General features: G+C 55.7%; 221 protein-coding genes, 10 tRNA genes and 1 riboswitch (1 of these 232 running past the window's edge). Of the genes, 120 read left to right on the top strand and 111 right to left on the bottom strand.

Going from position 1 to position 228,962, the window contains the following annotated elements; translation table 11 throughout:
• On the top strand, positions 1-321 hold the 3' portion of the coding sequence (locus tag ACE38U_RS16180; protein WP_038482821.1) for a response regulator. The gene continues 312 nt to the left of window position 1, outside the view; 321 of the gene's 633 nt are visible here — the last part of the coding sequence; its start codon lies off the left edge, out of view; it ends in the stop codon at positions 319-321.
• On the opposite strand, the gene ACE38U_RS16175 is transcribed toward ACE38U_RS16180, so the two are convergent.
• Positions 299-1,774 (bottom strand): sensor histidine kinase, encoded by a 1,476-nt coding sequence (locus ACE38U_RS16175; RefSeq protein ID WP_038474283.1) that lies wholly within the window; start codon positions 1,772-1,774, stop codon positions 299-301. The two genes, ACE38U_RS16180 and ACE38U_RS16175, sit on opposite strands and share 23 nt — an antisense overlap.
• 45 nt (positions 1,775-1,819) lie before the next feature.
• Positions 1,820-2,413: an RNA polymerase sigma factor gene (locus tag ACE38U_RS16170; RefSeq protein WP_038474286.1), complete on the bottom strand. Its 594-nt coding sequence runs from the start codon at positions 2,411-2,413 to the stop codon at positions 1,820-1,822.
• A gap of 264 nt (positions 2,414-2,677) precedes the next feature.
• Between ACE38U_RS16170 and sctW the strand changes: the two genes are divergently transcribed.
• The 11 genes from sctW to sctU are packed head-to-tail and all read left to right on the top strand — an operon-like array spanning position 2,678 to position 13,269.
• Entirely contained in the window at positions 2,678-3,853 is a 1,176-nt protein-coding gene (gene sctW, locus ACE38U_RS16165; RefSeq protein ID WP_375530127.1) for a type III secretion system gatekeeper subunit SctW, read from the top strand.
• 27 nt (positions 3,854-3,880) lie between these two features.
• The gene (gene sctV, locus ACE38U_RS16160) at positions 3,881-5,977 is read left to right on the top strand and encodes a type III secretion system export apparatus subunit SctV (protein WP_375530126.1); all 2,097 of its coding nucleotides are present in this window, start codon (positions 3,881-3,883) and stop codon (positions 5,975-5,977) included.
• Positions 5,978-5,988: 11 nt separating this feature from the next.
• On the top strand, positions 5,989-6,936 hold the full coding sequence (locus ACE38U_RS16155; RefSeq protein ID WP_375530125.1) for an FHA domain-containing protein: 948 nt from the start codon (positions 5,989-5,991) through the stop codon (positions 6,934-6,936).
• Positions 6,930-8,297 carry a type III secretion system ATPase SctN gene (sctN, locus tag ACE38U_RS16150; protein WP_375530124.1) on the top strand — a complete coding sequence of 456 codons (1,368 nt, stop codon included), beginning with the start codon at positions 6,930-6,932 and terminating at the stop codon, positions 8,295-8,297. The genes ACE38U_RS16155 and sctN overlap by 7 nt, the downstream gene beginning before the upstream one ends.
• Positions 8,281-8,748, top strand: a complete 468-nt coding sequence (locus tag ACE38U_RS16145) for a hypothetical protein (protein ID WP_038474301.1) — start codon at positions 8,281-8,283, stop codon at positions 8,746-8,748. The genes sctN and ACE38U_RS16145 overlap by 17 nt, the downstream gene beginning before the upstream one ends.
• Positions 8,745-9,368 (top strand): type III secretion system HrpP C-terminal domain-containing protein, encoded by a 624-nt coding sequence (locus tag ACE38U_RS16140; RefSeq protein ID WP_375530123.1) that lies wholly within the window; start codon positions 8,745-8,747, stop codon positions 9,366-9,368. Before ACE38U_RS16145 ends, ACE38U_RS16140 begins: the two co-directional genes overlap by 4 nt.
• A complete protein-coding gene (locus ACE38U_RS16135) occupies positions 9,365-10,417 on the top strand; it encodes a FliM/FliN family flagellar motor switch protein (protein WP_375530122.1) in 1,053 nt (350 codons plus the stop codon). Before ACE38U_RS16140 ends, ACE38U_RS16135 begins: the two co-directional genes overlap by 4 nt.
• Positions 10,417-11,082, top strand: a complete 666-nt coding sequence (gene sctR, locus ACE38U_RS16130; protein WP_038474309.1) for a type III secretion system export apparatus subunit SctR — start codon at positions 10,417-10,419, stop codon at positions 11,080-11,082. The genes ACE38U_RS16135 and sctR overlap by 1 nt, the downstream gene beginning before the upstream one ends.
• 7 nt (positions 11,083-11,089) lie before the next feature.
• Entirely contained in the window at positions 11,090-11,356 is a 267-nt protein-coding gene (sctS, locus tag ACE38U_RS16125) for a type III secretion system export apparatus subunit SctS (protein ID WP_038474312.1), read from the top strand.
• Positions 11,353-12,162 (top strand): type III secretion system export apparatus subunit SctT, encoded by an 810-nt coding sequence (sctT, locus tag ACE38U_RS16120; protein WP_375530121.1) that lies wholly within the window; start codon positions 11,353-11,355, stop codon positions 12,160-12,162. The genes sctS and sctT overlap by 4 nt, the downstream gene beginning before the upstream one ends.
• Before the next feature lie 24 nt (positions 12,163-12,186).
• Positions 12,187-13,269 (top strand): type III secretion system export apparatus subunit SctU, encoded by a 1,083-nt coding sequence (gene sctU / locus ACE38U_RS16115; protein ID WP_375530120.1) that lies wholly within the window; start codon positions 12,187-12,189, stop codon positions 13,267-13,269.
• 812 nt (positions 13,270-14,081) lie between these two features.
• On the opposite strand, the gene ACE38U_RS16110 is transcribed toward sctU, so the two are convergent.
• From ACE38U_RS16110 to ACE38U_RS16060, 11 genes are all read right to left on the bottom strand, one after another.
• A complete protein-coding gene (locus tag ACE38U_RS16110) occupies positions 14,082-15,032 on the bottom strand; it encodes a type III secretion protein (RefSeq protein ID WP_038474318.1) in 951 nt (316 codons plus the stop codon).
• Between the two features lie 180 nt (positions 15,033-15,212).
• Complete coding sequence (hrpT, locus tag ACE38U_RS16105; protein WP_038474321.1) at positions 15,213-15,398, bottom strand: HrpT family type III secretion system protein; 186 nt, start codon at positions 15,396-15,398, stop codon at positions 15,213-15,215.
• 9 nt (positions 15,399-15,407) lie between these two features.
• On the bottom strand, positions 15,408-17,477 hold the full coding sequence (gene sctC, locus ACE38U_RS16100; RefSeq protein ID WP_375530135.1) for a type III secretion system outer membrane ring subunit SctC: 2,070 nt from the start codon (positions 17,475-17,477) through the stop codon (positions 15,408-15,410).
• 136 nt (positions 17,478-17,613) lie between these two features.
• Entirely contained in the window at positions 17,614-17,844 is a 231-nt protein-coding gene (locus tag ACE38U_RS16095) for a hypothetical protein (RefSeq protein WP_008460979.1), read from the bottom strand.
• Positions 17,845-17,930: 86 nt separating this feature from the next.
• Positions 17,931-18,551, bottom strand: a complete 621-nt coding sequence (gene sctL, locus ACE38U_RS16090) for a type III secretion system stator protein SctL (protein ID WP_176983186.1) — start codon at positions 18,549-18,551, stop codon at positions 17,931-17,933.
• Between the two features lie 3 nt (positions 18,552-18,554).
• Positions 18,555-19,172 carry a type III secretion protein HrpD gene (locus ACE38U_RS16085; protein ID WP_375530119.1) on the bottom strand — a complete coding sequence of 206 codons (618 nt, stop codon included), beginning with the start codon at positions 19,170-19,172 and terminating at the stop codon, positions 18,555-18,557.
• A 6-nt stretch (positions 19,173-19,178) separates the two neighbouring features.
• On the bottom strand, positions 19,179-19,979 hold the full coding sequence (sctJ, locus tag ACE38U_RS16080) for a type III secretion system inner membrane ring lipoprotein SctJ (RefSeq protein ID WP_038474331.1): 801 nt from the start codon (positions 19,977-19,979) through the stop codon (positions 19,179-19,181).
• Positions 19,980-19,985: 6 nt separating this feature from the next.
• Entirely contained in the window at positions 19,986-20,399 is a 414-nt protein-coding gene (locus ACE38U_RS16075) for an EscF/YscF/HrpA family type III secretion system needle major subunit (protein WP_375530118.1), read from the bottom strand.
• A gap of 65 nt (positions 20,400-20,464) precedes the next feature.
• On the bottom strand, positions 20,465-20,674 hold the full coding sequence (locus ACE38U_RS16070) for a hypothetical protein (protein WP_016535500.1): 210 nt from the start codon (positions 20,672-20,674) through the stop codon (positions 20,465-20,467).
• A 94-nt stretch (positions 20,675-20,768) separates the two neighbouring features.
• Positions 20,769-21,743, bottom strand: coding sequence for a sigma 54-interacting transcriptional regulator (locus ACE38U_RS16065; RefSeq protein ID WP_038474335.1), 975 nt, complete (start codon positions 21,741-21,743; stop codon positions 20,769-20,771).
• Positions 21,744-22,546: 803 nt separating this feature from the next.
• Complete coding sequence (locus tag ACE38U_RS16060; protein WP_038474341.1) at positions 22,547-23,572, bottom strand: lytic transglycosylase domain-containing protein; 1,026 nt, start codon at positions 23,570-23,572, stop codon at positions 22,547-22,549.
• Between the two features lie 199 nt (positions 23,573-23,771).
• Here ACE38U_RS16060 and ACE38U_RS16055 point away from each other — a divergent pair, with 199 nt between their 5' ends.
• Entirely contained in the window at positions 23,772-24,272 is a 501-nt protein-coding gene (locus tag ACE38U_RS16055; RefSeq protein WP_375530117.1) for a lytic transglycosylase domain-containing protein, read from the top strand.
• Positions 24,273-24,313: 41 nt separating this feature from the next.
• Here the strand turns inward: ACE38U_RS16055 and ACE38U_RS16050 are convergent, their stop codons facing one another.
• Positions 24,314-24,739 carry a type III secretion system chaperone gene (locus tag ACE38U_RS16050; RefSeq protein WP_038474346.1) on the bottom strand — a complete coding sequence of 142 codons (426 nt, stop codon included), beginning with the start codon at positions 24,737-24,739 and terminating at the stop codon, positions 24,314-24,316.
• Positions 24,740-24,743: 4 nt separating this feature from the next.
• Positions 24,744-30,185, bottom strand: a complete 5,442-nt coding sequence (locus ACE38U_RS16045) for an AvrE-family type 3 secretion system effector (protein ID WP_375530116.1) — start codon at positions 30,183-30,185, stop codon at positions 24,744-24,746.
• 288 nt (positions 30,186-30,473) lie between these two features.
• On the opposite strand from ACE38U_RS16045, the gene ACE38U_RS16040 reads away from it, so the two are divergent.
• From ACE38U_RS16040 to ACE38U_RS16030, 3 genes are all read left to right on the top strand, one after another.
• A complete protein-coding gene (locus ACE38U_RS16040) occupies positions 30,474-31,595 on the top strand; it encodes a ribosomal protein uL16 3-hydroxylase (protein ID WP_375530115.1) in 1,122 nt (373 codons plus the stop codon).
• 814 nt (positions 31,596-32,409) lie between these two features.
• A complete protein-coding gene (locus ACE38U_RS16035; protein ID WP_038474352.1) occupies positions 32,410-33,165 on the top strand; it encodes a MerR family transcriptional regulator in 756 nt (251 codons plus the stop codon).
• Positions 33,166-33,274: 109 nt separating this feature from the next.
• Positions 33,275-33,382 carry a YohO family small membrane protein gene (locus ACE38U_RS16030; protein ID WP_038474355.1) on the top strand — a complete coding sequence of 36 codons (108 nt, stop codon included), beginning with the start codon at positions 33,275-33,277 and terminating at the stop codon, positions 33,380-33,382.
• Here ACE38U_RS16030 and ACE38U_RS16025 read toward each other — a convergent pair.
• Genes ACE38U_RS16025 through osmF form a run of 4 tightly spaced genes read right to left on the bottom strand, consistent with a single transcriptional unit; the run spans position 33,363 to position 37,101 of the window.
• Positions 33,363-34,094, bottom strand: a complete 732-nt coding sequence (locus ACE38U_RS16025; protein ID WP_038474358.1) for an ABC transporter permease — start codon at positions 34,092-34,094, stop codon at positions 33,363-33,365. The genes ACE38U_RS16030 and ACE38U_RS16025 overlap by 20 nt on opposite strands.
• Entirely contained in the window at positions 34,078-35,022 is a 945-nt protein-coding gene (locus ACE38U_RS16020) for an ABC transporter ATP-binding protein (protein WP_038474361.1), read from the bottom strand. The genes ACE38U_RS16025 and ACE38U_RS16020 overlap by 17 nt, the downstream gene beginning before the upstream one ends.
• Positions 35,022-36,173 carry an ABC transporter permease gene (locus tag ACE38U_RS16015; RefSeq protein ID WP_375530114.1) on the bottom strand — a complete coding sequence of 384 codons (1,152 nt, stop codon included), beginning with the start codon at positions 36,171-36,173 and terminating at the stop codon, positions 35,022-35,024. Before ACE38U_RS16015 ends, ACE38U_RS16020 begins: the two co-directional genes overlap by 1 nt.
• 16 nt (positions 36,174-36,189) lie before the next feature.
• Positions 36,190-37,101 (bottom strand): glycine betaine ABC transporter substrate-binding protein OsmF, encoded by a 912-nt coding sequence (gene osmF / locus ACE38U_RS16010; protein WP_126357062.1) that lies wholly within the window; start codon positions 37,099-37,101, stop codon positions 36,190-36,192.
• Positions 37,102-37,381: 280 nt separating this feature from the next.
• On the opposite strand from osmF, the gene ACE38U_RS16005 reads away from it, so the two are divergent.
• On the top strand, positions 37,382-38,800 hold the full coding sequence (locus ACE38U_RS16005) for a glutamine synthetase family protein (protein WP_375530113.1): 1,419 nt from the start codon (positions 37,382-37,384) through the stop codon (positions 38,798-38,800).
• A 36-nt stretch (positions 38,801-38,836) separates the two neighbouring features.
• Positions 38,837-40,258 (top strand): alpha,alpha-trehalose-phosphate synthase (UDP-forming), encoded by a 1,422-nt coding sequence (locus ACE38U_RS16000; protein ID WP_375530112.1) that lies wholly within the window; start codon positions 38,837-38,839, stop codon positions 40,256-40,258.
• A gap of 702 nt (positions 40,259-40,960) precedes the next feature.
• Here the strand turns inward: ACE38U_RS16000 and ACE38U_RS15995 are convergent.
• On the bottom strand, positions 40,961-41,536 hold the full coding sequence (locus tag ACE38U_RS15995; protein ID WP_375530111.1) for a YceI family protein: 576 nt from the start codon (positions 41,534-41,536) through the stop codon (positions 40,961-40,963).
• 244 nt (positions 41,537-41,780) lie between these two features.
• On the opposite strand from ACE38U_RS15995, the gene folC reads away from it, so the two are divergent.
• Positions 41,781-43,034: a bifunctional tetrahydrofolate synthase/dihydrofolate synthase gene (folC, locus tag ACE38U_RS15990; protein WP_375530134.1), complete on the top strand. Its 1,254-nt coding sequence runs from the start codon at positions 41,781-41,783 to the stop codon at positions 43,032-43,034.
• 54 nt (positions 43,035-43,088) lie between these two features.
• Here folC and bglX read toward each other — a convergent pair whose 3' ends face one another.
• On the bottom strand, positions 43,089-45,386 hold the full coding sequence (bglX, locus tag ACE38U_RS15985) for a beta-glucosidase BglX (protein ID WP_038474378.1): 2,298 nt from the start codon (positions 45,384-45,386) through the stop codon (positions 43,089-43,091).
• Between the two features lie 176 nt (positions 45,387-45,562).
• Here bglX and dld point away from each other — a divergent pair, with 176 nt between their 5' ends.
• Both dld and ACE38U_RS15975 read left to right on the top strand, forming a co-directional pair.
• A complete protein-coding gene (dld, locus tag ACE38U_RS15980) occupies positions 45,563-47,296 on the top strand; it encodes a D-lactate dehydrogenase (RefSeq protein ID WP_375530110.1) in 1,734 nt (577 codons plus the stop codon).
• A gap of 114 nt (positions 47,297-47,410) precedes the next feature.
• A complete protein-coding gene (locus tag ACE38U_RS15975) occupies positions 47,411-47,965 on the top strand; it encodes a GNAT family N-acetyltransferase (RefSeq protein ID WP_375530109.1) in 555 nt (184 codons plus the stop codon).
• On the opposite strand, the gene pbpG is transcribed toward ACE38U_RS15975, so the two are convergent.
• Positions 47,966-48,907: a D-alanyl-D-alanine endopeptidase gene (gene pbpG, locus ACE38U_RS15970; protein WP_038474386.1), complete on the bottom strand. Its 942-nt coding sequence runs from the start codon at positions 48,905-48,907 to the stop codon at positions 47,966-47,968.
• Positions 48,908-49,068: 161 nt separating this feature from the next.
• Complete coding sequence (locus tag ACE38U_RS15965) at positions 49,069-49,656, bottom strand: Yip1 family protein (RefSeq protein WP_038474388.1); 588 nt, start codon at positions 49,654-49,656, stop codon at positions 49,069-49,071.
• Positions 49,657-49,943: 287 nt separating this feature from the next.
• On the opposite strand from ACE38U_RS15965, the gene ACE38U_RS15960 reads away from it, so the two are divergent.
• Positions 49,944-50,507 (top strand): DedA family protein, encoded by a 564-nt coding sequence (locus tag ACE38U_RS15960; RefSeq protein WP_375530108.1) that lies wholly within the window; start codon positions 49,944-49,946, stop codon positions 50,505-50,507.
• Here the strand turns inward: ACE38U_RS15960 and ACE38U_RS15955 are convergent.
• The gene (locus ACE38U_RS15955; protein WP_375530107.1) at positions 50,504-51,070 is read right to left on the bottom strand and encodes a TetR/AcrR family transcriptional regulator; all 567 of its coding nucleotides are present in this window, start codon (positions 51,068-51,070) and stop codon (positions 50,504-50,506) included. The two genes, ACE38U_RS15960 and ACE38U_RS15955, sit on opposite strands and share 4 nt — an antisense overlap.
• A gap of 107 nt (positions 51,071-51,177) precedes the next feature.
• Here ACE38U_RS15955 and ACE38U_RS15950 point away from each other — a divergent pair, with 107 nt between their 5' ends.
• From ACE38U_RS15950 to ACE38U_RS15935, 4 genes are all read left to right on the top strand, one after another.
• Positions 51,178-51,645, top strand: a complete 468-nt coding sequence (locus ACE38U_RS15950; protein ID WP_176982155.1) for a nuclear transport factor 2 family protein — start codon at positions 51,178-51,180, stop codon at positions 51,643-51,645.
• Positions 51,646-51,736: 91 nt separating this feature from the next.
• Positions 51,737-52,474, top strand: a complete 738-nt coding sequence (locus ACE38U_RS15945; protein ID WP_375530106.1) for a class I SAM-dependent methyltransferase — start codon at positions 51,737-51,739, stop codon at positions 52,472-52,474.
• A 114-nt stretch (positions 52,475-52,588) separates the two neighbouring features.
• A complete protein-coding gene (gene yohP, locus ACE38U_RS15940) occupies positions 52,589-52,672 on the top strand; it encodes a small membrane protein YohP (protein ID WP_008456306.1) in 84 nt (27 codons plus the stop codon).
• A gap of 573 nt (positions 52,673-53,245) precedes the next feature.
• Positions 53,246-54,166 (top strand): LysR family transcriptional regulator, encoded by a 921-nt coding sequence (locus ACE38U_RS15935; protein WP_176983205.1) that lies wholly within the window; start codon positions 53,246-53,248, stop codon positions 54,164-54,166.
• Positions 54,167-54,217: 51 nt separating this feature from the next.
• Here the strand turns inward: ACE38U_RS15935 and ACE38U_RS15930 are convergent, their stop codons facing one another.
• From ACE38U_RS15930 to rhlE, 7 genes are all read right to left on the bottom strand, one after another.
• Positions 54,218-55,612, bottom strand: a complete 1,395-nt coding sequence (locus ACE38U_RS15930; RefSeq protein WP_038474407.1) for a glycoside hydrolase family 1 protein — start codon at positions 55,610-55,612, stop codon at positions 54,218-54,220.
• Between the two features lie 15 nt (positions 55,613-55,627).
• Positions 55,628-57,472, bottom strand: coding sequence for a PTS beta-glucoside transporter subunit IIABC (gene bglF / locus ACE38U_RS15925; RefSeq protein WP_038474410.1), 1,845 nt, complete (start codon positions 57,470-57,472; stop codon positions 55,628-55,630).
• A gap of 136 nt (positions 57,473-57,608) precedes the next feature.
• Positions 57,609-58,448, bottom strand: coding sequence for a transcriptional antiterminator BglG (gene bglG, locus ACE38U_RS15920; RefSeq protein ID WP_038474413.1), 840 nt, complete (start codon positions 58,446-58,448; stop codon positions 57,609-57,611).
• 161 nt (positions 58,449-58,609) lie between these two features.
• Positions 58,610-59,500, bottom strand: coding sequence for a 5'/3'-nucleotidase SurE (surE, locus tag ACE38U_RS15915; protein ID WP_375530105.1), 891 nt, complete (start codon positions 59,498-59,500; stop codon positions 58,610-58,612).
• A 24-nt stretch (positions 59,501-59,524) separates the two neighbouring features.
• Complete coding sequence (locus ACE38U_RS15910) at positions 59,525-60,853, bottom strand: OprD family porin (RefSeq protein ID WP_375530104.1); 1,329 nt, start codon at positions 60,851-60,853, stop codon at positions 59,525-59,527.
• A 280-nt stretch (positions 60,854-61,133) separates the two neighbouring features.
• Positions 61,134-62,069, bottom strand: a complete 936-nt coding sequence (gene dusC, locus ACE38U_RS15905) for a tRNA dihydrouridine(16) synthase DusC (RefSeq protein ID WP_176983209.1) — start codon at positions 62,067-62,069, stop codon at positions 61,134-61,136.
• 160 nt (positions 62,070-62,229) lie between these two features.
• A complete protein-coding gene (gene rhlE, locus ACE38U_RS15900; protein ID WP_176983210.1) occupies positions 62,230-63,630 on the bottom strand; it encodes an ATP-dependent RNA helicase RhlE in 1,401 nt (466 codons plus the stop codon).
• A 252-nt stretch (positions 63,631-63,882) separates the two neighbouring features.
• On the opposite strand from rhlE, the gene cecR reads away from it, so the two are divergent.
• The 5 genes from cecR to ACE38U_RS15875 are packed head-to-tail and all read left to right on the top strand — an operon-like array spanning position 63,883 to position 69,553.
• Positions 63,883-64,578, top strand: a complete 696-nt coding sequence (gene cecR / locus ACE38U_RS15895) for a transcriptional regulator CecR (RefSeq protein ID WP_375530103.1) — start codon at positions 63,883-63,885, stop codon at positions 64,576-64,578.
• Positions 64,568-65,575, top strand: a complete 1,008-nt coding sequence (gene hlyD / locus ACE38U_RS15890; RefSeq protein ID WP_176983234.1) for a secretion protein HlyD — start codon at positions 64,568-64,570, stop codon at positions 65,573-65,575. Before cecR ends, hlyD begins: the two co-directional genes overlap by 11 nt.
• The gene (locus tag ACE38U_RS15885) at positions 65,562-67,310 is read left to right on the top strand and encodes an ATP-binding cassette domain-containing protein (protein WP_375530102.1); all 1,749 of its coding nucleotides are present in this window, start codon (positions 65,562-65,564) and stop codon (positions 67,308-67,310) included. The genes hlyD and ACE38U_RS15885 overlap by 14 nt, the downstream gene beginning before the upstream one ends.
• Positions 67,297-68,436 carry an ABC transporter permease gene (locus ACE38U_RS15880; protein WP_176983213.1) on the top strand — a complete coding sequence of 380 codons (1,140 nt, stop codon included), beginning with the start codon at positions 67,297-67,299 and terminating at the stop codon, positions 68,434-68,436. Before ACE38U_RS15885 ends, ACE38U_RS15880 begins: the two co-directional genes overlap by 14 nt.
• 10 nt (positions 68,437-68,446) lie before the next feature.
• Entirely contained in the window at positions 68,447-69,553 is a 1,107-nt protein-coding gene (locus tag ACE38U_RS15875) for an ABC transporter permease (RefSeq protein WP_038474437.1), read from the top strand.
• Here the strand turns inward: ACE38U_RS15875 and ACE38U_RS15870 are convergent.
• The 7 genes from ACE38U_RS15870 to moaA form a co-directional block, all read right to left on the bottom strand.
• Positions 69,515-69,922, bottom strand: a complete 408-nt coding sequence (locus tag ACE38U_RS15870) for a YbhQ family protein (RefSeq protein ID WP_038474441.1) — start codon at positions 69,920-69,922, stop codon at positions 69,515-69,517. The genes ACE38U_RS15875 and ACE38U_RS15870 overlap by 39 nt on opposite strands.
• A 185-nt stretch (positions 69,923-70,107) precedes the next feature.
• Positions 70,108-70,818, bottom strand: coding sequence for a Bax inhibitor-1/YccA family protein (locus ACE38U_RS15865; protein ID WP_176983214.1), 711 nt, complete (start codon positions 70,816-70,818; stop codon positions 70,108-70,110).
• Between the two features lie 90 nt (positions 70,819-70,908).
• Positions 70,909-71,361 (bottom strand): molybdopterin synthase catalytic subunit MoaE, encoded by a 453-nt coding sequence (gene moaE, locus ACE38U_RS15860; RefSeq protein WP_375530101.1) that lies wholly within the window; start codon positions 71,359-71,361, stop codon positions 70,909-70,911.
• Positions 71,362-71,607, bottom strand: a complete 246-nt coding sequence (gene moaD, locus ACE38U_RS15855; RefSeq protein WP_038474448.1) for a molybdopterin synthase sulfur carrier subunit — start codon at positions 71,605-71,607, stop codon at positions 71,362-71,364.
• Positions 71,600-72,085: a cyclic pyranopterin monophosphate synthase MoaC gene (gene moaC, locus ACE38U_RS15850; protein WP_176983216.1), complete on the bottom strand. Its 486-nt coding sequence runs from the start codon at positions 72,083-72,085 to the stop codon at positions 71,600-71,602. The genes moaD and moaC overlap by 8 nt, the downstream gene beginning before the upstream one ends.
• A 3-nt stretch (positions 72,086-72,088) precedes the next feature.
• The gene (gene moaB, locus ACE38U_RS15845; protein WP_176983217.1) at positions 72,089-72,601 is read right to left on the bottom strand and encodes a molybdenum cofactor biosynthesis protein B; all 513 of its coding nucleotides are present in this window, start codon (positions 72,599-72,601) and stop codon (positions 72,089-72,091) included.
• 24 nt (positions 72,602-72,625) lie between these two features.
• Positions 72,626-73,648: a GTP 3',8-cyclase MoaA gene (moaA, locus tag ACE38U_RS15840; protein ID WP_038474457.1), complete on the bottom strand. Its 1,023-nt coding sequence runs from the start codon at positions 73,646-73,648 to the stop codon at positions 72,626-72,628.
• A riboswitch (molybdenum cofactor riboswitch) is annotated at positions 73,604-73,738 on the bottom strand. Its footprint overlaps the gene before it by 45 nt.
• 208 nt (positions 73,739-73,946) lie before the next feature.
• Here moaA and yvcK point away from each other — a divergent pair.
• A complete protein-coding gene (yvcK, locus tag ACE38U_RS15835; RefSeq protein ID WP_038474458.1) occupies positions 73,947-74,855 on the top strand; it encodes a uridine diphosphate-N-acetylglucosamine-binding protein YvcK in 909 nt (302 codons plus the stop codon).
• Positions 74,856-74,865: 10 nt separating this feature from the next.
• On the opposite strand, the gene uvrB is transcribed toward yvcK, so the two are convergent.
• A complete protein-coding gene (gene uvrB / locus ACE38U_RS15830; protein ID WP_375530100.1) occupies positions 74,866-76,881 on the bottom strand; it encodes an excinuclease ABC subunit UvrB in 2,016 nt (671 codons plus the stop codon).
• Between the two features lie 788 nt (positions 76,882-77,669).
• Here uvrB and ACE38U_RS15825 point away from each other — a divergent pair.
• Positions 77,670-78,380 carry an ABC transporter ATP-binding protein gene (locus tag ACE38U_RS15825; RefSeq protein ID WP_176983219.1) on the top strand — a complete coding sequence of 237 codons (711 nt, stop codon included), beginning with the start codon at positions 77,670-77,672 and terminating at the stop codon, positions 78,378-78,380.
• A 12-nt stretch (positions 78,381-78,392) separates the two neighbouring features.
• Here ACE38U_RS15825 and ACE38U_RS15820 read toward each other — a convergent pair whose 3' ends face one another.
• From ACE38U_RS15820 to bioB, 6 genes are all read right to left on the bottom strand, one after another.
• Positions 78,393-78,911 carry a helix-turn-helix transcriptional regulator gene (locus tag ACE38U_RS15820; RefSeq protein ID WP_038474467.1) on the bottom strand — a complete coding sequence of 173 codons (519 nt, stop codon included), beginning with the start codon at positions 78,909-78,911 and terminating at the stop codon, positions 78,393-78,395.
• A 15-nt stretch (positions 78,912-78,926) separates the two neighbouring features.
• Positions 78,927-79,187 carry a hypothetical protein gene (locus ACE38U_RS15815; RefSeq protein WP_071842934.1) on the bottom strand — a complete coding sequence of 87 codons (261 nt, stop codon included), beginning with the start codon at positions 79,185-79,187 and terminating at the stop codon, positions 78,927-78,929.
• 175 nt (positions 79,188-79,362) lie between these two features.
• Entirely contained in the window at positions 79,363-80,046 is a 684-nt protein-coding gene (gene bioD / locus ACE38U_RS15810) for a dethiobiotin synthase (RefSeq protein WP_176983220.1), read from the bottom strand.
• Positions 80,039-80,797 (bottom strand): malonyl-ACP O-methyltransferase BioC, encoded by a 759-nt coding sequence (gene bioC, locus ACE38U_RS15805; protein WP_375530099.1) that lies wholly within the window; start codon positions 80,795-80,797, stop codon positions 80,039-80,041. Before bioC ends, bioD begins: the two co-directional genes overlap by 8 nt.
• The gene (gene bioF, locus ACE38U_RS15800) at positions 80,781-81,932 is read right to left on the bottom strand and encodes an 8-amino-7-oxononanoate synthase (RefSeq protein WP_038474475.1); all 1,152 of its coding nucleotides are present in this window, start codon (positions 81,930-81,932) and stop codon (positions 80,781-80,783) included. Before bioF ends, bioC begins: the two co-directional genes overlap by 17 nt.
• Positions 81,929-82,969, bottom strand: a complete 1,041-nt coding sequence (gene bioB, locus ACE38U_RS15795; RefSeq protein ID WP_038474478.1) for a biotin synthase BioB — start codon at positions 82,967-82,969, stop codon at positions 81,929-81,931. Before bioB ends, bioF begins: the two co-directional genes overlap by 4 nt.
• 89 nt (positions 82,970-83,058) lie before the next feature.
• On the opposite strand from bioB, the gene bioA reads away from it, so the two are divergent.
• The 3 genes from bioA to ACE38U_RS15780 all read left to right on the top strand — a co-directional run bounded on the left by bioA (position 83,059) and on the right by ACE38U_RS15780 (position 86,177).
• The gene (gene bioA / locus ACE38U_RS15790) at positions 83,059-84,345 is read left to right on the top strand and encodes an adenosylmethionine--8-amino-7-oxononanoate transaminase (RefSeq protein WP_038474481.1); all 1,287 of its coding nucleotides are present in this window, start codon (positions 83,059-83,061) and stop codon (positions 84,343-84,345) included.
• A gap of 164 nt (positions 84,346-84,509) precedes the next feature.
• Entirely contained in the window at positions 84,510-84,749 is a 240-nt protein-coding gene (locus tag ACE38U_RS15785; RefSeq protein ID WP_038474496.1) for a hypothetical protein, read from the top strand.
• A gap of 144 nt (positions 84,750-84,893) precedes the next feature.
• The gene (locus ACE38U_RS15780) at positions 84,894-86,177 is read left to right on the top strand and encodes a putative acyl-CoA thioester hydrolase (RefSeq protein ID WP_375530098.1); all 1,284 of its coding nucleotides are present in this window, start codon (positions 84,894-84,896) and stop codon (positions 86,175-86,177) included.
• Between the two features lie 56 nt (positions 86,178-86,233).
• On the opposite strand, the gene pgl is transcribed toward ACE38U_RS15780, so the two are convergent.
• The gene (gene pgl / locus ACE38U_RS15775) at positions 86,234-87,232 is read right to left on the bottom strand and encodes a 6-phosphogluconolactonase (RefSeq protein WP_038474503.1); all 999 of its coding nucleotides are present in this window, start codon (positions 87,230-87,232) and stop codon (positions 86,234-86,236) included.
• Between the two features lie 129 nt (positions 87,233-87,361).
• Between pgl and ACE38U_RS15770 the strand changes: the two genes are divergently transcribed.
• Entirely contained in the window at positions 87,362-88,192 is an 831-nt protein-coding gene (locus ACE38U_RS15770; RefSeq protein ID WP_375530097.1) for a pyridoxal phosphatase, read from the top strand.
• On the opposite strand, the gene modC is transcribed toward ACE38U_RS15770, so the two are convergent.
• From modC to ACE38U_RS15750, 4 genes are all read right to left on the bottom strand, one after another.
• Positions 88,193-89,251 (bottom strand): molybdenum ABC transporter ATP-binding protein ModC, encoded by a 1,059-nt coding sequence (modC, locus tag ACE38U_RS15765; RefSeq protein ID WP_375530096.1) that lies wholly within the window; start codon positions 89,249-89,251, stop codon positions 88,193-88,195.
• Positions 89,251-89,943, bottom strand: a complete 693-nt coding sequence (gene modB / locus ACE38U_RS15760) for a molybdate ABC transporter permease subunit (RefSeq protein WP_176983228.1) — start codon at positions 89,941-89,943, stop codon at positions 89,251-89,253. The genes modC and modB overlap by 1 nt, the downstream gene beginning before the upstream one ends.
• A complete protein-coding gene (gene modA, locus ACE38U_RS15755) occupies positions 89,940-90,716 on the bottom strand; it encodes a molybdate ABC transporter substrate-binding protein (RefSeq protein WP_038474515.1) in 777 nt (258 codons plus the stop codon). The genes modB and modA overlap by 4 nt, the downstream gene beginning before the upstream one ends.
• Positions 90,717-90,901: 185 nt before the next feature.
• Positions 90,902-91,054 (bottom strand): AcrZ family multidrug efflux pump-associated protein, encoded by a 153-nt coding sequence (locus ACE38U_RS15750; protein WP_008456213.1) that lies wholly within the window; start codon positions 91,052-91,054, stop codon positions 90,902-90,904.
• 128 nt (positions 91,055-91,182) lie between these two features.
• On the opposite strand from ACE38U_RS15750, the gene modE reads away from it, so the two are divergent.
• The 7 genes from modE (at position 91,183) to gpmA (ending at position 98,973) form a co-directional block, all read left to right on the top strand.
• Positions 91,183-91,974 (top strand): molybdenum-dependent transcriptional regulator, encoded by a 792-nt coding sequence (modE, locus tag ACE38U_RS15745; protein ID WP_375530095.1) that lies wholly within the window; start codon positions 91,183-91,185, stop codon positions 91,972-91,974.
• Between the two features lie 77 nt (positions 91,975-92,051).
• A complete protein-coding gene (gene modF, locus ACE38U_RS15740) occupies positions 92,052-93,530 on the top strand; it encodes a molybdate ABC transporter ATP-binding protein ModF (RefSeq protein WP_176983230.1) in 1,479 nt (492 codons plus the stop codon).
• 223 nt (positions 93,531-93,753) lie between these two features.
• Positions 93,754-94,770, top strand: coding sequence for a UDP-glucose 4-epimerase GalE (gene galE, locus ACE38U_RS15735; RefSeq protein WP_038474527.1), 1,017 nt, complete (start codon positions 93,754-93,756; stop codon positions 94,768-94,770).
• 9 nt (positions 94,771-94,779) lie between these two features.
• On the top strand, positions 94,780-95,832 hold the full coding sequence (gene galT / locus ACE38U_RS15730; RefSeq protein ID WP_375530094.1) for a galactose-1-phosphate uridylyltransferase: 1,053 nt from the start codon (positions 94,780-94,782) through the stop codon (positions 95,830-95,832).
• On the top strand, positions 95,829-96,977 hold the full coding sequence (gene galK, locus ACE38U_RS15725) for a galactokinase (RefSeq protein WP_375530093.1): 1,149 nt from the start codon (positions 95,829-95,831) through the stop codon (positions 96,975-96,977). Before galT ends, galK begins: the two co-directional genes overlap by 4 nt.
• Positions 96,971-98,011, top strand: a complete 1,041-nt coding sequence (gene galM, locus ACE38U_RS15720; RefSeq protein ID WP_375530092.1) for a galactose-1-epimerase — start codon at positions 96,971-96,973, stop codon at positions 98,009-98,011. The genes galK and galM overlap by 7 nt, the downstream gene beginning before the upstream one ends.
• Before the next feature lie 209 nt (positions 98,012-98,220).
• Entirely contained in the window at positions 98,221-98,973 is a 753-nt protein-coding gene (gene gpmA / locus ACE38U_RS15715; RefSeq protein WP_008456186.1) for a 2,3-diphosphoglycerate-dependent phosphoglycerate mutase, read from the top strand.
• Positions 98,974-99,036: 63 nt separating this feature from the next.
• Here the strand turns inward: gpmA and aroG are convergent, their stop codons facing one another.
• Positions 99,037-100,089: a 3-deoxy-7-phosphoheptulonate synthase AroG gene (aroG, locus tag ACE38U_RS15710; protein WP_038474539.1), complete on the bottom strand. Its 1,053-nt coding sequence runs from the start codon at positions 100,087-100,089 to the stop codon at positions 99,037-99,039.
• 323 nt (positions 100,090-100,412) lie between these two features.
• On the opposite strand from aroG, the gene ACE38U_RS15705 reads away from it, so the two are divergent.
• Both ACE38U_RS15705 and zitB read left to right on the top strand, forming a co-directional pair.
• Entirely contained in the window at positions 100,413-100,739 is a 327-nt protein-coding gene (locus ACE38U_RS15705; RefSeq protein WP_038474541.1) for a YbgS-like family protein, read from the top strand.
• Between the two features lie 124 nt (positions 100,740-100,863).
• Positions 100,864-101,799 (top strand): CDF family zinc transporter ZitB, encoded by a 936-nt coding sequence (gene zitB, locus ACE38U_RS15700; RefSeq protein ID WP_176983233.1) that lies wholly within the window; start codon positions 100,864-100,866, stop codon positions 101,797-101,799.
• Here the strand turns inward: zitB and pnuC are convergent, their stop codons facing one another.
• From pnuC to sdhC, 24 genes are all read right to left on the bottom strand, one after another.
• Positions 101,800-102,516 carry a nicotinamide riboside transporter PnuC gene (gene pnuC / locus ACE38U_RS15695; RefSeq protein WP_038474547.1) on the bottom strand — a complete coding sequence of 239 codons (717 nt, stop codon included), beginning with the start codon at positions 102,514-102,516 and terminating at the stop codon, positions 101,800-101,802.
• A 24-nt stretch (positions 102,517-102,540) separates the two neighbouring features.
• On the bottom strand, positions 102,541-103,602 hold the full coding sequence (gene nadA / locus ACE38U_RS15690; protein WP_375530133.1) for a quinolinate synthase NadA: 1,062 nt from the start codon (positions 103,600-103,602) through the stop codon (positions 102,541-102,543).
• A gap of 364 nt (positions 103,603-103,966) precedes the next feature.
• Positions 103,967-104,042: transfer RNA gene (locus ACE38U_RS15685), tRNA-Lys, on the bottom strand.
• Between the two features lie 93 nt (positions 104,043-104,135).
• Positions 104,136-104,211, bottom strand: a tRNA-Lys gene (locus tag ACE38U_RS15680).
• A 105-nt stretch (positions 104,212-104,316) separates the two neighbouring features.
• Positions 104,317-104,392, bottom strand: a tRNA-Lys gene (locus ACE38U_RS15675).
• Positions 104,393-104,556: 164 nt separating this feature from the next.
• On the bottom strand, positions 104,557-105,345 hold the full coding sequence (gene cpoB, locus ACE38U_RS15670; protein ID WP_038474550.1) for a cell division protein CpoB: 789 nt from the start codon (positions 105,343-105,345) through the stop codon (positions 104,557-104,559).
• Positions 105,346-105,354: 9 nt separating this feature from the next.
• Positions 105,355-105,876: a peptidoglycan-associated lipoprotein Pal gene (gene pal / locus ACE38U_RS15665; RefSeq protein ID WP_008456172.1), complete on the bottom strand. Its 522-nt coding sequence runs from the start codon at positions 105,874-105,876 to the stop codon at positions 105,355-105,357.
• A gap of 31 nt (positions 105,877-105,907) precedes the next feature.
• Entirely contained in the window at positions 105,908-107,200 is a 1,293-nt protein-coding gene (gene tolB / locus ACE38U_RS15660; protein WP_038474555.1) for a Tol-Pal system beta propeller repeat protein TolB, read from the bottom strand.
• Positions 107,201-107,331: 131 nt separating this feature from the next.
• Entirely contained in the window at positions 107,332-108,627 is a 1,296-nt protein-coding gene (gene tolA, locus ACE38U_RS15655) for a cell envelope integrity protein TolA (RefSeq protein ID WP_176982621.1), read from the bottom strand.
• Between the two features lie 32 nt (positions 108,628-108,659).
• Positions 108,660-109,085 (bottom strand): colicin uptake protein TolR, encoded by a 426-nt coding sequence (tolR, locus tag ACE38U_RS15650; protein WP_008456166.1) that lies wholly within the window; start codon positions 109,083-109,085, stop codon positions 108,660-108,662.
• Positions 109,086-109,098: 13 nt separating this feature from the next.
• On the bottom strand, positions 109,099-109,785 hold the full coding sequence (gene tolQ / locus ACE38U_RS15645; protein WP_038474561.1) for a Tol-Pal system protein TolQ: 687 nt from the start codon (positions 109,783-109,785) through the stop codon (positions 109,099-109,101).
• Positions 109,782-110,186: a tol-pal system-associated acyl-CoA thioesterase gene (ybgC, locus tag ACE38U_RS15640; RefSeq protein ID WP_008456156.1), complete on the bottom strand. Its 405-nt coding sequence runs from the start codon at positions 110,184-110,186 to the stop codon at positions 109,782-109,784. Before ybgC ends, tolQ begins: the two co-directional genes overlap by 4 nt.
• Before the next feature lie 148 nt (positions 110,187-110,334).
• Positions 110,335-110,628, bottom strand: a complete 294-nt coding sequence (gene ybgE, locus ACE38U_RS15635) for a cyd operon protein YbgE (protein WP_038474565.1) — start codon at positions 110,626-110,628, stop codon at positions 110,335-110,337.
• The gene (cydX, locus tag ACE38U_RS15630; protein ID WP_008456153.1) at positions 110,628-110,741 is read right to left on the bottom strand and encodes a cytochrome bd-I oxidase subunit CydX; all 114 of its coding nucleotides are present in this window, start codon (positions 110,739-110,741) and stop codon (positions 110,628-110,630) included. Before cydX ends, ybgE begins: the two co-directional genes overlap by 1 nt.
• Positions 110,742-110,754: 13 nt before the next feature.
• Positions 110,755-111,894: a cytochrome d ubiquinol oxidase subunit II gene (cydB, locus tag ACE38U_RS15625; protein WP_038474568.1), complete on the bottom strand. Its 1,140-nt coding sequence runs from the start codon at positions 111,892-111,894 to the stop codon at positions 110,755-110,757.
• A gap of 15 nt (positions 111,895-111,909) precedes the next feature.
• Entirely contained in the window at positions 111,910-113,478 is a 1,569-nt protein-coding gene (gene cydA, locus ACE38U_RS15620) for a cytochrome ubiquinol oxidase subunit I (protein WP_038474571.1), read from the bottom strand.
• Positions 113,479-114,298: 820 nt separating this feature from the next.
• Positions 114,299-115,171 (bottom strand): succinate--CoA ligase subunit alpha, encoded by an 873-nt coding sequence (gene sucD, locus ACE38U_RS15615; RefSeq protein WP_038474574.1) that lies wholly within the window; start codon positions 115,169-115,171, stop codon positions 114,299-114,301.
• A complete protein-coding gene (gene sucC / locus ACE38U_RS15610) occupies positions 115,171-116,337 on the bottom strand; it encodes an ADP-forming succinate--CoA ligase subunit beta (RefSeq protein WP_038474577.1) in 1,167 nt (388 codons plus the stop codon). Before sucC ends, sucD begins: the two co-directional genes overlap by 1 nt.
• 98 nt (positions 116,338-116,435) lie before the next feature.
• Positions 116,436-117,662 (bottom strand): 2-oxoglutarate dehydrogenase complex dihydrolipoyllysine-residue succinyltransferase, encoded by a 1,227-nt coding sequence (odhB, locus tag ACE38U_RS15605; protein ID WP_176982620.1) that lies wholly within the window; start codon positions 117,660-117,662, stop codon positions 116,436-116,438.
• A gap of 15 nt (positions 117,663-117,677) precedes the next feature.
• Positions 117,678-120,485: a 2-oxoglutarate dehydrogenase E1 component gene (sucA, locus tag ACE38U_RS15600; RefSeq protein ID WP_375530091.1), complete on the bottom strand. Its 2,808-nt coding sequence runs from the start codon at positions 120,483-120,485 to the stop codon at positions 117,678-117,680.
• A gap of 254 nt (positions 120,486-120,739) precedes the next feature.
• Positions 120,740-121,456, bottom strand: coding sequence for a succinate dehydrogenase iron-sulfur subunit (locus ACE38U_RS15595; protein ID WP_375530090.1), 717 nt, complete (start codon positions 121,454-121,456; stop codon positions 120,740-120,742).
• A 15-nt stretch (positions 121,457-121,471) separates the two neighbouring features.
• Complete coding sequence (sdhA, locus tag ACE38U_RS15590) at positions 121,472-123,238, bottom strand: succinate dehydrogenase flavoprotein subunit (RefSeq protein WP_375530089.1); 1,767 nt, start codon at positions 123,236-123,238, stop codon at positions 121,472-121,474.
• Complete coding sequence (gene sdhD, locus ACE38U_RS15585; protein WP_038474592.1) at positions 123,238-123,585, bottom strand: succinate dehydrogenase membrane anchor subunit; 348 nt, start codon at positions 123,583-123,585, stop codon at positions 123,238-123,240. The genes sdhA and sdhD overlap by 1 nt, the downstream gene beginning before the upstream one ends.
• Entirely contained in the window at positions 123,579-123,983 is a 405-nt protein-coding gene (gene sdhC / locus ACE38U_RS15580; RefSeq protein ID WP_038474595.1) for a succinate dehydrogenase cytochrome b556 subunit, read from the bottom strand. Before sdhC ends, sdhD begins: the two co-directional genes overlap by 7 nt.
• Positions 123,984-124,628: 645 nt before the next feature.
• On the opposite strand from sdhC, the gene ACE38U_RS15575 reads away from it, so the two are divergent.
• Positions 124,629-125,915 carry a citrate synthase gene (locus ACE38U_RS15575; protein ID WP_038474598.1) on the top strand — a complete coding sequence of 429 codons (1,287 nt, stop codon included), beginning with the start codon at positions 124,629-124,631 and terminating at the stop codon, positions 125,913-125,915.
• Positions 125,916-125,961: 46 nt separating this feature from the next.
• Here the strand turns inward: ACE38U_RS15575 and nei are convergent, their stop codons facing one another.
• The 7 genes from nei to ACE38U_RS15540 form a co-directional block, all read right to left on the bottom strand.
• Positions 125,962-126,753 carry an endonuclease VIII gene (gene nei / locus ACE38U_RS15570; protein ID WP_038474601.1) on the bottom strand — a complete coding sequence of 264 codons (792 nt, stop codon included), beginning with the start codon at positions 126,751-126,753 and terminating at the stop codon, positions 125,962-125,964.
• An 18-nt stretch (positions 126,754-126,771) separates the two neighbouring features.
• The gene (gene pxpC / locus ACE38U_RS15565) at positions 126,772-127,704 is read right to left on the bottom strand and encodes a 5-oxoprolinase subunit PxpC (RefSeq protein ID WP_375530088.1); all 933 of its coding nucleotides are present in this window, start codon (positions 127,702-127,704) and stop codon (positions 126,772-126,774) included.
• Complete coding sequence (gene pxpB, locus ACE38U_RS15560) at positions 127,698-128,354, bottom strand: 5-oxoprolinase subunit PxpB (RefSeq protein WP_375530087.1); 657 nt, start codon at positions 128,352-128,354, stop codon at positions 127,698-127,700. Before pxpB ends, pxpC begins: the two co-directional genes overlap by 7 nt.
• A gap of 13 nt (positions 128,355-128,367) precedes the next feature.
• Positions 128,368-129,111: a type 2 GTP cyclohydrolase I gene (locus ACE38U_RS15555; protein WP_176982623.1), complete on the bottom strand. Its 744-nt coding sequence runs from the start codon at positions 129,109-129,111 to the stop codon at positions 128,368-128,370.
• Positions 129,112-129,126: 15 nt separating this feature from the next.
• A complete protein-coding gene (gene phrB, locus ACE38U_RS15550) occupies positions 129,127-130,536 on the bottom strand; it encodes a deoxyribodipyrimidine photo-lyase (protein ID WP_375530086.1) in 1,410 nt (469 codons plus the stop codon).
• A gap of 12 nt (positions 130,537-130,548) precedes the next feature.
• Positions 130,549-131,505, bottom strand: coding sequence for a YbgA family protein (locus ACE38U_RS15545; RefSeq protein ID WP_375530085.1), 957 nt, complete (start codon positions 131,503-131,505; stop codon positions 130,549-130,551).
• Between the two features lie 90 nt (positions 131,506-131,595).
• Complete coding sequence (locus tag ACE38U_RS15540; protein ID WP_038474616.1) at positions 131,596-131,802, bottom strand: YbfA family protein; 207 nt, start codon at positions 131,800-131,802, stop codon at positions 131,596-131,598.
• Positions 131,803-132,114: 312 nt separating this feature from the next.
• Between ACE38U_RS15540 and kdpF the strand changes: the two genes are divergently transcribed.
• The 10 genes from kdpF to potE all read left to right on the top strand — a co-directional run bounded on the left by kdpF (position 132,115) and on the right by potE (position 144,516).
• Positions 132,115-132,204 carry a K(+)-transporting ATPase subunit F gene (gene kdpF, locus ACE38U_RS15535; protein WP_008456132.1) on the top strand — a complete coding sequence of 30 codons (90 nt, stop codon included), beginning with the start codon at positions 132,115-132,117 and terminating at the stop codon, positions 132,202-132,204.
• Positions 132,204-133,889, top strand: coding sequence for a potassium-transporting ATPase subunit KdpA (gene kdpA / locus ACE38U_RS15530; protein ID WP_176982615.1), 1,686 nt, complete (start codon positions 132,204-132,206; stop codon positions 133,887-133,889). Before kdpF ends, kdpA begins: the two co-directional genes overlap by 1 nt.
• Before the next feature lie 13 nt (positions 133,890-133,902).
• The gene (gene kdpB, locus ACE38U_RS15525) at positions 133,903-135,951 is read left to right on the top strand and encodes a potassium-transporting ATPase subunit KdpB (RefSeq protein WP_176982614.1); all 2,049 of its coding nucleotides are present in this window, start codon (positions 133,903-133,905) and stop codon (positions 135,949-135,951) included.
• Between the two features lie 12 nt (positions 135,952-135,963).
• A complete protein-coding gene (gene kdpC, locus ACE38U_RS15520) occupies positions 135,964-136,539 on the top strand; it encodes a potassium-transporting ATPase subunit KdpC (protein WP_375530084.1) in 576 nt (191 codons plus the stop codon).
• Between the two features lie 12 nt (positions 136,540-136,551).
• The gene (gene kdpD / locus ACE38U_RS15515; RefSeq protein ID WP_176982612.1) at positions 136,552-139,239 is read left to right on the top strand and encodes a two-component system sensor histidine kinase KdpD; all 2,688 of its coding nucleotides are present in this window, start codon (positions 136,552-136,554) and stop codon (positions 139,237-139,239) included.
• Positions 139,236-139,913: a two-component system response regulator KdpE gene (kdpE, locus tag ACE38U_RS15510; RefSeq protein WP_038474631.1), complete on the top strand. Its 678-nt coding sequence runs from the start codon at positions 139,236-139,238 to the stop codon at positions 139,911-139,913. The genes kdpD and kdpE overlap by 4 nt, the downstream gene beginning before the upstream one ends.
• A 36-nt stretch (positions 139,914-139,949) precedes the next feature.
• A complete protein-coding gene (locus ACE38U_RS15505) occupies positions 139,950-140,378 on the top strand; it encodes an EamA family transporter (protein ID WP_038474634.1) in 429 nt (142 codons plus the stop codon).
• Between the two features lie 246 nt (positions 140,379-140,624).
• Entirely contained in the window at positions 140,625-140,729 is a 105-nt protein-coding gene (gene speFL / locus ACE38U_RS15500; protein WP_144244031.1) for a leader peptide SpeFL, read from the top strand.
• A gap of 275 nt (positions 140,730-141,004) precedes the next feature.
• The gene (speF, locus tag ACE38U_RS15495; protein WP_038474637.1) at positions 141,005-143,164 is read left to right on the top strand and encodes an ornithine decarboxylase SpeF; all 2,160 of its coding nucleotides are present in this window, start codon (positions 141,005-141,007) and stop codon (positions 143,162-143,164) included.
• Positions 143,165-143,196: 32 nt separating this feature from the next.
• Complete coding sequence (gene potE / locus ACE38U_RS15490; RefSeq protein WP_176982611.1) at positions 143,197-144,516, top strand: putrescine-ornithine antiporter; 1,320 nt, start codon at positions 143,197-143,199, stop codon at positions 144,514-144,516.
• Positions 144,517-144,559: 43 nt separating this feature from the next.
• On the opposite strand, the gene pgm is transcribed toward potE, so the two are convergent.
• Positions 144,560-146,203 carry a phosphoglucomutase (alpha-D-glucose-1,6-bisphosphate-dependent) gene (gene pgm, locus ACE38U_RS15485; RefSeq protein ID WP_038474643.1) on the bottom strand — a complete coding sequence of 548 codons (1,644 nt, stop codon included), beginning with the start codon at positions 146,201-146,203 and terminating at the stop codon, positions 144,560-144,562.
• Between the two features lie 27 nt (positions 146,204-146,230).
• Entirely contained in the window at positions 146,231-146,779 is a 549-nt protein-coding gene (gene seqA, locus ACE38U_RS15480) for a replication initiation negative regulator SeqA (RefSeq protein WP_038474645.1), read from the bottom strand.
• 174 nt (positions 146,780-146,953) lie between these two features.
• Between seqA and ybfF the strand changes: the two genes are divergently transcribed.
• From ybfF to fur, 4 genes are all read left to right on the top strand, one after another.
• Positions 146,954-147,730 (top strand): esterase, encoded by a 777-nt coding sequence (ybfF, locus tag ACE38U_RS15475; RefSeq protein ID WP_375530083.1) that lies wholly within the window; start codon positions 146,954-146,956, stop codon positions 147,728-147,730.
• A gap of 132 nt (positions 147,731-147,862) precedes the next feature.
• Positions 147,863-148,141 (top strand): LexA regulated protein, encoded by a 279-nt coding sequence (gene ybfE, locus ACE38U_RS15470; RefSeq protein WP_052049066.1) that lies wholly within the window; start codon positions 147,863-147,865, stop codon positions 148,139-148,141.
• Positions 148,142-148,320: 179 nt separating this feature from the next.
• On the top strand, positions 148,321-148,851 hold the full coding sequence (gene fldA / locus ACE38U_RS15465; RefSeq protein ID WP_081948222.1) for a flavodoxin FldA: 531 nt from the start codon (positions 148,321-148,323) through the stop codon (positions 148,849-148,851).
• 279 nt (positions 148,852-149,130) lie between these two features.
• Positions 149,131-149,577: a ferric iron uptake transcriptional regulator gene (fur, locus tag ACE38U_RS15460; protein WP_008456106.1), complete on the top strand. Its 447-nt coding sequence runs from the start codon at positions 149,131-149,133 to the stop codon at positions 149,575-149,577.
• 98 nt (positions 149,578-149,675) lie between these two features.
• Here the strand turns inward: fur and chiQ are convergent, their stop codons facing one another.
• The 4 genes from chiQ to nagE all read right to left on the bottom strand — a co-directional run bounded on the left by chiQ (position 149,676) and on the right by nagE (position 155,789).
• Positions 149,676-150,002 (bottom strand): ChiQ/YbfN family lipoprotein, encoded by a 327-nt coding sequence (gene chiQ, locus ACE38U_RS15455; RefSeq protein ID WP_154185177.1) that lies wholly within the window; start codon positions 150,000-150,002, stop codon positions 149,676-149,678.
• 46 nt (positions 150,003-150,048) lie between these two features.
• On the bottom strand, positions 150,049-151,455 hold the full coding sequence (gene chiP, locus ACE38U_RS15450; protein WP_038474657.1) for a chitoporin ChiP: 1,407 nt from the start codon (positions 151,453-151,455) through the stop codon (positions 150,049-150,051).
• Between the two features lie 463 nt (positions 151,456-151,918).
• Positions 151,919-153,586: a glutamine--tRNA ligase gene (gene glnS, locus ACE38U_RS15445; protein WP_038474659.1), complete on the bottom strand. Its 1,668-nt coding sequence runs from the start codon at positions 153,584-153,586 to the stop codon at positions 151,919-151,921.
• 178 nt (positions 153,587-153,764) lie between these two features.
• Entirely contained in the window at positions 153,765-155,789 is a 2,025-nt protein-coding gene (nagE, locus tag ACE38U_RS15440) for an N-acetylglucosamine-specific PTS transporter subunit IIBC (protein ID WP_038474662.1), read from the bottom strand.
• A 333-nt stretch (positions 155,790-156,122) separates the two neighbouring features.
• Between nagE and nagB the strand changes: the two genes are divergently transcribed.
• The 12 genes from nagB (at position 156,123) to ACE38U_RS15380 (ending at position 163,234) form a co-directional block, all read left to right on the top strand.
• Entirely contained in the window at positions 156,123-156,923 is an 801-nt protein-coding gene (gene nagB / locus ACE38U_RS15435; RefSeq protein WP_126358476.1) for a glucosamine-6-phosphate deaminase, read from the top strand.
• A 183-nt stretch (positions 156,924-157,106) separates the two neighbouring features.
• Positions 157,107-158,255, top strand: a complete 1,149-nt coding sequence (gene nagA / locus ACE38U_RS15430) for an N-acetylglucosamine-6-phosphate deacetylase (RefSeq protein ID WP_038474665.1) — start codon at positions 157,107-157,109, stop codon at positions 158,253-158,255.
• A 5-nt stretch (positions 158,256-158,260) separates the two neighbouring features.
• Positions 158,261-159,481: a DNA-binding transcriptional regulator NagC gene (nagC, locus tag ACE38U_RS15425; protein WP_038474668.1), complete on the top strand. Its 1,221-nt coding sequence runs from the start codon at positions 158,261-158,263 to the stop codon at positions 159,479-159,481.
• A 62-nt stretch (positions 159,482-159,543) separates the two neighbouring features.
• Complete coding sequence (locus tag ACE38U_RS15420) at positions 159,544-160,299, top strand: HAD-IIA family hydrolase (protein WP_008456091.1); 756 nt, start codon at positions 159,544-159,546, stop codon at positions 160,297-160,299.
• Positions 160,300-160,610: 311 nt separating this feature from the next.
• Positions 160,611-162,272, top strand: coding sequence for an asparagine synthase B (gene asnB / locus ACE38U_RS15415; RefSeq protein ID WP_038474671.1), 1,662 nt, complete (start codon positions 160,611-160,613; stop codon positions 162,270-162,272).
• A gap of 252 nt (positions 162,273-162,524) precedes the next feature.
• A tRNA-Met gene (locus ACE38U_RS15410) sits at positions 162,525-162,601 on the top strand.
• Between the two features lie 10 nt (positions 162,602-162,611).
• Positions 162,612-162,696, top strand: a tRNA-Leu gene (locus ACE38U_RS15405).
• A gap of 22 nt (positions 162,697-162,718) precedes the next feature.
• A tRNA-Gln gene (locus ACE38U_RS15400) sits at positions 162,719-162,793 on the top strand.
• Positions 162,794-162,830: 37 nt separating this feature from the next.
• Positions 162,831-162,905 (top strand) — tRNA-Gln (locus ACE38U_RS15395).
• Positions 162,906-162,926: 21 nt separating this feature from the next.
• A tRNA-Met gene (locus tag ACE38U_RS15390) sits at positions 162,927-163,003 on the top strand.
• 45 nt (positions 163,004-163,048) lie between these two features.
• Positions 163,049-163,123, top strand: a tRNA-Gln gene (locus ACE38U_RS15385).
• Positions 163,124-163,159: 36 nt separating this feature from the next.
• Positions 163,160-163,234, top strand: a tRNA-Gln gene (locus tag ACE38U_RS15380).
• A 99-nt stretch (positions 163,235-163,333) separates the two neighbouring features.
• On the opposite strand, the gene ubiF is transcribed toward ACE38U_RS15380, so the two are convergent.
• Positions 163,334-164,509, bottom strand: coding sequence for a 3-demethoxyubiquinol 3-hydroxylase (gene ubiF, locus ACE38U_RS15375; RefSeq protein WP_375530082.1), 1,176 nt, complete (start codon positions 164,507-164,509; stop codon positions 163,334-163,336).
• A gap of 123 nt (positions 164,510-164,632) precedes the next feature.
• On the opposite strand from ubiF, the gene miaB reads away from it, so the two are divergent.
• The 5 genes from miaB (at position 164,633) to lnt (ending at position 170,320) form a co-directional block, all read left to right on the top strand.
• Positions 164,633-166,057: a tRNA (N6-isopentenyl adenosine(37)-C2)-methylthiotransferase MiaB gene (gene miaB / locus ACE38U_RS15370; protein ID WP_038474677.1), complete on the top strand. Its 1,425-nt coding sequence runs from the start codon at positions 164,633-164,635 to the stop codon at positions 166,055-166,057.
• A 210-nt stretch (positions 166,058-166,267) separates the two neighbouring features.
• Positions 166,268-167,329: a PhoH family protein gene (locus ACE38U_RS15365; protein ID WP_038474680.1), complete on the top strand. Its 1,062-nt coding sequence runs from the start codon at positions 166,268-166,270 to the stop codon at positions 167,327-167,329.
• Positions 167,326-167,793 carry an rRNA maturation RNase YbeY gene (gene ybeY, locus ACE38U_RS15360; protein ID WP_375530081.1) on the top strand — a complete coding sequence of 156 codons (468 nt, stop codon included), beginning with the start codon at positions 167,326-167,328 and terminating at the stop codon, positions 167,791-167,793. The genes ACE38U_RS15365 and ybeY overlap by 4 nt, the downstream gene beginning before the upstream one ends.
• Before the next feature lie 99 nt (positions 167,794-167,892).
• Positions 167,893-168,771, top strand: a complete 879-nt coding sequence (gene corC / locus ACE38U_RS15355) for a CNNM family magnesium/cobalt transport protein CorC (protein ID WP_038474686.1) — start codon at positions 167,893-167,895, stop codon at positions 168,769-168,771.
• A gap of 7 nt (positions 168,772-168,778) precedes the next feature.
• Positions 168,779-170,320: an apolipoprotein N-acyltransferase gene (gene lnt / locus ACE38U_RS15350; RefSeq protein ID WP_038474689.1), complete on the top strand. Its 1,542-nt coding sequence runs from the start codon at positions 168,779-168,781 to the stop codon at positions 170,318-170,320.
• An 84-nt stretch (positions 170,321-170,404) separates the two neighbouring features.
• Here lnt and ACE38U_RS15345 read toward each other — a convergent pair whose 3' ends face one another.
• Positions 170,405-170,656 carry a hypothetical protein gene (locus ACE38U_RS15345; protein WP_158399821.1) on the bottom strand — a complete coding sequence of 84 codons (252 nt, stop codon included), beginning with the start codon at positions 170,654-170,656 and terminating at the stop codon, positions 170,405-170,407.
• Positions 170,657-170,702: 46 nt separating this feature from the next.
• On the opposite strand from ACE38U_RS15345, the gene ACE38U_RS15340 reads away from it, so the two are divergent.
• The 4 genes from ACE38U_RS15340 (at position 170,703) to ACE38U_RS15325 (ending at position 173,947) form a co-directional block, all read left to right on the top strand.
• Positions 170,703-171,608: an amino acid ABC transporter substrate-binding protein gene (locus tag ACE38U_RS15340; protein ID WP_038474695.1), complete on the top strand. Its 906-nt coding sequence runs from the start codon at positions 170,703-170,705 to the stop codon at positions 171,606-171,608.
• Positions 171,609-171,807: 199 nt separating this feature from the next.
• Entirely contained in the window at positions 171,808-172,548 is a 741-nt protein-coding gene (locus ACE38U_RS15335) for an amino acid ABC transporter permease (RefSeq protein ID WP_375530080.1), read from the top strand.
• Entirely contained in the window at positions 172,548-173,222 is a 675-nt protein-coding gene (gltK, locus tag ACE38U_RS15330) for a glutamate/aspartate ABC transporter permease GltK (RefSeq protein ID WP_038474700.1), read from the top strand. The genes ACE38U_RS15335 and gltK overlap by 1 nt, the downstream gene beginning before the upstream one ends.
• The gene (locus tag ACE38U_RS15325; protein WP_038474702.1) at positions 173,222-173,947 is read left to right on the top strand and encodes an amino acid ABC transporter ATP-binding protein; all 726 of its coding nucleotides are present in this window, start codon (positions 173,222-173,224) and stop codon (positions 173,945-173,947) included. The genes gltK and ACE38U_RS15325 overlap by 1 nt, the downstream gene beginning before the upstream one ends.
• A 51-nt stretch (positions 173,948-173,998) precedes the next feature.
• Here ACE38U_RS15325 and ACE38U_RS15320 read toward each other — a convergent pair whose 3' ends face one another.
• On the bottom strand, positions 173,999-174,481 hold the full coding sequence (locus tag ACE38U_RS15320) for a zinc ribbon-containing protein (RefSeq protein ID WP_038474705.1): 483 nt from the start codon (positions 174,479-174,481) through the stop codon (positions 173,999-174,001).
• Positions 174,482-174,745: 264 nt separating this feature from the next.
• Here ACE38U_RS15320 and leuS point away from each other — a divergent pair, with 264 nt between their 5' ends.
• The 14 genes from leuS to lipA all read left to right on the top strand — a co-directional run bounded on the left by leuS (position 174,746) and on the right by lipA (position 190,050).
• Positions 174,746-177,328 (top strand): leucine--tRNA ligase, encoded by a 2,583-nt coding sequence (gene leuS, locus ACE38U_RS15315; protein WP_375530079.1) that lies wholly within the window; start codon positions 174,746-174,748, stop codon positions 177,326-177,328.
• A 14-nt stretch (positions 177,329-177,342) separates the two neighbouring features.
• Positions 177,343-177,960, top strand: a complete 618-nt coding sequence (gene lptE / locus ACE38U_RS15310) for an LPS assembly lipoprotein LptE (protein WP_176982604.1) — start codon at positions 177,343-177,345, stop codon at positions 177,958-177,960.
• Complete coding sequence (gene holA / locus ACE38U_RS15305; RefSeq protein ID WP_038474714.1) at positions 177,957-178,988, top strand: DNA polymerase III subunit delta; 1,032 nt, start codon at positions 177,957-177,959, stop codon at positions 178,986-178,988. Before lptE ends, holA begins: the two co-directional genes overlap by 4 nt.
• A complete protein-coding gene (gene nadD, locus ACE38U_RS15300; protein ID WP_038474717.1) occupies positions 178,981-179,628 on the top strand; it encodes a nicotinate-nucleotide adenylyltransferase in 648 nt (215 codons plus the stop codon). Before holA ends, nadD begins: the two co-directional genes overlap by 8 nt.
• Before the next feature lie 317 nt (positions 179,629-179,945).
• The gene (gene rsfS / locus ACE38U_RS15295; RefSeq protein WP_038474720.1) at positions 179,946-180,263 is read left to right on the top strand and encodes a ribosome silencing factor; all 318 of its coding nucleotides are present in this window, start codon (positions 179,946-179,948) and stop codon (positions 180,261-180,263) included.
• Positions 180,264-180,266: 3 nt separating this feature from the next.
• On the top strand, positions 180,267-180,737 hold the full coding sequence (rlmH, locus tag ACE38U_RS15290) for a 23S rRNA (pseudouridine(1915)-N(3))-methyltransferase RlmH (protein WP_008456055.1): 471 nt from the start codon (positions 180,267-180,269) through the stop codon (positions 180,735-180,737).
• Between the two features lie 27 nt (positions 180,738-180,764).
• A complete protein-coding gene (gene mrdA / locus ACE38U_RS15285) occupies positions 180,765-182,666 on the top strand; it encodes a peptidoglycan DD-transpeptidase MrdA (RefSeq protein WP_038474723.1) in 1,902 nt (633 codons plus the stop codon).
• 2 nt (positions 182,667-182,668) lie between these two features.
• Positions 182,669-183,781: a peptidoglycan glycosyltransferase MrdB gene (gene mrdB, locus ACE38U_RS15280; protein ID WP_038474726.1), complete on the top strand. Its 1,113-nt coding sequence runs from the start codon at positions 182,669-182,671 to the stop codon at positions 183,779-183,781.
• A gap of 16 nt (positions 183,782-183,797) precedes the next feature.
• On the top strand, positions 183,798-185,036 hold the full coding sequence (rlpA, locus tag ACE38U_RS15275; RefSeq protein ID WP_375530078.1) for an endolytic peptidoglycan transglycosylase RlpA: 1,239 nt from the start codon (positions 183,798-183,800) through the stop codon (positions 185,034-185,036).
• 143 nt (positions 185,037-185,179) lie between these two features.
• Positions 185,180-186,391: a D-alanyl-D-alanine carboxypeptidase DacA gene (gene dacA / locus ACE38U_RS15270; RefSeq protein ID WP_038474732.1), complete on the top strand. Its 1,212-nt coding sequence runs from the start codon at positions 185,180-185,182 to the stop codon at positions 186,389-186,391.
• A gap of 109 nt (positions 186,392-186,500) precedes the next feature.
• A complete protein-coding gene (ybeD, locus tag ACE38U_RS15265; RefSeq protein ID WP_008456041.1) occupies positions 186,501-186,764 on the top strand; it encodes a DUF493 family protein YbeD in 264 nt (87 codons plus the stop codon).
• A 225-nt stretch (positions 186,765-186,989) separates the two neighbouring features.
• Complete coding sequence (gene lipB / locus ACE38U_RS15260) at positions 186,990-187,634, top strand: lipoyl(octanoyl) transferase LipB (protein WP_375530077.1); 645 nt, start codon at positions 186,990-186,992, stop codon at positions 187,632-187,634.
• 254 nt (positions 187,635-187,888) lie between these two features.
• Positions 187,889-188,845, top strand: a complete 957-nt coding sequence (locus ACE38U_RS15255; RefSeq protein WP_176982601.1) for a YbeF family transcriptional regulator — start codon at positions 187,889-187,891, stop codon at positions 188,843-188,845.
• Between the two features lie 239 nt (positions 188,846-189,084).
• Positions 189,085-190,050: a lipoyl synthase gene (gene lipA / locus ACE38U_RS15250; RefSeq protein ID WP_038474741.1), complete on the top strand. Its 966-nt coding sequence runs from the start codon at positions 189,085-189,087 to the stop codon at positions 190,048-190,050.
• A 102-nt stretch (positions 190,051-190,152) separates the two neighbouring features.
• Here lipA and tatE read toward each other — a convergent pair whose 3' ends face one another.
• Together tatE and ACE38U_RS15240 are read right to left on the bottom strand one after the other, a co-directional pair.
• A complete protein-coding gene (gene tatE, locus ACE38U_RS15245; protein WP_038474744.1) occupies positions 190,153-190,350 on the bottom strand; it encodes a twin-arginine translocase subunit TatE in 198 nt (65 codons plus the stop codon).
• Positions 190,351-190,479: 129 nt separating this feature from the next.
• Entirely contained in the window at positions 190,480-191,268 is a 789-nt protein-coding gene (locus ACE38U_RS15240) for a deaminated glutathione amidase (RefSeq protein ID WP_038474747.1), read from the bottom strand.
• Between the two features lie 103 nt (positions 191,269-191,371).
• On the opposite strand from ACE38U_RS15240, the gene crcB reads away from it, so the two are divergent.
• On the top strand, positions 191,372-191,755 hold the full coding sequence (gene crcB / locus ACE38U_RS15235; protein ID WP_038474751.1) for a fluoride efflux transporter CrcB: 384 nt from the start codon (positions 191,372-191,374) through the stop codon (positions 191,753-191,755).
• 217 nt (positions 191,756-191,972) lie between these two features.
• Here the strand turns inward: crcB and cspE are convergent, their stop codons facing one another.
• The 7 genes from cspE to ACE38U_RS15200 all read right to left on the bottom strand — a co-directional run bounded on the left by cspE (position 191,973) and on the right by ACE38U_RS15200 (position 199,857).
• Positions 191,973-192,182, bottom strand: coding sequence for a transcription antiterminator/RNA stability regulator CspE (gene cspE, locus ACE38U_RS15230; RefSeq protein WP_004100146.1), 210 nt, complete (start codon positions 192,180-192,182; stop codon positions 191,973-191,975).
• Positions 192,183-192,378: 196 nt separating this feature from the next.
• Entirely contained in the window at positions 192,379-192,954 is a 576-nt protein-coding gene (gene pagP, locus ACE38U_RS15225) for a lipid IV(A) palmitoyltransferase PagP (RefSeq protein WP_052048975.1), read from the bottom strand.
• Between the two features lie 197 nt (positions 192,955-193,151).
• A complete protein-coding gene (locus tag ACE38U_RS15220) occupies positions 193,152-196,271 on the bottom strand; it encodes an efflux RND transporter permease subunit (RefSeq protein WP_176982599.1) in 3,120 nt (1,039 codons plus the stop codon).
• Positions 196,268-197,734 carry an efflux RND transporter periplasmic adaptor subunit gene (locus tag ACE38U_RS15215; RefSeq protein ID WP_375530076.1) on the bottom strand — a complete coding sequence of 489 codons (1,467 nt, stop codon included), beginning with the start codon at positions 197,732-197,734 and terminating at the stop codon, positions 196,268-196,270. The genes ACE38U_RS15220 and ACE38U_RS15215 overlap by 4 nt, the downstream gene beginning before the upstream one ends.
• Complete coding sequence (locus ACE38U_RS15210) at positions 197,734-198,987, bottom strand: TolC family protein (protein WP_038474761.1); 1,254 nt, start codon at positions 198,985-198,987, stop codon at positions 197,734-197,736. Before ACE38U_RS15210 ends, ACE38U_RS15215 begins: the two co-directional genes overlap by 1 nt.
• 11 nt (positions 198,988-198,998) lie before the next feature.
• The gene (locus ACE38U_RS15205; protein ID WP_375530075.1) at positions 198,999-199,376 is read right to left on the bottom strand and encodes a copper-binding protein; all 378 of its coding nucleotides are present in this window, start codon (positions 199,374-199,376) and stop codon (positions 198,999-199,001) included.
• A gap of 67 nt (positions 199,377-199,443) precedes the next feature.
• A complete protein-coding gene (locus ACE38U_RS15200; RefSeq protein ID WP_375530074.1) occupies positions 199,444-199,857 on the bottom strand; it encodes a DUF2946 domain-containing protein in 414 nt (137 codons plus the stop codon).
• Between the two features lie 407 nt (positions 199,858-200,264).
• Between ACE38U_RS15200 and dcuC the strand changes: the two genes are divergently transcribed.
• The 3 genes from dcuC to ACE38U_RS15185 all read left to right on the top strand — a co-directional run bounded on the left by dcuC (position 200,265) and on the right by ACE38U_RS15185 (position 202,787).
• Complete coding sequence (gene dcuC, locus ACE38U_RS15195) at positions 200,265-201,641, top strand: anaerobic C4-dicarboxylate transporter DcuC (RefSeq protein ID WP_375530073.1); 1,377 nt, start codon at positions 200,265-200,267, stop codon at positions 201,639-201,641.
• Positions 201,642-201,731: 90 nt separating this feature from the next.
• Positions 201,732-202,535, top strand: coding sequence for a ribonuclease I (gene rna, locus ACE38U_RS15190; RefSeq protein WP_038474770.1), 804 nt, complete (start codon positions 201,732-201,734; stop codon positions 202,533-202,535).
• A 93-nt stretch (positions 202,536-202,628) separates the two neighbouring features.
• Positions 202,629-202,787 carry a hypothetical protein gene (locus ACE38U_RS15185; RefSeq protein WP_375530072.1) on the top strand — a complete coding sequence of 53 codons (159 nt, stop codon included), beginning with the start codon at positions 202,629-202,631 and terminating at the stop codon, positions 202,785-202,787.
• Between the two features lie 96 nt (positions 202,788-202,883).
• On the opposite strand, the gene ACE38U_RS15180 is transcribed toward ACE38U_RS15185, so the two are convergent.
• A complete protein-coding gene (locus tag ACE38U_RS15180) occupies positions 202,884-203,045 on the bottom strand; it encodes a hypothetical protein (protein ID WP_167549831.1) in 162 nt (53 codons plus the stop codon).
• Between the two features lie 496 nt (positions 203,046-203,541).
• Between ACE38U_RS15180 and ACE38U_RS15175 the strand changes: the two genes are divergently transcribed.
• The 20 genes from ACE38U_RS15175 to ACE38U_RS15080 all read left to right on the top strand — a co-directional run bounded on the left by ACE38U_RS15175 (position 203,542) and on the right by ACE38U_RS15080 (position 220,909).
• Positions 203,542-204,918 (top strand): GntP family permease, encoded by a 1,377-nt coding sequence (locus ACE38U_RS15175; protein ID WP_038474773.1) that lies wholly within the window; start codon positions 203,542-203,544, stop codon positions 204,916-204,918.
• Between the two features lie 160 nt (positions 204,919-205,078).
• Positions 205,079-205,489 carry a nucleoside diphosphate kinase regulator gene (gene rnk / locus ACE38U_RS15170; protein ID WP_375530071.1) on the top strand — a complete coding sequence of 137 codons (411 nt, stop codon included), beginning with the start codon at positions 205,079-205,081 and terminating at the stop codon, positions 205,487-205,489.
• Between the two features lie 334 nt (positions 205,490-205,823).
• The gene (locus tag ACE38U_RS15165; RefSeq protein WP_038474779.1) at positions 205,824-206,210 is read left to right on the top strand and encodes a lipoprotein; all 387 of its coding nucleotides are present in this window, start codon (positions 205,824-205,826) and stop codon (positions 206,208-206,210) included.
• 71 nt (positions 206,211-206,281) lie between these two features.
• Entirely contained in the window at positions 206,282-207,343 is a 1,062-nt protein-coding gene (locus ACE38U_RS15160) for a methyltransferase (protein ID WP_038474782.1), read from the top strand.
• A 62-nt stretch (positions 207,344-207,405) separates the two neighbouring features.
• Positions 207,406-208,128, top strand: a complete 723-nt coding sequence (locus tag ACE38U_RS15155) for a beta-ketoacyl synthase chain length factor (protein ID WP_176982591.1) — start codon at positions 207,406-207,408, stop codon at positions 208,126-208,128.
• Entirely contained in the window at positions 208,107-208,940 is an 834-nt protein-coding gene (locus ACE38U_RS15150; protein WP_071842936.1) for a lysophospholipid acyltransferase family protein, read from the top strand. The genes ACE38U_RS15155 and ACE38U_RS15150 overlap by 22 nt, the downstream gene beginning before the upstream one ends.
• Positions 208,921-209,178 carry a phosphopantetheine-binding protein gene (locus ACE38U_RS15145; RefSeq protein ID WP_038474790.1) on the top strand — a complete coding sequence of 86 codons (258 nt, stop codon included), beginning with the start codon at positions 208,921-208,923 and terminating at the stop codon, positions 209,176-209,178. The genes ACE38U_RS15150 and ACE38U_RS15145 overlap by 20 nt, the downstream gene beginning before the upstream one ends.
• A gap of 12 nt (positions 209,179-209,190) precedes the next feature.
• A complete protein-coding gene (locus ACE38U_RS15140; protein ID WP_038474792.1) occupies positions 209,191-209,442 on the top strand; it encodes an acyl carrier protein in 252 nt (83 codons plus the stop codon).
• 6 nt (positions 209,443-209,448) lie between these two features.
• Positions 209,449-210,030 carry a COG4648 family protein gene (locus ACE38U_RS15135; protein ID WP_038474794.1) on the top strand — a complete coding sequence of 194 codons (582 nt, stop codon included), beginning with the start codon at positions 209,449-209,451 and terminating at the stop codon, positions 210,028-210,030.
• Positions 210,027-211,388, top strand: a complete 1,362-nt coding sequence (locus ACE38U_RS15130; protein ID WP_375530070.1) for an AMP-binding protein — start codon at positions 210,027-210,029, stop codon at positions 211,386-211,388. The genes ACE38U_RS15135 and ACE38U_RS15130 overlap by 4 nt, the downstream gene beginning before the upstream one ends.
• The gene (locus tag ACE38U_RS15125) at positions 211,375-211,728 is read left to right on the top strand and encodes an ApeI family dehydratase (protein WP_038474798.1); all 354 of its coding nucleotides are present in this window, start codon (positions 211,375-211,377) and stop codon (positions 211,726-211,728) included. Before ACE38U_RS15130 ends, ACE38U_RS15125 begins: the two co-directional genes overlap by 14 nt.
• Complete coding sequence (locus ACE38U_RS15120; RefSeq protein WP_375530069.1) at positions 211,719-213,410, top strand: glycosyltransferase family 2 protein; 1,692 nt, start codon at positions 211,719-211,721, stop codon at positions 213,408-213,410. Before ACE38U_RS15125 ends, ACE38U_RS15120 begins: the two co-directional genes overlap by 10 nt.
• Positions 213,411-213,413: 3 nt before the next feature.
• Positions 213,414-213,836, top strand: a complete 423-nt coding sequence (locus tag ACE38U_RS15115; protein ID WP_038474802.1) for an acyl-CoA thioesterase — start codon at positions 213,414-213,416, stop codon at positions 213,834-213,836.
• The gene (locus ACE38U_RS15110) at positions 213,833-214,438 is read left to right on the top strand and encodes an outer membrane lipoprotein carrier protein LolA (protein WP_038474804.1); all 606 of its coding nucleotides are present in this window, start codon (positions 213,833-213,835) and stop codon (positions 214,436-214,438) included. Before ACE38U_RS15115 ends, ACE38U_RS15110 begins: the two co-directional genes overlap by 4 nt.
• The gene (locus ACE38U_RS15105) at positions 214,407-216,740 is read left to right on the top strand and encodes an MMPL family transporter (RefSeq protein ID WP_375530068.1); all 2,334 of its coding nucleotides are present in this window, start codon (positions 214,407-214,409) and stop codon (positions 216,738-216,740) included. The genes ACE38U_RS15110 and ACE38U_RS15105 overlap by 32 nt, the downstream gene beginning before the upstream one ends.
• The gene (locus ACE38U_RS15100) at positions 216,727-217,311 is read left to right on the top strand and encodes a DUF3261 domain-containing protein (protein WP_375530067.1); all 585 of its coding nucleotides are present in this window, start codon (positions 216,727-216,729) and stop codon (positions 217,309-217,311) included. Before ACE38U_RS15105 ends, ACE38U_RS15100 begins: the two co-directional genes overlap by 14 nt.
• Before the next feature lies 1 nt (position 217,312).
• Positions 217,313-218,482 carry a beta-ketoacyl-[acyl-carrier-protein] synthase family protein gene (locus tag ACE38U_RS15095; RefSeq protein WP_375530066.1) on the top strand — a complete coding sequence of 390 codons (1,170 nt, stop codon included), beginning with the start codon at positions 217,313-217,315 and terminating at the stop codon, positions 218,480-218,482.
• Entirely contained in the window at positions 218,479-218,955 is a 477-nt protein-coding gene (locus tag ACE38U_RS15090; RefSeq protein ID WP_375530065.1) for a hotdog family protein, read from the top strand. Before ACE38U_RS15095 ends, ACE38U_RS15090 begins: the two co-directional genes overlap by 4 nt.
• Positions 218,952-219,683, top strand: a complete 732-nt coding sequence (locus ACE38U_RS15085) for a 3-ketoacyl-ACP reductase FabG2 (RefSeq protein ID WP_038474813.1) — start codon at positions 218,952-218,954, stop codon at positions 219,681-219,683. The genes ACE38U_RS15090 and ACE38U_RS15085 overlap by 4 nt, the downstream gene beginning before the upstream one ends.
• Positions 219,680-220,909, top strand: a complete 1,230-nt coding sequence (locus ACE38U_RS15080; protein WP_038474815.1) for a beta-ketoacyl-ACP synthase — start codon at positions 219,680-219,682, stop codon at positions 220,907-220,909. The genes ACE38U_RS15085 and ACE38U_RS15080 overlap by 4 nt, the downstream gene beginning before the upstream one ends.
• A gap of 307 nt (positions 220,910-221,216) precedes the next feature.
• Here ACE38U_RS15080 and ACE38U_RS15075 read toward each other — a convergent pair whose 3' ends face one another.
• The 10 genes from ACE38U_RS15075 to ACE38U_RS15030 form a co-directional block, all read right to left on the bottom strand.
• Positions 221,217-222,053: a C40 family peptidase gene (locus ACE38U_RS15075; protein WP_375530064.1), complete on the bottom strand. Its 837-nt coding sequence runs from the start codon at positions 222,051-222,053 to the stop codon at positions 221,217-221,219.
• A gap of 17 nt (positions 222,054-222,070) precedes the next feature.
• Entirely contained in the window at positions 222,071-223,018 is a 948-nt protein-coding gene (gene lafU, locus ACE38U_RS15070) for a putative lateral flagellar export/assembly protein LafU (protein WP_038474819.1), read from the bottom strand.
• On the bottom strand, positions 223,018-223,881 hold the full coding sequence (gene motA, locus ACE38U_RS15065; RefSeq protein WP_038474821.1) for a flagellar motor stator protein MotA: 864 nt from the start codon (positions 223,879-223,881) through the stop codon (positions 223,018-223,020). The genes lafU and motA overlap by 1 nt, the downstream gene beginning before the upstream one ends.
• Positions 223,882-223,905: 24 nt before the next feature.
• Positions 223,906-224,592: a FliA/WhiG family RNA polymerase sigma factor gene (locus ACE38U_RS15060; protein ID WP_038482853.1), complete on the bottom strand. Its 687-nt coding sequence runs from the start codon at positions 224,590-224,592 to the stop codon at positions 223,906-223,908.
• Positions 224,593-224,616: 24 nt separating this feature from the next.
• Positions 224,617-225,084 carry a flagellar basal body-associated FliL family protein gene (locus ACE38U_RS15055; protein WP_375530063.1) on the bottom strand — a complete coding sequence of 156 codons (468 nt, stop codon included), beginning with the start codon at positions 225,082-225,084 and terminating at the stop codon, positions 224,617-224,619.
• Between the two features lie 12 nt (positions 225,085-225,096).
• Positions 225,097-226,152 (bottom strand): flagellar hook-length control protein FliK, encoded by a 1,056-nt coding sequence (locus tag ACE38U_RS15050; RefSeq protein ID WP_375530062.1) that lies wholly within the window; start codon positions 226,150-226,152, stop codon positions 225,097-225,099.
• Positions 226,149-226,454 carry a hypothetical protein gene (locus ACE38U_RS15045; RefSeq protein ID WP_038474825.1) on the bottom strand — a complete coding sequence of 102 codons (306 nt, stop codon included), beginning with the start codon at positions 226,452-226,454 and terminating at the stop codon, positions 226,149-226,151. Before ACE38U_RS15045 ends, ACE38U_RS15050 begins: the two co-directional genes overlap by 4 nt.
• Positions 226,447-226,842 (bottom strand): flagellar export chaperone FliS, encoded by a 396-nt coding sequence (gene fliS, locus ACE38U_RS15040; protein WP_038474827.1) that lies wholly within the window; start codon positions 226,840-226,842, stop codon positions 226,447-226,449. Before fliS ends, ACE38U_RS15045 begins: the two co-directional genes overlap by 8 nt.
• A 13-nt stretch (positions 226,843-226,855) precedes the next feature.
• Positions 226,856-228,175 carry a flagellar filament capping protein FliD gene (fliD, locus tag ACE38U_RS15035; RefSeq protein WP_375530061.1) on the bottom strand — a complete coding sequence of 440 codons (1,320 nt, stop codon included), beginning with the start codon at positions 228,173-228,175 and terminating at the stop codon, positions 226,856-226,858.
• A 210-nt stretch (positions 228,176-228,385) separates the two neighbouring features.
• Positions 228,386-228,962 (bottom strand): flagellin (locus ACE38U_RS15030; protein WP_375530060.1); only part of this gene is annotated, 577 nt, incomplete at its 5' end.

The raw sequence follows: 228,962 nt of genomic DNA, 5'->3' as shown, positions 1-228,962 counted from the left end.
AAAGATCAGGCCCCGCAAACGCTGCTGCACGCCATCCATCGCGTGGCCGCCCGCCAGCGCTATATCGACCCTTCGCTGGCGGAAGCCATCGTCTTTTCTACCCAGGAAAACGACCAGCTTCGCCGCTACGCCACGCTATCCCAGCGCGAAAAGCAGATCCTCCGTCTGCTGAGCAGCGGCGAAAATGTCAACGGCATAGCGGAGACGCTGAGCATCAGCAACAAAACGGTCAGCACCCATAAAACCCGCATGATGGAAAAAATGCAGTTCGACAACAACGCCGACATCATCAAGTTTGCTATTCGTTATCATAAACTTTAGCCGCGCCCGGCTGGGTATAAGGGATCTCGATATGCACGCAGCTCCCTTTACCCGGCGTGCTGTGGATGTTAAACGTCCAGCCCTTCATCATGCAGCGTTCCCGCATGCTCAGCAGCCCAAATGCCCCCTCGGACACCAGGCCCGGATCAAACCCCTGGCCGTCATCATTGATGCAAATAAGCACGACGTTGCCCCGGGTCAGCACCTTCACTTCCACTTCCCGCGCTTTCGCATGCCGCTGAACGTTGGTGAGCGACTCCTGCACTACGCGGAAAATCGCCGTCACCTCATCGTCACACAGCGACACCGGCAGCGGCTGAATGGTCAACGTACAGACCCCGGAGCGGAGCTTATTGAACTGGTCCCGCAGCCAGATAAGCGCGGGCTTCAGCCCCATATTCAGCACCGCCGGGCGCAATTGGGTGGCAATATCACGCACCACTTTAATGGTGCCATCCACCAGCTGAGTCAAAGGTTCGACTTCATGCTGGAGCGCGGGATGGTTCTGCCCCAGCAGGGAGATCCCTACCCGCAGTGAGGTAAGATGCTGCCCCAGCTCATCGTGAATTTCTCGCGCCATATGCTTGCGTTCGTTTTCGACGCTGCTTTGCATCTTCTGGGTCATCTGCCTCAGCTGTTCGTGGGTCTGGCGCACCTGCTGTTCGGCAAAATATTGCCGGGAGGCCGGACGAGCGATCACCAGCACGGATTTCAGCGTCTGCTGCGGCGTGAACTCAGGAATAAAACGCGCCTGATAAATCCTCCCTATCCGTGAGTCGGAGCGCACGCCATGCAGCACGGCCTCCAGCTGAATGTGCTTGCGCAGCACCAGCTGCAGCGACCAGTTGATCTGCTCCATCAGGGTCGAGTCGCCGATGAGCGAATTCATTTTCAGGCCGATAGCCGCCGCGCTCCTGGGCATACACTGCAGCGCCGTTTCGTTGGCATAGAGCAGCCTTTGCTCGCTGTCCACGCGCAAAATAGCATCGGGCACGTTATCCAGAATGTCGCGAAGTTCGTTTTCTCGGTCGTAGTAAAAACGATGAATGTCGTTGCGGTAGCGGGTATCGCACACCACCATCATCACCCAGTTCTGCCCCTGGAACGCAAAGCGACTCGGGCAAACTTCCACCGGAATCACCAGATCGGGCGAGGCGTGAAAGCGGGCGTTGATTTTATCGCCGTACAGCGAATGCTCCGGCTGCTCCAGCTGCTGCTCCACCACCGCGAGCAGCGGCAGATCGCCGTAGCCCCGCAGGCGGGTGAAAATATTTTCGCCTGAAAGACGCCCTTCATTTGCCGGCAGGCAAACGCTGAGCGCCTTATGATTGGCAAAAACAATAGTGAAATCCCTGTCAACGATGAAAACCAGCTCGCGCATACTGTTGAAAGCGGCGCCCAGCAAATCCGGAGAGTCATTGGGCCGTGGATGCGGCCCGCCGTCTTGTTTCATAGGGTATTATTCTTCTCGTTCAGGGGATAACGAAGCGAACGTGGCTCAGTTCAGGCTATCCCACCCCAGATCCTGTTTTAAGGACTGCCGGAGACGGGAAAGACGTGAGCGAACGGTGCCGATCGGAATGGTCATCCGGTCGGCCGCTTCCTGGTAACTGATGTCATTATCGACGATCAGTTGTAATAATTGTTGATAATCTTCAGGGAGTTGCGAAATTCTCTGCAACACTTTCGCCAGGATATCCTTGCCCTCTGTCACCCCTTCTGGCTGCTCCGAATGCAGCAGCGTCCCGAGCACGTCGTCATTTAGCTCATCGTGCAGGTAGCTCACTTTGACGGATTTGTAGTGGTTCTTCACCAGGTTTACCGCAATCCCAAACATCCAGGTTTCCGGGCGCGATGAGCCGCAAAACTTGTGCTTATTGCGAATCACCTCATACCAGGTGTTCTGCACCAGATCTTCTATATCGGCAAAGTTTGCCACGCGTTTACGAATAAAATTATACAGACGCTGCTCGTTGTCGCGCATTACTCGCTCCCAGTTAACCACCGGAAACTCGCCCTGCACAACGTTGGGCTCAAAAGTCGGCTGCACTTGCGGAAAGACCTGTGATTCGAAATCAAACATGGCTGACATGGTGAACACCTTTTTAGTGAATAGATTCAGGAGTTCGTCCTATAGCAAGCGCCATGCCAGCGAAATAAACCAACATAACAATATGATTTTATTAATTTAAAATTTTAAACTCGGAATAATATGAGTAAAAACACACACAGCCTGAAAGCCGGTTTGTGCAACTTCTTACACAGCCCTCGAGAGCGGAAATTATTTTATTTGCGGGGGAACCTCCCCAGGCCTTAACCCACACACAGACAGGCGAATCGGGTAAGGCACAACGCAATGAACATGAGAATCCCCCAGCACCATCACCACCATAATCTGCGTCTTGAAACCGAACAGGCGGACGCGCTGGTCGATGAGCTAATCAGCGACACGAACAGTGATAAAAGCGCGGCGAGCAGCTCATCGTCAGCCCCTCGCGCTGCGCCCGCGCCTCAGCGGCCCGGTGCGGCGCAAGAGTCGATGGCGTCAGCCTTTGCAGAAAGCATCGAGCAGAAAATCAAACATGAGGAGCAGCGCACGCAGGGTACCCAGCAGCGCCGCGTCTCGGTGGCGGCGATCAAGGTTACCCACCTTGTGGAGCTGGGCCGCCTGCTGGAAAGCCCGTCCGGGAAAGACCAGGCCGGGCAGGAATCCGCGTTTGAGCGGCTGCTGTCAGACTCGGACGGGAAAAATCCCACTCTTGAGGACCTGCTGGAACAGGCCAACAACGACCCGGCTTCGGCATTTGTCACCCTCAGCCTGATGGCGATGCGCCTGCGTAACGGCAGTAACCCTGCGCTGGCGGCGCACGTCGAACGCATGCTGGCCGAGCTCCAGCAGCAGCACCCGGAAAAAATTAACGCAGGGGTGAACACCGCCCCGGCGATTGCCGCCTTTAGCAGCGACCCGGGGCAGAAGCGCGAAATGCGCAAGCTTTACTACAGCGGCGTGATCAACCAGCAGTCCGCCGACAACATCATGGACGTGCTGCTGGACAAGTTTGGCGTCGAAGGCTTCGTGCCTGCGCTGCGAACGTTGCAGCGTGCGCTTTCGGATGATATCGCCGCCCTGGCCCCGTCAGCGCCACCAACGGCCCTGCGCCGCCTGCTTTCCGGGCTGAACGATACCCGCGCCATTACCCACACGCTGTCGGAAGTCGCGCAGTTCCTCGACCGCCTGAAGAGCAAGTACTCCCACGTCACGATGGGCGCCGACGTGATGACCCGCTCTTTGCTCAGCATGTGCCGCAACGGCTTCTACTCGCGCGACCTGACCCAGCTCGGACTGCAGGTTGTGGGCGAAAAACCGCTGCAGCAATCGCTCTTTTTCAACGGACTGCTGACGCTGCTTCAGGCGCTGCCGGAAAAAATCTGGGGCGGCAACGATGACACCCGCCACAACGCTCTGCTCCTGCTGCGCACCCTGAACGGCGAATACGCCGCGTGGGAAAAACGCAGCCAGCTGGCGCAGTAAACGGACTTCATCAGGATTGAAAAGACAATGAACACGCTGTTTAACCTTCTCAACCGCCTGGCGATTACCGCCATGCAACGCTCCGAAGTGGTGGGGGCTTTCATCGCGCTGGCGGTGGTGTTCATGCTGATCATCCCGCTGCCGCTGGGGCTGATTGACGTACTGATCGCGGTCAACATCAGCGTCTCGTGCCTGCTCATCATGACGGCGATGTACCTGCCCAAGCCGCTGGCATTCACCACCTTCCCGGCGGTGCTGCTGCTGACCACCATGTTCCGTCTCGGGCTGTCGATTTCCACCACGCGCCAAATCCTGCTGCAGCAAAACGCCGGGCACATCGTTACCGCCTTCGGCAACTTTGTGGTCGGTGGCAACCTGGCGGTCGGCCTGGTGGTGTTCCTGATCCTGACGGTGGTGAACTTCCTCGTGATCACCAAAGGCTCAGAGCGTATCGCCGAGGTGGCCGCCCGCTTTACCCTCGACGCCATGCCGGGCAAGCAGATGTCCATCGACAGCGACCTGCGGGCCGGGCTGATTAACGTTCAGCAGGCAAAGAGCAAGCGCGAGGATCTGGCGAAAGAGAGCCAGCTGTTCGGGGCGATGGACGGCGCCATGAAGTTCGTTAAAGGCGACGCCATAGCCGGCATCGTCATCCTCAGCATCAACATGGTCGGCGGCTTCTGCATTGGCGTGCTGCAGCTGGGCATGGCCGCCGGCGACGCCGCCAACGTTTACTCAATTCTGACCATCGGCGACGGCCTGATTGACCAGATCCCGGCGATGCTTATCTCCCTGACCGCCGGGATGATGATCACCCGCGTGTCGGCAAACGAGGACATCCCGGACAACAACATTGGCCGCGAGATAAGCGACCAGCTCACCAACCAGCCTAAAGCCTGGATAATGTCCGCCATCGGCATGTTCTGCTTCAGCCTGCTGCCTGGGATGCCGACGCTGGTGTTCATCGTGCTGGGGGTCATTGCCCTGAGTTCGGGGCTGTTCCAGCTATGGCGAGCCAGGCGCGCGGCGGCCACCAACACCGGCGGTGAAATTGTCGCCCCGGAAGCCAACGGCGAAGAGGATATTCGCACCTTCAACCCCAGCCGCCTGTTTGTGCTCAGCTTCTCGTCTGCCCGCGCCGGTGACCCGGCGGCGATGGCGCTTATCGAGGATATACGCCGCCTGCGCAACCGCATTGTGAACCAGTACGGCTTCACCCTGCCGGTGTTTAACATCGATTTTTCGCCGTACCAGCCCGACGATGAATTCCGTTTTCTGGTCTACGAAGTGCCTAAAGTGATTGGCACTTTTACGCCCAATAAGCGAGCGCTGGACTACCGCCTGCTGGCGCAGGAGGAAACCGGCACCGGGCTCAGCACCGAAACCTACCCACAGGAAAAAGGCTGGACGTGGCTGGAGGAAAACGACCCGCTGCTGGATAAATTCCAGATGGAGTCCTGGAGTTCACACCAGCTGCTGCTGGCCCGTATGGAAGAAGCCCTGTTTGCCAGCGGCCCGCGTTTCATCGGCCTGCAGGAAACCCGCGCCATTATCTCGTGGCTGGAGATGGACCTGCCGGAGCTGGCGCAGGAGTTCCAGCGCATCTTCCCGATAACCCGCCTGAGCGCGGTGCTACAGCGGCTGGTGGCCGAGCGTATTTCGCTGCGTTCGGTGCGCAGCATCACCGAATCGCTGATTGTTCACGGCCAGCACGAGCGGGATGTGGGCCTGCTGGTCGACCAGGTGCGAATCGATATTAAAGAACACATCTGCCACCAGTACAGCCACGGCGGCGGGATGCAGGTGTGGTTACTGACGCCGGAAACCGAAGAGATCCTGCGCGACAGCCTGCGCCAGACGCAGAACGAAACCTTCTTCGCCCTCAGCCAGGACAAACACGCCCTGCTGCTCGAACAGCTGCGGGAAGTGTTCCCGTTGTTCCAACGACAAACCAGCGTGCTGCTGTCTGCCCAGGACTTACGCAGCCCGCTGCGCCTGCTTATCCAGGACGAATTCCATCACGTCCCGGTGCTGTCCTTCGCCGAGCTGCAATTTAACCTGCCGGTCAACGTGCTGGGACGCATTGATATTCACGAGAACGCGCTTGACGCCTTCACTGCCTAAAGGGTGCTGCCATGTATGAGCTGAGAGTATTAAACGGATTACATGAAGGCGCGGCGCTGCCGTTAAGCGGCGAACGCTGGCAACTGGGCAACTCGGCCGACAGCGATTTGCAGCTCAACGATGGCGGTATCAAGGCCAGCCACGCCCTGCTTAGCCGCAGCGCCGAAGGCTGGATGCTCACGCCGATGGACGGCACGGTTTGCCATCGCCACGGCGAACGCCTGAGCGAACAGCAGCTGTGGCAGCCGGGCGAAATCTTCGCCGTCGGGGGCGTCTGGCTGACGCTTGCCGCCGCCGACGAAGAATGGGATAACCGCCCGCCGCCACCGCCGGTGCCGGTAGCCAGCCAGAGCGAAACGGCCTCCGCTGCGCGTGAGCCAATCGGGGGCACGCCAAGCAAACCGGCCCCAGCCGTTCGCCGCTCGCTGCTGGCAAAAATTCTGCCGCGCTGGGCGCAAATCTTCACCCTGTCCAGCCTGATGCTGCTGACCTTCACCATCTTCAGCTGGGTGCTGCAGCCCGGTATCGCCCAGCAAAACAGCGACGAAGAGCCGCAAATCAAACCGGCGATCGCCAGCAGTAATGAACTGCGCAGCCTGGTGGAACAGGATCTGCGAGAGCGAGAGCTTTACAACAAAGTGCAGCTCACCAGCACGCCGCAGGGCATTACGCTCACCGGTGAGCTGCAGGAAAACCAGCTGCCGATTGTCAGCCGCATGGTGGACAGCATCCGCAGCGATTATCAGCTGAAAATAGCGCTCAACAACCAGACCAAAGTGCGCGAGGCCGTACTGCCCTTCCACATCGTGCAAATAACCGCCGGGCCACACGCCAATATCGTGACCGCAGACGGGCAGCGCCTGTTTGTCGGCGACGAAAGAAACGGCCTGCGCCTGACCGGCATTACCGCCGACAGCGTGCAGTTTGGCGGCAAAGAAAACATCGCGGTGAAGTGGTAATGGGGCGCTATCAGACCGACCTCGACGACTGGTTTGCAGCGCGCCACCGCGCCCTGAGCCAGCTTTCCGCCGTCAGAGCCCACGGCCGTATCACCGGCATCAGCGGCATTCTGCTCGAAAGCAGCCTGCCCCAGGCGCGCATCGGCGATCTGTGTCTTATCAGCCGCAGCGGCGGCACCGAAGTAATGGCCGAAGTTGTCGGCTTTAATCCGCGCCACACGTTGCTTTCCGCCCTGGGGCCGCTGGACGGCATTGCCCAGGGTGCACGGGTCACGCCGCTGTTTCAGCCCCACTCGATTAGCGTGTCGGACAGCCTGTTCGGCAGCGTGCTGGACGGATTTGGCCGCGCCATTGACGAAGACAGCCTCTCCGCGTTTGCTTTAGCCAGCGAGACGCCGGACGCCCGTGGCGTGCTCGGCGATGCTCCTCCGCCCACGGACAGGCCGCGCATTGATACACCTCTGCCAACCGGCATCCGCGCCATTGACGGCGTCCTGACGATTGGCGTGGGCCAGCGCGTGGGCGTTTTTGCGGGAGCAGGCTGCGGCAAAACCACCCTGCTCGCCGAGATGGCGCGCAACACGCCGTGCGATGCCATCGTGTTCGGCCTGATTGGCGAACGTGGCCGCGAGCTACGAGAATTTTTGGATCACGAACTGGATGCCGAACTGCGCTCCCGCACCGTGCTGGTTTGCTCCACCTCCGACCGCAGCAGCATGGAGCGTGCCCGCGCCGCATTTACCGCCACGGCCATTGCCGAAGCTTTCCGTAACAAAGGCAAAAACGTGCTGCTGATTATCGACTCGCTGACGCGTTTTGCTCGCGCCCAGCGTGAAATCGGCCTGGCGCTCGGCGAACCGCCTGGACGTGGCGGGCTGCCACCGTCGGTGTATACCCTGCTGCCGGGGCTGCTTGAACGCGCCGGGAAAACGTCGCGTGGCTCGATCACCGCCCTTTATTCGGTGCTGATTGAGCAGGACTCGATGAACGATCCCGTGGCCGATGAAGTCCGCTCGCTGATCGACGGCCACATCGTCTTAACCCGCCGCCTGGCGGAGCGCGGCCACTATCCCGCCGTCGACGTGCTGGCGAGCCTGAGCCGGACCATGAGCAACGTGGTGCCGCGGGAACACATTGCCGAAGCCAGCACGCTGCGCCAGATGATGTCGGCTTATCAGCAGGTCGAAATGCTCATTCGCCTCGGCGAATACCAGCCGGGCAACGACCCGATGACCGACGCCGCCGTGCAGTCTCAGTCGGCGATTAACGCGTTTTTGCGCCAGGCGAACCACGCCCCAAGCGACTTTATGGCTACCCGTCAGCAGCTGCAGGAGGCGATCGCCTGTGCGCCGTCATATTGATGCCGAAACTCCGCTCTCTCCTGACCCGCAGCAGGTCGCTCTGGAGCAGGTTCTGAATACCCTGCTGCCCATTCGCCGCCGTCGGTTACGCCACTGCGAACGCGAGCAGCGCCAGCATGAACAGCACCTCCGGCGCGGCCAGCAGGCCGTCGAACTGGGCGAACAGCAGCTGGCAGAGCAGAAAATCGGCTATTTGCAGCTGCGCAATGATTTCGTGCCGCAGCACGCAGGCGTCACCCAGCCGCTGAACGACCTGCGGGAAACGCTGGACGTCGAAAAAACAACCCGCGCGGGCGTTATCCAACAAATTCAACGCACGCAGCAGCTGCAAGAAGAAGTGCAGCAGCAGCAGGCGCGCCTGAACGACGCGCAGCTGGCCGTGCAGCGCTGCCAGCGGGACATTGAAAAAATGGAGTATTTGCTCAACCAAAATCAGGGGAACGCCTTATGATCCATCACGCGCTAAAAACCGCCCATCCGCAGCCAGGACTCTGGCAAAAATCTCATCCTGCGCCGCAGCCGCGTCACCAGCCTGATAACGCTCCGCAGGCACCCGCGCCGCGCGCGCCGCAGACGCCGACGAATAACGCGCCCGCCCTGCCGCAGATGCCCGCTCGAAGCACGCCTGCTTTTAGCCGGGCCAGCGACCGCCAGAAACTGTCGCGGGATGAAAAAGAGTTTAGCGACCTGTTGTCTGAGGACGAGCCTGCGCCGCTGATGCCGGTACTTGCGTTGAACCTGTTCGACGGTTCGCTGAGCGGCACCGAACAGCCGCAGCAGGCCAGTGAATCGCCGGCTTCCGCCCTGCAGGCCATGCTTGAATCGCACCTGGTGCAGGGCATTGAGCAGCAGGAAAGCCTGCCCGCCCGGTTCAGCCTGCTGCTGCCGGATTTGGGCGAGGTCGTGGCCCAGGTGACCCCGACCAACGGCGATGGGCTGGATATTGCACTCGGCTTTTCGGCTCATGCCTGGGATAAGGTTCGCGGCTTTGAACAGGACGGCCAGGGCTCGCTCAGCGGCCGTATGGGGAAAAAAGTTCGCCTGCGCTTTAAGCGCCGGGGGGCGGTATGAAACGGCTAACGCTTGCCGCTCAGTCACCGGATGAAGCCCGGCTGCGGCACTGGATTGGCTCCGGCTGGCGGCTGCCGTTTTCCCTTGAGGGCGTGCCGGGTGAGCTTCGCCTGCTGCCGTCATCGACGGCTGAGCAAACGGCGGCGCAGGCTGAAACTTTTCACTGTGCGGCAGGGGCATTGATATTTAGTGACCCGCTGCCTGTGCTGAGGCTGATGGCCGACTGCCCGGCGCTGCCGGGTATCTCCACTGAAGATAATGCCTGGTACTGGCGCTATTTCAGCCAGCAGCTCAGCCCTCAGCTGGCCGGGCTATTTGAATTTATGCAGCCTGCCGAAGCGCAGGAAAAACCCGACATTACGCTACGCCTTGAGGTCAGCCTCGGCGAAGAAAGTGCCGGCACGCGGTTGTCCCTCTCCTGGGCCACGCTACACCAGTTCACGCAGTTTGCGGGCTGGCAGCGGCGAAGCGTGCCGCTTAACCCACAACTCCCCCTCCAGCTGCCGCTGACCGTCGGCAAACTCCAGCTTTCGACAGGCTTCGCCCGCTCTCTGGCCGTCGGAGATTTGCTGCTGCCGACGGAAGCCTTTTTCTCACCAGAAGGGCTCGGCGTGATGCCGCTGGCACGGCGACAATTTCAGGTTCAGCTGGAACTGGCGAGCGAAACGACTCACAGAGATTTACTACACATTACGTATAGCGAGGAGCTAACCATGACTTACCCGAACGTCCCCCTGGAGTACCACGAGCAGCAGGACGGCGAAGAAGTGGTACCCAGCGGGGAATGGCAAACAACACGGGGGAGTTTCGACGATTTGTCGCTGGATTTGACCATCCGCTGCGGCAATTTGCAGCTGACGCTCGGCGAGCTGCAGCAGCTGGACGCGGGCTCGACGGTATTAGTGCAGCACGTTACGCCGGGCGAGGCGCTGTTGTGTCACGGTAACAGCCTGTTGGCCAAGGGCGAGCTGGTGGATGTTAACGGCACGCTCGGTTTCCAGGTGACCCGCATGCTTCGCCAGGCAGGTTCGTCCCTGGAACCCGTCTGATGGCCGAGAATATCAGCTCATTCAATCCGCTGGCGCTGGCCATCCTGCTGGGGGCCATTTCACTGCTGCCCCTGCTGCTGATGATAACCACCAGCTTTCTCAAGATTTCGATGGTGCTGATGCTGACGCGTAACGCCATCGGGGTGCAGCAAACGCCGCCCAACATGGCGCTTTACGGCATCGCGCTGGCCGCCACGCTCTTCGTGATGGCCCCGGTATTTGACGGGATGCAAACCCGCTTTAAGGAAAAGCCCCTCGACACCACCAGCGCCGAGCGTTTAGAGAACAGCCTGCAGTATGGCATCAAGCCGCTGACCGACTTTATGCTGCGCAACAGCGATCCGGATCTGGAAACGCACCTGATGGAAAACAGCCAGCGCATGTGGCCTAAAGATCTGTCGGAAAAGGTTGTGCACCAGCGCGACAACCTGCTGATCCTGATCCCTTCTTTCGTCCTGTCCGAGCTGCAAAACGGCTTCAAAATCGCCTTTTTAATCTTCATTCCCTTCCTGGTAGTGGACCTGATTGTCTCCAACGTGCTGCTGGCGCTCGGGATGCAAATGGTGTCACCGATGACCATCTCTTTGCCGCTCAAAATCCTGCTGTTTGTTATGGTGAGCGGCTGGACGCGCCTGCTGGACGGCCTGTTCTACAGCTATATGTGAGGACGTTATGGACATGATCTACATGTTTAAGCAGGCGGTACTGATGGTGGTGGTGCTCTCCGCGCCGCCGCTGGTTGTCGCCGTGCTGGTGGGCATCGTGGTCTCTTTGCTGCAGGCGGTGTTCCAGCTCCAGGATCAGACCCTGCCCTTCGCCATCAAGCTGGTCGCGGTTGGCACCACGCTAGCCCTGAGCGGCCGCTGGATTGGCCTGCAAATGGTTGAGCTGGCGCAATCCGCCTTTACCATGATGGCCGCCTCCGGAACCCTGCGATGATTGCCGCCGAGCTGACGCCTGTCTTCAACGGCATGCTGGCACTCGGGCTGGCGATAGCCCGCATTTATCCCTGCGTTCTGCTGACGCCGCTGTTCGCGTTCTCCGCCCTGAAAGGCATGATCCGCACGGCGATTGTCGTGCCGCTGGCGCTCTTCGTGACGCCCACTATCGTCCCAATGCTAACCCACGCGCCGCATACGCCGTGGGGCATTGTCGCCATGATGCTCAAAGAAGTCGTATTGGGCATTTTTCTCGGCTACCTGCTGGCGCTCCCCTTCTGGCTGTTTGAGTCGGTTGGCGTGCTGTTTGATAACCAGCGCGGGGCGCTCAGCGGCGGCCAGCTTAACCCGGCGTTGGGCGCCGACGAAACGCCGCTCGGCTATATGCTTTTACAGTGGTCGATGATGGTGCTTATCGTCAACTTTGGCCTGTCCCTCGCCATCCAGGTTATCTGGGACAGCTATCGGCTGTGGCCGGTAGACAGCTGGCTGCCAGACTTCCGCGAGCAGGGTTTCCTGGTATTCCTCGCCCAGGTTAAGCAGATGTTTGTCGACACTATTCTGTACGCGGGCCCGCTGGTGCTGCTGCTGCTGTTTCTCGACTTTGCCGTGGGCGTGCTCAGCATCTACAGCCCACAGCTGCAGGCCACGGTGCTGACCGTGCCGCTAAAATGCATCGCCGGGCTGCTGTTCTTCATCTTTTATCTGCCTACGCTCGAGTATTTTGCCGGCCATCAGTTCAGCACCCTGCGCGACATGATCCCCCATCTGGCGGATATTCTTCCTGCCCGTCAAACCACCTGGTAACGCCGCTTCGGAGGGTGCCAAACCGTGAGTGAAAAAACAGAGAAGGCCAGCCCCCACAAGCTGCAGGAAGCCCGTAAAAAAGGCCAGGTTAGTCAGAGCCAGGACATTCCCAAGCTGCTGATCATGTTTGGCGTGCTGCAGCTTATTTTTTCGATGATGGAAGCCAGTATGGCGAAGCTGCAGTCGCTGATGATCCTGCCGCTGCAGCGCCTGAGCAGCCCGTTCAGCCAGGCCTTAGGGGAAGTTGGCGGCGCGGCGCTGCTGACCGTTGGGGTGTTTTTTATGATGACGGTGGGCACCGTTATCCTGTTGCGCATCGCCGCGGGCTGGATCCAGTTTGGCCCGCTGTTTGCCATCGCCGCGCTGGCCCCGAAGCTCGATGCGCTAAACCCGCTGAATAAATTCAAAGAGATGTTTTCGGTGAAGCAGTTTATTCAGATCCTCAACAGCCTGCTGAAGGCCATCACCCTTTCAGTGGTGTTCTGGCTGCTGATCAAGCCTCGCCTGTCGCAAATGGCCAATCTGTCAGGCGGCACGCTGGACGGCTTCTGGCACGCGGGCGTGGCGATGCTGGAAACCCTCGCCCACACCATCGTTGGCGTCATGCTGGTGTTTTCGGTGGCCGACTTCGCGCTGCAGAAATACTTCTTCCTCAAGCAGAACCGCATGAGCCACGAGGACGTGAAAAACGAATATAAGCAAATGGAAGGCGACCCGCACACCAAAGGCCACCGCAAGCACGTGGCCCACGAAATTCTCAACGCGCCGGCGAAAAAGGTCACCCCGCAGGAGATGGAAAAAGCCGACGTTCTGCTGGTAAACCCGACGCACTTCGCCGTGGGTCTGCGCTATCTCCCGGACGAAACGCCGCTGCCGGTGCTGCTGTTTAAAGCCCAGGACGAAGACGCCAAAGCGCTGATCAAACTGGCCCACGCCGCCAAAATTCCGGTGGTGCGCTACGTCTGGCTCACCCGTAACCTTTACCGCACCACCGAAGAAGGGGCCTATATTCCGCGCGACACGCTAAAAGCGGTGGCCGCCATCTATCGCCTGCTGCGCAAGCTCGAAGGCCGCCTGAAGGGTGAGACGATTGAGTTTGAGGAGTAATGGGGGGATCGCCCCTTCCTTTAGGCTCTGTCTTAGCCACATTTTACTTGTGAATCCTCCAGGAGATATTTTCGATCCGCAGTTATTCCGTTCACCTTTAGATCTGCTTCCCCTGCACTTTCAGCGCACGGTGAACGTGTCAGCTAGCATTACGCCATGCCTCCTGACCATCGCCGGGCGGCGGGGACAAATCTTCCCCTCACCCCAGCCCTCTCCCAGAGGGAGAGGGGGAAAACAGCCAACGTGAAACATTGTTTATTCCCTCTCCCTTCCAGGGAGAGGGTTAGGGTGAGGGTAAAAATAAGAAGCGAGGCTCGGTTCCGGCTTAAATCGCCTCCGTTTTCTCTCCGACTGGCCAGGGTCCGGACGTCGGGAACGGCCGGAGGCTGAGAGCGTCGGGAACGCATCTCAGCCGACCCAGGACTGGGAGATAAAACGGAGGTCTGCCGCTTCAGCGGTCGATTTATTTGGCCGGGAGTCCGGGGTCTCGGGGAAGTGACGGTGACTTCCCCGAGTCGTTCACCGTCTCTGTGATGACAGATAAAGCAGGGCTGGAAGTGAACGGAATATTCACAGACCATGCATAATCGCGGGTATCTGTAACTAAGAGACAGCGTTTAAGGAGAGAGTCGAATAATTTTTCTGCACTCGTATGCGCGAGCATGGTCAAGACAAAAAAAGACCGGCCTCCACGCAATTAACGCAGAAAACCGGTCAAACAGAGGGCGAAGAAGAGTCTGGCGAAAGGACGTGTGGCGCCGTTAATCTGCGCACACGTCAAAAAGAACATCTGTGGACTACAGCACAATCACTCAGGCAAGCGCGGCGGAAGCCAGGTTCAGCAGCGCGCCGTGATGGTGCTTCATGGCATCTTTGATGATGTTGCCGTTAAACAGCTGCGCATCGGCGTTCACCAGCAGGCTGGAAGAACCGTTGCCCGGCGCCGTTGCGGAGCCTGGAATTGAGCCGCCCACCATAGAAGTTTTCAGATCGTTTTTTGCCGACTGGAAGGCTTTCAGCGAGTCGCCGCTCAGCGGTTTGCTGTTTTTCAGCGCATCTTCCCAGCTGGATGGGCCTTTACCGATGTGAACCAGGCCCGGCATACCGGCACCGGCGCTCTGCGGCTTGCCGTAGATTTCCGGGTGCTGGTCCATAAATTTACCGATTTCAGCACGGGTTTCTTTAGAGCCACCGTCCACTTTACCGCCGCCGCCCAGCATGGCGCTCAGGCCGCTGGTGTCGGATTTCACGTCATCCAGCGCCTGCAGGCCCATTTTGCTGCCTAACTGGCTGCCCATGCTGTTGCCGAGCTGGTTAAAGCTATTGGCGCTGTTGGCGCTGGTGGTAGACAGCGGCAGCTGGACCAGGCCAATGCCGGTAGATGGCGACTGCAGGCCGTTGCTCATGCCGCTATTGAACGCGTTCATGTTGCCTGCGCCCGCCTGGCTGTTGAACGGGCTGTTCTGGGCGTTCACGCCCATCTGCTGGAGCACCTGCTGGAGCATCTGCTGCATGTTGCTCGCCGCCAGCGTATTCCCCATGCTCGCCCCACCCTGACTCTGCGGAGACATAAAGGTGTTGTTGTTATTGTTACCGTTCATGCCGCCGGAGAACAGCAGGTTGGTCAGTTTGGATGCAATGTCGTTTACCATCTGGTCGCCCACGTTCTTCAGCAGGTTCGCAGCCATACCTTCAGGGGTAGCATTCAGCGCCATCTGCGGTAATGCAGTGGCCAGATTCAGCATATTTCCAATCGTACTCATTAGATTACCTCAACATGACTTCGGGGTTGATACAGGCGACCAGCCCTGCTGGTTCGCAGTATAAAGACGCCTGTTAAGTGAAAAGAAACCGGCTTCGGTTCCACAAAACTGCATAACATCAGGAAAAAAATGATTTTTTTAAACGGACAGGCGTGAAGGCATCCACGCCTGCGGTAGTACTCAGCGCACCGGCATCTGCGTGTAGTCCTGCACGCCGTTACGCATGTCGCCCGGCCACCAGATGGTCAGGTGGTGGCTGTCCGACAGCGGCCGACACGCCACGCTGTCGCAGCCGTTGTCATTGCGGGTGGCGCAGCCGCTCAGGACAAACGCCAGCGCCACCAGTAACAAAATGGAAGGTTTCATAATCACTCCTTAGCGAAGGACGGGGCGCGGCGGCAGTAAATAGCTGCGCGATCTCGATGAGTTAACCGGCAGCGAAGATGAGGTCGTCAGCAGCGACTGGCGGCTACGGCGCCCTTCTCCCCGCGTGCGGTAGGCGATGTAAACTTCTGCCGACTGGCCCGGAGCAAGGTTTCCACCCGGCCACGCGGCCACCGCCAGCACGTCGTCGTCGCGGCAGTTGGACTCGTCAAAGCGCTGCGGCTTACCGCTGATATTGCGGATAAGCCCCACGCTTATCTGTACCGAAGAATTGCTGTACCACTGGCTGTGGGAGCTGTCGGATGAGAGCCCTGGCCCTACGTTACACAGTTGACCAATCCCCGCGCCTTCGCCGCCCGCCTGGAAACCGGTGGGCACTTTATCTTCCGCAAGATCACGCATGGCGTTTTCGATATCGCCTTTCATCGAGCTGTAGCGCTGGCGGAGCTGCACTTCGTTCATCGCCGAAGAGAGCTGCTGGCGATCCTGCTCGTCGATGTAGCGCGTCGGGTCTACCTGGTCGCCCACCAGATGAGGCGTAATGATGAACAGGCGCTCACGCTGGGAGGTTTCATGGCTGGTGTAGGAGAAGAATTTCCCCAGGTAAGGGATGTCGCCCAGCAGCGGAATACGGTGGTCGGTGTCGCCGGTTTCACGGGAATGGAAGCCGCCCATCACCAGCGAACCGTTCTGCTGTACCAGCGCCTGAGTGCTGACCGTGGCGCGCTTAGCCCCGGTTGCCACCCCGTCATCGTTGACCTGCACCTTGCCGTCTTCCACATCCACCACCAGCTGCACCGTGCTGGTTGGCCCGTTGCCGATGGCGCGGGGAACAACCTGCAGGCTGGTTCCGGCGGTGACGGGCTCAATGGTCGCCACGCGCTCGCCGGTGGCGGTAATAAAGGCGGTGTCGCTCATGTCGATCACCGCCGGCTGGTTCTCCAGCGTCAGGATAGAAGGGTTCGCCACGATGGAGGCATTGCCCTCGCCTTCCATCGCCTGAATCTGGGCAAAGAAGCGGCTGTAGTCGGTCACAAACAGCGTGCCCGCCCCTTGCAGCATTGAAGAACCGGCGGTGATATTGCCGAACGTGCCGCTGAGATTGCTGGAGAATTTCGAAAACGCGTGGCGATCGACATCAATAATCATGGCGTCGATCTCCACCAATTTTTGCGGGACGTCGATCTGTGAGATCAGCGCCTGATACTGATCACGGCGCTTAGGATCGTCCCTGACCAGCAGGGCGTTGTTGCGCACGTCGGCGGAAACCAGCGGGTTCATTTCGCCGTCGTCATCGCCGCCCGCGCCGCGAAGTCGGCTGTCCTGGCCCTGAATCAGCCCGGAGAGAATATTGTCCGACTGTTCCTGGAATGACTTATTCAGCGTTTCACGGGAAGAGCCTTCACCGCCGGGGACGATCCCCTGCGAAGAGCGGGTGCTTTTCTTGCCCAATAATTCGTTGAGGATGCTGGCCACGCCGGGCACCAGCAGCGTTTTCTCGCGGTATTTGATTTCGCGATCGGCGACCGAGGCGTACTTCAGCGGGAACGCCATCATCTCTTTGTTCTGCTTTTTGTCTTTGTCTTTGGCGCTAAAGTCCGCCACCAGCGCGACGTACTCCGGCGGGCCGGTGACAATCACCACGCCATCGTCCGGCAGCTCGCCGTAGCCGAATTTGTCTTCCAGGAGCCCAACGTCACGCAGCGCCTGTTTGAGATCCGGCGCGGCATCTGCCGAGACGGTGATACGTTTTGAGGTTTCTGCCGACTGCGGGCTGACGAACAGCGAGCCGTTGTAAACAAACCACTGGAAGCGGTACTGCAACGCGAGGCGGTCAAGGAAGGCCACGCCGCTGTCGGAACGCAGGCGTCCGTCCACCACGCTGTCGGGTACATCTCCTAAACGCAGATTCACGCCGTGGCTGCTGGCGAAATCCTGTAAGACGGTGCGCAGCGGCGTGCCCTGGGCAGAGTAAGCGTAGGCACCATTTTGCCAGTCGGCAGGCGTTTGAGCGCTGACGGCTGCGTTATAGCAACCGGCGGTAGCGGCCAGGGCAAACATGGCTGAGCGAAGTAAACGTGCGGGCTGATTCAACGACTCATTCTCCTGTAATCGACGGCACAAAGCGGTAGCCGTCCTGGGTACAAACTGCGTTAAACAACGGCTTACGGATACAAATAAGCCGTTGACGGCATAACTAGTTGATAGAGTCGATAATCTCCTTGCTCAGGCTATGCTTGAGCGACCCCAGTTGGCTGTCGGTAAAGGTCGCCGCCGCTTCTTTCATCAGGGCGTTTTTAAATTCCACCATGTCGCCCATGCTCGGCGCGGGCTGCCCGAGAGTGCTCTGCGCCAGCTCGGCAACCGAGTGGTGCAGACGAGACAGCTGGCTGTCGAGATTGCGCTGAATATCAAAGGAATTGCTCATACGTTTCTCCTCGCGTTGAAATCGCATGATAAGTGGCGGTAGAACAGCGGAGGTTCCCGCCGCGGGAAAATTAACTTTGCGGCGGCTTAATTAGCGAGGCGCAGCAAATGCTGCTGAAGCGAAGCCCAACTGATGCTGAATTCGCCCTGCGCGGTTTGCAGCAGCAGAGTTTCTGCCGCCAGCGTATCGTCCACGCAGCGTGCCCAGCCAGGCTGGGGATGCGAGGCCAGCCAGCCTGCCAGCGGCGCTTCATATTGTGAGGGGTGATAAAGGGTCACGTCCGTGGCGCGGGCGCTTGCGCCCTGAAGCTGAGTCAGCAGCGCCGTCAGCTTTTGCTGCTCGCTCAGGCCGCCAAACAGTTGCTCAAATGCCGCGCCGATCAGCGTCTGAGCCTGGCTGACAACCCCGGCGCTTTGCGTGTCCCGTTCAGCCTGCCATTCGCTAAAAAAGTTTTCAGCCCGCTGCCAGAAGTCACGTTCTGCTTCTTCAACGCGGGCGATAACGAGCCGTCCGGCCTCTTGCTGAGCTTCAGCGATTATCCCCTCCGCCTGCTGCCGGGCTTCCACCAGTAAGTCTTCGCTTCTCAGGGTTGCCAGCGCCACCAGGCTCCGCGCCTGCTGCTGCTCCAGCAAAACAGACTGCGGGAGCAGAACGCCTTCGATGAGCTGCGCGTCATCCTCTAAGGCAACTTTACGGCCAATCCACATGCTTTATTGCTCCCGTGAAGAATTGTGCAATGCCCTCGCCTGCCGCTGCTGAACCTGCCAGAGCGCGCCGTCCCATAGCGCCTGCAGCCGGTTTAGCGGCGGCGTGGGCTCGTTCGGAAACTCCGCTTCGCAAAGCTCAACGGCCGGCTGAGGAAAACTGAATCGTAGCCTCTGCCAGGCCGCAGGCGTGAAAAGCGGGCGAAGCAGACAGAGAACCGCGACAGTGTATTCGCCGCTGAAACAGAGGCTTGAGGGTAGCCAGACGCCGGGACGCAGGCCGCGCGTAAGCCGCTCACACCAAATACGCTGCGGCTCGTCAAGCTGCCCTGCTCCGCTGCCCCGCTGGCAAACTTCCGCCACCAGCGCAAAGAGGATCTCGCGCTGAGACGGTTCAAAAGAAGCCAGCGTGAGCAGCCGGGGATCGGGGTTGTCCGGCAGGCAATCTTCCAGCGCCAGCATGGCGGACAAGGCCTGCGGCGATTGGCGCATCAGGCTCTGGCGTCGCGCTTCGTCCAGCCTGAACCAGGGCAGCCCGAACCAGCTGGCATCGGCCTGCTGCCAGAACCCGGCCTGCCACCAGCGAAGCCAGCCCGCCGCCAGCGCGTTATCCCGCTGAATCACCGCCCGTTACCGCCGCTCTGAAGGCACAACGGCCAGTTCGGTCGTAGCCGTATTTTTGCCACGCTTCATCGCCTTTAATTTCGGCACAAGCATAAAGATGCCGCCTAACAGCAACAGCAGGCCGATCAGTGAGAAGAACAGCGCTCTGACCGTGGCATATTGCGAAAGCGTCAGTTGGAAAGGCCCTAAGGTCACCAGTTCGACGCGGTCGTGATAGACCGCTGCGGGCACAAACACCACGGACAGCGCGCCGTCGTTTTTGCCCGAAAGCCCCGGAATACTCGCCGCCACCAGCCGGCGGATCCTCGGCTCAATGCTGTCGGGGTCCATGTCCGGGGTATACTTAATGAAGACCGAAGCCGACGCGGGCTGGACCGGCTCGCCGGGCGCGACGCGTTCAGGCAGCACGACGTTCACCCTCGCCACCACAACGCCGTCAATTTGCGAAAGCGTGGACTCCAGCTCCTGGGAAAGCGCATAGATATAGCGGGCGCGTTCCTCCAGCGGGCTGGAAATAATGCCGTTTTTCTGGAAAACCTCGCCGAGGTTAGTCCGCGCCTTATGCGGTAAACCGTTGGCGTTGAGAATGCGAACGGAACGTTCGATGTTGTCCTGGGCCACCAGCACGGTCACCCCGGTTTTATCAATTTGCTTGTCGGCTTCAATCTTGTATTTAGAGAGTTCGGAAATGATGTCATTGGCATCGTTTTCGGTCAGGCCGGTATTCAGGATGACCTGTGAGTCGCAGCCTGCCAGCAGCAGGACCAGCAGCCAGGGCTGCAGGATTTTTCGCCAGCGTCGTTGCATGGTGGATTACTGCAGGTTGGTCAGTTTATCGAGCCCCGAAATGCTCTTCGAGACGATTTTGGCGTTCATCATGCTCTCCAGGTAATAGTTCGAGAGCTGGTCGTCCACCTGGTTGAGCACCAGCGGATCGGTGGAGCGCGCGGCCTTACGCAGCACGTTATTCATCTGCTTCTGGTCACCCTCCATTTGCTTAAACATGCCGGAAGCTTTTTCAAACATCGCGGCAGGTTTCCCGCCAATTCCGCCCATCGCAGAAACGGCTTCAGGCTGCTCAAGCGCGGCAGAAAAGAAAGCGGCGTCGCTTTGGTTCGCGACATTGTTGCCGAACGGGATGGACGACTGAGTGGCCGGGTTGGATGCAACGCCCGGAGACTCGGGTTCTGGCAAAGGCATACCTGTCGCAGGATTAAGAATGTGCATATGAGAGATTCCGCCAGCAGAAAAAAAGATCAGGGATTCACGCTGCGGCGAATCCCTGATGAGCATTAGAAGGAAATTTTGTTCTGCGCCAGAGAACTGATCATGGTGGTGGCGGAGTTCTGGTAGCCGGACACATAGGCGTTCTTACGGTCACGTTCAGCTTTGTCCAGAGAATCCTGCATCGATTTGTTTTCGATAGAGTCCATCTGAGACTGGAAGCTATCTGCCAGGCTGCCGCTTGCGCCTGCGTTGTTACCGGTATTGACTGATGGCATGATGTTTACTCCTCGTTAATTAAACAGCAAATGTTGTGTCATTCACGGATTAAGTGGCGCGGCGTAAACGGCAGTTCCAAAAAAACGAAAAAAATTAATTTTCCTTCTCTGTCAGAGACTTAATACGTTGATAAAGCGTCCTTCTTGGGATACCTAATTCATCTGCCGCGCTGACCACCCGATTTTCATGCCGTGAAAGGCAGTCTTCTATCAGGCTATATTCAATCCGCCGCAGCCTTTCACGCAGCCGCACGGAACGCATCTCCGGGTGCACAACCTGCCCCAGCGCCGGCAGCCCCAGCACAAACCTTTCGGCAGCGCCCTTCAGCTCACGAATATTTCCCGGCCAGCGGTGCATCAACAGCGCTTCACTCAGGTTTTGCTGCATCGGCGGCAGCGCGCGGTTCAGCCGAATCGCCGACTCCTGTGCAAAACGGCGGAACAGAGGAATAATGCATTCCACTCGCTCCCGCAGCGCCGGGAGGGAAATTTTTATCGTCGTCAGGCGGAAGAAGAGATCCTGGCGAAACAGCTTTTGCTCCATCAGTTGGGCCAGAGGCTTCTGCGAGGCCACGATCACCCGCAGATTGAGCGAAATCGACTGCGTGCTGCCCAGCCGGCCAACGGTTCGGGTTTCTAACACCCGGAGCAGCTTGGCCTGCAGGCTCAGCGACATGCTGTCAATTTCATCCAGAAACAGTACGCCGTTGTTGGCGCTTTCAATGTACCCGGCACGAGAATGGGTGGCACCGGTGTAGGCCCCGGCCGTCACGCCAAACAGTTCGCTTTCAGCCAGCGTTTCGGGAATGGCCGCGCAGTTAATCGGCACAAAGGCGCCCCGACAGCCGGAATGTTCGTAGATACGGCGGGCAAAGGTGTCTTTCCCGGTGCCCGTTTCGCCTTCCAGCACCAAATCAACCTTTAGAGGGGCTAACGTTTGCAGCCAGATATCCAGCCCGTCGTGCACGTTTTCAGAAGGGGGCAACGCCGCTGCCGACCGTGGCATATTCAAGTCGATATCGACAGGTATATGCTTTATCTCCCAATGATTCGAACTGTTTTCTTTCATAAATCCCCCGCTGCCTGGCTTATTCAAGGTCTGGCGTATGAGTCCCACTTATGAACCATAAACGTGAACCATAAAATGATTGCTGCCTGCTGCCGTGAGTCACCAGGGCAGCCCGCTGAATTAATGAGTTTTGTTTATGAGAAGCAGCGATAACCTATCACCGAGTCGAAGATTCACAATCAGGCAAAATTTTAGCGGCCTGTAGGAATATCCCTACGCTGGAATACGGAATTAACTGTTCCGATGTCTGGATGGCAGGCTATTTTTTGCGTCACATAATTATCGGGAGGCAATGCTTACTGAGGTTAATTCCGTGAGCCACGCTGAAAAAAAATGTGGATTTTGCAAGGTGTATCCAAATGTATTAAAAAGAATCAAAAGTTATCAGATAAAATTTAACTCAATGATTTTTATTTATAAATTTATTAAAAACAGAAAAAACATTGTTTATTACTCACCGGCAGAGGAAAAAATGAAGTTTTTTCTGACAGACGCAAATTGTGAGACGGATCCTCCGACAGGATTTCCTCACAATCGGCCAGAGCAATAATATATATTTACGATTATTTACAATAAGAACCCCCATCAGACATACCTATTTCGTTTTGAAATATATTTCACTTTTAGTATTTATGTTTAATTGGGAACATTCCTGGTCGTATTTGCTGCCATTAATCACGCCAATTTGGCCTGTCAAAGAAATAAACTGCTTTGTAACTAAAAAAGCAGCCACCTCTTATCGAAGAAACGGCCGCTAAATTAGGCATTTTTGTAAAGAAGAGAGCAAAAATAAACGCCCGCTATCAGGCGAATTTCGCCATGTGGCTGTTCACTTCATTCACGTAATTCGGATCGCCCAACGAGACGCTGGACAGGTTGTGCAGATTCACCTGATCGTCGCCGGAGTTATAGGCGCGCAGGGCGGCATCATAGCTGCCAAATTTCTCTTTGCCTTCTTTAAGCATCAGCGCCGAACACATGATCTGGTTGGCCGGCGAGTTCATGTCACTGCCCAGCTTATCCGGATATTTGCTCTGCATCGCACGGTAGGTGTCCGGGTTGATCTGGTTCATGCCGCTGTCGGTTAGCCCGTTGCCAGGGTTGGTCGACTTCGCGTTCACATCCCCGCCCGACTCCTGCATGGTCAGCGCGGCCAGCAGCTTGGCCGGGACGCCGGTTTCAGCGGAGGCTTTTTCATATTCTCCGCCAAACTGGGAGACGATTTTTTGCAGCGTAGGATCGCTGGTTTTCAGGCTGGTATCACCCGGAGGCAGGCTATCCGCAGACGGCCCGGACGCACCAGATGGCCCGCCAGAAGGTGCTGCTGCGAGGTTGTTCAGCGGGCGGCCGGCATCTCCGGCTCCATCGCTACCGCTGCTGCCCATGCCAGAACCTGAGCCTGAGCCGGAACCAATACCGCTCGTCGGTGAAGAGGAGTCGTCGTCGCCCTTATTTTGCCCGCTATTCATGTGGAAGAGCTGCATCAACTCTTTCAGGAACTGCTGCAGCATCTGCTGAAGCTCCTGCATCATGCCGTCGGCGGAACCGCTGCCGTCGCTTTGCGAAGCGTTAGCCGGGCTGCTGGCCGGGCTGTTATTGCCCGTTGGCGAAGCGCCAAAGTTGATCGCCGACGGCTTATCGGCCGCACCCGTGTTGGCAAAGTTCAGCGCCAGCGGAATCGCCAGCGTGTTCCCGCCGTTATTCAGCAGCAGTTTGGCGGTAATGTTGCTCCCGCCGTTTTGTGAGTCAGGTGACGCCCCGTCCAGGCCTGGAAAATGGTTTTCCGGCAAAAGAGGTGAGAACCCGCCCGGTCCTGATGATATCTGCATACAACACACTCCCCTAAGTGATACCCAGTAGCAATCACCGGCCGCCGCCTAACCTTGCAATGACGCCCGGTTTTGCCCGCGTCCGGCATGTTCAACTGAGTGAGAAGCGGAGTTAAAGAGTTCCTTATGTGGCAAAAAATGGGAACCTGGGCGCGCTTTTCGCCACACATTGCCAGTGAAAATCAAAAGAGACGCATCTATGCAGACTACATCGTGGCGATGGGGCCTTTTGCTGCTTAGCCTTCCTGCCGTGGCGCAGGCCGAGTGTTTTACCCGCGTCGGGCACGCCTTCGGGATTTCCCCCGCCTTGCTGGAGGCCATCGCCTGGAAAGAGTCGAAATTTACCCTTTCTTCGGTGAACGCCGCCAACTCGAACCACACCGAAGACGTGTGCATGATGCAGGTGAACAGCGTGCATTTTGGGCGACTTAAGCAGTTGGGCGTTACGCGTGAAAACCTGCTGCACGACCCGTGCACCTGCATCGCCACCGGCGCGTGGGTTTTGCACGGGCTGTTCCGCCAGTACGGCCGCTCGTGGAATACCGTCGGCATGTACAACACCGGCCCGTCGGAAAAACGCCAACAGCTTCGAAGCCGCTATGCCGATGACGTTCAGCGGATTTATAAGGTGCTGCAAAAGCAGCAGCCCGCGCGGCGTGAAGAGGAACTGTTTGCCAGCAACGAAACGCTCCACCAATAATAAAGCCGGGAAATTTCCCGGCTTTTTCCTTGCCACAAATATTAACGCGCAGCAGCAGCCTCCAGTAGAGACGGCAGTTCGGTCAGAAACTCTCTGACCTCGCCGCTCTGGCCGATGAAGGCGCTTAACCAGCGCGCAAACTGCTCCGCGTCCAGGGCAGACATCTCGCACTGGGTGCACAGACGAATCGCATTTTCCCCGTCAAGCGCCAGCCAGCAGCCGCGCATCGCGTTCATTTCAAAGTTCATCGCCAGCAGATTCGGCAGCAGCGCAGCGTCCTGCCCGGTTAGCTGTCCGACCCGGCAATGCAGCACCACCGAGCTGCTCTCCGGCGGCAGTTCAATCACCGCGGCCTCTTGCTGCTGGGCATTCGTCAGCTGGCAGATGCCCTCCTCCAGGCGCAGCGAGATCTTCTGCTGTCGTCCCCAGGCATCAAGCCACTGTTGAAGCTGTTGTTGCATCGTCATTCCCTTATCCTCCTTTCACCATAAAGCCGGCATCGGCGGCGTCTTTCAGCGCCGACTTCACCTCTTTTTCTGCCTGAGCCACGCCGCCGTCTACCGTGTAGCTGAGCGGCGCGCTGTCGTCGTCCCCGTAGCTGAAGTTGATCGTGCCCAGGTTTTCATTCATCGACAGCGACACGCCGTTAGAGCCGCCGAGTAAAAAGGACGGCGTTGAGAACCCGTCGGATTTACTCTGCGTCTTGGTAAAGGCGATGGATTTCAGGCGCAGCTTGTCGCGGTCTTTTAGCAGGTCAACGATCGAGTCCTGAGTGACCGAGTGGTTTGCCCATTGGTCGGCCAGTTTTTCTCGCGGTTTGGTTTTCAGTTCGAGGGAGACCACCGCCTGCGAGCTGCTGTTATCCTGCAGCCCGCGCAGCAGCGCTTTCAGCCGATAGTCTTCGCCCATCATCTGGGTAATACGGTCGGCGTTGCTCGGTGAAAATTCCCCTTCCATAAAGTGGCGCACAAAGTGGAACAGGCCGTTGCTGTCGATGCGCGAAAGGTTCTTGTAGGTGGACTGGTACTCCGCCTTATTCACCAGCTGTTGCTGATTCAGCATGGCATTTTGCTGACGCACGGTCTGCTGCAGCGACTGCAGCGCTGCCTGCGGGCCGTTGCCCGTCAGCTCGTGATGCCGCGACGGCGGAATAAAGCGTGCAAAGTGGCTTTCCAGTTTGCCCAGCCGTTCAGCCGCCGACATTGGCAGACGCGGAGCATCTTGCGCAGGGGTGAGCTCGCTTAGCAATTTGCGGCTGGCAAGATCGGTGAATTCGCCGCGCAGCCCGTCAATCAGCGCATCAACCTCGGCATTGCCCGGCTCCGGCTGGGTCGTCTGCACGGAAAGGGAGTCCGCCTGCTGCTGGCGTTTGGTTAGCTGCGCCAGCGTATCCAGCAGCGGACGGCGCGCCTTTGCGTTATCAACCGGCGGATACCAGCGGGTGAAATGGGCGTCCAGCTGGCTCAGCTTATCGGCAACGGAAACCGGCAGCTCGCCTTCTTTTGGCTCCTCTTTCAGCCTGGCCAGCAGCTGCGTGGAAGCGCTGTCGGTAAACTGTTTGCCCAGCGTGGTCATCAGCTTTTCCAGGTGAACACCCTCCACCGGCTGGGCATTTTTTAAGTCAACGGTGAGGCTGTGCGTCGTCCGGTTGTTGATCGACAGCTGCACGCTGGCCCCGACGCCAACGCCGACCGAGAAGGGATCTTTGTGCTTCGGCTGAATCGTGGTGCTGACCGGAATCGCAATGTTGGCCCCGGCGTTCATCTGGTTAAACGCCCTTAAACGATGGTCGCTGTGGCTGACGCCCTGCCCTTCAGCATTGCGGGACTCCGTGCGCTCGCGACTGCCTGCCAGCAGGTTGGTGTTGGCATACACGCCGCCGCCCAGACGTGCGCTGGTGGGGAAGTCTTTCTCGTGGCTGTCGGTAAACGGGAAGCCCACGCTCGCCAGCGCCGCGGCGTTAATGTCCACGCTGAAGCTCTGGGTCGCCCCGCTTTTCACGCTATGGTTTGCGCCACGGTTCAAGAACTCCAGCGGATCCAGCGTGCCGCTGCTCAGCTGCTCGATAAAGCCGGGGATCTCGTGCTCTGCCAGTTCAAACGAGACGCCGTGCTGGGACTGAAGCTGTCCTCCCAGCGTGACGCCGCCGCCAAGACGCACGCCCTGCGACAGCGGATGCTTGTGGTCACCGTCGAGGTACGTTTTATGGGTTTTGTTGTAGTCGGTCAGCACGTTGTAGCCCACGCCGACGATACCGGTGGCCGACACGGCACCTGTTCGCCCGAAGCTGACGTTGATCCCCGTATCACCACGGGAAAAGCTCATCGTGTAGCCACGGTCGGCCCCCACTTTGCCGCCCACGCCCGCCACAACCTGAGTGCCCGGCGCCACCGTCGCGGTCGCCGAAGCCCCATAGGTGCGGCTAAAGGCGAGGTTTTCGCCGCTTTCCAGCGACAGCACGGTCGACACCATTTTGCCCTGCATTTCGCGCTGGCTTTCAGCCTGCATCACGGTTTTGGTGTTGATGTTGACGCCGTGGTTTTCCTTGCTGAACGCTTTGGTCATCGCCTTGATAGCGTCGTAGTTGGCCTCGAGCGCTTTATGGTTGCCGAAGCCCTGGGTGGTGACGGTTTTAATCACGTTCCCGCCCCAGTCGCTGTCCCGCAGGCGGGCCACGCTGGCGGCAATCTCCGTCATTTTGGCCGAACGTTCTGGCTCGCTTAGCAGCGACGCCTGCTGCAGCTCATCGACAGAATCATGCAGAGATTTCAGCGTCAGCACGTCCAGCATCACCCTGGATTTCACCAGCCCGATGTCATCGTGGATATCGCGCTGGCGCCCCATCGGGACCTGTTCCTTCTGGTGGTTAAGCGTGATTTGCCGCGCCTCCAGCCCGGCAATAATCGCCCCTGCGTGGTTGCTTTTATCGGCGGGATAGCGCCGAAGCAGCTCGTTAAGCTGCCCGGTGAGGTTATCCTGCCGGCTGCTCGACGGGTTCAGCGTGCCGCTGTGGCTATGGTTCAGGCCAAAGCGCGAAGGCGTAGATGCCTGCCGACGCTCATCGCGCATGCCATAATGCTGGCCGATCTGCTCACAATAATGAGTGCTGCTGTCGGAAAGCTGGCGCGCAAAGCTGCTCATCTCTTCCAGCAGCGCCTTTTCCTGCGGCTGCCACTGGCGCCCCGCTTCACCGCCCATGATCTCGAGCCTCTGGCTTAGGCCAGGGCGCGGGGCGATCCTTGCCGGCTGCTGCGCAAGCGCCTTCAGCCGCTGGGTCAGGTCTCCCTGCTGCTGGTAAACGTCCTTCAGCCCTTCACGCCCGGCGTAGCGATGCTGAATAGAGTAGGCGGCGGTTTTTACCGGCCGCGGCCACTCAAGCGACGGGCGGAAAGCAAAGGTGCTCAGGCGAGTGCGGAACGAGGTGCGAACCTGTTTGCCGTCCTGCCCGGTCTGGCCGAGGAAGTTAACCTCGCGCTTGAAGGTGATGCCGGTGCCCGGTAAACGCCAGTCTTTTGACGCTTTGGTCAGCCGCTCGTAGTTCTGGCGCGCCACGTTCGGCTCTTCCACCGGCGCGGTGGCCGGCTCGCCTTTTTCCCAGGCTCCGGCCTTGAAGAGAAACGTATTGCCCTGCTTGTCCAGCGCGCTAACTTGCCCTTTGGCAGAGGTTTGCAGCGTGCTGAGTTCGGGCTGGCTACCGTCTTCGTTGGCGGGTAAAACGGCCTTTGCCAGCTCGTCGGCTTTGCCGCTGTTCCAGTTTTTTTCCGGCAGGCTGAACAGCCCGCCTTCTTTGCTTAGCAGCCAAAGCTGTTTGTCTTCCCCGAGGGCAAGATCGCTGATTTTGGACGCCTCTTCTTTCCCCGCGCTGCCGGGCACCAGCTTCTCGATCTGCCCCCGAAGTGCCGCCTGGCTCAAGGTCTGGGTAGCGTTCTGATTACGGCGGGTCGTGGTGTCGATGTGGTGGAAACCGATATCCCCTTTTTCGTTCACCGCCAGATAGCGGCGGCTATCGATCACCGTAAACGCCTGCGCCTTCCCGGCTTTGTCCAGCCCGGCGGTCGCCAGATCGGCGCTGACGCTTTTGGTCACCTGCGGCAAGGCAAAAACGTTGCTGCCGTGGTCAACTTTGTTGCTGCTCAGGTTCACCTTGAGGCGCTTTAGCTCGCCGTCTTTCATCAGCCACGGCTGGCCGTCCAGGCCGCACTGAAGCTTATCGGCCTTTTCGTCCGAGGCGGCCCACAGCCCGGTGGTTTCATTGAAGTAATGCACCTTGCCGTCGTGCAGAGCCAGCTTGCCGAGCCGCCCGAGATCCACCACGTCGTGGGCGGCTGGCGTGACCTGCGGCAGGCCTTTCTGGTAGTCCAGCACCATGCTGTCGGTGAGGTTCCAGCTGCTTTGCGGCTTCAGGTCACCGCCGTGCCAGTGGAAGGTAATGGCGTGTTTCTGGTCGTATTTATCCTTGACGATCAGGTGCAGGCGGTCGGTTTCATCGGCCAGCATATCTTCGACTCGCGCCTCATCGCCGACGGTCGCGGTGACGTATTGCGTAATGTTATCCAGCAGCGGTTTATGCCTTGCTTCACCAAAACTTAACGCCGTGCTCTGCTCGTTAGGTTTATCGCCGCAATGCAGGCGACCGTTATTGTCCAACGCGAACAGCAGCGGGCCATGCAGCGCCGTTTTTTTCAGCGTCATGTTCTCAGGCAGCGCCAGCGTTTTGGCCTGAGGGTCGGCCGCCGCCAGATTGGCGACCCAGGCAACCTGCGGCTTCTTCTCATCGTCACTCATCAGCACCAAAGCGTCGCGCTTCGGACCTATCGCGTAGTGATCGATTTTGTTCTCGAAATTGACCTTGATAGTCTCGCCGACGGCGCTGCCGAGCTGTTTGTCATCGTTCACTCGCCACAGCATGCCGTCGCTCTGGCGCGACAGGGAAGAAAGCTTATCGTCTTCGCCGGAGAGCGATTGCCAGGCGTTGGCGGCGCTGTCAAAGCTGTAGAGTTTTTTGTCATGCAGCCGGTAGCGCGTGCCGTCGCCGTCGGTCACGCTGTCCGTCAGACGGTCACGCACGCCGGTTTCCGGCAGGCGCACTTTTTCGCCGCCAATATCGACGGTCTGGCGGTCATGCCAGGAGAGATGCTGCCCTGCAGGCTCCAGGCTTTGGCGACGCATAAATCCCCGGTGGGGCTGCTGCACTTCCTGCCATTCCACCTTCTGCTGGCTGTGGCTGATAGCAATAAAAGCGCCGGGCTGGCTGCGCAGCGTCATCAGCCGCCCTTCTTTATCCAGCAACACATGCTGATGGCCGTCATCGCTGGCGAGGTGGTTTTGGTAACGCAGGCGATCGTGGCCGATGGTTTTTTCCATCAAGGCCTGCAGCGGCGCGGACGTCGACGGGGTATCAATCTCCAGACGCCCCTTTTTATCGAGCGAGAGCCGGGTTTCCAGCAGCATGTTTTTTTCCGGCTCAATCTCCGGCGCCAGCTCGGCAAACTGGCTGCCTGGCGTCCCCACTTCATTGCTGGGGATCGCGTTCAGGTCGGAAATATCAGGCTGGCTATAAACGCTCGCGGAGCTGGCGCTGGGTTGGCTATAAAGGCTTGGGCTGCTGGCCCGTGAAGCATTTTCAGTGACGGGAATCGCCGTGGGCGTAACTTCTTGCCGACCGCGATGCCGCCCTATAAAGCGGCTAAACATCCCTTTTTGCGACGTTTGCGCCGTCTCGGTTCCCTGTTTCAACCCGGCGGGCGCGGGCGTAGCGGCCTGCGTGTGTAATGACCCGGACGCGGTTTGCGTGGGCGGGGCCTTGCCCTGTTTCATCGCCGAGGGCGGCGAGCGATCCTGCTGTAGATGAGCAATTTCCCGATCGCGGATTGCGCGTCCGGGCTTGATAAAAGCCGATATTCCCAGTCCCATTCTGTTACCCCTTAACAGTCAAACAAGATCTCCGCTTAGTAGGTGATGAGAAATCGGTTCCGGTTCCAGGCTAAATTTCTCCTAACCGCGTGTAAAACCTGAATAAACCAGCCACAGCAAGGCCTGCGGCGGCGTTTAAACTTAAAATAAAATCAGAAAAAACCGATAGCCGGGGCATTTTACGGCCAGAGAAAAAGCGGAAATATCGCCGGGGATTGACCCATGACAAGGTCGCCGAAAGGCCTCGCTCTCTATAATCGGCCTTCTTCCGCACAGGGGTAAATAACCGTGGATTATCAACTCAATATCAACTGGCCAGAGTTTATGGAAACGTACTGGCAGAAAAAGCCAGTGGTGATTAAAAATGCGCTGCCGGGTTTTGTCGACCCAATCACGCCCGACGAGCTTGCCGGCCTTGCGATGGAGAACGAAGTCGACAGCAGGCTGGTCAGTTTTAAAGAGGGCAAATGGCACGCCAGTAATGGGCCTTTTGAGCACTTTGATAATCTTGGCGAGACCGGCTGGTCGCTGCTGGCCCAGGCCGTTAACCACTGGCATGAACCCGCCGCCGCGCTGGTGCGCCCTTTCCGCGTGCTGCCGGACTGGCGCTTAGACGACCTGATGATCTCGTTTTCCGTGCCGGGCGGTGGCGTTGGCCCGCACATTGATAACTATGACGTGTTTATCATTCAGGGCATGGGCAGCCGCCGCTGGCGCGTCGGCGACAAGCTGCCGCTCAAGCAGTTTTGTCCGCATCCGGCGCTGCTGCACGTTGAGCCGTTTACGCCGATTATCGACGAAGATTTAGCCCCAGGCGACATCCTCTATATTCCGCCAGGCTTCCCGCACGACGGCTTTACCCATGAAACGGCGCTCAACTATTCGGTCGGCTTCCGGGGGCCAAACAGCCGCGATCTAATCAGCAGCTTTGCCGATTACGTGCTGGAAAATGACCTCGGCGGCGATCACTATAGCGACCCGGATCTCACCTGCCGGGAAAACCCAGGCAAAGTAGAAAACTACGAGCTGGAACGCCTGCGCAGCATGATGACGGCGTTGATTAGCCAACCGGAAGCGTTCAACCAGTGGTTCGGCAGCTTTGTGACCACGCCGCGCCACGAGCTGGATATCGCCTCCGCCGAGCCGCCTTACGAACCGGAAGAAGTGGCCGCCGCGCTGGCAGGCGGAGAACAGTTGCTTCGCCTGAGCGGGCTTCGCGTACTGCAGGTTGGCGAGCATTTCTTCGTGAACAGCGAGCCGCTGGACGTCACGCATCAGGCTGCGGCCGTGGCGATGTGCCGCTATACCCGGCTGACAAAAGCCGAGCTGGGCTCAGCCGTGGAAGATGCCGAATTCATCAGCCAGCTGACGGGGCTGATTAACCAGGGATACTGGTACTTCGAAGATTAAGTTTGCCCGACTGAAACCTGGCTGCCTCAAGCCAGGTTTTCGCCTCTTCACCCACCAATGCCTTTCGCTAAGCGACAAATATATTCTATGAAAGACTGGCTAAAATTCCGTTCACTCGTAGAACGGTTTTCCCTACACGTTCAGAAACGGTGAACGAGTGAGGGGGAAATACGCCATTCCCCCTCACAACCCCCGGCGCCGGCGAGCTCATCGCCGCTGAAGCGGTAAACCCACCGGCCATCACCCAAACATTCGGGGTCGTTCGCGATTCGTTCCCGACGATCGCTCTCTTTCGCTGCTCCCGGCAGCTCAACCCCGCCTGAGTTGGGTCATAACCGGGGGCGATGAGAGCCGGGAACAAGGGCGTGGCTGTGAGACTTGCAGCGACTGTGACGCTCTGTGTAGCGGCGAGTTTGAAGCGAGGCTCGGTTCCGGCTTAAATCGCCTCCGTTTTCTCTCCGACTGGCCAGGGTCCGGCCGTCGGGAACGGCCGGAGGCTGAGAGCGTCGGGAACGCATCTCAGCCGACCCAGGACTGGGAGATAAAACTGAGGTTTACCGCTTGCGGCGATTTATTTGGCCGGGAGTCCGGGGTCTCGGGGAAGTGACGGTGACTTCCCCGAGTCGTTCACAAGTTCTGTGGTGACATGTGAAGCAGGGCTGGAAGTGAACGGAACTTGAGCCACTCCCTCATAGAACCTATTTGTGACTAAGAGACAACACCAATCCCCCGAGAAATCTCACCAAAAGAAGCCAAACTCACCAGAACTTACTACAGTTACTGGGGGGCCTCCCGTACGGCATCAGGTGACAACATGGCGCTTTATTCCATCGGAGAAGTGGCTGCACTGTGCAATATCAATCCGGTAACCCTTCGGGCCTGGCAGCGGCGTTATGGGCTGCTAAAACCTAAACGCAGTGACGGCGGACACCGGCTGTTTGATAGCGCAGACATCGCGCGCATTCGCGAGATCCAAACCTGGATTGAGCAAGGCGTACAGGTCAGCAAAGTCAAGGCGCTGCTCAGTGGTGAAAACCGTGAAAAAGAACATGCCTGGGGCGAGCGCCAGGAGACGCTGCTGCGTCATTTGCAAAGCGGCAACCCGAACCTGCTGCGGGCGTGGATTGCCGACATCGGGCGCATCTACCCGGCGCAAACGCTCGTTCACCACCTCTATCTTCCCCTTCGCCGCCGCCTTTACGGGCAGCAGATTGCGCTGTGTGCGTTGCTTAGCCTGCTGGATGGCGCCCTGATTAATTACATTGCCACGTGCATTGCCACCTCGCGCAAGCAAAATGGTAAGGATGCTTTAGTGGTGGGCTGGAACGTGCAGGACACTACGCGACTATGGATGGCGGCGTGGATTGCCAGCCAGCAGGGCTGGCGGGTGGACGTGCTCGCCAACTCGCTGAGCAACCTGAAACCGGAGATTTTCGACCGGCAGACGCTGCTGGTGTGGTGCGGCGACTGCCCCGGAGAACGGCAGATAGATCAGATTGAATCGTGGCGCAGCGCAGGACTGCCGGTGTTTGCGCTGGGCAACATTGAACGCAGGCAGCCCGCCGACTGAAAGGGCGACAAGAGGGAAAATCAGGCTTTTTCCCTCTTCGTCACAATCAAAGGTTCATTAACAACCCCGCTTCCCTTTATAATCGCTTCGTTAACAAACGGAGCAACGGATGAAACTGTCAAAAATTGCCCTTGTGGGCGGAATGCTTGTCATGGCGGTCGGCGGTATCGGCGGCGTGATGCTGGTCGGCTACATCGTTATTTTGCATGGCGCGTAATGTAGCCTTCCAGGCGCTCAAACAGGCGGTCGGTGACAATTGCCGCCAGCGCCACCAGCACGGCCCCCTGGATCACGTAGGCGGTATTAAAGCCGCTAAGCCCGATAATAATCGGTGACCCGAGCGTGTTGGCTCCCACGGTGGAGGCAATCGTCGCGGTGCCGATATTAATGATAACCGACGTTCTTATGCCCGCCAGAATCACCGGCGCGGCGAGCGGCAGCTCCACCTTTCTCAGCATTTGCCAACGGCTCATCCCGACCCCGAGCGCAATTTCACGTGCGGATTCTGGCACCGCGCCGATGCCCGCCAGCGTGCCCTGTAAAATCGGCAATAGGCCGTAGATAACCAGCGCGATAATCGCCGGCTCTTGCCCAAAACCCATCACCGGTACCGCCACGGCAAGGACGGCAACCGGCGGGAAGGTTTGCCCGGCGGCGGTGATCGTCTCCACCAGCGAACGGAATTCTTCCCCCGCCGGACGAGTCACCAGGATCCCCAACCCGACGCCAATCACCACCGCAACCAGGCTAGAAATACCCACTAACGTCAGATGCGCCAGCGCCAGAGAGGTGAAACTGTCCTGTTGATACATCGGCCTGGTCAGCTGCGGGAACAGCCAGCTAAACAGCCCGCTGGTGTAAGGCAGCAGCACCAACAGCGCGATAAAAAGCGCGATAAGCCACAGCAGAGGGTCACGCAGCAGGCGCATTTTCCCTCCTCACTAAATCGCTAAAGTGCAGCACGCCGCAGGGCTGATTTTGCTCATTCACCACCGGCAGCTGCTGGCACTGGCGGTCGATGAACAGCGACAGGGCTTCACGCAGCGTCATGTCCGCCCGAATAGGTTCTCCGTCCAGGCGCTCATCGGCACGAATACTGTCCGCCACGTGGCGCAGCGACAGCAGCCTGACGCCCAGTTCGCTGCGGCCGAAGAAGTCGCGCACAAAATCGTTAGCCGGGTTGGTCAGCAGTTCCAGCGGCGTCCCCTGCTGAATCACTTTGCCGCCGTCCATCAGCACGATGTTATCGGCAAGCGTCAGCGCCTCGTCAATGTCGTGGGTTACCAGCACGATAGTACGCCCCAGCAGCTGATGAATACGGATCATCTCCTGCTGTAGCGTCGCGCGGGTGACCGGGTCAAGCGCGCCAAAAGGCTCATCCATCAGCAGCACTTCCGGGTCGGCCGCCAGCGCACGAGCCACGCCCACACGCTGCTGCTGCCCGCCGGAAAGCTGGTGCGGATAACGGTCGCGGAACTGCGTCGCGTCCAGGCCCAGCAATTCCAGCAGTTCGTCAATACGTTCGGCTACCCTCGCCTTCGGCCACTTCAGCAGCTCCGGTACCGTGGCGATATTCTGTGCCACCGTCCAGTGAGGAAACAGGCCGATAGACTGGATGGCATAGCCCATGCGGCGGCGAAGCGCCTTCGGGTCAAAGCGGCGAATTTCTTCTCCGGCAAAGCGGATAAGCCCTTCGTCGTGCTCCACCAGCCGGTTGATCATCTTCAGCGTGGTGGACTTGCCTGAACCGGAGGTGCCGATCAGCACGGTGAACTGCCCTTCGCGAATGTTCAGCGTCAAATCACTGACCGCCGCTTCGCCATGGAAGTATTTGCTGACGCGATCGAACTCGATCATTATTTTGCCTCCAGCAGTGAAATAAACAGCTTAAACAGCGCGTCGATAATAACCGCCAGCGCGATGACCGGCATGACGCCAAGCAGAACCAGATCCAGCGCGCTGCTCAGCAGGCCCTGGAAAATAATCGAACCAAACCCGCCCGCGCCAATCAGCGCGGCAATCACCGCCATACCGATCGTCTGCACGCAGACAACCCGCAGGCTGCGCAGCAGCACCGGCAGGGCAAGCGGCACTTCCGCCCGCCAAAAAATTTGGGCGCGAGACATGCCCATCCCCTGCGCGCTTTCCACAATATTACGCGGCACCTGCTGCAGGCCAGCCACTACGCCACGTACCAGCGGCAGCAGCGCATAAAGCACCAGCGCAATCAGCGCGGGCGCTACGCCAATGCCGCTCACGCCGATTTTACCCAGCCATGGCAGCCATGCGGCAAGGCCGGCCAGCGGCGCAATAAGCAGGCCGAACAGCGCCACCGAAGGCACCGTCTGAATCACGTTGAGCAGGGAAAATACGCCGGACTGCCAGGCAGGGCGGTGATAGCAAAGGATCCCCAGCGGGACGCCAATCAGCAACGCCGGCACCAGCGTGCCGACCAGCAGCGCCAGGTGGCGGCTCAGGGCGTCGTCAAAAACATCCTGCCGGTTGACGTACTCTTTCATCAGCGAAAGATCGCTGAAGTAGCCGCTCGCCAGCAGCGCGACGGGCACGATCCAGATTTGCAGGTTAAGCAGCAGCCGCCACAGCGGGCTGGCGGTGAGGCGATTGGCGGCGTCGGCGCACAGCAGCAGGCTCAGCGCTAACATCAGCCACAGGCCGCTGCCGGGCGAAGTGCGGGCCAGCGAGCTGCCCTCAAGCGCGAACTGGCTTGCGGTGTGCCCCATCAGCAGCAGCAGGCCGATAAACAACACCTCGCCGGTGACAATCGTCGCCAGCAGAGCAAGAGGTCGCCCCGGCGCCAGCGTCAGGCCAGCCAGAATCAGGAGAGGAAGCGCGAGCCAGTAATGAAGCGTGCCGGGAAGCTGGGTGATGCCAAACGGTTCACCGGAAACCAGGCGGTTAGGCGCGTTGTTGATGATCGGGAGTAACATCAAGGCTGCTGCCAGCAGTAACACCAGCAGCAGCAATACCCTGTTATTAATTTTTAGCAAACGTTATTCCAGCGGGCTATTTAACAAAGCCTTTTTGTTTTAAGTAATCAGCGGCCACTTTTTTAGCATCCTGACCTTCCACCGCAATCTTCGCGTTCAGCTGCTGCAGCGTTTTCTGGTCAAGAGAAGTGAACACCGGTTTCAGCCAGTCGGCAATCTGCGGGTATTCTTTCAGCACGGCTTCACGCACCACGGCGGTTGGTGCTGAAACGGCCTGCACGCCTTTCGGGTCGGTAAGGGTTTCCAGGCCTAATGCCGCAACCGGGCCATCGGTGCCGTAGGCCATCGCGGCGTTAACCCCGGAGGTCTGCTGCGCGGCGGCTTTGATGGTTACCGCCGTGTCGCCCCCGGCCAGAGACAGTAGCTGGCTTTGTTCCAGCTTAAAGCCGTAAGCTTTTTCAAAGGCCGGTAGCGCGTCGGAACGTTCGATAAACTCGGCGGAAGCCGCCAGCTTAAAGGTGCCGCCTTTTTTCAGGTATTCGCTGAGATCTGCCAGGGACACCAGATGGTTTTTCTCCGCCAGATCCTTACGAACCGCGATGGTGTAAGTATTGTTGGCCGGAGCCGGAGTCAGCCACACCAGGTGGTTTTTGTCGTAGTCGAGCTGCTTAACTTTTTCATAGCCCTTCTGGGCGTCTTTCCAGGCCGGATCGTTTTCAGTTTTAAAGAAGAACGCCCCGTTGCCGGTATATTCAGGATAGATATCCAGCTCGCCGGAGGTTATCGCGCCGCGCACGACCGGGGTGGTGCCAAGCTGAACCTTGTTGATGGTTTTCACATCATGGCTTTCCAGCACCTGCAAAATAATGTTGCCGAGCAGCGATCCTTCGGTATCAATTTTCGAACCGACCTTCACCGGATCCGCCGCCTGCGCGCCTGTCGCCAGCATCACTAACCCTGCCAAACCCCAACGTGTTGATAAGTTCATAGTTATTCCTCGTTGTTCTTTACTTAAAAATCATGCAGTAAAGAAAGAATAGCCGAGTTTGAATCAGCTGGGGAAAGCACTAAGCGGTATATGATATGCGAAGTCGTTAGAACAGAAGGATACCCTGAATTTTCCGGTCTGTCGGCTGCCTGCCCGGCTAAATCCCTACGTTTACTGTCATTTATATTTTTTTTACCCGCCGCTTTTGCTTTTTTACCTTCTTTTTATACGCCAGTGAATATGCTCTTTTCGTCGCCGAGAGGCTCCGATAAAGACCATCATGAACTCACTTATTCATCACTCGCTCGTTAAAAACATTTTTACGCTTTTCGCTTTTCCTCAGGCTACGGCCAGTGAGGAAACCGTGACTCAATCTGCCTCGATAAAGCCCGCGCAGGAGCGAACGAAAGCGTTTGCCGAGGAAGTGCGTCGCTATCTGCAGGCTCATCCGGAGACAAAGCATATTGATATCTACCTCAATGACGTCAACGGCGCTTTTCGCGGTAAACGCATCGCGGTAGACAGCCTGCTGTCGCTCTCGGCCGGCTGCTATTTTCCGCAGTCCGTTTACGCCATGGACCACGAAGGTAAGCCGTTTAGCCAGGCACCGGGTCACGATGAATACGATGAGCCCGACGGGCTTTGCCTGCCGGTGGCCGGGACGTTAAGGCCCTGCGCACACGACCCGCAGCACAACGCGCAGCTGCTGTTAACCATGAAACAGGCCGACGGCAGCGGCTACGCGCTGGAGCCCAGAGTTGTGCTGGCCAACGTCCTGCAGAAGTTTCATTACCACGGGCTGTTCCCGGTGGCGGCGCCGGAAATAGAGTTTTACCTGGTGAGCAAAGCCCAGCAGGAAGTCCCGGCTCAGGGCTGTTTTTATATGCCGGTGCCTTCTGATTACACCGCCTTTATTGAAGCGCTTGAACAGGCCGCCACTGACCAAAAACTGCCGCTAAGCGGCATCGTCTGCGAAGCCGAAGCCGGGCAGTTTGAGCTGAACCTGAAGCATGCCAAAGACATCATCGGCATTTGTGAGAGCGTGCTGGCGCTGCGCCGCTTAACCAGCATTGTGGCCGATAAATTTGGCTATCAGGCTAATTTCATGGCGAAACCCTTTTCTCACCTGGCCGGGAACGGCCTGCATTTTCATATCAGCCTGAACGACCGCAAAGGCGAGAACGTCTTCGCCTCCCCGGCGGAAGCCCTGAACGAGATGACCCAGCTATGCCTGGCCGGGATGCTACAAACGATGCCCGCCGCGGTGGCCGTTATCGCCCCGCACGTGAACTCCTTCAGAAGGCTACGCAAAAACCTCAACGAGCCGCTGTTCAGCTCATGGGGCTATAACAAACGTAGCGCCGCCCTGCGCATCCCCTGCTCCGACGATAACAACCGCCGCATTGAGTACCGCCTTGCCGGGGCCGACGTTAACCCGTACCTGGCGATGGCCGTCATTCTTACCGGCATGCTTTACGGGCTGGAAAATATCGACAGCGATACCCTGAAAAACTCGGCGCTGTTTGCCCCCGAACTGCCGCTGTTCCAGCACGTGGCAATCGTTGAGTTTCAGCAAAGCCATTACATGACCGAAAGCCTGGGCGAAGCTTTTTCCCGCCAGTGGGTAACCCACAAGCTGTCGGAGCTGGCCTGGTTTGAAACGATTGTGACGCAGGAAGAAGCTGCGCTGTCCCGCTAGTGCTTTATTAACCTAAACGCCGACCTGAGGTGGTGTATGTCTCGTCTTATTATGCTGTCTAATCGCTGCGAGCCAGAACGCGGACAGAGCGGCGATCCTTTCCTGCCGGTGCTCCACTCCATCCTGAAGAAACATTCGGGACTTTGGTTTGGCTGGAACGGCGAGGTGGCAAGCGGTAATAAACACCGTAAAGAGCGTTTTTTCAGCCAGCCCGCCTATCAGCAGTACAGCTGGGCACTAACGCCGAACGAATATGACAATTTTTACCAGGGCTATATTCACCAGGTGCTGTGGCCGGTTTTTCATAACCGCCCGGATCTGATCCACTATAAAAAAGAGTATTTCACTACCTGGAAAAACTATAACCACGACGTCAAGGCGCGGGTGGCCGCCAAAATTGAGGCCGACGATCTCGTCTGGGTGCAGGACTACCATTTACTGTTTACCGGCAAGATGCTGAAAGAAGACGGACACGCCAACCGCTGCGGTTTCTTCCTGCATCAGCCCTTCCCGCCTGGCGACGTGCTGCGCTCGGTGCCCGAGCACGACAGCATTATGCAGGCGCTGTTCAGCTACGATTTACTTGGGTTTCAGTCAAGCGGCGACGTGAATAACTTCCTCGCCTATGCGCTGCGATTTTACCGCGTGGAACGGCTGGCGGATAACCTGATTCAGCTCAATGGTCACCCCATCAGGCTTGGCATTTTCCCATGCGGCATTGATAAAACGGTGCCGGCGCTTTCATTAACGAATGCCGAAGCGGTGCGCAACTATCCGCGTCAGATAATCATCAGCAACGACACCGTCAGCGACATCAGCGGCGTGCATTGCCATCTGGCTACTATGGAAACGTTTCTAAGCAGCCACCCTGAGTTCCTGCGCGACGTTAGCCTGCTGCAGATCTCAGACGCTTCCAGAGGCTACTCCTGGTCGGCGCGGGATCTCTGCACCCGGCTGGAACGCCAATGCGGAGAAATTAACGACCGGTTTGGCGATGCGTCCTGGTATCCCATCAACTACATTCGCAACCAGCTTTGCCACGCTGACCTGATTTACGCCTTCTACCGCAACGCGCACGTGGCGATGTTCACCCCACTTTCGGAGGGGATGAGCCTGCAGGCCAAGACGTTTGTTCTCGCGCAGAATGCCGAAGATCCCGGCGTGCTGATGCTGTCCGCCCTGACGGGGACAGCGGAGCAGTTAACGGACGCGGTGTTGATCAATCCCTACGACGCCAGCGAAGCCAGCCATGCGCTTTATTCCGCCCTGACGATGCCGCTGCACGAACGTAAACGTCGGCATCAGCAGCTGCTGGCAAAAGTGGAGAGGTATGACAGCCAGTGGTGGGCCAGAGCGTTTCTTGATGCGTTAAGCGCAGAGTCTGTTCAGGCTTCCCAGACGGTGATCCCGTTCCGCGCTTCTCATCACGGTATTTTCACACCACAGAATTTGTATTAATAGTTTCCGGGTAGGATCAGAGCCACAAATACCCACGATTATTTAAGGGCGCAAGTATTCCGTTCACTTCCAGTCCTGTTTTATATGCAACCCCCGCACCGGTGAACGTCTCGGGGAAGTCACCGTCACTTCCCCGAGACCCCGGACTCCCGGCCAAATAAATCGACCGCTAAAGCGGCAGACCTCCGTTTTATCTCCCAGTCCTGGGTCGGCTGAGATGCGTTCCCGACGCTCTCAGCCTCCGGCCGTTCCCGACGTCCGGACCCTGGCCAGTCGGAGAGAAAACGGAGGCGATTTAAGCCGGAACCGTGCCTCGCTTCTTATTTTTACCCTCACCCTAACCCTCTCCCTGGAAGGGAGAGGGGATAAACAATGTTTCCCATAGCTTTTGTTTTCTCCCTCGCCCCTTTGGGGAGAGGGCTGGGGTGAGGGGAAGATTTGTCCCCGGCTCTCATCGCCCCCGGTTATGACCCCGAATGTTTGGGTGATGGCCGGTGGGTTTACCGCTTTAGCGGCGATGAGCTTGCCGGGCGCCGGGGGTTGTTAGGGGGCATGGCGTAATGCCACCTGACACGTTCACCGTGTTCCGAGCGTGCAGGGGAAACAAATGTACGGGTGAACGGAAAATTGACAGGTTTAAAATAGGGACACGAGCCACCTCAAAGCACAAAGCAATAAAACCCAATGTAACATCAAGTTACGTTAGCCTGCCTGGCTACTCCTTGCCCGGATTTTAATCTCAATCGAAATCCTGTCATCCACCACGGCCTCAAATTTATCCATGTTAAAGGCCGCGCGTGAAATCACCGTTGTCGCGCGTAACGAGATGGCGCTTTTATCTGCCGCAGCGGCGGGATCGCCGTCCATGTTGGCCTCAAGAACCACCGCGCGCCGGACATTTTTTACCTGCAGCAGGCCAAAAATCCGGTAATGCCCCAGCCCTTCGGCCACCACTCTGCTGCTTGTAAAGGAGAGCGAGGGGTAATGTGCCGTATCGAAGAATAACCCGCCCTGTAATTGATAAGTGAGTAAGCTATTGGATGCCTGGAGCGTAGCGGCCGGGATGCGCACGCTGATGCTGTCATGCACGTCATTTCCCTCATCCAGTAAAAGTGAGCCGGTAACCCCGTCGAGATGCGCCTGCGATGTGCTACCGAAGGCATGCCATGAGAGCGCAATGGCGGTTTGAGGCGTGATGACGCTGTAATTTTCCGGCATCGCATACGCTAAGGGGCTGACCAACAGGCCGAGGGTTATTTTCAGAAAAATGCGCAGCATGGTGTTTTTCCGTTGGCGAACATAACCCGCTAACGTTTCACGACAGCCTTTTATTCATTTTTATTTTCCTGATTTTTTATTTAAGCGAACAACAGTAAAAATGAGAAAAACCCGCGGCTTTAGACGTCTAATTTTCCAATAACCACACAAAAATAATTAAACCAAAAACAATACACTTAATTACATTTATTACCCGGAAAATGCCTTATCCAGATAGCAATGATGTTTAACCAGGGAATACATGATGAGCAAAAGCCCAGCCATACCCGATCTCACCTCTGACTTACCCCGCTGGCTGGCTTATATCGACAGCCTTCATTCGCAGGTGATTGATATGGGATTAGACAGAATCAAAGACGTAGCAGCAAAACTCGATGTGTTAAAGCCCGCGCCTTTTGTCTTTTTAGTCGGCGGAACCAACGGCAAAGGCACCACCTGCCACACCCTCGAGAAAGTCCTGATGCAGTCAGGGTACAAAGTGGGCGTATTCAGTTCACCCCACATGATTCATTATAAAGAGACGGTGCGCATTCAAGGTCAGGAGCTGTCGGATGCGGCCCACATTGCTGCTTTTGTTGAAATTGAAAAAGCACGCCAGGCCACTACGCTAACCCCGTTCGAATTCAATACGCTGGGCGCATTCTGCCTGATTAAATGGGCTCAGGCAGACGTGGCGATTATTGAGGTTGGCATGGGGGGCCGGGACGATGCGACCAACATTCTTACCCCGGATGTCTCCGTCATCACCAACGTAGCGCTGGACCACGAAGACTGGCTGGGCAAAGGCACCGAGGCCATCGGCGAGATCAAAGCAGGTATCTTCCGCAGCGGACATCCGGCGGTGATTGGGCAACAACAGGCCCCGGAGTCCTTGCTCCGCTATGCGCAGCAGATTGGCGCTATCCCCCATCAAAATGGCGTGGACTGGCATATCACAGAGGGCGGCGATGGATGGACGTTTAGCGACAAGCTCGGCGAAATCACCCCGTTAAGGCAGCCGAAAATGCCACGCGATAACGTGGCTACCGCAATAGCCGCGCTGCGTATCAGCGGGCTTAAATTTGAGCTGGCTGCGCTGCATGATGTTATTCATAAAGCCAACTTACCCGGTCGCTTTCAGGTAATTGACCACAAACCCACCGTGATTTTAGACGTGGCGCATAATCCACACGCTGCGGCGTATTTAGCGCAAAGATTGCGTAACTATCCCAAAAAAGGAAAGTATCGTTTTGTTATCGGCATGCTTATTAATAAAGACATCAAAGGCACCGTCGATTATTTAAAGGATCTGTCCGAGGAATGGTATTGCTGTGGCATTCAGGCGGGCCCAAGGAGCTCTCGGGCGGAAGATATTGCGCAGTATTTACCTGCGGCAAAAAATTTCCCGGATATTTTATCCGGCTGGGATGCAGCCATACGTGATGCCAGTGCGGACGATGTGATTGTCGTTTGTGGATCGTTTTATTCTGTTGCACCCGTGCTGAACGAACTGAATTAGACCGAGGTAAAAAAGCCACCCCGAGTGAGGTGGCTAATTTTAAATATAACCCGCTTATTTCAGCTCAAATTCGCCCTGCTGCACGCGGGCGGAATCGAGGCCGATAAACACGTTGAATTTGCCCGGCTCCGCGTCGTACTTCATCTTCGCGTTCCAGAACTTCAGGGCGTTGATGTCGATTGGGAAGCTGACGGTCTGGCTTTCACCCGCTTTCAGCGCCACTTTCTTAAAGCCTTTCAGCTCTTTCACCGGGCGGCTCATGGAAGCGGTCACGTCCTGCAGGTACATCTGCACCACGGTTTCCCCTTCACGCCCGCCGGTATTGGTGACGGTGACCGAGGCTTCGACTTTGCCGTCGCGCTGCATGGTCGGCGCGGAAAGCTTCACGTCGCCCACTTTAAAGGTGGTGTAGCTCAGCCCGTAGCCAAACGGATACAGCGGCCCGTTCGCTTCATCAAAGTAGCGTGAGGTGTATTTGTTTGGTTTTTCCGGGTTGTACGGACGGCCGGTATTCAGGTGGCTGTAGTACGTCGGAATTTGCCCGACCGAGCGCGGGAAGGACATTGGCAGCTTGCCGGACGGGTTATAGTCGCCGAACAGAACGTCGGCTATTGCGTTCCCGCCTTCGGTGCCGCCGTACCAGGCTTCCAGCAGGGCATCCGCCTGCTGATCTTCTTTCACCAGCGCCAGAGGACGGCCGTTCATCAGCACCAGCACCAGCGGTTTGCCGGTGGCCTTCAGCGCGGTAATCAGGTCACGCTGGCTCTGCGGCAGCGTCAGGTTGGTGCGGCTGGACGCCTCATGCGCCATGCCCTGGGCTTCACCGACCACGGCGACCACTACATCGGCGTTTTTCGCCGTATTCACCGCGTCGTCGATCATCGCTTTCGGCGTGCGCGGGTCAACGGTGACCGCAGGCTCATACTGGTTCAGGAACTCGACAATGTCTTTTTCATCGGTGACGTTCGCGCCTTTGGCAAACACCACTTTGCCCTGCTGACCTACGGCATTTTTGATGCCTTCCAGCGGGGTGACGGACTGCGCGGCCACGCCTGCGGCAGACCAGCTGCCCATGGCATCACGTTTGCTGTCCGCCAGCGGGCCAATCACCGCAATGGTGGAGGTCTTTTTCAGCGGCAGAGTTTGCAGGCGGTTTTTCAGCAGTACCATGCTTTCGCGCGCCACTTCTCGCGCTTCTTTGCGGTGCAGGCGGCTTTCGGCGTTGGTGTCTGCCGGGTCAGAATCTTTTGGCCCAAGGTGACTGTACGGATCGTTAAACAGCCCCATGTCGTATTTCACGTTCAGCACGTGGCGGGTGGCGTCATCCAGCTCTTTCATCGGCACCGCGCCGCTTTTCACCAGCTCTGGCAGATATTTGCTGTAGTACTCGTCGCTCATGCTCATGTTGATGCCGGAGTTGAGCGCAATGCGCACCGCGTCTTTCGGATCGCTGGCCACGCCGTGTTTGATAAGCTCTTTAATCGCGCCGTGATCGGAGATGGTAATACCTTTGAACTTCCATTCGTCGCGCAGCAAATCTTTCAGCAACCAGCTGTCTGCTGAGGCCGGCGTACCGTTCAAAGAGTTCAATGCCACCATCACGCCGCCGCTGCCCGCGTCCAGCGCGGCTTTATATGGCGGCATGTAGTCGTTAAACAGGCGCTGCGGGCTCATGTCGACGGTGTTGTACTCTTTTCCGCCCTCCACCGCGCCATAGGCCGCGAAGTGCTTCACGCTGGTCATCACCGAGTAGCGGTCCGCCGGGCTTTTGCCCTGCATCGCTTCAACCATGGTGCGCCCCATAATCGAGGTCAGGTAAGTGTCTTCGCCAAACCCTTCGGAGACGCGGCCCCAGCGCGGATCGCGCGAGACGTCGACCATCGGTGCCCAGGTCATGTTCAGGCCGTCATCCGCCGCTTCATAGGCAGAAATACGCCCCACGGTTTTCACCGCATCGAGGTTAAACGAGGACGCCAGGCCGAGGCTGATTGGGAACACGGTGCGCTGACCGTGCACCACATCGTAGGCGAAGAAGAGAGGAATTTTCAGGCGGCTGAGCTGCATCACCTGGTCCTGCATGGCGCGGATGTCCTGGCGGGTAACGGTGTTGAAAATAGCCCCCACCTGGCTGTCTTTGATCATCTCGCGGATAGCTTCTTTCGGGTTATCCGGGCCGACGCTGATTAAACGTAGCTGACCGATTTTTTCGTCGGTGGTCATTTTTTTCAGCAGGTCGGTGACGAAGGCATCACGCGCTTCCGGCGTTAAAGGGTGCGGGCCAAACATTTCGTCGGCCAGCGCAGGCTGCAGCGCCAGGCTTACGGCAACCCCTACAGAACAGAGCCATTTCATCGGATTCACTCTCACAAGCGTTTGTTAAGGCGTGCAGTTTGCCACATCGCCACCACGGTAAGAAGAGCGTAGCAAAGCCTGGCTGCTGATTTCGCGGAGATTTCCTCGTTACGCTCACGTTTTTCGGCGCTATGCTTAATGACAGGCTTTTTGATGCCACCACAAGGAGTGGACCCATGTCTGTTTTGATGAATTCCGATAATAAAACGCTGATAAACGAACTCTCTCGCCACGTTGGCTCGCACCATGTTTTAACCGATCCGGCCAAAACGGCCCGCTACCGTAAGGGCTTTCGTTCCGGCCAGGGGGAAGCGCTGGCGGTAGTGTTCCCCGGCTCCCTGCTGGAGCTGTGGCGGGTGTTAAGCGCCTGCGTCGCCGCCGATAAAATCATTATTATGCAGGCCGCCAATACCGGCCTGACCGAAGGCTCGACGCCAAGCGGCAGCGACTACGATCGCGATATCGTGATCATCAGTACGCTGCGTCTCGACAAGCTGCACCTGCTGGATAAAGGCGAGCAGGTACTGGCCTACCCCGGCACCACGCTTTACTCGCTGGAAAAAGCGCTTAAACCGCTGGGCCGCGAACCGCATTCGGTGATCGGCTCCTCCTGTATTGGCGCGTCGGTTGTCGGCGGTATTTGTAATAACTCCGGCGGTTCGCTGGTGCAGCGCGGCCCGGCCTATACCGAGATGTCGCTTTTCGCCCGCATTGATGACAGCGGCAAGCTACAGCTGGTGAACCATCTGGGCATTAACCTGGGCACCACGCCGGAGCAAATTCTCAGCACGCTGGACGACGAACGCGTGAAAGACAGCGACGTGCAGCACGACGGCCGTCACGCGCACGATCACGATTACGTGACCCGAGTGCGCGACGTTGAGGCCAACACGCCTGCGCGCTACAACGCTGATCCGGATCGCCTGTTTGAATCTTCCGGCTGCGCGGGCAAGCTGGCTGTCTTTGCGGTACGCCTCGACACCTTCCCGGCGGAAAAGCGCCAGCAGGTGTTTTACATCGGCACAAACCAGCCTGATGTGCTGACCGAAATTCGTCGCCATATTCTGGCCAACTTCGAAAACCTGCCGGTCGCCGGGGAGTACATGCACCGCGACATTTACGACATCGCTGAAAAATACGGCAAAGATACGTTCCTGATGATCGACAAGCTCGGCACCGACAAAATGCCGTTCTTCTTCACCATGAAGGGGCGCACCGACGCGATGCTGGACAAGGTGCCGCTGTTTAAGCCGCACTTTACCGACCGCTTTATGCAGAAGCTCGGCGGCGTTTTCCCGGCTCACCTCCCGGAGCGGATGAAAACCTGGCGCGATAAATATCCTCACCATCTGTTGCTGAAAATGGCCGGAGATGGCATTGACGAGGCCAAAGCCTGGCTGAGCGAGTACTTTAAAACCGCCGAGGGTGATTTCTTCGTCTGCACCGCAGAAGAAGGCAGCAAAGCCTTCCTGCACCGCTTTGCCGCCGCCGGAGCCGCGATTCGCTATCACGCCGTGCATGCGGATGAGGTGGAAGATATTCTGGCGCTGGATATCGCCCTGCGCCGAAACGACGATAACTGGTTCGAAGAGCTGCCGCCGGAAATCGGCGATAAGCTTATCCATCGCCTCTATTACGGCCACTTTATGTGCCATGTTTTCCACCAGGATTACATCGTCAAAAAAGGCGTGGACGTGCATGAGCTGAAAGAGCAGATGCTGGCGCTGCTGCATGAACGCGGCGCGCAGTACCCGGCTGAGCATAACGTCGGCCATCTCTACAAAGCACCGGACACGCTGAAGCAGTTCTACAAGGCCAACGACCCGACCAACAGCATGAATCCGGGGATTGGTAAAACGACCCGGCGTAAAGGCTGGGCCGAAGACGACGGCGCTCAGGAGCACGGCTGACGGAGATAAGTTTCTCCTATGACGGGCAATCTATGTTTCACGCTTTTTTGGGCATAGATTAATGAGGCGGGGTGAAGACTATCTTCACCCTTTTTTCTGCCTAAGGAGCGAAAGATGTCCGCAGTAGAAACGTTGCCTTTCCCTTCAGTCCACATCAGGGAAGCAACGCCCGACGATATTCCTGCCATTAAAACGATTTATGCCTGGCACGTGCTGAACGGCAAAGGATCGTTTGAAGAGATCCCACCTGACGAACAGCAGATGACCGGGCGCCTGGCGGCGGTTCGCGCTCACGGCCTGCCGTGGCTGGTCGCGATGATTGACGAGCAAATCGTGGGCTACTGCTACGCCACGGTTTACCGCCCTCGCCCCGGCTATCGCTACACGATAGAAGATTCGGTCTATATCGACGCCAGCATGACCGGGCGCGGCATCGGCAAAGCCCTGCTGAGCGAGCTCATTACCCTGTGCGAAAAGGGGCCGTGGCGGCAGATGATCGCGGTGATTGGCGACGGGGATAACAATACGGGCTCGTGCAAATTACATAGCCAGCACGGGTTTGAAACCGTCGGGCGGCTGCGTAGCGTGGGGTTTAAGCTGGGCGACTGGCGGGATACTTTAATGATGCAGCGCCCCCTCAACGGTGGAGACGGGACGCTGCCGGACTGATTACTCTTCTTCCGATCCTGCCGCGGTGTTGTTCGCTATTTGCGCCGCTTTAGAGCGCTTATAGCTTAATGCCGCCGCCGGAACAGGAGTCACTTTGCCGGTTTCCATCCAGTTGCGCAGGCGGTTAGCGTCGGCGAAGTGGGTGTATTTCCCGAAGGCATCCAGCACCACCAGCGCGACCGGGCGACCGTTAATCACGGTGCGCATCACCAGGCAGTGGCCCGCGTTGTTGGTGAAGCCGGTTTTGGTGAGCTGGATATTCCAGTTTTCGCGGTACACCAGATGGTTGGTGTTGCGAAACGGCAGGGTATAGGCCGGGTTGCGGAAGGTTGCCATATCCTCATGCGTGGTGCTGAGCTGACCCAGCAGAGGGTATTTCTGCGTCGCCACCAGCAGTTTGGTCAGATCGTTCGCGGTGGAGACGTTCTCAATCGACAGGCCGGTTGGCTCGACGTAGCGGGTATGGGTCATTCCCAGCGACTTCGCCTTAGCATTCATCGCGCGGATAAACGCCTCGTAGCCGCCAGGGTAGTGGTGAGCCAGGCTCGCCGCCGCGCGGTTTTCCGAGGACATCAGCGCCAGCAGCATCATGTTTCTGCGGCTGATTTCGCTGTTCAGGCGAACGCGGGAGTAAATACCCTTCATTTCCGGCGTATGGCTGATGTCCACTTTCAGCATTTCATCCATCGGCAGATGGGCGTCCAGCACCACCATCGCGGTCATCAGCTTGGTGATAGAGGCGATGGGGCGAACCAGATCCGGATGGCTGGAATAAAGAATTTTATTGGTTTGCAAATCGACAATCATGGCGCTGCCGGAGGCTATCTCCTGGCCGGCGCTGGCCGCGTGGGTGGCGACCTTGCTGGCTTCTGCCTGCGGGGCAAAAGGCACAGTCATCATCAGCGCAAGGCTGAACAACGATAAACGGATTTTTGTCGGCATGGTGACACTTCTGTAATGATTCCGGAAAAGTATAGGCTCACCGCAGGCATTCATCTGAATAATATAAACATGCGGGGCGCCGGAATCATACTCCGGCGCCCCGCTTTACTGCCAGTTAAGAATCGTAACGTTATATCAAAACTTTCCGATAATTCGCCCCGTCAGAACAGGCGATAGCCGTAACCCCACAGGATAACCGCGACGGCCAGCAGCACTTCCAGCACCAGCACGCCAATCGCCAGGGTTGAACTGGAAAAACTCATCCCCTCTTCTTTGTCGATGCCAAGGAAGTCCGGCACGCCGACGTAGAGCAGATAGCCGGTGTAAACCAGTGCGATGGCGCCTACCGCTACGCACAGCCAGACCAACGGATAAAGCGCCACTATCCCGCTTAAGAACAGCGGCGTAGCGACATAGCCGGCAAAGACCATACAGCGGGCAAGCGACGGACGCTGCGGGTAGTTACGCGCCATCCACCACATAACCCGGCCCATTACCGCGACACCGACAAGCATCAGGGCGTAGAAGAGAATACCCAGATACAAGCCGGTAAACATAGAGAGCTGAACGTAGGTGCCGTCCCCGAAATTCCAGCCGATTTGCGTGGTGCCGATAAACGCGCAGATGACGGGAATGGCCGCCATCAACAGCACATGGTGTGTGTAGTGATGCGAGACGGACTCGTTCTCGCGCCTGATTTCCTGCATTTCCCGATTAGGATGGGAAAACAATCCCCAGACATGGCTCATACAACCTCCGGACCTGCGGCGCAAATGCTTGCGATACACCAAGTATAATTCACCTTCAGGTTATTATTTAACCAGCCAAAAAATATCTCTGATTCTGTGCAGACAGGCGGCGATGAGTTGTATGCTTGAGGGAAAATTTCATACCCTAAATAATTCGAGTTGCAGGAAGACGGCAAGGCCGGGAATCCTCAGGAGCATAGCTAACTATGTGACTGAGGTGAGCGGGAGCAGCCAACGCACCTGCAACTTGAAGTATGACGGGTATACATGGAGGAGAGTCCTGCTTAATGGATATCAATGGCTTAATAGAACAGTATGGCTATGCCGCGCTGATTATCGGCAGCATGGCGGAAGGTGAAACCATTACCCTGCTAGGCGGCGTGGCCGCGCATCAGGGGCTCCTGACGTTCCCTCTGGTGGTGGCGTCCGTCGCGCTGGGCGGCATGATTGGCGATCAGGTTCTGTTTCTGGTGGGCAGGCATTTTGGCAGCGCCCTGCTGGCTCGCTTTAAAAAACATCACAAGAAAATTTCCAAAGCGCAGGCGCTGATCAACCGCCATCCTTATCTGTTCGTGATAGGTAGCCGCTTTATGTACGGCTTTCGCATCGTCGGGCCGATTATCATCGGCGCCAGCAAGCTGCCGCCAAAACTGTTTATCCCGCTGAATATCTGCGGCGCCATCCTCTGGGCCACGCTATTTACGACGCTCGGCTACCTCGGCGGCGAAGTGGTCGGCCCGTGGCTGCACAGCCTGGATACTCATCTGCGCCACTGGATTTGGCTTATTGTGGCGGTGGTGCTGGTTGTGGGCGTCCGGCTGTGGTTTAAGCACCGGCAAAAAGACGATTAATCTTCCGCCACGGGCAGCAACGCAAGCCACCCCCGCAGCAGCCTTAGAGCTTCTTCGCCGCTGCCGTCGCGCTGGGCTTTGACTATCGCCCCGTCAATCACCAACGCCAACATTGCTGCCTGCTGCCTGCCGCCTGCGCTATCGGGCAAATAGTCAGCCAGGTATTGCACCATCGCCTGCTTGTGGGCGCGGGCTATCGGCAGAGTTTCCGGCAGCGCCTCTGCCATTTCTACCGCCGAGTTGATAAACGCGCAGCCGCGAAACGCCTCGTCCTCAAACCAGTTCTGCAAAGTGGCCGCTAACGCCTCAGCCAGCCCTTTCCCTTCGCCAGTTTGTGCTTCCAGCGTGCGGCTAAACCACGCCATCCAGCGTTGATGCCGATAATCCAGAAAGGCGCGGATCAGGTCATCTTTTGCCGGAAAATGCCGGTAGAAGGTCACTTTGGTGACGCTGGCTTCTTTGATGATTCGGTCGATACCGGTGGCGCGAATGCCGTCGCGGTAAAACAAATCGTGCGCGGTTTGCAAAATACGGTCGCGCGCGCCGGGGGTCGCAGTAGGCATGATCTCTCCTGTTAAAAATCTATCATGACGCATGTAGACAAATCTGTCTACCCAGGCTAGTTTAGATATGTAGACAGACCTGTCTACATATTCACAGGAGCAAAACCATGACAGTAAAACCCCCGGTTCCGCCGTTTACGCTTGAGACGGCAAAACAAAAAGTTCGCCTGGCGGAAGATGCCTGGAACAGCCGCGACCCTGAGCGCGTCTCGCAGGTTTACGCCCTGAATACCCACTGGCGCAACCGTGCAGAATTTGTTGATGGCCGCGAGGCGGTGGTGGGCTTTTTAACGCGCAAGTGGCAGCGTGAGCTGGACTACCGGCTGATCAAAGAGATCTGGGCGCACGACGGCAACCGTATCGCGGTGCGCTTCGCCTATGAATGGCATGACGACTCCGGCAACTGGTTCCGCAGCTTTGGCAACGAGAACTGGGAATTTGACGAGCAGGGCCTGATGACTAACCGCCACGCCTGCATCAACGACACGCCGATCAAAGAGAGCGAACGCGCCTTCTTCTGGCCGCTGGGCCGCCGCCCGGACGATCATCCTGAGCTGAGCCATTTCGGTTTTTAACTGTTTTGCCGCCGGAGCCGGTTTTCTTTCCGGCGGCGTAGCGTCTAAAATTCCTGCTGGCCAATGATGGCCTCATTAATGCAGAGGATTTATGACGCAAAATATCTATGACGATCCGGCATTTTTTGCCGGTTATGCCACGCTGGACCGCTCAATGAAGGGTCTGGATGGCGCGCCTGAGTGGGCAAAAGTTCAGGCTATGCTGCCGCCGCTGGCGGGCAAACAGGTGCTGGATTTGGGCTGCGGCTACGGCTGGTTCTGCCGCTACGCGCGTGATGCTGGTGCAGCAAAAACGGTCGGGCTGGATGTTTCCTCCCTCATGCTGGCGAAAGCCCGTGAAATGACCGAAGGGGCGGGCATTGAGTACCGGCAGGAAGATCTTGCCACGCTACAGCTTCCGGCGGACAGCCTCGATTTAGCCTACAGCTCGCTGGCGCTTCACTATCTGGAGGATATTCGCCCGCTGTTCGCCACGCTTTACCAGGCGCTGGTGCCGGGCGGCAAGCTAGTCTTTACCGCCGAACACCCGATCTATACCGCGCCGCTGGAGCAGGCCTGGCTTAAGGATCAGGCGGGGCAGCGCAGCTGGCCGGTAAATCATTATCAGCAGGAAGGCGTACGCATCAGCAACTGGTTTGCCGAAGGCGTTAAAAAACAGCATCGCAAACTGGCCAGCTGGATAAATGCCCTGATTGAGAGCGGCTTTGTACTTGAAAAACTGGACGAATGGGGCCCGGAAGCCGAGCAAATAGCCCTTAATCCCGCCCTGGCAGAAGAGGCCGAACGGCCAATGATCTTCCTGCTCGCGGCCGGTAAACCTCAGCGCTAGTCCGCAGCAACACCGCTTTTTTCTTCATTATTCCGTTTACGGGGAGGCAACTCCCCCCGTCTTCGTATCCTTGCCTATACTCATAAAGACCAAACAAAAAGGTAAGGAGCGCTAATGAAAATTATTTTATGGGCCATTCTGATCATCTTCCTCATTGGGCTGCTGGTGGTGACCGGCGTATTCAAAATGATCTTTTAAAAGCGCGGGCGCCACGGTTTGTGGCGCCTTTGCTGCATCCCTTCTCTCAGCGAGTTGCCCCTTAGTCACAAATACAGCCTATGAAGGATCGGCTCAACTTCCGTTCACTTCCAGCCCTGTTTTATATGCAGCCACCACACCTGTGAACGTCTCGGGAGAATCACCGTCATTCCCCCGAGACCCCGGACTCCCGGCGAAATAAATCGACCGCTGAGGCGCGTTCCCGACGGCCGGACCCTGGCCTCGCTTCTTATTTTTACCCTCACCCTAACCCTCTCCCTGGAAGGGAGAGGGAATAAATAATGTACCCCATCGTCTGTTTTCCCCCTCTCCCTCTGGGAGAGGGCTGGGGTGAGGGAATATTTGTTCCCGGCGATCATCGCGGCGGGTTCACCGTGCTCCGAGCGTGCAGGGGAAACAAATGTACAGGGGAATGGAATAACTGCGGAGCGAAAGATATCTCCTGGAGAATTTGAAAGGAAAATGTGTATAAGAGATAGCCTCAACGCCCCCAGCCTACTTGCCGTCAGTATCCCGTCGGGCGTATCATCACGCCAATTGATTGGAGAAATAATGACTATCAAAGAAAATGATTTCCGCAAAATCGATCTTAATTTGCTGATCGCTTTTGCGGTGCTGTTCCGCGAGCAAAGCGTGTCGCTGGCGGCCGACAAGCTGCACCTCGGGCAGCCCGCAGTGAGCGGCGCGCTGGCAAGGCTGCGTGATATGTTCGACGACCCGCTGTTTATCCGCAGCGGCCACCGCATGCAGCCCACCGCCCGCGCAAGCGAACTGCACACCGAACTTATGCCCCTGCTGGAGCAGCTGCAAAGTGCCCTTTTCCAGCAGGCGGAATTCTGCCCGGCCAGCGCCAAAGCCACCGTCACCATCGGCATGACCGACTGGGTTGAAATGTGGCTGATGCCAAAACTCATCCCCGCGCTGAAACAGGATGCGCCGGGCATGCGCATTAACGTCGTGGCAAGCGATCCGTTTACCGATGCTCAAAGGCTGGAAGGCGGCGAGCTGGATATGGCGATAAGCGTGGCGAATCAAAGCGCCCGCTGGCTGGAGCGGGAGGTGCTGACCAGCATGGGTTTTGTGACGCTCTGGCAACCGCAGCAAGTAGAGGCCAGCGCTTCGCTGTCGCTGGAAGAGTACGTAGCCCATCAGCACGTGCTGGTCAGCTATCGCGAAGCCAACAGCAGCCAGATAGACACTCTGCTGGCGAAGCTCGGGCAGACGCGCCACGTCAGCTACACTACGCCGCATTTTGCCGCGCTGCCGGGCCTGCTGATGCAAATGCCCGCGCTGGCAACGGTGCCTGCGGGGCTGTCAGAGAGCTGGCAGAAAACCTGGGGGCTGACTGCCAGCCCGGTTCCCGTTGAAATACCGCCGTTTGAGGTCGCTCTGCTCTGGCATCAGCGCCATAACAGCGACGCCGCGCTGATGTGGCTGCGCGGGTTTATTCAGCGGCTGGTGAACGTGGCCTGACAGAGGCCAAGATGAAGAGGGAAAAAGTATTTTCCCTCCTGTGGTTACGACTTAGCGCTTGAGGCTGCCGCCGTTGGTGGCAATAACCTCTTTGTACCAGTGGAAGCTTTTCTTTCTTGAACGCGCCAGCGAGCCATTTCCCTGGTCATCACGGTCCACATAGATAAACCCGTAGCGCTTCGATAGCTCGGCCTTCGAGGCGCTGACCAGGTCGATAGGCCCCCAGCTGGTGTAACCCAGCATTTCTACACCGTCCTCAATTGCCTCGCCCACCTGCACCAGATGGTCGTTCAGATAGCTGATGCGATAGTCATCGTTGATCGTACCGTCGGCTTCGGGTTTGTCTTTCGCCCCCAGGCCGTTTTCAACGATAAACAGCGGCTTCTGATAGCGATCCCACAGCGTGTTGAGCAAAATGCGTAGCCCTACCGGATCAATCTGCCAGCCCCACTCGGAGCTTGCCAGATGCGGGTTCGGCACCATGCTGAGAATGTTGCCTCGCGCCTTTGCGTTAAGCTCTTCATCCGCCGTGACGCAGCCGGTCATGTAGTAGCTAAACGAGATAAAGTCGACGGTATTTTTCAGGATCTCACGATCGTTCTCGCTGATTTCAAGCTGAATGCCGTTATCACGGAAATAGCGCAGCATATAGCCCGGATAGCAGCCCCGGCACTGAACGTCGCCGAAGAATAACCAGCTACGGTTTTCCTGCAGCGTTTCCAGCACGTCGTCTGGCTTGCAGGTGAGCGGGTACATCAGGCCACCCAGCAGCATATTGCCAATTTTTGCGTCAGGAATGATTTCATGGCAGGCCTTAACCGCCAGGCTGCTGGCAACCAGCTGGTGATGAATAGCCTGGTAAACTGCGCCTTTCTCCGGCTCGCCTTCAAGCCCGACGCCGGTCAGCGGCGCGTGCAGCGACATGTTGATCTCATTGAACGTCAGCCACAGCTTTACCTTGTGCTGATAGCGGCTGAAAACGCAGCGCGCATAGCGTTCGAAGCAGTCAATAACTTTGCGATTGCCCCAGCCACCGTATTGCTTAACCAGGCCCCACGGCATTTCGTAGTGGGACAAGGTCACCATCGGCTGAATGCCGTGCTGCGCCAGCTCATCAAACAGCTTGTCGTAAAACGCCAGCCCGGCCTCGTTCGGCTCAAGCTCGTCGCCCTGCGGGAAGATACGCGTCCAGGCGATAGAAATTCGCAGGCAGCTGAACCCCATTTCGGCAAACAGCGCAACATCCTGCGGGTAACGATGGTAGAAATCGATGGCGATGTCTTTGATCCCGCTATCCCCCGGCACGCGCTCCTTCTGCGCGCCAAAAACCCCCTGCTGCATGACGTCCGAGGTAGAAATGCCCTTCCCGTCCTCCTGCCACGCGCCTTCGACCTGATTGGCGGCAATAGCGCCGCCCCACAGAAATGTCTTCGGAAATGCTGTCATATCATTCTCCTTTGCTTAACGTTCTACCGTCAGGAACGGCATACCTGAATTGAGGGTGGACTGCTGCGCCACGCGCGTCACACCCTGGTAATCATCGCTATTGCTGACGATTATCGGCGTGGCGAGATCGTACCCGGCGGCAAGGATCGCCTCGCGGTCGAATTCAATCAGCAGATCGCCGGGTTTAATTTTGTCCCCCGGCTGGACGTGTGCGGTGAAGTGCTGTCCATCCAGCTTCACCGTGTCGATACCAACGTGGATTAAAACTTCGATACCGCTGTCGCTCAGCAGGCCAATGGCGTGGCGAGTCTGGAACAGCGAGGCAACCTCACCGTAAAACGGCGCGCGGACTTCATTGTTCAGCGGAATAATGGCCGCGCCCTTGCCTAACAATCCCCCGGCAAAAGTGGCGTCAGGGACCTGGTCCATCTCCAGCACGGTGCCGCTCATCGGGGCCAGAATGCTGTCATCTCCGGCTATGGCCGTTGGTAATGAAGCGGACTGCACGCTGCGCGGCAGGCCAAAGGCCCAGGTCAACCCGCAGGCCAGCACCAGCGACAGTACGGTACCGATAATCGCGCCCCAGACGGTGCTGTCCATGCCGCCAGGAGGCAGCATTTGCGCCAGGCTGAAAATGCTCGCCAGCCCGAAGGAGTAGAGGTTGCTCTGGCTAAAGCCGACGATAGCCCCGCCGATGCCCCCCGCAATACAGCCAAAAATGAAGGGGCGGCGATTGGGCAACGTCACGCCATATACAGCGGGTTCTGTTATGCCAAAGAGCCCGGCGGTGACCGCCGAGCCGGACAGCACTTTAAGTTTGGCGTCTCGCGTGGAGAGGAAGACCCCGAGCGTGGCCCCCACCTGCCCCATCACCGCCGGAAGCAGGAGCGGCATCAGCGTGTCGTGACCCAGCACGCTGAGGTTGTTGATCATGATGGGCACCAGCCCCCAGTGCAGGCCGAAGATCACGCAGATCTGCCAGATAGCCCCCATCACGGTTCCCGCCAGCCACGGTGCAAAGGCGTAAATAGCCTGATAGCCGTGTGCCAGCATCTGGCTAAGCCAGGTTGCCGCCGGGCCAATCACCAGAAACGTAAGCGGAACCACGACGCCCAGGCAGACCAGAGGGGTGAAAAAATTCTTCATCGCCGCCGGGAATACCTTATTGCAGCGCTTTTCGAGCCAGCAGCTGGCCCAGGCGGCAAAGATAATCGGGATGACAGACGAGCTGTAGTTGATAAAGGTCACCGGAATACCAAGAAAACGTTCCGGCTGGGATGCGGCTTCAAAAGCCTGAGTAATCAGAGGGTGCGTTAAAGCCCCGCCTATGGCCATGGTCAGGAACGGGCTGCCGCCAAATTTTTTCCCGGCCGTGTAGCCCAGAACCAACGGGAAGAAATAAAACAGCGAATCACTGGCCGCAAACCAGATTTTATAGGTAGCGGATTCGGTATTCAGCCAGCCACAAACGACGCTAAGCGACAGCATCCCCTTGAGAATACCGGAGGCGGCCATAACGCCAAGGAAAGGTGTAAAAATAGCCGAAACAATGTCGATCAGCCGGTTCAAAGGATTGTTTTTTTCCCCTTTGCTTTCCTGTGGCGAGGCGTCTTCATTGATGCCCGCAGCCAGACACACTGCCGAATAAACATCGTGCACGTGGTTGCCAATCACCACCTGAAATTGCCCACCGCTCTCCACTACCATGATAACGCCGGGATTATTCTTTAGCCCGGCGTCCGCGAGGGCGTTGTCTTTCAGCTTAAAGCGCAGCCTGGTCGCACAGTGCACCAGGCTAACGATGTTCGCCTTCCCGCCGACATGCTTCAGAATGTCCTGCGCCAGCCCTTGATAGTCCATAACCGCTTTCCTTTTACGTCACGCCCGCAGGCGAAATGTGCTGAGTAAGGTTAAAAAAAAACCTGAGCCGGCCGCCCCGCAGGGAAGCTAATGCTCAGGTTTTGCCTGCCGAAGCAGTAACAATCCGTCTTGTTGTTTAAGCCTTTTGGCTCTCTTTACGTACCCGCTCGATATGAATGGCGAGGAACATTATTTCTTCGTTGGTCAGCTCACGCTGATAGCTTTTGGCCAGGTGGCGCTGAAGTTTCTCCGCACAGCGCCACGCCAGCGGATAGTTCTCTTTCACCGCCACGTGCAGCGTTTCGTCGTCATCCGCGACGGTGGTACGATTTAGCATTCTTTGGGCAAAAAACTTCAAATGCGTCACGAAACGCTGGTAGCTCAGGCTCTCTTCCTGGTACTCAATTTGCAGCTGGTACTTCACGATATGCAGGATTTCCTGCATCACGCGAGTAACGTCCATGACCTCCGGCATCTCCCCTGCAAGCTGGGCGGTCACCAGGTGCAGCGCAATAAACCCTGCCTCGTCTTCCGCCAGCCGCACGCCAAGGCGCTGGTCGATAATGCCAAGCGCCTCAACGCCCAGGGAAAACTCCCTGGGATAAAGGCGCTTGATCTCCCAGAGCAGCACGTTGCGAATGGCCATGCCCTTTTTCTGACGCTCAATCGCAAAGTGGCAGTGGTCGGTGAGCGAAATGTAGAGACTTTCCTGCAGCTTGCCGAGCCGCTCACGCGCCAGTTGAATAATCCTGTCGCAGGCGGTCATCACCTCCAGCGGGATCTGGTTCAACAGTTCACTTAACCGCGCCACCAGCTCATCGCTTTGCAGGGCAAAAACCTTTTCTATCTTGCTGCGGTCGAGGCTATCGCCCGGCTGCTTTTGAAACCCCAGCCCCTTTCCCATTACCACCTGCTCGCGCTGGTGCTCGTCGAGGATAACCACTACGTTGTTGTTCAGTATCTTGGCAATTTCCATGGTTACCCCAGAAACAAAAAAACCTGACCTCTGGCAGAGCCAGATAATCAGGTTTTGCCTGCTAAGCGCAGTAACAATCCAACTTCCGCACTCTATCACGGAGAATATATCGCTCAAGCGCGCAGGGCGAAAAGCGTGATAACGATCGCGGCACCGGGTTGCTATTTGGCTTCAGCCTCCACGGAAAACAGCTTGCGGTACTGTTCGTCAAACTGCGGGGCGTTCCACTCTCCGTCAAAAACGGTCCAGGTGATGTACCCGCGGTTCAGCCAGCCGGTATCGGTGTCAGTGTCCACCGGCGTCAGCACTTTTTCACTCATGATTTGCTGAGCTTTGCCGTCCGGGAGCAGCTTGTAATAGTGCTGCGGCACCGGGTTACGCTCGTTCTCAACAAATTTCACGCCCTTAACGGCCTTCTTTTCCAGCGGCGGATAGTTGATGCTTAAACCTGACCCAGCGGGCAGAACCGGCTTGCCCGGCTGCCAGGTTTTTGCCAGCGTATCCACCAGCCCGGCGACGTAATCGACGGAATCCGGCCAGTACTTATGGGTACTTGGCCAACCAGCCTTCATCTCCTGCTCGCTGAGAATATAGCCAATGCTGGCGGCAATAGACGGGTAGCCGTAACGAACAGCACGAGCGGCAGCACCAATCGTGCCCGAATTAAGCTGCGCGACGCCGGTATTTGGCCCATCATTTACGCCGGAGATAACCAGGTCAGGAGGCGTCTCTTTCATCACGCCCAGCACGCCAAAATCAAGGGAGTCTGCCGGCGTACCCGGGAAGCAGTAGCGCTTATCAGCGACCTTTTTGACGTCGAAAATTTTATTCGGCTTGAAGGTAATGGCCGAGCCAATACCGCTTTGATTAGTGGCGGGGGCAACCATCCAGACGTCATACCCTTTCGCCGCCAGTTTCTCCTGCAATGAGGTTGTCCCCACCGACTGGCAGCCATCGTCATTGACTAACAGAATACGCATGGGGCGCTCGGCGGCAAAGGCAGAGCCCGCCATTAACGTAAGCACCAGTCCGGCGATAATATTCTTTTTCATATTTACTCCTTATTTATAACGTCATCAAAATAGATTAAACCGATATTCAATGCGCACACTTCCCCCAACGCCTTTCGCGCGACGGAAAGTACTATTATCACTGGCGAGAGAAGGCGCTCCGGCAGAGGTTAATTTCCAGCTATAGCTCGGACCGAACCCGGCAAATACATTCAAGCCTTTAATCTGCGGGCTATTCCAGAGAAAATAGCCGCCATACTCCCACTCTTTTAAACTCACGCCTTTATATTCCATTCCAAAGCCGTAATTACCGTACACGCCGACTAATAGCTCAGGCAGGATCTGATACTGGCTGTATAAATACAGCATCTGCTCCCCGTCATTGATATAGTCATTACCTTCACCGTCGGCCTTGCTATTAAAGGCACCTCGCGTATTTTTACCAAAATGCCAATAGAAGTGGCCTAAACCATTATCCAGCCTGGCCTGGGTATGCGACCAGCCGAACCCGGATTCAGAACGCCCGTACTGATAGCCGACAAGTGCAAACAGGTGTTGTGCGCTGCGGCTAAACCCACGGGCACCCTCCCATTCGCTAAGGCCACGGGCGTAATAGTAGGTGCTCCTTGCCAGCAGGTTGAAGTCATCCGTCAGCGGCACGAGAGCGTTGGCCTCAAGCCCGTGACGCAGAAGATAGCTATCACTCTCGGCGGCGATATAGCTGATTTTACTGCCCTTAGCGGGTACCCAGCTCAGCTCTCCGGTGGCGATATAGTCTATTTGCTTGTTGGATTTCAGGGTTCTAAAACGGCGCTTTTCCGGCTCATCTCGTTCCGAAAAACGGTTAACGACGGCGGCCTTTGCGCCAAAGGCATCCCAGGCTAGTTCAGAGCTAACGCCTTCCCAGGTACTCGGCGCGGCGCGGCTGCGGGTCACATTTAGCGCGGCAAATTTATAGAGCTGCCGCCAGCCTGCCCACAGCGACAGGTGGCGCTGTGGATCGCCCCAGCGCGCTTTGGCGTACAGTTGCCCGAGCTTATTGAAGCCCTGTGCTTTACCGTTTTTATCCCGCAGTAAATCCCTGCCGTAGAACGCGTCGTTAGCATAGAGTTTAGCCACCCCATACCACGAAGCATCGACCCCAACATGATCCCACAGCCAGCCGCTTTGCCAGTCTAGGTGCAGCGCCTGAGCCCAGGCAATCTGGTCCCCGATGCCCCGATCTGCCATCGCATCTGACGTGTTAAGCATCCAGACATTTTTTAACGTCGCGTCGAGATGGCTGTCCGTGAGCAGCCCGCCGTCATAGTGGGAATAATCCGCTAAAGCATCTGGAATTCCTCCCAAACTCAGCAGCAGCATCATGCCGCCTGTTATTTTTGTGTGTGAGCACATGGTAAACGTCCCTTGTTTTAATAAAAAAAAGTTAAAAAAAAACCTAAGTTTCGCCCCCGACTACCGGAGAAAAAACTTAGGTTTTGCCTGTTAGACAGTAACAATCCTTTATTTATTTTACGCCGTCATACTGTCATCTCACTGAAATAAGCTCCAGCATTAAAAAGAAGAAAGATGGAAATTTGTGAAGCCGATTCAGAATTGAATGTAAGAAAGGAAGTTATACAACAAAAAAAAGCCCATTAATTAAAGCATCAATTAACGGGTTCTATAGGAAAATTTATTTCAACGCACCAATCACGTGGGCGATATCTCCGGACGTTTTTAGCGTACGAATAACCGTAAACAGTTCCGTTGCCTCTACGTATTCTTTACGCAAATAGCCAAGCCACTGCTTAATACGCGCCACGTGGTACATACCCGTGTCGCCCTGTTTTTCGAGGCGGCTGTATTTTTGCAAAAGCGTAACGACGTCGGCCCACGGCATACGTGCTTCGTTATATTTAATCACGCGGCTCAGGTTCGGTACATTTAACGCCCCGCGGCCGATCATCACAGAGTCACACCCCGTCGCCGCAAGGCAGTCCTGCGCGCTTTGCCAGTCCCAGATTTCACCGTTAGCGATGACCGGAATCGACAGCCGCTGGCGAATTTCGCCGATAGCACCCCAGTTGATAAGCTCGGCTTTATAGCCATCTTCTTTGGTGCGCCCGTGAACCACCAGCTCCGTCGCCCCCGCCTGCTCCACCGCATCGGCAATTTCAAACTGCCGCGCGCCGCTGTCCCAGCCGAGGCGAATTTTTACCGTGACCGGTAAATGTGCGGGAACGGCCTCACGCATGGCTTTCGCCCCACGATAAATAAGTTCAGGATCTTTCAGCAGAGTAGCGCCCCCGCCGCTGCCGTTGACCAGCTTAGACGGGCAACCACAGTTCAGGTCAACGCCCCAGGAACCCAGCTCGACCGCGCGAGCGGCGTTCTCAGCCAGCCACTGTGGGTACTGCCCTAACAGCTGAACGCGGACCAACGTTCCAGACGGCGTGCGGCTGGCATGGTTAAGTTCAGGGCAAAGTTTGAGGAAGGATTTAGCCGGTAAAAGCTGATCGACCACGCGAAGAAATTCGGTGATACAGAGATCGTAGTCGTTAACCTCGGTAAGAAGTTCGCGAACTAAAGAGTCGAGAACGCCTTCCATCGGGGCAAGAAGAACACGCATGACGCATCCGATAATATTTGTGTTGTTGTCCCCTCACCCCGGCCCTCTCCCCAAAGAGGAGAAGGGGGAAAACATAGCCCCTCGCCCCGAAGGGGAACACAGGACGTCTTTAATCCCCTCTCCCTTTTAGGGAGAGGGTTAGGGTGAGGGTATAAAAAACTTACTGCGCCGAGGCTGGCTTACGCGGTGGACGACGACGACGGGCGTTTTCACCTGCCGGCTTCGCTGCACCTTCGCCCTGCGGTTTACCGCTGCGACGCGGGCCGTTGTTACGATCGCCGGAGGCATTAGCGCTACCGCCGTTGCCGCTGCGACGTTGGCCCTGCCCCTGGCTTTGACCACCGCGACCGCCCTGGCCACCACGACCGCCGCCGCCGCCACGCTGCTGGCGACCGTTCACGATAGGCTCGGCTGGAATCGACGGATCAACCGCGTATCCCTCCAGCGCCATACGTGGGATCTCACGCTTCAGTAGACGCTCAATATCGCGCAACAGCTTATGCTCATCGACACAAACCAGAGACAGCGCTTCGCCCGTGGCCGCCGCACGACCGGTACGGCCAATACGGTGCACGTAGTCTTCCGGGACGTTCGGCAGCTCGTAGTTAACGACGTGCGGCAGCTCTTCGATATCCAGACCGCGAGCCGCGATATCGGTCGCAACCAGGACGCGAATGCCGCCGCTTTTGAAGTCGGCCAGCGCGCGAGTACGGGCACCCTGACTCTTGTTACCGTGGATTGCCGCCGCGGTAATGCCGTCTTTTTGCAGCTGCTCAGCAAGGTGGTTAGCGCCATGCTTGGTGCGGGTAAACACCAGCACCTGCTGCCAGTCGCCTTCGCCAATCATCTGCGACAGCAGTTCCCGCTTGCGCTTTTTATCCACAAAGTGAACATGCTGAGTGACCTGCTCAGAAGCCGTGTTGCGGCGAGCCACTTCCACTTCTTCCGGGTTATGCAGCAGCTTTTCAGCCAGGCCTTTAATGTCGTCGGAGAAGGTTGCCGAGAACAGCAGGTTCTGGCGACGCGCAGGCAGCTTAGCCAGCACGCGACGGATATCATGGATAAAGCCCATGTCCAGCATGCGGTCGGCTTCATCCAGTACGAGGATCTCGATTTGGTCGAGTTTCACGGCGTTCTGATGCTCAAGATCCAGCAGACGACCCGGGGTCGCTACCAGCACATCCACGCCACCGCGCAGCTTCATCATCTGCGGGTTAATGCTCACGCCGCCGAAGACAACCAGCGAGCGGATATTCAAATATTTGCTGTAGTCGCGGACGTTCTCACCAATCTGCGCCGCCAGTTCGCGGGTAGGGGTGAGGATCAGCGCACGCACCGGGCGACGGCCCTTCAGGTGAGGCGCGCTGTCGGTCAGACGCTGTAACAGCGGCAGGGTAAAACCTGCGGTCTTGCCGGTACCGGTTTGGGCACTGGCCATCAGGTCACGGCCTGCTAACACTACCGGAATTGCCTGACGCTGGATTGGGGTAGGCTCACGATAGCCCTGCTCTTCCACCGCACGCAAAATATCGGCATTCAGGCCGAGAGAATCAAAAGACATAGGAACTCCAGAACCGCCCTGACCGCAATGTGCGGTGTAGTTTCCAGGGGGAACATCACGCGCCAGCGCTAAGCTGGCGAAGAGAGGAGGCGCAAACCACGGCGCCGTTCGCGAGCAGTGTAGCAGTTTTTGTGATCTTCCGCATAAATTCTCACTTTCGGCGCAGTCAACAGAATAAAGCCTTGTGCTGGACAGGCTCGATAACTTTGCTTACGCTTAATCAATCGATTGATTAACTTTTAAGAGGTCGGTATGACACCTTCGCCGACGCCCGTCACCAGCCGCGGAGAGCAGGCTAAAAATACGCTAATTACCGCCGCGATAGCGCAATTTGCCGAATACGGCATGCATGCTACTACGCGCGATATCGCCGCTCAGGCCGGGCAAAATATAGCCGCCATTACCTATTACTTTGGCTCCAAAGAAGCGCTGTATATGGCCTCCGCTCAGTGGATTGCCGACTTCATCAGCGGTAATTTTCACGCGCACGTTGCCGCCGCAGAGTCGCTACTAAACCAGACCGAGCCGGACCAGCAGAAAATACGCCATCTTATTCATACCGCGCTCGGGCAAATGATCGCCCTGCTGACCGCGGACGACACGCTTAATCTGAGCAAATTTATCTCCCGCGAACAGCTTTCCCCCACCGCTGCCTATCAGCTTATTCACCAGCAGGTTATCGACCCCATGCACTCCCTGCTGACCACGCTGGTTGCGCACTACACCGGGCGGGATCCTTTTGATACCGACACGATTTTGCATACCCATACGCTGCTCGGCCAGGTGCTGGCCTTCCGGCTTGGGCGAGAAACGATTCTGTTACGCACCGGCTGGCCGCAGTTTGACCAGGCAAAGGTGCAGCAAATAAGCCGCGTGGTGCTGAGCCACGTTGATTTCATCCTGCAGGGATTATCCGTAAACAGAGGACACGCTAGTGATGAACAGTAAGAAGCCGGTGATTGCCGTCATTGTCATTTTAGTGCTCGTGGCCGCGGCCTTTGGTGGCTGGAAATGGTATCAAAGCCAGCAGAACAGCGAGCTAACGCTTTACGGCAACGTGGATATTCGCACCGTTAACCTGAGCTTCCGCGTTGGCGGTCGTCTTGCAGCGCTTGAGGTTGACGAGGGCGATGCCATCAAGGCCGGTGAGCCATTGGGGTTGATTGACAAAGCGCCTTATGAAAACGCCCTGCGTCAGGCAGAGGCAAACGTGGCGGCGGCGCAGGCCAAATACGATTTGATCATTGCCGGCTATCGCGATGAAGAAATTGCTCAGGCGGCCGCTCAGGTTAATCAGGCCCAGGCCGCCTATGATTATGCGCAGAACTTTTACCAGCGCCAGCAGGGGCTTTGGGCGACAAAAACCATCTCGGCGAATGACTTAGCCAACGCCCGCTCCTCAAGCGACCAGGCAAAAGCCACGCTGAAAGCAGCCCAGGACAAACTCAGCCAATACCGCAGCGGCAACCGCCCGCAGGAAATTGCTCAGGCTCAGGCCAGCCTGCAGCAGGCTAAAGCGCAGCTGGCACAGTCTCAGCTCGACCTGCAGGACACCACCCTGCTCGCTCCTTCTGACGGCACGCTGTTAACCCGCGCCGTTGAGCCCGGCAGCATGCTTAACGCAGGCAGTACGGTACTCACGCTTTCACTTACCCGCCCGGTGTGGATCCGCGCCTATATCGACGAAACCAATCTTGGGCAGGCCAAACCCGGCAGCGAACTGCTGATTTACACCGATGGCCGCCCGGACAAGCCTTACCACGGCAAGGTAGGTTTTGTGTCACCGACTGCGGAGTTCACCCCAAAAACGGTTGAAACACCGGATCTGCGCACGGATTTAGTCTATCGCTTACGTATTATCGTCACCGATGCAGATGACGCGCTGCGCCAGGGCATGCCGGTCACGGTGAAATTCAACGGCGGAACACAGCATGAGCAGCAATGACGCGGTAATTCGCCTGCAGGGGCTGGTAAAACGCTTCCCCGATCTGGAAAAACCGGCGGTCGCCAGCCTTGATTGCGAAATTCACGCGGGAGCGGTGACCGGGCTGGTTGGCCCCGACGGCGCGGGGAAAACCACGCTGATGAGGATGCTTGCCGGTTTGCTGCAACCTGGCGAAGGAACGGCCTCGGTTATCGGCCTCGACCCGATTAAAGACGATCGCGCCCTGCGTGCTGAACTGGGCTATATGCCGCAAAAGTTTGGCCTGTACGAAGATTTAACGGTGATGGAAAACCTCACGCTTTATGCCGACCTGCGAGGCGTGACCGGGGAGCAGCGTAAGAGCACGTTTGCCCGACTGCTGGAGTTTACATCCCTGGGGCCATTTACCGGGCGCCTGGCGGGCAAGCTCTCCGGTGGAATGAAGCAAAAGCTTGGCCTGGCCTGCACCCTGGTCGGCCAGCCTAAGGTACTGCTGCTGGATGAGCCCGGCGTGGGCGTTGACCCTATCTCAAGGCGCGAACTGTGGCAGATGGTGCACGAGCTGGCGGGTGAAGGCATGCTGATCCTCTGGAGCACGTCATATCTGGACGAAGCCGAGCAGTGCCGGGAAATTTTGCTGATGAACGAAGGTGAGCTGCTTTATCACGGCGCGCCGAAAGCGCTGACGCAGAAGATGGCCGGGCGCTCGCTGCTGGTCAGCCATGAGCACGAAAACAACCGCCAGCTTCTTCAGCGGGCCCTGAAGCTACCGCAGGTCAGCGACGGTGTGATTCAGGGACGCTCTGTACGGCTTATCCTTGCTAAGGATTCCAACATCAGCGAACTGGCTAACGCGTTGAATGTCTCTGAGTCCAGCCTGAAAGAAACCGACCCGCGCTTTGAAGACGCCTTTATTGATTTACTGGGCGGGGCCACTACTAACGAATCCCCGCTCGGCGATATTCTTCATACCGTTGAAGGCGAGTCCGGCGAGACGGTAATTCAGGCCGAAGAGCTGACCAAAAAATTTGGCGACTTTGCGGCAACCGACCACGTTAACTTTGCCGTTAAGCGCGGCGAAATCTTCGGGCTGCTCGGCCCCAACGGCGCGGGAAAGTCCACCACCTTCAAGATGATGTGCGGTTTATTAGTCCCCACTTCGGGTAAGGCGCTGGTGCTGGATATGGACCTGAAAACCAGCTCAGGCAAGGCGCGCCAGCATCTTGGCTATATGGCTCAGAAATTCTCGCTTTACGGCAACCTGACGGTAGCGCAGAACCTGCGTTTCTTCTCCGGGGTTTATGGCCTGCGCGGACGTGCCCAACAGGACAAAATTAACCGCATGAGCGAGGCGTTTGCGCTGCAGCCTATCGCCAATAGCACTACGGACTCGCTTCCACTGGGCTTTAAGCAGCGGCTGGCGCTCGCCTGTTCGCTGATGCACGAACCGGACATTCTGTTTCTTGACGAACCGACCTCCGGCGTCGACCCGATTACCCGGCGTGAATTCTGGCTGCATATCAACAGTATGGTGGAGAAAGGCGTCACGGTGATGGTGACCACTCACTTTATGGATGAGGCCGAATACTGCGACCGTATAGGCCTGGTGTACCGGGGCAAGCTGATTGCCAGCGGCACGCCGGACGACCTGAAGCAGCAGGTGGCGGATGACGAAACGCCAGACCCGACCATGGAGCAGGCGTTTATCGGGCTGATTCACGAATGGGATAAGGAACATAGCGATGAGCGAACATAGCCAAAGGGTATCGTGGCGCCGCGTCCGTGCCCTGTGCGTGAAAGAAACGCGGCAAATTGTGCGCGACCCCAGCAGTTGGTTAATCGCCGTGGTTATCCCTTTGCTGCTGCTGTTTATCTTCGGCTACGGCATCAACCTCGACTCCAGCCGCCTTCACGTCGGCGTTCTGATCGAGCAGCAGAGTGAAGACGCACTGGATTTCACCCATGCCATCAGCGCCTCGCCGTTTATTCAGCCCACCATCAGCGATAACCGCGAACAGCTTATTCAGCAGATGCAGGCCGGGAAAATTCGCGGCATGGTCACTATTCCCACCGACTTTGCACAAAATATGGCGCGGCCCGGCGCCACGGCCCCGATTCAGGTCATTACCGACGGCAGTGAACCGAACACGGCTAACTTTGTTCAGGGCTATATGCAGGGGATCTGGCAGCTTTGGCAACAGCAGCGGGCGGAAGATCGCGGCGAACATTTTGAGCCGCTAATCGACGTGCAGCTTCGCTACTGGTTTAACCCCGCCGCCATCAGCCAGCACTTTATTATTCCCGGTGCGGTGACCATCATTATGACGGTTATCGGCGCGATACTGACCTCACTGGTCGTGGCCCGGGAATGGGAGCGCGGCACCATGGAGGCGCTGCTTTCAACCCAGGTGACGCGCACCGAACTGCTGCTCTGCAAGCTGGTGCCTTACTACGTGCTGGGCATGCTGGCGATGCTGCTTTGTATGCTGGTGACGGTGTTTATCCTCGGCGTGCCCTGGCGCGGCTCGCTGATTCTGCTGTTCCTGATAACCAGCCTCTTTTTACTCAGCACGCTGGGCATGGGCTTGCTGATTTCCACCATTACGCGCAACCAGTTCAATGCCGCGCAGGTCGCGCTTAACGCCGCCTTTTTGCCGTCCATCATGCTGTCAGGCTTTATTTTCCAGATAGACAGCATGCCGGCCATTATCCGGGCAGTAACCTATGTTATTCCGGCACGCTACTTCGTCAGCACCCTACAAAGCCTGTTTTTGGCCGGCAATATCACCTCGGTGCTTATCGTCAACACGCTGTTTTTAATTGCCTCGGCGGTGATGTTTATCGGCCTGACGGCGCTGAAAACTAAACGTCGGCTCGATTAAGGGAGAAAGCATGTTTTATCGTTTATGGACGCTAATTCGCAAAGAGTTGCAGTCGCTGCTGCGCGAGCCGCAAACCCGCGCCATCCTTATTTTGCCGGTGCTGCTACAGGTGCTTTTGTTTCCGTTTGCCGCCACCCTTGAGGTGACTAACGCCACCATCGCCATTTATAACGAGGATAACGGCAGCCATTCGATTGAGCTGACCCAGCGCTTTGCTCGCGCCAGCGCCTTCAGCAACGTGCTGCTGCTAAAAAGCCCGCAGGAAATACAGCCGACCATCGACAACCAGAAAGCGTTACTGCTGATTCGTTTCCCGGCTAATTTCTCGCGCGACATCGCCAGCCAGCAGCCGGCGAAGCTGCAAATTCTGCTCGACGGGCGCAACTCAAACAGCGCCCAGATTGCCGCCAACTATCTCCAGCAAATCGTTAATAACTACCAGCAAGAGCTGATGACGGGCATGCCGAAGCCAAACAATAGCGAGCTGACGATCCGCAACTGGTATAACCCAAACCTGGATTACAAATGGTTCGTGGTGCCGTCGCTGATAGCGATGATAACCACTATCGGGGTGATGATCGTGACATCGCTTTCCGTCGCCCGTGAACGTGAGCAAGGCACGCTCGACCAGCTGCTGGTTTCTCCTCTGGCGACCTGGCAAATCTTTATCGGCAAGGCGGTTCCGGCACAGATTGTGGCACTGGTTCAGGCCAGTATCGTGCTGGCGGTAGGGATTTGGGGCTATCACATCCCCTTCTCCGGCTCGCTGCTGCTGTTTTACTTCACGATGATTATCTACGGGCTGTCGCTGGTGGGATTCGGGCTGCTGATTTCCGCCCTCTGCTCCACCCAGCAGCAGGCGTTTATCGGCGTGTTTGTCTTTATGATGCCGGCGATCCTGCTTTCCGGCTATGTCTCGCCGGTAGAAAATATGCCGGTGTGGCTGCAGGATTTAACGTGGATAAACCCGATTCGCCATTTCACTGACATCACGAAGCAGATTTACCTGAAGGATGCGAACTTTGGGATTGTCTGGCAGAGTTTATGGCCGCTGCTGGTGATTGCGGCCACGACAGGATCAGCGGCGTACTGGATGTTTAGGCGCAAGATTGCCTGATTTGTCTTTCGCGAGCAGAGAGTAAATAGCCGGTCCCGCAAGCATCGCCAGGCCGGCCAGCCCCAGAAGAAGGTGGCTCTGCACCACGCGTGACAGTAGCCACAGGGCAATCATCGCATTGCCGAAATACCAGGTGGTGGTCAGCTCTTCGAGGAAGTCACCGATGTCGCGCAGCAGGCCGGTATGAAAACGCTGGAAGATAAACATCATGACCACGGTGGCGACATAAAGCAGGCACAGCCCTACTCCCACGGGGATCAGGGTTGCCGTTTTCCAGCCAACGAGCAGGACAGCGACCACCGCAAGATGCAGCATAATCTGCCAGCAACCCAGTCCGGTTCTCACTCTTACACGTTGTTGCCACTTCATGTTTTATCTCCTGGAGTATTTCTTCCTGTTAATCAGAGTACGCAAGTGTACGGAAATTTCCTCAATACGCCCCCTTTTTGTGACAGGTATTGCAATATATTTCCGTTCTGGCAGGCAAAAGTGCTGGAAAGAAAAGCAAAACTGCGGGGGTAAAACCCTCTCCCGAAGGAGAGGATATGGGTATATTAGCGGCGGTTACCGAAGATACGCAGCAGCATCAGGAACAGGTTAATAAAGTCCAGATACAGCGTTAAGGCGCCAAGAATGGAGTACTTACGCAGCATTTGCGCGTCGCGGGTATCAATCTGCTCGCCGATATTTTTCAGTTTCTGCGTGTCGTAAGCGGTTAAGCCCACAAACACCACCACGCCGATATAGGTAATAGCCCACATCAGCACATCGCTTTTCAGCCAGAAGTTAACCAAAGAGGCGAGAACGATGCCGATCAGCGCCATAAACAGCATGTTGCCGAAGCCGCTCAGATCACGCTTAGTGGTGTAGCCATAGAGGCTCATGGCGCCAAACATCCCGCCGGCAACCACGAACGTGCTGGCGATAGACGAGTAGGTGTATACCAGGAAAATACTCGCCATGGTCAACCCGGTCAGCGCCGAGTAAAGCATAAACAGCGACGTCGCGACGCCAGCGCTAAGCTTATGCACCATGCCTGAGAGCACAAAAACCAGCCCCAGCTGGACGATAATCAGGCCAAAGAAGGTAATTTTACTGGAGAAGACAAACTGCATTACCGCCGGAGTATTGGCTGCATACCAGGCAATAAAGGCGGTCAAAAGCAGACCGCAGGTCATCCAGCCGTAGACCTGCGCCATAAAGGTCTGGAGGCCAGTGTTGGCACGCTGCACGATAGTCTCATTGGGACGCGGGAATCGGTCCATGATGCTTCCTCTGTGTTGTGAATTTAGCTTTTGACGCGAGCTGTTTGGCTCACCCGCTTTAAGATTAACACATCCCACAGGCCGCGCAGCCTACCAGCGTTTAGCCGCCTGTTTGTCGCTGTCTCTCGCCTCAACCCAGCGGTCGCCTTCCTCAGTCGCCTCACGCTTCCAGAACGGCGCGCGGGTTTTCAGGTAATCCATAATGAACTGGGCGGCTTCAAACGCCGAACTACGGTGCGCGCCCGTCACGCCGACAAAAACAATTTCGTCCCCCGGCCACAGTTCGCCGATGCGATGAATCACCGTCACGCGCTGGAGCGGCCAGCGGCTTCTGGCATCTTCAACGATTTCGGCCAGCGCTTTTTCGGTCATCCCCGGGTAGTGTTCGAGCGTCAGAGCGCTAACGCTATCTCCCAGATTATGATTGCGGACCTTGCCGGTGAAGGTTACGACCGCGCCGTCCTCATCACACTGAGAAAGCCACTGGTACTCTTCGCCGACGTTAAAATTCTCGCGGCCAACAATAATACGCGTGCTGTCCACTTAACCCCCTGTCACAGGTGGGAAGAAAGCGACTTCGTCACCTTTCGCAAGCGGATGGTCGAAGCTCACCAGCGTTTGGTTTACCGCCGCCAGCAGCTTGCCGGATTCCAGCGCCAGCGCCCAGCGATCGCCTCTGGTGGCTAACGCTGCACGTAGCTGCTCTACATCCCGGTAGGTTTCATCCAGCGTCAGGCTGTCGCAGTCGACCAGCTCGCGCACCTGGGCAAAAAACAAAACATTAAGCATTGTGTTCCACCCTGAAGTCACCGGATTTTCCACCGCTTTTTTCCAGCAAACGCACCGGGCCGATAACCATGTCTTTTTGCACCGCTTTGCACATGTCGTAGATGGTCAGCGCCGCGACGGACGCCGCCGTCAGAGCTTCCATCTCAACGCCGGTTTTACCGCTCAGACGGCACAGCGACTCAATACGTACGCGGTGGTGTTCAGTCTGGGCTTCCAGCTGCACTTCTACTTTGCTCAACAGCAGCGGATGGCACAGCGGGATCAGTTCCCAGGTACGTTTCGCGGCCTGAATACCCGCGATGCGCGCCGTGGCAAACACGTCACCTTTGTGGTGGCTGCCGTCAACGATCATTGCCAGCGTTTCCGGCTTCATGGTAACAAATGCTTCTGCGCGAGCTTCGCGCGCCGTTTCAGCTTTGGCGGACACGTCCACCATATGCGCTTCTCCGGCGGCGTTAATGTGGGTGAGTTGCGACATAACTTACTTCTTAAGATGTGGGTGGAAATTGCAAGGACGCTGGCGGGCATCCAGCTGTACCTGAATGATATTTTCCCAGGCGGTGCGGCAGGCTTTGGTTGAGCCCGGCATAGCGAAAATCAACGTTTTGTTTGCCATACCCGCCACGGCGCGAGACTGCAGCGTAGAGGTTCCAATCTCTTCAAAAGAGAGCATGCGGAACAGTTCCCCGAAACCTTCAACCTCGCGATCGAACAGCGGCAGCAGCGCCTCTGGAGTTTGATCTCCATCCGTAAATCCGGTTCCACCGTTAATCAGCACAACCTGAATTTGCTCATCGGCAATCCACTGCGAAACCACAGCGCGGATGGCATAACGGTTTTCTTTGACGATAGCTTTATCCACCACCAGATGCCCCGCTTCCGTCGCGACTTCCCGCAGATAGTGACCTGAGGTGTCGTCTTCTTCGCCGCGGCGGCTGGACACCGTCAAAATAGCAATTCGTGCCGGGATAAACTCTGCGCTTACCTGACTCATCGATATTCTCCTTTTGGGCAGACTTTAGCCGCCGATATACGACAAATTTTGGGTGATGCCGGTGTTACCGTCATGCAGGAAATGGGTTTGCTTTTTCTGCGCCAGCGCGGAAGCGATACGCCCTTCCAGCTCGCTCTGTTGGGCGTCATCCGCCAGCAGATCTCGTAGCGCAATCCCCTGTTCGCCAAAAAGGCAAAGGTGCAGGTTGCCGACCGAGGAGACGCGCAGCCGGTTACAGCTGGCACAGAAATCTTTCTCGTACGGCATGATGAGCCCGATTTCCCCTTCATAGTCGGGGTGACAGAAGACCTGAGCGGGGCCATCGCTGCGCTGACGAAGCTGGTGAACCCAGCCGCGTTCAAGCAGCTGGTCACGGATGGTTTTGCCGGAGATATGGTGTTTGCGGAAAAGCGTGCCGCCATCGCCGGTTTCCATCAGCTCAATAAAGCGTAGCTGGATAGGGCGAGGTTTGATCCAGGCAAGGAAGGTTTCGAGCTGATTATGGTTTACGTCACGCATCAGCACGGTGTTCACCTTCACACGCTCAAAACCGGCGTTGAAAGCGGCATCAATCCCGTCCATCACCAGGCGGAATTTATCCTGGCCGGTGATGGCATGAAACTGTCGGGCATCGAGGCTGTCGACGCTAACGTTAAGGGCGGTCAGCCCGGCATCACGCCACGCGTTAACGTCCCGAGCCAAGCGATAGCCGTTGGTCGTCACGGCAAGCTGGCGAATAGAGGCGTTTTCACGCACCGCGGCGATGATGTCGGTAAAGTCCCGTCGCAGAGAGGGTTCACCGCCGGTCAGGCGTACTTTTTCCGTCCCCAAAGCCGCAAAAGCCCGGGTGACGCGGCGGATTTCATCGACGTTGAGAAAGCTTTTATTGGCCACACCGTGGGGCTTGTAGCCGTCGGGCAGGCAATAGCTGCAGCGGAAATTGCAGACGTCGGTTATTGATAAGCGCAAGTAATAGAACTTACGCGCAAAAGCATCGGTAAGCTGGGACACTGAGTACACCTTTCCAAATACGGGAGATGCAGTCATTTCTTCCTGCACCCTGGCAACCTCGGGGGCTGCGGCCAGGGCACCTTATCTTGTGACTTAGGTACCAGGGCTTGAGTGTGTGTTACTGCGATAGTAGCGCGACATCTTGCTTCGCGCTATATCAGTTTTCGTTATATAAATCTATACATAACGGAGTTATTGCTTAATTTCGCTACAGAGTACTTAAAAAGATAATTTTTACTTTGACGTGAATCATTATCCACGGAGCAATAATCGTCTTTCTAGCGCTTTTACGCTACCTTAAGCGCCTGTATGCCTCTTAAGGATTATCTTTTCTATGCGTAATCGCACGCTTGCAGATCTCGATCGGGTAGTCGCGCTTGGCGGTGGCCACGGTCTCGGCCGCGTAATGTCATCACTTTCCTCGTTGGGTTCACGTCTGACCGGCATAGTCACCACCACCGATAACGGCGGTTCTACTGGACGTATTCGGCGCTCGGAAGGCGGCATTGCCTGGGGAGATATGCGCAACTGCCTGAACCAGCTGATTACCGAACCAAGCGTGGCGTCGACCATGTTTGAATACCGTTTTAGCGGTAACGGCGAACTTTCAGGGCATAACCTCGGAAACCTGATGTTAAAGGCGTTGGATCACCTTAGCGTGCGCCCTCTGGAGGCCATCAATTTAATTCGTAACCTGCTAAAAGTGGATGCACAGCTGATCCCTATGTCGGAACACCCGGTCGATTTGATGGCGACCGATGACCAGGGCAACACCGTTTATGGCGAAGTCAGCATCGACCAGTTGCTTAACCCACCACAGGATCTGGCGGTTTACCCTAAAGCACCGGCCACGCGTGAGGCCCTTGAGGCCATTGCCGAAGCCGATTTGATCCTGATTGGCCCCGGGAGTTTTTATACCAGCCTGATGCCTATTCTGCTGCTTGAAGAGATGGATCAGGCGTTGCGCCGCACCCCAGCGCCGATGGTGTATATCGGAAATTTGGGCAAAGAGCTTAGCCCTGCCGCGGCCAGCCTTTCACTGCGCCAAAAACTGGAGCTGATGGAACAACATATTGGAAAACGTGTTGTGGATGCCGTGGTAGTTGGCCCCCAGGTCGACGTCAGCGAAGTGAGCGACAGGCTGGTGATTCAGCTGCCGCTGGAAGCCAGTGATATTCGATATCGGCACGACCGCCAGCTGCTGCGAGCCGCTTTAGAAGAAGCGGTGCAGCAGCTCGGCTAAGCCTCACCGCTTACGAAGCGGCGATAAACAGTTCGCGCAGCTTGTGAAGCTGGTCGCGAATCTGCGCCGCTTCTTCAAACTCAAGATTCTGTGCGTGTTCCAGCATCTTCGCTTCAAGCTGGTGTATTTTCTGCTGCAGCGCTTTCGGCGTCATCACGATTTCATCATCTTCAATCACGCTACGCGCTTTGGTTTTAGCCCGCCCTTTGGTCTTCGCCATGCCTTCGCCAAGCTGCAGGACGTCTACCACTCGCTTATTAAGCCCCTGCGGCGTAATACCGTTCTCTTCGTTGTAACGCTGCTGCTTCTCGCGGCGGCGCTCGGTTTCGCCAATCGCCTTCGCCATCGACGGGGTAATTTTGTCGCCGTAGAGAATCGCTTTGCCGTTAATGTTACGCGCCGCGCGACCGATGGTCTGGATAAGCGAACGCTCGGAGCGCAGGAAGCCTTCTTTGTCCGCATCGAGAATCGCCACCAGCGACACTTCCGGCATATCCAGACCTTCTCGCAGAAGGTTTATCCCTACCAGCACGTCAAACTCACCCAGGCGCAAATCGCGGATGATCTCCATACGTTCTACGGTGTCGATATCCGAGTGCAGATAACGGACACGCTCGCCGTGCTCTTCGAGGTATTCGGTCAGGTCTTCCGCCATACGTTTCGTCAACGTTGTCACCAGCACGCGTTCGTTAACGGCCACGCGCTTGCGAATTTCCGAGAGCAAATCATCCACCTGAGTGCCCACGGGACGCACCTCAATCAGCGGATCGAGCAGCCCGGTAGGACGTACAACCTGGTCAACGATGTCCTCGCCGGATTTCTCAAGCTCGTAGTTACCCGGCGTGGCGGAAACGTAGATAGTTTGCGGGGCCAGCGCTTCAAACTCTTCGAATTTTAGCGGGCGGTTATCCAGCGCGGACGGAAGGCGGAAGCCATATTCCACCAGCGTCTCTTTACGCGCACGGTCTCCTCGGTACATCCCGCCAATTTGCGGAATGGTGACGTGGGATTCATCCACCACCAGCAGGCCATCGGCCGGAAGGTAGTCAAAAAGGGTTGGCGGCGGCTCGCCGGGACCACGTCCTGAAAGATACCGAGAGTAGTTTTCGATACCCGAGCAATAGCCCAGTTCGTTCATCATCTCGAGATCAAACTGGGTACGCTGGGCAATACGCTGTTCTTCCAGCAGTTTATTATTGGCGAGCAGAAATTTACGGCGATCGGCCAGCTCAACCTTGATGTCTTCCATCGCCTGCACAATGCGCTCACGCGGCGTAACGTAGTGCGACTTAGGATAGATGGTGAAGCGCTGAATGGTTTGATCGATCTGCCCGGTCAGCGGATCAAACAGCGACAGCCTCTCAACTTCTTCGTCGAACAACTCCACGCGCAGCGCAAGGTCATCCGACTCTGCCGGGAAGATATCCACCACCTCCCCTCTCACGCGGAACGTGCCGCGCTGGAAAGCCTGATCGTTACGCGTGTATTGCAGCTCGGTCAGGCGGCGCAGGATCGAACGCTGGTCGATGATCATGCCCTTCGTCAGGTGAAGCATCATCTTGAGGTACAAATCAGGGTCGCCCAGGCCGTAGATTGCCGACACGGAGGCCACCACGATAACGTCTCTGCGTTCAAGCAGTGCCTTCGTCGCCGACAGACGCATCTGTTCAATGTGCTCGTTTACCGAGGCGTCTTTTTCAATGAAAGTGTCCGAGCTTGGGACATAGGCCTCTGGCTGGTAGTAGTCGTAGTAGGAGACGAAAAACTCAACCGCGTTGTCCGGGAAAAACTCTTTCATCTCGCCATAAAGCTGCGCTGCCAGCGTTTTATTCGGTGCCAGCACCATCGTCGGACGCTGAAGGTCGGCAATAACGTTTGCCACCGTGAAGGTTTTACCCGACCCCGTTACGCCCAGCAGCGTCTGGTGCGCCAGTCCGTTTTCAAGCCCGTCTTTCAGGCGATGGATTGCTTCTGGCTGGTCGCCAGAAGGCTTAAATGCTGAATTCAGTTTGAACGCTTTACTCATGAACGGGCTACCTGATGAAGAAACGACCGGGCCGGAGAGTAATTTTACCCGGCAGCGTGATTTTTGCCAGTAGAAAACTGTATAAAACACCAGTTCTCATTTTTACTACGCCTGCTAACCAATACATTTTGCCGTTTTGTTTGCCCACAATTTCCCCCTTTGCCAGATAAATCTCCAGCCGCCAGCGGTTATCCCCAAATTTTTTCGCCTTTTAACATTTGTCAAGGGAGGTAAGGAAACCACAGGCCCATTGTTTGACAGTTTTATTGCAGCAGTTGATTTTATTTAAGCGATTGAATTTAAGTAGATATTTCATAAAGACCGGTTTCGCGCCAATTTGCCCGCAGGCCGCGCCCGCTCTCGCTTTCATCAAGTTTTCTAACTCTAATGCACAAGGTTATCCACAGGAATAGTGGATAACTGCAGCAAGCCCTTTTGCTTAGCCACTTGGAAAAACCCCTGATCTTTCTGTGCCGGGGTCGAAAAAAAAATTTCGCTAATTTTTTTGCTTCTATTCATTCGATTTCGCTATACCCGGCCACGTTGAGCAAGATCTCGAAATCGAGATATATCCTGAGGTTAAAAGGCGTTTTATTGCACCAAATTCGTTCTTTTTAGCACCTGTCAGGTGCAGCGAAGCGGGAGCCTCTACCTCATCCTCCCCCCGCCCGGGAGACAATACTCAGTTTTATCCTGGAGAGAGGGTCGTTTTCAGGCTTTATCACCAAGCTGGCAAGCTAATTGCAGCATATCCATGGGGAAGCCTCCCCCAACCAAGGAGATGAGCCATGCTGAGCTTACGCGCTGTTAATCAGTTCTACGGTGACAATCACATATTGTGGAATCTTGACCTCGAACTGACGCCGGGCGAATGCACCTGCGTGCTTGGCGCGCCCGGACAGGGGAAAACCACGCTGGTAAACTGCATTACCGGCTACTTGCCCGTACAAAGCGGCAGCATGCTGTGGCAGCAGGCAGGATTGCCACCGGAGGATCTGGTCAATAAGCCCGTTGAGAGCCGCGCCGCGCTTGGTATCAGCTACGTTCCACAGGACAGACGCATCTTTTCCCAACTGAGCGTCGAGGAGAACCTGCAAATCGCGATGATGGCGGGTCACCGGACGCCCCGGGTCATCCCTGCGCTCATTTACGATCTTTTTCCCGAACTCTACAGCCTGCGGCAGGTGAGAAGCGGTGAACTCCAAACGGATTTGCAGCAGCAGTTAGCGCTTGCCAGAGCGCTGGTCTTACAGCCTAAGCTGCTCATACTGGATGAGCCCACTCTGGGCGGAGGCCAGCGCTTCATCACGGAAATGGGCAACCTTATTCGGCGCCTGAACCGCGACTTTGGCCTGACCATTCTGCTGGTTGAACAGCGTCTGTCGTTTATACGTCGTGTAGCAGACAAATTTTGCCTGTTGCACAAAGGCAGAAATGTCGCTCAAGGCAATGTTTCTCAGCTTGATGATAAGCTCGTCGCGGGCTGGCTGGAGCCTTGAACGCTCTCCCTCTTAAAGGTTTTCCAGCCGTGCCTGAAATGCCGGATTCAGAGCGGTTAATGCCCGGCGAAGATTGCACTGGCGGGTCACTTTTGCAACATCCAGCAGCGGCGCAGGTATCGACTTCACGCCGGTGCTATTCATCCAACGTAAAACCGTTTCTAGATTCCACAACGCGGTTTTTCCGTCGTGTATCGGCGTGGGAAACGCTTCGCGGGAAACCATCACTTTTCGAATATACTGCCGGGAAACGCCCAGCAGTTCGGCTACGTCGCTCAGCCCAACTAAATCAGGTGCGGCTTCAACCAGCGAAGCACCTGGAATAATGCGAGAGACGTCCTTTAGCGCGCTCAGCAGTGCATCTTCTGCACCGTTGGCTTGACGGGTGAAGTTCAGGGCGATACGCCCCGTTACGCCTATGCCAATAAGGGCATCATCACAGCCCCCTGCTCCCAGCATGCCAACCCACTGCTCAGGTTCCTTCTGGCTATTGGGCAGGTTAAAAATAAGCGTAAACGTGTATTCCGCCATGATGCGTTCTCCTTGTTAGTGCAGGACGCTGCGGGATGCTATGTTTGCACATCCGTCCACAAGCCTGCGAATTTGCCTGGCATGGTTCTCTGCATTTCGCGGCGTGCTCCACACGCAGCTGATGCAAAACTCTCCGCAGCGGCAGGCTTTATCGTTCCACGGACAATAAAGTTTTCCCCAGCAGTGAGAACCGCCCTCTTTGACCCGCCATCCTTGAAATTCGGCGTAGCTTAATGCCGCTTCTATTTCTTTTTGCGGGTGCCGTTTTCTTGCCATATCTCCTCCGGCTAAAAAATCATCTCATAAAGGTTGTCATATGACAACTCAATTATGAAATACTCTATACTCTTTGCCGGCAGAGAAAAATCTTCGTCTTTGGGGAATGTGTTAAAGCGGGAGCCAGCCCGAGGCGCTGCTGCGAGCGTGGCTTTTGTTGCGTTAGTTTTGCGGCTTATACCGCAATGACGGAGAGATCGAGATAGTGGCCAAGCGAGGTTTCATCGCTGATATCCTCAAGCCAGGGGATCTCCCCCAGCAGAGGTGCCGGGAGCCGCTGCTTGAGCGTGGCCAGATACTCTGCGTGCCTTTTGCCTGCTGGCTGAACGCCGTTTGCGATCCAGCCAACAAGCGGCAGCCCGGCGGCAAGTACGGCCTGTGCCGTGAGCATCGCATGGTTAATACAGCCCAGCTTAACCCCTACCACCAGAATGACCGGCAGCCGTTCACTGATGGCCCACTCGGCAAACGTAGTGGTGTCAGAAAGTGGAGTAAACCAGCCTCCCGCCCCCTCCACCTGAATCCAGTCGGCTTTACCGGTAAGATTTTGCAGGCCTTCAGACATTGCGGAAAAGGTGATGGGACGCTGCTCTTCAGCGCTAATGATGTGCGGAGAAGTAGGTTCAATGAAAGCCAGCGGATTAATTTGCTCATACGGCAGCGCGACCGAACCGTTGCGTTGCAGAGCCAGCGCATCGCTGTTACGGATGCCCTCTGGCGTCATTTCACTGCCAGAGGCTACGGGCTTATAGCCCACTGAACGATACCCGGCTGCGCTGGCCGCCTGTAGCAGCGCACAGCTGGCAACGGTCTTCCCTACTTCAGTATCGGTCCCGGTCACAAACCACTTCTTAATCACGTTCAATCACTCCAAAAATTATCTGCCAACTGAGGGAAAACTGCCCATCTTGCTTTGGCCATGTTTCGCTGAGCCGATTCAACTGCCCACGCGTCATCAGGGTATTTTTTCGGCCTTCATGCAGGTGAGTCGCGCCGACGCCTTTCAGCGAACGCATCGCGCTCATCACGTCGGGAAACTGCTGGCTAACGGTCCGGCAGGTCAATGCGGTTCGCCAGAGACTGCAAGCCTGTTCTATCTCGGTAACGGATAAAAACTGATTAGCGTGCGCCCTTTCATCCACGCCGCGCCAGGCCTGTTGCAGTTCAGGCAGCGAGCCTGCCGCCAGCGTGGTAAACGCAATGCAACCGCCCGGTTTTGCCACGCGATACAACTCGGATAGTCCCTGACGAAGGTCGCTGCACCACTGCACGGCTAGATTACTCCAGACCAGATCGACTTGTTCATTCGCCAACGGAATGGACTCGATATCACCCTCAAGGAATCGGTGCGCCGACCGGGTTTTCTGGCATTGCTCAAGCATCGCTTTGGAAATATCCAGCGCCAGAACATCGCTTCCCTTCTCCCGCCATATACGGCTGTACCAGCCCGTACCACAGCCGGCGTCCAGCACGCTGGATGCACAACGACCATGTAGCCCCTCCAGGAGGTAATCTCCGCAGGTCCGCTGCAAATCGGCAAAGCGTTCGTAGCTGCCTGCTGCCCGGCCAAATGCTGCCGCGACTGAGGCCTTGTCAACCAGCTGCGTCATAAAGCGCCTCCAGCAGGGCATCGATATCGTCTGACGTATGGGCGGCCGTGAGGGTGATACGCAGGCGCGCGCTGCCAGGCGGTACGGTCGGAGGGCGAATAGCCGTTAGCCAGAAGCCCCGCTCCCGCAGTTGAGAAGCGAGATCCAGCGTGCGCTGATTCTCGCCCACAATCAGCGGCTGAATAGCGCTGTTCGAATCTGCAAGCTTCAGGGAGAGCTGCGTGGCCCCCCGTCGAAAGCGCTGAATATTTTCAGTAAGCCGTTCTCTGAGCACATCACCCTGCTGAACCACTTTTAATGCAGTTTGCAATGAGACTGCCTGCGCCGGAGGCATGGCGGTGCTGTAGATCAGATGGCGAGCAAACTGCAGCAGATAATGAGCAGTTTCCTCGTTACACAATACCGCTGCGCCGCTGCCGCCAAAGGCTTTACCAAAGGTGACGACCAGGATGTCTGGTCTGATATTTTGCTGATGGCAGCTGCCGCGGCCTTCGTGACCCACTACGCCAACGCCGTGGGCGTCATCGACCATCAGCCAGCCACCAGCCTGTCGTGTCGCCTGCGCAATATCAGCCAGCGGCGCGCTGTCCCCATCCATGCTGAAAATACCCTCAGTCAGGGTCAGCCGCTCGCCCTCATTCGTTTTTCCAAGCTGCGTAGCAAGTGCATGAACGTCGTTATGATGGAACCTGCGCAGCTGGGCCGGACTTTGCATCGCCGCTTCCATCATCGAGGCATGGCAAAGCTTGTCGGCGATAATCGTGTCCGTTTTTTGCGCCAGCGCGGAGATAGCCGCCTGATTGGCGCTGTAGCCGGAGATAAACAGCAGCGCTCGCTCAAATCCCAGCCACTCGGCAAGCTGTTCTTCAAAAGCCTGATGCGCGCGGCTATAGCCCGTAACATGCCCGGAGCCTCCGCTGCCAACGCCAAACTGCGCGGCACCTTTTTGCCAGGCATCCACAATTTGCGGGTGATGGCTTAGCCCCAGGTAGTCGTTACTGGAGAAGTTGAGATATTCCCGGTCGTTAGCGGTAAAAATACGCCCGTTGCCGAGCGTACTGGCCTGCCGGGTGCGGAAGCTTGCGCTCGCCCGCCGTTCGCTTAAGGCTTCAGAGATTCGCTGCTGCCAGCTCATACCGCCGCCGCGTTGTAGTAACTGTCGGTATCGGCGTTCAGTAGCTGCCCGGCGAGACGTTCCTGCTGCTCGTTATCACCCATTTCGGTGGTGGTTTGCTGCGGGTTAAGCCCCAGCTTACGGAACAGCTGCAGATCCTTGTCCTCTTCCGGGTTTGGCGTCGTCAGCAGTTTGCAGCCGTAGAAGATGGAGTTTGCCCCTGCCATAAAGCACATCGCCTGTGTCTGCTCGCTCATTTGTTCACGGCCTGCTGAAAGGCGCACGTAAGAGGCTGGCATCATGATTCGCGCCACGGCAATGGTACGAATAAAATCAAAGGCATCCACGTCTTCGTTATCCGCCAGCGGCGTCCCCTTCACCTTCACCAGCATGTTGATTGGTACGCTTTCAGGCGGGGTGGGTAAATTGGCTAGCTGCAGCAGCAGGCCGGCGCGGTCGGTGACTGTTTCGCCCAGCCCGACGATGCCGCCGGAGCAGACTTTAATCCCTGCATCACGCACTTTATCGAGGGTATCAAGACGTTCCTGATAGGTTCGCGTGGTGATGATATTGCCGTAGAATTCCGGGGAGGTGTCCAGGTTGTGGTTGTAGTAGTCCAGCCCTGCCGATGCCAGACGCTGCGCCTGTTCATTGGTCAGCGTACCCAGCGTCATGCAGGTTTCCAGCCCCATGGCGCGAACGCCTTGTACCATCTGCTCAAGGTAGGGCATATCTCGCTCATGCGGGTTCTTCCAGGCCGCGCCCATACAAAAACGGGTCGAGCCTGCGTTTTTAGCCTTGCGGGCGGAGTCCAGCACCTGCTCAACTTCCATCAGGCGTTCAGCTTCCAGGCCAGTTTTGTAGCGTGCGCTCTGCGGGCAGTATTTACAGTCTTCCGGGCAGGCACCGGTTTTGATCGACAGTAAGGTACTGACCTGTACCTGCCGCGGATCGAAGTGCTGACGGTGGGTTTGTTGGGCTTCAAACAGCAGATCCAACAAAGGTTTTTGAAATAAAGCAGTGACCTGCGACATTGTCCAGCGTGCGTGGTGAGCCATGGGGCCTCTCCAAAAGGGGTGTTTTAGAAAATCGATTGACGTTATACTCGTAAACCTAAATGTTTTTTAAATGGTTTACAAGTCACCCTATGACTCCTGCTGATTTAGCGTTCGACCAGCGACATATCTGGCACCCTTACACTTCAATGAGTCAGCCGCTGCCGGTTTATCCCGTTGTGGCTGCGACCGGCTGCGAACTGCAGCTGGATGACGGACGCCTGCTCGTCGACGGCATGTCGTCCTGGTGGGCGGCTATCCATGGCTACAATCACCCACGGCTGAATCAGGCGATGAAGGCCCAGATAGACAGCATGTCGCACGTGATGTTTGGCGGAATCACCCACCCGCCTGCCGTTGAGCTTTGCCGCAAGCTGGTGGCGATGACGCCCGCGCCGTTGGAATGCGTGTTTCTGGCCGATTCCGGTTCAGTGGCCGTCGAGGTCGCCATGAAAATGGCGCTGCAGTACTGGCATGCAAAAGGCCAGCCGCGCCAGCGCTTCCTGACCTTCCGGAACGGCTATCACGGCGATACTTTTGGCGCGATGTCGGTCTGCGATCCCGATAACTCTATGCATAGCCTGTGGCAGGGCTATTTGCCTGAACATCTGTTTGCTCCGGCTCCGCAATGTAGGTTTGGCGATGAGTGGAACGAGATGGACATGGTTCCGTTTGCACGCCTGATGGCCGCACATCGGGAAGAGATTGCTGCGATTATTCTGGAGCCGGTGGTGCAGGGAGCCGGGGGAATGCGTTTCTACCATCCTGAATGGCTACGTCGCATCCGCCGTATGTGCGATAGGGAAGGAATCTTGCTGATTGCCGATGAAATCGCAACGGGCTTTGGCCGCACCGGGAAGCTGTTTGCCTGTGACCACGCGGGTATTTCACCGGACATTATGTGTCTGGGCAAAGCATTGACCGGCGGCACCATGACGCTCTCCGCTACGCTTGCCACCCGTCACGTTGCGGAAACCATCAGCGACGGTGAAGCCGGATGCTTTATGCATGGCCCAACGTTTATGGGGAACCCTCTGGCCTGCGCCGTTGCCGGCGAAAGCCTGGCGCTGCTGGCAGAGGGAGACTGGCAGCAGCAGGTTCCGGCCATTGAGCATCAGCTTCGGGAAGGCTTGCTGCCGCTCGCCGCAAGTGAGCACGTTGCCGACGTCCGCGTTTTGGGCGCAATAGGCGTTGTAGAAACACACAGGCCTGTCGATATGGCGGCGTTACAGCGTTTCTTTGTCGAACAGGGCGTCTGGATCCGTCCGTTTGGCCGCCTGATTTACCTGATGCCACCTTATGTCATCAGCCCTGCGCAGTTGGATAAATTGATTTCTGCCGTTGCAACAGCGGTGGAAGACCCTGCGTTTTTTAGTTAGCTCCTGCCTCAACCACGCCGGTATCGCTTGCCGGCGGGTTCTTCTTACTCGCTAACCTGTTTCTGAAATTAATTTACACAAATAAATCCAGTTAAGTTATTAATCCCTTCCCGCCTCGCTGCCGATTAACGTTTCACCAGTTTCACATCACAGAGAGACAGAAAATGAAGAGAATCGTTGTGCTCAGCTTCTGCCTGATGGCAGGCAATGCCTTTGCCGACACGGGGTCGCCACAGCTAAAATCGGAATCGCAGTCGGTGATTCGCCAGGCGGGTTATCAATGCGATACCGTGAACAGCGTTTATCCTGCGGCATTTGGCGGCTCACTCACCGTCTCCTGCGACAGTGACCACAAATATATTATTCGCAAGAAAGACGGCCAGTACACCGTAGAAAAAGATTAACCACGCCCTTTTCATCATCGGATAATGCCCTCTTCCCTCTTTCTGAAGCCGATTTGCACAAATCGGCTTCCCGTTTCGCTCAACTTAGTATAAAAAGCAGGTTTTGAAATAACCCTCTATTCCACCGTACAGCAAGGAGCAACCTTGAACACATTATCGGTTTCTCGTCGCGCCGCAGCCCTGGCTTTCGCCGTGGCGCTGAGTGCATGTAGCTCAACCCCACCCCAGGACAAACCGTCTACTCAGGTGGCGCCGGGAACCCAGTCCCGCCCGATCCTGGCGGCTGACGAAGCGCAGAATTTTGTGGCTGCACGCTACTTCACGTCAATGAATCCAAATGAAGCCGCGTGGACGCCATCCTCGATTCGTACTCCTCAGCAACCTGATTTCGTGGTTGGCCCTGCTGGCACAGCCGGGGTAACCCACACGTCAATTCAGGCCGCCGTCGATGCAGCGATTATCAAGCACAGCAGCTCCCGACTTTATATCGCCATTATGCCGGGTGAATATGAAGGTACCGTGTATATTCCGGCCGCCTCCGGGAGCGTAACGCTGTACGGGACTTCAGGTAATGCAGACGATGTTAAAATTGGCCTGACGCTGGACTCCGAAACCGACCCGGTAACGTGGCGCCGCACCGTTAACCCGGCGGGTAAATACATGCCTGGGAAACCGGCATGGTACATGTTTGACAGCTGCCAGAGCCGCCGTAGCGCGACCGTTGGCGTGATGTGTTCCGCCGCCGTTTGGTCGCAAAATAATGGTCTGCAGCTGCAGAACCTGACTATCCAGAACACCCTGGGTGACAGCGTGGATGCCGGTAACCACCAGGCCGTGGCGTTGCGCAGCGATGGCGACAAAGTACAGTTGAACAACGTTCACCTGCTGGGCCGTCAGAATACCTTCTTCGTCACCAACAGCGACGTTCAGAACCGCATGCTGACCAACCGTCAGCCACGCACGCTGGTAACCAACAGCTACATCGAAGGGGATGTGGACGTGGTCGCAGGCCGTGGTGCTGTCGTGTTCGATAACACCGATTTCCGCCTGGTGAACAGCCGCACTAAAGAAGGTTCCGTGTTCGCGCCAGCCACTCTGCCGAACATCTACTACGGCTTCCTGGCAATCAACAGCCGCTTTACCGCAGCCGGTGACGCTCAGCTGGGTCGCTCCTGGGATTTAGCCGGCAGCGAAAACGGCCAGACTGCAAATGGTCAGGTTGTTATCCGCGACAGCGTGATCAATGAAGGCTTCAACACGGCTAAACCGTGGGGCGATGCGCTGGAGTCTAAGCGTCCGTTCGCGGGCAACGTTGGCACCAAAGACGACAAAGGCAGCATCAAGCGCGACCTGAATGATCCAGGCTTCAACCGCATGTGGGAGTTCAACAATCGCGGTTTAGGTAGCCCGGTCGTCGAAGAGAAGTAATTCCCGAACGCTAAATAAAAAACCTCGCCGAAGCGAGGTTTTTTTATGCCTGAAAATCAGTGCGCGAGAATCGCTACCCACATTGGGCCCTGTCCCACCGCATAGCGGCCTTTCTCTTCCAGCAGCCCCTGCTCACCGTTAATTTTATAGACGGCGGCATGATGGGATTTCTGCCCCACGGCAACCAGATATTTACCGCTGTGATCGACGTTAAAGCCGCGAGGCTGCTCTTCCGTTGGCTGGTAGCCTTCGATGTTCAGCACGCTGCCGTCTTCGGAAACGCTGAACGCGGTGATAATGCTGGCGGTGCGGTCACAGGCATACAGGTGGCGACCATCCGGCGTGATATGGATATCCGCGGCCCAACGGGTGCCGGAGAAGCCCGGCGGCATAAAGTCCAGCGTCTGCACGCATTCGATTTTGCCGTGCGGGTCGCGCAGTTCCCAGACGTCAACGGTGCTATTCAGTTCGTTGACGCAGTAAGCATATTGCTGGTTCGGGTGAAACGCCATATGGCGAGGACCAGCACCTTCTACGGTGGTCACGTCAGCAGGCGTTTGTGCCACCAGCTTGCCGTCGTCGGACAGCGTGAACAGGCAAATACGATCCTGCTTCAGGGCCGGCGTCCAGAGCGTGCGGTTATCCGGGGAGATATTTGCCGAGTGGCAGCCATCCAGCCCGTCGACCACGTCAACGGTTTCACCCGGCAGGCCATCATTTTCCAGGCTTATCACCGCCACGTTTGCGGCGTTGTATGAAGCGCTGAACAGGAAGCGACCTTTACGGTCGGTAGAAATGTGGGTTGGGCTGCCCGGCAGCGGGGCCACGCCAGCCTCCGTCAGGGAACCATCATCCGGCGTAATACGATAGGCGATGACGCGAAACTCAGGGCGCACGCCAACGTACAGAAAGCGTTTGTCCGGGCTGATGACCATCGGCTGAACCTGCCCAGGGGCATCGACGACCTGTACAAGGGTCATTTCACCACTGGCGTGCAGCGTCCAGACGTGGATCTGCTGGCTTTCCGGGCTGGCGGTATAGACTGTCTGTTTCATGACTTAACTTTCCTCCTGACGTCGTAAGTAAGCATCATAAGGCTGGCTCACGGTCGCGGGCTATTTTGCGCTACGGCGTGAGCGGTGTACCATCGGAACGAACCTTATGAATAATGACTGGAACCCTAAATGAGTTATCGCGTAATTGCTCTCGATCTCGATGGCACCCTGCTGACACCGCAAAAAACCATTCTTCCGGAATCTATTACGGCCCTTCAGCACGCCCGCGAAGCCGGCGCGAAAGTGGTTATCGTAACGGGTCGCCATCATGTCGCCATACATCCTTTTTATCAGGCACTGGCTCTGGATACACCTGCAATTTGCTGTAATGGCACTTACTTGTATGATTATCATGCAGAAAAGGTTCTGGCGTCCGATCCTCTTCGCCCGGAACAGGCCGCTCAAATGGTAGATTTGCTCACCGCGCACCGGGTGCATGGCCTGATGTACGTAGACGATGCGATGCTTTATCTGGAAAGCTCGGAGCATGTGAAAGCCCACGTTGCCCGTACCCAGAATTGGGCGCAATCATTACCTGAAAATCAGCGTCCGGTTTTCCGCAGCGTGCCTTCATTGAAAGAAGCCGCGCAGGAGGTGAAGTCCATCTGGAAATTCGCCCTGACTGACTCAGACATTCCCAAACTCAAGCAGTTTACCTCTGAAGTAGAACGCGAGCTGGATCTGTCCTGCGAATGGTCCTGGCACGATCAGGTTGACGTCGCTCAGCGGGGCAACAGCAAAGGCGCACGCCTGGCACAGTGGGTGAAGTCTCAGGGAATGTCGATGGATCAGGTGATTGCGTTTGGCGATAACTATAACGATCTGAGCATGCTGGAAAGCGCCGGGATGGGCGTCGCGATGGGGAATGCGGACGAGGCGATAAAATCGCGTGCCGATATGACCATCGGCACCAATCTCGAAACCGGCATCGCCGAAACGCTGTACAAGTACGTGCTGTGATCAGGCCGTAATCGACACGCTTTTCACCTGCGCATACAGCCACTGACCGGGCTTCACCGCCAGTTCATCCCGGGCCCAGGGGCTGATGCGCGCCCACAGCGTGCGGGAACCCACCTCGAGCTGAACCTCCACCTGCCCTTCGTCATCAAAGCACTGGGCGACCCTGGCCCGCAGCACATTACGAATACTGCTGTTCACCGGCGGCTGAAGCACCAGGGAGACGTCCGAAGCCTGAATGCGAATACGCAGCGGGGCCTGCACCGGCTTGTCGATTTTATTCACCCAAAGATGCTGATCGCCGAGGGCGAGCGCCGTCATGGCGTAGTGGGGATGGTGTTCCAGCACGGTGACTTTCAGCACGCTGCTTTGCTGTTCCTTAGGCAGCCACGGATGCATCACGCTGCTGCCCCAAACCTCTTCAAGATTCCCGAACGCCTTCACGTTTCCCGCATCCAGCACCAGTACTTTGTCCGCCAGATGTAAAATCTCCTCCAGCGAATGGCTCACGTACAGCATCGGAATATTAATCTCACGCGCCAGAAGCTGGAGATAAGGCAGCAGCTCGCGTTTGCGTGGGATGTCCAGCGAGGCCAGCGGCTCATCCAGCAGCAATAGCTCTGGCGCGGTTAACAGCGCGCGGCCAATGGCAACTCGCTGCTTTTCGCCCCCGGACAGGCTCCACGGGAAACGTTCCAGCAAATCTTCGATGCCGAGCAGTGCCACCAGCTTGTCGAACTGGCCAGCCATGCTTTTTGCCATGCCATATTTTAGATTGCCGCGAACACGGTAGTGCGGAAACAGTCGCGCATCCTGGAATACGTAGCCAACGCGGCGTTTTTCCGGCGGCAGATACAGCTTTTTGTCCGCGTCGGTTAGCACACGATTGTTGAGGACTATCCGCCCCTGCTCCAGCCGGGTCAGGCCGCTAATCGCATTGATTAATGACGTTTTTCCCGCGCCCGACACGCCGAAAACGGCGGTGATGCCCTGGCCCGGTAGGGTTTCATTAATTTCCAGCCGATGCGTGCCAAGCGTTTGAATAAAGTTAAGCTCCAGCATCAGCTTGCTCCCATGCGTTTACGGCTTACTCGCGCCAGCCATTCAGCCACCAGCAGCGAAGCCATCGCCAGCGCAATGGCAATCAGGCACAAACGCGCGGCTGCGCTTTCCCCGCCGGGCGTCTGAATCAGGGTATACATCGCCGAAGGCAGCGTCCGTGTTTCACCGGGAATATTGGAAACGAAGGTGATCGTCGCGCCGAACTCGCCGAGTGAACGGGCAAATGCCAGCACGGTACCGGCAATAATACCCGGCAGCGTTAACGGTAAAGTGATAGTGCAGAAGACACGCCAGCGCCCTGCGCCCAGCGTTCTTGCCGCCTGTTCAAGGCGGATATCAACGCCTTCGAGCGCCAGGCGAATCGCACGAACCATCAGCGGGAACGACATGACCGCCGCCGCCAGCACCGCGCCACGCCAGCTAAAGGCAAAGGTAATGCCAAACCAGTCATACAGCCAGGCGCCGATAAACCCGCGGCGGCCAAAGGCCACTAATAACAGATAGCCCACCACCACCGGCGGCAGGACTAAGGGAAGATGAATCAGGCTGTCGAGCAAGGCTTTGCCCGGGAAACGGCAACGCACCAGTACCCAGGCAAAGAAGATCCCGATGGGAAGGCTAAACAGTACCGCAATGGATGAGACTTTTAGGCTCAGCAGTACCGCCTGCCATTCGGGATCGCTCAATATCATTGTTTCGTCGTAAATCCGTATTTTTGGAAGACTTTCGCCGCTTCCGGTCCTTTCAGATAGCTATAGAACGCGGTCACTGACGGGTTATCGTGGCCTTTAACGATCGCAATCGGGTATTCCACCTTTTTGTGGGAATCTTCAGGGAAGGTGCCCACAACTTTCACGCCTTTTCCGGCCACGGCATCAGAGCCGTAAACAATACCCAGCGGGGCTTCGTCACGCTGAACAAGAGCCAGCGCACCGCGAACGTCTTCGGCCGGAGCAAGTTTACTGGATAAAGTGTCCCACGCGCCCAGTTTTTGCAGCGCTTCTTTGGCGTAAATCCCCGCTGGCACGTGGTCAGGATCGCCCACCGCCAGACGACCGCCTTTTAGCAACGATGCCCAGTCAGTTTTCGCATCAATGGCAATGTCGCCCTGCTTGCTGGCAGTCGGGGCTACCACCACCAGGCTGTTGCCCAGCAGCGTTTCACGGGTATCCGTTTTGATGGTGTCTTTCTCAACAGCATAATCCATCCATTTCTGATCGGCAGAAATAAACAGATCGGCAGGCGCCCCGGCTTCAATCTGGCGAGCCAGAGTAGAAGACGAAGCAAAAGAAGAGGCAATCTCAACCTTCTTCTCTGTCTGATATTGCGCCGCAATATCCTGCATCGCATTGGTTAACGACGCCGCCGCGAAGACGGTAATTTTGTTTCCTTCAGCCAGCGCCTGGCCTGCCAGAGAAACCGATAAAGCCGCGCCCAGGGCGAGGCGAACCCAACGTTGATTCATGTTTTCACTCCGTTTGTTTCGTTATGTAAGCTGAAATATAACGATTGCAATGCGGAAGATACAGAATTTATCGGCAGAAAGGAGAAGGGCTTTAAGGTTCTTGACGGAGATCAACAGAAAGGCGGCGAGTGCGGGGCTAAGGCGGCAGAAAGAGAAAACCCGGCGAATGCCGGGCTTTCAGGGAATCAGTGATGCTGTTTCGGCTGTTGGTCGCGATGACCGACTTTTGAAAAGACGTTAAACACTTCACCCAATCCATAGATGAGACCCAGGATCACTGCCATCACAACCGGCACCATGACCACGGCAAACACCAGGCTTTTCAATAACTCGAACATAGTTGCCTCCGGCAAAAGCGAGAATGATTATTCTAGCGGCAGTTGAGAAAAACGCACTCTCCTTTTGTGCCATTTGCCCGGATCGGCACAATAGAGGAAAATAAGGGTTTTTCTGGCACGGAGAGACCATGCAAGCTGAAATTTTGTTAACGCTGAAACTCCAGCAGCGGCTGTTCGCCGACCCGCGACGCATCGCGCTGCTCAAGCAAATTCACCATACAGGCTCTATTAGCCAGGGGGCGAAACTGGCGGGAATCAGCTACAAAAGCGCCTGGGATGCGATTAACGAAATGAACCAGCTGGCAGAATCAAGCCTGGTCGACCGTGCTACGGGCGGCAAAGGCGGCGGCGGCGCGGTCCTCACCCGCTACGGTGAGCGTCTTATTCAGCTCTACGACCTGCTGGCGCAAATTCAGCAAAAAGCGTTTGACGTTTTGCAGGATGATGCCCTGCCGCTGGACAGCCTGCTTGCCGCCATTTCCCGCTTTTCACTGCAAACCAGCGCCCGCAACCAGCTGTTCGGTACCGTGCTCAAACGCGATGACGAGCAGGTTCAGCAGCACGTTGATATTCTGCTGGCGGACGGTGAAACGCGCCTGAAAGCGGCCATTACGCGCCAGAGTGCGGAGCGACTTGGGCTGGACGAAGGCAAAGAAGTTCTGGTGCTGATTAAAGCGCCGTGGATAGACATCGCCGCGGATGCCAGTGCGGCAGGAAATGCAGATAACCAGCTGCCGGGCAAAATCAGCAGCATTGAGCAGGGTAAAGAGCAAACCGAAGTCCTGGTTCAGCTTGCCGACGGCCAGACGCTTTGTGCGACCCTGCCGAATCTCCACGTCGAGCAGCAGGCGCTGGCGGAAGGTGCTGAGGTCACAGCATATTTCAATGCAGATCGGGTGATCGTCGCCACACTCTGCTAAAAGCAGCGTTCTCATTGACATCGACGCGGACAGGTCGTATTCCTGTAGCCTTATCGCTGCAAAAAATGGGATAAAACATGTCTGCGTTGCAAATTTCGCAAGGTACGTTTCACCTTAGCGACACAAAAACCCTTACCCTGAACAATCTTACTCTGCGCGCCGGCGAGAGCTGGGCGTTTGTTGGCGCGAACGGCAGCGGAAAATCTGCCCTTGCTCGCGCCCTGGCCGGCAGCCTGCCGGTAATGAAAGGCGAACGCCGCTGCGACTTCACCCGTATCGCCCACCTCTCTTTTGAACAACTGCAAAAGCTGGTCAGCGACGAATGGCAGCGCAATAACACCGATATGCTGAGCGTCGACGAAGATGACACCGGCCGCACCACCTCAGAAATCATCCAGGATGAGGTCGTGGACGAAGCCCGCAGCCGCGAACTTGCTACGCTGTTTGGCATTGAACATTTACTCACTCGCCGCTTCAAATATCTGTCGACGGGTGAAACGCGCAAAACCCTGCTTTGCCAGGCGTTGATGTCGGAACCGGAACTGCTGATCCTTGATGAGCCGTTTGACGGGCTGGACGTGAAGTCTCGCCAACAATTGGCTGACCTGCTGGCACAGCTGAGCGCTCAGGGTTATACCCTGGTGCTGGTGCTCAACCGGTTTGATGAGATCCCGGATTTTGTGCAATTTGCCGGCGTGCTGGCAGACTGCACGCTGACGGAAAGCGGTGAAAAGCAGGCCCTGCTGGAACAGGCGCTCATCGCGCAATTAGCCCATAGCGAAAAGCTGGCTGGCGTGGCGCTTCCCGAGGCAGACGATCCCTCGGCCCGCTATACCCTGCCCGGGCAGCAACCGCGAATCGTGCTCAAAGACGGCGTGGTGGAATACAACGATCGCCCCATCCTGCACAAGCTTAGCTGGACGGTTAACCCAGGCGAACACTGGCAGATTGTAGGGCCTAACGGCGCCGGAAAGTCGACATTGCTCAGCCTGATCACCGGCGATCACCCACAGGGTTATAGCAACGATTTGACGCTGTTTGGCCGCCGTCGCGGCAGCGGTGAAACGATTTGGGATATCAAGAAACACATCGGCTATGTCAGCAGCAGCCTGCACCTGGACTACCGGGTTAGCACCACCGTTCGCAACGTTATTCTTTCGGGCTATTTCGACTCGATTGGGATTTATCAGGCTGTTTCAGATCGCCAGCAAAAGCTGACCCGAGAATGGCTGAACATGCTGGGGATGGATAACGCCACCGCCGACGCTCCTTTCCACAGCCTCTCGTGGGGCCAGCAGCGCCTGGCGTTAATTGCCCGCGCGCTGGTTAAACACCCGACGCTGCTTATTCTGGACGAGCCTCTGCAAGGCCTGGATCCGCTGAACCGGCAGCTGATCCGCCGCTTTGTCGACATTTTGATTGGCGAAGGAGAAACACAGCTGCTGTTTGTTTCTCACCACGCCGAAGATGCCCCGCAATGCATTACCCACCGGCTGACCTTCGTGCCGGATGAGGATAAATATGGCTATCAGATAGAAAATATTCTTCCCGCATAATCCTGCAAGGCGCTACGGCGCCTTTTTATATTCTGCCACATGCAGACTTTCGGAATAGACGCACGCTTTCATCTTTACGCATTTGTTTTACAATGCGTTACGCCCTTTTGATTCACGGTAAACAACACAGTGTAAACGATACCACTAATCTAGCACATATCACATTTTTCGGCTCTCTGTTATGCTATGGTTATATTAACCCATAGGCTATATGGAGCGAAAAATGAGAGTTCTGGTTACAGGTGGTAGCGGTTACATTGGAAGTCATACCTGCGTGCAGTTACTGCAAAACGGGCACGACGTAGTGATCCTCGACAACTTGTGCAACAGCAAGCGCAGCGTACTGCCGGAGATTGAACGCCTCGGCGGTAAGCACCCGCTGTTCATCGATGGCGATATTCGCGACGAAGCGCTGCTGGCAGAAATTTTCCACGATCATCGCATTGATGCCGTCATCCATTTTGCCGGCCTGAAAGCCGTCGGTGAATCGGTGAACAAGCCGCTGGAATACTACGATAACAACGTTACCGGCACGCTGCGCCTTATCACCGCTATGCGCGCAGCTAACGTAACTAACTTTATCTTCAGCTCCTCCGCCACCGTCTACGGCGATCAGCCCAAAATCCCTTATGTGGAAAGCTTCCCTACCGGTAAGCCTGCCAGCCCTTACGGCCAAAGCAAGCTGATGGTTGAGCAAATTCTTACCGACCTGCAGAAAGCACAGCCGAACTGGAGCGTGGCCTTACTGCGCTATTTCAACCCGGTTGGCGCACATCCGTCAGGCGACATGGGCGAAGATCCGCAAGGCATTCCTAACAACCTGATGCCTTACATTGCGCAGGTTGCCGTCGGCCGCCGCGACTCGCTGGCTATTTTTGGCAACGACTACCCAACCGAAGACGGTACTGGCGTGCGTGACTACATCCACGTGATGGATCTCGCCGACGGCCACGTCGCCGCTATGCAGGCGCTGAACGGTAAGCCTGGCGTCCATATTTACAACCTCGGCGCGGGCGTCGGCAGCAGCGTACTTGACGTTGTGAACGCGTTCAGCAAAGCCTGCGGCAAGCCGGTGAACTACCACTTTGCCCCGCGCCGCGATGGCGACCTGCCTGCCTACTGGGCAGACGCCACCAAAGCCGATAAAGAACTCAACTGGCGTGTCAGCCGTTCGCTGCAAGAGATGGCAGATGATACCTGGCGCTGGCAGTCACGCCACCCCCAAGGTTATGAAGACTAAGGATATGTGATGGAGCAGTTTAACCCGGTCGATCACCCGCATCGCCGCTATAACCCCCTGACGGGTCAATGGATTCTGGTTTCGCCACATCGGGCGAAGCGTCCCTGGCAGGGCGCACAGGAAACGCCAGCGCAAGACAAACTCCCGGTGCACGATCCGGACTGTTTCCTTTGCCCTGGCAACACGCGCGTCACCGGGGATAAAAACCCTGATTACGCCGGCACTTTCGTTTTTACCAACGATTTCGCCGCGCTGATGACGGACACGCCCGATGCGCCAGCCAGCCATGACCCACTGATGCGTTGCGAAAGCGCGCGGGGTACCAGCCGGGTTATCTGCTTCTCTCCCGACCACAGCAAAACGCTGCCGGAGCTCTCGTTTCCTGCTCTGGAAGAAGTGGTAAATACCTGGCAGCAGCAAACCGCAGAGCTGGGGCAGACATATCCGTGGGTTCAGGTCTTCGAGAATAAAGGCGCAGCAATGGGCTGCTCAAACCCACATCCTCACGGACAGGTTTGGGCGAACAGTTTTTTGCCTAACGAAGTTGCCCGTGAAGACGCTCTACAACGTGAATATTTCGCCCACCGGGGCACGCCTATGCTGCTGGATTACGTTCAGCGCGAACAGGCAGACGGCAGCCGCACCGTGGTTGAAACCGAACACTGGCTGGCCGTTGTCCCTTACTGGGCAGCCTGGCCGTTCGAAACCCTGCTGTTGCCCAAAACGCAGGTATTACGTATCACCGACTTAAGCGCGGAACAAAGCGCTGACCTGGCGCTGGCGCTGAAAAAGCTCACCAGCCGCTATGACAACCTGTTCCAGTGCTCTTTCCCGTATTCCATGGGCTGGCACGGTGCGCCGTTTAACGGTGAAGACAACCAGCACTGGCAGCTTCATGCCCATTTCTATCCGCCGCTGCTGCGCAGCGCCACGGTGCGTAAATTTATGGTCGGCTACGAAATGCTGGCTGAAACGCAGCGCGATTTAACCGCAGAGCAAGCCGCAGAACGCTTGCGTGCCGTCAGTGATATCCATTTCCGCCAGTCAGGAGCGTTATTATGAGTCTGAAAGAGAACACCCAACGTCTGTTTGCTGCACAATTTGGCTACCAGGCAACCCACACCATTCAGGCTCCGGGCCGCGTTAACCTGATTGGCGAGCATACCGATTACAACGACGGTTTTGTCCTGCCCTGTGCCATCGATTATCAGACGGTTATCAGCTGTGCGAAACGTGATGACCGCACCGTGCGGGTGATTGCTGCCGATTATGACAACCAGCAGGACAGCTTCTCTCTGGATGCCCCTATCGTGAAGCACGAAACCCAGCAGTGGGCGAATTATGTTCGCGGCGTGGTGAAACATCTGCAGAAGCGCGATAACAACTTTTCCGGCGTGGATATGGTGATAAGCGGTGACGTGCCGCAAGGTGCCGGGCTAAGCTCTTCCGCGTCGCTGGAAGTAGCCGTGGGCAAAGTTATCCAACATCTTTACCACCTGCCGCTTGATGGCGCGCAGCTGGCGCTCAATGGCCAGGAAGCGGAGAACCAGTTTGTCGGCTGCAACTGCGGCATCATGGACCAGCTGATTTCCGCCCTTGGTAAAAAAGATCACGCGCTGCTGATCGACTGCCGTACTCTCGGCACAAAAGCCGTTTCGATGCCAAAAGGCGCCGCGGTGGTGATCGTCAACAGCAACTTTAAGCGCACGCTGGTTGGCAGCGAATACAATACCCGCCGCGAACAGTGCGAAACCGGCGCTCGCTTCTTTAGCCAAAAAGCGCTGCGTGACGTCGACCTGGCAAAATTCAACGAAGTGGCGCATGAGCTGGATCCAATCGTTGCTAAACGCGTTCGTCACGTGCTGACCGAAAATATCCGTACTGTGGAAGCCGCTGACGCGCTGGCCAAAGGCGACCTTGTCCGAATGGGCCAGCTAATGGCCGAGTCACACGCCTCCATGCGCGATGACTTCGAAATTACCGTGCCACAAATCGACACCCTCGTGGACATCATCAAAGCCACGATTGGCGAGAAAGGCGGCGTACGCATGACCGGCGGCGGCTTTGGGGGCTGCATCGTCGCGCTGGTGCCAGAGGACCTGGTTCCGGCCGTTAAGCAGGCGGTAGAAGAGCAGTACGAAAACAAAACGGGCATTAAAGAAACGTTCTACGTTTGCAAAGCCTCCGAAGGAGCGGGTCAATGCTAAAAGAGACCCCGAATCTGGCGCCGGACGGCCAGCCGTTTCGTCTTATCACTCTGCGTAACGGCGCAGGGATGGTGGTTACGCTGATGGACTGGGGCGCGACCTTGCTCTCCTGCCGCGTGCCGCTAAAAGACGGCAGCATCCGGGAGACGCTGCTGGGCTGCGCTTCGCCGGAGCACTATCTGCAGCAAAGCGCCTTTATGGGCGCGACCGTCGGACGCTACGCTAACCGTATTGCGGGAGGGAAGCTCACCGTTGGCGGCGAGACGCTCCAGCTTGACGTTAACCAGGGCGAAAACCAGCTTCACGGCGGGCCGGAAGGCTTTGACAAGCGCCGCTGGCGTATTGCCGTTCAAAATGAGCAGGAAGTGATTTACGAACTGGACTCATGCGATGGCGACCAGGGTTTCCCCGGCAAACTGCACGCGACGGCCCGTTACGCCCTGACGGAAGATAACCGCATTAGCATCGAGCTTCGTGCCACCGTCGATAAGCCCTGCCCGGTCAACCTCACCAACCACGCCTACTTCAATCTGGACAGCGTTCAGAACGACGTTCGTCAGCATAAGCTTCAGCTGCTGGCCGACAGCTACCTGCCGGTTGAAGCGAACGGCTTACCCGCAGGCGGCCTGAAAAAAGTTGACGGCAGCAGCTTTGACTTCCGTGAGCCAAAACCCATCGGACAGGATTTTCTGAACGATGCCGATCAGCAGGCCACCAAAGGCTATGACCACGCTTTCCTGCTGCAGGCAAAAGGCGATCTCAGCCAGCCGGTGGCCCGGGTCTGGTCAGTGGACGGCGAGCTGGAAATGGCGGTCTATACGACGGCACCGGCGCTACAGTGCTATACAGGCAACTATCTGGCAGGCACGCCAGCGCGCGATCGGGAAAGCTACAGCGACTGGAATGGTGTGGCGCTGGAAAGCGGGTTCTTACCGGACAGCCCAAACCACCCGGAATGGCCGCAGCCGAGCTGCTGGCTAAAACCAACGGAAGCTTACCTCAGCATCACGGAATATCAGTTCCTGCCTCGCTAACGTTCATTGCCCTTTTCATTAAGGGCAATTTCTCGCCAAATCGCTGACTTTACCGCCAAATCACGCCAAAAATATAACAACCTTTTACAACCACCTTACACTCCACGCGCTTTTTCGCTATGTTAAACGTTTATCATTGCCGTGGCTTATGGCGCGGCAATATAATGATAATTGTTATCATTAATCCCAGGCTCATTAAGGAGTAAATCATGGCTGTTACTAAGCTGGTTCTGGTTCGTCACGGCGAAAGCCAGTGGAACAACGAAAACCGCTTCACCGGTTGGTATGATGTTGATCTGTCTGATAAAGGGCGTACCGAAGCTAAAGCTGCCGGTAAGCTGCTGAAGGACGAAGGCTTCACCTTCGACTTCGCTTACACGTCTGTGCTGAAACGTGCCATCCACACCCTGTGGAACATCCTCGATGAACTTGACCAGGCCTGGCTGCCGGTCGAGAAATCCTGGAAACTGAACGAGCGCCACTACGGTGCCCTGCAGGGTCTGAACAAAGCTGAAACCGCTGAAAAATACGGTGACGAGCAGGTTAAACAGTGGCGTCGTGGTTTTGCCATCACCCCACCTGAGCTGTCTAAAGACGACGAGCGCTTCCCAGGCCACGATCCACGTTACGCAAAACTGACCGACAGCGAGCTGCCAACCACCGAAAGCCTGGCGCTGACCATCGACCGCGTAACGCCGTTCTGGAATGAATCCATTCTGCCACGCATGAAATCCGGCGAGCGCGTCATCGTTGCGGCTCACGGCAACTCCCTGCGTGCGCTGGTTAAATATCTGGATAACCTGAGCGAAGATGAGATCCTCGAGCTGAATATCCCGACCGGCGTGCCGCTGGTTTATGAGTTTGATGAGAACTTCAAACCGCTGAAACGTTACTACCTGGGCAACGCTGACGAAATCGCAGCCAAGGCCGCAGCGGTAGCAAACCAGGGTAAAGCGAAGTAATTCGCCGCCCATAAAAAAAGGCGTGGTATGCACCACGCCTTTTTTATTGCTCAAATCAGGCCATTAGCCGCGACGAGCCTTTACCGCATCGGCAAGCTTGCGCAGCGCCACTTCGGTATCTTCCCAGCCAATGCAGGCATCGGTCACGCTTTTGCCGTAGACCAGCGGTTCACCGCTCTCCAGGTTTTGGTTACCTTCTACCAGATGGCTTTCAATCATCACGCCGATGATGGCCTTCTCGCCCCCGGCAATCTGGCCGCAAACGTCGTCAGAAACGTCCATCTGCTTTTTAAACTGTTTGCTGCTGTTAGCGTGACTGAAATCAATCATCACCTGCGGCTCAAGACCTGCCTTAACCAGGCCAGCTTTCACCTCTTCCACATGTTTCGCGCTGTAGTTAGGCTCTTTGCCCCCGCGCAGAATAATGTGGCAATCGCCGTTACCGCTGGTGTTGACGATAGCGGAATGACCCCACTTCGTCACGGACAGGAAGCAGTGCGGTGCGCCTGCGGCATTGATGGCATCAATTGCCACTTTGATCGTACCGTCGGTGCCGTTTTTAAAGCCAACCGGGCAAGACAGGCCTGAGGCCAGCTCACGGTGAACCTGCGACTCGGTGGTACGCGCGCCGATTGCTCCCCAGCTCATCAGATCCGCAAGGTACTGCGGGGTTATCATATCAAGGAATTCCCCTGCAGCCGGCAGGCCAGAATCGTTGATATCCAGCAGCAGCTTGCGCGCGATGCGCAGACCATCGTTAATCTGGTAGCTGCTGTCCATATGCGGATCGTTAATCAGGCCTTTCCAGCCTACGGTTGTACGCGGCTTTTCAAAGTAAACACGCATAACCACTTCCAGCTCGCCCTGAAGCTCTTCACGCAGCGCCAGCAGGCGTGCGCCGTACTCTTTGGCAGCCTTCGTGTCGTGAATGGAGCAAGGGCCAATCACCACCAGCAGGCGATCGTCGCTGCCTTTAAGGATTTTGTGAATCGCTTTGCGGGCCTGAGAGACAGTGTGGGCAGCTTTTTCAGTGGCGGGGAATTTTTCCAGCAGCGCTACAGGGGGGAGAAGCTCGTTAATCTCTTTGATTCTTAAGTCGTCGTTCTGATAATTCATGATAGTTCCGGAGTCATCCTGATATTTTTCTTCGTTGCAATCCTTTCAATCTAACTCGCATAACCACAAGTGTAAACGGGCTTTTACACTTCTCACAGATTAATCCTGAAAACTCGAAAAAAACAGCGGAAACATGGCGAACACTCTCCTGCTAACTACACTTTCCAACTGTTAACGCTGAAAAATATTAAATTTTCAATATTGAATACTATTTTGAAAATTAAAGCCCGGTGCAGACTGCTGCCCTGCAGAATTTTTCAGCATTTTGCACTGCACTGTTGGACGAAGTTATCCAGCAATAACGACCAGAACAGGAGCACAACATGAAAAAATTAACCACGCTGCTATTAACCGCCACGCTGACCCTGGGCAGCGGAATCGTTTATGCCGCCGACTCAACGTCGAGCGCAAACAACGGGCAGGCAAACGCCAGCGCCGAAGCGGGCCAGGTCGCGCCTGACGCGCACCAGAAAGTTGCTCCAAACGGAGTAAGTAATGACAAAATCAACGGCTCTCACCATAAAATGAGCAAAAGCGAAGTGCATAAAAACAGCATGTGCAAAGATGGACGCTGCCCTGATACCAACAAAAAAGTTGAGACCGGCAGCGGGCAAGACGTGAACAAGAAAGTCGACGGCACGTCGCAGTAATATCCCGATGAAAGAGAGTTGTAAGAGAGCCGGACGGCTCTCTTTTTTTATCAGCATCTTTCAACTAGTTGAAGCCAGGAAGCGGTTATAATTAGCTCACCGTGACTGATATTTGTGAGAGATTATGGCGCATTCACACCAACACACCCCCTCCGACAGTAACGCAAAACGCCTGTTGTTTGCCTTTCTTATCACGGCGATTTTCATGGTTGCCGAAGTTATCGGTGGCCTGCTTTCCGGCTCGCTTGCCCTGCTGGCCGACGCCGGACATATGCTAACCGATGCAGCCGCCCTGCTGTTTGCCCTGCTGGCCGTGCATTTTTCCCGTCGCCCGCCTGACGCCCGGCACACTTTTGGCCTGCTGCGCCTCACCACGCTCGCCGCATTTGTGAACGCTATTGCACTGGTGGTTATCACCATCCTGATCGTCTGGGAAGCGATTCAGCGCTTCTCAAACCCCCAACCAATTGCGGGCTGGGCGATGTTGACTATCGCCATCGCCGGACTGCTGGCGAACCTGGTCTCTTTCTGGATCCTGCACGGTGGCAGCGGCGAGAAAAATCTTAACGTCCGCGCGGCGGCACTCCATGTTCTTGGCGATTTATTGGGTTCAGTGGGGGCCATTGTGGCGGCGGTGGTGATTCTCTGGACTGGCTGGACGCCTATCGACCCGATCCTCTCGGTGCTGGTTTCCTGCCTGGTATTGCGCAGCGCCTGGAGCCTGCTGAAAGAGAGCGTTAATGAACTGCTGGAAGGTGCACCGAGCGCCATTGATATTGCCGCTCTGAAACGTAATCTGTCACGCTCGATACCGGAAGTGCGTAACGTGCATCACGTCCATATCTGGCTGGTTGGAGAGAAACCGTTGATGACGCTGCATGTCCAGGTCGTACCGCCCCACGATCACGATGCCCTGCTGGAGCGTATACATCACTTTCTGGAGCACGAGTACCAGATAGAACATGCCACGGTACAGATGGAGTATCAGGTTTGCCATGGGCCAGACTGTGACCTGAACGAGCATGACCATCCTGCCGGCCATGCTCATCATCATCATTGATCAGGAGAAGGCGCGCGAGCCCGACTGCCGCGCGCTTTTAATCCACATCCGGCTACCGTTTAGCGCAATAAAGGTCAGGATGAGGTATTCCAGCGACATCGCATAAACACCCTGCAGCGCAAAGATAACAACGCTTATCACATTGATGATTGTCCACAGCAGCCAGTTTTCCACATACTTACGCGTCATCAGGATCATGGCCACAATCGACAGCACCATCATGCATGAATCCCAGAAGGGGTAAGCATCCGGCTGGAGTTCTGGCAGGGTAACGTTCATTCCCAGGCTCTGCATCACGGTCACGGCAATCCGGGTGAGGAAAGCAAAGACCGGGTCGATGAATATCGTCATCAATCCAATCGACGCAATGATAATTACCAGCCAGGCAATAGCCTTAGGCAAGGGAAGCCAGCGGATTTGCAGCAACGACTGATTATTGCTGCTTTGCCGTGACCACGCATACCAGCCGTAAATATTCGCCACGAAAAAGAACAACTGCAGCAGCAGGCTGGCGTAGAGTTGGATTTGAAAGAAAATGATGGCAAACAGCGTGACGTTGATTAGCCCGAAAGCGTAGTTCCCAATTTTCTCCAGGCTGGCAAGCCAGATGCAAAGCAAACCCGCCAGCGTCCCCACCGCCTCAATCCATGATAAGTCGTACCCGCCCGCCCCAATGGGAATGTGGACGAGAATATTCTGCGTGCTAAAAAAATCCATGTACTCCCCCAGAGCGTAATTATCTTACGCGTTGCCTTTTATCGTCCGACGTAACTCTGCCGCGAACTCGAGCATACGATTAAGCGGAACGAGAGCCCCTTCACGCAGCGCAGCGTCCACTTCTATGGTGTGCGCAGCGCCACCCTGCTCCAGTCCCTCAGCAATCGCTTTAAGCCCGTTCATTGCCATCCACGGACAATGTGCACAGCTGCGACAGGTTGCTCCTTCCCCTGCAGTAGGAGCCTCCAGCAACTCTTTATCCGGACACGCCTGCTGCATTTTATAAAATATCCCGCGATCCGTTGCCACAATCAGCTGCTGATGAGGCAGCGTTTTTGCCGCGTTAATCAGCTGGCTGGTCGAGCCCACGGCATCGGCCATATCAACCACCGCCTGCGGCGACTCAGGGTGTACCAATACGGCTGCATTAGGGTACAGCGCCTTCATGCGTGCCAGGGCCTGAGTTTTAAATTCATCATGAACAATACAGGCCCCCTGCCAGCACAGCACATCAGCCCCGGTCTGCTTTTGAACGTAGCCGCCAAGATGGCGATCGGGCCCCCAGATAATTTTTTCTCCCAGACTGTCCAGATGTTCAATCAGCTCAACGGCAATACTGGACGTAACCACCCAGTCGGCCCGGGCCTTTACCGCCGCAGAGGTATTAGCATAGACGACGACGGTACGATCGGGGTGCTGGTCGCAAAACGCGTTGAATGCCTCAATCGGGCAGCCCAGATCCAATGAACACTCGGCATTGAGGGTTGGCATCAAAATTGTTTTCTCAGGGCTGAGGATTTTCGCCGTTTCCCCCATAAAACGAACGCCCGCCACCAGAAGCGTAGAAGCTGGATGGTTAGCGCCAAAGCGAGCCATCTCAAGCGAGTCAGAGATACAACCGCCGGTCTCTTCTGCGAGAGACTGGATTTCCGGGTCAGTGTAGTAGTGAGCCACCATCACCGCATTCCGCTCTTTGAGCAGGCGCTTAATTTTTTCACGATAGAACTGCTTTTCGTCCCCGCTTAGCGGAGCTGGTTTAGGTGGAAATGGATAAATCGCCGTTTCCGGATCAAACATTACGCTCATCATGCAATCTCGTTTTACTGACTTAACATAACAGGCCGTATTAAGCGTGATTTACGCTATTACCTGCATTCACTGTTTTATATGCTAAACAAGATAGCGAAATTTAATCAAAATGTCGTGAGGAATTGCCTGGTGCTGTGAGAGAAAAAGAAAATGAGGAAGGCTGTGTTTGATAAGCGTGATTTTTCAAATCGCAGATAGCAAAAAGGCGCCTTTAGGGCGCCTTCCTACATTGGTGGGTCGTGCAGGATGACTCGCTATGCTCGCCCTTCGGGCCGTCGTCGCAAGCAACGACGTTATCCTGCACATAATAGTCCTTGCTCCAGAAACAACTAAAGCGCCTGAAGGCGCTTTAGTTTGAATTTGGTGGGTCGTGCAGGATTCGAACCTGCGACCAATTGATTAAAAGTCAACTGCTCTACCAACTGAGCTAACGACCCGCTGTATGCGGTTACTGCTTTGAAGTTTTGCTGCACTAGATTAGAACCTGCTGCAGGTTCAAACCCTTCACTTACAGCCTTCATCTTAAAAGATGGTGGGTCGTGCAGGATTCGAACCTGCGACCAATTGATTAAAAGTCAACTGCTCTACCAACTGAGCTAACGACCCGCTGTGCGGTTACTGCAAACTTCTTTACTGCATCTACTTTAAAGTGCTGGGTCGCGCAGGATAATTATCACCCTTCACGCCTGACTACAGCTTATTACTTTAAAGTGGTGGGTCGTGCAGGATTCGAACCTGCGACCAATTGATTAAAAGTCAACTGCTCTACCAACTGAGCTAACGACCCACTTTTGCGTCACTTTGGGTTTGTTTCGTATCCCTTGGCAACGGCGGCATATATTACTGATTTAAGATTTTGACGCAACAATAATTTTGACGCATATCGTTCAACTGCTTACGTTTCGCACGGCAAGACCAGAAAAACGACGATATCTGGTCAGGCCGCAAGCATTACTGTGCGTTCAGGCGTTTTTGAGCCTGCTTTGCACCGTCGGTTCCCGGATACTGTTTTACGACCTGCTGGTAGACGGCTTTCGCTTTTGCGACGTCGCCTTTGTCCTGCATGATCACGCCGACCTTAAACATGGCGTCCGGAGCCTTCGGTGATTTCGGGTAATTTTTCACCACGGAGGCAAAATAAAACGCCGCATCATCCTTTTTACCTTTGTTGTAATTCAACTGACCGAGCCAATAGTTGGCGTTCGGCAGATAAGTTGAATCCGGATACTTCTTCACAAAGCTCTGAAAGGCGTTGATGGCATCGTCCTGGCGCGATTTATCCTGCACCAGCGCGATGGCTGCATTGTAATCGCTGTTTGCGTCACCGCCCTGCGCTGGAGCCGCAGGGGCCGCGTTAGAGGCTCCTGCGTCCGGCGTGGTCGCCCCCTGAGAGGCACCGGCAGCAGGCTGTTGCCCTGCTCCCGCAGCCGCGCCGCTAAGGCTATCCATCTGCAGCAAAATTTGCTTTTGACGCTCCACAACCTGATTCAGCTGATACTGGTTTTCCTGAATCTGACCGCGCAGGGAATCAATATCATTCTGGTTATCGGAGAGTTGTTGCTGGAGTTGGGTCAAAAGCTGACTGTGAGCGTTAGAAATACGCTCGAGTTGAGTGACACGGTCTTCGACCGAGCCTGAGCCGACACTACTGATTGGCGCCTGAGCATTAGCGGCCCAGGGGGCCGCTATGCCAACCAGTAACGACAGACTCAACAAGTGATGTCTGAAGTTACTGCTCATGCGATTCTCTTAGTAAACCAGTACGGCACGACGGTTTTTAGCGTATGCCGCTTCGTCATGCCCCAGTACTGCAGGTTTTTCTTTACCGTAAGAAACGATGGAGATCTGGTCTGCAGAAACGCCTTTACCTTGCAGGTACATTTTAACGGCGTTAGCACGACGTTCGCCCAGGGCGATGTTGTACTCTGGGGTACCGCGCTCATCCGCATGACCTTCTACGGTCACTTTGTAAGACGGGTTGCTACGCAGGAAGTTAGCGTGCGCATCCAGCATTGCAGCGAATTCAGAGCTAACATCGTATTTGTCCAGACCGAAATAAACGATGTTGTTCTGCTGCAGCTGTTGCATCTGCAGACGAGCCTGCTCTTCAGAAGACATGTTGCCGTGGCCGTTAGCGTCCATACCAGTGCCGGCACCCAGCATACCTTCACCGCTCTGACCATTGTTGGCGCTCTTGTTAGAAGAACACGCCGCGATAGCCATAACCGGCAGAGCAATCATCAGCCCTTTCAGCACTTTGTTCAGTTGCATTTCTTTGATCCTTTAATAATCAATATTGTTATCACAGATACGGCGACCAGGCAGGGAATTTGACCTGTCCATCAGTTGCCGGAAGACGCGCTTTGAAACGCCCATCTGTTGAAACCAAATTCAGCACGGATCCCATCCCCTGAGAAGAGCTGTAGATTACCATAGTGCCGTTAGGTGCCAGACTTGGCGTTTCATCCAGGAACGTTGACGATAAAGTTGTTACGCCACCCGCTACCAGATCCTGTTTGGCAATGTGCTGCTGACCGCTAGCGGAGCTGACCATTACCATAATTTTACCATCGGCACTGACATCGGCATCCTGGTTCTGACCACCTTCCCAGGAAAGACGCTGCGGAGCACCGCCACTAATACTGACTTTATAAATCTGTGGACGACCCGCCTGGTCAGAGGTATAGGCCAGGGTTTGGTTGTCCGGGAACCAGGTTGGTTCGGTATTGTTGCTGCGACCTTCAGTCACCTGACGAATCTGGCCAGAACCCAGGTCCATCACGTACAGCTGCAGGCTACCGGTTTTAGACAGCGCGAACGCCAGCTTAGAACCGTCCGGAGAGAATGCCGGTGCGCCGTTGTGCTGCGGGAACGAAGCAATCTGACGCACTGCGCCGTTAGCCAGCGTCTGCACAACCAGCGCAGAACGGCCGCTTTCGAAGGTCACATAAGCCAGTTTGCTGCCGTCCGGAGACCATGCAGGAGACATCAGCGGCTGCGGAGAACGGTGAACCACAAACTGGTTGTAGCCATCGTAATCAGAAACACGCAGCTCATACGGGAACTGGCCGCCATTGGTCTGTACAACGTAAGCAATACGGGTACGGAATGCGCCTTTAATCCCGGTCAGCTTCTCAAACACTTCGTCGCTGGCGGTGTGGCCTGCATAACGCAGCCACTGCTTGTTCACTTTGTAGGAGTTCTGGGCCAGCACCGTGCCCGGCGCACCTGAGGTGTCGACCAGTTGGTAAGCAACGGTGTAACTCCCGTCGCCGTTTGGCGTAACCTGACCTACTACGACGGCGTCAATACCGAGCGCGGTCCAGGCTGCAGGCTGAACTTCCTGAGCAGAACCCGGCTGCTGAGGCAGGCGAGATCTGTCGAGAGGATTGAATTTACCGCTGTTACGCAGGTCGGCAGCAACAATGCCACCAATATCTTCAGGCGCGGCGCCAGGGCCTGCCCAGGTAAACGGAACCACACCAATTGGACGAGCAGAGTCGACACCCTGGGTGATCTCGATACGAACTTCTGCGTGCAGCACCGCTGCCCACAGCATTAAGAAACTTAACGCTACACGAAATGCCTGCTTCATCATATCTCCCTTATCCGGGCGGAAAGCCCACGATAATTTAGCAGAATGTTAACAAACCCAAATACACAAAACTACCAAAACCCTGTAACTCAGCTTAGTGTGCTTTCCCCGTTGTGGCGGGGAAAACCGCGTTAAGGCTTAAAGTCGATCGGTGCGTTCTTGAAGACTTCATAAACAGCTTCGCTTGGCGGCTTAGGAATCTTCGCCAGACGCGCTGCCGCAACGGCAGCCTGGCAAAGTGCCGCATCGCCACCTTCTGGCTTGATATCAAGCAGAAGGCCGTCCGGCGCCAGTTTGATCCGCAGTGAACAGGTCTTACCGGCAAACGAAGGATCGTTATAGAACTTGCTCTCGATCGCTGCCTTTATCTGACCTGCGTAGCCGTTGATCTCTGCGCCGCTTGCGCCGTTGTTTTTATTATTCCCTTTTCCGGCGGCGGCTGCGGCATTACCTTTCGCCCCACCGCCCGTTTTCGGTGCATTCTTACCTGAGCTTAAATCACCGAATAAGTCGTCAACGCCCTGCGCTGCGGCTTTGTCAGAAGCGGCTTTCTCAGCAGCAGCCTTTTTCTTCGCGTCAGCAGCCGCTTTCTTGTCTGCTGCGGCTTTCGCGGCGGCAGCTTTATCAGCGGCGGCCTTCTCGGCAGCCTTTTCAGCCGCTGCTTTTTCGGCAGCAGCCTGTTTAGCCGCTTCCGCTTTTTCGGCAGCAGCCTCTTTCGCGGCCTCTGCGGCAGCTTTCTTCTCGGCATCCTGCGCAGCTTTCTTAGCGGCAGCATCTGCAGCTTTTTTCTCAGCATCCTGCTGAGCTTTCTTCGCTGCTGCGGCAGCGTCTGCGGCCGCTTTTTTCTCTGCGTCAGCCGCTTTCTTCGCCGCTTCTTCAGTCGCTTTCTTCTGAGCGTCCGCCGCGGCTTTCTTCGCCGCTTCTTCCGCAGCCTTCGCCTGGGCATCAGCCTGAGCTTTCGCCTGCGCATCGGCTTTTGCTTTCGCAGCTGCGGCAGCGGTCTCAGCCTGTTTCTGCTGTTCCTGAGCCTGCTTCGCGGCCGCTTCAGCCTGCTTCTGCTGCTCGGCCTGCGCTTTTGCCTGCTCCTGAGCCGCTAAACGCTCTTTCTCCAGCTCTTTCAGGCGCTGTTGCTCCGCCGCCTGTTTTTGCTGAAGCTCTTCTGCCTGCTGCTGCGCCTGTTTTTCACGCTGCTCGGCGGCACGTTTGCTGCTTGCCTGCTGCTGCTGTTGGCGATTGTAGTTATCCACTACCGCACCCGGGTCAACCATCACCGCGTCAATAGAAGAACCACCGCCACCGCCCGCGGATGCATCAATGTGCTCATCAAACGAGCTCCAGATCAGGATGCCAATCAAAATGATGTGCAGCACCACTGAAACGACGATCGCTCGTTTTAATTTAGCGTTCTCTTCGGTTGCCTTTGACACTCTCGGTTCCCAAACGTTTTAAGCGAAATGGATCAGATTGGCTGTGTCATCAAACCGACGGACTTCACGCCCGCCTGATGCAACAGATTCAGCGCCTTGATGATCTCGTCATACGGAACATCTTTTGCACCGCCGATCAAAAAGACCGTTTTAGGATTTGCCTGCAGGCGGCGCTGCGCTTCCGCAACAACCTGCTCTGACGGCAGCTGATCCATACGATCTTTTTCAACCACTACGCTGTACTGCCCTACCCCGGACACTTCGATAATGACCGGCGGCTCATCGTTACTGCTGACGGTCTGGGAATCTGTCGCATCCGGCAGATCCACCTCGACGCTCTGGGTGATGATCGGCGCCGTTGCCATAAAGATCAGCAGCAGCACCAACAGCACGTCCAGCAATGGAACGATGTTAATTTCTGACTTCAGCTCACGACGACCACGTCCGCGTCTGGCCATGACTTACCCCTTGTTACTGCTTTTCGCTGCTGGTAAAAGCCTGACGGTGCAGGATAGCCGTGAACTCTTCCATGAAGTTGTCGTAATTCAATTCCAGTTTGTTCACGCGTTGGTTCAGGCGGTTGTACGCCATAACGGCCGGAATAGCGGCAAACAGACCAATCGCAGTCGCAATCAGCGCTTCAGCAATACCCGGCGCAACCATTTGCAGCGTTGCCTGCTTCACCGCACCGAGGGCGATAAACGCATGCATGATCCCCCACACCGTACCAAACAGACCGATGTACGGGCTGATGGAACCAACGGTGCCAAGGAAAGGAATATGGGTTTCCAGCGTTTCCAGCTCGCGGCTCATTGAGATACGCATCGCACGGGATGCTCCCTCAACCACGGCTTCTGGCGCGTGGGTGTTTGCGCGATGCAGACGCGCGAACTCTTTAAAACCGGAATAGAAAATTTGCTCAGAACCGCTCAGGCTTTCGCGACGGCCCTGGCTTTCCTGATACAGGCGAGACAGTTCGATCCCGGACCAGAACTTGTCTTCAAACGCCTCAGCTTCACGGCTGGCGGCATTAAGGATACGCGTTCGCTGAATGATGATTGCCCATGATGCGATGGAAAAACCAATCAAAATCAACATGATAAATTTGACCAGAAGGCTAGCCTTCAGGAACAAATCAAGGATATTCATGTCAGTCACTGCTTGAACTCCGCGACAATAGACTTGGGAAGCGCACGAGGCTTCATAAGGTGTGGATCAACACAAACAATCAGCACTTCAGCTTGGTTCAGTAACTGATTTTCAGCGTTGACTATTCGCTGCGTAAACACCATAGAAGTGCCGCGCATCGATGTAATTTCACTTTGGATTTCGAGTAAATCGTCGAGTCGGGCAGGCGCAAGATAATCAACGGTCATCCTGCGTACGACAAAGGCGACACGCTCCGCCAACAAGGAATGCTGGTTAAAGTTGTGCTGGCGCAGCATCTCTGTGCGTGCTCTTTCGTAAAAAGCAACATAACTGGCATGGTAAACCATACCCCCGGCGTCTGTGTCTTCGTAGTAAACACGAACCGGCCATCGAAACAGCGTTGTACTCACTTTACATCCCGGTAATACAATTTAACGCTGCTTACTATACGCAAGAGAATGAGGGTTTGGAATGGATTGTTTTAAACGTTAAGTAAATTTTTATGGGCTTGTTAAAGCCCATAATTTCTGCATCGTGCGGGGGAATGCGCGACGGCATTCAGAAGAAGAAAAATAGCAGTCCAGCGATGAGCACTAAATCGGCAATCAGCGGGCAGAAAATACCCTGCCAAAGTACTTTGGTTGGGCGGAAGCCCACGCCGTGAACGATCCCGGCACAAACGCCCCACATCAGCAGGAAGCCGTGCCAAATCTCCAGCTCACTCGTTTTCGCGGCGAAACGAGACGGGTCCCAAAAAATGCACCCTGCCAGCACCAGCGCCATCACTAAGGAAAGAGCCCGCAAGGGGCTCTTGTCCATTACCGCGTATAGTTTCGCGATAACGTATTCCATCAGTGCTCTTCTTTTCCGGCTTTGCTCGCCTCAACGTGCTCGAGAGCCAGCGCGGTAATAATCCCGAATGCACACGCGAGAAGCGTGCCCAGAATCCATGCAAAATACCACATAATCAGCTCCTTATTAGTACAGAGAGGTGGAGTTGCTTTCGATGTGCTCTTTGGTGATACGACCGAACATTTTCCAGTAACACCAGGTGGTGTAGAGAAGAATGATGGGTACGAACACGATAGCAACATAGGTCATCACATTCAGCGTCAGCTGGCTGGATGTCGCATCCCACATGGTCAGGCTAGCGTTCATCATGGTGCTGGAAGGCATCACGAACGGGAACATAGCAATACCGGCGGTCAGGATCACACAGGCCAGCGTCAGTGAGGAGAAGATGAACGCCAGAGCGCCCTTCTCCAGACGAGACATCAGAATGGTCAGCAGCGGCAACACAACGCCCAGCGCAGGAATTGCCCACAGGCCTGGCATATTGTTGAAGTTAACCATCCAGGCACCGGCCTGACGCGCGACTTCTTTAGTCAGCGGGTTAGAGGCAGCATGATGATCCAATACGGAGGTCACAACGTATCCATCGATGCCGTAAACCACCCAAACGCCTGCCAGTGCGAAGCAAACCATCATTACCAGCGCGGCAATCTGAGCCGCCGCTTTAGCACGCAGATGTAACTCACCGACGGTACGCATCTGCAGGTAGGTTGCACCCTGAGCAACAATCATCGACACGCTGACAACGCCGGCCAGCAGGCCAAACGGATTCAGCAGCTGGAAGAAGTTACCGGTGTAGTAGAGACGCAGATATTCATCTACGTGGAACGGCACGCCCTGCAAGAGGTTGCCGAACGCCACGCCAATGACCAGCGGCGGCACAAAGCTCCCGATGAAAATGCCCCAGTCCCACATGTTACGCCAGCGGGTATCTTCAATCTTCGAACGGTAGTCGAAACCTACCGGGCGGAAGAACAAAGAAGCCAGCACCAGAATCATCGCCACGTAAAAGCCGGAGAAGGCTGCGGCATAGACCATTGGCCAGGCGGCAAATAACGCACCACCGGCGGTGATCAACCAGACCTGGTTACCGTCCCAGTGTGGCGCAATGGAGTTCACCATAATGCGGCGCTCAACGTCGGTACGACCAATCACGCGTGACAGCATGCCCACGCCCATGTCGAAGCCGTCGGTGACGGCGAAGCCAATCAGCAGGACGCCGACCAGCAGCCACCAGATAAAACGCAATACTTCATAATCAATCATTTGACGACTCCTGTCTTAGCGTGCCGGCTGAGAAGCCACGTTGGACTGCTCAAAGTGATAGCGTCCTGTTTTCAGACTGCTCGGCCCAAGGCGAGCAAATTTGAACATCAGGAACAGCTCCGCCACCATAAACAGCGTGTAAAGGCCGCAAATCAGTATCATGGAGAACAGCAGGTCACCCACGCTTAGCGAAGAATTGGCCACTGCCGTCGGCAGAACCTCACCTACCGCCCACGGCTGACGGCCGTATTCAGCCACAAACCAGCCGGACTCGATTGCGATCCACGGCAGCGGAATACCGTACAGCGCGGCGCGCAGCAGCCATTTTTTCGAACCGATGGCGTTGCGGGTTACGGTCCAGAAGGAGGCAGCAATAATGAACAGCATCAGGAAGCCACAGCCCACCATGATACGGAACGCGAAGTACAGCGGTGCCACGCGAGGAATAGAGTCCTTGGTCGCTTTCTGAATCTGCTCTTCGGTCGCGTCGGTGACGTTTTCCGTGTAGCGCTTCAGCAGCAGGCCATAGCCAAGGTCTTTCTTCACATGGTTGAAGTCATCACGCACGCTTTGATCGGCAGAGCCTTTACGCAGCTGCTCGAGCAGGCTGTACGCCTTCATCCCGTTACGGATACGTTCTTCGTGCTGCACCATCAGCTCTTTCAGGCCGGTAACCTGCTTATCAACGGAGCGGGTAGCGATAAGCCCCAGCGCGTAAGGGATCTGGATAGCAAAGCGGTTTTCTTGTTTATCCTGGTCAGGAATACCAAACAGGGTAAAGGCAGCCGGCGCGGGCTGGGTTTCCCATTCGGCTTCAATTGCGGCCAGTTTGGTTTTCTGCACGTCACCCATTTCATAACCGGACTCATCACCAAGCACGATAACGGAGAGAATGGCGGCCATACCGAAGCTCGCCGCGATGGCGAAGGAGCGCTTCGCAAACGCGAAGTCACGGCCTTTCAGCATGTAGTAAGAGCTGATACCGAGCACAAACATCGCGCCACACACGTAGCCGGATGCCACGGTATGAACAAATTTAACCTGCGCAACCGGGTTCAGGACCAGCTCGGAGAAGCTGACCATTTCCATACGCATCGTTTCGAAGTTGAAGTCGGAAGCGATAGGGTTTTGCATCCAGCCGTTGGCGACCAGAATCCACAGTGCGGAGAGGTTAGAGCCCAGCGCCACCAGCCAGGTGACGGCCATGTGCTGAACTTTGCCGAGACGATCCCAGCCAAAGAAGAACAGACCAACAAAGGTGGATTCGAGGAAGAATGCCATCAGGCCTTCGATAGCCAGCGGCGCACCGAAGATATCCCCGACGTAGTGAGAATAGTAAGACCAGTTAGTCCCGAACTGGAACTCCATGGTTAAACCGGTTGCCACCCCCAGCGCAAAGTTGATTGCAAACAACTTGCCCCAGAATTTGGTCATATCTTTATAAATCTGCTTACCTGACAGAACGTAGACCGTTTCCATGATGGCCAGCAAAAACGCCATACCGAGCGTTAATGGCACAAACAGGAAGTGGTACATCGCGGTCAAGGCAAACTGTAAGCGCGACAGTTCGACAATATCAAACATCTTGACTCCTTGCTCTTCGCATGAAGACTTCGACTGTGGTTCACCGGGAGGTTTGCCACAAGCATGCCCTAATACAAATACATTCGCTTCCAGACCCCTTTTTATCGCCCACTTTATTCAAATGTGAAATCAAAAGGTGAAAGGTTACAAACACGTTAATAAAATCAAAAATAACCCGTAATTATATTACCCTGCAATTCCCTTACAATAAACAGGTCTTTGCTTAATGTTTTTTACGTTTTACGACGGCGATCAATTTATAGCTAAAACACCGTGACTCGGCCAGTTTGATCTACAGCAATTTTGCCCCTTTATATCCCGCAATGCCAGCTTTAAACATTGATCCAAAACAATTTACACCGGTAATGTTAATTATTTTTCAATGGAGAATTAATCGTGAAATTGTTGTTAACGATATGTTTTAACGCTTCGCTTTAGGTTAATTACATGCGCCGTATTCTCAACATTAAGCGGATATCTAAAGGCTTTCCTTAAATTGCCCCCCCGTCTGCCGCATCATCTTTACAATAATAATGACGCCTGTTCTTTCATGATTTTGATGCCTTCCTTTTATTATTCACAAATAATTCACCTTTAATATGAATCAAATTAACAAATCATTATTTTTTATAAGGTTACAGCGTGAAAATATCGCTTAATGAAATTATTCAGGAAAAAAATACAAGAGAGGAAAAGCACAGCTCAGCGGGGGACGAACCAAAGGCCTGAAGAAGCAAACATAAAAAAAGGCCACCCAGGGTGGCCAACCATGTCGAACACTTATTATTACTGTTTCCCCCGCTTACACGGGGGCATCTGCTTACTGCGGCAGAATAGCTTTCAGCGCGTCGCCAATGTCGGCGAGGCTGCGAACGGTTTTCACCCCAGCGGCTTCCAGAGCAGCGAATTTCTCATCCGCAGTCCCCTTCCCGCCCGCGATGATGGCGCCAGCATGGCCCATACGCTTGCCTTTTGGCGCGGTTACGCCGGCAATGTAGCCCACAACAGGTTTGGTCACGTGCTCTTTAATATAAGCCGCCGCTTCTTCTTCTGCGCTCCCGCCGATTTCACCGATCATCACGATGGCTTCGGTTTTCGGATCTTCCTCGAACATCTTCAGGATATCAATGAAGTTGGAGCCAGGAATCGGGTCACCGCCGATGCCGACGCAGGTCGACTGGCCGAGGCCGATGTCGGTAGTCTGCTTAACGGCTTCATAGGTCAGCGTCCCGGAACGGGAAACGATGCCCACTTTGCCCGGCAGGTGAATGTGGCCCGGCATGATGCCGATTTTACATTCGCCTGGGGTGATAACGCCCGGGCAGTTAGGCCCGATCATGCGCACGCCTGCTTCATCCAGCGCAACCTTCACGGTCAGCATATCCAGCGTAGGGATACCTTCGGTGATGGTGATAATCAGCTTGATGCCTGCATCAATCGCTTCCAGGATGGAGTCTTTGCAGAACGGGGCTGGAACATAGATAACGGAAGCGGTCGCGCCGGTCGCGTCTACGGCTTCACGCACGGTATTGAATACCGGCAGGCCCAGGTGCTCAGTGCCGCCTTTGCCTGGCGTCACGCCGCCAACCATTTGCGTCCCGTAGGCAATCGCCTGTTCGGAGTGGAAAGTCCCCTGGCTGCCGGTAAAGCCCTGGCAAATTACCTTGGTGTTTTTATCGATCAAAATGGACATTATTTCCCCTCCACGGCAGCAACAACCTGCTGTGCTGCGTCCGTCAGACTTTTCGCTGCAATGATGTTCAGGCCGCTATCCGCCAGCTTTTTCGCGCCCAGTTCGGCGTTGTTACCTTCCAGACGTACCACAACCGGCACGTTAACGCCCACTTCGGCTACCGCACCGATGATGCCGTCGGCAATCAGGTCGCAGCGTACGATACCGCCGAAGATGTTCACCAGAACGGCTTTCACTTTGTCGTCTGACAGGATGATTTTGAAGGCTTCGGTCACGCGCTCTTTGGTCGCACCGCCGCCCACGTCAAGGAAGTTAGCCGGCTCACCGCCGTGCAGCTTAACGATGTCCATGGTGCCCATTGCCAGGCCCGCACCGTTAACCATACAGCCGATGTTGCCGTCCAGCGCAACGTAGTTCAGTTCCCACTGTGCAGCCTGAGCTTCACGCGGGTCTTCCTGAGACTGGTCGCGCATTTCACGCAGATCCGGCTGGCGGAACAGCGCGTTGCCGTCAGCGCCCAGTTTGCCGTCGAGGCAGATCAGGTCGCCCTGCTTAGTGATAACCAGCGGGTTGATTTCGATCAGCGCCAGATCGCGCTCCAGGAAAATCGCTGCCAGCCCCATAAAGATCTTAGTGAACTGCTGAACCTGTTTACCTTCCAGACCCAGTTTGAACGCCAGCTCACGGCCCTGGTAAGGCATTGGTCCAGCCAGCGGGTCCAGCGCTACTTTGTGGATCAGGTGCGGGGTTTCTTCCGCCACTTTTTCGATTTCCACGCCGCCTTCGGTGGAAGCCATGAAGACTACGCGGCGAGAGCTACGGTCAACAACCGCGCCCAGGTAGAGCTCTTTGTCGATGTCGGTCGCAGCTTCAACCAGAATCTGGTGAACCGGCTGGCCGTTTGCATCCGTTTGATAAGTTACCAGGCGTTTGCCCAGCCAGTGCTCAGCGAAAGCGCGAATATCTTCTTTGCTGTTAACCACTTTCACACCGCCCGCTTTACCGCGGCCACCGGCATGAACCTGACATTTCACCACCCAAGGACCCGCGCCAATTTTAGAGGCGGCTTCTTCCGCTTCACGCGGTGTGGTGCAGGCGTAACCGACGGGTGCCGGTAAACCATACCGAGCAAACAACTGTTTCGCCTGATATTCGTGTAAGTTCATGAGTTCTATCCATCCAGATAAAGAGCATTAACGCTCGGGGTAAGGTTAGATTTGGTTGTAGGGGCGGGTGTCAAAGCACCCGCCAGAGTCTTATTTGACTACACGTCCAGCAGCAGACGAGTTGGATCTTCCAGCAGCTCTTTAATAGCGACCAGGTAACCCACGGACTCGCGGCCATCGATCAGACGGTGATCGTAGGAGAGCGCCAGGTACATCATCGGCAGGATCTCTACTTTACCGTCAACCGCCATTGGGCGGTCTTTGATGGCGTGCATGCCCAGAATCGCGCTCTGCGGTGGGTTGATGATTGGCGTAGACATCAGGGAACCGAAGACGCCGCCGTTGGTGATGGTGAAGTTACCGCCGGTCAGCTCTTCTACGGTCAGCTTGCCGTCACGGCCTTTCACCGCCAGCTCTTTGATGCGTTTTTCGATGTCAGCCATACCCAGGGTATCAACATCTTTCAGCACTGGAGTCACCAGACCACGCGGGGTAGAAACCGCGATGCTAACGTCGAAGTAGTTGTGGTAAACCACGTCTTCACCGTCGATGGAAGCGTTCACTTCCGGATAGCGTTTCAGCGCTTCAACTACGGCTTTAATATAGAAGGACATGAAGCCCAGACGCACGCCGTGACGTTTTTCAAACGCTTCACCGTACTGCTTACGCAGTTCCATGATTGGCTTCATGTTCACTTCGTTGAAGGTTGTGAGCATGGCGGTGGAGTTTTTCGCTTCCAGCAGACGCTCGGCCACGCGCTTACGCAGGCGGGTCATCGGCACGCGTTTTTCGCTGCGGCCAGCCAGTGGAGCAACCGGCGCCTGAGAAGCCTCTGCGGCTTTCGCCTGTGCAGGCTGTTTCGTTTTTGCTTCGCTCAGGTGTTTTTCAACGTCTTCGCGAGTGATACGGCCACCCACGCCGCTGCCTTTGATAGCGCTGGCGTCGAGGTCATTTTCTGCGATCAGACGGCGGATAGCCGGGCTGAGGGCATCGTTATTCTGCTCTTCCAGAGAAGCCTGCTGACGCTGAGCCGGGGTAGACTCTTTGCTGTCAGACTTGACGGAGGTTTCTTTCCCGCCGCTGTTGCCTTCACGCAGGCGACCCAGAATCTGACGAGAAGTCACGGTCGTGCCTTCGTCTTCCAGTACCGCATCCAGAATGCCGTCCGCAGAGGCCGGGACTTCCAGCACCACTTTGTCAGTTTCGATTTCAACCAGCACTTCGTCACGTTTGACGCTGTCGCCCGGTTTTTTATGCCAGGTTGCCACTGTCGCGTCGGCTACGGACTCAGGCAGGTCAGGAACTAGAATATCTACGCTACTCATTATTTATCCTTTAATTTATTCGACGTTCAGCGCGTCATTAACCAGATCTTGCTGCTGCTTCTGGTGAACGGACATATACCCTACCGCCGGAGAGGCGGAGGCCGGGCGACCTGCATAACGCAGGGCAGACCCAAACGGAATCACTTCGCGGAGGTGGTGTTGGCTGCAGTACCAGGCGCCCTGGTTCAGCGGCTCTTCCTGGCACCAGACAAAATCATGCACGTGAGCGAACGGTTTCAGCGCTTCCTGTACCGCCTGATGCGGGAACGGATAGAGCTGCTCGATACGCACAATCGCCACATCCTTCTGGTCGTTTTTACGACGCTGCTCAAGCAGGTCGTAGTAAACCTTACCGGAACACAGTACTACACGCTTCACGCCTTTAGGATCCAGTTCGTCAATCTCACCAATTGCCGGCTGGAAAGTGCCGTTGGCCAGTTCGTCGAGGCTGGAAACCGCCAGCGGATGGCGCAGCAGAGATTTCGGTGACATCACTACCAGCGGACGGCGCATCCCGCGCAGCGCCTGACGACGCAGCATGTGATAAACCTGAGCCGGCGTAGACGGGACACAAACCTGCATGTTCTGCTCGGCGCACAGCTGGAGGTAACGCTCCAGACGCGCGGAGGAGTGCTCCGGCCCCTGACCTTCATAGCCGTGCGGCAGCAGCATCACCAGGCCACACATACGGCCCCATTTCTGCTCGCCGGAGCTGATGAACTGGTCAATCACGACCTGAGCACCGTTAGCGAAGTCGCCGAACTGGGCTTCCCAAATGGTCAGCGTACGTGGTTCTGCCGTGGCGTAACCGTATTCAAAGGCCAACACCGCTTCTTCAGACAGTACGGAATCCCAGACTTTGAAGATGCCCTGGCTGTTATGCACGTGCGCCAGCGGCGTATAGGTAGAACCGTTGCTCTGGTTATGGATAACCGCATGACGGTGGAAGAAGGTACCGCGCCCCGCATCTTCACCGGACAGACGGACGGACACGCCCTCGTCTACCAGCGTGGCGTAAGCCAGGTTCTCCGCTGCGCCCCAGTCGAACAGCTTGTTACCGCTCGCCATTTCCTGACGATCGCCGTAAATCTTAGCCACGCGAGACTGCATCTCTACGGCTTCCGGCACGGTGCTGATGCGCTTAGCCAGTTCCTGCACGCGCTTCATCTCAACCTTGTTCGGGTAGCTTTCGTCCCACTCGTGGTTGAGGTACGGCGACCAGGTAAAGGAGTGCATGTTCATCGGACGCCATTCGTTGACGACGCATTCGCCGGCATCCAGCGCATCGCGGTACAGATTCACCATTTCGGTGGCATCTTCCAGCGTGGCCAGCTTGTCCTGCTCCAGCTTGTCGGCGTAAATCTTACGTGGGGTCGGATGTTTTTTGATTTTCTGGTACATCACAGGCTGAGTTGCGCTTGGCTCATCAGCTTCGTTATGACCGTGGCGACGGTAGCAAACCAGGTCGATAAACACGTCGCGTTTGAAGGTATTACGGAAATCCAGCGCCAGACGAGTCACGAAGGCAACCGCTTCCGGGTCGTCCGCATTCACGTGGAAAATCGGCGCCATCACCATCTTACCGATATCGGTACAGTACGGCGTGGAGCGAGCATCCAGCGGGTTAGAGGTGGTGAAACCAATCTGGTTGTTGATAACGATACGTACGGTACCGCCCACTTCGTAGCCACGCGCTTTAGACATGTTCAGGGTTTCCTGAACCACGCCCTGCCCGGCTACGGCGGCATCACCGTGGATGGTGATCGGCAGAACCTGATTGCTGCCTGGCTTATCCAGACGATCCAGGCGCGCACGTACGGAACCGATAACCACCGGGCTAACGATTTCAAGGTGAGACGGGTTAAACGCCAGCGCCAGGTGAACCAGGCCGCCTTCGGTTTCCACGTCGGAAGAGAAGCCCATGTGGTACTTCACGTCACCGGTGCCGAGGTGCTCTTTATGTTTACCGGCAAATTCGTCGAACAGATCCTGCGGTTTTTTACCCAGAACGTTGATCAGCACGTTAAGACGACCGCGGTGCGCCATACCCAGCACCACTTCGCGCGTGCCGCTCTTACCGGCATGGCGAATCATCTCTTTGAGCATCGGAACCAGCGCGTCGCCGCCTTCCAGCGAGAAGCGTTTCGCCCCGGGGAATTTGGCACCCAGGTAACGTTCCAGACCTTCTGCTGCAGTCAACTCGCTCAGGAAGCGTTTTTTCTCTTCCGGCGTAAAGGTTGACTGGCCCACCACAGATTCAATGCGCTGCTGGATCCAGCGTTTCTCTTCTGTGTTGGTAATGTGCATGTATTCGGCGCCAATAGAGCCGCCGTAGGTTTGTTGCAGAGCGTCAATCAGATCCGCAAGCTTCATGGTTTCTTTGCCGCCGGCAAAAGACCCCACGTTAAAGCTCTGCTGCAGATCCTCATCCGTCAGGTTGTGGAAAGCCGGATCCAGATCGGGAACGGATTCTTGCTTCCACAGGCCAAGCGGATCGAGGTTTGCTGCCTGATGCCCGCGGAAACGCCAGGCGTTGATCAGCTGCAGAACCTTAACTTGCTTAACGTCAGTGTCAGGATCGGTGATTGCGGTGGAGTAACGTGAGGCATCCTTCGCCAGACGACGGAAATAATCACGCGTTTTTGAATGGAATTGATCCGGTCTCGCTCCGGTGCCAGCTAACTGCTGGAACATGCTGCGCCAGTGCGCATCAACAGAGTCAGGATCGGTTAAGAAGTCTTCATAGAGCTGCTCTATGTAGGACTGGTTTGCGCCCGCCAGCCAGGAAGAGTCCAGCCAGGGCTTCATCGCGCCGTTCTGCATCGTGATCCCTTAAGCAAATTTATGCTTATTTCGCCGTGGATAACTATAACGCACACCGTAGGGTATACAGGTATACGTTCCAGGGTTCACTTTCTTCGAGCCTGTTGCCGTGGAGGGCGGCCCGCGAAGGAACCTTTAAAAACTGTCTCTATACAAGATTTGTAGGGCAGTTTTTAAAGATTTCCTGCAATCCGTTCCCTCTCCCCTGTGGGGAGAGGGTCAGGGCGAGGGGAACAGCACTCCCCTCTTATTACTTAAGCGCTTTTCTGCAACAGCATCGACTTGATATGGCCGATAGCTTTCGTCGGGTTCAGCCCCTTAGGACAAACACTGACGCAGTTCATAATGCTGTGACAGCGGAATACGCTGAAAGCATCGCTCAGGCCGTCCAGACGCGCGTCCGTTTCGGTGTCGCGGCTGTCGATCAGGAAACGATACGCCGCCAACAAACCGGCTGGGCCGATAAACTTGTCCGGGTTCCACCAGAACGATGGGCAGGAGGTCGAGCAGCAGGCGCAAAGAATACACTCGTACAGACCATCCAGTTTTTCACGCTGCTCCGGCGACTGTAAATGCTCGCGAGCGGGTGGATTTTGCCCATTATTCAACAAGTAAGGCTTAATCTTCTCATATTGAGTATAGAATTGCCCCATGTCCACCACCAAATCGCGGATCACCGGCAGGCCGGGCAGAGGACGGATGACTATCTTCTGTTTTCCGTTGCCGAGCGCCGAGATTGGCGTGATACAGGCCAGGCCGTTTTTGCCGTTCATGTTCAGGCCGTCAGAGCCACAAACGCCCTCGCGGCAGGAACGACGGAACGACAGGCTTGGATCCTTTTCCTTCAGCTGCATAAGTGCATCCAGCAGCATCATGTCACGACCTTCTTCCGCTTCCAGGATGTAATCCTGCATACGCGGCGCGTCGTCTACGTCCGGGTTATAACGATAAACTGAGAATTCGAGTTTCATTGTCCTGTCTCCGCATTAATAAGTACGAATCTTCGGCGGGAACGCCGGACGCAGTTTCGGTTCCATGTTGACGCTACGACGCGTCATGGACTCCGACTCTGGCAGATACAGGGAATGGCACAGCCAGTTTTCGTCATCACGATCCGGGAAGTCGAAGCGGCTATGCGCGCCACGGCTCTCGGTACGGAAGTTTGCCGACACCGCGGTGGCGTAGGCGGTTTCCATCAGGTTATCCAGCTCCAGACACTCAACGCGCTGGGTGTTGAACTCGCTGGAAGTGTCGTCCAGACGAGCATTTTTCAGACGCTCGCGGATCGCTTTCAGCTGCTCAAGACCTTTGGCCATGGCGTCACCTTCACGGAATACTGAGAAGTTGTGCTGCATGCATTCCTGAAGCGCTTTACGGATTTCCACCGGATCTTCACCATTACGGTTGCCGTTCCAGCGGTTTAGGCGCTCAAGGGACGCGTCGATTTCGGCTTCGGTTGCATCAGCCAGGTCGCCCTGCTCGGCAATGGATTCCTGCAGATGCAGGCCGACAGCACGACCGAACACCACCAGGTCAAGCAGGGAGTTGCCGCCCAGACGGTTCGCACCGTGCACGGAAACACACGCGATTTCGCCCACGGCGAACAGGCCAGGGATAACAACATCTTCGCCCTGCTCGTTCACGGTCAGCGCCTGACCGGTCACTCTGGTCGGAATGCCGCCCATCATGTAGTGGCAGGTTGGGATAACAGGAATCGGCTCTTTCACCGGATCTACGTGGGCGAAGGTACGGGACAGTTCCAGGATACCCGGCAGGCGGGATTCCAGCACTTCTTTACCCAGGTGATCCAGTTTCAGCTTAGCGTGTGGCCCCCACGGGCCATCACAGCCACGGCCTTCGCGGATTTCGATCATGATGGAACGCGCCACCACGTCACGACCCGCCAGGTCTTTCGCATTCGGGGCATAACGCTCCATGAAGCGTTCGCCGTGTTTGTTCAGCAGGTAACCGCCTTCACCACGGCAGCCTTCTGTGACCAGAACCCCCGCCCCGGCGATACCGGTTGGGTGGAACTGCCACATCTCCATATCCTGCACCGGCACGCCAGCGCGGATAGCCATGCCCACGCCGTCACCGGTATTAATGTGGGCGTTGGTGGTGGACTGATAAATACGGCCTGCACCGCCGGTTGCCAGCACGGTCGCGCGGGCTTTGAAGTAAACCACTTCCCCGGTTTCGATGCACAGCGCGGTACAGCCCACAACGGCGCCGTCGGCGTTTTTAACCAGATCCAGCGCATACCACTCGGAGAAGATGGTGGTGTGGTTTTTCAGGTTCTGCTGATACAAGGTGTGCAGCAGCGCGTGGCCGGTACGGTCAGCCGCTGCGGCAGTACGTGCCGCCTGCTCGCCGCCGAAGTCTTTTGACTGGCCGCCGAACGGGCGTTGATAGATGGTGCCGTTTTCCAGACGGGAGAAAGGCAGGCCCATGTGGTCCAGCTCCAGAATCGCTTCCGGGCCGGTTTTACACATATATTCAATGGCGTCCTGGTCACCGATATAGTCGGAACCTTTTACCGTGTCGTACATGTGCCATTCCCAGTTATCTTCATGGGTATTACCGAGCGCAACGGTGATGCCACCCTGCGCGGATACGGTATGGGAACGGGTTGGGAACACTTTAGAAAGCAGCGCACAGGTCTGGCCGCTCTGGGAAATCTGTAGCGCTGCGCGCATACCTGCGCCACCAGCACCAATCACTACAGCATCAAATTCTCTGACTGGCAGTTTCATTACACACCCCACACCACAACGAATCCATAAATGACGTAAACCAACAGCGCGACAACAATCAGCAGCTGTAAAGGAAGGCGAATCGCCAGCGGTTTAACGTAGTCGGTCAACACCTGCCACATGCCAATCCAGGCATGGATCAAAATAGAGAACAGTGCCAGCAGGGTGAAAACTTTGGTGAAGGCAGAGGCAAAGAAGCCGTGCCAGACGTCATAGGTCAGCTCGCTGGTGAAAGCGAAGAAGCCAATCATGTAGATGATGTACAGGGTTAATACGATGGCGGTAGCGCGAACCAGCACATAATCGTGCACGCCATTGCGACCCAATGCGGAGGCATTGCTTACCATACGAGGACTCCTGCAAGAATTGAAAGCACGACGGTAATAACAAAGGAGATATGTGCGGATCGTTTGCCCGCTACAAGGGTCTCTTCCAGATAGCCAAAGTCCATCAGCAGATGGCGGACACCCACCACGACGTGATAGGCCAGAGCCGTCAGAATGCCCCACATTATAAATTTAACGATAAAGCTGCTCATCACGGCGGAAGCGGTGATAAAACCTTCCGGAGATGAGAGTGATAATCCCAGCAACCAAAGCAGAATGCCGACCGCCACAAATGTGATCACGCCGGAAACGCGGTGGAGGATGGAAGCGATTGCAGTGACGGGGAACCGGATCGTTTTCAGGTCCAGATTGACAGGTCGTTGTTTTTTCACGTTTCTTATCATGAATAGCGCCCACATGCTCTTCTTATTGTTTCCTTCCTCCGGATCTGCATTCGGGGTCAGACAGCGCTAACTTTCTATAACTGTGCGTCATGCAAAAAACAGCTACATCCAGAGGCCAGAGATCTGGCTACAACGCTGGGTGGCTCCCGGTAGCAGGGTGTTCCGGAGACCTGGCGGCAGTATAGGCTCTTCACAAAATCATTACAATTAACCCACATAATGTTTGAAGGGTTTTGCTCGGAACAGTGAGCAGGATCACGATAACAACATTATTTTAAATTTTAATCATCTGATTTGACAAAAGTTAAACATTCTTGTTACAAACAGGGCCCGAAAAGCCGTATAATTCGCAAAAGTTATAGGGTCAGCCTTTCACCTGAGTAATAGTTATGTAACAGTGGATGGGTATTGACCCGAGAGATCAGGACAGTTATTAGTGATATACAGGTTTGAATGATACTGATTGCTAAGACGCTGATTTGCTGTAGTTTCGCCCTCAAAGCGAGTGTTACCTGCAAGCGCCCATCGCTCTGTACCCTGGTTGTACTCCTCTAAACAGAGCCGCGAGCCAATTAAAAAACTGGTAACCAACCATTGTGGGTTCGAATGCAAATTGGACGCCTGGCAGTCTTATGAAATAAGGCGCTAAGGAGACCGTAAATGGCTGATACTAAAGCAAACCTCACCCTAAATGGTGACGATGCTCTCGAACTTGATGTGCTAAAGGGCACGCTAGGTCAGGATGTAATTGATATCCGTAGTCTTGGTTCTAAAGGTGTATTTACTTTTGACCCAGGTTTCACCTCTACCGCATCCTGCGAGTCCAAAATCACTTATATCGACGGTGACGAAGGCATTCTTTTGCACCGCGGCTTCCCGATTGACCAACTGGCAACCGAATCCAGCTATCTGGAAGTGTGCTACATCCTGCTGAACGGCGAAAAGCCGACGCAGGAACAGTTCGAAGAATTCAAAACCACCGTGACCCGCCACACCATGATTCATGAGCAGATTACCCGTCTGTTCCACGGCTTCCGTCGCGACTCGCATCCGATGGCCGTGCTGTGCGGTGTAACCGGTGCTCTGGCGGCCTTCTACCACGACTCACTCGACGTGAATAACCCACGCCACCGTGAAATCGCGGCATTCCGCCTGCTCTCTAAAATGCCGACCGTAGCAGCTATGTGTTACAAGTATTCGATTGGTCAGCCTTTCGTTTACCCGCGCAACGACCTCTCCTACTCGGCTAACTTCCTGAACATGATGTTCTCCACGCCGTGCGAAGAGTACAAAGTTAACCCGATTCTGGAACGCGCAATGGACAGGATCCTGATCCTGCACGCTGACCACGAACAGAATGCTTCTACCTCCACCGTGCGTACCGCAGGCTCCTCCGGCGCTAACCCGTTTGCGTGTATCGCTGCGGGCATCGCTTCCCTGTGGGGACCGGCTCACGGCGGCGCCAACGAAGCTGCGCTGAAAATGCTGGAAGAGATCAGCACCGTGGAGCACATTCCGGAATTTATCCGTCGCGCCAAAGACAAAAACGACTCGTTCCGCCTGATGGGCTTCGGCCACCGCGTGTACAAAAACTACGACCCGCGTGCCACCGTGATGCGTGAAACCTGTCACGAAGTGCTGAAAGAGCTGAACCTGAAGGACAACAACCTGCTGGAAGTGGCGATGGAGCTGGAACACATCGCGCTGAACGACCCGTACTTCATCGAGAAGAAACTCTACCCGAACGTAGACTTCTACTCCGGCATCATCCTGAAGGCGATGGGCATTCCATCCTCCATGTTTACCGTTATCTTCGCGATGGCGCGTACCGTGGGCTGGATTGCACACTGGAACGAAATGCACGACGACGGCATCAAAATTGCCCGTCCACGTCAGCTGTATACCGGCTACGACAAACGTGATTTCAAATCGGATCTCAAAAAGTAATTTTTCCGCTTTCTGAGTAAAAAACGCGCCTTATGGCGCGTTTTTTTTATTTCTGACAGACGGGGCACCAGTAAAACGGCCTCGAAGAGAGCATCGTTTTTTCAATTATCTCTCCGCAGCGCTCGCACGGTTCACCGGCCCGATGAAACACCCTGAAGCTAAAGATTGCGCCGTGATGTTTATTTTCATCCACCTGCCCTCGCGTCTGATAAGAAAGACGAGGCACAGCCAGCAAAGCCCCGGCGAAACGCTCAACCTGCTCTTCGCTTAAATCCTCAGCGCGGTGCTGAGGCGCAAGCTCTGCCTCCCAAAGGATCTCCACCCGAAGATAGTTGCCCAGCCCGGCCAAAAACGCCTGATCTAACAGCAGGCCGCTGAACTGCCTGCGGCGAAACTTCGGCGATAACAAACGCTCTTTGACCTGCCCCACCGTCAGCGTCTCGTCCAGCACATCTGGCCCTACACGCTGCAGGAAAGGATGCTGCTCAAGCTGTTTCTGCTCCAGCATTTCAATGTCTGAGGCACTGTACAGCAAAATGGCTTTTTCGGCCGTTTGTAGTTTAACCCTTAACACTCGCTTCGTTTCTGGCTGTTTATCAGCCTCAACCACCCGCCAGACGCCGTATAGTTGGTTATGACTGTACAACGTTAAGCCATTAGAAAAATGGGTCAGCATTGCCTTGCCGCGGGTTTCAATCCGCTCGATAGTCTTGCCCTTGAGCATAGCCTCGAACGGCTTTAGCTCTTCAAAAGCAAACCAGGCTTCGGTTAACGGCTCGCCGCCCACGGCGGCTTCAAGTTTGTCCGCCGCGCGGCGGATTTCCGGTCCTTCCGGCATACTCAACTCCCTGAAACGTTATTCTTCCTGCGCCAGTTGCCAGGCAATCTGCTCGAGATAAATGGCCTGCTCACGGCGCGCCTTTAGCGCCTCTTCCAGCGAACACGGCACAAAATGAATAGGCTCCCCTAGCCTGACCTGAGCCAGATGGTAAAGATCGGCCTCGATAACGCAGGCAATGCGAGGATAGCCGCCGGTTGTCTGCGCATCGTTCATCAGGACTATTGGCTGGCCGTTATGCGGCACCTGAATGACGCCGGGCAACAGGCCGTGGGACAGCATTTCCCGCTGGGTAGTTCGCTCCAGCTCCGGCCCCTGTAGCCGATAGCCCATCCGGTTACTCTGCGGGCTGATTTGCCAGGCCAGCCGCCAGAGGCTCTCCTGCGCAGACTTGCTGAATTCCTGATATTCCGGTCCGGCCAGGGCGCGAATACGGTTGCCCCACAGCAGCTGTTTTACGCCCCGTGAACGCTGAAATTTGTGCTGAGATTTCCGTAAAGGAATCTGGTCGCCATCACGCAACAGGCGTCCGTCATGGCCGCCAATACCGGCTTTCAGGTCGGTGCTGTAAGAGCCCATTACCTCGGGGACATCTAAGCCACCGTCAACGGCGAGATAGCTGCGCATACCGTGCGAAGGTTTTTTTAACGTTAACCTTTGCCCTTTTTTTACCGGCAGCCGCCAGCCTGTCCACACGACTTTGCCATCCAGATCCGCATGGCAACCTGCGCCAGTCAGCGCAAACCAGCCATCACGCCCAAACTCAATCACGCATTGCCCAAGAGTAAGCTCCAGCGCCGGTGTGTCGGGCGTATTCCCGACCAATAAATTGGCGACAGTAATCGCGGGCATATCCAGCGCGCCGCAGCGGCTGACGCCAAGCTGGCGAAACCCTTCACGCCCGGTATCCTGCACGCTGGTCTGTAGACCGGCGCGAATAATTTTCAGCATATGCCTTCCTTCTGCGGCACAAAACGCACGCTGTCTCCGGGCAACAATAAAGTGGGTGATGCGTTGTCAGGATTAAACAGGCTGAGCGGAGTGCGGCCGATAATTTGCCAGCCGCCCGGCGTCGCCAGCGGATAAATGCCGGTTTGGCTACCGCCGATGCCTACCGAACCCGCAGCGACCTCAAGCCGTGGCTCGGCGCGCCGGGGCGTCGCGAGGATGTCAGGTAACCCGCCCAGATAGGCAAATCCTGGCTGGAAGCCAAGGAAATAGACGATGTATTCAGCACTGGAATGCAGGGCAACCACCTGGGCGGGAGTGAGATCGTTCTGGCGAGCTACTGCGTCAAGATCGGGCCCGGCTTCACCGCCATAGACTACCGGGATCTCAATCCGGCGAGGCGTGGGTATTACCGCCTCACTTTCTTCCCACCAGCGCTGCAGCCACTCGATACCGTCCAGCGCCAGCCGCTGAGGATCTTTCAGCACAACGGTGATGTTATTCATGCCCGGAATGGCCTCGCTCACCTCATCAGAGGCATTCAGGCGATCCAACAGCCCCCAAATACGCTGCTGGCTGGCGAGCATGACGGGAGGCTCCAGTTCCAGAACCACCGCTTTTTCACCGAGTAAATAACAGCGAGCTCGTTGCACAGGCCCTCCAGAATCAGGCTGGGTTTGGGATATCGATAAAAATAACGTCGAGATCGGTTTCGCTGTTTAGCCAGTCGCTCAGCGCCTGGATACCGCCGCGTTCAGTGGCATGATGGCCAGCAGCGTAGAAGTGCAGCCCCTGCTCGCGGGCCGAATGAATCGTCTGCTCGGAAACCTCGCCGGTAATAAACGCATCCACGCCAAAACGTGCGGCGCTATCGATAAAGCCCTGTCCGCCGCCGGTACACCACGCCACGCGGCGAATCTGATCCGGGCCGGTATCGCCACACCACAGCGGCGTGCGGCCTAATCGCATTTCAATCCAGGAGGCAAGCTCAACGCCGGAAAGCGGCGTCGGGAATTCACCCCACGGCACCAGCGGCTCAACTTCCCCTTTTGTTTCAATGCCCAGCAGCGCACCCAACTGGGCGTTATTGCCCAACTGCGGATGGGCATCGAGCGGTAAATGCCAGCCGTAAAGATTGATATCGTTCGCCAGCAGCGTTTTAAGGCGATTACGCTTCATGCCGCGAATGACCGGTGATTCGTTTTTCCAGAAATAGCCATGGTGCACAATCACCGCGTCGGCCTGCTGACGCACGGCTTCATCCAGCAGCGCCTGGCTGGCGGTGACGCCGGTAACAATCTTGCGGATCTCTGCCCGGCCTTCAACCTGCAGGCCATTGGGGGCGTAATCGCTCATCGCCGCGCTGTTCAGCTTTTCATTAATCAGGCGTTCCAGTTCACTGTTTTTCATCATTATTCTCTTCAGTTATTTTCTTGCTGCCTCGTAGGCCGCAAGAGTATTCAGTCGGGCCTGCTTATGGTCAACAATCGGGCGCGGGTAGTCCAGCGTTTGCTTTTGTTTATCAGCCCAGGCCCATGGGGAATGGATTTGCTTGCCGGGAACCGCTTTCAGCTCCGGCAGCCACTGGCGAATAAAGTCGCCGTCCGCGTCGAAGCGTTCGCCCTGGGTTGTGGGGTTAAAAATACGAAAATAGGGCGCGGCGTCGGTACCGGTGGAAGCAGCCCACTGCCAGCCGCCGTTGTTAGCCGCCAGGTCGCCGTCAATCAGCTGAGACATAAAGTAGCGCTCGCCCTGCCGCCAGTCGATCAGCAAATCCTTTACCAGGAAACTCGCCACAACCATGCGTAAGCGGTTATGCATCCAGCCCGTTTGGTTGAGCTGGCGCATCGCCGCATCGACAATCGGGTAGCCGGTTTTACCCTGCTGCCAGGCTTCAAGCAGCGCATCATCCCCGCGCCAGCGAACCTTATCGGTCCAGGCGATAAACGGGCGATGACGGCAAAGCTTCGGGTAAGCGACCATCAGATGGCGGTAAAATTCGCGCCAGATAAGTTCGTTGAGCCAGGTCGCTCCGGCTTCACCCTCCAGCGCTTTAGGCTGCTCTTTTAACAGGCGATGCAGGCACTGGCGTGGAGACAAAACGCCGGTTGCCAGATAAGGCGACAGGCGGCTGGTCCCTTCTATAGCAGGGAAATCTCGCTGCTCCGGGTAGTCAGCCGCCGGCTGCCGGCAAAACTTACGTAGCATACCGATCGCCTCCTGCTCACCTACAGGGAAAATCTCGTGGTCAAATTTTTCAAGCGGCACATCGAACGCAAACTGTTCGTTGAATGGAACCTCTCCCCGAGTTTTAGGCGCCGGCACGCACTCCGGTAGTCCTTCCTGCAAACGCCGAATAAACGCCTTGCTGAAAGGAGTAAACACTTTATACATCTCGTGGTTACCGGTCGTAACGCTGCCCGGCGCCAGCAGCAGGCTGTCATCAAAACCTTGCACGGTCACGTCGACATCAAGCGCTTTTTCTAAGGCGGCGTCACGGGCACGCTCGTTGACTTCATACTGGTAGTTGTAAAAAAGAGCATCAACGTTTTGCTCAGCGCAAAACGCTTTTACGCACGCAACCGATGCGGCGAAATCCGCGACCTGCCTGATATGAAGTTCAATCCCACGCCCGGCAAGCGCATGGCCCAACGCCTGCACATGCTCAAAGATGAATTCAGCCTGCTTCGGGGCCATAACATGCTGACGCCACTGCTCGGGCGTAACAACAAATACCCCGATGACTTTTGCATCGGGGTTGCGGCAGGCGGCGTGTAAGGCGTAGTTATCGTGAACACGAAGATCGTTGCGAAACCAGACCAGATGGGTGGTCATAACTCTCCTGATTTAGTTGCCGTACCGCAGGCGTAGCGCTTCGGGATACGGTTCAAAGTAGCGTTGTTGATCGAGATAACGGTCCGGGTATTCTGCCATATAGTGTTTCAGCAGGGTGATCGGCGCGAGTAAAGGCTGCGTGCCCTGGCGGTAGCGGGCAATGAGCTCAGACAGTTCCTGCCGCTGGCGCGCATTCAGCTGTCGACGGAAATAACCCTGCACGTGCATCAAAACGTTGGTGTGGTTGCGGCGCGTGGCCTGATGCTGCATTAAGGCCATCAGGCGCTGGCGATACTCAACGAAGAACGCCTCCAGCGAAGCCCAATCCTCAATGGACGCCACAAAGCGCCCAAGCTCGCGGTATTCAGGCTGAGAATGAGCCAGCAGCAGAAGCTTATAGCGGCTGTGGAAGGCGATGAGTTTGCCCCGCGTTAATCCACTTTTGCGCAGCTGGTTCAGCTCAAACAGCGTGTAAATGCGCTCGACGAAATTCTCGCGGATAGCCGGATCGCATAGGCGCCCATCTTCTTCAACAGGCAGCCACGGAAGCTGACGCTGAAGCTCGGCGGTAAACACGCCGGTGCCGCTTTTACGGTTATTTTTACTCTCTTCGTCATAGACCCGGACTCGTTCCATCCCGCAGCTCGGCGATTTCGCACAAACAATGTAGCCGCAGAGGTGCTCAAGCCCGCTGACATGGCGTGAGGAAAACGCCTGCATCGTGGCGGTAAAGTCGCCTTCGCTTTGGTTACTTAAACGCAGGGCAAGCTCGCCATCGTTCAGCTTCACCAGCCTGAGCGCGGGGCGAGGCGTCGGCAGACCAATGGCCATTTCGGGGCAAACCGGTTCAAACCGCACCCAGGGTGCCAGCTCGTTAACGGCAAAGGCCAGCTTCTTGTGGCCGCCGTCAAAGCGGACATTCTCCCCCAGCAGGCAGGCGCTGATACCAATCGGAATAGTGTCGTTCATTGTCTGCTCCTCAGTTGTTAACTAAGTGTAGCAAGACGCGGGCAACAAAAAAGCTACCCGGAGGTAGCTTTCGTCAAATCGATTCAGCTTTTAGTAAAAATCGAAGGCGCCGGCTTCTGATTGCGCCATCCATACCGGCTTGTCGCTGGTTTTGGACCACACGCGATGCAGATAGCTGTAAAAGCGTGCGCGATCTTTCCAGAACAGCATCACCGGCAGCGCCAGCACGCCCGCCGCGACTGCAAATGCGCGACGCAGGATGACCTGATGCGCAGGGTATTCTTTATATAAAGACATAGGCTTCTCCTCATAATGTGTGACCGACACCGCATGTCGGAAAATCGAAACTTGTTATCTGGTCAAAATACTATCTCATTACGTGAAAGTTTACTACTCATCCGACCAGATAATTGTGCTTTTTTGTGCGCTATTTATCACTGCACGCGTAATTAAGTTACAAAATGGTTAAATAAATACTAACCATTAGTTAACCAATGGCTTTTCCATTTTTATACTTTTTTTACACCCCGCCCCCGGACTTTTACGACATCTTTTCACCCGAAATCCTATTCTGCCGCGAAATGCTTAACGCACCGTTGGAGGTGGATTGTGAGTGCAGGCGTCATAACCGGCATCGTGCTGGTCTTCTTGCTGTTGGGTTACCTGGTTTATGCCCTGATTAAAGCGGAGGCTTTTTAATGGCTGCGTCCGGATTTTTACTGATCGCCAGCTTCCTGCTGGTGCTCTTCGCCCTTGCGAAACCGCTGGGAGCGGTGCTTGCCCGCCTGATCGAAGGTGAACCTCTGCCTGTGGTCGGCCGCATAGAACCTCTTCTGTGGTCGCTGATTGGCAGTAAAGGCGAAGAGATGGGCTGGAAGCGCTACCTGATGGCGATTCTGGCATTTAACGTTTTCGGGCTGCTGTTTCTTTTCGCGATCCTGATGTTCCAGGGCAGCCTGCCGCTCAACCCTCAGCAGCTGCCGGGGCTTTCGTGGCATCTGGCGCTGAATACGGCAGTAAGCTTCGTGTCCAACACCGACTGGCAGTCCTACGGCGGTGAGACCACGCTGAGCTACTTCAGCCAGATGGTTGGCCTGACGGTGCAGAACTTCGTTTCAGCGGCGACCGGTATTGCGGTGGTGTTTGCGCTGATCCGCGGCTTCTCTCGCCATTCCGCCAGCACGCTGGGCAACGCGTGGGTCGATTTAACCCGCGTTACGTTCTATATCCTGCTGCCTGTCGCCCTGCTGATGGCGCTGTTCTTTATTAGCCAGGGCTCGCTGCAAAACTTTGCCGACTACCAGCCTTACACCACGATTGAAGGCGTTCAGCACGTGCTGCCGATGGGGCCTGTCGCCTCTCAGGAAGCCATTAAAATGCTGGGTACCAACGGCGGTGGCTTCTTTAACGCCAACTCGTCTCACCCCTTTGAGAACCCCACTGCGCTGACCAACTTCGTGCAAATGCTCTCCATCTTCCTGATCCCGGCAGCCCTTTGCTTCGCCTTTGGTGAAGCCGTAGGCGACCGCCGTCAGGGACGTGCTCTGCTCTGGGCAATGACCATTATCTTCGTGGTCTGCGTGGTGGTAGTGATGTGGGCCGAGCTGCAGGGTAACCCGCACTTCACCCAGTTGGGCGCAAACAGCAGCATCAATATGGAAGGGAAAGAGAGCCGCTTCGGCATTCTGAACAGCAGCCTGTTCGCGGTGATTACCACCGCCGCATCCTGCGGGGCAGTTAACGCGATGCATGACTCCTTTACCGCATTGGGCGGCATGGTGCCAATGTGGCTGATGCAGATTGGTGAAGTGGTGTTCGGCGGCGTGGGCGCGGGCCTGTACGGCATGCTGCTGTTCGTGCTGCTGGCGGTGTTCATCGCCGGGCTGATGATTGGCCGTACGCCAGAATATCTGGGTAAGAAAATCGACGTGCCGGAAATGAAGATGACTTCGCTGGCCATCCTTATCACGCCTGCCCTGGTACTGATCGGCACCGCGCTGGCGTTGATGACCGACGCAGGCCGCAGCGGGATAGCTAACCCAGGTATTCACGGGTTCAGCGAAGTGCTGTACGCCGTTTCTTCTGCCGCCAACAACAACGGCAGCGCCTTCGCAGGCTTGAGCACCAACACGCCGTTCTGGAACGTGCTGCTGGCCGTGTGCATGTGGTTTGGTCGCTTCGGGGTGATTATCCCGGTGATGGCGATTGCCGGTTCACTGGCCGCGAAAAAATCCCAGGCCGTCAGCATCGGTACGCTGCCTACTCACGGCCCGCTGTTTATCGGTTTACTGATTGGGACAGTGCTGCTGGTTGGCGCCCTGACCTTTATCCCCGCCCTCGCTTTAGGCCCGGTTGCGGAACACCTTTCTCTGGTTAATTTCTGATTACGAGGCTTCCATGAGTCGCAAGCAACAGGCGCTGTTTGAACCTGGTCTGATCCGTCAGGCGCTAATTGATTCTTTTAAAAAGCTCGCACCCCAGGTGCAGTGGCGCAACCCGGTGATGTTTATCGTCTGGGTAGGGAGCATCATCACTACCCTGCTCGGGATAGCGATGATCACCGGCCTGCAGCAGGGTGACGCCCTCTTTACGCTCGCCATCAGCCTGTGGCTGTGGTTTACCGTGCTGTTCGCCAACTTCGCGGAAGCGCTGGCGGAAGGCCGTAGCAAAGCCCAGGCCAACAGCCTGAAAGGGGTGAAAAAAACCAGCTGGGCGCGCAAACTGCGCAGCCCGCAGCACGATGCCCAGGTTGACCATGTTCCGGCAGCCGACCTGCGTAAAGGTGACGTCGTGCTGGTGGAAGCCGGGGATATCATCCCCTGCGATGGCGAGGTCCTTGAAGGTGGCGCGTCGGTAGATGAAAGCGCCATTACCGGGGAATCAGCACCGGTTATTCGTGAGTCCGGCGGCGACTTTGCCTCGGTGACCGGCGGGACGCGCATTCTGTCCGACTGGCTGGTTATTCAGTGCAGCGTCAACCCGGGGGAAACCTTCCTCGACCGCATGATTGCCATGGTTGAAAGCGCCCAGCGTCGTAAAACGCCGAACGAAATCGCCCTGACTATCCTGCTGGTAGCGCTGACCATCGTACTGCTGCTGGCGACCGCTACCCTGTGGCCGTTCTCCGCCTACGGCGGCCAGGCGGCAAGCGTGACCGTGCTGGTTGCCCTGCTGGTCTGCCTGATCCCAACCACCATCGGCGGCCTGCTTTCCGCCATCGGCGTTGCCGGGATGAGCCGCATGCTGGGCGCGAACGTTATCGCCACCAGCGGCCGTGCGGTAGAAGCTGCCGGGGATATCGACGTCCTGCTGCTGGACAAAACCGGTACCATTACGCTCGGTAACCGTCAGGCTTCTGCCTTCCTGCCTGCGCCTGGCGTGGATGAAAAAGAGCTGGCCGACGCGGCTCAACTGGCCTCGCTGGCGGATGAAACCCCGGAAGGCCGCAGCATCGTGGTACTGGCAAAACAGCGCTTTAACCTGCGCGAACGCGACGTGCAAAGCCTGCAGGCGACGTTCGTGCCGTTTACCGCCCAAACCCGCATGAGCGGCATCAACATTCAGGACCGCATGATCCGTAAAGGTTCCGTGGACGCCATCCGTCGCCATGTGGAGGTGAACAACGGCCACTTCCCGGCGCAGGTCGACACGCTGGTTGAAGGCGTAGCTCGTCAGGGCGGCACGCCGCTGGTGGTTGCCGAAGGGGCCAACGTGCTGGGCGTGATTGCGCTGAAAGACATCGTTAAAGGCGGCATTAAAGAGCGTTTCGCGCAGCTGCGCCAGATGGGCATCAAAACGGTAATGATCACCGGGGATAACCGCCTGACCGCCGCTGCCATTGCCGCCGAAGCCGGGGTAGATGACTTCCTCTCAGAAGCCACGCCGGAAGCCAAACTGGCGCTGATTCGTCAGTATCAGGCCGAAGGCCGACTGGTCGCCATGACCGGCGACGGTACCAACGATGCCCCTGCGCTGGCACAGGCAGACGTTGCGGTAGCGATGAACTCCGGGACTCAGGCGGCGAAAGAGGCCGGCAACATGGTGGACCTGGACTCTAACCCGACCAAGCTGATTGAAGTGGTGCACATCGGGAAGCAAATGCTGATGACGCGCGGGTCGCTGACCACCTTCAGTATCGCCAACGACGTGGCGAAATACTTCGCCATTATCCCGGCGGCGTTTGCGGTGACCTATCCGCAGCTTAACGCGCTGAACGTGATGCACCTGCACTCCCCTGCTTCGGCCATTCTGAGTGCGGTCATTTTTAACGCGCTGATCATCATCTGCCTGATCCCGCTGGCCCTGAAAGGCATCAGCTACAAGCCGCTGAGCGCCGCGGCAATGCTGCGCCGCAACCTGTGGATTTATGGTCTGGGCGGTATCGTCGTGCCGTTTATTGGTATCAAAGTGATTGACGTGATCCTGACCGTGCTCGGTCTGGTCTAAGAGGAAAAGAACATGGCTACGTTACGCCCCGCTTTATTACTGCTGATTATCCTGACGCTGATTACCGGCGGGGTTTACCCCCTCGTCGCCACGCTGCTGGGGCAGTGGTGGTTCCCGGCCCAGGCCAACGGCTCATTGATCGTTGAAGACGGTAAAGTTCGTGGTTCAGAGCTGATTGGCCAGAACTTTACTAACGCAAAATATTTCCAGGGGCGCCCTTCTGCCACCTCGGATAGCCCCTATAATCCAATGGCATCCGGCGGCAGCAACCTTGCGGCCAGCAACCCGGAGCTGGACAAAGAGGTTAAGGCTCGCATTAGCGCGCTGCGTGCGGCTAACCCGGACGCTAATCCGGCGGTCCCGGTTGACCTGGTAACCACGTCGGCCAGCGGCCTGGACGGGCAGCTTTCTCCCGAGGCTACCGCGTGGCAAATTCCACGGGTGGCTAAAGCCAGAAATCTTCCGGTTGAGCAGGTCGCTCGCCTGGTGGCTGAAAACACCACGACGCCGCTGGTGAATTTTATCGGCATGCCGGTAGTGAACATCGTTAAGCTGAACCTGGCGCTGGACCATCTCCAGGCGAAGTAAAAAGGACGCGTTATGACCGAGGAGCCGCTGCGCCCCAACCCCGATAAGCTGCTGGAGAAAGTAAACCGCCAGCCGCGTGGGAAACTGAAAATCTTCTTCGGCGCCTGTGCAGGCGTCGGGAAAACCTACGCAATGCTTCAGGAGGCGCAGCGCCTGCGAGCGCAGGGCCTCGATGTGCTGGTGGGCGTGGTGGAAACCCACGGCCGCCAGGAAACCGCCGAACTATTAAAGGGGCTGACGATTCAGCCCCCTCGTCGTATTCATCACCGGGGGCGCCTGGTTCAGGAATTTGACCTGGACGCCGCCCTCGCCCGCAATCCGGCTCTGATTCTGATGGACGAACTGGCGCACAGCAACGCGCCAGGGTCGCGCCATCCCAAACGCTGGCAGGATGTTGAAGAGCTGCTCGAAGCCGGCATCGACGTTCTGACCTCAGTCAACGTTCAGCACCTCGAAAGCCTGAATGACGTGGTGGGCGGCGTAACCGGGATTCAGGTACGCGAAACCGTCCCCGATCCTATTTTTGACGCGGCCGACGAAGTTGTGCTGGTTGACCTGCCGCCGGACGATTTGCGCCAGCGCCTGCACGAAGGCAAAGTTTATATCTCCGGTCAGGCCGAACGCGCCATCGAACATTTCTTCCGTAAAGGCAACCTGATCGCCCTGCGCGAGCTGGCACTGCGACGTACGGCGGACCGCGTAGACGATCAGATGCGTGCCTGGCGGGATAATCAGGGGCAGGAAAAAGTCTGGCACACGCGTGACGCCATCCTGCTGTGCATCGGCCACAGCAACGGCAATGAAAAGCTGGTTCGCACCGCCGCACGCCTGGCCGCCAAGCTCGGCAGCGTCTGGCATGCCGTTTACGTTGAAACGCCGCAGCTTCATCGCCTGCCCGAACACCAGCGCCGCACCATTCTCAGCGCGTTGCGGCTGGCTCAGGAGCTGGGCGCAGAAACCGCCACGCTAGCCGATCCAAATGAAGAGAAAGCGGTACTGCGCTATGCCCGCGAGCACAACCTCGGCAAAATCATTATTGGCCGCCACACAACGCGCCGCTGGTGGCACCGCACCTCTTTTGCCGATCGCTTAGCCAGACGCGCCCCGGACCTCGATCTGGTGATTGTCGCGCTGGATGAAAAACCTCTCCCCTCCCCGACCAGAGCGCCGGACACCAGGGCCTTAAGCGAGAAGTGGCGGATTCAGCTGCGCGGCTGCGCCGTGGCGGTGGTGCTTTGCGCGTTCATCACGTTTATCGCCAATCAGTGGCTGGTTGCCTTTGATGCCGCCAACCTGGTGATGATCTACCTGCTGGGCGTGGTTATCGTGGCGCTATTTTATGGCCGCTGGCCGTCGGTGCTGGCGACAATAGTCAACGTTATCAGCTTTGACCTGTTCTTTATTGCTCCGCGAGGCACGCTCGCCGTCTCGGATGTGCAGTACCTGCTAACCTTCGGCGTGATGCTCACCGTGGGGCTGGTGATCGGCAATCTGACCGCTGGCGTGCGCTACCAGGCGCGGATCGCCCGCTATCGTGAGCAGCGCACACGTCACCTGTATGAGATGTCTAAAGCGCTGGCCGATGACCGAACGCCGCAGGACGTCGCCGCCACCAGCGTGCAGTTCATCAATAATACTTTCCAGGCCCGCAGCCTGCTGCTGCTGCCGGATGAACACGGGAAGCTCAGCCGCATCGCTGCCGAAGGTGAACCCGCTCAGTTGGATGAGGCTATTGCCCGCTGGAGCTTTGATAAAGGGCAACCTGCCGGGGCTGGAACCGATACGCTACCGGGCGTGCCCTACAGAATTCTGCCGCTCAGCACCACGGAAAGAACGCTGGGCCTGCTGGTCGTCGAGCCGGAAAACCTGCGCCAGCTGATGATCCCCGAGCAGCAGCGCCTGCTGGAAACCTTTACCCTGCTGGTAGCCACCGCGCTGGACAGGCTGCTGCTCACGGCCAGCGAAGAACAGGCGAGACTTTCCAGCGAGCGCGAGCAAATTCGTAACTCGCTGCTGGCGGCACTTTCGCACGACCTGCGTACGCCGCTCACCGTCCTGTTCGGCCAGGCAGAAATCCTGACGCTGGATCTCGCCAGCGAAGGCTCAAAACATGCCCCGCAGGCCAACGAGATCCGCCAGCACGTGCTAAATACTACCCGGCTGGTGAATAACCTGCTGGATATGGCCCGCATTCAGTCCGGCGGCTTTAACCTGCGTAAAGAGTGGCTGACGCTGGAAGAAGTGGTTGGCAGCGCGCTGAAAATGCTTGAGCCGGGCCTCGGCGGTCGCCATATTGCCCTCACTCTGCCCGACCCGCTGATGCTCATTGAAGTCGACGGCCCGCTGTTTGAGCGCGTGCTGATCAACCTGCTGGAAAACGCGGTGAAATATGCCGGCTATAAAGCCGACATTGGCATTAAAGCCAGCGCCACGGCGGACAGGCTGGATCTGGAAGTCTGGGACAGCGGCCCGGGGGTTCCGGCTGGTAAAGAGCTGCTGATCTTTGATAAATTTGCCCGCGGTAACAAAGAGTCAGCGATTCCAGGCGTTGGGCTTGGGCTGGCTATCTGCCGGGCGATTGTTGAAGTTCACGGCGGCACAATTTATGCGCTCAACCGCCCGGAAGGCGGTGCCAGCTTCCACGTTGTGCTACCTTTATCGCCTCCCCCCGAACTCCCTGAAATGATTGAGGCGCTGTGACAACGGTTCTGATAATTGAGGATGAAAAAGAGATCCGCCGCTTTCTGCGCACCGCGCTGGAAGATGAATCGTTGCGCGTGTTTGATGCCGAAACGCTGCAGCGCGGCCTGATTGAAGCCGCCACCCGCAAGCCGGATCTGGTGATTCTGGATCTCGGCCTGCCGGACGGCGACGGTATCGATTTTATTCGTGACTTCCGCCAGTGGAGCCAGACGCCAATCATCGTGCTGTCAGCCCGAAGCGACGAACAGGCAAAAATTGCCGCGCTGGATGCCGGTGCGGACGATTTTCTCAGCAAGCCCTTTGGCATTGGCGAACTGCAGGCCAGGCTACGGGTTGCCCTGCGCCGCCACGCCAGCATGGTTCAGCCCGATCCTGTTTATCAATTCTCTGCCATTACGGTCGATCTCTCTTCGCGCCGCATCACCCGCGGCGAAGAGGAAATTCACCTTACCCCGATAGAATTCCGCCTGCTCGCAACCCTACTGAATAACCACGGAAAAGTGCTGACACAGCGCCAGCTCCTCAACCAGGTTTGGGGCCCCAATGCCGTGGAGCACAGCCACTATCTGCGCATTTATATGGGCCATCTGCGCCAGAAGCTGGAAAGCGACCCTGCCCGCCCTCGCCACCTGCTAACCGAAACCGGCATCGGCTACCGCTTTATGCTGTGAAAGAGTAACCTCTTGTCCGTTCAAGAGGAGCCTTTTATGAGCGCATGGTTAATGTATGCCCTGCTATCTGCCGCCACGGCGGCGCTGGTAGCTATTTTTGGTAAGGTTGGTTTGCAGCATCTGGATGCCAATACCGCTACGGCCGTTCGCGCCGTAGTCATGGCGCTATTCCTGGTCGGTGTGGTGGTGGTTCAGGGTAAGATGAACCTGGTCAGTACGGTGTTTGCCGACAAAAAAGCGCTGCTGTTTATTCTGCTGAGCGGCGTGGCCGGAGCCCTTTCGTGGCTGTTTTACTTTATGGCGATTAAAAACGGCGAAGTCTCTAAGGTTGCGCCGATAGACAAGCTAAGCGTGGTGTTTGCCGTGATCCTGGCGGTGATTTTTTTCGGCGAGAAAGTTTCGCTGATTGCCGGTATCGGCGTGGCGCTGATCGCCTGCGGCGGTTTGATGGTTGCTCTGGGCTAAACTCTTCCTTCGGGCGCCTCAGGGCGCCTCCCACCTAACCTATTGAAATCAGATCATTTAACTACAAACAACAACACATAATAAACAATTCCACTACCATTAGATCTTTATGCAAACCTATTCACTACTTTATGCATAACCCATGAATTTTTATTTCTGTTTCACCTTTTATTTGTTGATAAAGCTCACAGTAAAAGGCTTTTCGCCAGATAAAATGGCACTACCTTTACATAAAAGGATAATCAAATGGAAAACAACAATCGGGTTATGCCTCATATCAGGCGCACAACGCATATTATGATGGTTTCCCACCGCAGCTGTTTTGACTTCCACTTCTTTGACGCTCTCTAACCTTTCAGACAGCAGACACTGAATTAGCCTTGTTATCTCCGTTACCTGATTCATTTTGGGTGGCCCATAACCTGCGTCTAATTTCGTCGGCAACAAAATAAAATCTGTTTATTCGCGGCTGCTGGGCCGTCGGGATTTTATTATTCAAAAAAATGACCTGGCACACTGACTATTATTATTGAGTCAGCGGCACGCTATTGTCATTTTCCAGCCACCCACAATTGCTGAGCTATTAGCAATTGCAGGACAACTTTATCTGAAATAAAGGTTATATTATGCAATCTTTAAAAATCGCGCTTAATCGTAATTGCCCTGACTGCTTTACTACCGAAAGAGAAATCGTCAATTTATTGTCCACTGATTTCATCGACGTGGCCGCCGCCGTGCTGTCGGTACCCGACTTGTACAGCGGCATCATGGAGCAGATAGAGCAGACCGGCTTTGGCCTGCCGGTGTTTGTGGCGATTAACGAGAGTGAAATGATCCCGGAGGAATATTACTCCCGCATCACCGGCATTTTCGAACCCAGTGAAACCAAGTCTGAATATTATGGCCGCCAGCTGGAAGCCGCGGCAGAAAAATATGAAAACGGTTTACGCCCGCCATTTTTCGACGCCATGGTTAATTATGTCGAACAAGGAAACAGTGCTTTTGATTGCCCGGGACACCAGGGCGGCCAATTTTTCCGCCGTCACCCTACCGGTAATCAGTTCGTTAATTTCTTTGGCGAAACGCTGTTCCGTTCTGACTTATGTAATGCCGATGTTTCAATGGGCGACCTCCTTATTCACGAAGGTGCACCAAGTACTGCGCAACAGCACGCAGCTAAAGTTTTTAATGCCGACAAAACTTATTTCGTACTTAACGGAACCTCATCATCCAATAAAGTCGTATTAAATGCGTTGTTAACGCCGGGAGATTTAGTTTTATTCGATCGTAATAACCATAAATCGAATCACCATGGCGCATTAATTCAGGCCGGTGCGACGCCGGTTTATCTGGAAACTGCCCGCAACCCGTATGGCTTTATCGGCGGCATTGACGCGCACTGCTTTGAAGAGCGTTACCTGCGTGAGCAAATCGAAGCGGTAGCGCCAAACCGCGCCCGCGAACAACGCCCCTTCCGCCTGGCGGTTATCCAGCTCGGCACCTATGACGGCACGGTGTATAACGCGCGCCAGGTGGTTGATAAAATCGGGCATCTTTGCGACTACATCCTGTTTGACTCGGCCTGGGTGGGCTATGAACAGTTTATTCCGATGATGGAAGCCTGTTCGCCGCTGCTGCTCGAGCTGGATGAAAACGATCCGGGAATTTTGGTTACGCAGTCGGTGCATAAGCAGCAGGCTGGCTTCTCACAAACCTCCCAGATCCACAAAAAAGATAGCCATATCAAAGGGCAGGCGCGCTACGTTAACCATAAACGCATGAATAACGCTTTTATGATGCACGCTTCAACCAGCCCGTTTTATCCTCTGTTTGCCGCGCTGGACGTCAACGCCAGAATGCACGAAGGCGAAAGTGGCAAACGTATGTGGATGAACTGCGTGGAAACCGGAATCGATACACGCAAACTGCTGCTGAAAAGCTGTAAACACCTGCGCCCGTTTGTACCGGTGCTGGTAGACGGTAAACCGTGGGAATCGTTCGAAACCGAGGAAATTGCCAACGATCTGCGTTTCTTCCACTTCGTACCCGGCGAGCGCTGGCATGCCTTCGAAGGCTACGCCGAACATCAATATTTTGTCGACCCCTGCAAGCTGCTTCTCACGACGCCGGGCATTAATGCAACCACCGGCAAATACGAAGCCTTTGGCGTGCCCGCTACCATCCTCGCTAATTACCTGCGTGAAAACAGCATCGTGCCTGAGAAATGCGACCTGAACTCTATTCTGTTCCTGCTCACCCCGGCTGAAGACATGGCAAAAATGCAGCATCTGGTCGCCCACCTGGTACGCTTTGAGCATTTGCTGGAAACCGATGCCCCGCTCGCCGAAGTTCTCCCTTCTTTATACCACCAGTATCAGGAACGCTACGAAGGCTACACCCTGCGCCAGCTATGCCAGGAAATGCACGATCTTTACGCCAGCCTCGACGTGAAACAGCTGCAAAAAGAGATGTTCCGCCACGACCATTTCCCACGCGTTGCGATGAATCCTCAGCAGGCAAACCTTGCGTTTGTTCGCGGCGAAGTTGAGCTGGTGCCGCTCAGCGAGGTGGAAGGCCGTATTGCTGCAGAAGGCGCCTTGCCTTACCCACCGGGAGTGCTGTGCGTAGTGCCGGGAGAAATTTGGGGGGGTTCCGTACAGCACTATTTCCAGGCGCTGGAGGACGGCATTAACCAGCTTCCCGGCTTCGCGCCGGAATTGCAGGGCGTGTACATCGAAGAGTGCGACGGACGTAAACGCGTCTGGAGCTATGTGCTGAAACGCTAATTTCCCACCACTTTCACGTTGAGACTTTGATTATGGCAACGCAAAAAAGCAACAAGATGGGCGTGGTGCAGCTGACTATCCTCACCACGGTGAACATGATGGGCTCGGGCATTATTATGCTGCCCACCAAGCTGGCAGAAGTCGGGACTATCTCGATTATCTCCTGGCTGGTTACCGCCGTCGGCTCGATGGCGCTGGCCTACGCCTTTGCCAAATGCGGGATGTTCAGCCGCAAATCCGGCGGTATGGGAGGGTATGCCGAATACGCTTTCGGCAAATCCGGCAACTTTATGGCCAACTACACCTACGGGGTATCGCTGCTGATTGCGAACGTTGCGATTGCTATTTCGGCTGTGGGCTACGGCAGCGAACTGTTCGGCGCGATACTGTCGCCGGTGCAAATTGCTATCGCCACTATCTGCGTACTGTGGATTTGTACCGTCGCCAACTTCGGCGGAGCGCGCATAACCGGGCAGTTGAGCAGCATTACCGTCTGGGGCGTGATAATCCCGGTGCTTGGACTGTCGATAATCGGCTGGTTCTGGTTCAGCCCTTCCCTGTATGCCGAATCGTGGAACCCGCACCATGTTCCGTTCTTTGAGGCCGTTGGTTCTTCTATCGCGATGACGCTGTGGGCCTTCCTTGGGCTGGAGTCCGCCTGCGCCAATACCGATGTAGTGGAAAACCCGGAGCGCAACGTGCCAATTGCCGTGATGGGCGGCACGCTGGGCGCGGCGGTGATTTATATTATTTCAACCAACGTAATAGCCGGGATTGTACCCAACGTCGATATCGCTAACTCTACGGCACCGTTTGGCGTGGCTTTTGCCCAGATGTTTAATCCGACGGTCGGCAAGGTGATCATGGGTCTGATGGTGATGTCGTGCTGCGGCTCGCTGCTCGGCTGGCAGTTCACCATCGCGCAGGTGTTTAAATCATCCGCCGATGAAGGCTACTTTCCGAAAATCTTCTCCCGCTTGTCAAAGGCTGACGCCCCGGTCAAAGGCATGCTGATCATTGTTATGTTCCAGAGTTTGCTGTCGCTGATGACCATCAGCCCTTCGCTGAACAAACAGTTCAACGTGCTGGTTAACCTGGCGGTGGTCACCAACATCATCCCTTATATTCTGTCGATGGCGGCGCTGGTGATTATTCAGAAACTAGCGAAGGTAGAGGCAGGTAAAGCGAGGATGGCGAACATAATTGCCCTTATTGGCGCGATTTACAGCTTCTACGCGCTGTACTCTTCCGGGGAGGAGGCAATGCTCTATGGTGCGATGGTGACGTTCTTAGGCTGGACGTTGTATGGCCTGGTGTCACCGCGTTTTGAATTAACCGACAGGCACATCTGATAAAAAAGGGAGCGGTAATTCGCTCCCTTTCTTCACAGTACTTTTACTTCGCGTTCTTCAGCACTTCGCTGACAATCTCTACCGCTTCTTTCTCAATCTGCTCGCGGTGCTCTGCGCCCAGGAAGCTTTCACAGTAAATTTTGTAGGCGTCTTCGGTGCCGGAAGGACGAGCGGCGAACCAGCCGTTCCCGGTCATCACCTTCAGACCACCGATGGAAGCGCCGTTGCCCGGTGCTGCCGTAAGGCGGGCGGTGATCGGGTCACCTGCCAGCGTGTCTGCACTGACCATTTCTGGCGACAGCTTAGACAGCGCGGCTTTCTGTGCGGAGGTCGCCGGAGCCTGAATACGGTTGTAGCTTGGTGCGCCAAAGCGTGCCGCCAGCTCGTCGTAATGCTGCTGCGGGTTTTTGCCCGTTACGGCGGTGATTTCTGCCGCCAACAGGCACATGATGATGCCGTCTTTGTCGGTCGACCATGGCGTGCCGTTAAAACGCAGGAACGATGCCCCGGCGCTTTCTTCACCACCGAAGCCGAAGCTGCCGTCGAACAGGCCGTCGACGAACCACTTAAAGCCAACCGGGACTTCCACCAGCTTGCGGCCCAGGTCTTCCACCACGCGGTCGATCATCGCGGAAGAAACCAGGGTTTTGCCTACCGCTACATCTTTGCCCCACTGCGGACGATGCTGGAACAGGTAGTTAATAGCCACGGCCAGATAATGGTTAGGGTTCATCAGGCCAGCAGGCGTAACTATACCGTGGCGGTCATAATCCGGGTCATTAGCAAACGCCAGATCGAATTTGTCGCGCAGCGCCAGCAGGCCCGCCATCGCACATTCGGAGGAGCAGTCCATGCGGATTGCGCCGTCTTTATCGAGATGCATAAAGCGGAAAGTCTGATCGACCTGATCGTTAACGATGGTCAAATCCAGGTTGTAGTGCTTCGCGATACGGTGCCAGTATTCGATCCCGGAGCCGCCGAGTGGGTCAACGCCCAGCTTCAGGCCTGCTTTTTGAATCGCGGCCATGTCGACGATATCCACCAGGCCTTCGATGAACGGCTGAACCAGATCCTGCTCCTGAACGTGGCCACTTTCCCAGGCTTTATCCAGAGAGATACGCTTCACGCCTTTCAGGCCGTCGGCCAGCAGCGCGTTAGCGCGATCTTCAACGACTTTGGTGACGTTGGTATCAGCCGGGCCACCGTTTGGCGGGTTGTACTTAATACCGCCGTCGTCCGGTGGGTTGTGGGATGGCGTGATAACAATCCCGTCCGCCTGAGCGCCGCCCTTTTGGTTATGCACCAGAATGGCGTTAGAAACCGCCGGCGTTGGGGTGTAGCCGTTATCCTGCTGCACAATAACGTCCACGCCGTTGGCAGCCAGCACTTCCAGCACGGAGATAAACGCAGGTTCGGACAGTGCGTGGGTATCTTTGCCCACATAGCACGGACCGGTGATCCCATTCTTCGCACGCTCTTCAGCAATAGCTTGCGCAATCGCCAGAATATGAGGTTCGTTAAAGCTATGACGCGCCGCACTGCCGCGGTGGCCGGAAGTCCCGAATTTCACCGCGTGTTCACTATTACCCACCACAGGCTTCAGCACGTAATACTGCGCCGTAAGCTGGGCTACGTTAATCAAATCGCTCTGTTGTGCAGGCTGGCCCGCACGATCGTGGTTAGCCATTGGCTCTTCCTTACTGACGCCAGGTTTTTAAATAGTGCCGCAAACCTTTTCAATCAGCTCCGCAGGGAACTGCATTGACTGCATGATGTGTTCAACCATGCTGCATTTACGACCAGTATTCGTATTGGTGATCACCCAGTATGGGGTGCCCGGAACATGTTTAGGCTTGGTTTGATTGCCGTTTGCCAGCAGCGTTTGCTCATCACCGGCAAAATAGACGCGAGTGCGGCCATGCAGGGATTCTGTCGCTTCGCCGAAGGTCTTCGCGTCCAGCTGATACAGCGTGGACAGCACCATCATAAAGCGGTTTACGGCCTTATTCTGAGCGGCATATTCATCCGAAAGCAGCAGCTCACGAACGGCGCGCACGCGGTTGCGGGCGGTGTTCGCAGGCTTCTCTTCAACAACGGGAGCCGCAGCGCGCTCAGGCGCGGCTGGCGTAGGAGTGGCTGCTGGTGTTTGCCCGGCGGTAAATTTAAGCATGCGCCGTAAAATGTCTGACGCGCTCTCGCCAATGTGCTTAGTCTGACTGGCAATGTAGCGGTAAAGCTCGTCATCAACTTCGATTGTTTTCATCTTAATCCAGTACGATATCTTTTCTGAATACAAGTCGTTGGGAGTATAGGGTCAAATCCCAACAGCGAACAGGAGGGGCGACTCAAAGTCAGAGTAAACTGAATATTTGCCGCACGCCCGCAGGAATGCCAACATGATACCCTAACCAAACGAACCAAAATAAAGAACTTTGCCATGAAATTAAATGCTCGCCTGCAAACTGCGCAACAATCGAATAGCAATTCCCCTATCGTACTGATCCACGGCCTGTTTGGCAGCCTGGATAATCTCGGCGTGCTGGCGCGGGATCTGGGTAAAGATCATACTTTGCTGCAAATAGATCTGCGTAACCACGGGCTGTCTCCGCGCAGCGACGATATGAGCTATGCCGCAATGGCCGGCGACGTTCTGGACACGCTTGATGATTATGGTATCGAGAAAGCCACGTTTATCGGTCACTCTATGGGCGGCAAAGTGGTGATGGCGCTGGCGGCTCTTGCCCCCCAGCGCATCGATAAACTGGTGATGATTGATATCGCTCCGGTTAACTATCAGGTTCGCCGTCACGACGAGATTTTTGCGGCGATTCGTGCGGTCACTGAAGCAGGCGTTGAGACTCGCCAGCAGGCGGCGCAGATCATGCGCGAACACGTAGAAGAAGAAGGCGTCATTCAGTTTCTGCTGAAGTCTTTTGCCGACGGCGAGTGGAAGTTCAACGTGCCGGTGCTTTGGCAGCAATACGAAAGTATCGTTGGCTGGCAACCCGTTCCCGCCTGGCAGCATCCCGCCTTATTCATCCGTGGCGGGAACTCGCCGTATGTTGATGAAAGCCACCGCGAGGCGCTTTTAAGTCAGTTCCCGCAGGCTCGTGCGCACGTCATCGCTGGCGCGGGCCACTGGGTTCACGCTGAAAAACCGGAGGCAGTTTTACGCGCAATTCACCGATTTATCGACGCGGAACCGAAAAACTGATTAAAAACAGAACGACCGGCCAGCAGAAGTCGCTAACGCGTTGGCGGGAATGGCGCGCTGATGTATGATGGCGCGCTTAATTGCACCGGCACCCTGCCCCTGCAGCCAGAATTTCCTGTCAGTATCCTAATCATGGCAAAAGAACAAACGGACCGTACTACATTAGATCTGTTCGCGGACGAGCGTCGCCCCGGGCGGCCTAAAACCAATCCGCTCTCGCGCGATGAGCAGCTGCGTATTAATAAACGCAATCAGCTTAAGCGCGACAAAGTGCGTGGTTTGAAGCGAGTTGAGCTAAAACTGAACAATGATGCGGTCGACGCCCTCAACCAGCTTGCCGACGCCCGCAGCATCAGTCGTAGCGAACTGATCGAAGAGATGTTGCTCGAGCAGCTTAAAAAGCTGGGATAGCGCTTTCTGTTGCCCTGCCCGTCATCTGAAATCTCAAAAGGGTGAGCAAAACCATGTTGCAGACTGTGCACCCCGCCGTGATAGCTGTTTCCGCTGGTGGAGCTGTTCTGCTATGATTGCCCTATACGTGGGCATTGAACGGCCAGCATACTATTAAGTTTCAAGAGGTTATTTTACTCATGGCAATCGTAGGCATTTTTTTCGGCAGCGACACCGGTAACACCGAAAATATCGCAAAAATGATTCAAAAACAGCTCGGTAAAGACGTTGCTGAGGTGCATGACATTGCTAAAAGCAGCAAAGAAGATCTCGAAGGTTTCGACATTCTGTTGCTCGGCATCCCAACCTGGTACTACGGCGAAGCGCAGTGCGACTGGGATGATTTCTTCCCTACTCTCGAAGAAGTCGATTTCAACGGTAAGCTGGTTGCGCTGTTCGGCTGTGGTGACCAGGAAGACTACGCGGAATACTTCTGTGATGCGCTGGGTACCATTCGCGATATCATCGAACCGCGCGGCGCCGCTATCGTAGGCCACTGGCCGACCGCGGGCTACCACTTTGAAGCGTCAAAAGGCCTGGCAGACGACGACAACTTTGTCGGTCTGGCCATCGACGAAGACCGCCAGCCGGAACTGACCGCCGAGCGCGTTGAGAAGTGGGTCAAACAGATTTCTGAAGAACTGAATCTGGCCGATATTATTAACGCCTGATTTGTCTGGCGCAAATGCAGCGTTTGCGCCATCTTGATAGCTTGTAGCAATGAAAATAATTGCTACAAGTTTGTAACTTTCTCGTACATCCCTGTACAATGTCTTCCTGACAGCTTGGCTGATAATTACTGTAAATGGCGACGCCGCCACGATTTTTCAGCCTCATTTTGCACCATACTTGCGGTTCCCATTTAGAAGCAGCAGTTCTATAATGAGACGCATTACTCTTTACGCTCACTGCAGTTTGAGCGAATCGTTAAGCAACAGGACACTTTCCGCATGACTGACAACAATACCGCATTAAAGAAGGCCGGCTTGAAAGTCACGCTTCCGCGATTGAAAATCCTCGAAGTGCTGCAAGAGCCGGTAAATCATCACGTCAGCGCGGAAGACTTATATAAACGTCTGATCGACATGGGCGAAGAAATAGGCCTGGCGACGGTCTACCGCGTGCTGAACCAATTTGACGATGCCGGGATCGTGACCCGCCATAATTTTGAAGGCGGCAAGTCCGTTTTCGAGCTGACCCAGCAGCATCACCACGATCACCTTATCTGCCTCGATTGCGGCAAAGTAATCGAGTTCAGCGATGATTCTATTGAATCGCGCCAGCGTGAAATTGCCACACGCCACGGTATCCGCCTGACTAACCACAGTCTCTATCTGTACGGACACTGTGCCGAAGGCGACTGCCGCGAAGACGACACCGCGCACGATCCTAAATAAGTAATCCGCATTAACGAACGCTGCCGAACAGGTGGCGTTTAAAAGCAAAAACCGGCAGGTTTCCCTTGCCGGTTTTTTTATTGACTGAAAAAACGTAATCAGCTGTTATTCGCGCGAATTTCTTGCCAGATTTTATCGCAGCGAACCTTCGCGGCTTCATCATTCCCGCTCTTTCTTGCCTGAATGCATTTCTGATAATCCAGCACGCTCACGGTCTCTTTTTCAACAAACGCTTTGTGCTGTTTTTCCTGGCGCAGTACGTTCAGCACGCTCTGGCAGGCTTCGATTTTATCCGGGTTGCCTTCTGCGGTATTGATACAAGCGCTGTAAGCCTGCTTCAGATGTGAATCTTCCGGCGGAGCCGGGGGCTGAACGCAGGCGGAGAGCGTGAAAGCCACGGCGGTAACCAGCAGGATTTTTTTCATGTTCAGTTCCTTATAAAAAACGGGCGCTTGCGCGCCCGATTTAGCATTAGAAGATGGTGAACGGAGCAATAACGATAAATTTCACGTCACGCTCATCCTGGAACATGTTGCCGTAACCACCGCCCCAGCTTGGGATATCGGAGTGGTTGTCGTACTGAGTGAAGTGCAGTTTGAACAGCGTACCTTTCGCACGGCCTTCCTGCACGGTGTACATTGCGTCGAGGCTGTATGAAGACTCTTTGATCTTGTTGGATGCGATATCCTGACGGTTACCGGAAGCATCAAGCGCCCATGTGGCTGGTTTTGCATCCCATGCATAAACATAGGAGCCCCCAACAGCCCAACCCGGCAGATTCCAGTTGCTCAGGTCATACATTGCGCCGAAGAACACGGCTTTTTCGCCGTTGGCGTTGAAGTCAGAACGGTTATCCCACCACACATCGAGACGGCCGTTTGAAGAGGCATAGGTTGGCGTCATACGCTGCAGGAAGTAACCCTGCTGGCCTTCTGCCTTCACCATGGTCCCTTCCAGACGCAGGTCAACCTGGCCAATTTTGTAGCCTAAGGTCAGCGCCTGCAGCCACGCGGTACCGTCATAAATATCGTTGATGGTGTTGTTAGAGGCTTTATCACGGGTGCCGTAGAACTGGTAGCTGGTGCTCAGCGGGCTGCCTGCAACGTCAAATTTGTAGCTCGCTTTCGCGAAGTACTGGTCAACAAAACCTTCAGCCTGACCAAATGCCCCTTCCAGAATCAGGTCATTTTTGAAGTCATATTTCGCGCCGATGGAGTGCAGATAATCAACTTTGGTCTTTTTGTCGTTCTGGTAGAACTTGTCCGTTTCCAGATGCCATGGAGCCTTGTACTCGTTGGTCCACATGTAGGAGAAGCTCAGCGCACCTGCATCGCCATAGTCGAATGCCGCCCCAGCTTCAGCCCCCTGATAGGTACCAGGCATGAAGCTCCAGTGTGGCGCTAACAGCGTTTGGCCGGTTGGCTGGATATAACCCGCACGAGCCCAGACCGGGCCGTACTTAAATTTAGCGGCCGCTTTATAAAGGCTGATGCCGCCTTTATCGCCGGAGTAGTCTTCGCTGTAGCCTTTGTTTTTAGAGGAGAATGCGATTTCGTTTGGGTGGCCGCTGGCGCTGTCTTCGGCCATCTCAATGGCGGTGAAAGCGGCGATATCCAGGCCAAACATGTCGGCTGCGTAGCCGGACTGGAAGTCCAGGTTAGCGTTCCAGGTTGAGTGTGACAGGTTAGTTTTGTACTTACCGTCGGTCACATCTTTACGGTCACGTTCGCGCTGCCAGTAATAGACGCCACCGGTCAGCGTTGAGTCATCAACAAAGCCCGCAGCGCTAACCTGCGGAGCCACTACAAAACCTGAAAGAGCGGTAACGCTTGCAATAGCAAGAGCAAGCGCACTACGTTTGCCACTAAACGTACGCATAGTTAAATTCCTCTTTGACGTAAAAATCATCGTCTGACGTGAAAAGCGCCATTGACGAAAAAAGTAAAATTGCCCAAAGGCTAAAAGCGGTTTCTACCTGACACACCCGCATTACTGCTGCTCATAGACTATTTTTCGCGACGCGAATTATCAATGACTTTGTATCAGAGATTTCCTGGAGTATGACAGAGAGCACATAATCTATGTGCATTTGTAACAAAATCGCTCAGCAGATGCTTAGCCCGCAATCCGATTAATTAACCACATAAAATTCTTTTGAGAGCGCTTTCATTATAAGCATCAGGATATTACGGAGAAGAGATGACTGAGTGCGAGGGAATGATCTGAAGAGTGTAAATGAGAATTAATTCGCATCGCGAATGTGTACTGCTCGTTAATACCAGGTAACCAGAAAGAAAAAACGCCGCATTGAGCGGCGTTTTTATCAGACGATTAACGGCAATTATTCGCCGATTTTAGCCCAGGTATCGCGCAGGCCAACGGTGCGGTTAAATACCAATTTTTCGGCCGTCGTGTAACGGCTGTCGAGGCAGAAGTAACCTTCACGCTCGAACTGATAAGCCTTACCTTTTTCTGCGTTCTGCAGGCTTGGCTCAACGAAGCCCTGACGAATAACCAGTGAGTCAGCGTTAATGGTCGACAGGAAGTCCTCCGCAGCGCCTGGGTTTGCAACGCTGAACAGGCGGTCATACAGGCGGATTTCAACCGGCAACGCATGTGCGGCGCTCACCCAGTGAATCACGCCTTTAACTTTGCGACCGTCTGCCGGGTCCTTGCTCAGGGTTTCCGGGTCGTAGGTGCAGTAAAGCTCGGTGATATTGCCTTCCGCATCTTTTTCAACACGCTCGGCTTTGATCACATACGCATTACGCAGGCGAACTTCTTTACCCAGCACCAGGCGCTTGTACTGCTTGTTCGCTTCTTCACGGAAGTCAGCCCGGTCGATATAAACCTCACCGCTGAACGGCACTTCACGGCTGCCCATCTCAGGTTTGTTCGGATGATTAGGCATGGTCACCGTCTCTTCTTCACCCTGAGGATAGTTAGTGATGATAACTTTCACCGGATCCAGCACGGCCATCGCACGCGGTGCGTTCTCGTTGAGATCGTCACGGATGCAGGATTCCAGAGAAGCCATTTCCACGGTGTTGTCTTGCTTGGTCACACCAATGCGCTTACAGAATTCGCGAATAGAAGCTGCGGTGTAACCACGGCGGCGTAGGCCCGAAATAGTCGGCATGCGCGGGTCATCCCAGCCTTCAACAATCTTCTCGGTCACCAGCAGGTTAAGCTTACGCTTGGACATGATGGCGTATTCGAGGTTAAGGCGAGAAAACTCGTACTGGCGCGGGTGAGCAGGAATAGTGATGTTATCCAGCACCCAGTCATACAGACGACGGTTATCCTGGAATTCCAGGGTACACAGCGAGTGGGTGATCCCTTCCAGCGCATCAGAAATGCAGTGGGTGAAGTCGTACATCGGGTAGATGCACCACTTGCTGCCGGTCTGGTGGTGGTCGGCAAACTTAATGCGGTACAGCACCGGATCGCGCATCACGATGAATGGCGAAGCCATATCGATTTTAGCACGCAGGCAGGCGGTACCTTCGGCGAACTCACCGTTGCGCATTTTCTCGAACAGCGCGAGGTTTTCCTCAACGCTACGATCGCGGAATGGGCTGTTTTTGCCAGGCGCGGTCAGGGAACCACGGTATTCACGAATTTGTTCCGGGCTCAGCTCATCAACATAGGCCAGACCTTTATTAATAAGCTCAACGGCATAGTTAAACAGCTGGTCAAAATAGTCAGACGAATAACGAACGTTACCGGACCAATGGAAGCCCAGCCATTCAACGTCATGCTTGATGGACTCTACGTATTCGATGTCTTCTTTTACCGGGTTTGTGTCATCGAAACGCAGGTTGCACTGCCCCTGGTAGTCCTGGGCAATGCCAAAGTTCAGGCAAATAGACTTGGCGTGACCAATATGCAGATAGCCATTTGGCTCAGGCGGAAAACGGGTGCAAATACTCGTGTGCTTACCGTTCGCCAGGTCTTCATCAATAATCTGACGAATAAAGTTAGTTGGGCGGGCTTCAGCCTCACTCATCGCGGGTTCCTCAAAGCGTGTACCTTAGTTAACGGTGCATGATCTAATAAGCGGCCCCGGGAAACAACCTTTAGTTGCATAAATTAGGGTTGTTCATGCCCGGTTAACGGCAGGCAATAAAAAAGCGGCTGACGATTTACGCCAGCCGCTTAAGGCACAAATGCTTACTCAGGAGCGATTACTTGCCTTTAATCTCATACAGTGGCGTTTGACCGGCAACCACCTGACCTTTCGCCTGGATAACCAGACCGCTGAAGTCGTCGATGTTGCTGCAAACAACCGGGCTAATCATGGAACGAGCGTTGGCGTTCAGGAAATCAAGATCCATTTCCAGAACCGGCTGGCCGGCAACCACTTCCGCACCCTCTTCCACCAGACGAGTGAACCCTTTACCACCCAGAGCAACGGTATCGATGCCCATGTGAACCACAATTTCAGCGCCTTTTTCTGTTTCGAGGCAGAAAGCGTGGTTGGTGTTGAAGATTTTCACAATCGTACCCGCAGCAGGAGAAACCACGGTTTTGTCGGTTGGCTTAACGGCCACACCATCCCCTACTGCTTTGCTGGCAAACGCTTCGTCAGGAACCTGATCAAGCTCAACCACTTCGCCAGTGACCGGAGAAACCAGAGCCGCAACGGTCGTACTGGTGGCGTTTGGAACCGCCTGTGGTTTAGCAGCAGGCGCTGGCGCTGTGCCAGCAACAGGCGCGGCTGCTTCTACGGTGCCTGCAGTTTTCATTGCGTTAGCAATTTTTTCTGCAGCAAAGCCAACGATGATTTGCACGCTGGTTTTGTTCAGGCGGATAACGCCCGTTGCACCCAGACGCTTAGCCAGCGCTTCGTTTACTACGGAAGAGTCTTTCACGTTCAGACGCAGACGAGTGATACAGGCATCAATACCGGTCAGGTTAGCAGAGCCACCGACCGCAGAGATGTACTGACGAGCCAGGCCGGAAACGTCCTGATTCGCATCGCCGCTCACATTCACGTCCTGACCATCAGCTTCATCACCGGCTACCGCCAGTTCACGGCCAGGGGTCAGCAGGTTGAATTTAGTGATGGTGAAACGGAATACCACGTAGTAGAGAACGAAGAACACCAGACCCTGAGGAATCAGCATCCACCAGTGGGTTGCCAGCGGGTTACGGGACGAAAGCACCATATCCACCAGACCCGCGGAGAAGCCGAAGCCAGCAATCCAGTGCATGCTTGCCGCGATGAACACGGAGATACCGGTCAGCACTGCGTGGATCAGGTACAGTACCGGAGCAACGAACATGAAGGAGAATTCCAGCGGTTCGGTGATACCGGTGAAGAACGCAGCGAAGGCGGCCGCCATCATAATACCGGCAACTTTTGCTTTGTTTTCAGGACGTGCACAGTGGTAAATAGCCAGCGCTGCACCCGGCAGGCCGAACATCATGATCGGGAAGAAGCCCGCCTGGTAACGGCCGGTGATACCGACAACCGCTTTACCTGCTTCGATGGACTGAGCGCCACCCAGGAAGTTAGGGATGTCGTTAATGCCGGCAACGTCAAACCAGAACACGGAGTTCAGGGCGTGGTGCAGACCAACCGGGATCAGCAGACGGTTGAAGAACGCATAGATACCTGCGCCTGCAGAACCGAGTTTCTGGATGTGCTCACCGAAGTTCACCAGACCGTCAAAGATCATCGGCCAGATGTACATCATGATGAAGGCAACAACGATCATCAGGAAGGAGGTGAGGATAGGGACCAGACGGCGACCGCTGAAGAACGACAGCGCTTTCGGCAGCTCAACGCCGCTGAAGCGATTGTACAATTCCGCAGAGATAATACCGACCAGAATACCCACAAACTGGTTTTCAATTTTACCAAATGCCGCTGGAACCTGATCCACCGGAATTTTCTGGATCATCGCAACCGCTGCCGGTGAGCAGAGGGTGGTCAGAACCAGGAAGCCAACAAAGCCGGTCAGCGCTGCTGCGCCGTCTTTGTCTTTAGACATACCGTAAGCGACGCCGATGGCGAAAAGCACGGACATGTGATCGATGATTGCGGAACCGGATTTAATGAAGAGCGCCGCTAGTGCGTTGTCTCCACCCCAACTGACTGGGTCAATCCAGTAACCAACCCCCATTAGTATTGCTGCTGCTGGCAGTGTAGCCACCGGCACCATAAGTGCCCGGCCCACGCGTTGTAGATAACCTAGAATACTCACTTTATTCCCCCTATGAGACCCCGTTAAGGCTCGCTCAAGCAGTGTTTTTATTGTCTTACTTACATTGAATACACGGCGACGATTCACATCACACGCTGAAGTGTGAAAAAAATTAATTCGTACCGCAAATTAAACGCACCTTTTTTGTGACATTTATCACCAAATATCGCTTCAACCCTCCCCTCTTACTGGCTATCTCCGAAAACTTATTTTATGATTCAAAAAATCAAGGCGGATTGATCCCTGTCGGTTCAGTATAAAAGTGGTTTACCCTTATGCTTATCGAGATCGATTCAGCTAACCCTATTTTTACTCTTAACTACGAGGTGAATGATGAGACTGATTCCCCTGGCTACCCCGGCACAAGTCGGCAAATGGGCAGCTCGCCATATTGTAAACCGCATTAATGCATTCAAACCGACCGCAGATCGTCCTTTCGTTCTGGGTCTGCCAACCGGCGGTACGCCGCTGGAAGCTTACAAAGCTCTGGTTGAGATGCATAAAGCAGGCCAGGTTAGCTTTAAGAACGTCGTTACGTTCAACATGGATGAATACGTCGGCCTGCCGAAGGAACATCCGGAAAGTTATTATACTTTCATGCACCGCAACTTCTTTGATCACGTTGATATCCCTGCGGAAAACATCAACCTGCTGAACGGCAACGCGGAAGATGTTGATGCAGAATGCCGCCGCTACGAAGAAAAAATTCGCTCCTACGGCAAAATCCACCTGTTCATGGGCGGCGTGGGCAACGATGGTCACATCGCGTTTAACGAACCAGCCTCTTCCCTGGCTTCCCGTACTCGTATCAAAACCCTGACCCATGACACCCGCGTGGCAAACTCCCGCTTCTTCGGCGGCGACGTAACTCAGGTGCCAAAATATGCGCTGACCGTGGGCGTGGGTACGCTGCTGGACGCAGAAGAAGTGATGATTCTGGTACTGGGCGGCGTGAAAGCCCAGGCGCTTCAGGCGGCCGTTGAAGGCAACGTTAACCATATGTGGACCATCACCTGCCTGCAGCTGCATCCGAAGGCGGTCATTGTTTGTGATGAGCCATCCACGATGGAGCTGAAAGTGAAAACGTTGAAGTACTTCAACGAGCTGGAAGCAGAGAATATCAAAGGTCTTTAAGGCCCGATTGATCATTGGCGCGCCTCAGGCAACGATAAAACGCCCGAGGGCGTCAAAAGAGAAATGAAGGAAACCAGACTTCTGGTTTTTAGCAGACAGTCATAAAGAGGAAGGATGTCCATCTTCCCTCTTTATTAGCGATCTTAAAGTCTTAAAGCACGACGTTATTACCGGGGGTAGGATATGTATGCATTAATCCACGGTCGGATTTATACCGGCCATGAAATTCTGGATGACCACGCGGTAGTCATTACCGATGGCCTGATTGAGCGTGTTTGCCCTGTTGATGCACTGCCAGCAGGGGTTGAAACGCGCGATGTGGGCGGTGCCGTCATTGCCCCCGGCTTTATTGATGTTCAGCTGAACGGCTGCGGCGGCGTGCAGTTTAACGACACCGCAGAAGCCGTTTCGGTTGAAACGCTGGAAATCATGCAGAAAGCGAACGAACGCTCCGGCTGCACCAGCTACCTGCCTACGCTTATCACTACCAGCGACGAGCTGATGATGCAGGGCGTGAAAGTCATGCGTGAATACCTGGCAAAACACCGCCACCAGGCGCTGGGCTTACATCTTGAAGGTCCATGGCTCAACATCGTAAAAAAAGGCACGCACAATCCTGGCTTCGTCCGTAAACCGGACGCGAAGCTGGTTGATTTCCTGTGCCAGAATGCCGACGTCATCACCAAAATCACCCTCGCCCCAGAAATGGTTGAGCCGGAAGTGATTCAGAAACTGGTTGCGGCGGGCATTATCGTTTCCGCAGGTCACTCCAATGCGACCCTTAAAGAAGCCAAAATTGGCTTCCGCGCCGGGATCACCTTCGCGACACACCTTTTCAACGCCATGCCTTATATTACCGGCCGTGAACCGGGCCTTGCGGGCGCCATTTTTGATGAAGCTGACGTTTACTGTGGCATCATTGCCGATGGCCTGCATGTCGATTATGCGAACATCCGCACCGCAAAACGCGTGAAAGGCGATAAACTATGCCTGGTAACCGACGCAACCGCACCGGCTGGCGCGGATATCGATCAGTTCATTTTTGCTGGTAAAACAATATACTACCGTGACGGTCTGTGCGTTGATGAGAACGGAACCCTCAGCGGTTCTGCGCTGACAATGATTCAGGGCGTGCGTAATCTGGTAGAACACGCGGCCATTGCACTGGATGAAGTCCTGCGTATGGCAACGCTCTACCCTGCTCGCGCAATGGGCGTGGATAAACAGCTGGGCGCAATCGAAACCGGCAAAGTGGCTAACTTAACCGTGTTTACCCGCGACTATAAAATTATCAAGACCATCGTTAATGGTAACGAGGTCGTAACTGAGTAAATAGCATGACGACTGGCGGACAAGCCCAAATTGGTAACGTTGACCTGGTAAAACAGCTGAATAGCGCGGCGGTCTACCGCCTGATTGACCAACATGGTCCCATCTCGCGCATCCAGATTGCCGAACAAAGCCAGCTTGCACCTGCCAGCGTCACAAAAATTACTCGCCAGCTTATTGAGCGCGGCCTGATTAAAGAAGTCGATCAGCAGGCCTCCACCGGCGGCCGCCGCGCTATCTCTATTATCACCGAAACGCGTAACTTCCACGCAATTGGCGTGCGCCTTGGGCGCCATGACGCCACCATCACGCTATTTGACCTGAGCGCTAAATCAATTGCCGAAGAGCACTATCCGCTGCCTGAACGCACGCAGGAAACCCTCGAGCATGCGCTGCTCAACGCCATTAGCCACTTTATCGAGACCTGGCAGCGTAAGACGCGTGAGCTGATCGCTATTTCAGTCATCCTGCCCGGCCTTGTCGACCCAGAAAGCGGCGTGATTCGCTACATGCCACACATCACCGTCAACAACTGGGCGCTGGTTGATCGCCTCGAAAAACGCTTTAAGGTGACCTGCTTTGTCGGGCACGATATTCGCAGCCTGGCGCTCGCCGAGCACTACTTCGGTGCAACTCACGACTGCGAAGACTCCATTTTAGTGCGTGTTCACCGCGGCACCGGGGCCGGCATCCTGTCCAACGGCCGGATTTTTATCGGCCGAAACGGCAACGTCGGTGAGATTGGCCACATCCAGGTAGACCCATTGGGCGAGCGCTGCCACTGCGGCAACTTTGGCTGCCTGGAAACCATCGCCGCAAATGCCGCGATCGAAAAACGTGTTCGTCATCTGCTGGAGCAAGGCTACAACAGTCGTCTGACGCTTGAAGACTGCGGCATTCAGGCTATCTGCAAAGCCGCCAATAAAGGTGATGCGCTGGCCTGTGAAGTGCTGGAGCACGTGGGCCGCCACCTGGGGAAAGCCATCGCCATCGCCATTAACCTGTTTAATCCGCAAAAAGTCGTGCTTGCCGGTGAGATAATAGAAGCCGAAAAAGTGCTGCTGCCGGCCATCGAAGGCTGCATTAATACGCAGGTATTGAATGCCTTCCGTAAAAACTTGCCTATCGTCTGTTCGAAGCTCGATGACCGTTCGGCCATTGGGGCGTTTGCGCTGGTTAAGCGTTCAATGCTGAACGGCATATTGCTTCAGCATCTGCTGGAAAGTTAATGCTGCCCAGGCAGCATTTTACGCTATAGTTACCGACTTCATTCCGTGAGCCAGAGTTGTTAATGACCACCATCCAGAACGTAATTTGTGATATCGACGGCGTGCTGATGCACGACAACGTCGCCGTGCCGGGCGCTAATGAATTTCTGGCACGTATTCTTGAAAAAGAAATGCCGCTGGTGCTGCTGACCAACTACCCTTCCCAGACCAGCCAGGACCTTGCCAACCGCTTTGCCTCTGCGGGCATCGACGTGCCGGAGAGCGTGTTTTACACCTCCGCCATGGCCACCGCGGATTTCCTGCGCCGCCAGGAAGGTAAGAAAGCCTACGTCGTCGGTGAAGGCGCGCTGATTCACGAGCTCTACAAAGCAGGGTTTACCATTACAGACATTAATCCGGATTTTGTCATCGTCGGTGAAACCCGCTCCTTTAACTGGGAAATGATGCATAAAGCCGCTTACTTCGTCGCAAACGGTGCACGCTTTATTGCCACCAACCCTGACAGCCACGGACACGGTTTTAGCCCGGCCTGCGGTGCACTCTGCGCCGGCATAGAGAAAATCTCCGGCCGCGAACCCTTCTATGTTGGCAAGCCGAGCCCGTGGATTATCCGCGCGGCGCTCAACAAAATGCAGGCACATTCCGAGCAAACAGTCATCGTTGGCGACAACCTGCGGACGGATATTCTTGCAGGCTTCCAGGCTGGTCTCGAAACTATACTTGTTCTCTCCGGCGTCTCCAGCCTGAACAACGTCGATGATATGCCGTTCCGGCCGAGCTGGATTTATCCCTCAGTCGCGGAAATCGATATCTTCTAATTCAGAATGCCGGCGCTAAGCCGGCATTTTTTATGTATCCGCAAAGAAGTAGCACTTCCGCAAAGCAAACCTCAGCCATAATTGTTAAAAATTGACGATCCGCTAATTTTCACGGCCAAAACATCATCATTTTTCAGAAATCGGCAATCCCCACTGCACTATTTATTAGCTGAAAGCTAAAACCCTTGCATTCCCTTCAGCGATTGAGCATTTTCATTACTAAGCAACGCAGCAAAGCCGCAGCAAAAGTAAAAAATCGGCAACGCAGCACCACAACTCAAATCGCTCAGGCAAGTGTACGGAGAAGTTATATGTGTTCTATCTTTGGCGTTCTGGATATCAAAACCGATGCAGTTGAATTACGCAAAAAAGCGCTGGAATTATCACGCCTGATGCGCCACCGTGGCCCGGACTGGTCAGGGGTTTACGCCAGCGATAAAGCGATTCTTGTGCACGAACGTCTGTCCATCGTTGACGTCAACGCGGGCGCTCAGCCGCTGTACAACACCGAAAAAACTCACGCCCTGGCGGTTAACGGTGAAATCTACAACCATCAGGCACTGCGCGCCGAATACGGCGACCGTTACACCTTCCAGACTGGCTCAGACTGTGAAGTCATCCTGGCGCTGTATCAGGAAAAAGGCCCGGAATTCCTTGACGATCTGCAGGGTATGTTTGCTTTCGCACTTTACGACAGCGAACAAGACGCTTACCTGATTGGCCGTGACCACATCGGTATCATCCCGCTTTATATGGGCCACGATGAACACGGCAACCTTTATGTCGCTTCTGAAATGAAAGCGCTGGTGCCCGTTTGCCGCAGCATCAAAGAATTCCCGGCAGGAAGCTACCTGTGGAGCAAAGATGGCGAAATCCGCAGCTACTATCAGCGCGACTGGTTCAGCTATGAAGAAGTAAAAGACAACGTAACGGACAAAAACGCGCTGCGTCAGGCGCTGGAAGATTCCGTAAAAAGCCACCTGATGTCCGACGTGCCTTACGGCGTACTGCTGTCCGGTGGGCTGGACTCTTCGGTTATCTCTGCCATTACCAAAAAGTTTGCGGCACGTCGCGTAGAAGATGAAGAGCGCAGCGAAGCCTGGTGGCCACAGCTGCACTCCTTCGCCGTCGGTCTGGAAGGCTCTCCGGACCTGAAAGCCGCGCAGGAAGTTGCCCATCACCTGGGCACGGTCCACCATGAAATCCACTTCACCGTACAGGAAGGCCTGGATGCGATCCGCGATGTTATCTATCACATTGAAACTTACGATGTGACCACCATCCGCGCTTCTACGCCGATGTACCTGATGTCACGTAAAATCAAAGCGATGGGCATCAAAATGGTGCTGTCTGGTGAAGGCTCTGATGAAGTGTTCGGCGGCTACCTTTATTTCCATAAAGCGCCAAATGCCAAAGAGCTGCATGAAGAAACCGTGCGTAAGCTTCAGGCGCTGCATATGTTTGACTGTGCCCGCGCTAACAAGGCGATGTCTGCCTGGGGCGTTGAAGCCCGCGTGCCATTCCTGGATAAAAAATTCCTCGATGTGGCAATGCGCATCAACCCACAGGATAAAATGTGCGGTAACGGCAAAATGGAGAAGCATGTGCTGCGTGAGTGCTTTGAGTCCTACCTGCCGGCAAGCGTGGCATGGCGCCAGAAAGAACAGTTCTCTGACGGCGTAGGCTATAGCTGGATTGATACCCTGAAAGAAGTTGCAGCTGAGCAGATTAGCGACCAGCAACTGGCTACCGCCGCCTACCGTTTCCCGTACAACACGCCGGGCTCCAAAGAGGCCTATTTGTACCGTGAAATTTTCGAAGAGCTGTTCCCGCTACAGAGCGCAGCAGAATGCGTGCCGGGCGGCCCGTCTGTCGCATGTTCTTCCGCGAAGGCAATTGAGTGGGATGAATCGTTCAAAACCATGAACGATCCATCAGGACGCGCGGTTGGCGTGCACCAGGCCGCTTATTAATCTCGATTCAGTTATGACAAAACGGACCTTCGGGTCCGTTTGTTTTTATGTATTATCGCTGAAGCTTTATCCCTGTTTTTAACCGGAATTAAAAACAAAAACGTTCGTTATTGTCGATATTTCAAGCAAGCTGTTCGCAAGTCATTCAAACGAGCATTCCGAGCGGGTTTTCGGGAAAAAACTAGTTGACGCTGTAGAGTCAAGTTAGCATAATGCGCCCCGCAACGCCGATAAGGTAGCGCGTAAAAAGATGGCTACGTAGCTCAGCTGGTTAGAGCACATCACTCATAATGATGGGGTCACAGGTTCGAATCCCGTCGTAGCCACCATCTTTTTTATGCGGGAGTGGCGAAATTGGTAGACGCACCAGATTTAGGTTCTGGCGCCGCAAGGTGTGCGAGTTCAAGTCTCGCCTCCCGCACCATTTATCTCTCGCGTTGCACGGATGGGGTATCGCCAAGCGGTAAGGCACCGGTTTTTGATACCGGCATTCCCTGGTTCGAATCCAGGTACCCCAGCCATTATTTTTCGAGACATGCGGTTCACCGCGACGGTCATTGGGGTATCGCCAAGCGGTAAGGCACCGGTTTTTGATACCGGCATTCCCTGGTTCGAATCCAGGTACCCCAGCCATCGAAAAATATGATAAAGTTCGGCTACGTAGCTCAGCTGGTTAGAGCACATCACTCATAATGATGGGGTCACAGGTTCGAATCCCGTCGTAGCCACCATACAACGGAATTATTGATTAACGTCGATAAATCCTAAAAAATTGTTGGGGTATCGCCAAGCGGTAAGGCTCTGGTTTCTGATACCAGCATTCCGAGGTTCGAATCCTCGTACCCCAGCCAATTTAAAAAGTCGTTCACTCTGTGAGCGCACCCTGTTGGGGTATCGCCAAGCGGTAAGGCTCTGGTTTCTGATACCAGCATTCCGAGGTTCGAATCCTCGTACCCCAGCCACACAATGAAAAGCCCGCGCAAGCGGGCTTTTTGCTTTTGTATTTCAGGCACAACGAGCCCGATGCTCTTACCCTCTCCCGGACGGAGAGGGCATAAAGATTAGAGTCCCAGGGCGTATTTCAGCGCTTTACGCTTCAGGCCGCCTGCTCTTTCCGCAGCCATCAGCCCAATATTACGCACCACGCGCAGCGGCCCAAGGTTGTTACTGAATCCGGCATAGAACAGATCCATTCCGCTCTGCATCAGGAAGTTGTCCGCCTGACGACGTGCCTGGTAGCGTTTCAGGATCGCCTCACTCTTCCAGTCCTCGGCGTGGCTACGGGCATTAATTATCACATCAAGCAAAGCATCCACATCGCGATAGCCCAGGTTCACACCCTGCCCGGCCAAAGGATGAATCGTATGCGCCGCATCACCGACCAGCGCTAACCCCTGCTGTACATACTGCAAAGCATGCCGACGAGTCAGAGGAAACGCGCCGCAGGCCAACGGCGTGACCGCCCCCAGCCGCTCAGGGAAAGTGGCTGCAATCGCTTTTTGCAGCTGCGGCAGGGTCATTCCCTGCAGCTGGCGGATGCGTGCTGGCGTATCGTACCAGACGAGCGAGGCCCAGTTGTCAAACAGCGGCAAGAAGGCATGCGGCCCGGTCGGCGTGAAGTGCTGCCAGGTGCTGTCCCCGGGATCGGTCTCACATTTAACGGTAATCAGCATGCAGGACTGGCGATACTGCCAGGCATGCACGCCTATCCCCGCCCATTTTCTGATCTGGGAATTCGCGCCGTCCGCGCCAATCACCATCTCAGTATGAAGTGAATTTCCTGCTTCAAACTCAAGCGACCACCCCGCCTGCTGGCGATGGATTTGCTTCAGCCTGGCCGGACAATGCAAAGTGACCTGCGGATGAGCTTCCAGCGCTTCCCAAAGTACGCGCTGCAGCACGTTATTCTCCACCATAAAACCAAGCTCAGGCAGGCCCAGCTCGGCAGCATCAAAACTGACGTGCGCGCTCTCCCACTCCCAGGTTTCCAGGCGGCGATAGGCATGAGCCCGCATCGCTAAAACTTTGTCCCACACGCCAAGAGACTTGAGCAGCCCAACCGATGCGCTGCTGATTGCAGAAATTCGGACATCCGGCTGGCTTTCCGGAACAAAAACCTCTGGCGCCTGATGCTCAATAACGGCTACCCGAATCCCCTGCTGTGCCAGGCCCAGCGCTGCCGCCGCGCCGACCATCCCACCGCCGACAACGGCGACTTCAATTGGTTGATTTGCCATGAGTCTCATTCCTTCATTCATCTGTGCCAATTCTACTGGCTTTTCCCAGGCTGGTCACATCCATAGCAAAGCATTACACTATCCGGCTTAATTCCTGACTTCACCTTGAGCAATGGCAAGTCGATGACAAAAAAACTCCATATAAAAACCTGGGGCTGTCAGATGAACGAATACGATTCATCAAAGATGGCCGATCTGCTGGACAGCACCCACGGCTTCACGCTGACCGATAACGCGAATGAAGCGGATGTTCTGCTGCTGAACACCTGCTCAATTCGCGAAAAAGCACAGGAAAAGGTGTTTCACCTGCTGGGGCGATGGAAGCATATCAAGGCTAAAAGACCGGACGTTATCATCGGCGTTGGAGGCTGCGTTGCTTCTCAGGAAGGGAAAAAAATTCGCCAGCGCGCGCACTATGTGGACATCGTCTTTGGTCCGCAAACCCTGCACCGCCTGCCGGAGATGATCAATCAGGTTCGCGGCACTCGTAGCCCGGTCGTTGATGTCAGTTTCCCGGAAATTGAAAAATTTGACCGCCTGCCAGAACCAAAAGCCGACGGTCCGACAGCCTATGTCTCAATCATGGAAGGCTGCAACAAGTACTGCACCTACTGCGTGGTGCCTTACACCCGTGGGGAAGAAGTCAGCCGCCCATGTGACGATATTCTGTTTGAAATCGCCCAACTGGCGGAACAGGGCGTGCGTGAAGTCAACCTGCTTGGCCAGAACGTTAACGCTTATCGCGGCGCGGCCTACGACGGCGGCATCTGCTCGTTTGCCGAACTTCTGCGCCTGGTTGCGGCAATTGACGGCATCGACCGCATTCGTTTCACCACCAGCCACCCTATCGAGTTCACCGATGACATCATCGAAGTGTATCGCGATACTCCGGAGCTGGTGAGCTTCCTGCACCTGCCTATACAGAGTGGTGCAGACCGCGTGCTGAATCTGATGGGCCGTACGCACACCGCGCTGGAATATAAATCCACTATCCGTAAGCTGCGCGCCGCGCGCCCGGATATTCAGATTAGCTCAGACTTCATCGTTGGCTTCCCGGGCGAAACCAGCCAGGACTTCGAGCAGACCATGAAGCTGATTGCCGACGTCAACTTTGATACCAGCTTCAGCTTTATCTTCTCCGCGCGTCCGGGCACCCCGGCCGCAGATATGGTTGATGACGTGCCGGAAGAAGAGAAGAAACAGCGCCTTTATATCCTGCAGGATCGCATCAACCAGCAGGTGATGAACTGGAGCCGTAAAATGCTGGGCACCGTGCAGCGTATTCTGGTTGAAGGCACTTCGCGTAAAAGCATTATGCAGCTGTCCGGCCGCACCGAAAATAACCGCGTGGTTAACTTCGAAGGAACGCCTGACATGGTCGGGAAGTTCGTGGATGTTGAAATCACCGAAGTCCTGACCAACTCCCTGCGCGCGAAGCTGGTACGCACCGAAGACGAGATGGGCCTGCGCATTGCTGAAACACCGGCATCCGTCATCGCCCGTACCCGTAAAGAGAATGACATTGGGGTAGGGATTTACCAGCCTTAACCCTTTCAGTGGCCTGTCGGAAAGCGAGTCCTGGTTCCGGCAGGCTGCCTCATTGTTTGCACTTGCATTCTGAAGACATCACCCAAATATCAATTGTGACGCTTGCGCCATCACGCTGCGGGATAAATAATTTCCCTGTAGCCGGGATTATATTTCGGCTACGAGAAACCGTTTTACTCTAACTGGCCCCGAGTGACCCAGAGGATAAGTTTGAATATCGAAACACGTGAATTAACGCTGGAACCGGCGGATAACGCCCGTCTGCTTAGTCTGTGCGGCCCTTTTGATGACAACATCAAACAGCTGGAGCGCCGACTGGGGATTGAAATCAACCGCCGTGACAATCATTTCAGACTCACCGGCCGTGAGCTCTCCGTTAACGCCGCTGCGGATATTCTGCGCCATCTCTACGTAGACACTGCGCCAATGCGCGGCCAAAGCCAGGATATCGACCCGGAACAAATCCACCTGGCCATTAAAGAGAGCCGGGTGCTGGAGCAAACGGCGGACAGCGTGCCGGATTACGGCAAGGCCATCAATATTAAGACCAAGCGTGGGGTTATCAAACCACGTACGCCTAACCAGGCGCAGTACATCGCGAACATTCTCGATCATGACATTACCTTCGGCATTGGGCCTGCGGGGACAGGGAAAACCTACCTCGCCGTCGCCGCCGCCGTTGATGCGCTGGAGCGCCAGGAGATTCGCCGTATTCTGCTGACCCGTCCTGCCGTTGAAGCGGGTGAGAAGCTGGGCTTCCTGCCTGGGGATTTGAGCCAGAAAGTGGACCCGTACCTGCGCCCGCTGTACGACGCGCTGTTTGAAATGCTGGGCTTCGAGAAAGTCGAAAAGCTGATTGAACGTAACGTTATCGAGGTGGCTCCGCTGGCCTATATGCGTGGCCGCACTCTGAACGATGCCTTTGTCATTCTCGACGAAAGCCAGAACACCACCACCGAACAGATGAAAATGTTCCTGACCCGCATTGGCTTCAACTCCAAAGCGGTTATTACCGGTGACGTGACGCAGATAGACCTGCCGCGCAACCTGAAGTCCGGTTTACGTCATGCTATCGACGTGTTGTCCGGGGTGGATGAGATCAGCTTTAACTTCCTTAATAGTGAAGACGTGGTGCGTCACCCGGTTGTGGCCCGCATCGTTAACGCCTATGAAGCCTGGGAAACCGCCGATCAAAAGCGTAAAGACGAGCTCGCCGCAGAGCGCAAACGTGAAGCGCTTGCCCTGCAGGCCTCTGCTCAGGAGAGCAAATGAGTCAGGTTATTTTAGATTTACAGGTTGCCTGCGAGGAAGAAAGTGGCCTGCCGGACGAAGCACAGATCCAGCGCTGGCTGGATGCGGTTATCCCGCAGTTTCAGGCAGAGTCAGAGGTAACCGTTCGTCTGGTTGATACAGAAGAAAGTCACGATCTGAACCTGACCTATCGCGGCAAGGATAAGCCAACCAACGTGCTTTCTTTCCCGTTTGAAGCACCTCCTGGCATCGAACTGCCGCTGCTTGGCGACCTGATCATCTGCCGCCAGGTGGTTGAGCAGGAGGCTAAAGAGCAGGAGAAGCCGCTGGAAGCTCACTGGGCGCATATGGTTGTGCACGGTAGCCTGCATCTGCTCGGCTACGACCACATTGAAGACGATGAGGCCGAAGAGATGGAAGCGCTGGAAACAGAGATAATGCTTGCTCTTGGGTATGCCGATCCGTACATTGCCGAGAAAGAGTAGTCGGCTCAGGGTTTTCCCTTTGCCGCAGTAACGCGCAGGCAGCGCACCATCAGGCTGCCTGTTAGTATTTGATTAATATGAGGCCTTAAACCTAACGCCATGAGCGACGACAATTCACAGAATAGTGACACGCCGGAAGCCAAAAAGGGATTTTTCTCCCTCATCCTCAACCAGCTGTTTCACGGTGAACCTAAAAACCGTGACGATCTGCTAACGCTCATTCGTGATTCTGAGCAAAACTCTCTGATAGACCAGGACACCCGCGACATGCTCGAAGGGGTGATGGATATCGCCGACCAGCGCGTCCGCGACATCATGATCCCGCGTTCGCAGATGGTGACGCTTAAGCACAACCAGACGCTGGACGAGTGCCTCGATGTCATTATCGAATCCGCTCACTCCCGCTTCCCGGTTATCAGCGAAGACAAAGATCACATCGAAGGGATTCTGATGGCGAAAGATCTGCTGCCGTTTATGCGCAGCGATTCTGAGCCGTTTAGCATGGAAAAAGTATTACGTCAGGTCGTTGTCGTGCCTGAAAGTAAGCGGGTTGACCGCATGCTGAAAGAGTTTCGTCAGCAGCGCTACCACATGGCGATTGTCATTGATGAATTCGGCGGCGTTTCAGGCCTCGTGACCATCGAAGATATTCTTGAGCTGATTGTCGGCGAAATCGAAGACGAGTACGACGACGAAGAAGACGGCGATTTCCGCCAGCTGAGTCGCCATACTTGGACGGTGCGCGCCCTCGCCTCTATTGAAGACTTCAACGATACCTTCGACACGCACTTTAGCGACGAAGAAGTCGACACCATCGGCGGCCTGGTGATGCAAGCCTTTGGCCATCTGCCTGCCCGTGGCGAAACCATTGAAATAGATGGTTACCAGTTCAAAGTCGCGATGGCCGATAGCCGTCGTATTATTCAGGTTCATGTCAGAATTCCGGACGACTCGCCGCAACCTAAACTGGACGAATAACGCCGCTATGGCTATAGCTCAACTTCTTCAACGCCAGCGCATTCGCCTGCTGCTGGCGCTTTTGTTTGGTGCCTGCGGAACGCTGGCTTTTTCTCCCTATGATGTCTGGCCAGCGGCCATTGTCTCGCTTGCCGGTTTACAGGGATTAACGCTAAATCGTCGCCCGGTGCAAAGCGCCTCAATTGGCTTCTTCTGGGGGCTGGGGCTGTTCGGCAGCGGCGTTAACTGGGTGTACGTGAGCATTGCCCAGTTCGGCGGTATGCCGGGCCCGGTGAACGTATTCCTGGTGGTGCTTCTGGCCGCCTACCTGTCGCTATACACCGGCCTGTTCGCCGGCGTTCTCAGCAAGCTATGGCCTAAAACAACGTGGTGGCGCGTGGCCATTGCCGCCCCGGTCGTCTGGCAAATTACCGAATTCCTGCGCGGCTGGGTACTCACCGGCTTCCCGTGGCTGCAGTTTGGCTATAGCCAGATAGACGGCCCGTTAAAAGGCATCGCGCCGATTTTTGGGGTCGACACCATTACGTTCCTGCTGATGATCATCAGCGGCCTTCTGGTTTATGCCCTCCAGGCGCGTAAGTGGGTTCCCGCCGTGGTCTCCGCCGCATTGCTCCTCCTGCCCTGGCCGCTGCGCAGTATTCAGTGGTTTCAGCCACAGGCGGAACGCTCCGTCGACGTGGCGATGGTGCAGGGCAACATTCCTCAGTCGCTGAAATGGAATGAAAGCCAGCTGCTGGACACGCTGAAAATCTATCTGGATAAAACGCAGCCGGAGATGGGCAAGGCGCAGCTGATTATCTGGCCGGAATCGGCTATCTCCGATCTGGAAATCAATCAGCAGCAGTTCCTGACCATGATGGATGACCTGCTGCGCTCGAAGCACAGCTCGTTAATTACCGGCATCGTCGACGCCCGCCTTAACAAGCAGAACAGGTACGACACCTACAACACCATTATTACCCTTGGTGAAGGTAGCCCTTACAGCTATACCAGCAGCAATCGCTACAATAAAAACCACCTGGTTCCCTTTGGTGAGTTTGTCCCGCTTGAATCGATTCTGCGCCCGCTGGCACCGTTCTTCGATCTGCCGATGTCTTCGTTCAGCCGTGGCCCCTACGTTCAGCCGCAGCTGCTCTCAAACGGCGTCCGGCTAACGGCGGCTATCTGCTACGAGATTATCCTGGGTGAACAGGTACGCGATAACTTCCGGCCGGATACCGACTTCCTGCTGACCATCTCCAACGATGCCTGGTTCGGTAAATCTATCGGGCCGTGGCAGCACCTGCAGATGGCGCGCATGCGTTCGCTGGAGCTCGGGCGGCCTCTGTTGCGCAGCACCAATAACGGTGTGACCGCGGTGGTCAACGCCGAAGGTGATATCACCCATATCATCCCGCAGTTCACCCGCGAAGTGCTGGAGGCAAAAGTCACGCCAACCACTGGCCTGACGCCTTATGCACGTTTCGGCTTCTGGCCTCTTTGGGTCATTACCGCCCTGTTTGGCTTTGGTGCCCTGGTGATGAGCCTGCGTAGCCGTAATAAAAAGTAACCCCCCCTTCTGATAAAAAGGCCGGCAAATTTGCTGGCCTTTTTCATTTCTGGCACGAGCTTTGCTAGATTTTAGCTGTAGAAATCAAATAACTGGCGCAAAGACGCCCTGTGGCCTGGCCGTATCGGGCAATGAAAAGCTCATGCACCAAAAAGCGACATCGCAAGCACCGTTATAGTGCATCGGCATATCTTTGCCTTTAAAGGGTGCGGCGCGCTTCGCAAAAATAAACATCTTCTTAGCAATTTCTTTACATTCAGCTAGGTTAGATGTTAACAAAAGAGCATTGCATGACGCTTTTAGCAACATGAAAAAACAACAAAACACAACACTCACATCGGATACCGGTGCCTCCTCTGGCACTAAGATTAAGGAGTTGGATATGCAATTACGTAAACTGGCCACGGCAATGCTGGTGATGGGCATGAGCGCCACGATGGTTCATGCAGAAGACGCTAAGCCTCAGCAGTCAACGCTGGATAAAATCAAAGCCAACGGCGTTATCGTGGTCGGCCACCGTGAATCATCTGTACCTTTCTCTTACTACGACAACCAACAAAAAGTGGTTGGCTACTCTCAGGATTACTCTAACGCCATCGTGGAAGCGGTGAAGAAGCAGCTAAATAAACCTGACCTGCAGGTGAAGCTGATTCCAATTACCTCTCAAAACCGTATCCCGCTGCTGCAAAACGGCACCTTCGATTTTGAATGCGGTTCCACTACCAACAACCTGGAGCGTCAAAAACAAGCCGCGTTCTCCGACACTATTTTCGTGGTCGGTACCCGCCTGCTGGTGAAAAAAGGCGGTGCAATTAAAGACTTCCCGGACCTGAAAGGTAAAACCGTTGTCGTCACCTCAGGCACCACTTCCGAAATTCTGCTCAACAAGCTGAACGACGAGCAGAAAATGGACATGCGCATTATCAGCGCCAAAGACCACGGTGACTCCTTCCGTACGCTGGAAAGCGGTCGTGCCGTTGCCTTTATGATGGATGACGCCCTGCTGGCCGGTGAACGTGCGAAAGCAAAACAGCCGGATAACTGGGAGATCCTCGGCAAGCCGCAGTCCGAGGAAGCTTACGGCTGCATGCTGCGTAAAGACGACCCAGCGTTTAAAAAGCTGATGGATGACACCATCGCGAAGGCGCAAACCTCCGGTGAAGCCGCCAAATGGTTTGATAAGTGGTTTAAACAGCCAATTCCACCGAAGAACCTCAACATGAACTTCGATCTTTCTAACGAAATGAAAGCGCTGTTCAAGGAACCAAACGACAAAGCTCTCAACTAATTAGAAACACAGGGGCCGGAAAAATCCGCCCTCCCGATTGACGAACTGAAGCCTGGACAGACTATGCGTTGGTGGGTCGTTCCCCCACCAGCGTGAAGGTGCCCAAAACGCAGGCAAAGATCTGCTTAAAGGCGCCGGCTTCTCATCAATCTTCGAGGGTAGCCTGAGCTACCCTCTTTTTTTTCTCTCGGAGTAAGTTATGTCTATAGACTGGAACTGGGGAATCTTTTTACAGCCCGCCCCGTTCGGCAACACAACCTATCTGGGCTGGATTTGGAATGGCTTCCAGGTCACCGTCGCCCTGTCAATTACCGCATGGATCATTGCTTTTCTGGTAGGGTCTCTGTTTGGTATTTTGCGTACGGTCCCTAACAAATTCCTGTCCGGGCTCGGTACGCTATACGTTGAACTCTTTCGCAACGTTCCCCTGATAGTGCAATTCTTCACCTGGTATCTGGTCGTGCCTGAACTGCTGCCGGAAAACCTCGGCATGTGGTTTAAGTCCGAGCTGGACCCCAATATTCAGTTCTTCCTCTCGTCAATGATTTGCCTGGGGCTGTTTACCGCCGCTCGCGTTTGCGAACAGGTTCGTGCGGCTATCCAATCTTTGCCTCGCGGGCAAAAGAACGCCGCGCTGGCGATGGGATTAACCCTGCCACAGGCCTACCGCTACGTGCTGCTGCCTAACGCCTACCGCGTCATCGTCCCGCCAATGACTTCCGAAATGATGAACCTGGTGAAAAACTCGGCCATCGCTTCAACCATTGGCCTGGTAGACATGGCGGCACAGGCGGGCAAACTGCTGGATTACTCGGCACACGCCTATGAATCCTTTACGGCGATTACCCTTGCCTATGTACTGATCAACGCCGTCATCATGGGCGTGATGTATATAGTCGAACGTAAAATTCGCCTGCCTGGCAATATGGGGGGCAAATAATGCACGATTTTGACTGGAGTTCTATTCTGCCTGCCCTGCCTTTCCTGATGCAGGGCCTGGTCATTACCCTCAAAATCACCGTTACGGCGGTGGTGATTGGTATTGTCTGGGGCACGCTGCTGGCGGTCATGCGCCTGTCGAGCTTCAAGCCGATCGCATGGTTCGCTACCGTCTACGTGAACGTTTTCCGCTCCGTGCCGCTGGTCATGGTGCTGCTCTGGTTCTATCTGGTGGTCCCGGGCTTCCTGCAATCGGTGCTCGGCCTGTCGCCAAAGACCGATATTCGCCTGATTTCCGCGATGGTTGCCTTCTCAATGTTTGAAGCCGCCTACTACTCGGAAATCATCCGTGCCGGCATTCAGAGTATTTCCAGAGGGCAGTCAAACGCCGCGCTGGCGTTGGGCATGACCCACTGGCAGTCGATGAAGCTCATCATCCTGCCGCAGGCTTTCCGCGCCATGGTGCCACTGCTGTTAACCCAGGGGATCGTGCTGTTCCAGGACACCTCTCTGGTGTACGTTTTAAGCCTGGCCGACTTCTTCCGTACCGCCTCCACTATCGGCGAGCGTGACGGAACTCAGGTCGAAATGATCCTGTTTGCCGGCCTGGTCTATTTTGTGATTAGCCTCAGTGCATCGCTGTTGGTCAGCTACTTGAAGAAAAGGACTGTGTAATGATTACCCTGAAAAATGTTTCTAAATGGTATGGTCACTTTCAGGTGCTGACCGAGTGCTCCACCGAAGTGAAAAAAGGCGAAGTGGTGGTGGTTTGCGGGCCTTCCGGCTCCGGCAAATCCACGCTTATCAAAACCGTCAACGGCCTGGAGCCGGTGCAAAAAGGCGAGATTCTGGTTAACGGTACTCAGGTTAACGACAAGAAAACCAATCTGGCGCAGCTGCGTTCGCACGTCGGCATGGTGTTCCAACACTTCGAGCTGTTCCCGCACCTGTCGATTATCGAAAACCTGACGCTTGCCCAGGTCAAAGTGCTGAAGCGTGATAAAGCCGCGTCTCGCGCCAAAGGGTTAAAGCTGCTGGAGCGTGTAGGGCTTTCCGCACATGCCGATAAATATCCGGCCCAGCTCTCCGGCGGCCAGCAGCAGCGCGTCGCCATTGCTCGTGCCCTGTGCATGGATCCTATTGCAATGCTGTTCGACGAACCCACCTCCGCGCTCGATCCGGAAATGATCAACGAAGTGCTGGACGTGATGGTTGAGCTGGCAAACGAAGGCATGACGATGATGGTTGTGACCCACGAAATGGGCTTTGCCCGCAAAGTGGCTAACCGCGTTATCTTCATGGATGAGGGGAAAATTGTCGAAGATTCGAACAAAGACGATTTCTTCAATAATCCGCAGTCAGAGCGCGCCAAAGACTTCCTGGCGAAGATCCTTCACTAAGCAAATTGCCTAATCCAGGTAAAAGGCCTTCCCAAACGGGAAGGCTTTTTTTTAAGGTTCAAACGGGCGACGGTGAAACTGGTTGTGCCCACATTTTGGGCAAACTGGCAGCACGTCCGGGGTATAAATCGCGATGTGATGATGGCAGTTTTCACACACCAGGTTTCCAAGCCCTACCACTTCACCGCTGTGATACACGCCGTGGTGGCTAAGGTCTTTAAACACTTCCCGCCATTCCAGCTGGGTTTTATCGGTAATGTCTGCAAGCTCCTGCCACAGGCTCTCTTTAATCACCCGCATAAAGACGCTGTCGGTAAATTCCTCCTGGCTTTCACCGTAGCTACGCGCGAACTCTTCGAGGTCGCGCCGTACCGCTCGCGTCACCTCTTCTATTTCCGTTCGGGTCAGTTCGCCGGTGTCATTCATCTGCTTGCGAGCGCTTGCAACCAGCGCGTCGATATCACGCTCGCCCTTGCGCAACCGTTCGCTCAGCGATTCAATCAGTTCCCGGTAAAATTGAGCAACCTTGTTCATCGTTAGCCTGCCTCCTTGAAGGATTCCTGCATTCGCGGTGTGGTAACTGACTCTAATAGTAGACCTTAATCCGGCAACGCTTTGTTAGTTTAGCCACACCCTGGGTAAAAAACTGCAAGCATCCCGTAACGGCGAAATGGTCACTGAGGGCGTTGAAAGGCTGTTTTGCCGCTGTCTAATCGGCTATGCTATGGCGATCTGAGCTCGAATTCATTAAAGGCTACTTTTCGTAGCCGTCTTTCATTAACAGGACTACTGGCTGCCATGCAAGAGCAATACCGCCCGGAAGAGATAGAATCCAACGTCCAGCAACACTGGCAAGAGAACCGTACTTTTGAAGTGACCGAAGACGAAGGCAAAGAGAAATACTACTGCCTCTCAATGCTGCCCTATCCTTCCGGCCGACTACATATGGGCCACGTCCGTAACTACACCATCGGCGACGTTATCGCGCGCTACCAGCGCATGCTGGGTAAAAACGTCATGCAGCCGATTGGCTGGGATGCGTTCGGCCTGCCGGCTGAAGGCGCTGCGGTAAAAAACAATACTGCGCCAGCCCCGTGGACCTACGACAACATTAATTACATGAAGAACCAGCTGAAAACGCTGGGCTTTGGCTACGACTGGAGCCGTGAACTGGCCACCTGTACGCCTGAGTACTACCGCTGGGAACAGCAGTTCTTCACTCAGCTGTATAACAAAGGTCTGGTTTATAAAAAAACCTCCGCGGTTAACTGGTGCCCGAACGACCAGACCGTGCTGGCGAACGAGCAGGTTATCGACGGCTGCTGCTGGCGCTGTGACACCAAGGTTGAGCGTAAAGAGATCCCGCAGTGGTTCATTAAAATCACCGCCTACGCCGACGAATTGCTGAACGACCTGGATACGCTGGACCACTGGCCAGATCAGGTCAAAACCATGCAGCGCAACTGGATTGGCCGCTCCGAAGGCGTGGAAATCACTTTCGACGTTGAAAATAGCGCCGAGAAGCTGACCGTTTACACCACGCGTCCTGATACCTTTATGGGTGTGACCTATCTGGCCGTTGCCGCCGGTCACCCTCTGGCTCAGCAGGCTGCGGTAAATAACCCAGCGCTTGCCGAATTTATTGAAGAGTGCCGGAACACCAAAGTGGCCGAAGCCGACATGGCGACCATGGAGAAGAAAGGCGTCGCTACCGGCATCAACGCCATTCATCCGCTGACCGGCGAAAGCGTTCCGGTCTGGGTGGCCAACTTCGTGCTGATGGAATACGGCACCGGCGCAGTGATGGCCGTTCCGGGTCACGATCAGCGCGACTGGGAATTCGCCACTAAATACAGCCTGTCAATCAAGCCGGTTATTCTGAATGCCGACGGCAGCGAGCCGGATCTTTCCGCCTCCGCAATGACCGAGAAAGGCGCACTGTTTAACTCCGGCGAATTCGACGGTCTGGACTTCCAGCAGGCGTTTAACGCGATTGCCGATAAGCTGGCAGCCAAAGGCGTAGGCGAACGTAAAGTGAACTTCCGCCTGCGCGACTGGGGCGTTTCCCGTCAGCGGTACTGGGGCGCACCAATCCCGATGGTGACCCTGGAAGACGGCACCGTGATGCCAACGCCTGAAGACCAGCTGCCGGTTATTCTGCCGGAAGACGTGGTTATGGACGGTATCACCAGCCCAATTAAAGCCGATCCTGAGTGGGCCAAAACCACCGTCAACGGCATGCCTGCGCTGCGCGAAACCGATACCTTCGACACCTTTATGGAGTCTTCCTGGTACTACGCGCGCTATACCTGCCCACAGTACGATAAAGGCATGCTGGACTCCAAAGCGGCCAACTACTGGCTGCCGGTCGATATCTACATCGGCGGTATCGAACACGCCATCATGCACCTGCTCTACTTCCGCTTCTTCCACAAGCTGATGCGCGACGCGGGAATGGTGACCTCTAACGAACCGGCTAAACAGCTGCTGTGCCAGGGTATGGTGCTGGCGGATGCCTTCTACTACACCGGCGTTAACGGCGAGCGTAACTGGGTTTCCCCGGTAGACGCCATCGTTGAGCGCGACGAGAAAGGCCGCATCATAAAAGCACGTGACGCAGAAGGCCGTGAACTGGTCTATGCTGGCATGAGCAAAATGTCGAAGTCGAAAAACAACGGCATCGACCCGCAGGTGATGGTTGAACGCTACGGCGCGGATACCGTTCGTCTGTTTATGATGTTTGCTTCACCGGCGGATATGACGCTTGAGTGGCAAGAGTCCGGCGTAGAAGGCGCAAACCGCTTCCTGAAACGCGTCTGGAAACTGGTCTACGAACACACGAACCGTGGCGCCGCGCCTGCGCTGGACATCGCCGCCCTGAGCGAAGATCAGAAAGCACTGCGCCGCGACGTGCATAAAACAATTGCCAAAGTGACCGACGATATCGGCCGCCGCCAGACCTTTAACACCGCCATCGCTGCCATCATGGAGCTGATGAACAAGCTGGCAAGAGCGCCGCAGGACGGCGAGCAGGATCGTGCTCTGCTGAACGAAGCGCTGCTGGCCGTTGTGCGCATGCTGTATCCGTTCACCCCGCACGTTTGCTTCGACATGTGGCAGTCGCTGGGCGGTGAAGGCGATGTGGACAACGCGCCGTGGCCACAGGCTGACGAGCAGGCAATGGTTGAAGACTCTCGTCTGGTCGTGGTTCAGGTTAACGGCAAAGTGCGCGGTAAAGTGACCGTGCCTGCTGATGCCACCGAAGCACAGGTGCGCGAGCGCGCCGGTCAGGAACACCTGGTCGCGAAATATCTTGAGGGTGTAACCGTGCGTAAAGTGATTTACGTCCCGGGTAAACTGCTCAACCTGGTTGTGGGCTAAGCGCAGGAGGAAGCGTGCGACATCCCTTTGTCACCCTGTTAGTAACCCTGGCGGTGCTGGTCACCGCCGGATGTGGTTTTCACCTGCGTGGCAACACGCAGGTTCCCTCAGAGATGAAGACGCTGATCCTCAACTCTGGCGATCCTAACGGCCCGTTAACGCGTGAAATCCGTAAGCAACTACGCTTAAACGGCGTCACGATTGTGGACGATACCGGCACTGGCGTCCGCAAGGATATTCCGTCCCTGCGCGTGGGTGCTTTAGGCCTCAGCCAGGATACCGCTTCGGTGTTCCAGAACGGTCAGACCGCGGAATACCAGATGGTGATGATTGTTAATGCCCAGGTCCTGATCCCGGGTCATGACATTTATCCGATCAGCGCGAAGACCTACCGTTCGTTCTTTGATAACCCGCTGACTGCGCTGGCGAAAGACGCCGAGCAGGATTTGATTATCAAAGAGATGTACACCAACGTTGCCCAACAGCTGATCCGCAAACTGCTGGCCGTTCACGCTGCAGATCTTGAAGCAACAAAGGATGAGGAAAAACCGGTTAGTGCACAAAAATCGGTCGCTCCGGCTCCTGCTGGCCGGGTATCCACCACTCTGCCGGCAACCCCTGTTAGCAAATGATCCGAGTGTATCCGGAACAACTCCACGCGCAGCTCAATGAAGGGCTGCGCGCGGCGTATCTGCTGTCAGGTAACGATCCTCTCTTACTGCAGGAAAGCCAGGATGCTGTCCGCAAAAGCGCGCAGCTACAGGGCTTTGAAGAACATCACACCGTTCAGATTGATGCCTCCACAGACTGGCAGGCGTTATTTTCCATTTGCCAGGCCCTGAGCCTTTTCGCCAGCCGCCAGACGCTGCTCCTGCTGCTGCCGGAAAACGGCCCGAATGCGGCGATTAACGCGCAGCTGGAAACGCTGGTGAGCCTGCTTCATGACGACATCCTGCTGCTGGTTCGTGGAAATAAGCTGACGAAAGCGCAGGAGAATGCTGCCTGGTTTACCCAACTGGCAAACCGCTCCGTGCTCGTCACCTGCCAGACGCCTGAACAGGCAAACCTGCCCCGCTGGGTGTCCCAGCGCGCAAAACAGATGAACCTGACGCTGGACGATGCGGCTAATCAGCTGCTCTGCTACTGCTATGAGGGCAATCTGCTGGCGCTTTCTCAGGCGCTGGAAAGGCTTTCTCTTATCTGGACAGACGGCAAACTCACGCTGCCGCGCGTCGAACAGGCGGTGAATGATGCCGCCCACTTCACGCCTTTTCACTGGGTAGATGCCCTGCTCGCCGGTAAGAGCAAACGAGCGCTGCATATATTGCAACAGCTTCGGCTGGAGGCCAGCGAGCCGGTCATTCTGCTGCGGACGTTACAGCGTGAACTCCTGCAACTGGTCAATCTCAAACGCCAGTCTGCAACGACGCCGCTGCGTACGTTGTTCGATCAGCAACGCGTGTGGCAAAACCGCCGCCAGCTCGTTACCGAGGCGCTGAACCGCGTATCGGCCGAGCAGCTTTACCAGGCCGTTCGTTTACTGACGCGCATCGAGCTGACGCTGAAGAAAGACTACGGGCAGTCTGTCTGGGACGATCTCGAAGGCCTTTCCTTGTTGATCTGCCATAAAGCTTTACCGGAAATCTTTATTGATGCCTGACACTTCTCTTCTGGCGCTGTACGGCGGGACCTTTGATCCTATCCATTACGGCCACCTGAAATCGGTTGAAGCCCTGGCACGCCTGGTGAAGCTGAAAAGCGTCACCATCATGCCGAATAATGTGCCACCTCATCGTCCACAGCCGAAAGCCAGCAGCGAGCAGCGCAAAGAGATGATTGAGCTGGCGATAGCCGGTAATCCGTTGTTTATCCTTGATGACCGAGAGCTGACTCGCACTACGCCATCCTGGACCGTGGAAACTCTGGAACTGCTCCGGGCTGAACTGGGGCCGAAGCAGCCGCTGGCCTTTATTATCGGTCAGGACTCTTTACTCAGCCTGCACCGCTGGCACCGTTGGGAAACGCTGCTCACGCTTTGCCATCTGCTGGTCACCCAGCGGCCAGGCTATCCGTTAACCATGGAAACACCCGAGCAGCAGGCGTGGCTCGCACAAAACGTAACGGATTCGGTCGAAACATTACATCAGCAGCCGGCAGGAAAAGTCTTCCTCGCGCAAACCCCACTCTACGACATCTCAGCGACCACTATTCGCCATCGCCTTGAGAATAATCAGCCCTGTGACGACCTGCTCCCGCCTGACGTACTGGCTTTTATTCTCCAGCACGGGCTTTATCGCTAAGCGTCAGGGCTGGTCTGAATTACCGGGGAGAACGACAGTGAAGTGTACTGGTTTACGCTATTATGTTTTACCGGGAGTGCCAGCCATTGACACCACCCCTCAGGCTGTTATGCTCCGCTGCCATAATTTCCTGCCCGTAAATCCGGCTTTTCTGAAATAGTTTTACAAAAATGGCGATGCAAACTCCGGCGTGCAATGGGATGATACCCCGCGATTCGCGCTGGCCGGCCAATTTTTCAGCCAAAGCCGCCTGCCCTGTTGGGTATAGGGTTATTTACGGGCCAAACCACACACTCTTATTCTCTCAGGGGGAACACTTGCAGGGTAAAGCACTTCAGGATTTCATCGTCGATAAAATCGACGACCTCAAAGGCCAGGACATCATCGCGATTGATGTTAAAGGCAAATCCAGCATCACCGACTGCATGGTCATCTGCACCGGGACGTCTAACCGCCACGTCATGTCTATTGCTGAACACGTTGTACAGTCCTCCCGCGAAGTTGGCCTGTCGCCGATGGGCGTGAAAGGCATTAACGCTTCCGACTGGGTTGTTGTCGATCTGGGCGAAATTATCGTTCACGTCATGCAGGAAGAGAGCCGCCAGCTGTACGAACTGGAAAAACTCTGGAGCTAACGGGTGAAGCTGCAACTGGTGGCCGTTGGAACCAAAATGCCTGACTGGGTGCAGACCGGCTTTACCGAGTACCTGCGTCGATTCCCGAAAGACATGCCTTTTGAGCTGGTAGAAATTCCGGCTGGAAAACGCGGCAAAAATGCCGATATCAAACGCATCCTCGAAAAAGAGGGCGAAATGATGCTGGCCGCCGCGGGCAAAGGTAACCGGATAGTGACGCTGGATATCCCCGGTCAACCGTGGGACACCCCGCAGCTTGCCACGCAGCTGGAACGCTGGAAACAGGATGGCCGCGACGTCAGCCTGTTGATCGGTGGCCCGGAAGGCTTAGCGCCAGCCTGCAAGGCCGCGGCCGAGCAAAGCTGGTCGCTCTCCACGCTAACCATGCCTCATCCGCTGGTCAGGGTGCTGGTAGCGGAAAGCCTCTATCGGGCGTGGAGCATTACCACCAACCACCCTTACCATCGTGAGTAAACCTGAGCGGGTAAAACTAAGCAGCGAATGAAATTACAGAATTCTTTTCGCGACTACACTGCTGAGTCTGCGCTCTTTGTGCGCCGGGCGCTGGTCGCTTTTATCGGCATTTTGCTGCTTACCGGCGTGCTGATCGCCAACCTTTATAATCTGCAGATCGTCCGCTTCAACGACTACCAGACTCGGTCCAATGAAAACCGCATCAAGCTGGTTCCTATTCCGCCGAGCCGCGGTATTATCTACGATCGCAACGGCACGCCGCTGGCGCTGAACCGCACCATCTACCAAATTGAGATGATGCCGGAGAAGGTCGATAACGTTCAGGACACGCTGGAGGCGCTTCGCCCGGTCGTTGACCTGACCGATGACGACATCGCCAACTTCAAAAAAGAGCGTTCACGCTCGCACCGTTTTACCTCCATAGCGGTAAAAACCAACCTGACCGAAGTTCAGGTTGCCCGCTTTGCGGTAAACCAGTACCGCTTCCCCGGCGTGGAAGTTAAAGGCTACAAGCGCCGCTACTATCCTTATGGCTCCGCACTGACCCACGTCATCGGCTACGTCTCTAAAATCAACGATAAAGACGTTGAGCGCCTGGATAAAGAAGGCAAGCTGGCCAACTACGCTTCGACCCACGACATCGGCAAGCTCGGCATCGAACGCTATTACGAAGATGTCCTGCACGGCCAGACGGGCTACGAAGAGGTTGAAGTTAACAACCGTGGCCGCGTTATCCGCCAGCTTAAAGAAGTGCCGCCCCAGGCAGGGCACGATATTTATCTGACGCTGGACCTCAAGCTTCAAACGTATATCGAAACCCTGCTGGCGGGCAGCCGTGCTGCGGTAGTGGTCACAGACCCGCGCACCGGCGGCATTCTGGCGCTGGTTTCAATGCCAAGCTACAACCCGAACCTGTTTGTGGATGGGATCTCAAGCAAGGACTATTCCGGCCTGCTGAGCGACCCGAATACCCCGCTGATTAACCGTGCGACCCAGGGCGTTTACCCTCCGGCCTCTACCGTAAAACCTTACATGGCGGTTTCGGCGCTGAGCGCGGGCGTCATTACGCGTAACACTTCGCTGTTTGACCCAGGCTGGTGGCAGCTGCCAGGCTCGGAAAAACGCTACCGCGACTGGAAAAAATGGGGCCACGGCCGCCTGAACGTGACCAAATCGCTGGAAGAATCCGCCGATACCTTCTTCTACCAGGTCGCCTACGACATGGGGATCGACCGCATAGGTGAATGGATGAGCAAATTCGGCTATGGTCACCTCACGGGAATCGACCTCTCCGAAGAACGTGCGGGTAACATGCCAACGCGCGAGTGGAAGCTGAAACGCTTTAAAAAGCCGTGGTATCAGGGTGACACCATTCCGGTAGGCATCGGCCAGGGCTACTGGACAGCAACGCCAATCCAGATGAGCAAGGCGATGATGATCCTGATTAACGACGGTATCGTTCGCGTGCCGCATCTGCTGATGAGCACCACGGAAAACGGCAAACAGGTTCCGTGGCAGCAGCCGACAGAAGCCCCCGTGGGCGACATTCACTCAGGCTATTGGGAAATCGCTAAAGACGGGATGTATGGCGTAGCCAACCGGCCTAACGGCACCGCGCACAAATACTTCGCCAATGCGCCTTACAAAGTGGCGGCGAAATCCGGTACCGCGCAGGTCTTCGGCCTGAAGGCCAACGAAACATATAACGCACACAAAATTGCTGAGCGTCTGCGCGACCACAAGCTGATGACGGCGTTCGCACCGTACGACAACCCACAGTTCACCGTGACCATGATTCTGGAGAACGGCGGCGCAGGTCCGGCCGTCGGGACTATCATGCGCCAGATCCTCGACCACGTCATGTTGGGGGATAACAACACGGTACTGCCGTCTGAAGCACCGGCCACCTCGGCCGCAGAGGATCAATAAGCATGACTGACAATCCTAATAAAAAGACGATTTGGGATAAGATCCACCTCGACCCGACTTTCCTGGTGACTATCCTCGCCCTGCTGGTCTTCAGCGCCCTGGTGGTGTGGAGCGCCAGCGGTCAGGATATGGGCATGATGGAGCGTAAAGTCGGCCAGATCCTGATGGGGCTGGTTATCATGGTCGTTATGGCGCAGATCCCGCCCCGCGTGTATGAAGGCTGGGCGCCCTATCTCTACATTTTCTGTATTATTTTGCTGGTCGCGGTTGACGCCTTCGGGGCTATTTCAAAAGGGGCACAGCGCTGGCTGGACTTAGGCTTTGTCCGTTTTCAGCCTTCGGAAATCGCTAAAATTGCCGTCCCGCTGATGGTCGCCCGTTTTATTAACCGCGACGTTTGCCCGCCCACGCTGAAAAACACCGGCATCGCGCTTATCCTGATCTTCATGCCTACCCTGCTGGTTGCCGCGCAGCCTGACCTCGGCACCTCTATTCTGGTCGCCGCTTCGGGTCTGTTCGTGCTGTTCCTCTCCGGCATGAGCTGGCGGCTTATTCTGGTTGCCGTGCTGCTGGTTGCGGCCTTCGTGCCTATCCTGTGGTTCTTCCTGATGCACGACTACCAGCGCGCTCGCGTGATGATGCTGCTGGATCCGGAAAGCGATCCGCTGGGCGCGGGCTATCATATTATTCAGTCCAAAATCGCTATCGGCTCCGGTGGCCTTCGCGGCAAGGGCTGGCTGCACGGCACGCAGTCTCAGCTTGAATTCCTGCCCGAACGCCACACGGACTTTATCTTCGCGGTGCTGGCTGAAGAGCTAGGATTAGTGGGTATTCTGGTGCTGCTGGCGCTTTATCTGCTGCTTATCATGCGTGGCCTGTTTATTGCCGCTCGGGCGCAAACTACCTTCGGGCGCGTGATGGCCGGCGGACTGATGCTCATTCTGTTCGTCTATGTATTTGTAAATATTGGCATGGTTAGTGGTATCTTACCGGTGGTCGGCGTGCCGTTACCGCTCGTCAGTTACGGGGGGTCGGCGCTCATCGTTCTGATGGCCGGGTTCGGTATCGTCATGTCGATACACACACACAGAAAAATGTTATCAAAAAGCGTGTAACTGGATGAGGTGCGCAATGGGTAAGCAAAAACGGTGGGCTGGCGTCTGCATCGCTGCAGCGTTACTGGCGGCATGTTCGTCAAATGATGATAGCCAGCAGCCGGTTAATCAGCCGCAGCAGCCGGTAGTGTGCAACGGCCCAGTCGTCGAAATCAGCGGCGCAGAGCCACGCTACGAACCGCTGAATCCGTCGGTCAATCAGGATTACCAGAACAACGGCAAAAGCTACAAAATTGTTCAGAATCCGGCCAACTTCAGCCAGTCTGGCTTTGCGGCAATCTATGACGCCGAGCCGGGTAGCAACCTGACGGCCTCCGGTGAAGCGTTTGATGCCAATGCGCTCACCGCCGCGCACCCAACGCTGCCAATCCCAAGCTACGCGCGAATCACCAACCTCGCGAATGGCCGCATGATTGTGGTACGCATCAACGATCGTGGCCCTTATGGCAACGACCGCGCTATCTCACTTTCGCGCGCGGCGGCGGACAGGCTGAATACCTCGAATAACACCAAAGTTCGCATCGACCCAATTATCGTCGCGCAGGACGGTACAATGTCCGGCCCGGGCACCGCCTGTACGACAATCGCTAAACAGACCTATGCGTTGCCGGCCCGTCCTGACCTTACCGGCGGTATGGGGAGCGTGTCCTCCCCTGCACAGCCAGCAGCCCCACAAGGTGACGTACGCGCTATCAGTAACTCCACGCTGCAAAGCGCGGATGCTACCGGTGCACCGGTTCAAAGCAGCGGTTTCCTGGGTGCACCAACGCCGCTTGCGGCGGGGGTGATAGAAACACCTGACACTGCTGCAACAGCGACAGCAGCTGCGACAACTCCGACTGCCCAGCAGCCAGCCGCAACGGCAGTTACGCCAGCGACGACGGCCACTCCGCCGGTAGCCCCGCAGCCAGGCCCTATCGTTGAACAACCTGCCCCCGCCGTTGCCGCACCAGTCACGGCACCGGGTTCTGTGCAAGGCCACGTGCAACGTAGCGCGGCGGCAACCAGCGCCCCTGCCAGCAGCGGGCGTTATGTTGTTCAGGTTGGCGCCGTCAGCGATGGAGCACGCGCCAGCCAGTGGCAGCAGAAGTTGAGCCAGCAGTTTGGCGTTCCGGGCGCGGTGTCCCATAACGGCGCGGTTTATCGCGTTCAGCTTGGCCCGTTCAGCAGCCGAAATGAAGCCACAGCTCTGCAGCAGCGCCTGATGTCGGAAGCGCAACAGCAATCCTTTGTGACCAACGCTCCGTCTATGTAAAGCTGTGACTGGCATGTTTCTTGCCCGTAAATTTGTGTAAAGACCATTAACAAACTCACGTGCAAAGTCAGATGCCAGTCAAAAATGCTTTTGCTATAGTAAGGCACTTTTTTTAATTCCATCACGGACGTCGTAGTTTCATCATGAATACAGCTCTTTCTGCACGTTTTGTTAAGCGCCTGGCGCTCACCTCGGCTCTCGCCTTCGCGGCCATGGCCTCTGCTCAAGCTGACGACCTCAATATTAAAACCATGATCCCGGGCGTCCCGCAGATTGATGCAGAAGCGTATATCCTGATTGACTACAACTCAGGCAAAGTGCTGGCCGAATCCAACGCCGACGCGCGTCGCGATCCGGCAAGCCTCACCAAAATGATGACCAGCTACGTTATCGGTCAGGCGATGAAAGCCGGCAAGTTCGATGACAACGCGATGGTCACCATCGGGAAAGATGCCTGGGCGACCGGCAACCCGGTGTTTAAAGGCTCTTCCCTGATGTTCCTGCAGCCGGGTATGCAGGTGCCGGTTAACAAGCTGGTACGCGGCATTAACCTGCAGTCCGGTAACGATGCCTGTGTGGCGATGGCCGACTTCGTCGCCGGCAGCCAGGATGCATTCGTTAGCCTGATGAACAGCTACGTTTCTGCCCTGGGCCTGAAAAACACCCACTTCCAGACCGTGCATGGGCTGGATGCAGAAGGTCAGTACAGCTCCGCGCGTGATATGGCGCTGATCGGCCAGGCGCTGATCCGTGACGTTCCGAACGAATACTCTATCTACAAAGAGAAAGAGTTCACCTTCAACAATATCCGCCAGACCAACCGTAACGGCCTGCTGTGGGATACCAGCCTCAACGTAGACGGCATTAAAACCGGCCACACGGATGCTGCAGGGTATAACCTCGTTGCCTCCGCAACCGAAGGACAGATGCGCCTGATCTCTGCGGTGCTCGGCGGCCACACCTACAAAGGGCGTGAAACCGAGAGCAAAAAGCTGCTGACCTGGGGCTTCCGCTTCTTTGAAACCGTTTCTCCGCTGAAGGCCGGGAAAGAGTTCGCCTCAGAGCCAGCCTGGTTTGGTGATAACGATCGCGCGTCCCTGGGCGTGGATAAAGACGTTTATCTGACCATTCCTCGTGGCCGCATGAAAGATCTGAAAGCCAGCTACGTGCTGACCACCTCCGAGCTGCACGCGCCGCTGCAGAAAAATCAGGTTGTTGGCACCATTAACTTCCAGCTTGACGGCAAAACTATCGAGCAGCGTCCGCTGGTTGTGCTGCAAGAGATGCCGGAAGGGAATTTCTTCAGCCGAATCATTGATTACATCAAACTGATGTTCCACCACTGGTTCGGTTAATTATTGAACGCTTGAAAGTGTCGAAGTTGACCCCATATACTTAGTATCAAAGCAACTCCCGCCCGTTGGCGGGAGTTACCATTTTTATTGCCGTAACGCTGGAGCTACCATGAAAACCAAACTGAACGAACTGCTCGAATTCCCAACCTCTTTTACTTACAAAGTAATGGGCCTGGCGAAACCGGAGCTGGTTGATCTGGTCGTTGAGGTAGTGCAGCGCCATGCCCCTGGTGACTACACGCCGCAGGTTAAACCAAGCAGCAAAGGAAACTACCACTCCGTTTCCATTACCATCAATGCAACGCACATTGAGCAGGTTGAAACCCTTTACGAAGAATTAGGCAACATCGAAATCGTTCGTATGGTGCTGTAATCCGACGGCCCGGCTCAGGCCGGGTCTTAGCTCGATGACAAACAGCCGAAAAACGTGGTTTTCGACCGTTTGGGGCAAACCAGAGTGCAGCATTCATTGTTTTTATTAGATCAAAGCACGAGATTATTTACATCAATTAACTTTGTTTGCCGTCTCTGACCCGGCTCAGGCCGGGTTTTTGCTGTGATATACTTCCAACCACCTTTTTCTCCTGGAGACACAGTTTTGTCTCAAGACACTATCCTGATCCGCCCCCTCGGCCTGCAGCCTTATGAACCCGTCTCGCAGGCAATGCACGACTTTACCGATACCCGCGATGAAACCACGGCCGACGAAATCTGGCTGGTTGAACACCCGCAGGTCTTCACACAGGGTCAGGCAGGTAAAGCCGAGCACGTGCTGATGCCGGGTGATATCCCTGTCGTCCAAAGCGATCGCGGCGGCCAGGTGACATTTCATGGCCCAGGCCAACAGGTAATGTACCTGCTGCTGAATTTAAAACGACGCAAGCTAGGCGTTCGTGAACTGGTGACCGTGCTGGAACAAACCGTGGTCAACACGCTGGCAGAAATCGGCATTGAAGCTTATCCGCGTGCGGACGCGCCTGGTGTTTATGTCGACGGGCGAAAAATTTGCTCTCTGGGGCTACGGATTCGCAAGGGCTGCTCTTTCCATGGCCTGGCGCTGAACATCAATATGGATCTCTCGCCCTTCCTGCGTATTAATCCGTGCGGCTATGCGGGGCTGGAAATGACGCAGGTCAGCCATTTTGTCGAAGGCATTACCGTGGCCGACGTTCAACCACGGCTGGTAGATAACTTTATCGCTCTGCTAAACCACCCGCCTTACGAATATCAGTCCGCTGATTAATCAACTGGCCAGCAGGTTTCCTTTGCTGGCCTGATAATACCCTTCGCAAAAGCCCGACCGCCCATCAGTTATAATCACTCGTTGAATAATTTAGAAACGTCATTATTTAAATAATATGACAGCCCCGAAACCTTTTCTGTCGCTTAATTTTTTTTATTCGTGCTTGGGTTGGCAAAATAACTACGCTAATTCCCCCAAACGCGCTATTTGTATCTATAAATATAATATTCTTTATTTTTTAGCGGAGACCTGGCATGGGGCAAAACCCACTGTCTGAGAAAAAAATCGCGGATCGCGATGGCGAAAATAACTATCCCGTATTCAAGACGTTACGTAACATAGATTTAAACTTGCTGACTATTTTTGAGGCCGTCTACATTCATAAAGGCATCGTCAATGCAGCCAGAGTGCTTAACCTCACGCCCTCGGCTATCAGCCAGTCTATCCAAAAGTTGCGCTATATTTTTCCCGATCCCTTATTCATTCGAAAAGGCCAGGGCGTCACGCCCACGGCCTATGCGGCGCACCTGCACGAATATATCAGCCAGGGTCTGGAATCCATTCTTGGCGCGCTGGATTTTAACAGCAGCAACGACCAGCAGCGCACCATCACAATTGCGACCCAGCCGTCCATTGGGGCTTTAGTTATTCCTAAAGTCTATTCTGCGATCCGCAAAGTTAACCCAAACCTGCTTATTCGTAACGTGCCGATTAACGACGGTGAGTCCCAGCTAAGCCAGTTTCAGACCGACCTGATTATTGATACCAGCCGCCATTACGCCCGCACGATAACCAGCGTGCCGCTGTACCAGGAAAGTATCGCCGTGGTGTGTCGGGAAGGCCACCCGTGCCTTGAGCAGCGCCTGACCCTCGAAGATCTGCAAAACATGGAGCACACCTTCCTGATCATGCAGGATGACCTGCTGCGCGATTTGCGCCAGCAGATTAGCGAGCGCCTGCCTAACAGGCAGATAGCGTTCAGCAGCTACAACTATGTCACGCTGTCCTCGCTGCTGGGCAGCAGCGATCTGCTAGGCTTCATGCCCTGGCGGCTGTACGAAATGTTCAAAGAAACCTGGAATCTGCGTGCGGTAGACTGCGACCTGTTTGCAGATAAGACGATGGAAACCAGCATGCATTTTAACAAACTCAGCATTCGGGATACGGTTTTGCAGGAGATAATCAAGGCCATCCACCACGAGTTTGCCTGAGCACCAGTGGTTTTCACCTCTTGCAGGATGTTTCAGAGGTGAACACCATCCCCGTTAACCTGGTATTTAGCACAAAACAACAACCCATTTACAATTCTTTCTCCATTTCATGTTGGGGTATACTGATTCTCCCTGGCCGTGATGATATACTCCCGGCCATTAATTCAAAAATAGTTGATAGATCCTAACTTAGCTTGAATTAGCCTGATTTCATTATCCGCAACTGGAATACGCACCCTATGAGCAAACCCATTGTGATGGAACGCGGCGTTAAATACCGCGACGCCGATAAAATGGCTCTGATCCCGGTTAAAAACGTGGTAACAGAGCGCCAGGAGCTGTTGAGAAAGCCAGAATGGATGAAAATCAAACTTCCGTCTGACTCAACCCGTATCCAGGGCATTAAAGCGGCGATGCGCAAAAATGGGCTGCACTCCGTTTGCGAAGAAGCATCCTGCCCTAACCTCGCTGAATGTTTTAACCACGGCACCGCGACCTTTATGATTCTGGGCGCCATTTGTACGCGCCGTTGCCCATTCTGCGACGTAGCGCATGGCCGCCCGGTGGCACCAGACGCCAACGAGCCTGAAAAACTGGCCCAAACGATTGCCGACATGGGCCTGCGCTATGTGGTTATCACTTCCGTGGATCGCGACGATCTGCGCGACGGCGGTGCCCAGCACTTTGCAGACTGTATTCGTGCTATTCGCGAAAAAAACCCAACCATCAAAATCGAAACGCTGGTTCCGGACTTCCGTGGCCGTATGGATCGCGCGCTGGATATCCTGACAGCGACGCCGCCAGACGTGTTCAACCACAACCTGGAAAACGTGCCGCGCGTCTACCGCAACGTGCGTCCGGGTGCGGACTATAACTGGTCGCTGAAGCTGCTTGAGCGCTTCAAAGAAGCGCATCCGGATATCCCAACCAAGTCCGGCCTGATGGTGGGCCTTGGTGAAACCAACGAAGAAATCATTGAGGTGATGCGCGACCTGCGTCGTCACGGCGTGACCATGCTGACGCTGGGCCAGTATCTGCAGCCTAGCCGTCACCACCTGCCGGTGCAGCGTTACGTCAGCCCTGATGAGTTTGAAGAGATGAAAGCGGAAGCGCTGGCGATGGGCTTTACCCACGCGGCCTGTGGTCCGTTTGTTCGTTCCTCTTACCATGCCGACCTACAGGCAAAAGGAATGGAAGTGAAGTAACAGTCGTCACACGGTAACGACCGTCACACATTGTTACGTTTAAACTGACGTCCATAAAAAAACCGGCCATCTTGAGCCGGTTTTTTATTTTGCAGCCGTCGGTCAGTCTTTGTGGACGATGCGTTCTGCAGGTGCTTCGGTATCGGACTTCTTGCCGTTGTCGTCTTCAGCCATCGCTTTCTTAAAACCTTTAATGGCAGAACCGAGATCGCCGCCCAGCGTGCGCAGCTTCTTGGTACCAAACAGCAATACGATCAGCGCGCCGACAACCAGCAGCTTAGTAATACTAATCTCTCCCATACCTACCTTCTTTTGTGATGCGTGCCGTGGCAACGGCGAATAAAAGACCTGATTGCATTAACGGACATTTGCCCGCGCGACACAATAGCAATCTGTAACAAGGTGAATCAAGTTTTGCTTAAAAAAACATCATAACATTTGAGGTACCGCAAAGCGTCGGTTGCTCAGCACAGGCAGCATTTGCCTTACCGCCGCCACCCGTTCTGGGGCAATCTCGGCAAAAATCAGCTCTGGTACCTCGGCTGCGGCGGCAACGGTTACGCCCAGCGGATCGACTATCCTACTCTGGCCGATATTTTTAGCCCCGCACTCCCCGGAGGCGACAACATAGCAGGTTGCATCCAGCGCTCTGGCGGCCAGCAGAGTCGCCCAGTGAGCCTCTTTATGGGGGCCTTTGAGCCACGCCGCAGGTAACACCAAAACCTCGGCTCCGTTTAGCGCAAGGCTCAGCGCCATCTCAGGAAAACGCAGGTCATAGCAGGTCATCAGCCCGACGTTCATTCCGGCCACCTTAATCAGGGGGGCGACGCGCTCTCCGGCATCCACCAGCCGGGATTCCTGCACGCTGAAAGCGTCATACAGATGAACTTTTTGATAGCTCGCCGCAATCTCACCGCCGCGGATGGCCAGCAAGGTGTTCGCCGCCCGCCCGTCGTGGGTAGGCACATGCAGCGTTAGCACCGTTGTCATGCCACTCTTCCGGCTTTCAGCCCGCAGCAGCTGTACATAGCCACCGTCCAGCGGCTGCGCTGACTTTACTGACATATCCGGGTCGTTGTCATCTCTGGCCATCACCGCCTCCGGCAGCACCAGTAAATCGGCCCCCTTCTGTGCCGCTTGCGCCATCAGCCGTACGCAGGTTGCCGCATTTTCCTGCCAGACGGGCCCCACCACAAACTGCCCTACCGCAACCTTCATATTCGCCTCGCCGCTCAAAGGATTAATTACAGCACATTGGGTATAAATCTCCCGGCCTGAACGCTACACTTTTCAGATTGCTGATGTTTAATAAGGATTAATCGTGATTCAGATGCTATTCGCCGTCTTTATCGGCGGCGGGACAGGCAGCGTAGCACGCTGGTTTCTTAGTATGAAGTTTAATCCCATACACATGGGGATCCCCATCGGGACGTTAATCGCCAACTTGACCGGGGCATTTATTATCGGTCTTGGGCTGGCGCTGTTCAGCCGCTTTAGCCACGTCGACCCGATGTGGAAACTGCTGATTACCACCGGCTTCTGCGGCGGTCTGACGACGTTCTCGACGTTTTCTGCGGAAGTGGTTTTGCTGCTGCAGGACGGGCGGCTTGCCTGGGCGGGTATGAACGTTCTGCTCAACCTTGCAGGCTCTTTTATTATGACCGCGCTCGCATTTTGGCTGGTTTCTCTCTTCGTCAGCCAATAAGCCCCACGGCGTTAATGTTAGCTTAATTTTTCTCTGTCACTATCCCGGCCATGTCTTTGGGGGAGAAGGCGATGAAAGAGCAAATTACCGGCTGGGCGAGCGTGCTGATAAGCGTGGCGATTGTGGGACTGTTTTTGAAATCGTATCTGTTTGCCTGAGCAATGACAGGCAAAAAAAAACCCGCCTTGGCGGGTTTTTATATTCCACTGGTAATGACTTAGATAGGCATTACGTTTGCAGCAGAAGGGCCTTTGGCACCGTTAGTGATTTCAAACTCAACGCGCTGGCCTTCGGCCAGGGTTTTGAAACCATTGCTCTGGATTGCAGAGAAGTGTACGAACACGTCTTTGCTGCCATCTTCCGGAGTAATGAAGCCGAAGCCTTTGGATTCATTAAACCACTTAACGTTACCTTTAATCTTAGACATCAAAATTACCTTTACATGAAAAAACGACACAAATGCTGTGTCGGGCATCAGTACAACAATTGTGGTGGCTTTTGTCCAGTCCAGAATTGCTAAAAAGTGATAAAAGTCGCTAACTTTTTACTAGCTTGCGGATTACACCTTGTTTTTTAAGGGGTATAGAAATCCCCTGTTTTCGCCTGCTTTTAGTCGTACAAAATCAGAACTGGAAGCGCAGCCAGGCAAAGTAGACGTTACCGTTATTGTAGGTGCCGGGAATGTAGGTCATCTGGAAGGTTGCCGGGCCATAGCCGATAGAAGCCAGCGGCAGCACCAGAGGCACGGGGATGTATTTCCAGTTGTCCCGCGCGGTCACGCCGACGGTATAACCCAGCCCCATATGGAAGTTATCGTCACTCAACGGTCGCCAGGTTTTTTCCCAGCCATAACCGCCGATAGGTTCCCATTTGTTAAAGGAATCTTTAAACGCCATCAAATAGATGCCGTTCCAGTTACCGTCCTCATCCCAGCGAGACTGGCCAAAACCAGCGCCCCAGGGCCGCTCGTTATAGCGATCCGTTTTGTCTTTGTCATAGGCAAAGCGGGCGTGCCAGGTAATTGCCGGCACGTAAAGATCGTAATGCTCTGGCTCGTGCCAGGTTTTAGATACCTGGTCGGAGAAGGTCTCCCAGGCGTTGCTGAAAAAGCCGCCTTCCGCAGCGGCTGCAGCAGAGGTACTCACCCCAAGTGTGCAAACAAAAATCAAAATTGAGAACAGTTTATTCGTGTAAGTCACGTCGTTATTACCATATTAAAATTCGACTGGTACCTTACTGAATTATATCTCAATGAAAGCTAAATCAGCACATGAGTTGTAAAGAAAATTGTCCAGCATCTGCTGTCAATACGCTGAATTCCCAAATAACTATCAGACAATGATGAATAAACTTGCAAGCCGGAGCGCATAATTATAAACACTCCGGCTCATACACCTTATTTCCGCTTTTTAATAAGCATATATACCGCAGGGATAACCAGCATCGACAGCAGCGGCGCCGTCACCATTCCCCCAATCATCGGCGCGGCAATACGCCTCATCACCTCCGACCCGGTGCCATCGCCCCACATAATCGGCAGTAAACCCGCCATGATGGTGGCCACGGTCATCACCTTTGGCCTGACGCGCAAGACCGCCCCTTCATGAATAGCACGTCGCAGCATGCCGCCATCCTGCACCTCATCGGTTTTCTGATGTTTAATAAGCGCCTGATTTAAATAAAGCACCATGATCACGCCAAATTCAGCAGCAACCCCGGCCAGGGCAATAAAGCCAACGGCACCGGCAACGGACAGGTTATATCCCAGCAGATAAAGCAGCCATACGCCGCCAATTAATGAGAAAGGCAAAGTCCCCATAATTAATAATGCATCGGTCACTCGCGAGAAGGTGACATATAACAGTACGAATATGATTAATAAGGTAAAGGGCAACACAATTTTTAATTTCGCGGTCGCGCGTTCAAGGTATTCAAACTGCCCTGACCACGAAAGCGAAACGCCCTCAGGCAGCTTAACCTGCTCCGCAACTGCGCGCTGCATATCCTCCACGGCCGACTTCAAATCACGCCCACGAAGATCGACATAGATCCAGTTTGAAAGGCGAGCATTTTCGCTTTTCAGCATCGGCGGCCCTTCGGTGATGGAAATATTAGCCAGTTCAGAAAGCGCCAGCTGGCTGCCGTTAGCGGTGATAACGGGTAAATCACGCAGTTTTTGCAGGTTATCACGCAGCTCACGCGGGTAACGCACGTTGATGGGGAAACGTTCACGCCCCTCAATGGTTTCACCTATGTTCTCGCCCCCGATAACCGTGGACACCAGCGACTGCAATTCCTTCACTGAAACGCCGTAGCGCGCCGCTTTGCGACGATCGATGTCGATGTCCACATAGCGCCCGCCGCCCAAACGTTCGGCCAGCGCCGACGTGACGCCGGGCACCTGCTTCACCACGCGCTCAATCTGTTCCGCAACTGACTCGATGGCGGCAATATTATTGCCGTTCACCTTTATTCCGACCGGACTTTTGATCCCGGTAGCCAGCATATCAAGGCGGTTACGAATAGGCGGCACCCACACGTTGGCAATTCCCGGCACTTTGACCACGCTGTCCAGTTCGTTCACCAGCTTGTCCATGGTCATTCCCGGCCGCCACTGGTCACGCGGCTTAAAGCGAATGGTGGTTTCAATCATCGTCAACGGCGCAGGATCGGTGGCCGTTTCGGCGCGCCCGGCTTTGCCAAAGACGGTTTCCACTTCCGGCACGGTTTTTATCAGGCGATCGGTCTGCTGCAGCAATCGCCCTGCCTCACGCGTGGAAATACCCGGCAGCGTCGAAGGCATATACAGCAAATCCCCTTCGTCCAGCGGCGGCATAAACTCGCTCCCCAGCTTGCTTAGCGGCCAAAGCGTTGCCACCAGCAGCACCCCGGCCACCGCCAGCGTGGTTTTCGGCCTGTCGAGCACCTTTTCCAGCACGGGCTCGTAGGCCGCAATCAGCCAGCGGTTGATGGGATTGGCTTTTTCATCAGGGATCTTGCCGCGAATAAACCAGCCCATCAGCACCGGCACCAGCGTTATCCCCAGCCCTGCAGCCACCGCCATAGAATAGGTCTTGGTGAAAGCCAGCGGCGAAAACATCCTGCCCTCCTGCGCCTCAAGAGAGAACACGGGGATAAACGACAGGGTAATGATCAGCAGGCTACAGAACAGCGCCGGCCCCACTTCGACGGCGGCCTGCTGGGATATTTGCCAGTAATCCGCACTGCGTGGCTGCTCTCCCGGATGCTCGTGTCGCCACTGCTCAAGCACCTTGTGCATATTCTCAATCATCACTATCGCCGCATCGACCATCGCGCCAATGGCAATCGCTATCCCGCCCAGCGACATAATATTGGCGTTCACGCCCTGGTAATGCATGACGATAAACGCCCCGAGAATACCGAGCGGCAAGGTGATAATCGCCACCAGCGCGGAGCGGAAGTGAAACAGGAACAGCGAACAAATAATGGCCACCACGATAAACTCTTCCAGCAGCTTGTGGGAGAGCGTTTCTATCGCATTTTCAATCAGATGAGAGCGGTCATAAACCGGAACAATTTCAACGCCGGCGGGCAGGCTCTTCTGCAGCTGCGTCAGCTTGTCTTTTACCGCATTGATGGTTTCAAGGGCATTTTTGCCATAGCGCATGACGATAATGCCGCCTGCAACCTCGCCTTCCCCGTTAAACTCGGCGACGCCCCGACGGATTTCAGGCCCCAGCCTGACGGAAGCGACGTCAGAAAGCAGCACCGGCACGCCGTCGCGGCTGACGATCACCACCTGCTTAAAATCATCCAGACTTTTGAGATAGCCGGAGGTGCGAACCATATACTCAGCCTCCCCCATCTCGAGCACCGAACCGCCCCCTTCCTGATTGGCACTTTTTACCGCATTGATGACCTGCTCATGGGTAATATTCAGCGCCTTCATGCGCTGCGGGTCGAGCACAATCTGGTACTGACGCACCATGCCGCCCACGCTCGCCACTTCGGAAACGTTAGGCACGGTTTTCAGCTCAAATTTCAGCGTCCAGTCCTGCAGGGCTCGCAGATCGGCCAGGCTGTGTTTCCCGGTTCTGTCCACCAGCGCATACTCATACACCCAGCCTACCCCGGTAGCATCCGGCCCCAGCGAGGCTTTGGCTTCCGGCGGCAGCTGCGACTGCACCTGACTGAGGTATTCCAGTACCCTGGATCGTGCCCAGTAGGGATCGGTCCCGTCGTCGAACAGAATGTAGACATAGGAATCACCAAACATGGAGAACCCACGCACCGTTTTAGCGCCCGGGACGGACAGCATGGTAGTGGTCAGCGGGTACGTGACCTGATCCTCAACGATTTGCGGCGCTTTGCCCGGATAGCTGACCCGCACAATGACCTGCACATCGGAGAGATCCGGGAGTGCATCAAGCGGCGCACGCTGTAGCGACCACAGCCCCCACGCCGCCATAATAATAGCGGCCAGCACCACCAGCAGGCGGTTCTTAAGCGACCAGCGGATAACGGCGGCAATCATTTGTGCGCCTCCGCCATCGGCATAAGGTGAGTAATCACGGCGCCCTGTTCATCATCCATCGTGAAGCTGAACATCACCGCGTCCCCCGGCTTCAGGTTAGTCGGCGATTGCAGCGCAAACGGCATCACCATCGCCCCCCAGTTCAGCGCGGGAATAGGATGATGAGAGATGGTAATGGCATCCGCGCTCACCGCTTTTACCACACCTTCTCCATCGTAGGTTTTCACCGCTGGCTGAGCTTTGGGCTGCGCGTCCGACTCCGGCAAAGCGCTGCGCAGGCTTGCCTCTGAGTCGATAAGGAACTGGCCGGAAGTGACCACTTTCTCCCCCTCATTCAGCCCGGAACGAATTTCCACCCAGCCTTTATCGCTGATGCCGGGCACCACGTTCACCGGGCGGAAATGGCCGCCCTCTTCGGCAACCAGCACGCGGCTTTGGCTCCCGGTTTCAATCAGCGACTCCTCCGGCACGGCCAGCACGGCGGCGCGCGGCTGCTGGTTCGCCAGACGAACGCTAAGGTACATGCCCGGCTTAAGTTTCATTTTGGGATTATCGAGGACGATACGAGCCTTCAGCGTGCGGGTGGTTGTTTCAAGGTTCGGCAGCAGCTCGCTTACCCGCCCATGGAACATCTCGCCAGGCCAGCTATCGGCGGTAGCCATAATCTCGCTCCCCGGCTGCAGGGCCTGAGCCTGCGACTGAGGGTAATCCACCACGATCCACACCGACTCGAGGCTTGCTACTTCGAACAGCGGCGCATTCGCGGTAACCTGCTGCCCCTCCCGCGCCTCAAGCTTATTCACATAGCCGGCGAGCTTCGCGCGAACGGTAACGCGAGTTTGTGATTTACCGCTGCGTTCAACCTGGCGAATCACCTCTGCGGGCATAAACTGCAGCTGTAATCGTTCTCTCGCCGCCGCGGTTAAAGCGCTGTCTCTCAGCTTGCGCACGGCCAGATACTCCTGCTGCGCGGCGGTCCACTCCGGGAACCACAGCTGTGCCAGCGGCTCCCCGGCTTTCACATACTGCTGCGGCGCTTTGACATACAGCGTCTCAACAATACCGTTGGCGCTGGCCGGGATTATCTGCACGCTGCGTTCATCAAGCGTAACGGTCGCGAAAGCCGCAAACGGCACGCTCAGCGCCCTACGTTCAACGGCCGCCGTCTTAATACCCAGGTTCTGTTGCTGGCGATTACTGACCGTCACACCGCCGTCGCTGGCTACTTCATCTGCATAACGAGGCACCAGCGCCATATCCATAAACGGCGATTTGCCAGGCTTGTCGAACCGCTGCCCTGGCACCATAGGATCGTACCAGTAAAGCACTTTACGCCCGCCCTCCTGCCGGGCCTGAGACTCTGGGTGTGGGTGAGAGATTTGCTGCTTCCCGGCGTAATAACCTGCGGCCAGCGCGGCAACAACCGCCACCGCCAGCAGGGAAAAAGTAAGTGATTTTTTCATTAGTTAACATCCTGAGGCGTAAGGTAGCGAATCGCGGCCCAGTTGGTGGCAACGGCTTTTTCAGCGCTGCTGGCGGTAAGTTCGCTGTCCAGAAGATCCCGGCGGGCGGCAAGCAGTTCAGCCAGAGAAGACTGCCCAGCGCGATACTGTGACTCCAGCAGCGACAGGCGCTGGCGCTGAAGCGGCAAAGCCTGGTCCTGCTGACGCTGCCAGACGCTTTGCGCGGCCTGGTAATTCGCCACCAGCGAGTGAACCAGCGCAATACGTTCCCGGCGAGCAAGTGCTAACTGATCGTTCGCTTCCATCGCCCGTGAAACATCCGCAGAGTAGTCTTTGTCCTGCCGCTGAGGCTTAAATAGCGGAAGATCGACGGTAAACATCACGCCCGCCATATCGTCATAACCTTCGGCGCGGCGACCGTAATAAACCTCAACGCCAACGTCAGGTTTGGCAGCCACCGCAGACTGCGCTGATTTCGCGCGAGCAACGTCAGCTTCACGAGCGGCTTCAACCACCTCCGGATGCTGCATCACGCCCTCTTCAAGCACCTCAGGTGAGGCCGGTAATCGCTGGTAGCGAGGCAGCGCGCCGTTCACGCTGTCCACGGTCTGCCCGGTCAACTGCAACAGCCGCGTTTGCGCCAGCGTGACATCTCGTTCGGCAAGCGTGACCTTGTCCTGCATGGTGAGCAGCGTCATGCGGATATCCACCACGCCGGAGGCAGGCGAACTGCCGCTGGCAACGGTGGCTTTCTGGACGCTAACCTGCCGCTCGGTTTCGTTGACCAGCTTGCGGGCGGCAGTAAGCACTCGCTCAGACAGGGCGAGATCCAGCCACGCCTGCGCGGTATCACGCTGAAGGTTGGCGCGAATAACTTCGGCTTTTGCCTGGCTGCTGGCCGACTGCGCCAGAATGGTGTCCGCCTTGCGGTCGCGTTTTTCCTCGCTGACGTAATCCTGCATGATGCCGATGCGCTGCATCGTCATTCCGTCCCGGCTAAAGCGGTGATTATTGCTGCCCTGCACCGGCACGTTTTCAATACCAAACTTCAGCTTAGGGTCGGGCAACTGTCGGGCAGAGTCGGCCATCGCGTTTAGCGCGTCGCTCTGGTTACGGTTGGCGGACAGCGCCGCAGAATAGTGTTCGGCGGCCAGCAGAGTCTGTTGCAGGCTGAACTCTGCCGCCTGAGCGGCAGAGACAGACGCAGTCAACAGCACCCCGCCGAGCCAGAGGCTCAGGGTGTGTCGTTTCATGGCAACCTCGGTTAGTTAAGCGGGGTTACGGAAACCAGCTGATACCCGGCTGCATGCCGGGCGAAAGAGAAAGCAATCTTCTCCCCCAAGGCTAACGCAGGCAGCGAACCGTCTTTCGGCAAAGCGAACGTCATGGTCATGGCTGGCCAGCCAAGCCCGGCGACGGGGTGATGGGCAATAGAGACCGTATCGGCGGTGATTTTCTTCACTACGCCTTCGGTTTTGTAGACCTGAGCAGAAGGGACGGCATCAGAAGACATCGACATGCCTGGCATATCGGACATCCCCTTCATGGAGGACATATCGTGAGAAGTTTCAGCGGAAAAAGCAGGGAAAGCGGCAACAACAAGCAGCGCACAGGCCGCAGCAGAACGAATAGCGTTAAACATAATTTATCTCCAAAAACACGGTCAAAGGGAAACAGGGCTAAGCCCCAAAGCATTGACGGTGCTGGAGTTATTCTCTAAAACGGCAAAAACGAATGGTTGCCGGGGGTCCTGTTGCTGGAGGTGTAGCGTAAGGAGTGGATTCAACGGCGGTTGAGCACTGAGGCGCAATTAGCGCGAGCGAGTCGGTAACCGGTAAAGCCACCGGGGAACTGTGCCCGTTGTCTTTTTGCATCACATCCGGCACACAGTGCTTTTCGCACAGCGGATTGCTGAGTTTCGCCTGCATCGCCTTATCAGGCATCTGCATCGAACCTTCATGTTGAGCTACCATTGGGCCAGCGGTCATATCCACCGGGCAATCGTAAGAGGCTATCGCCACCTGACTGTTGACAAAAAACCAGCCCAACGCCAACAGCAGCATCAAAAGATGCTTTCTGATAAAGCGCCAGCGGCCTGTCGACCAGAGGGAGGTGTGCAGCATAAAAACCCCGACATGAAAGTGACCGGCAGTATAAGCAGCAGTACATCGCGTTTTAAAGCGTTTTTTAAATGCTTTACGAAAAACCCTGTCGCTAACAAATCAGCAAAATAATTATTACTTCCGCGCAACGAATTGCCGGTTTTACCCACAATTTTCGTACAACTTTTATTCCCTCTTTTTCATCATCACCTTCAATAAACGTAATGCAGCCTGCAAAACCTTTATCTAAAGTTGATCCGTTGCAATCAAAATTGATGTTCATCAGAAACTCTAAACGGGTTCTGAGGCAAATTCTTAGCCCTTTACAGTCGGCTGTAAAAAAACACTTTTTAATTTTCTGAAAGAAAACCTTTTTTAGCGGCAAGCGTAAGGACGCCGAAGAGCGCCTTAACGCACCTGGGGATATCATGCTTACAATTCTGGAACTGATTATTGGAGTGGTGGTGATTGTGGGCGTCGCCCGCTACATCATCAAAGGCTACTCGGCCACCGGCGTACTGTTTGTCGGCGGCTTATTGCTGCTTATCGCCAGTGCGCTAATGGGGCATAAAGTGTTGCCAGCCAGCTCAGAAGGCACCGGCTACACCGCTACGGACATTTTTGAATACGTCAAAATCCTGCTGATGAGCCGCGGCGGCGACCTCGGCATGATGATCATGATGCTCTGCGGTTTTGCCGCCTACATGACCCACATCGGCGCCAACGATGTGGTGGTCAAGCTGGCGTCTAAGCCCCTGAAGTTCATCAACTCGCCTTATTTATTGATGATTGCCGCCTACTTCGTCGCCTGCCTGATGTCGCTGGCGGTCTCATCCGCAACTGGCCTTGGCGTACTGTTAATGGCAACGCTGTTCCCGGTCATGGTCAACGTCGGCATCAGCCGCGGCGCTGCGGCGGCCATCTGTGCCTCTCCGGCGGCCATTATTCTGGCCCCGACCTCCGGCGACGTCGTGCTGGCGGCGCAGGCTTCAGAAATGTCGCTGGTCGATTTCGCGTTTAAAACAACGATTCCTATCTCCATTGCGGCCATCATCAGCATGGCGATTGCGCACTTCTTCTGGCAGCGCTATCTCGATAAAAAAGAGCACATCACCCACGAAATGCTGGACGTGACTGAAATTCAGACCACCGCGCCCTCTTTCTACGCCCTGCTGCCGTTTACGCCGATCATCGGCGTGCTGATTTTCGACGGCAAATGGGGCCCGCAGCTGCATATCATTACCATCCTGGTGATTTGTATTCTGATTGCCGCCCTGATTGAGTTTTTCCGCAGCTTCAATACCCAGCACGTCTTCTCCGGTATGGAAGTGTGCTACCGCGGCATGGCGGATGCTTTCGCCAACGTGGTGATGCTGCTGGTTGCCGCCGGCGTATTTGCCCAGGGGCTGAGCACCATCGGCTTTATTCAAAGCCTGATCTCAATTGCCACCTCGTTTGGCTCGGCGAGTATTATTTTGATGCTGGTGCTGGTCGTGCTGACCATGCTGGCGGCCATGACCACCGGCTCCGGTAACGCACCGTTCTACGCCTTCGTTGAAATGATCCCGAAACTGGCCCACTCTTCCGGCATTAATCCGGCTTACCTGACCATTCCGATGCTGCAGGCCTCCAACCTTGGGCGCACGATTTCACCGGTGTCCGGCGTCGTGGTTGCCGTCGCAGGGATGGCAAAAATCTCACCTTTTGAGGTGGTAAAACGCACATCTGTTCCGGTTGCCGTCGGCCTCATCGTGGTGATTATCGCCACGGAGATTCTGGTTCCTGCTGCGGCGATCGTTCACTAAAAGACGCTCGCCTTCGCTAAAAGCGCCTGCGTAAGGCGCTTTTTTTATGCCTATAATAAGCCCGCCTCCAGGACAGATAAGAGAATAACGATGAATTTCACCCCGCGTCATTTACTGCTTTGCGCCCCGCTTTTCCTCAGCCCGCTCGCTTTCGCCGACTCGCTGCAGCCCAGCCAGTACGGGGATTTTAACCGTTACGTGCTGGCGCTTTCCTGGCAAACCGGCTTCTGCCAGAGCATGCACGATCGCAACCGCAACGAGCCCGCCGAGTGTAAAGCTCAGCAGGAACAGGCGGATAAAAGCGCATACCTTACCGTTCATGGCCTGTGGCCAGGGTTACCCAAGTCCATCGCCTCGCGCGGCGTGGATGAAAAACGCTGGATGCGTTACGGCTGTGCGACTCGCCCCATCCCGAATATGGCCGAAGCCAGAGCCTCAAACAAATGCGCTGCGCCGGATACCGGGCTTTCCGTTGAAATGGCGTCAAAACTGGCGGGTGTGATGCCCGGCGCTGGAGGCCAGTCCTGCCTTGAGCGCTACGAATACGCCAAACATGGCGTTTGCTTTGGTTTTAACCCGGACGATTACTTCGGCACGATGGTACGGCTTAACGGCGAAGTGAAGCAGAGCGAGTTTGGTAAATTTCTTGCCCAGAACTACGGCCAGGTGGTAACGCGTAAGGCGTTCAACAAAGCCGTGAAGAACACCTGGGGCAGCGACGCCGTCGAGGCCATCAAGCTAACCTGCGACGGCAATCCGGCCTTTCTCACGGAAATGCAGATCTCACTGCTGGCAGATAAGATCAACCAGCCGCTGCAAAGCGCCTCGTTTGCACCGCAAAAACATCCCGGTAACTGCGGGAAAAGCTTCCGCCTGGATGCGGTTGGCTACTGAGCAAAGATAAATACTGAAGTCAAAAATTAATCGCATCACTATTTGTTCAGGTTTTTTGGTTATAGCCTTCAGGTATCGGAACTGGAGGTCACCATGAGCAGAACAAAACGGTATTTACTGCAGTTAAAAGCGCAGTTTGAGCAGGAAGGTAAAAAGCAAAAACTGCTGGGATGCATCTGGCTCTCGCCACAGCAGCGCTACGAGATCCTCAAAGAGCTTCTGCTGCCGATTGCTGAACACAATGTTCGTTAGTATCATTCGGGCCAGCGTATAAAACGGTGGCCCGCTCGTTCGATAATTCGAAAATACATCTCTTCTGCTACGGAATTACCGAACTGAAAGCCTGAATTAATAACCTGCGGCTTTATTAGCAGCCTTAATTCTTTCATTTCTCATATTTTTATCATGCGAGTCTTTGGCATTTAATATTTCACCCGTCGCGCTGATAAAATCCGAGGCCGTACAGCCGGTTAGCAGTAGCGCCGTAGAGAAAAAAACCGCTTTAAGCATAGAACCATCCATGATGAAATTAATACTAACAATATCAACAAACTAGATTAAAAACACAAAGAAACTGCATTTCCCAATGATATTCAACGGGCGTGGATTTTAGCCAGCGTGAAAATAAACACAAGAATTTTCCGCCCCGTTGAAATAAATTACCCATAAAGGATTACTGCCAGAAAAACATAATAAAAACACAGTCGTTCTACTGTCTGCCGACAACTGGATACCCCCCTGGGTAAATTCTATCCCCCATATCCTCCGCCTGCGAGCCAAACCCGACACGGGTGCATGTCAGATTTTTTCTGACCAAACAATTCCCGCGCTCACCTTTCACTCTGATTATTTTGATTGTTTGAACTTCATCCCAAAATGTAAACGAACATGACAGAGTTCGTTTACAGCCGCCCCAATGTTACCGATATCATGTTACCGGTATCAGCACCACCTGAAGGCACGCCTCTGGTGCATTCATCCAAAAATTCGGCCTTGGGGAAATAAAATGACCGAAATAACAACAAGTTTAGGCGCAGGAACCCTGTTGGGCATTGCAGCCTGCTCCGTCGTGCTCCTGCTCGTTTTGATCATGCGCTTTCGCGTGCATGCCTTCCTGGCGCTAACCCTGGTGAGCGTCGCAGTGGCGCTGGTCACCGGCGTTCCTTTCGATAAAATCGTGCCGACGATTCTGGGCGGCTTTGGCAGCACCCTGGCGGGAGTCGCCTTACTGGTTGGGCTTGGGGCCATGATCGGCCGCCTGCTGGAAATCTCCGGCGGGGCGAAAGTGCTGGCCGATACCCTGGTGGGCACGTTCGGTTCGCACCGGGCGCCTTTCGCGCTTGGCGTCGCGTCCCTGCTGTTCGGCTTCCCTATCTTCTTCGACGCAGGCCTGGTGGTGATGCTGCCGATTATTTTCAGCGTGGCGAAGCAGTTTGGCGGCTCAACCCTGAAATATGCGCTCCCGGCGGCCGGTGCCTTTGCCGTGATGCATGCGCTCCTGCCTCCCCATCCTGGCCCGGTTGCCGCCAGTGAACTGCTGGGTGCCAACATCGGGCTGCTGGTCGTCGTGGGGCTGATTATCGCCATCCCGACCTGGTACATCGGGGCCTATCTCTTCGGGCTGTATGCCGGAAAGAAATTCGACATTCCGCTGCCGAGCTCCTTCCTGGGCAAAATTGAGGCAGACGAGAATCATCAGCCGCCGTCTTTCGGCATGGTGATGACAATTTTACTGCTGCCGCTGGGGCTTATCTTCCTGGATACCGGCCTCAATACCGCCACGGTGCTCGGCTGGGTCAGCGCGGACAACACGCTGGTTAACTTCTTACGCATGCTGGGCAAGACGCCTATTGCGCTGCTGATCACCGTGTTCTTTGCGCTGATGGTCTTCAGCGGCAAGCACGGCCGTCAGCACCTGGAAAAAGTCTGTGACGGCGCCCTGGGCCCGATCTGCGGCATTATTCTGGTTACCGGCGCGGGCGGTATGTTCGGCGGCGTACTGCGTGCAAGCGGCATCGGCGATGCGCTGGCCGGCGTGCTCTCAGACACCGGCATGCCGGTTATTGTGGCCGCATTCGTTATCTCAACCGCGCTTCGCGTCGCTCAAGGGTCTGCCACCGTCGCGCTGACCACCACCGCCGCGCTGGTCTCACCGATGGTCGAAGCCACAACCGGCCTGAGCCAGTTTGACCTGTGCTTTATCGTTATCGCTATCGCGGGCGGCGCAACCGTGCTGTCTCACGTGAACGACTCCGGCTTCTGGCTGGTAGGCCGCTTCCTGGAAATGGATGAGAAAACAACGCTGAAAACCTGGACCGTGATGGAAACGCTGATCGGGACCATCGCCTTCCTGCTGGCGGCATTGGGCAGCGTGATTTTGTGAGCGCTGCGGGTAAAAGCAAAATGTGACCGATCTCGCTTTCAACTGCAGGCTAAGCTCAGTATCATCAGGATTACATGTACAACCCTCGCCGGTTTCGGTGAGGGTTTTTCTTTGTACGATTTCAGCACATGAGTGCCCTGTTTTTTACACGGAGAGAAAAATGTCCAGACCTGCCATCATCATTAACGAACTAGACGCCGAACGCCTTGACCACCTGCTGGAACAGCCGCAGTACACCAAAGCACCGCTGGCAGAGGCGCTGAACGCCGAACTGGATCGCGCTGAGATGTGCAGCCCGGAAAAGATGCCGCCGGACGTTGTTTCCATGAACAGCCGCGTAGAGTTCCGCGACCTGAGTAATCAGGAAGTCCACGTTCGCACGCTGGTTTACCCGGCCAACCTGACCGACAGCGACAATCAGCTTTCCGTGATGGCGCCGGTCGGTGCCGCGCTGCTGGGCCTGCGGGTGGGTGATACCATCAACTGGACGTTGCCAAACGGCGGCCAGACCCATCTCGAAGTGCTGGCGCTGCAATATCAGCCGGAAGCCGCCGGTGAATTCCACCGCTAATTCTGTTTTCCCCTCTGATATAAGGAGGGGAATTTACCTTAAAGCATAACTTCCCGCCGCCCATATCAGCTTATAATTGCTATCAACAACTACCAATATTTATAGCTTTCGCATTAAAAGCACAGATTTACATTTGTAAAAAAAATTGACAAAATTGCCGCCCTTTGTTGATGAGTTGTATTCACCTAAAACGAAAACACCCGCTTTCAGGTTATTTTCCCATCATAAAGACAGTATCCCCTCTATTTTCCCGCCCATTAATTTGAATTAACGATTAATGTTGCACGCGGCCATGCCGATATTTTTCCGATTGTTTTATATAAATGGAGACGTTATGAAAAAGGTTGCTAAGTTATTCGGTATGTTTGTGATTTTAGGCGTTCTTGCAGGCTGTGCGCGTACTGCGCCTATCGCGAACATTCAAACCACCGTGAGCGCTGGCCACACTGAAGCACAGGTTAAAAGTGCCATTCTTAAAGCCGGTATTCAGCGTCAATGGATAATGAACGAAGTTAGCCCAGGTGTTATCAAAGCACGCCAGCAGACTCGTGAATTCACCGCAGAAGTGCGTATTAACTACACCGCAAACAGCTATTCTATTAATTACGAAAATAGCCTGAACCTGCGCGCCTCCGGCGGCAAAATTCATAAAAACTACAACCGCTGGATTCGTAACCTGGACAAAGATATCCAGGTTAACCTTGCCTCTTCCGGCCTGTAATTTTGCTTAACGCCGAATCTGAAGGTTCGGCGTTTCTTCTTTTATTATCACGTTGACAGGTAATGCAGCACATGTACGAACAGGACAGTCTTAGCGCATTGGATGCCATTACGGAAGCCCAGCGAATTGCCTTTGCCCCCATGCTGTTTCAAACGGCGCTCTGTCTACGAAATGCCGGCGTGCTCGCTTACCTCGACGGGCAAGGGAAACAGGGCGCAACCCTCGAAGAAATAACGGAATCCTGCAACGTTAACGAATACGCTGCCAGCGTTTTACTGGATATGGGCCTGAGTGGACGCATTATTTTCAGGCAAAATACGCATTATTTCCTGGCGAAAATCGGCCATTTCCTGGTGCACGACACCATGACGCGTGTGAATATGGATTTCACCCAGGACGTTTGTTATCAGGGACTGTTTTTCCTGGAGGAAGCGTTAAAAGAGGGTAAACCCTCGGGCTTAAAAGTGTTTGGCGACTGGCCGACCATTTACCCCGCGCTCTCACAATTACCGACTTCCGCCAAAGAGAGCTGGTTTGCCTTCGATCATTACTATTCCGATGCGGCTTTTGAAGCAGCCTTACCGCATGTTTTTGCCCACCAGCCTGCCCGGCTTTATGACGTTGGCGGGAATACCGGAAAATGGGCAATACGCTGCTGTAAATATGATGCAGAAGTGGCGGTCACGCTGCTGGATTTACCACAACAAATTGCACTCGCACGTGAAAATATAGAGAATGCTGGGCTTTCCGGGCGTATTGATTTCCACAGCGTAGATATGCTGAGCGATTCCCCCCTGCCCGGTGAGGCTGATATCTGGTGGATGAGCCAGTTCCTGGACTGCTTCTCGCCGGAGCAAATCATTAAGCTCCTCAGCAACGTTGCTCGGGTCATGAAACCCGGCGCAAGGCTCTGCGTGATGGAACTGTTTTGGGACGCACAAAAATTTGAAGCGGCTTCGTTTAGCCTGAACGCCTCTTCGCTTTACTTTACCTGCATGGCCAACGGCAACAGTCGTTTTTACAGCGTAGAGAAGTTTTATCGTTATCTGGAAATGGCCGGATTCCAGGTGTCGGAACGCCACGACAACTTAGGCGTTGGTCATACCCTGCTGGTATGCCAGAAAACCTCCTGACCCGGCGCACGTTCAGCGCTGGCGATTAGAATAACGCTCGAATTGATCGCAGAACCACGCGGATGAAATTTGCACTCAACATTATTGACTGGCAGGCGAAAGCGCCGGGTCTCAGCAACGCGGCAGAGTGGCAGCACTGGTCGCAGCATGGGCAGGCTATTGACCCGACTCAACCTCAGGGCGCGCTAAGCGAACTTCCGATGATGACGGCCCGCCGCCTGAGCTCAGGCAGCAAACTGGCCGTTGACTGCGGCCTCGCCATGCTTCGTCGCCACGAGATTGATGCCGTACTCTATACCAGCCGTCACGGAGAGCTGGAGCGTAACTACAGGATCCTGCAGGCGCTGGCATCTGAGCAGCCGCTCTCCCCCACGGATTTTGCGCTTTCGGTGCATAACTCCTCTGTCGGTAACCTGACGATTGCCGCCAAAAAGCCGATTACCTCCGCGTCGCTGTCTGCAGGTAAAGACACCTTCCAGCAGGGGCTTTGTGAAGTCATCTGCCTCTTACAGGCGGGTTACAAAAAAGTCCTGATGGTCGATTTTGACGGCCTGCTGCCGGCGTTCTATCACCCGCGACTGGCGCCTGAAATGACGACCTGGCCCTATGCGGTCGCGCTGGTCATTGAGGCCGGAGACAATCTGCGGTGCAGCACGCAAAAAAGCGAAGCCGCCGGCGAGCCCGCATTGCCGCAAAGCCTGCTGTTTTTACAGCACTATTTAAATGACACCCCGGACTTTATCCTGCAGGGCGAGCGCGTTGCATGGCTCTGGAGTCGCGCGTGAGCGGCGTTGCGGCACGGCTAAACTGGCTATGGCGGCTCGTCATGACGGGCTTCTGCTTTGCGCTGTTTGGCCTCGGTGGCCTGCTGCTTTCTACCGTCTGGTTTAACTTACTGTTGGTGTTTATCCGGGATAATGCGAAGCGTCGCCGCATTGCACGCCGCAGTATCGCCGCCAGCTTTCGCCTTTTCCTGACGGTTGCCAGAGCCATTAAGGTGCTCGACTACCGCATCGAAGGCCAGAGCATTCTGCAAGCCGAGCGCGGATGCCTGGTGGTTGCCAACCACCCAACGCTCATCGACTACGTGCTGCTCGCCTCCGTAATGCCAGAAACCGACTGCCTGGTTAAAGATGCTCTGCTGAGAAACCCGTTTGTCAGCGGCGTTATTCGCGCAGCGGACTACCTGGTGAACAGCCAGGCCGATGCCCTGCTGCCGGCAAGCCGCCAGCGGCTACAGCAAGGTGACACAATTTTGATCTTTCCCGAGGGCACGCGAACGCAGCCCGGCGGTAAAATGACGCTTCAGCGCGGGGCGGCCAACATCGCCGTGCGCTGCAACAGCGACTTACGCGTTGCGACGATCCACTGCAGTGAGAACCTGCTGGACAAGCAAAGCAAATGGTACAATGTGCCCCCCGCGAAACCCTTGTTTACCGTCAGGGTGCGCGAGCGGATAAGCATTGACCAGTTTCATCAGGCAAATTCACAAGAACCGGCGCTGTCCGCAAGGCAGTTAAACCGGCACCTTTTGCTTCAATTACAACAGGGGACGAAACCTCTTTCGGGTATTAATGATGCAAGCGCTCTATCTTGAAATTAAAAATCTCATCATAAACACACTCAATCTGGATGAAATGTCGAGCGACGACATTGACACCGATGCCGCACTTTTTGGCGAGGGTTTAGGCCTGGACTCTATCGATGCTCTGGAACTGGGGCTGGCGGTGAAAAACCAGTATGGCGTGGTGCTTTCTGCCGAAAGCGAAGAAATGCGTCAGCACTTCTTTTCCGTTGCCACGCTGGCATCTTTCATTCACGCGCAACGAGCCTGAGGAGAGTCCGTTATGACCGACCCACACGCTATCTATGAAGAAGTCTCCGCGCTGTTGGTAAAGCTGTTTGAAATCGATCCTCAGGACATCAAGCCAGAGGCTCGCCTGTATGAAGATCTGGAGTTAGACAGCATCGATGCTGTCGACATGATCGTTCATCTGCAGAAAAAAACCGGCAAAAAAATCAAACCGGAAGAGTTCAAGGCCGTTCGCACCATACAAGATGTGGTCGATGCGGTAGAACGTCTGATACGAGAAGCGTAACGCGCTATGCGGTGCGCTCGCGCTTTTCCGGGTGTACAGCTGCTGACCGGTCTGCTACTGCTGGCCTGGCCTGGTATTATCTGGCTAGGTCTGGCGCATAACAGCCTGCACTGGCTGCTGCCGCTCATGGCTCTGCTGCTGTTTTTCCGCTTTCGCCAGACCCGGCGACAGGCGGGCCCTTTGCGAATCGTCACTCAGGTTGTTGCCGTTGCCGGAATCATCCTCTGCGCGGCCAGCTACCTGCTGAAAACGCATCAGCTGCTGCTGTTTTATCCGGTGGTGGTGAACAGCGTCATGCTCGCCGTCTTCGGCGGTTCGCTGTGGTCCTCGATGCCGATTGTCGAACGTCTGGCACGCCTGCGTGAACCGGATCTTCCTGAACCGGCGGTGCGTTACACCCGCCGCGTCACGCAGATCTGGTGCCTGTTTTTTGTGGCTAACGGCAGCATTGCGCTGTTTACCGCGCTGTACGGCGATATGACGCTGTGGACGGCATGGAACGGCATGATTGCCTATCTGCTGATGGGCACGTTAATGGCCGGAGAATGGCTGGTCCGCCGCCGGGTGATTAAAAGAGAATCTCAATGAAGCAACCGCTTTCTCTGGCCGGGTGGCTAACCGCGCCACGCTCTTCGTCCACGCTCATTGCCTGGCTTGGCAATCAGGAATGGACGCTGGGGCATTTGCGCCACGACGTCGCACGGCTGATGCAGCAAATGGCCCATCGCCCCGGCCAGCGCTGGGCGCTGTGCTTTGAAAACAGCTACCTGTTTCTTGTGGCGCTGCTGGCGACGCTTCACGCCGGGAGAACGCCGGTTATCCCAGGGCACTGCCGGGTTGCGCTGCTCAATGAGCAACGCAGCCTGTTCGACGGCGTATTGAGCGACAAAGATCTTGCCTGGCAGGGGCCGCTTTGTATTGTGCGATCCGGGCAACAAACGGCAGAAGAAGCCGTCTTTTTCCCCGAGGTTGCTGCCGATGCCTTTGTGGAGCTGTTCACCTCAGGCTCGACCGGCACGCCTAAACGCGTGGTGAAATCCATTGCTCACTTGGATCGGGAAGCCGCCCTGCTCACGGCGCATTTTGCCGAACGCCTGGAAGGCTGCAGGATAGTCGCCTCGGTCGTGCCTCAGCATCTTTATGGGCTGACCTTCCGCATCTTTTTACCGATGGCGCTAGGCCAGCCGCTGCATGCCGCCATGCTTTATTACGCCGAACAGCTTGCCGCGCTGAGCCATGAACATCGCTACGCGTTTATCAGCAGCCCGGCCTTTTTGAAACGTCTGGATCTCCAGCTTTCTCCCCCGCCGGTAAAAACGATCCTCTCGGCGGGCGGCCTGCTGCCCTGGCAGGACGTGGCGCAGGCAGCGCAATGGCTGGGCGTCTTGCCGGATGAGATTTATGGCAGCACCGAAACCGGCGTGCTCGCGTGGCGCTACCGGGAGCACGATGACGTTGCCTGGCTGCCGTTCCCGGGCGTAAAAATCACTCCAGAAAGTGAATCCTTCCGCGCCAGCTCGCCGCTGATTGCCGCCGAAGAAGGGCTGCTGCTTGACGACGTCCTTCATATTGAGGAAGACGGCAGATTTCGCCTGATGGGCCGTCGCGGGCGCGTGGTGAAAATTGAAGAAAAACGTATTTCGCTGACGGAAATTGAGCAGCGTCTGCTGGAGCTGGAAGGTATTTCCGAGGCGGCGGCGCTGCCGGTTTCTCGCGGCGGGCGTCAGGGGATTGGCGTTCTGCTGGTGCTCAATGAATCTGCACGCCAGCGCTGGCTACAGCGCAGCGGCAAGGCTCAGGAAATGGCCTGGCGAAGGTCGCTTCAGCCGTGGCTTGAACCGGTCGCTATGCCGCGCTACTGGCGCGTCGTGGACGAAATCCCGGTCAATAACATGAACAAGCGTGTCTATGCGCAATTACAGGAGTTATTTCATGAAACCTCATGAAATTGAGCGCCATCAGGCACAGCCAGACAGGCTGGAAGTCGTGCTTTATCTCGACCCTTCCCTGTTTTGGTTCCAGGGCCATTTCGCCGTACAAGCTCTGCTGCCGGGCGTTGCTCAGCTGGACTGGGTGATGCTGTATGCCCGCGAGGTCCTGGCGCCGGATTACCGTTTCCACAGCATTCAGAACGTGAAGTTCCAGGCTCCGCTGCTGCCGGAAACCACCGTCACCTTAGCGCTGGAATGGCAGGCAGACAGGCAGATCTTAAGCTTTAGCTTCAAACGTCATGCCGGCGAGGAGCGCCATACCGCCAGCAGCGGGAAGATTCGCCTATGTCGCTGACTTTCCGCCCCTGCGTGCTTATCCCCTGCTATAACCACGGCGCCATGATGCCGGGCGTTCTCACGCGCCTTGCGCCCTTTGACCTGGCCTGCATCGTTGTCGACGACGGTAGCGATGAAACTACGCGCCGGGTGCTTGAGCAACTGGATGCCCAACACGCGAACCTGACGCTGATTCGCCTGCCGTCGAATGCCGGAAAAGGCGAAGCCGTCATTCAGGGGCTGAAGGCCGCCGCAGAAAAAGGCTATAGCCACGCCGTGCAGGTGGATGCCGACGGCCAGCACGCCGTGGAGGATATCCCGAAGCTGCTTGCGCTGGCGCAGCAGCACCCGGAGGCGCTGATTTCCGGGCAACCCATTTATGACGACTCCATTCCTCGCTCGCGCCTGTATGGCCGCTGGGTAACCCACGTGTGGGTGTGGATAGAAACGCTGTCGCTGCAGCTGAGAGACAGCATGTGCGGGTTCCGGGTTTACCCGGTCGCCCCTACATTGCAGCTGGCCGGGCGGATTCCCTTGGGCAAACGCATGGACTTCGATACCGAAGTCATGGTGCGCCTTTACTGGCAGGGCATCACCAGCTATTTCGTGCCGACCCGCGTGACCTATCCGCTGGACGGCCTGTCGCACTTCGACGCGCTGAAAGATAACTGCCGCATCTCGCTGATGCACACCCGCCTGTTCTTCGGCATGCTGCCGCGCATCCCTGCCCTGCTGTTCCGCCGTAAAAAACAACACTGGGCAGAACAGAAAGAGGTTAAAGGCCTGTGGGGAATGCGCCTGATGCTGCTGGTCTGGCGTCTGTTGGGGCGAAGGGCATTTTCGCTGCTGCTTTATCCGGTGGTGGGCGTTTACTGGCTCACCGCTCACCGCGCTCGTAAAGCCTCGCAAAGCTGGATTTCACGCGTACGCACGCAGCTTGCGGCCCGCAATATGCCAGTACCGGCCAACCTGACCAGCTTCCGCCACTTCCTGCGTTTTGGCGACGCCATGCTGGATAAAATCGCCGGCTGGCGCGGCGAACTGCGGCTGGGCCGTGACGTTCTGTTCGCGCCCGGCGCGGAGCAAACGCTCAACGCCAGCGGCACCACGGGCAAGCTGCTGCTCGCCTCCCATTTGGGCGACGTCGAGGCCTGCCGCGCGCTGGCACAGTTGGAAGGCAGTAAAACCATCAATGCGCTGGTGTTTAACGATAATGCCCAGCGCTTTAAGCAAATTATGCAGGAGATGGCGCCTCAGGCCGGGCTGAACCTGATGCCGGTCACCGACATCGGGCCCGATACCGCCATGCTGCTCAAAGAGAAGCTGGATCGCGGCGAGTGGATTGCCATTGTCGGCGATCGCGTGGCGGTAAACCCTCAACGCGGCAACGAATGGCGCGTCTGCTGGAGTCAGTTTATGGGCCAGCCCGCGCCGTTCCCGCAGGGGCCGTTTATCCTGGCTTCTATTCTGCGCTGCCCGGTAGAGCTGATTTTTGCCCTGCGCGAGGACGGCAAGCTTCGCATTCACTGTGAACCCTTTGCCGACCCGCTGCTGCTGCCACGCGCGGAGCGCCAGGCCGCGCTGCAACGCACCATCGACCGCTACGCAGAGCGCCTTGAACACCACGCTCTGCGGTCGCCGCTCGACTGGTTTAATTTTTTCGATTTCTGGCAGCTGCCGGACGTCAAAGACAAGGAGTAAAGGGTGAATAACGATCCCCGTTTTACCGCAGAAGTCGAACTGACTATCCCTTTTCATGACGTCGACATGATGGGCGTCGCCTGGCACGGCAACTATTTTCGCTACTTCGAAATTGCCCGTGAGGCCCTGCTGAACCAGTTCAACTACGGCTACCGCCAGATGAAAGAGTCCGGCTATTTATGGCCGGTGGTAGATACCCGCGTGAAGTACCGTAATCCGCTGACGTTTGAGCAGCGTATTCGCGTTCGGGCAAGCATTGAGGAATACGAAAACCGCCTGCGTATCGGCTATGAGATTTTCGATGCCGAAACCGGAAAACGCGCCACCAGCGGCTACACCATTCAGGTCGCGGTTGAAGAAAAAAGTCATGAACTGTGCTTCGTCAGCCCGGACATTTTATTTGAACGTATGGGAGTCAAACCATGAAATATTGGCCAGTGCTGGCGCTGCTGCTCAGCCCCGTCGTCAACGCCCTGACGCTTGATGCCCTGCAACAACGCTTCACCGAACAGCCGGTGGTCCGCGCGCACTTCGAGCAAACGCGTACCATAAAAGATCTGCCGCAGCCGCTGAAATCCTCCGGCGAGATGCTGATTGCCAGAGATAAAGGCCTGCTGTGGGACCAGACAACCCCTTTCTCCATGAAGCTGCTGCTGGACGATACCCGCATGGTTCAGGCCATTAACGGCCAGCCGCCTCAGACGATCACCGCGGAAAATAACCCGCAGATGTTCCAGTTTAACCACCTGCTGCGGGCGCTGTTCCAGGCCGACCGCAAAGTGCTGGAGCAGAACTTCCGCGTGGCGTTTGTCGACAAAGGCGAAGGCCGCTGGACGCTGCGCCTGACGCCGATCGTCACGCCGCTGGACAAGATTTTCGCCAGCATCGACCTGGCCGGCGGCCAGTATCTGGACAGCATCCAGCTCAATGATAAACAGGGAGATCGCACGGATATCGCGCTCTCTCAACATAAACTCACTCCGGCTCAGCTCACCGATGACGAACGCCAACGCTTTGCCGCGCAGTAACCGTAAAGCCCCCGCGGTGCTGTGGGGAATCGTCTGCCTGATAATGCTGGCTGCTTTGCTTACGCTGCTGCCCGGCTCACGGATGAACAGCAGCGTGCTGGCTATGCTGCCAAAACAGGCGCTGGGCGCAATTCCACCAGCCCTGAACGACGGCTTTATGCAGCGCCTGGACAAGCAGCTGGTCTGGCTGGTCAGTCCGGGTAAAAAAGCCGATCCGAGCGTGGCGCAGGCCTGGCTCAGTCTGCTCCAGGGTTCGCACGCGCTGGCCGAAGTCAAAGGCCCGATGGACGCCGCCGCCCAGCAGCAATGGGGCGCGTTTTTCTGGCAACACCGCAACGGCATGCTTGATGCCGACACGCGGGCACGCCTGCAAAACGGCGGTGATGCCCAGGCGCAGTGGATCCTCTCCCAGCTTTATTCCGCCTTTTCCGGCGTCAGCGGGAAAGAGCTGCAAAACGATCCGCTGATGCTGATGCGCGGCTCACAGCTGGCGATGGCCAAAAACGGCCAACGCCTCCGGCTGATGGACGGCTGGCTGGTCACTCAGGACGAGCAGGGTAATTATTGGTATTTGCTGCACGGTGAGCTGGCGGGCTCCTCCTTTGACATGCAGCAAACGCACGGCCTGGTCACCACGCTCGACTCGCTTAAACAGCAACTGAGCGAACGTTATCCGCAGGCGCAGGTCCTCTCTCGCGGCACGGTGTTTTACAGCGATTACGCCAGCCAGCAGGCGAAGAAAGACATCTCCACGCTTGGCGTCGCCACCCTGCTCGGCGTGGTGCTGCTGATTGTGGCGGTCTTCCGTTCCCTGCGCCCGCTTCTGCTGTGCGTCATTTCCATCGCTATTGGTGCGCTTGCGGGCACCGTTGTCACCCTGCTTATCTTCGGCGAATTGCACCTGATGACGCTGGTGATGAGCATGAGCATCATCGGTATCTCCGCCGACTATACGCTTTACTACCTGACGGAGCGCATGGTGCACGGCGGCGAAGTCACGCCCTGGCAAAGCCTGGCGAAAGTGCGTCACGCGCTGCTTCTGGCGCTGCTCACCACCGTCGCAGCCTATCTGATCATGATGCTCGCCCCGTTCCCCGGCATTCGCCAGATGGCGGTCTTCGCCGCCGTGGGGCTAAGCGCCTCCTGCTTTACGGTCATTTTCTGGCACCCCTGGCTCTGCCGTGGCCTGCCGGTTCGCCCGGTGCCGGCCATGGTGCTGCTGCTGCGCTGGCTTGCGGCCTGGCGTCGGAATAAAAAGCTCTCAGTCGGGCTGCCGGTTGCATTGGCGCTCTTCTCGCTCGTCGGTATCGCTACGCTCAAAGTCAACGACGATATCTCCCAGCTACAGGCGCTGCCGCAGCACCTGCTGGCTCAGGAGAAAACCATTACCGCGCTGACCGGGCAAAGCGTCGACCAGAAATGGTTTGTGGTCTACGGCAGCACGCCACAGCAAACGCTGGAACGCCTTGAAGCGTTTACTCCCGCGCTGGAGCAGGCCAAAAGTCGCGGCCTGATTAGCGGTTATCGAACCCTGCCCGTCAACTCGCTCGCTCGTCAGCAGCAGGATTTAGCGCTTTTACAGCGCGCTACACCAGCCGTTGCGCAGGCTCTGCAGCAGGCCGGGCTACAGGTGGTTAAGCCAGATCTTAGCCCCATGTCAGTTACGGTCGCCGACTGGCTAAAAAGCCCGGCAAGTGAAGGATGGCGCCTGCTGTGGGTAACCCTGGACAAAGGGGAAAGCGGCGTGCTGGTGCCGGTTGATGGCGTTAAGCAATCGGCAGCCTTGAGCGAACTGGCGGCACAACAGCCGGGCGTGGCCTGGGTCGATCGGAAAGACACCTTCGACGAACTGTTTGCGCTTTACCGGCATATCCTGACCGGCCTGCTGCTGGTCGCATTAGCCGTCATCGCCTGCGGGGCCATGCTCCGTCTTGGCTGGCGTAAAGGCATCATCAGCCTGGTGCCATCCGTTCTGTCGCTGGGCTGCGGCCTGGCCGTGTTATCGCTGAGCGGTCACGCCGTGAACCTGTTTTCGCTGCTGGCCCTGGTCCTTGTGCTCGGCATCGGCATTAACTACACGCTGTTTTTCAGCAACCCGCGCGGCACGCCGCTGACCTCGCTGCTCGCCATCACGCTGGCCATGGTCACCACCTTACTGACGCTCGGCATGCTGGTCTTTAGCGCCACGCAGGCAATCAGCAGTTTTGGCATCGTACTGGTCAGCGGGATTTTTACCGCCTTCCTGCTGTCGCCGCTGGCTATGCCCGCTAAAAAAGGGAAAAGAAGAAATGATAAAGCTTAACTTTTGGCACGCCGTGCCGCTTGTCGCCACGCTGGTGCTGACCGGCTGTAGCCACTCGCCAAAAGACCAGCAAGGTCGCCCACAGGCCTGGCTGGAACCTGGCGCCCGCGTCACGCTCCCGGCGCCGGGGATTTCTCCGACGGTGAACTCGCAGCAGCTGCTAACCGGCAGCTTTAACGGTAAAACCCAGTCGCTTTTGGTGATGCTCAACGCCGACGATAGAAAGCTGACGCTGGCCGGTTTGTCCTCGGTAGGGATCCGCCTGTTCCTTGTCACCTACGACGAGAAAGGGCTGCATACCGAGCAGTCTATCGTCGTCCCGCAGCTGCCCCCGGCAAGCCAGGTCCTGGCCGACGTTATGCTCAGCCACTGGCCGATTTCCGCCTGGCAGCCGCAGTTGCCGAAAGGCTGGACGCTCACCGACAAAGGCGATAAGCGCGAGCTACGCAATGCCAGCGGCAAGCTAGTGACCGAAATCACCTACCTGATGCGTAAGGGCCAGCGCGAGCCGATAAGCATTCAGCAACATGTCTTTAAGTACCACATCACCATTCAATATCTGGGTGACTGAGATGATTTATATTTCCGCCGTCGGGATGATAAACGCGCTGGGCAATAACCTCGATGACATCGCTGCCCATCTGGCTCAGGGCTACGCGCCAGGTATGCGGTCACGCAGCGGCTGGCTGCAGGGGCAGGCAGAGGCCGTTTTGGGTGGCGTTGACGGCGAGCTACCGGCCATTCCGGAGACCTTCGCCGCCCACCGTTCCCGCAACAACCAGCTGCTGCTGGCCGCGCTGGCGCAAATTCAGCCGCAGGTCGATGAAGCGATAGAGAAGTTTGGTCACGACCGCGTGGCCGTGGTCCTCGGCACCAGCACCTCCGGGCTCGATGAAGGCGATATTTACGTCAACCAAACGCTTAACGATAGAGAGAACCACAGCTGGCAATACCCGCAGCAGGAGCTGGGCGATCCTTCCCGCTTCCTGAGCCACTGGCTGGGGCTGGACGGCCCGGCGTTTACGCTCTCTACGGCCTGCTCCTCCAGCGCCAGGGCAATTATCAGCGGCCGCCGTTTGATTGAGGCCGGGCTTGCCGATGTGGCTATCGTTGGCGGCGCCGACACGCTAAGCCGCATGCCGGTTAACGGCTTCCACAGCCTTGAGTCGCTCTCTGCCGAGCTGTGTGAACCCTTTGCCAGGAATCGCCACGGCATCACGATTGGCGAAGGCGCCGCGTTAATGCTGCTGACCAAAGCGCCGCAGCCTATCGCGCTGCTTGGCGTCGGTGAGTCCAGCGATGCCCACCATATTTCGGCCCCACATCCGGAAGGTGAAGGGGCTATTCGCGCCATTCGACAGGCGCTTGCCGACGCGGGAATGGCGCCGGGCGACGTCGGCTACGTCAACCTGCACGGCACCGCCACGCAGCTCAACGATCAGGTTGAATCCAAAGTCATGCACACGCTGTTTGGCGAGGAGATCCCCTGCAGCTCCACCAAGCACCTGACGGGACATACTTTAGGGGCGGCGGGCATTACCGAAGCGGCCATTGCGATGCTGATTTTGCAGCGTGATTTGCCCCTGCCTCCGCAGGATTTCAGCCGTTCCCCACGCGATCCGGCCCTGCCGCCCTGCGGCATTATTGACAGCACGAGGCCGCTTGAGCGCCCGGTTATCCTCTCAAACTCTTTCGCCTTTGGCGGAAACAACGCCAGTATTCTGCTAGGGAGAATGCCATGAGCCACTACTTATCCCCCACGGAATACCTGCCGCATGACGCGCCGATGCTGCTGCTTGAAAAGGTTATCAGCGTGACGGATGACGCCGCAGCCTGCGAAGTCACGGTGACTGAATCCGGCGTACTGGGGCCCTTTATTGATGCGCAGGGAAACCTGCCGGGCTGGTATGCGCTGGAGCTGATGGCGCAGACCGTCGGCGTCTGGTCCGGCTGGCATCGTAAACAATGCGGGCAAGACAGCATCAGCCTGGGCATGGTGTTAGGCGCGCGTGAACTCATCTGCCAGGCGGGCCTGCTGCCCGCCAATGCCAGACTCATCGTCACGGTCAAACTACTCATGCAGGACGAGCGCTTCGGCAGCTTCGAATGCGCGATTAACGTGGGCGAGGAAACGCTGGCAACCGGCCGGGTGAACACCTTCCAGCCTACCAAAGAAGAATTAACCACGCTTTTTCATCAGGGATCTACAGCATGAGCCGTTCAGTTCTGGTTACCGGTGCCAGCAAAGGCATTGGCCGCGCCATCGCCCGCAAACTTGCCGCCGACGGGTTTATTATCGGCGTCCATTACCATCGCGATGCCGCAGGGGCGCAGCAAACCCTGGACGACATCCTCGCCGCCGGGGGAGCCGGACGCCTGCTTTGTTTTGACGTGGGTAACCGCGAGCAATGCCGCGAAGTGCTGGAGCAGGACATGGAGGCCCATGGCCCGTGGTACGGCGTGGTGAATAACGCGGGTATCGCGCGTGATGCGGCGTTTCCTGCGCTCAGTGAAGAAGACTGGGACTCGGTTATCCACACCAACCTGGACAGCTTCTATAACGTTATCCAGCCGTGCATTATGCCGATGATCTCCGCGCGAAAAGGTGGCCGAATCGTCACGCTATCTTCCGTGTCAGGCGTGATGGGCAACCGTGGCCAGGTCAACTACAGCGCGGCGAAAGCGGGCATTATCGGTGCCACTAAAGCGCTGGCCATTGAGCTGGCGAAACGTAAAATCACCGTCAACTGCATCGCGCCGGGCCTTATCGATACCGGCATGATCGAAATGGAAGAGGCCGCGCTGAAAGAGGCGATGGCCATGATCCCCATGAAGCGCACCGGCCAGGCAGAGGAAGTCGCCGGGCTGGCCAGTTATTTACTGTCTGATATTGCGGGCTACGTGACCCGGCAGGTTATTTCCATCAACGGAGGGATGCTATGACACGTCGTGTCGTAATTACGGGCATGGGCGGCGTTACCGCCTTTGGTGAAGACTGGCAGAGCGTCTCCGCCAGGCTGCTGGCGTACGAAAATGCGGTACGCAAAATGCCCGAGTGGCAGGTTTACGACGGGCTGCATACGTTGCTCGGCGCGCCGATCGACAACTTTACGCTGCCGGAACACTACACCCGCAAGCGCATTCGCGCCATGGGCCGGGTTTCGCTGATGTCCACCCGCGCGACCGAGCTGGCGCTGGAGCAGGCGGGATTAATCGGTGAAAACGTGCTGACCAACGGCGAAACTGGGATCGCCTACGGATCGTCGACGGGCAGTACCGGCCCGGTGAGCGAGTTCGCCACCATGCTGACGGAAAAACACACCAATAATATTACCGGCACCACCTATGTGCAGATGATGCCGCATACCACCGCCGTGAATACCGGGCTGTTCTTTGGCCTGCGTGGGCGAGTGATCCCGACCTCCAGCGCCTGTACTTCCGGCAGCCAGGCCATTGGCTACGCGTGGGAAGCCATTCGTCACGGCTATCAGACGGTGATGGTTGCCGGCGGGGCAGAAGAGCTTTGCCCTTCCGAGGCCGCGGTATTCGATACCCTGTTTGCCACCAGCCAGCGCAACGATCGGCCCAAAACCACACCTTCACCTTTCGACCAGCAGCGCGACGGCCTGGTGATCGGCGAAGGCGCGGGTACGCTGATTCTGGAAGAGCTGGAGCATGCGAAAGCACGCGGCGCGACCATCTACGGTGAAATCGTCGGCTTTGCCACCAACTGCGATGCCGCGCACATCACCCAGCCACAGCGCGAAACCATGCAAATCTGCATGGAACAGTCGTTGAAAATGGCCGGGCTGAGCGCGCTGGATATGGGTTATATCTCGGCTCACGGCACGGCGACCGACCGGGGCGATATTGCTGAGAGCCTGGCTACGGCGGCAATCTATGGCGACAACGTGCCGATTTCTTCGCTGAAAAGCTATTTCGGCCACACGCTGGGTGCCTGCGGCGCGCTTGAGGCCTGGATGAGCCTGCAGATGATGCGTGAAGGCTGGTTCGCCCCTACCCTCAACCTGAGCAAACCGGACGAGCACTGCGGCGCGCTGGACTACATCATGGGTGAAGCACGCCAGATTGACTGCGAGTATTTGCAGAGCAATAACTTCGCCTTCGGGGGGATCAATACCTCTATTATCATTAAGCGCTGGGCTTAATATTTTTCCCTCACCCTAACCCTCTCCCTGGAAGGGAGAGGGAATAAATAATGTACCCCATCGTCTGTTTTCCCCCTCTCCCCTTTGGGGAGAGGGCTGGGGTGAGGGGAAGATTTGTTCCCGGCTCTCATCGCCCCCGACTATGACCCAACTCAGGCGGGGTTGAGCTGCCGGGAGCAGCGAAAGAGAGCGATCATCGGGAACGCATCTCAGCCGACCCAGGACTGGAAGTGAACGGAATATGCGCGGCTCCTACATAATCGCGGACAAATATGATAAAAAACAGATCCCAGCGCCCCCTCAAACCTCAGAGAATCGCCTCCTCGATCAGAATCCGCTTCGCCCCCAGGAAATGATCCTGCCAGTAATTGTCCGTCAGCTGGCTAATACGGATATTCAACCCGGTTCTTGGCGCCTCAATAAACTGCCCGTCGCCAAGATAAACCCCGACGTGATCCGCCCGATCCTGACTTTTGATACTGAAAAATACCAGATCGCCGCGCTGAAGCTGGCGTTGGTTGATGCGCTTTAATCTTTGATCCTGGAACATGCCGTTGGCGGTGCGCGGGAGCTTCTGGCTTAGCAGCTTGTTATAGGCGTAATAAATCAGCCCGCTGCAGTCAAAGCCCTGGTCCGGCGTCTGCCCGCCCCAGACATAGGGTTTACCCAACTGTAGTTTGAGCCGCTGAATAACCTTGTGAACAGTAGCTTCCACGCGAGGACTCGTCATCTCGGCCATCAGCGCCTCGGTCGCCAGCGGCCACAGGCCTTCAGAGCCGCCCATCATTCCAGGACGCCAACGGGTATGCATGGCGAGCTGCTCACGATTCAAGGCGCGAGCGGCCAGCTTTTCGGCAGCCTGCCGTTTTTTCTGTTCGGGTGTAGGCGGCACAAGCGCAAGGCGCTTTTTAGCGCTGCTCAGCAGCCTCATACGGTTTTTCATCCGTTCGCGGGATTCTTTACTCTGCTGCTGCACGGCCTGCATTGGCTTCTGTACAGGCTTAGGCTTCTTGCCGGGCGAGGCGCAGACCGAAGAAGAGAAAAGGACGAATAGCAGCAGAAAAAAAAATCCCGCCATGCGTCGGGAGAGTTCGGACGCAGGCGGTAAAGTGGAGACAATTGAGGTGGAAATCAAAATCAGCAAATCAAATACCTGAAAACTTATCGTGCCGGGGACGGCTGTTGCGCCACGCGCTCGGCCAGCGGCTTAAGAACTTTTTCGCCGTGCTGACCAAAGAACTGGTACAGCGAAGCGCTCGCGGAATGGGTCAAAACCATGATCTCGATGCGGCGGTTGGCCGAGCTGAGCGGATGTTCAGGATCGAGCAACATCTGGTCTGCCATGCCGCTAACCTGCAGCACTTTCCCGTTATCCAGCCCGCCCCTGGTCAGCGCTTTGCGCGCCTGCATCGCGCGTTCGCCGGACAGATTCCAGTTGTTATAGAGCTCCTGGTCGCGGAAACGCGTGGCATCGGTATGCCCGGTGATAATGATTTTGTTGTCGATAGAGTTCAGCGCCGTCGCAAACTCCGTCAGCAGGCGGTTAAAAAAGGGCGTCAGAATGGCGCTGCTGCGCTGGAACATTTCCCGCTTTTGGTCATCCTGAACCAGGATACGCAGCCCCTGCGGAACAATTTCAATTTGTAGGTTGGACTGGGCGTCATAGGCGGAGGTGATTTTCATGATAACCCGAGCCAGATCCTCAATCTCCTGCTCCGAACGGCGGTTGACGTCTTTCAGGCTCTCTCCCTTACTCGCCTGCTGGGTTAACGCCTGCAGGGCAGCAACATCCTGCTTGATGTCGCTGCTGGCATCACTCGACTTCGGTTTGCCCGCCAGAATGGTTACGCTGCCGCCGGAGCCGTCTGGCTGGGTAATCGGCGTGGCGGACATGCCCTCAAACAGCGAGTCGCTGTTAAGCAAAGAGACAATCTCCTTACGCTCTTCTTCGGTGACCGCCCCCATGATCCACAGCACCATAAACAGCGCCATCATTGCGAGGGTGAAGTCGGCAAACGCAACCTTCCACGCGCCGCCATGAACCGCGTCATGGCCTTTGCGCGAGGCGCGTTTGATAATTGTGGTATGCCCTTTGCCGTGACCTCGCATTACGCATCACCCGTCATCTGGTTCACCCAGCCGTCCAGCGTGGCAAAGGTCGGCTTAGAGTCCATCGGCAGCATTTTGCGCCCGGCATCTACCGCTAGCAGCGTCGGTTTACCGGCAACGTGATTCACCAGCACGGTACGCACACACTCCAGCACGGCCATCTGTTTTTTAGTACGCTGCTCCATGGCGTTAGCCATCGGATCCATCAGGCAGTAACAGAAGAAGACCCCAAGGAAGGTGCCCACCAGCGCGGCCGCTACCTTCACCCCGATAACGGCAATGGAGCCGTCGATAGACTGCATGGTGATGATTATCCCAAGCACCGCGGCACAAATACCGAATCCAGGCATCGCTTCAGCAATTCGCTGCAGCGAACGCGACGGCAGCAACAGATCCTCTTCCATCGCCACCAGCTCCTGCTCGAGGATCCCTTCAAGCTCGTGTTCGTTAATTTTGCCCATCGCCATCAGGCGGAAGTTATCCGAGATAAAGGTGATCAGCGCTTTGTCACGCAGGATAAGCGGGTACTTTTGGAACAGCGGGCTGCTCTCAGGGACCTCAATGTGCTCATCCAGCACCTTAAGTCCACCGTCCTGAACCAGCTCAAGCAGCTCAAACAGCAGCATCAGCAGCTGGCGCTGGTATTCGTCGGTGTGCTCGTTTTTGCGCATCACGCCGCGAAACTGGCGGTACATTTCTGCCAGCACAGGTTTGGGGTTAGCCAGCACCAGAGCGCCAAACCCTGCGCCCAAAATGATGATAATTTCACCGGGCTGCCAGAACGAAGCCAGTCGCCCGCCTGACATAAGAAAACCGCCGACGACACAGACGAAAATGATCACTAAACCTAATAATTTTTGCATGAGTTTCCACTTCTCAAAAAACCACTAAAAAAACTGCTCAACTTTTTGCGCTATTTTTTTATTCAGCTGACAGATACGTGCCTCCGTCAGCCCCAGCACCAGCGCTATCTCTTTCAGGCTCATTTCATGCTGGTAGTACAGCGTCAAAATCATTTGCTCACGTTCATCAAGGCTTGCCAGCGCGGTTTTCAACGTTCGGCTCACCATCACTTCTTCTTCTAAATCCCGGCCATTCAGCGAGACGGAATGCGTTTCGCTACTGAGAATCTCATCAAGGCTGTCCATCGACTTCGCGCAGTCCAGCAGCAGATACTCCTGATACTCTTCGGCGGTAATCTCCAGCCGCCCGGCAAGGTCAACAAAGCCAGGCGGACGACCCAGCTCGCGGGCTATCTCGCGGATGGCATCATTCAGCTTGTGGGTCTTTTGCCGCAGGCGGCGAGGACGCCAGTCAAGCTGACGCAGCTCATCAAGAACCGCGCCCCGAATACGGTGCACGGCATAAGCCCCAAACTGTTCATCAGGATGACCGTAACGACGCAAAGACGTGAGCAGACCCATCAGGGCAATTTGCTCCATATCTTCCCTGTCCATCACGCTGCTTGCCTGATAAGAAAGCTGCTTCACAACCCGATGCACCAGCGGTAAGTAAGCATTCACATAACGTGACTCTTCCGCAGGCGTCAGGGCCTCGTCAGCAATAAAATCCATCATTTCTCTTACCGCCGTGGTGACTTACTGAAAGACCATCTTGCTGATGATCACATCCCGGAACGGTATCTTGCTGTTGAGGCTTTTAAAGCGCTCGGTATAGGCCGTCATAAGCCTTTTCTTAAGATCAGAAACGCTCATACCGCGCACCGTTTCGTAGCCCATATCGGACAGCAGGCTTACCGTCGCACCGCGTATCGCGGGGGACATATCGTTGATCAACTGGACGTCGCGAGGCTCATCCGCCGCTAACGCCAGTTCAAGCAGCAGGTAACGCTCTTTGCTGCCGTTGCTTTGCAGGGTGATAACCACATTTTTGATTTCCACAAACTCAACGTGCTTTACATCCGAAGAGCTGAACAACGAGGTCAGCATGCCGCTTGCCCCGTCCTCTTTGGTCAGCACGTGAGTACCCACTATGGTCAAAACCGCCGCAAACGCGGCCGCAATAAGGGCAATGAGCAGCCCCAGAGAAAAAGTTTTTATTGTCATAATCTTCTGTGTTTAAACGGTCAGTAGAACGGAGGCATCTTCACGGCGCGCGCTCGCATCCGCCTCAATGCTTACGGCAGCCATAACATCCTGTGGCTGCTTCTGTGGCGCCGATTGATGCTGGCCATCGCGCTGTCCATTTTGAGAGGAAACCTGGACGTTCACCTGCACAAAATTCTGCTCGGTCAGGCTCTGACGTAAGTCGTTACTGACCTGCTGAAGCGCGCGGTAAACCTCCCCCTGGCTGGCATTAATCGTGACCTGCACGCGGCCATTTTCGATCTGCACGGCAATGTCTATCTTGCCCATTTCCGGCGGGTCGAGACGGATAGTCGCGTGCTGAATCTGGTCCTTAACCTGTACCTGTAAACGCTCGCCCAGGGCAGACTGAAGCTGTTGAGCCCAGCGCGAAGGTTCAGGATCCAGCTTGACGGTTGGCGACATGGACGGCGTTTCTTTCCCCATAGCGCCAGGCTGAACCGACGGACGTGCCGTGGAGATAGCCACGTTTTCGCCCATGTTTAACATTGGCTGAACGGCGACAGACTCCGTGCTTTTTAACGTCACCGGCTGCATAAGCGGTAACGTACCGGCCTCGGCCAGCGTTGAAGCAGGTTGTTGGACCGGTGCTCTCACGCCGTGCAGGCCCGCGAGAGAAGGCTGCGCACCGCCCGGCCGTGCTGGATTAACGGCATCCGCCACCGCGTTAGCGACAGGATTAGCCGGCGCGGCAGAAGCTGCATTCACCGTAAGCAGCCCATCAAGAATTTGCTGGAGAAGCGCTACGGGCGCGTCCACGCTTACCGTGGTGTCAGCAGTTTCTTCTTCCATCACGGCGTTATCCGCATCGACGGTTTCCAGCCCAGCCTCACCTGCCGGCACGGCTTGCAGCACGTTGAGTAATGCCTGCGTAAAGAGCGGTGGTGCGGATACCGCAGCCTGCAAACCGGAAGCAGCTGTAGTGATGCCCTGCGGAGTAGCAACGCCTTCTACGCCTGGCATAACCCCTGAGACGGTTGTTACCGGCGCGTCGTGCAGCAAGATGGAGGCAGAACTGATATTCATCATCGAATGTCCCCCTCATCCATAAAGGCCGCATAGGCAGCAATGCCTTCCTGATTGCGACGCTGTAGCGCCATTTTTCGCTCAAGCTCTTCGCTTTTCAGGCGGCACTTGTCATTCACTTTGCGATGCATACGGCGCAGCGCCTCCAGCGCAACCCGCTTCTCATCGCTCAGCGGGTTACGCGCTAAAGAGGCCAGAAACGAGGCAATTTGCTTGTCCACTTCCTGCACCTGCGACCAGTTTTCGTTTTCTGCCGCCACCTCCAGCGCACGCGTCAGAAAGTGGATGACCTGAATATCATCCATGCTGCTGGCCCATTTTTTGCCACCCGTCCTGCAGGTTGCCGAGGATCTTTTCCACCTCGTCAATGTACTCAACGGAAAGCTTGTGGCTCGCGTCATACAGGCGATACACGCAATAGTCGTAAAGATTGGCGAGGCTTAACGCCAAATCGCCGCCTTTTTCATAATCCAGCGCGCTGGTGAGCGCGTTGAGAATATCGATACATTTATTGATGCTCTGCACTTTGCGCTCGTAGCGGCAAGCGGCAATGTGGCTCCTGGCGCGAACCAGCTCGTCCATCAGGCCGTTAAACAGCATCAGCACCAGCTGATGTGGACTTGCCGCTGCGGCCTGAATGGCCAGATCGGACTGCTGATACTGGCCGAGGGCCTCCTGCTCATTTCCATACATAACTGACTCTCCCTTAGGCCAGGCCAAACATACTCATGGTGTTACTCATCTGCGTCATAATGGACTGCAGCTGGGTGAACTGTTTCAGATAGCGGTTATAAGAGGTTTCATAGCGCGTCTGAATCTTGTCGGTTTTGGTGTCAATTTCTGACTGCTGGCGATCCAGAGTTTCCTGTCGTCCTTTCAGCAGCCCGTTAGAGGTATTGAGGTATTTATCCAGCGACTTATCCATGCTCTTAATCAGCCCGTTGTTGCCGTTGAACAGATCGTTCAGCCCTTGAGGATCGTTCTGCAGGGCCTTGTCGAGCTTGGTGCTGTCGATAGATAAATTGCCGTCCCGGCCGGCGGTAATGCCGTAGTCGGTCATATTTTTGTCGCCGAAGGTCTGGCGCAGCAGGTTATTCAGATCCCTTTCCAGCGAGGCAATCCCGGCATCGCCGGCAAACGCGCCGCGATCTTTCCCGTCGCTGCCGCTGTTGGTCAGCTTGCCGAGTTCGGTTTTCAAGGTATTAAACGCATCCACAAAGCTCTGCATCTGCTCTTTGGTTGCGGTGTTGTCCACGCCGATATTAATGCGCAGCGGCTCATCGCCGGTTTTTTGCGCCTTCGTCAGCTCAATGGTGACGCCGTCGATAAGCTTATCGAGAGTATTTGAACTGCTTTCATAGACTTTGCCGCTCTCACCGAGCCTGAACTTTGCGTTTTGCGCGCTGGTTATCGTTTCCGACACGCTAAACTTTTGCGCGCTGGCGGCGTCCATTTTGCTGGTATCCAGCTCAACGATATTGTCGGCCCCACTTTCATCGCTGCTCAGCATCAGGCTGACTTTACCGTCGGTGCGAATCAGGGAGGCGGTTACCCCTGGCGCATCTTTATCGCTATTGGTATTGATCTTTTTGGTCAGGTCAGACATCGACTCCAGACCGTCCATCTCAACGTCCATCGACTTGCCGTTAATGGTGATAGTCATCGTGCCGGTCGCGTTCTTGATCGACTCGTCGGTCATGTCATCGAACGCAATCTGGTGGGCGGACGCCAGCTGCTCAACAAACAGGTTGTAAGTCCCCTTCTGAGCTTTGCTTCCCGCCGTTACGGTAGCTACGCCTTCAACGTTGGTCGTCGCCACGTTTTGCAGCATGCCGCTGTCGGTTTTGTTCAGCCCGGTCAACGCCGTGCGGAAATCACTCATTGCGGTACGTAACGCCGTTAATGCGGCTTTTTGGGCGGTCAGAGAGCTGGTCTGTTTTTTCAGCGCCGTCTGCATGGCGGCGATGTCATAGCCCGCAAGCTGCGTGGCCAGGTTTTGAGGATCCAGGCTGGTCAAATCAGACATTTTTTATCTCCGGGAATGCGGGCACGTAGGGCTAGCCGAACGTAATATGCCATTACGTTAGCAAGTACCGTGCCAGTTTTTTATATCAATAAAATCAATAAATTAATTGATAAGGGGAAAGTGTATTTCCGCACAGGAGGAAACCGTTGCGCGGTCTTCAGATACAAAAACACCGCCCTAAAGCGGTGTTTTTTTGCCATCTCGCAAGCCTTAGCCCAGCAGAGACATCACCATGCCGGACATGCTGTTGGACTGCTTCAGCATCGACATGCTGGTCTGCGCCAGCATCTGGTTGCGGGTCATGGAAGACGCTTCGCTTGCGAAGTCGGCATCCTGAATGTTGCCCAGCGCCAGCTCGGTGTTATCTTTCATGTTGGCCAGGTTCGCGGCGGTGTGGCCCAGACGGTTGATGTTCGCCCCCAGCCCGGAACGCATTTCGCCCACAGCTTTCAGACCCGTTTCCAGAGAGGTCATCAGTGCCTTGGCGTTGGCCGCGTTCCCGGTACCGCTCAGCGTGGTGATAGCCGTAGTAATACCGCCCATACCACCAGATACACCGGTCAACTGCGTACCCAGATTCACCGTCATGCCTTCCCCGGTGCTGGCACCAATCTGGAAGTTCATGTCGGCGCTCAGCTTGCCGCCTGCACCAAACATCTTATCGCCACCGAAAGAGGTGTTGGTCATGATATTGCCCAGCTCTTTGTTCAGTTCATCCAGCTCGGCGTTGATCGCTTTACGATCGTCTGCGCTGTTGGTGTCGTTCGCAGACTGCGTGGCCAGGTCT

The sequence above is a fragment of the Cedecea selenatireducens genome (assembly GCF_042138895.1).
Taxonomy (GTDB): Bacteria; Pseudomonadota; Gammaproteobacteria; order Enterobacterales; family Enterobacteriaceae; genus Cedecea; species Cedecea selenatireducens.
This window is presented reverse-complemented; position numbering and strand designations above follow the sequence as displayed.

Bases quoted from the DNA above. Each gene is read 5' to 3' on its own strand.
- ACE38U_RS16175 (WP_038474283.1), bottom strand. From the start codon at position 1,774: ATGAAACAAGACGGCGGGCCGCATCCACGGCCCAATGACTCTCCGGAT.
- ACE38U_RS16170 (WP_038474286.1), bottom strand. From the start codon at position 2,413: ATGTCAGCCATGTTTGATTTCGAATCACAGGTCTTTCCGCAAGTGCAG.
- sctW (WP_375530127.1), top strand. From the start codon at position 2,678: ATGAACATGAGAATCCCCCAGCACCATCACCACCATAATCTGCGTCTT.
- sctV (WP_375530126.1), top strand. From the start codon at position 3,881: ATGAACACGCTGTTTAACCTTCTCAACCGCCTGGCGATTACCGCCATG.
- ACE38U_RS16155 (WP_375530125.1), top strand. From the start codon at position 5,989: ATGTATGAGCTGAGAGTATTAAACGGATTACATGAAGGCGCGGCGCTG.
- ACE38U_RS16140 (WP_375530123.1), top strand. From the start codon at position 8,745: ATGATCCATCACGCGCTAAAAACCGCCCATCCGCAGCCAGGACTCTGG.
- ACE38U_RS16135 (WP_375530122.1), top strand. From the start codon at position 9,365: ATGAAACGGCTAACGCTTGCCGCTCAGTCACCGGATGAAGCCCGGCTG.
- sctR (WP_038474309.1), top strand. From the start codon at position 10,417: ATGGCCGAGAATATCAGCTCATTCAATCCGCTGGCGCTGGCCATCCTG.
- sctS (WP_038474312.1), top strand. From the start codon at position 11,090: ATGGACATGATCTACATGTTTAAGCAGGCGGTACTGATGGTGGTGGTG.
- sctT (WP_375530121.1), top strand. From the start codon at position 11,353: ATGATTGCCGCCGAGCTGACGCCTGTCTTCAACGGCATGCTGGCACTC.
- ACE38U_RS16110 (WP_038474318.1), bottom strand. From the start codon at position 15,032: ATGAGTACGATTGGAAATATGCTGAATCTGGCCACTGCATTACCGCAG.
- hrpT (WP_038474321.1), bottom strand. From the start codon at position 15,398: ATGAAACCTTCCATTTTGTTACTGGTGGCGCTGGCGTTTGTCCTGAGC.
- sctC (WP_375530135.1), bottom strand. From the start codon at position 17,477: ATGTTTGCCCTGGCCGCTACCGCCGGTTGCTATAACGCAGCCGTCAGC.
- ACE38U_RS16095 (WP_008460979.1), bottom strand. From the start codon at position 17,844: ATGAGCAATTCCTTTGATATTCAGCGCAATCTCGACAGCCAGCTGTCT.
- sctL (WP_176983186.1), bottom strand. From the start codon at position 18,551: ATGTGGATTGGCCGTAAAGTTGCCTTAGAGGATGACGCGCAGCTCATC.
- sctJ (WP_038474331.1), bottom strand. From the start codon at position 19,979: ATGCAACGACGCTGGCGAAAAATCCTGCAGCCCTGGCTGCTGGTCCTG.
- ACE38U_RS16075 (WP_375530118.1), bottom strand. From the start codon at position 20,399: ATGCACATTCTTAATCCTGCGACAGGTATGCCTTTGCCAGAACCCGAG.
- ACE38U_RS16070 (WP_016535500.1), bottom strand. From the start codon at position 20,674: ATGCCATCAGTCAATACCGGTAACAACGCAGGCGCAAGCGGCAGCCTG.
- ACE38U_RS16065 (WP_038474335.1), bottom strand. From the start codon at position 21,743: ATGAAAGAAAACAGTTCGAATCATTGGGAGATAAAGCATATACCTGTC.
- ACE38U_RS16060 (WP_038474341.1), bottom strand. From the start codon at position 23,572: ATGCAGATATCATCAGGACCGGGCGGGTTCTCACCTCTTTTGCCGGAA.
- ACE38U_RS16055 (WP_375530117.1), top strand. From the start codon at position 23,772: ATGCAGACTACATCGTGGCGATGGGGCCTTTTGCTGCTTAGCCTTCCT.
- ACE38U_RS16050 (WP_038474346.1), bottom strand. From the start codon at position 24,739: ATGACGATGCAACAACAGCTTCAACAGTGGCTTGATGCCTGGGGACGA.
- ACE38U_RS16045 (WP_375530116.1), bottom strand. From the start codon at position 30,185: ATGGGACTGGGAATATCGGCTTTTATCAAGCCCGGACGCGCAATCCGC.
- ACE38U_RS16035 (WP_038474352.1), top strand. From the start codon at position 32,410: ATGGCGCTTTATTCCATCGGAGAAGTGGCTGCACTGTGCAATATCAAT.
- ACE38U_RS16030 (WP_038474355.1), top strand. From the start codon at position 33,275: ATGAAACTGTCAAAAATTGCCCTTGTGGGCGGAATGCTTGTCATGGCG.
- ACE38U_RS16025 (WP_038474358.1), bottom strand. From the start codon at position 34,094: ATGCGCCTGCTGCGTGACCCTCTGCTGTGGCTTATCGCGCTTTTTATC.
- ACE38U_RS16020 (WP_038474361.1), bottom strand. From the start codon at position 35,022: ATGATCGAGTTCGATCGCGTCAGCAAATACTTCCATGGCGAAGCGGCG.
- osmF (WP_126357062.1), bottom strand. From the start codon at position 37,101: ATGAACTTATCAACACGTTGGGGTTTGGCAGGGTTAGTGATGCTGGCG.
- ACE38U_RS16005 (WP_375530113.1), top strand. From the start codon at position 37,382: ATGAACTCACTTATTCATCACTCGCTCGTTAAAAACATTTTTACGCTT.
- ACE38U_RS16000 (WP_375530112.1), top strand. From the start codon at position 38,837: ATGTCTCGTCTTATTATGCTGTCTAATCGCTGCGAGCCAGAACGCGGA.
- ACE38U_RS15995 (WP_375530111.1), bottom strand. From the start codon at position 41,536: ATGCTGCGCATTTTTCTGAAAATAACCCTCGGCCTGTTGGTCAGCCCC.
- folC (WP_375530134.1), top strand. From the start codon at position 41,781: ATGAGCAAAAGCCCAGCCATACCCGATCTCACCTCTGACTTACCCCGC.
- bglX (WP_038474378.1), bottom strand. From the start codon at position 45,386: ATGAAATGGCTCTGTTCTGTAGGGGTTGCCGTAAGCCTGGCGCTGCAG.
- dld (WP_375530110.1), top strand. From the start codon at position 45,563: ATGTCTGTTTTGATGAATTCCGATAATAAAACGCTGATAAACGAACTC.
- ACE38U_RS15975 (WP_375530109.1), top strand. From the start codon at position 47,411: ATGTCCGCAGTAGAAACGTTGCCTTTCCCTTCAGTCCACATCAGGGAA.
- pbpG (WP_038474386.1), bottom strand. From the start codon at position 48,907: ATGCCGACAAAAATCCGTTTATCGTTGTTCAGCCTTGCGCTGATGATG.
- ACE38U_RS15965 (WP_038474388.1), bottom strand. From the start codon at position 49,656: ATGAGCCATGTCTGGGGATTGTTTTCCCATCCTAATCGGGAAATGCAG.
- ACE38U_RS15960 (WP_375530108.1), top strand. From the start codon at position 49,944: ATGGATATCAATGGCTTAATAGAACAGTATGGCTATGCCGCGCTGATT.
- ACE38U_RS15955 (WP_375530107.1), bottom strand. From the start codon at position 51,070: ATGCCTACTGCGACCCCCGGCGCGCGCGACCGTATTTTGCAAACCGCG.
- ACE38U_RS15950 (WP_176982155.1), top strand. From the start codon at position 51,178: ATGACAGTAAAACCCCCGGTTCCGCCGTTTACGCTTGAGACGGCAAAA.
- ACE38U_RS15945 (WP_375530106.1), top strand. From the start codon at position 51,737: ATGACGCAAAATATCTATGACGATCCGGCATTTTTTGCCGGTTATGCC.
- yohP (WP_008456306.1), top strand. From the start codon at position 52,589: ATGAAAATTATTTTATGGGCCATTCTGATCATCTTCCTCATTGGGCTG.
- ACE38U_RS15935 (WP_176983205.1), top strand. From the start codon at position 53,246: ATGACTATCAAAGAAAATGATTTCCGCAAAATCGATCTTAATTTGCTG.
- ACE38U_RS15930 (WP_038474407.1), bottom strand. From the start codon at position 55,612: ATGACAGCATTTCCGAAGACATTTCTGTGGGGCGGCGCTATTGCCGCC.
- bglF (WP_038474410.1), bottom strand. From the start codon at position 57,472: ATGGACTATCAAGGGCTGGCGCAGGACATTCTGAAGCATGTCGGCGGG.
- bglG (WP_038474413.1), bottom strand. From the start codon at position 58,448: ATGGAAATTGCCAAGATACTGAACAACAACGTAGTGGTTATCCTCGAC.
- surE (WP_375530105.1), bottom strand. From the start codon at position 59,500: ATGAAAAAGAATATTATCGCCGGACTGGTGCTTACGTTAATGGCGGGC.
- ACE38U_RS15910 (WP_375530104.1), bottom strand. From the start codon at position 60,853: ATGTGCTCACACACAAAAATAACAGGCGGCATGATGCTGCTGCTGAGT.
- dusC (WP_176983209.1), bottom strand. From the start codon at position 62,069: ATGCGTGTTCTTCTTGCCCCGATGGAAGGCGTTCTCGACTCTTTAGTT.
- rhlE (WP_176983210.1), bottom strand. From the start codon at position 63,630: ATGTCTTTTGATTCTCTCGGCCTGAATGCCGATATTTTGCGTGCGGTG.
- cecR (WP_375530103.1), top strand. From the start codon at position 63,883: ATGACACCTTCGCCGACGCCCGTCACCAGCCGCGGAGAGCAGGCTAAA.
- hlyD (WP_176983234.1), top strand. From the start codon at position 64,568: ATGAACAGTAAGAAGCCGGTGATTGCCGTCATTGTCATTTTAGTGCTC.
- ACE38U_RS15885 (WP_375530102.1), top strand. From the start codon at position 65,562: ATGAGCAGCAATGACGCGGTAATTCGCCTGCAGGGGCTGGTAAAACGC.
- ACE38U_RS15880 (WP_176983213.1), top strand. From the start codon at position 67,297: ATGAGCGAACATAGCCAAAGGGTATCGTGGCGCCGCGTCCGTGCCCTG.
- ACE38U_RS15875 (WP_038474437.1), top strand. From the start codon at position 68,447: ATGTTTTATCGTTTATGGACGCTAATTCGCAAAGAGTTGCAGTCGCTG.
- ACE38U_RS15870 (WP_038474441.1), bottom strand. From the start codon at position 69,922: ATGAAGTGGCAACAACGTGTAAGAGTGAGAACCGGACTGGGTTGCTGG.
- ACE38U_RS15865 (WP_176983214.1), bottom strand. From the start codon at position 70,818: ATGGACCGATTCCCGCGTCCCAATGAGACTATCGTGCAGCGTGCCAAC.
- moaD (WP_038474448.1), bottom strand. From the start codon at position 71,607: ATGCTTAATGTTTTGTTTTTTGCCCAGGTGCGCGAGCTGGTCGACTGC.
- moaC (WP_176983216.1), bottom strand. From the start codon at position 72,085: ATGTCGCAACTCACCCACATTAACGCCGCCGGAGAAGCGCATATGGTG.
- moaB (WP_176983217.1), bottom strand. From the start codon at position 72,601: ATGAGTCAGGTAAGCGCAGAGTTTATCCCGGCACGAATTGCTATTTTG.
- moaA (WP_038474457.1), bottom strand. From the start codon at position 73,648: ATGACTGCATCTCCCGTATTTGGAAAGGTGTACTCAGTGTCCCAGCTT.
- yvcK (WP_038474458.1), top strand. From the start codon at position 73,947: ATGCGTAATCGCACGCTTGCAGATCTCGATCGGGTAGTCGCGCTTGGC.
- uvrB (WP_375530100.1), bottom strand. From the start codon at position 76,881: ATGAGTAAAGCGTTCAAACTGAATTCAGCATTTAAGCCTTCTGGCGAC.
- ACE38U_RS15825 (WP_176983219.1), top strand. From the start codon at position 77,670: ATGCTGAGCTTACGCGCTGTTAATCAGTTCTACGGTGACAATCACATA.
- ACE38U_RS15820 (WP_038474467.1), bottom strand. From the start codon at position 78,911: ATGGCGGAATACACGTTTACGCTTATTTTTAACCTGCCCAATAGCCAG.
- ACE38U_RS15815 (WP_071842934.1), bottom strand. From the start codon at position 79,187: ATGGCAAGAAAACGGCACCCGCAAAAAGAAATAGAAGCGGCATTAAGC.
- bioC (WP_375530099.1), bottom strand. From the start codon at position 80,797: ATGACGCAGCTGGTTGACAAGGCCTCAGTCGCGGCAGCATTTGGCCGG.
- bioF (WP_038474475.1), bottom strand. From the start codon at position 81,932: ATGAGCTGGCAGCAGCGAATCTCTGAAGCCTTAAGCGAACGGCGGGCG.
- bioB (WP_038474478.1), bottom strand. From the start codon at position 82,969: ATGGCTCACCACGCACGCTGGACAATGTCGCAGGTCACTGCTTTATTT.
- bioA (WP_038474481.1), top strand. From the start codon at position 83,059: ATGACTCCTGCTGATTTAGCGTTCGACCAGCGACATATCTGGCACCCT.
- ACE38U_RS15785 (WP_038474496.1), top strand. From the start codon at position 84,510: ATGAAGAGAATCGTTGTGCTCAGCTTCTGCCTGATGGCAGGCAATGCC.
- pgl (WP_038474503.1), bottom strand. From the start codon at position 87,232: ATGAAACAGACAGTCTATACCGCCAGCCCGGAAAGCCAGCAGATCCAC.
- ACE38U_RS15770 (WP_375530097.1), top strand. From the start codon at position 87,362: ATGAGTTATCGCGTAATTGCTCTCGATCTCGATGGCACCCTGCTGACA.
- modC (WP_375530096.1), bottom strand. From the start codon at position 89,251: ATGCTGGAGCTTAACTTTATTCAAACGCTTGGCACGCATCGGCTGGAA.
- modB (WP_176983228.1), bottom strand. From the start codon at position 89,943: ATGATATTGAGCGATCCCGAATGGCAGGCGGTACTGCTGAGCCTAAAA.
- modA (WP_038474515.1), bottom strand. From the start codon at position 90,716: ATGAATCAACGTTGGGTTCGCCTCGCCCTGGGCGCGGCTTTATCGGTT.
- ACE38U_RS15750 (WP_008456213.1), bottom strand. From the start codon at position 91,054: ATGTTCGAGTTATTGAAAAGCCTGGTGTTTGCCGTGGTCATGGTGCCG.
- modE (WP_375530095.1), top strand. From the start codon at position 91,183: ATGCAAGCTGAAATTTTGTTAACGCTGAAACTCCAGCAGCGGCTGTTC.
- modF (WP_176983230.1), top strand. From the start codon at position 92,052: ATGTCTGCGTTGCAAATTTCGCAAGGTACGTTTCACCTTAGCGACACA.
- galE (WP_038474527.1), top strand. From the start codon at position 93,754: ATGAGAGTTCTGGTTACAGGTGGTAGCGGTTACATTGGAAGTCATACC.
- galT (WP_375530094.1), top strand. From the start codon at position 94,780: ATGGAGCAGTTTAACCCGGTCGATCACCCGCATCGCCGCTATAACCCC.
- galK (WP_375530093.1), top strand. From the start codon at position 95,829: ATGAGTCTGAAAGAGAACACCCAACGTCTGTTTGCTGCACAATTTGGC.
- galM (WP_375530092.1), top strand. From the start codon at position 96,971: ATGCTAAAAGAGACCCCGAATCTGGCGCCGGACGGCCAGCCGTTTCGT.
- gpmA (WP_008456186.1), top strand. From the start codon at position 98,221: ATGGCTGTTACTAAGCTGGTTCTGGTTCGTCACGGCGAAAGCCAGTGG.
- aroG (WP_038474539.1), bottom strand. From the start codon at position 100,089: ATGAATTATCAGAACGACGACTTAAGAATCAAAGAGATTAACGAGCTT.
- ACE38U_RS15705 (WP_038474541.1), top strand. From the start codon at position 100,413: ATGAAAAAATTAACCACGCTGCTATTAACCGCCACGCTGACCCTGGGC.
- zitB (WP_176983233.1), top strand. From the start codon at position 100,864: ATGGCGCATTCACACCAACACACCCCCTCCGACAGTAACGCAAAACGC.
- pnuC (WP_038474547.1), bottom strand. From the start codon at position 102,516: ATGGATTTTTTTAGCACGCAGAATATTCTCGTCCACATTCCCATTGGG.
- nadA (WP_375530133.1), bottom strand. From the start codon at position 103,602: ATGAGCGTAATGTTTGATCCGGAAACGGCGATTTATCCATTTCCACCT.
- cpoB (WP_038474550.1), bottom strand. From the start codon at position 105,345: ATGAGCAGTAACTTCAGACATCACTTGTTGAGTCTGTCGTTACTGGTT.
- pal (WP_008456172.1), bottom strand. From the start codon at position 105,876: ATGCAACTGAACAAAGTGCTGAAAGGGCTGATGATTGCTCTGCCGGTT.
- tolB (WP_038474555.1), bottom strand. From the start codon at position 107,200: ATGAAGCAGGCATTTCGTGTAGCGTTAAGTTTCTTAATGCTGTGGGCA.
- tolR (WP_008456166.1), bottom strand. From the start codon at position 109,085: ATGGCCAGACGCGGACGTGGTCGTCGTGAGCTGAAGTCAGAAATTAAC.
- ybgE (WP_038474565.1), bottom strand. From the start codon at position 110,628: ATGGAATACGTTATCGCGAAACTATACGCGGTAATGGACAAGAGCCCC.
- cydX (WP_008456153.1), bottom strand. From the start codon at position 110,741: ATGTGGTATTTTGCATGGATTCTGGGCACGCTTCTCGCGTGTGCATTC.
- cydB (WP_038474568.1), bottom strand. From the start codon at position 111,894: ATGATTGATTATGAAGTATTGCGTTTTATCTGGTGGCTGCTGGTCGGC.
- cydA (WP_038474571.1), bottom strand. From the start codon at position 113,478: ATGTTTGATATTGTCGAACTGTCGCGCTTACAGTTTGCCTTGACCGCG.
- sucD (WP_038474574.1), bottom strand. From the start codon at position 115,171: ATGTCCATTTTGATCGATAAAAACACCAAGGTAATTTGCCAGGGCTTT.
- sucC (WP_038474577.1), bottom strand. From the start codon at position 116,337: ATGAACTTACACGAATATCAGGCGAAACAGTTGTTTGCTCGGTATGGT.
- odhB (WP_176982620.1), bottom strand. From the start codon at position 117,662: ATGAGTAGCGTAGATATTCTAGTTCCTGACCTGCCTGAGTCCGTAGCC.
- sucA (WP_375530091.1), bottom strand. From the start codon at position 120,485: ATGCAGAACGGCGCGATGAAGCCCTGGCTGGACTCTTCCTGGCTGGCG.
- ACE38U_RS15595 (WP_375530090.1), bottom strand. From the start codon at position 121,456: ATGAAACTCGAATTCTCAGTTTATCGTTATAACCCGGACGTAGACGAC.
- sdhA (WP_375530089.1), bottom strand. From the start codon at position 123,238: ATGAAACTGCCAGTCAGAGAATTTGATGCTGTAGTGATTGGTGCTGGT.
- sdhD (WP_038474592.1), bottom strand. From the start codon at position 123,585: ATGGTAAGCAATGCCTCCGCATTGGGTCGCAATGGCGTGCACGATTAT.
- sdhC (WP_038474595.1), bottom strand. From the start codon at position 123,983: ATGTGGGCGCTATTCATGATAAGAAACGTGAAAAAACAACGACCTGTC.
- ACE38U_RS15575 (WP_038474598.1), top strand. From the start codon at position 124,629: ATGGCTGATACTAAAGCAAACCTCACCCTAAATGGTGACGATGCTCTC.
- nei (WP_038474601.1), bottom strand. From the start codon at position 126,753: ATGCCGGAAGGACCGGAAATCCGCCGCGCGGCGGACAAACTTGAAGCC.
- pxpC (WP_375530088.1), bottom strand. From the start codon at position 127,704: ATGCTGAAAATTATTCGCGCCGGTCTACAGACCAGCGTGCAGGATACC.
- ACE38U_RS15555 (WP_176982623.1), bottom strand. From the start codon at position 129,111: ATGAAAAACAGTGAACTGGAACGCCTGATTAATGAAAAGCTGAACAGC.
- phrB (WP_375530086.1), bottom strand. From the start codon at position 130,536: ATGACCACCCATCTGGTCTGGTTTCGCAACGATCTTCGTGTTCACGAT.
- ACE38U_RS15545 (WP_375530085.1), bottom strand. From the start codon at position 131,505: ATGAACGACACTATTCCGATTGGTATCAGCGCCTGCCTGCTGGGGGAG.
- ACE38U_RS15540 (WP_038474616.1), bottom strand. From the start codon at position 131,802: ATGTCTTTATATAAAGAATACCCTGCGCATCAGGTCATCCTGCGTCGC.
- kdpA (WP_176982615.1), top strand. From the start codon at position 132,204: ATGGCTGCGTCCGGATTTTTACTGATCGCCAGCTTCCTGCTGGTGCTC.
- kdpB (WP_176982614.1), top strand. From the start codon at position 133,903: ATGAGTCGCAAGCAACAGGCGCTGTTTGAACCTGGTCTGATCCGTCAG.
- kdpC (WP_375530084.1), top strand. From the start codon at position 135,964: ATGGCTACGTTACGCCCCGCTTTATTACTGCTGATTATCCTGACGCTG.
- kdpD (WP_176982612.1), top strand. From the start codon at position 136,552: ATGACCGAGGAGCCGCTGCGCCCCAACCCCGATAAGCTGCTGGAGAAA.
- ACE38U_RS15505 (WP_038474634.1), top strand. From the start codon at position 139,950: ATGAGCGCATGGTTAATGTATGCCCTGCTATCTGCCGCCACGGCGGCG.
- speFL (WP_144244031.1), top strand. From the start codon at position 140,625: ATGGAAAACAACAATCGGGTTATGCCTCATATCAGGCGCACAACGCAT.
- speF (WP_038474637.1), top strand. From the start codon at position 141,005: ATGCAATCTTTAAAAATCGCGCTTAATCGTAATTGCCCTGACTGCTTT.
- potE (WP_176982611.1), top strand. From the start codon at position 143,197: ATGGCAACGCAAAAAAGCAACAAGATGGGCGTGGTGCAGCTGACTATC.
- pgm (WP_038474643.1), bottom strand. From the start codon at position 146,203: ATGGCTAACCACGATCGTGCGGGCCAGCCTGCACAACAGAGCGATTTG.
- seqA (WP_038474645.1), bottom strand. From the start codon at position 146,779: ATGAAAACAATCGAAGTTGATGACGAGCTTTACCGCTACATTGCCAGT.
- ybfF (WP_375530083.1), top strand. From the start codon at position 146,954: ATGAAATTAAATGCTCGCCTGCAAACTGCGCAACAATCGAATAGCAAT.
- ybfE (WP_052049066.1), top strand. From the start codon at position 147,863: ATGGCAAAAGAACAAACGGACCGTACTACATTAGATCTGTTCGCGGAC.
- fldA (WP_081948222.1), top strand. From the start codon at position 148,321: ATGGCAATCGTAGGCATTTTTTTCGGCAGCGACACCGGTAACACCGAA.
- fur (WP_008456106.1), top strand. From the start codon at position 149,131: ATGACTGACAACAATACCGCATTAAAGAAGGCCGGCTTGAAAGTCACG.
- chiQ (WP_154185177.1), bottom strand. From the start codon at position 150,002: ATGAAAAAAATCCTGCTGGTTACCGCCGTGGCTTTCACGCTCTCCGCC.
- chiP (WP_038474657.1), bottom strand. From the start codon at position 151,455: ATGCGTACGTTTAGTGGCAAACGTAGTGCGCTTGCTCTTGCTATTGCA.
- glnS (WP_038474659.1), bottom strand. From the start codon at position 153,586: ATGAGTGAGGCTGAAGCCCGCCCAACTAACTTTATTCGTCAGATTATT.
- nagB (WP_126358476.1), top strand. From the start codon at position 156,123: ATGAGACTGATTCCCCTGGCTACCCCGGCACAAGTCGGCAAATGGGCA.
- nagA (WP_038474665.1), top strand. From the start codon at position 157,107: ATGTATGCATTAATCCACGGTCGGATTTATACCGGCCATGAAATTCTG.
- nagC (WP_038474668.1), top strand. From the start codon at position 158,261: ATGACGACTGGCGGACAAGCCCAAATTGGTAACGTTGACCTGGTAAAA.
- ACE38U_RS15420 (WP_008456091.1), top strand. From the start codon at position 159,544: ATGACCACCATCCAGAACGTAATTTGTGATATCGACGGCGTGCTGATG.
- asnB (WP_038474671.1), top strand. From the start codon at position 160,611: ATGTGTTCTATCTTTGGCGTTCTGGATATCAAAACCGATGCAGTTGAA.
- ubiF (WP_375530082.1), bottom strand. From the start codon at position 164,509: ATGGCAAATCAACCAATTGAAGTCGCCGTTGTCGGCGGTGGGATGGTC.
- miaB (WP_038474677.1), top strand. From the start codon at position 164,633: ATGACAAAAAAACTCCATATAAAAACCTGGGGCTGTCAGATGAACGAA.
- ybeY (WP_375530081.1), top strand. From the start codon at position 167,326: ATGAGTCAGGTTATTTTAGATTTACAGGTTGCCTGCGAGGAAGAAAGT.
- corC (WP_038474686.1), top strand. From the start codon at position 167,893: ATGAGCGACGACAATTCACAGAATAGTGACACGCCGGAAGCCAAAAAG.
- lnt (WP_038474689.1), top strand. From the start codon at position 168,779: ATGGCTATAGCTCAACTTCTTCAACGCCAGCGCATTCGCCTGCTGCTG.
- ACE38U_RS15340 (WP_038474695.1), top strand. From the start codon at position 170,703: ATGCAATTACGTAAACTGGCCACGGCAATGCTGGTGATGGGCATGAGC.
- ACE38U_RS15335 (WP_375530080.1), top strand. From the start codon at position 171,808: ATGTCTATAGACTGGAACTGGGGAATCTTTTTACAGCCCGCCCCGTTC.
- gltK (WP_038474700.1), top strand. From the start codon at position 172,548: ATGCACGATTTTGACTGGAGTTCTATTCTGCCTGCCCTGCCTTTCCTG.
- ACE38U_RS15325 (WP_038474702.1), top strand. From the start codon at position 173,222: ATGATTACCCTGAAAAATGTTTCTAAATGGTATGGTCACTTTCAGGTG.
- ACE38U_RS15320 (WP_038474705.1), bottom strand. From the start codon at position 174,481: ATGAACAAGGTTGCTCAATTTTACCGGGAACTGATTGAATCGCTGAGC.
- leuS (WP_375530079.1), top strand. From the start codon at position 174,746: ATGCAAGAGCAATACCGCCCGGAAGAGATAGAATCCAACGTCCAGCAA.
- holA (WP_038474714.1), top strand. From the start codon at position 177,957: ATGATCCGAGTGTATCCGGAACAACTCCACGCGCAGCTCAATGAAGGG.
- nadD (WP_038474717.1), top strand. From the start codon at position 178,981: ATGCCTGACACTTCTCTTCTGGCGCTGTACGGCGGGACCTTTGATCCT.
- mrdA (WP_038474723.1), top strand. From the start codon at position 180,765: ATGAAATTACAGAATTCTTTTCGCGACTACACTGCTGAGTCTGCGCTC.
- mrdB (WP_038474726.1), top strand. From the start codon at position 182,669: ATGACTGACAATCCTAATAAAAAGACGATTTGGGATAAGATCCACCTC.
- rlpA (WP_375530078.1), top strand. From the start codon at position 183,798: ATGGGTAAGCAAAAACGGTGGGCTGGCGTCTGCATCGCTGCAGCGTTA.
- dacA (WP_038474732.1), top strand. From the start codon at position 185,180: ATGAATACAGCTCTTTCTGCACGTTTTGTTAAGCGCCTGGCGCTCACC.
- ybeD (WP_008456041.1), top strand. From the start codon at position 186,501: ATGAAAACCAAACTGAACGAACTGCTCGAATTCCCAACCTCTTTTACT.
- ACE38U_RS15255 (WP_176982601.1), top strand. From the start codon at position 187,889: ATGGGGCAAAACCCACTGTCTGAGAAAAAAATCGCGGATCGCGATGGC.
- lipA (WP_038474741.1), top strand. From the start codon at position 189,085: ATGAGCAAACCCATTGTGATGGAACGCGGCGTTAAATACCGCGACGCC.
- tatE (WP_038474744.1), bottom strand. From the start codon at position 190,350: ATGGGAGAGATTAGTATTACTAAGCTGCTGGTTGTCGGCGCGCTGATC.
- ACE38U_RS15240 (WP_038474747.1), bottom strand. From the start codon at position 191,268: ATGAAGGTTGCGGTAGGGCAGTTTGTGGTGGGGCCCGTCTGGCAGGAA.
- cspE (WP_004100146.1), bottom strand. From the start codon at position 192,182: ATGTCTAAGATTAAAGGTAACGTTAAGTGGTTTAATGAATCCAAAGGC.
- ACE38U_RS15220 (WP_176982599.1), bottom strand. From the start codon at position 196,271: ATGATTGCCGCCGTTATCCGCTGGTCGCTTAAGAACCGCCTGCTGGTG.
- ACE38U_RS15215 (WP_375530076.1), bottom strand. From the start codon at position 197,734: ATGAAAAAATCACTTACTTTTTCCCTGCTGGCGGTGGCGGTTGTTGCC.
- ACE38U_RS15210 (WP_038474761.1), bottom strand. From the start codon at position 198,987: ATGAAACGACACACCCTGAGCCTCTGGCTCGGCGGGGTGCTGTTGACT.
- ACE38U_RS15205 (WP_375530075.1), bottom strand. From the start codon at position 199,376: ATGTTTAACGCTATTCGTTCTGCTGCGGCCTGTGCGCTGCTTGTTGTT.
- ACE38U_RS15200 (WP_375530074.1), bottom strand. From the start codon at position 199,857: ATGCTGCACACCTCCCTCTGGTCGACAGGCCGCTGGCGCTTTATCAGA.
- dcuC (WP_375530073.1), top strand. From the start codon at position 200,265: ATGCTTACAATTCTGGAACTGATTATTGGAGTGGTGGTGATTGTGGGC.
- rna (WP_038474770.1), top strand. From the start codon at position 201,732: ATGAATTTCACCCCGCGTCATTTACTGCTTTGCGCCCCGCTTTTCCTC.
- ACE38U_RS15185 (WP_375530072.1), top strand. From the start codon at position 202,629: ATGAGCAGAACAAAACGGTATTTACTGCAGTTAAAAGCGCAGTTTGAG.
- ACE38U_RS15180 (WP_167549831.1), bottom strand. From the start codon at position 203,045: ATGCTTAAAGCGGTTTTTTTCTCTACGGCGCTACTGCTAACCGGCTGT.
- ACE38U_RS15175 (WP_038474773.1), top strand. From the start codon at position 203,542: ATGACCGAAATAACAACAAGTTTAGGCGCAGGAACCCTGTTGGGCATT.
- rnk (WP_375530071.1), top strand. From the start codon at position 205,079: ATGTCCAGACCTGCCATCATCATTAACGAACTAGACGCCGAACGCCTT.
- ACE38U_RS15165 (WP_038474779.1), top strand. From the start codon at position 205,824: ATGAAAAAGGTTGCTAAGTTATTCGGTATGTTTGTGATTTTAGGCGTT.
- ACE38U_RS15160 (WP_038474782.1), top strand. From the start codon at position 206,282: ATGTACGAACAGGACAGTCTTAGCGCATTGGATGCCATTACGGAAGCC.
- ACE38U_RS15155 (WP_176982591.1), top strand. From the start codon at position 207,406: ATGAAATTTGCACTCAACATTATTGACTGGCAGGCGAAAGCGCCGGGT.
- ACE38U_RS15150 (WP_071842936.1), top strand. From the start codon at position 208,107: ATGGCTCTGGAGTCGCGCGTGAGCGGCGTTGCGGCACGGCTAAACTGG.
- ACE38U_RS15145 (WP_038474790.1), top strand. From the start codon at position 208,921: ATGCAAGCGCTCTATCTTGAAATTAAAAATCTCATCATAAACACACTC.
- ACE38U_RS15140 (WP_038474792.1), top strand. From the start codon at position 209,191: ATGACCGACCCACACGCTATCTATGAAGAAGTCTCCGCGCTGTTGGTA.
- ACE38U_RS15135 (WP_038474794.1), top strand. From the start codon at position 209,449: ATGCGGTGCGCTCGCGCTTTTCCGGGTGTACAGCTGCTGACCGGTCTG.
- ACE38U_RS15130 (WP_375530070.1), top strand. From the start codon at position 210,027: ATGAAGCAACCGCTTTCTCTGGCCGGGTGGCTAACCGCGCCACGCTCT.
- ACE38U_RS15125 (WP_038474798.1), top strand. From the start codon at position 211,375: ATGAAACCTCATGAAATTGAGCGCCATCAGGCACAGCCAGACAGGCTG.
- ACE38U_RS15120 (WP_375530069.1), top strand. From the start codon at position 211,719: ATGTCGCTGACTTTCCGCCCCTGCGTGCTTATCCCCTGCTATAACCAC.
- ACE38U_RS15110 (WP_038474804.1), top strand. From the start codon at position 213,833: ATGAAATATTGGCCAGTGCTGGCGCTGCTGCTCAGCCCCGTCGTCAAC.
- ACE38U_RS15105 (WP_375530068.1), top strand. From the start codon at position 214,407: ATGACGAACGCCAACGCTTTGCCGCGCAGTAACCGTAAAGCCCCCGCG.
- ACE38U_RS15100 (WP_375530067.1), top strand. From the start codon at position 216,727: ATGATAAAGCTTAACTTTTGGCACGCCGTGCCGCTTGTCGCCACGCTG.
- ACE38U_RS15095 (WP_375530066.1), top strand. From the start codon at position 217,313: ATGATTTATATTTCCGCCGTCGGGATGATAAACGCGCTGGGCAATAAC.
- ACE38U_RS15090 (WP_375530065.1), top strand. From the start codon at position 218,479: ATGAGCCACTACTTATCCCCCACGGAATACCTGCCGCATGACGCGCCG.
- ACE38U_RS15085 (WP_038474813.1), top strand. From the start codon at position 218,952: ATGAGCCGTTCAGTTCTGGTTACCGGTGCCAGCAAAGGCATTGGCCGC.
- ACE38U_RS15080 (WP_038474815.1), top strand. From the start codon at position 219,680: ATGACACGTCGTGTCGTAATTACGGGCATGGGCGGCGTTACCGCCTTT.
- lafU (WP_038474819.1), bottom strand. From the start codon at position 223,018: ATGCGAGGTCACGGCAAAGGGCATACCACAATTATCAAACGCGCCTCG.
- motA (WP_038474821.1), bottom strand. From the start codon at position 223,881: ATGCAAAAATTATTAGGTTTAGTGATCATTTTCGTCTGTGTCGTCGGC.
- ACE38U_RS15060 (WP_038482853.1), bottom strand. From the start codon at position 224,592: ATGGATTTTATTGCTGACGAGGCCCTGACGCCTGCGGAAGAGTCACGT.
- ACE38U_RS15055 (WP_375530063.1), bottom strand. From the start codon at position 225,084: ATGACAATAAAAACTTTTTCTCTGGGGCTGCTCATTGCCCTTATTGCG.
- ACE38U_RS15050 (WP_375530062.1), bottom strand. From the start codon at position 226,152: ATGATGAATATCAGTTCTGCCTCCATCTTGCTGCACGACGCGCCGGTA.
- ACE38U_RS15045 (WP_038474825.1), bottom strand. From the start codon at position 226,454: ATGGATGATATTCAGGTCATCCACTTTCTGACGCGTGCGCTGGAGGTG.
- fliS (WP_038474827.1), bottom strand. From the start codon at position 226,842: ATGTATGGAAATGAGCAGGAGGCCCTCGGCCAGTATCAGCAGTCCGAT.
- fliD (WP_375530061.1), bottom strand. From the start codon at position 228,175: ATGTCTGATTTGACCAGCCTGGATCCTCAAAACCTGGCCACGCAGCTT.